This is a genomic window from Paenibacillus sp. F4 (assembly GCF_002894905.1).
Lineage (GTDB): Bacteria > Bacillota > Bacilli > Paenibacillales > Paenibacillaceae > Paenibacillus > Paenibacillus polymyxa_B.
Map to the genome: position 1 here is coordinate 403,701 of NZ_POVS01000009.1, position 230,686 is coordinate 634,386.

The 230,686-nt window shown below is 44.8% G+C and carries 229 protein-coding genes, 4 tRNA genes, 1 other RNA gene, 4 pseudogenes and 1 other annotated feature (2 of these 239 only partly in view); of the genes and pseudogenes, 58 read left to right on the forward strand and 180 right to left on the reverse strand.

All coding sequences use genetic code 11. The features are described 5' to 3' along the window. Together C1T21_RS08810 and C1T21_RS08815 are read right to left on the reverse strand one after the other, a co-directional pair. Window positions 1–107, reverse strand: partial view of a GNAT family N-acetyltransferase gene (locus tag C1T21_RS08810; protein ID WP_103047964.1) — the 5' end (the start) only. It extends 454 nt beyond the left edge of the window; 107 of the gene's 561 nt are visible here — the first part of the coding sequence; its start codon is at window positions 105–107; the stop codon falls past the left edge of the window. Between the two features lie 60 nt (window positions 108–167). Further along, window positions 168–530 carry a DUF2500 domain-containing protein gene (locus tag C1T21_RS08815; protein ID WP_103048255.1) on the reverse strand — a complete coding sequence of 121 codons (363 nt, stop codon included), beginning with the start codon at window positions 528–530 and terminating at the stop codon, window positions 168–170. A 405-nt stretch (window positions 531–935) separates the two neighbouring features. Here C1T21_RS08815 and nrdI point away from each other — a divergent pair, with 405 nt between their 5' ends. The 3 genes from nrdI (at window position 936) to nrdF (ending at window position 4,551) form a co-directional block, all read left to right on the forward strand. Next, window positions 936–1,295: a class Ib ribonucleoside-diphosphate reductase assembly flavoprotein NrdI gene (nrdI, locus tag C1T21_RS08820; RefSeq protein WP_016819181.1), complete on the forward strand. Its 360-nt coding sequence runs from the start codon at window positions 936–938 to the stop codon at window positions 1,293–1,295. Beyond that, entirely contained in the window at window positions 1,282–3,366 is a 2,085-nt protein-coding gene (nrdE, locus tag C1T21_RS08825; protein ID WP_061828561.1) for a class 1b ribonucleoside-diphosphate reductase subunit alpha, read from the forward strand. Before nrdI ends, nrdE begins: the two co-directional genes overlap by 14 nt. A gap of 219 nt (window positions 3,367–3,585) precedes the next feature. Then, window positions 3,586–4,551: a class 1b ribonucleoside-diphosphate reductase subunit beta gene (gene nrdF / locus C1T21_RS08830; protein ID WP_029516760.1), complete on the forward strand. Its 966-nt coding sequence runs from the start codon at window positions 3,586–3,588 to the stop codon at window positions 4,549–4,551. Between the two features lie 193 nt (window positions 4,552–4,744). Here nrdF and C1T21_RS08835 read toward each other — a convergent pair whose 3' ends face one another. The 13 genes from C1T21_RS08835 to C1T21_RS08895 all read right to left on the reverse strand — a co-directional run bounded on the left by C1T21_RS08835 (window position 4,745) and on the right by C1T21_RS08895 (window position 18,947). Then, the gene (locus C1T21_RS08835) at window positions 4,745–5,998 is read right to left on the reverse strand and encodes an MFS transporter (RefSeq protein WP_103047965.1); all 1,254 of its coding nucleotides are present in this window, start codon (window positions 5,996–5,998) and stop codon (window positions 4,745–4,747) included. 156 nt (window positions 5,999–6,154) lie between these two features. Continuing rightward, entirely contained in the window at window positions 6,155–6,628 is a 474-nt protein-coding gene (locus tag C1T21_RS08840) for a MarR family transcriptional regulator (protein WP_103047966.1), read from the reverse strand. Window positions 6,629–6,863: 235 nt separating this feature from the next. Then, on the reverse strand, window positions 6,864–7,289 hold the full coding sequence (locus C1T21_RS08845; protein ID WP_053325184.1) for a VOC family protein: 426 nt from the start codon (window positions 7,287–7,289) through the stop codon (window positions 6,864–6,866). A gap of 92 nt (window positions 7,290–7,381) precedes the next feature. Further along, the gene (locus C1T21_RS08850; protein ID WP_258012400.1) at window positions 7,382–8,035 is read right to left on the reverse strand and encodes a hypothetical protein; all 654 of its coding nucleotides are present in this window, start codon (window positions 8,033–8,035) and stop codon (window positions 7,382–7,384) included. 24 nt (window positions 8,036–8,059) lie between these two features. Next, window positions 8,060–8,599 carry a GrpB family protein gene (locus tag C1T21_RS08855; protein WP_103047968.1) on the reverse strand — a complete coding sequence of 180 codons (540 nt, stop codon included), beginning with the start codon at window positions 8,597–8,599 and terminating at the stop codon, window positions 8,060–8,062. 90 nt (window positions 8,600–8,689) lie between these two features. Then, complete coding sequence (locus C1T21_RS08860; RefSeq protein WP_103047969.1) at window positions 8,690–10,798, reverse strand: class I SAM-dependent methyltransferase; 2,109 nt, start codon at window positions 10,796–10,798, stop codon at window positions 8,690–8,692. Window positions 10,799–10,920: 122 nt separating this feature from the next. Beyond that, window positions 10,921–12,453, reverse strand: coding sequence for an NAD(P)H-binding protein (locus C1T21_RS08865; protein WP_308411637.1), 1,533 nt, complete (start codon window positions 12,451–12,453; stop codon window positions 10,921–10,923). A 237-nt stretch (window positions 12,454–12,690) separates the two neighbouring features. Further along, window positions 12,691–13,035, reverse strand: a complete 345-nt coding sequence (locus C1T21_RS08870; RefSeq protein ID WP_246772857.1) for a DUF3024 domain-containing protein — start codon at window positions 13,033–13,035, stop codon at window positions 12,691–12,693. A 236-nt stretch (window positions 13,036–13,271) separates the two neighbouring features. Then, window positions 13,272–14,243 (reverse strand): glycoside hydrolase family 43 protein, encoded by a 972-nt coding sequence (locus C1T21_RS08875; RefSeq protein WP_103047970.1) that lies wholly within the window; start codon window positions 14,241–14,243, stop codon window positions 13,272–13,274. Window positions 14,244–14,283: 40 nt separating this feature from the next. Beyond that, a complete protein-coding gene (locus tag C1T21_RS08880; protein WP_103047971.1) occupies window positions 14,284–15,669 on the reverse strand; it encodes an arabinan endo-1,5-alpha-L-arabinosidase in 1,386 nt (461 codons plus the stop codon). 80 nt (window positions 15,670–15,749) lie between these two features. After that, window positions 15,750–16,592 (reverse strand): carbohydrate ABC transporter permease, encoded by an 843-nt coding sequence (locus tag C1T21_RS08885; protein WP_025723511.1) that lies wholly within the window; start codon window positions 16,590–16,592, stop codon window positions 15,750–15,752. 27 nt (window positions 16,593–16,619) lie between these two features. Beyond that, window positions 16,620–17,510: a carbohydrate ABC transporter permease gene (locus C1T21_RS08890; RefSeq protein ID WP_013309768.1), complete on the reverse strand. Its 891-nt coding sequence runs from the start codon at window positions 17,508–17,510 to the stop codon at window positions 16,620–16,622. Window positions 17,511–17,603: 93 nt separating this feature from the next. Continuing rightward, on the reverse strand, window positions 17,604–18,947 hold the full coding sequence (locus C1T21_RS08895; RefSeq protein WP_029516750.1) for an ABC transporter substrate-binding protein: 1,344 nt from the start codon (window positions 18,945–18,947) through the stop codon (window positions 17,604–17,606). 509 nt (window positions 18,948–19,456) lie between these two features. Here C1T21_RS08895 and C1T21_RS08900 point away from each other — a divergent pair. Continuing rightward, window positions 19,457–20,386, forward strand: coding sequence for an ArsR/SmtB family transcription factor (locus C1T21_RS08900; RefSeq protein WP_103047972.1), 930 nt, complete (start codon window positions 19,457–19,459; stop codon window positions 20,384–20,386). Window positions 20,387–20,442: 56 nt separating this feature from the next. Here the strand turns inward: C1T21_RS08900 and C1T21_RS08905 are convergent, their stop codons facing one another. Further along, window positions 20,443–21,153 carry a DUF1361 domain-containing protein gene (locus tag C1T21_RS08905; protein WP_103047973.1) on the reverse strand — a complete coding sequence of 237 codons (711 nt, stop codon included), beginning with the start codon at window positions 21,151–21,153 and terminating at the stop codon, window positions 20,443–20,445. Between the two features lie 95 nt (window positions 21,154–21,248). Next, entirely contained in the window at window positions 21,249–21,857 is a 609-nt protein-coding gene (locus C1T21_RS08910) for a DUF1349 domain-containing protein (protein WP_103047974.1), read from the reverse strand. A 190-nt stretch (window positions 21,858–22,047) separates the two neighbouring features. Further along, window positions 22,048–22,286: a binding site (T-box leader), on the forward strand. Window positions 22,287–22,328: 42 nt separating this feature from the next. Here C1T21_RS08910 and C1T21_RS08915 point away from each other — a divergent pair. After that, window positions 22,329–23,513: an aminotransferase class I/II-fold pyridoxal phosphate-dependent enzyme gene (locus C1T21_RS08915; protein WP_103047975.1), complete on the forward strand. Its 1,185-nt coding sequence runs from the start codon at window positions 22,329–22,331 to the stop codon at window positions 23,511–23,513. A 176-nt stretch (window positions 23,514–23,689) separates the two neighbouring features. Here the strand turns inward: C1T21_RS08915 and C1T21_RS08920 are convergent, their stop codons facing one another. From C1T21_RS08920 to C1T21_RS08930, 3 genes are all read right to left on the reverse strand, one after another. After that, a complete protein-coding gene (locus C1T21_RS08920; RefSeq protein ID WP_103047976.1) occupies window positions 23,690–24,250 on the reverse strand; it encodes a GrpB family protein in 561 nt (186 codons plus the stop codon). Window positions 24,251–24,285: 35 nt separating this feature from the next. Next, entirely contained in the window at window positions 24,286–24,861 is a 576-nt protein-coding gene (locus tag C1T21_RS08925; protein ID WP_103047977.1) for an O-acetyl-ADP-ribose deacetylase, read from the reverse strand. Window positions 24,862–25,062: 201 nt separating this feature from the next. Continuing rightward, window positions 25,063–25,650 carry a TetR/AcrR family transcriptional regulator gene (locus C1T21_RS08930; RefSeq protein WP_103047978.1) on the reverse strand — a complete coding sequence of 196 codons (588 nt, stop codon included), beginning with the start codon at window positions 25,648–25,650 and terminating at the stop codon, window positions 25,063–25,065. A 195-nt stretch (window positions 25,651–25,845) separates the two neighbouring features. On the opposite strand from C1T21_RS08930, the gene C1T21_RS08935 reads away from it, so the two are divergent. Then, window positions 25,846–27,081, forward strand: coding sequence for an MFS transporter (locus tag C1T21_RS08935; RefSeq protein WP_103048258.1), 1,236 nt, complete (start codon window positions 25,846–25,848; stop codon window positions 27,079–27,081). An 86-nt stretch (window positions 27,082–27,167) separates the two neighbouring features. Here the strand turns inward: C1T21_RS08935 and C1T21_RS08940 are convergent, their stop codons facing one another. The 4 genes from C1T21_RS08940 to fabF all read right to left on the reverse strand — a co-directional run bounded on the left by C1T21_RS08940 (window position 27,168) and on the right by fabF (window position 30,868). Then, a complete protein-coding gene (locus tag C1T21_RS08940; RefSeq protein ID WP_103047979.1) occupies window positions 27,168–27,908 on the reverse strand; it encodes a zinc ribbon domain-containing protein in 741 nt (246 codons plus the stop codon). A 99-nt stretch (window positions 27,909–28,007) separates the two neighbouring features. Beyond that, complete coding sequence (locus tag C1T21_RS08945; RefSeq protein ID WP_103048259.1) at window positions 28,008–28,961, reverse strand: helix-turn-helix transcriptional regulator; 954 nt, start codon at window positions 28,959–28,961, stop codon at window positions 28,008–28,010. 20 nt (window positions 28,962–28,981) lie between these two features. After that, a complete protein-coding gene (locus C1T21_RS08950) occupies window positions 28,982–29,488 on the reverse strand; it encodes a GNAT family N-acetyltransferase (protein WP_103047980.1) in 507 nt (168 codons plus the stop codon). A 141-nt stretch (window positions 29,489–29,629) separates the two neighbouring features. Next, window positions 29,630–30,868 (reverse strand): beta-ketoacyl-ACP synthase II, encoded by a 1,239-nt coding sequence (gene fabF, locus C1T21_RS08955; RefSeq protein WP_103047981.1) that lies wholly within the window; start codon window positions 30,866–30,868, stop codon window positions 29,630–29,632. A gap of 163 nt (window positions 30,869–31,031) precedes the next feature. Here fabF and C1T21_RS08960 point away from each other — a divergent pair, with 163 nt between their 5' ends. The 4 genes from C1T21_RS08960 (at window position 31,032) to C1T21_RS08980 (ending at window position 36,093) form a co-directional block, all read left to right on the forward strand. Continuing rightward, window positions 31,032–31,871 carry a helix-turn-helix transcriptional regulator gene (locus tag C1T21_RS08960; RefSeq protein ID WP_103047982.1) on the forward strand — a complete coding sequence of 280 codons (840 nt, stop codon included), beginning with the start codon at window positions 31,032–31,034 and terminating at the stop codon, window positions 31,869–31,871. A gap of 135 nt (window positions 31,872–32,006) precedes the next feature. After that, a complete protein-coding gene (locus C1T21_RS08965) occupies window positions 32,007–33,821 on the forward strand; it encodes a DEAD/DEAH box helicase (protein WP_103047983.1) in 1,815 nt (604 codons plus the stop codon). Window position 33,822: 1 nt separating this feature from the next. Further along, the gene (locus C1T21_RS08970; protein ID WP_103047984.1) at window positions 33,823–34,773 is read left to right on the forward strand and encodes a YqhG family protein; all 951 of its coding nucleotides are present in this window, start codon (window positions 33,823–33,825) and stop codon (window positions 34,771–34,773) included. Between the two features lie 258 nt (window positions 34,774–35,031). Next, window positions 35,032–36,093 carry a hypothetical protein gene (locus tag C1T21_RS08980; RefSeq protein WP_103047986.1) on the forward strand — a complete coding sequence of 354 codons (1,062 nt, stop codon included), beginning with the start codon at window positions 35,032–35,034 and terminating at the stop codon, window positions 36,091–36,093. A gap of 97 nt (window positions 36,094–36,190) precedes the next feature. Here C1T21_RS08980 and C1T21_RS08985 read toward each other — a convergent pair whose 3' ends face one another. Further along, window positions 36,191–36,382 carry a YqzE family protein gene (locus C1T21_RS08985; protein WP_103047987.1) on the reverse strand — a complete coding sequence of 64 codons (192 nt, stop codon included), beginning with the start codon at window positions 36,380–36,382 and terminating at the stop codon, window positions 36,191–36,193. Window positions 36,383–36,672: 290 nt separating this feature from the next. Here C1T21_RS08985 and C1T21_RS08990 point away from each other — a divergent pair, with 290 nt between their 5' ends. Then, window positions 36,673–37,434 carry an N-acetylmuramoyl-L-alanine amidase gene (locus tag C1T21_RS08990; RefSeq protein ID WP_103047988.1) on the forward strand — a complete coding sequence of 254 codons (762 nt, stop codon included), beginning with the start codon at window positions 36,673–36,675 and terminating at the stop codon, window positions 37,432–37,434. On the opposite strand, the gene C1T21_RS08995 is transcribed toward C1T21_RS08990, so the two are convergent. The 3 genes from C1T21_RS08995 to C1T21_RS09005 all read right to left on the reverse strand — a co-directional run bounded on the left by C1T21_RS08995 (window position 37,409) and on the right by C1T21_RS09005 (window position 39,346). Next, window positions 37,409–38,344 (reverse strand): divergent polysaccharide deacetylase family protein, encoded by a 936-nt coding sequence (locus C1T21_RS08995; RefSeq protein ID WP_103047989.1) that lies wholly within the window; start codon window positions 38,342–38,344, stop codon window positions 37,409–37,411. The two genes, C1T21_RS08990 and C1T21_RS08995, sit on opposite strands and share 26 nt — an antisense overlap. A 125-nt stretch (window positions 38,345–38,469) precedes the next feature. Beyond that, on the reverse strand, window positions 38,470–38,982 hold the full coding sequence (gene msrA, locus C1T21_RS09000; protein ID WP_103047990.1) for a peptide-methionine (S)-S-oxide reductase MsrA: 513 nt from the start codon (window positions 38,980–38,982) through the stop codon (window positions 38,470–38,472). A 279-nt stretch (window positions 38,983–39,261) separates the two neighbouring features. Beyond that, a tRNA-Leu gene (locus C1T21_RS09005) sits at window positions 39,262–39,346 on the reverse strand. Between the two features lie 222 nt (window positions 39,347–39,568). Here C1T21_RS09005 and C1T21_RS09010 point away from each other — a divergent pair. After that, window positions 39,569–40,105 (forward strand): YhjD family protein, encoded by a 537-nt coding sequence (locus C1T21_RS09010; protein WP_103047991.1) that lies wholly within the window; start codon window positions 39,569–39,571, stop codon window positions 40,103–40,105. A 142-nt stretch (window positions 40,106–40,247) separates the two neighbouring features. On the opposite strand, the gene C1T21_RS09015 is transcribed toward C1T21_RS09010, so the two are convergent. From C1T21_RS09015 to C1T21_RS09035, 5 genes are all read right to left on the reverse strand, one after another. Then, window positions 40,248–40,577: a carboxymuconolactone decarboxylase family protein gene (locus C1T21_RS09015; protein WP_103047992.1), complete on the reverse strand. Its 330-nt coding sequence runs from the start codon at window positions 40,575–40,577 to the stop codon at window positions 40,248–40,250. Between the two features lie 117 nt (window positions 40,578–40,694). Next, complete coding sequence (locus tag C1T21_RS09020; RefSeq protein WP_103047993.1) at window positions 40,695–40,916, reverse strand: hypothetical protein; 222 nt, start codon at window positions 40,914–40,916, stop codon at window positions 40,695–40,697. A gap of 140 nt (window positions 40,917–41,056) precedes the next feature. Beyond that, entirely contained in the window at window positions 41,057–41,401 is a 345-nt protein-coding gene (locus tag C1T21_RS09025) for a hypothetical protein (protein WP_007429850.1), read from the reverse strand. 101 nt (window positions 41,402–41,502) lie between these two features. Next, window positions 41,503–42,075, reverse strand: a complete 573-nt coding sequence (locus tag C1T21_RS09030; RefSeq protein ID WP_013309742.1) for a xanthine phosphoribosyltransferase — start codon at window positions 42,073–42,075, stop codon at window positions 41,503–41,505. A gap of 84 nt (window positions 42,076–42,159) precedes the next feature. Next, window positions 42,160–42,765, reverse strand: coding sequence for a DedA family protein (locus C1T21_RS09035; protein ID WP_103047994.1), 606 nt, complete (start codon window positions 42,763–42,765; stop codon window positions 42,160–42,162). A 140-nt stretch (window positions 42,766–42,905) separates the two neighbouring features. Between C1T21_RS09035 and C1T21_RS09040 the strand changes: the two genes are divergently transcribed. Further along, window positions 42,906–44,012: a YkvI family membrane protein gene (locus C1T21_RS09040; protein WP_025720072.1), complete on the forward strand. Its 1,107-nt coding sequence runs from the start codon at window positions 42,906–42,908 to the stop codon at window positions 44,010–44,012. Here the strand turns inward: C1T21_RS09040 and C1T21_RS09045 are convergent. Beyond that, window positions 44,009–45,133, reverse strand: coding sequence for a glycosyltransferase family 4 protein (locus C1T21_RS09045; RefSeq protein ID WP_103047995.1), 1,125 nt, complete (start codon window positions 45,131–45,133; stop codon window positions 44,009–44,011). The genes C1T21_RS09040 and C1T21_RS09045 overlap by 4 nt on opposite strands. Before the next feature lie 206 nt (window positions 45,134–45,339). Here C1T21_RS09045 and C1T21_RS09050 point away from each other — a divergent pair, with 206 nt between their 5' ends. Continuing rightward, the gene (locus C1T21_RS09050; RefSeq protein WP_103047996.1) at window positions 45,340–46,521 is read left to right on the forward strand and encodes a GGDEF domain-containing protein; all 1,182 of its coding nucleotides are present in this window, start codon (window positions 45,340–45,342) and stop codon (window positions 46,519–46,521) included. Between the two features lie 125 nt (window positions 46,522–46,646). Here the strand turns inward: C1T21_RS09050 and C1T21_RS09055 are convergent, their stop codons facing one another. Together C1T21_RS09055 and C1T21_RS09060 are read right to left on the reverse strand one after the other, a co-directional pair. Further along, on the reverse strand, window positions 46,647–47,429 hold the full coding sequence (locus C1T21_RS09055) for a pseudouridine synthase (protein ID WP_103047997.1): 783 nt from the start codon (window positions 47,427–47,429) through the stop codon (window positions 46,647–46,649). Further along, on the reverse strand, window positions 47,426–49,090 hold the full coding sequence (locus tag C1T21_RS09060) for an RsmB/NOP family class I SAM-dependent RNA methyltransferase (protein WP_103047998.1): 1,665 nt from the start codon (window positions 49,088–49,090) through the stop codon (window positions 47,426–47,428). The genes C1T21_RS09055 and C1T21_RS09060 overlap by 4 nt, the downstream gene beginning before the upstream one ends. Window positions 49,091–49,253: 163 nt before the next feature. Between C1T21_RS09060 and C1T21_RS09065 the strand changes: the two genes are divergently transcribed. After that, entirely contained in the window at window positions 49,254–49,781 is a 528-nt protein-coding gene (locus C1T21_RS09065) for a thioredoxin family protein (protein ID WP_013309735.1), read from the forward strand. Between the two features lie 84 nt (window positions 49,782–49,865). Here C1T21_RS09065 and C1T21_RS09070 read toward each other — a convergent pair whose 3' ends face one another. The 3 genes from C1T21_RS09070 to C1T21_RS09080 are packed head-to-tail and all read right to left on the reverse strand — an operon-like array spanning window position 49,866 to window position 52,377. Continuing rightward, complete coding sequence (locus C1T21_RS09070) at window positions 49,866–50,435, reverse strand: DUF309 domain-containing protein (RefSeq protein WP_103047999.1); 570 nt, start codon at window positions 50,433–50,435, stop codon at window positions 49,866–49,868. Then, window positions 50,436–51,248 (reverse strand): GTP diphosphokinase, encoded by an 813-nt coding sequence (gene yjbM, locus C1T21_RS09075; protein ID WP_023988035.1) that lies wholly within the window; start codon window positions 51,246–51,248, stop codon window positions 50,436–50,438. A 34-nt stretch (window positions 51,249–51,282) separates the two neighbouring features. Then, window positions 51,283–52,377, reverse strand: a complete 1,095-nt coding sequence (locus tag C1T21_RS09080) for a quinone-dependent dihydroorotate dehydrogenase (protein WP_103048000.1) — start codon at window positions 52,375–52,377, stop codon at window positions 51,283–51,285. 218 nt (window positions 52,378–52,595) lie between these two features. Between C1T21_RS09080 and C1T21_RS27290 the strand changes: the two genes are divergently transcribed. Beyond that, on the forward strand, window positions 52,596–52,742 hold the full coding sequence (locus tag C1T21_RS27290; RefSeq protein WP_023988033.1) for a hypothetical protein: 147 nt from the start codon (window positions 52,596–52,598) through the stop codon (window positions 52,740–52,742). A 27-nt stretch (window positions 52,743–52,769) separates the two neighbouring features. On the opposite strand, the gene C1T21_RS09085 is transcribed toward C1T21_RS27290, so the two are convergent. The 3 genes from C1T21_RS09085 to C1T21_RS09095 form a co-directional block, all read right to left on the reverse strand. Next, a complete protein-coding gene (locus C1T21_RS09085) occupies window positions 52,770–54,194 on the reverse strand; it encodes a L,D-transpeptidase (RefSeq protein WP_103048001.1) in 1,425 nt (474 codons plus the stop codon). Between the two features lie 268 nt (window positions 54,195–54,462). After that, complete coding sequence (locus C1T21_RS09090) at window positions 54,463–54,705, reverse strand: ferredoxin (protein ID WP_013309730.1); 243 nt, start codon at window positions 54,703–54,705, stop codon at window positions 54,463–54,465. A gap of 161 nt (window positions 54,706–54,866) precedes the next feature. Continuing rightward, a complete protein-coding gene (locus tag C1T21_RS09095) occupies window positions 54,867–56,147 on the reverse strand; it encodes a DNA polymerase IV (protein WP_103048002.1) in 1,281 nt (426 codons plus the stop codon). 293 nt (window positions 56,148–56,440) lie between these two features. Between C1T21_RS09095 and cimA the strand changes: the two genes are divergently transcribed. Continuing rightward, entirely contained in the window at window positions 56,441–58,057 is a 1,617-nt protein-coding gene (gene cimA / locus C1T21_RS09100; protein ID WP_103048003.1) for a citramalate synthase, read from the forward strand. 39 nt (window positions 58,058–58,096) lie between these two features. On the opposite strand, the gene C1T21_RS09105 is transcribed toward cimA, so the two are convergent. From C1T21_RS09105 to C1T21_RS09120, 4 genes are all read right to left on the reverse strand, one after another. Next, a complete protein-coding gene (locus C1T21_RS09105; RefSeq protein WP_103048004.1) occupies window positions 58,097–58,741 on the reverse strand; it encodes a TlpA family protein disulfide reductase in 645 nt (214 codons plus the stop codon). Window positions 58,742–58,911: 170 nt separating this feature from the next. Further along, window positions 58,912–59,649 carry an exonuclease domain-containing protein gene (locus C1T21_RS09110; protein WP_061828597.1) on the reverse strand — a complete coding sequence of 246 codons (738 nt, stop codon included), beginning with the start codon at window positions 59,647–59,649 and terminating at the stop codon, window positions 58,912–58,914. Beyond that, a complete protein-coding gene (locus C1T21_RS09115; RefSeq protein ID WP_103048005.1) occupies window positions 59,646–60,728 on the reverse strand; it encodes a DUF294 nucleotidyltransferase-like domain-containing protein in 1,083 nt (360 codons plus the stop codon). The genes C1T21_RS09110 and C1T21_RS09115 overlap by 4 nt, the downstream gene beginning before the upstream one ends. Window positions 60,729–60,776: 48 nt before the next feature. Continuing rightward, a complete protein-coding gene (locus tag C1T21_RS09120) occupies window positions 60,777–62,180 on the reverse strand; it encodes an ammonium transporter (RefSeq protein WP_029516714.1) in 1,404 nt (467 codons plus the stop codon). Window positions 62,181–62,474: 294 nt separating this feature from the next. Here C1T21_RS09120 and C1T21_RS09130 point away from each other — a divergent pair, with 294 nt between their 5' ends. After that, complete coding sequence (locus C1T21_RS09130) at window positions 62,475–62,906, forward strand: MerR family transcriptional regulator (RefSeq protein ID WP_023988024.1); 432 nt, start codon at window positions 62,475–62,477, stop codon at window positions 62,904–62,906. Window positions 62,907–62,945: 39 nt separating this feature from the next. Then, complete coding sequence (locus C1T21_RS09135; RefSeq protein WP_023988023.1) at window positions 62,946–63,617, forward strand: zinc metallopeptidase; 672 nt, start codon at window positions 62,946–62,948, stop codon at window positions 63,615–63,617. 89 nt (window positions 63,618–63,706) lie between these two features. Here the strand turns inward: C1T21_RS09135 and gltC are convergent, their stop codons facing one another. Both gltC and C1T21_RS09145 read right to left on the reverse strand, forming a co-directional pair. Continuing rightward, window positions 63,707–64,645, reverse strand: coding sequence for a glutamate biosynthesis transcriptional regulator GltC (gltC, locus tag C1T21_RS09140; protein WP_039270004.1), 939 nt, complete (start codon window positions 64,643–64,645; stop codon window positions 63,707–63,709). 98 nt (window positions 64,646–64,743) lie between these two features. Then, complete coding sequence (locus tag C1T21_RS09145) at window positions 64,744–65,367, reverse strand: rhomboid family intramembrane serine protease (RefSeq protein ID WP_061828599.1); 624 nt, start codon at window positions 65,365–65,367, stop codon at window positions 64,744–64,746. Between the two features lie 119 nt (window positions 65,368–65,486). On the opposite strand from C1T21_RS09145, the gene tpx reads away from it, so the two are divergent. Continuing rightward, window positions 65,487–66,005, forward strand: coding sequence for a thiol peroxidase (tpx, locus tag C1T21_RS09150; RefSeq protein WP_103048006.1), 519 nt, complete (start codon window positions 65,487–65,489; stop codon window positions 66,003–66,005). 90 nt (window positions 66,006–66,095) lie between these two features. On the opposite strand, the gene C1T21_RS09155 is transcribed toward tpx, so the two are convergent. The 4 genes from C1T21_RS09155 to cshA all read right to left on the reverse strand — a co-directional run bounded on the left by C1T21_RS09155 (window position 66,096) and on the right by cshA (window position 69,524). Continuing rightward, the gene (locus C1T21_RS09155; RefSeq protein ID WP_103048007.1) at window positions 66,096–66,488 is read right to left on the reverse strand and encodes a DUF1499 domain-containing protein; all 393 of its coding nucleotides are present in this window, start codon (window positions 66,486–66,488) and stop codon (window positions 66,096–66,098) included. A gap of 209 nt (window positions 66,489–66,697) precedes the next feature. Further along, window positions 66,698–66,892, reverse strand: a non-coding RNA gene (ssrS, locus tag C1T21_RS09160) — 6S RNA. A 58-nt stretch (window positions 66,893–66,950) separates the two neighbouring features. Beyond that, window positions 66,951–67,712, reverse strand: coding sequence for a YesL family protein (locus C1T21_RS09165; RefSeq protein WP_103048008.1), 762 nt, complete (start codon window positions 67,710–67,712; stop codon window positions 66,951–66,953). Window positions 67,713–67,934: 222 nt separating this feature from the next. Further along, complete coding sequence (cshA, locus tag C1T21_RS09170) at window positions 67,935–69,524, reverse strand: degradosome RNA helicase CshA (protein WP_029516709.1); 1,590 nt, start codon at window positions 69,522–69,524, stop codon at window positions 67,935–67,937. A gap of 325 nt (window positions 69,525–69,849) precedes the next feature. Between cshA and C1T21_RS09175 the strand changes: the two genes are divergently transcribed. The 4 genes from C1T21_RS09175 to C1T21_RS09190 all read left to right on the forward strand — a co-directional run bounded on the left by C1T21_RS09175 (window position 69,850) and on the right by C1T21_RS09190 (window position 73,994). Continuing rightward, window positions 69,850–70,671: a YitT family protein gene (locus tag C1T21_RS09175; protein ID WP_025722295.1), complete on the forward strand. Its 822-nt coding sequence runs from the start codon at window positions 69,850–69,852 to the stop codon at window positions 70,669–70,671. A 172-nt stretch (window positions 70,672–70,843) separates the two neighbouring features. Beyond that, window positions 70,844–71,032 (forward strand): hypothetical protein, encoded by a 189-nt coding sequence (locus C1T21_RS09180; RefSeq protein ID WP_080683009.1) that lies wholly within the window; start codon window positions 70,844–70,846, stop codon window positions 71,030–71,032. A 216-nt stretch (window positions 71,033–71,248) separates the two neighbouring features. Next, entirely contained in the window at window positions 71,249–72,427 is a 1,179-nt protein-coding gene (locus C1T21_RS09185; protein ID WP_103048009.1) for a putative glycoside hydrolase, read from the forward strand. Window positions 72,428–72,623: 196 nt separating this feature from the next. After that, window positions 72,624–73,994 carry an MATE family efflux transporter gene (locus C1T21_RS09190; protein ID WP_103048010.1) on the forward strand — a complete coding sequence of 457 codons (1,371 nt, stop codon included), beginning with the start codon at window positions 72,624–72,626 and terminating at the stop codon, window positions 73,992–73,994. Here the strand turns inward: C1T21_RS09190 and C1T21_RS09195 are convergent. The 5 genes from C1T21_RS09195 to C1T21_RS09215 form a co-directional block, all read right to left on the reverse strand. Then, complete coding sequence (locus C1T21_RS09195; protein ID WP_103048011.1) at window positions 73,991–74,200, reverse strand: DUF3906 family protein; 210 nt, start codon at window positions 74,198–74,200, stop codon at window positions 73,991–73,993. The two genes, C1T21_RS09190 and C1T21_RS09195, sit on opposite strands and share 4 nt — an antisense overlap. 117 nt (window positions 74,201–74,317) lie before the next feature. Next, window positions 74,318–75,289, reverse strand: a complete 972-nt coding sequence (gene pfkA, locus C1T21_RS09200; protein WP_103048012.1) for a 6-phosphofructokinase — start codon at window positions 75,287–75,289, stop codon at window positions 74,318–74,320. 23 nt (window positions 75,290–75,312) lie between these two features. Further along, window positions 75,313–76,392: a tetraprenyl-beta-curcumene synthase family protein gene (locus C1T21_RS09205; protein ID WP_103048013.1), complete on the reverse strand. Its 1,080-nt coding sequence runs from the start codon at window positions 76,390–76,392 to the stop codon at window positions 75,313–75,315. A gap of 236 nt (window positions 76,393–76,628) precedes the next feature. Next, on the reverse strand, window positions 76,629–78,044 hold the full coding sequence (locus C1T21_RS09210; protein WP_103048014.1) for an MATE family efflux transporter: 1,416 nt from the start codon (window positions 78,042–78,044) through the stop codon (window positions 76,629–76,631). A 208-nt stretch (window positions 78,045–78,252) separates the two neighbouring features. Next, the gene (locus C1T21_RS09215) at window positions 78,253–78,450 is read right to left on the reverse strand and encodes a cold shock domain-containing protein (protein ID WP_013309706.1); all 198 of its coding nucleotides are present in this window, start codon (window positions 78,448–78,450) and stop codon (window positions 78,253–78,255) included. A 173-nt stretch (window positions 78,451–78,623) separates the two neighbouring features. Between C1T21_RS09215 and C1T21_RS09220 the strand changes: the two genes are divergently transcribed. The 6 genes from C1T21_RS09220 to C1T21_RS09245 all read left to right on the forward strand — a co-directional run bounded on the left by C1T21_RS09220 (window position 78,624) and on the right by C1T21_RS09245 (window position 83,550). Then, on the forward strand, window positions 78,624–78,857 hold the full coding sequence (locus C1T21_RS09220; protein WP_013309704.1) for a hypothetical protein: 234 nt from the start codon (window positions 78,624–78,626) through the stop codon (window positions 78,855–78,857). Between the two features lie 7 nt (window positions 78,858–78,864). Further along, a complete protein-coding gene (locus C1T21_RS27845; protein ID WP_025715827.1) occupies window positions 78,865–79,053 on the forward strand; it encodes a hypothetical protein in 189 nt (62 codons plus the stop codon). A gap of 198 nt (window positions 79,054–79,251) precedes the next feature. After that, a complete protein-coding gene (pepF, locus tag C1T21_RS09230; RefSeq protein ID WP_103048015.1) occupies window positions 79,252–81,048 on the forward strand; it encodes an oligoendopeptidase F in 1,797 nt (598 codons plus the stop codon). Between the two features lie 55 nt (window positions 81,049–81,103). After that, on the forward strand, window positions 81,104–81,526 hold the full coding sequence (locus C1T21_RS09235) for a LapA family protein (RefSeq protein ID WP_103048016.1): 423 nt from the start codon (window positions 81,104–81,106) through the stop codon (window positions 81,524–81,526). 13 nt (window positions 81,527–81,539) lie between these two features. Continuing rightward, on the forward strand, window positions 81,540–82,577 hold the full coding sequence (locus tag C1T21_RS09240; RefSeq protein WP_103048017.1) for a M42 family metallopeptidase: 1,038 nt from the start codon (window positions 81,540–81,542) through the stop codon (window positions 82,575–82,577). Between the two features lie 73 nt (window positions 82,578–82,650). Beyond that, the gene (locus C1T21_RS09245) at window positions 82,651–83,550 is read left to right on the forward strand and encodes a LysR substrate-binding domain-containing protein (protein ID WP_103048018.1); all 900 of its coding nucleotides are present in this window, start codon (window positions 82,651–82,653) and stop codon (window positions 83,548–83,550) included. A gap of 19 nt (window positions 83,551–83,569) precedes the next feature. On the opposite strand, the gene C1T21_RS09250 is transcribed toward C1T21_RS09245, so the two are convergent. The 10 genes from C1T21_RS09250 to hemE all read right to left on the reverse strand — a co-directional run bounded on the left by C1T21_RS09250 (window position 83,570) and on the right by hemE (window position 95,061). After that, the gene (locus C1T21_RS09250) at window positions 83,570–84,559 is read right to left on the reverse strand and encodes an aldo/keto reductase family protein (protein ID WP_103048019.1); all 990 of its coding nucleotides are present in this window, start codon (window positions 84,557–84,559) and stop codon (window positions 83,570–83,572) included. Between the two features lie 152 nt (window positions 84,560–84,711). Beyond that, on the reverse strand, window positions 84,712–86,661 hold the full coding sequence (locus C1T21_RS09255) for an ABC-F family ATP-binding cassette domain-containing protein (RefSeq protein WP_103048020.1): 1,950 nt from the start codon (window positions 86,659–86,661) through the stop codon (window positions 84,712–84,714). A gap of 121 nt (window positions 86,662–86,782) precedes the next feature. Further along, a complete protein-coding gene (locus C1T21_RS09260) occupies window positions 86,783–87,361 on the reverse strand; it encodes a TetR/AcrR family transcriptional regulator (protein ID WP_103048021.1) in 579 nt (192 codons plus the stop codon). An 82-nt stretch (window positions 87,362–87,443) separates the two neighbouring features. Then, a complete protein-coding gene (locus C1T21_RS09265) occupies window positions 87,444–88,250 on the reverse strand; it encodes a DUF92 domain-containing protein (protein WP_023988003.1) in 807 nt (268 codons plus the stop codon). A gap of 209 nt (window positions 88,251–88,459) precedes the next feature. Next, the gene (locus tag C1T21_RS09270; RefSeq protein ID WP_069291625.1) at window positions 88,460–89,083 is read right to left on the reverse strand and encodes a fumarylacetoacetate hydrolase family protein; all 624 of its coding nucleotides are present in this window, start codon (window positions 89,081–89,083) and stop codon (window positions 88,460–88,462) included. Between the two features lie 39 nt (window positions 89,084–89,122). After that, a complete protein-coding gene (locus C1T21_RS09275) occupies window positions 89,123–89,893 on the reverse strand; it encodes a glycerophosphodiester phosphodiesterase (protein WP_103048022.1) in 771 nt (256 codons plus the stop codon). Window positions 89,894–89,973: 80 nt separating this feature from the next. Beyond that, window positions 89,974–91,452: a CapA family protein gene (locus tag C1T21_RS09280; protein WP_103048023.1), complete on the reverse strand. Its 1,479-nt coding sequence runs from the start codon at window positions 91,450–91,452 to the stop codon at window positions 89,974–89,976. A gap of 136 nt (window positions 91,453–91,588) precedes the next feature. Then, window positions 91,589–93,034: a protoporphyrinogen oxidase gene (hemG, locus tag C1T21_RS09285; protein WP_103048024.1), complete on the reverse strand. Its 1,446-nt coding sequence runs from the start codon at window positions 93,032–93,034 to the stop codon at window positions 91,589–91,591. A gap of 7 nt (window positions 93,035–93,041) precedes the next feature. Further along, window positions 93,042–93,983: a ferrochelatase gene (hemH, locus tag C1T21_RS09290; protein WP_103048025.1), complete on the reverse strand. Its 942-nt coding sequence runs from the start codon at window positions 93,981–93,983 to the stop codon at window positions 93,042–93,044. Window positions 93,984–94,014: 31 nt separating this feature from the next. Further along, window positions 94,015–95,061: a uroporphyrinogen decarboxylase gene (hemE, locus tag C1T21_RS09295; protein ID WP_103048026.1), complete on the reverse strand. Its 1,047-nt coding sequence runs from the start codon at window positions 95,059–95,061 to the stop codon at window positions 94,015–94,017. A 233-nt stretch (window positions 95,062–95,294) separates the two neighbouring features. On the opposite strand from hemE, the gene C1T21_RS09300 reads away from it, so the two are divergent. Beyond that, the gene (locus C1T21_RS09300) at window positions 95,295–96,515 is read left to right on the forward strand and encodes an MFS transporter (protein ID WP_103048027.1); all 1,221 of its coding nucleotides are present in this window, start codon (window positions 95,295–95,297) and stop codon (window positions 96,513–96,515) included. A gap of 110 nt (window positions 96,516–96,625) precedes the next feature. Here the strand turns inward: C1T21_RS09300 and C1T21_RS09305 are convergent, their stop codons facing one another. Next, on the reverse strand, window positions 96,626–97,270 hold the full coding sequence (locus C1T21_RS09305) for an O-methyltransferase (RefSeq protein WP_023987995.1): 645 nt from the start codon (window positions 97,268–97,270) through the stop codon (window positions 96,626–96,628). A 157-nt stretch (window positions 97,271–97,427) separates the two neighbouring features. On the opposite strand from C1T21_RS09305, the gene C1T21_RS09310 reads away from it, so the two are divergent. After that, complete coding sequence (locus tag C1T21_RS09310; protein WP_103048028.1) at window positions 97,428–98,588, forward strand: THUMP domain-containing class I SAM-dependent RNA methyltransferase; 1,161 nt, start codon at window positions 97,428–97,430, stop codon at window positions 98,586–98,588. 188 nt (window positions 98,589–98,776) lie between these two features. Continuing rightward, a complete protein-coding gene (locus C1T21_RS09315; protein ID WP_103048029.1) occupies window positions 98,777–100,759 on the forward strand; it encodes an LTA synthase family protein in 1,983 nt (660 codons plus the stop codon). A gap of 194 nt (window positions 100,760–100,953) precedes the next feature. Here the strand turns inward: C1T21_RS09315 and C1T21_RS09320 are convergent, their stop codons facing one another. The 28 genes from C1T21_RS09320 to C1T21_RS09455 all read right to left on the reverse strand — a co-directional run bounded on the left by C1T21_RS09320 (window position 100,954) and on the right by C1T21_RS09455 (window position 122,362). Next, window positions 100,954–101,223: a hypothetical protein gene (locus tag C1T21_RS09320; RefSeq protein ID WP_103048030.1), complete on the reverse strand. Its 270-nt coding sequence runs from the start codon at window positions 101,221–101,223 to the stop codon at window positions 100,954–100,956. A 94-nt stretch (window positions 101,224–101,317) separates the two neighbouring features. Continuing rightward, window positions 101,318–101,539 (reverse strand): YuzB family protein, encoded by a 222-nt coding sequence (locus C1T21_RS09325; RefSeq protein WP_007429791.1) that lies wholly within the window; start codon window positions 101,537–101,539, stop codon window positions 101,318–101,320. 23 nt (window positions 101,540–101,562) lie between these two features. Beyond that, the gene (locus C1T21_RS09330) at window positions 101,563–101,865 is read right to left on the reverse strand and encodes an iron-sulfur cluster assembly accessory protein (protein WP_013309686.1); all 303 of its coding nucleotides are present in this window, start codon (window positions 101,863–101,865) and stop codon (window positions 101,563–101,565) included. Between the two features lie 140 nt (window positions 101,866–102,005). Further along, window positions 102,006–102,272 (reverse strand): hypothetical protein, encoded by a 267-nt coding sequence (locus tag C1T21_RS09335; RefSeq protein WP_023987991.1) that lies wholly within the window; start codon window positions 102,270–102,272, stop codon window positions 102,006–102,008. A gap of 136 nt (window positions 102,273–102,408) precedes the next feature. Next, window positions 102,409–103,629: a M14 family metallopeptidase gene (locus C1T21_RS09340; protein ID WP_103048031.1), complete on the reverse strand. Its 1,221-nt coding sequence runs from the start codon at window positions 103,627–103,629 to the stop codon at window positions 102,409–102,411. Window positions 103,630–103,749: 120 nt separating this feature from the next. Continuing rightward, entirely contained in the window at window positions 103,750–104,559 is an 810-nt protein-coding gene (gene racE, locus C1T21_RS09345) for a glutamate racemase (RefSeq protein WP_103048032.1), read from the reverse strand. Window positions 104,560–104,767: 208 nt separating this feature from the next. After that, entirely contained in the window at window positions 104,768–105,091 is a 324-nt protein-coding gene (locus tag C1T21_RS09350; protein WP_103048033.1) for a YtxH domain-containing protein, read from the reverse strand. A gap of 96 nt (window positions 105,092–105,187) precedes the next feature. Then, entirely contained in the window at window positions 105,188–105,835 is a 648-nt protein-coding gene (locus tag C1T21_RS09355; protein ID WP_103048034.1) for a helix-turn-helix transcriptional regulator, read from the reverse strand. Window positions 105,836–105,843: 8 nt separating this feature from the next. After that, complete coding sequence (locus C1T21_RS09360) at window positions 105,844–106,284, reverse strand: DUF86 domain-containing protein (protein ID WP_023987986.1); 441 nt, start codon at window positions 106,282–106,284, stop codon at window positions 105,844–105,846. A 24-nt stretch (window positions 106,285–106,308) separates the two neighbouring features. Further along, entirely contained in the window at window positions 106,309–106,596 is a 288-nt protein-coding gene (locus C1T21_RS09365; protein WP_013309679.1) for a Dabb family protein, read from the reverse strand. A gap of 80 nt (window positions 106,597–106,676) precedes the next feature. Then, window positions 106,677–107,102 (reverse strand): phage holin family protein, encoded by a 426-nt coding sequence (locus C1T21_RS09370; protein WP_013309678.1) that lies wholly within the window; start codon window positions 107,100–107,102, stop codon window positions 106,677–106,679. A 207-nt stretch (window positions 107,103–107,309) separates the two neighbouring features. Continuing rightward, on the reverse strand, window positions 107,310–108,446 hold the full coding sequence (locus C1T21_RS09375; protein ID WP_103048035.1) for a polysaccharide deacetylase family protein: 1,137 nt from the start codon (window positions 108,444–108,446) through the stop codon (window positions 107,310–107,312). Between the two features lie 1,020 nt (window positions 108,447–109,466). Then, the gene (locus tag C1T21_RS28445; RefSeq protein WP_180984567.1) at window positions 109,467–109,658 is read right to left on the reverse strand and encodes an IS3 family transposase; all 192 of its coding nucleotides are present in this window, start codon (window positions 109,656–109,658) and stop codon (window positions 109,467–109,469) included. Further along, entirely contained in the window at window positions 109,594–109,905 is a 312-nt protein-coding gene (locus tag C1T21_RS28450; RefSeq protein WP_103048037.1) for a DDE-type integrase/transposase/recombinase, read from the reverse strand. Before C1T21_RS28450 ends, C1T21_RS28445 begins: the two co-directional genes overlap by 65 nt. Then, window positions 109,860–110,177: a helix-turn-helix domain-containing protein gene (locus C1T21_RS09395; protein ID WP_258012402.1), complete on the reverse strand. Its 318-nt coding sequence runs from the start codon at window positions 110,175–110,177 to the stop codon at window positions 109,860–109,862. Before C1T21_RS09395 ends, C1T21_RS28450 begins: the two co-directional genes overlap by 46 nt. Before the next feature lie 58 nt (window positions 110,178–110,235). Then, on the reverse strand, window positions 110,236–110,439 hold the full coding sequence (locus C1T21_RS28455) for a sigma factor-like helix-turn-helix DNA-binding protein (protein ID WP_103048038.1): 204 nt from the start codon (window positions 110,437–110,439) through the stop codon (window positions 110,236–110,238). 196 nt (window positions 110,440–110,635) lie between these two features. Further along, window positions 110,636–111,334 (reverse strand): SDR family oxidoreductase, encoded by a 699-nt coding sequence (locus tag C1T21_RS09405; RefSeq protein WP_103048039.1) that lies wholly within the window; start codon window positions 111,332–111,334, stop codon window positions 110,636–110,638. Between the two features lie 262 nt (window positions 111,335–111,596). After that, on the reverse strand, window positions 111,597–112,169 hold the full coding sequence (locus C1T21_RS09410; protein ID WP_103048040.1) for a TetR/AcrR family transcriptional regulator: 573 nt from the start codon (window positions 112,167–112,169) through the stop codon (window positions 111,597–111,599). A 130-nt stretch (window positions 112,170–112,299) separates the two neighbouring features. Next, a complete protein-coding gene (locus tag C1T21_RS27850) occupies window positions 112,300–112,749 on the reverse strand; it encodes a zinc-binding dehydrogenase (protein WP_308411638.1) in 450 nt (149 codons plus the stop codon). Beyond that, complete coding sequence (locus C1T21_RS27855) at window positions 112,713–113,363, reverse strand: NADP-dependent oxidoreductase (RefSeq protein ID WP_258012404.1); 651 nt, start codon at window positions 113,361–113,363, stop codon at window positions 112,713–112,715. Before C1T21_RS27855 ends, C1T21_RS27850 begins: the two co-directional genes overlap by 37 nt. A 10-nt stretch (window positions 113,364–113,373) precedes the next feature. After that, window positions 113,374–114,387, reverse strand: a complete 1,014-nt coding sequence (locus C1T21_RS09420) for an NADP-dependent oxidoreductase (protein WP_103048041.1) — start codon at window positions 114,385–114,387, stop codon at window positions 113,374–113,376. A gap of 379 nt (window positions 114,388–114,766) precedes the next feature. Further along, window positions 114,767–115,849 (reverse strand): alkene reductase, encoded by a 1,083-nt coding sequence (locus C1T21_RS09425; protein WP_103048042.1) that lies wholly within the window; start codon window positions 115,847–115,849, stop codon window positions 114,767–114,769. A 57-nt stretch (window positions 115,850–115,906) separates the two neighbouring features. After that, the gene (locus C1T21_RS09430) at window positions 115,907–116,659 is read right to left on the reverse strand and encodes an SDR family NAD(P)-dependent oxidoreductase (protein ID WP_103048043.1); all 753 of its coding nucleotides are present in this window, start codon (window positions 116,657–116,659) and stop codon (window positions 115,907–115,909) included. A 279-nt stretch (window positions 116,660–116,938) separates the two neighbouring features. Next, window positions 116,939–117,724 carry an SDR family NAD(P)-dependent oxidoreductase gene (locus C1T21_RS09435; protein ID WP_103048044.1) on the reverse strand — a complete coding sequence of 262 codons (786 nt, stop codon included), beginning with the start codon at window positions 117,722–117,724 and terminating at the stop codon, window positions 116,939–116,941. 190 nt (window positions 117,725–117,914) lie between these two features. After that, complete coding sequence (locus C1T21_RS09440) at window positions 117,915–118,493, reverse strand: TetR/AcrR family transcriptional regulator (protein WP_103048045.1); 579 nt, start codon at window positions 118,491–118,493, stop codon at window positions 117,915–117,917. A 153-nt stretch (window positions 118,494–118,646) separates the two neighbouring features. Continuing rightward, window positions 118,647–119,342, reverse strand: a complete 696-nt coding sequence (locus C1T21_RS09445; RefSeq protein ID WP_180984569.1) for a hypothetical protein — start codon at window positions 119,340–119,342, stop codon at window positions 118,647–118,649. 119 nt (window positions 119,343–119,461) lie between these two features. Next, window positions 119,462–121,792 (reverse strand): hypothetical protein, encoded by a 2,331-nt coding sequence (locus C1T21_RS09450; protein ID WP_103048046.1) that lies wholly within the window; start codon window positions 121,790–121,792, stop codon window positions 119,462–119,464. Window positions 121,793–121,798: 6 nt separating this feature from the next. Then, the gene (locus tag C1T21_RS09455; RefSeq protein WP_103048047.1) at window positions 121,799–122,362 is read right to left on the reverse strand and encodes a hypothetical protein; all 564 of its coding nucleotides are present in this window, start codon (window positions 122,360–122,362) and stop codon (window positions 121,799–121,801) included. A gap of 297 nt (window positions 122,363–122,659) precedes the next feature. On the opposite strand from C1T21_RS09455, the gene C1T21_RS09460 reads away from it, so the two are divergent. Further along, window positions 122,660–123,244, forward strand: coding sequence for a helix-turn-helix domain-containing protein (locus tag C1T21_RS09460; RefSeq protein ID WP_013370447.1), 585 nt, complete (start codon window positions 122,660–122,662; stop codon window positions 123,242–123,244). Window positions 123,245–123,449: 205 nt separating this feature from the next. Here the strand turns inward: C1T21_RS09460 and C1T21_RS09465 are convergent. The 4 genes and pseudogenes from C1T21_RS09465 to C1T21_RS09480 form a co-directional block, all read right to left on the reverse strand. Further along, window positions 123,450–125,146: pseudogene (locus tag C1T21_RS09465) on the reverse strand (ribulokinase). A gap of 174 nt (window positions 125,147–125,320) precedes the next feature. After that, window positions 125,321–125,383 (reverse strand): annotated as a pseudogene (locus C1T21_RS28460) (hypothetical protein); the annotation flags it as partial. Window positions 125,384–125,791: 408 nt separating this feature from the next. Continuing rightward, a complete protein-coding gene (locus C1T21_RS09475; protein ID WP_103048048.1) occupies window positions 125,792–126,898 on the reverse strand; it encodes a GntR family transcriptional regulator in 1,107 nt (368 codons plus the stop codon). Between the two features lie 196 nt (window positions 126,899–127,094). Then, entirely contained in the window at window positions 127,095–128,246 is a 1,152-nt protein-coding gene (locus C1T21_RS09480) for a sn-glycerol-1-phosphate dehydrogenase (RefSeq protein WP_103048049.1), read from the reverse strand. A 168-nt stretch (window positions 128,247–128,414) separates the two neighbouring features. Here C1T21_RS09480 and C1T21_RS09485 point away from each other — a divergent pair, with 168 nt between their 5' ends. After that, the gene (locus tag C1T21_RS09485) at window positions 128,415–128,618 is read left to right on the forward strand and encodes a hypothetical protein (protein ID WP_103048050.1); all 204 of its coding nucleotides are present in this window, start codon (window positions 128,415–128,417) and stop codon (window positions 128,616–128,618) included. 132 nt (window positions 128,619–128,750) lie between these two features. Here C1T21_RS09485 and fabV read toward each other — a convergent pair whose 3' ends face one another. Both fabV and C1T21_RS09495 read right to left on the reverse strand, forming a co-directional pair. Beyond that, window positions 128,751–129,914, reverse strand: coding sequence for an enoyl-ACP reductase FabV (gene fabV, locus C1T21_RS09490; RefSeq protein WP_103048051.1), 1,164 nt, complete (start codon window positions 129,912–129,914; stop codon window positions 128,751–128,753). Between the two features lie 216 nt (window positions 129,915–130,130). After that, window positions 130,131–130,487 (reverse strand): winged helix-turn-helix transcriptional regulator, encoded by a 357-nt coding sequence (locus C1T21_RS09495; RefSeq protein ID WP_103048052.1) that lies wholly within the window; start codon window positions 130,485–130,487, stop codon window positions 130,131–130,133. 199 nt (window positions 130,488–130,686) lie between these two features. Between C1T21_RS09495 and C1T21_RS09500 the strand changes: the two genes are divergently transcribed. Continuing rightward, on the forward strand, window positions 130,687–131,217 hold the full coding sequence (locus tag C1T21_RS09500) for an NAD(P)H-dependent oxidoreductase (protein WP_103048053.1): 531 nt from the start codon (window positions 130,687–130,689) through the stop codon (window positions 131,215–131,217). Between the two features lie 140 nt (window positions 131,218–131,357). Here C1T21_RS09500 and C1T21_RS09505 read toward each other — a convergent pair. Then, window positions 131,358–131,442: transfer RNA gene (locus C1T21_RS09505), tRNA-Leu, on the reverse strand. A 393-nt stretch (window positions 131,443–131,835) separates the two neighbouring features. Between C1T21_RS09505 and C1T21_RS09510 the strand changes: the two genes are divergently transcribed. Then, complete coding sequence (locus C1T21_RS09510) at window positions 131,836–132,270, forward strand: N-acetyltransferase (RefSeq protein ID WP_103048054.1); 435 nt, start codon at window positions 131,836–131,838, stop codon at window positions 132,268–132,270. Window positions 132,271–132,379: 109 nt separating this feature from the next. Here C1T21_RS09510 and C1T21_RS09515 read toward each other — a convergent pair whose 3' ends face one another. Both C1T21_RS09515 and C1T21_RS09520 read right to left on the reverse strand, forming a co-directional pair. Then, window positions 132,380–132,886 (reverse strand): GNAT family N-acetyltransferase, encoded by a 507-nt coding sequence (locus tag C1T21_RS09515; RefSeq protein WP_103048055.1) that lies wholly within the window; start codon window positions 132,884–132,886, stop codon window positions 132,380–132,382. A 70-nt stretch (window positions 132,887–132,956) separates the two neighbouring features. Then, window positions 132,957–133,472, reverse strand: a complete 516-nt coding sequence (locus tag C1T21_RS09520) for a hypothetical protein (protein ID WP_103048056.1) — start codon at window positions 133,470–133,472, stop codon at window positions 132,957–132,959. Between the two features lie 299 nt (window positions 133,473–133,771). Here C1T21_RS09520 and C1T21_RS09525 point away from each other — a divergent pair, with 299 nt between their 5' ends. Then, entirely contained in the window at window positions 133,772–134,272 is a 501-nt protein-coding gene (locus C1T21_RS09525; protein WP_103048057.1) for a hypothetical protein, read from the forward strand. Window positions 134,273–134,473: 201 nt separating this feature from the next. On the opposite strand, the gene nspC is transcribed toward C1T21_RS09525, so the two are convergent. The 7 genes and pseudogenes from nspC to C1T21_RS09560 all read right to left on the reverse strand — a co-directional run bounded on the left by nspC (window position 134,474) and on the right by C1T21_RS09560 (window position 141,939). Next, window positions 134,474–135,613: a carboxynorspermidine decarboxylase gene (gene nspC, locus C1T21_RS09530; protein WP_023987969.1), complete on the reverse strand. Its 1,140-nt coding sequence runs from the start codon at window positions 135,611–135,613 to the stop codon at window positions 134,474–134,476. A gap of 8 nt (window positions 135,614–135,621) precedes the next feature. Then, window positions 135,622–136,821 carry a saccharopine dehydrogenase family protein gene (locus C1T21_RS09535; RefSeq protein WP_013309649.1) on the reverse strand — a complete coding sequence of 400 codons (1,200 nt, stop codon included), beginning with the start codon at window positions 136,819–136,821 and terminating at the stop codon, window positions 135,622–135,624. Window positions 136,822–137,135: 314 nt separating this feature from the next. Then, window positions 137,136–137,399 carry a bacteriocin immunity protein gene (locus C1T21_RS09540; RefSeq protein WP_103048058.1) on the reverse strand — a complete coding sequence of 88 codons (264 nt, stop codon included), beginning with the start codon at window positions 137,397–137,399 and terminating at the stop codon, window positions 137,136–137,138. A gap of 159 nt (window positions 137,400–137,558) precedes the next feature. Next, the gene (htpG, locus tag C1T21_RS09545; protein ID WP_103048059.1) at window positions 137,559–139,439 is read right to left on the reverse strand and encodes a molecular chaperone HtpG; all 1,881 of its coding nucleotides are present in this window, start codon (window positions 139,437–139,439) and stop codon (window positions 137,559–137,561) included. A gap of 192 nt (window positions 139,440–139,631) precedes the next feature. Continuing rightward, entirely contained in the window at window positions 139,632–140,243 is a 612-nt protein-coding gene (locus C1T21_RS09550; protein ID WP_103048060.1) for an SMI1/KNR4 family protein, read from the reverse strand. Between the two features lie 154 nt (window positions 140,244–140,397). Then, window positions 140,398–141,413 (reverse strand): annotated as a pseudogene (locus C1T21_RS09555) (hypothetical protein). Between the two features lie 40 nt (window positions 141,414–141,453). After that, a complete protein-coding gene (locus C1T21_RS09560; RefSeq protein WP_103048061.1) occupies window positions 141,454–141,939 on the reverse strand; it encodes a hypothetical protein in 486 nt (161 codons plus the stop codon). Window positions 141,940–142,074: 135 nt separating this feature from the next. On the opposite strand from C1T21_RS09560, the gene C1T21_RS09565 reads away from it, so the two are divergent. Beyond that, entirely contained in the window at window positions 142,075–143,205 is a 1,131-nt protein-coding gene (locus C1T21_RS09565) for a phosphodiester glycosidase family protein (protein WP_103048062.1), read from the forward strand. Window positions 143,206–143,339: 134 nt separating this feature from the next. Here C1T21_RS09565 and C1T21_RS09570 read toward each other — a convergent pair whose 3' ends face one another. The 3 genes from C1T21_RS09570 to C1T21_RS27860 form a co-directional block, all read right to left on the reverse strand. Next, entirely contained in the window at window positions 143,340–143,789 is a 450-nt protein-coding gene (locus C1T21_RS09570) for a DUF6386 family protein (protein WP_103048063.1), read from the reverse strand. 221 nt (window positions 143,790–144,010) lie between these two features. Beyond that, window positions 144,011–144,109, reverse strand: a complete 99-nt coding sequence (locus C1T21_RS27555; protein WP_014599622.1) for a hypothetical protein — start codon at window positions 144,107–144,109, stop codon at window positions 144,011–144,013. A 100-nt stretch (window positions 144,110–144,209) separates the two neighbouring features. Continuing rightward, the gene (locus C1T21_RS27860; protein WP_258012405.1) at window positions 144,210–144,437 is read right to left on the reverse strand and encodes a hypothetical protein; all 228 of its coding nucleotides are present in this window, start codon (window positions 144,435–144,437) and stop codon (window positions 144,210–144,212) included. Window positions 144,438–144,833: 396 nt separating this feature from the next. Here C1T21_RS27860 and C1T21_RS09580 point away from each other — a divergent pair, with 396 nt between their 5' ends. Continuing rightward, entirely contained in the window at window positions 144,834–145,172 is a 339-nt protein-coding gene (locus C1T21_RS09580) for a helix-turn-helix domain-containing protein (protein ID WP_103048065.1), read from the forward strand. A gap of 162 nt (window positions 145,173–145,334) precedes the next feature. Then, the gene (pdxR, locus tag C1T21_RS09585; RefSeq protein WP_103048066.1) at window positions 145,335–146,726 is read left to right on the forward strand and encodes a MocR-like pyridoxine biosynthesis transcription factor PdxR; all 1,392 of its coding nucleotides are present in this window, start codon (window positions 145,335–145,337) and stop codon (window positions 146,724–146,726) included. On the opposite strand, the gene C1T21_RS09590 is transcribed toward pdxR, so the two are convergent. From C1T21_RS09590 to C1T21_RS09640, 11 genes are all read right to left on the reverse strand, one after another. Further along, window positions 146,721–147,572 carry a DJ-1/PfpI family protein gene (locus tag C1T21_RS09590; RefSeq protein ID WP_180984570.1) on the reverse strand — a complete coding sequence of 284 codons (852 nt, stop codon included), beginning with the start codon at window positions 147,570–147,572 and terminating at the stop codon, window positions 146,721–146,723. The genes pdxR and C1T21_RS09590 overlap by 6 nt on opposite strands. A gap of 349 nt (window positions 147,573–147,921) precedes the next feature. Beyond that, complete coding sequence (locus tag C1T21_RS09595) at window positions 147,922–148,176, reverse strand: YciI family protein (protein WP_103048068.1); 255 nt, start codon at window positions 148,174–148,176, stop codon at window positions 147,922–147,924. A gap of 144 nt (window positions 148,177–148,320) precedes the next feature. Next, window positions 148,321–148,905, reverse strand: a complete 585-nt coding sequence (locus C1T21_RS09600) for a GNAT family N-acetyltransferase (RefSeq protein ID WP_103048069.1) — start codon at window positions 148,903–148,905, stop codon at window positions 148,321–148,323. Then, entirely contained in the window at window positions 148,869–149,168 is a 300-nt protein-coding gene (locus tag C1T21_RS09605) for a hypothetical protein (RefSeq protein ID WP_103048070.1), read from the reverse strand. The genes C1T21_RS09600 and C1T21_RS09605 overlap by 37 nt, the downstream gene beginning before the upstream one ends. A 279-nt stretch (window positions 149,169–149,447) precedes the next feature. Continuing rightward, the gene (locus C1T21_RS09610; protein ID WP_103048071.1) at window positions 149,448–150,587 is read right to left on the reverse strand and encodes a 5-methyltetrahydropteroyltriglutamate--homocysteine S-methyltransferase; all 1,140 of its coding nucleotides are present in this window, start codon (window positions 150,585–150,587) and stop codon (window positions 149,448–149,450) included. A gap of 123 nt (window positions 150,588–150,710) precedes the next feature. Continuing rightward, window positions 150,711–151,613: a LysR family transcriptional regulator gene (locus tag C1T21_RS09615; protein ID WP_103048072.1), complete on the reverse strand. Its 903-nt coding sequence runs from the start codon at window positions 151,611–151,613 to the stop codon at window positions 150,711–150,713. A 178-nt stretch (window positions 151,614–151,791) separates the two neighbouring features. Next, window positions 151,792–153,201: a glycoside hydrolase family 1 protein gene (locus C1T21_RS09620; RefSeq protein ID WP_103048073.1), complete on the reverse strand. Its 1,410-nt coding sequence runs from the start codon at window positions 153,199–153,201 to the stop codon at window positions 151,792–151,794. Between the two features lie 75 nt (window positions 153,202–153,276). Further along, window positions 153,277–155,157: a beta-glucoside-specific PTS transporter subunit IIABC gene (locus tag C1T21_RS09625; RefSeq protein WP_103048074.1), complete on the reverse strand. Its 1,881-nt coding sequence runs from the start codon at window positions 155,155–155,157 to the stop codon at window positions 153,277–153,279. 183 nt (window positions 155,158–155,340) lie between these two features. Next, window positions 155,341–156,198: a BglG family transcription antiterminator LicT gene (gene licT, locus C1T21_RS09630; RefSeq protein ID WP_103048075.1), complete on the reverse strand. Its 858-nt coding sequence runs from the start codon at window positions 156,196–156,198 to the stop codon at window positions 155,341–155,343. A 244-nt stretch (window positions 156,199–156,442) separates the two neighbouring features. Continuing rightward, window positions 156,443–156,778 (reverse strand): carboxymuconolactone decarboxylase family protein, encoded by a 336-nt coding sequence (locus C1T21_RS09635; RefSeq protein ID WP_103048076.1) that lies wholly within the window; start codon window positions 156,776–156,778, stop codon window positions 156,443–156,445. Further along, window positions 156,775–157,161, reverse strand: a complete 387-nt coding sequence (locus C1T21_RS09640; RefSeq protein ID WP_103048077.1) for a tautomerase family protein — start codon at window positions 157,159–157,161, stop codon at window positions 156,775–156,777. Before C1T21_RS09640 ends, C1T21_RS09635 begins: the two co-directional genes overlap by 4 nt. Window positions 157,162–157,272: 111 nt before the next feature. Here C1T21_RS09640 and C1T21_RS09645 point away from each other — a divergent pair, with 111 nt between their 5' ends. Further along, window positions 157,273–158,148 carry a LysR family transcriptional regulator gene (locus C1T21_RS09645; RefSeq protein ID WP_103048078.1) on the forward strand — a complete coding sequence of 292 codons (876 nt, stop codon included), beginning with the start codon at window positions 157,273–157,275 and terminating at the stop codon, window positions 158,146–158,148. Window positions 158,149–158,311: 163 nt separating this feature from the next. Here the strand turns inward: C1T21_RS09645 and C1T21_RS09650 are convergent, their stop codons facing one another. The 4 genes from C1T21_RS09650 to C1T21_RS09665 all read right to left on the reverse strand — a co-directional run bounded on the left by C1T21_RS09650 (window position 158,312) and on the right by C1T21_RS09665 (window position 162,997). Then, a complete protein-coding gene (locus tag C1T21_RS09650; RefSeq protein WP_103048079.1) occupies window positions 158,312–160,246 on the reverse strand; it encodes a PTS fructose transporter subunit IIABC in 1,935 nt (644 codons plus the stop codon). 67 nt (window positions 160,247–160,313) lie between these two features. Next, window positions 160,314–161,225: a 1-phosphofructokinase gene (pfkB, locus tag C1T21_RS09655; protein WP_025719683.1), complete on the reverse strand. Its 912-nt coding sequence runs from the start codon at window positions 161,223–161,225 to the stop codon at window positions 160,314–160,316. A gap of 2 nt (window positions 161,226–161,227) precedes the next feature. Next, window positions 161,228–161,974, reverse strand: coding sequence for a DeoR/GlpR family DNA-binding transcription regulator (locus C1T21_RS09660; RefSeq protein ID WP_043882141.1), 747 nt, complete (start codon window positions 161,972–161,974; stop codon window positions 161,228–161,230). Between the two features lie 351 nt (window positions 161,975–162,325). Further along, on the reverse strand, window positions 162,326–162,997 hold the full coding sequence (locus C1T21_RS09665) for an O-methyltransferase (RefSeq protein ID WP_103048080.1): 672 nt from the start codon (window positions 162,995–162,997) through the stop codon (window positions 162,326–162,328). A gap of 126 nt (window positions 162,998–163,123) precedes the next feature. Between C1T21_RS09665 and C1T21_RS09670 the strand changes: the two genes are divergently transcribed. Then, window positions 163,124–164,011, forward strand: a complete 888-nt coding sequence (locus tag C1T21_RS09670; RefSeq protein ID WP_103048081.1) for a LysR family transcriptional regulator — start codon at window positions 163,124–163,126, stop codon at window positions 164,009–164,011. Between the two features lie 89 nt (window positions 164,012–164,100). On the opposite strand, the pseudogene C1T21_RS09675 reads toward C1T21_RS09670, so the two are convergent. Further along, window positions 164,101–165,182, reverse strand: a pseudogene (locus C1T21_RS09675) (ankyrin repeat domain-containing protein). Between the two features lie 512 nt (window positions 165,183–165,694). On the opposite strand from C1T21_RS09675, the gene C1T21_RS09685 reads away from it, so the two are divergent. Next, a complete protein-coding gene (locus tag C1T21_RS09685; protein ID WP_258012406.1) occupies window positions 165,695–165,970 on the forward strand; it encodes a DUF4183 domain-containing protein in 276 nt (91 codons plus the stop codon). 171 nt (window positions 165,971–166,141) lie between these two features. Here C1T21_RS09685 and C1T21_RS09690 read toward each other — a convergent pair whose 3' ends face one another. The 4 genes from C1T21_RS09690 to C1T21_RS09700 all read right to left on the reverse strand — a co-directional run bounded on the left by C1T21_RS09690 (window position 166,142) and on the right by C1T21_RS09700 (window position 170,816). Further along, window positions 166,142–167,836, reverse strand: coding sequence for a methyl-accepting chemotaxis protein (locus tag C1T21_RS09690; RefSeq protein WP_103048082.1), 1,695 nt, complete (start codon window positions 167,834–167,836; stop codon window positions 166,142–166,144). 530 nt (window positions 167,837–168,366) lie between these two features. Continuing rightward, the gene (locus tag C1T21_RS27865; protein WP_258012407.1) at window positions 168,367–169,158 is read right to left on the reverse strand and encodes a helix-turn-helix domain-containing protein; all 792 of its coding nucleotides are present in this window, start codon (window positions 169,156–169,158) and stop codon (window positions 168,367–168,369) included. Between the two features lie 53 nt (window positions 169,159–169,211). Continuing rightward, window positions 169,212–169,568, reverse strand: coding sequence for a hypothetical protein (locus tag C1T21_RS27870; protein ID WP_258012408.1), 357 nt, complete (start codon window positions 169,566–169,568; stop codon window positions 169,212–169,214). Between the two features lie 369 nt (window positions 169,569–169,937). Next, a complete protein-coding gene (locus C1T21_RS09700) occupies window positions 169,938–170,816 on the reverse strand; it encodes a radical SAM/SPASM domain-containing protein (protein WP_025719701.1) in 879 nt (292 codons plus the stop codon). Between the two features lie 229 nt (window positions 170,817–171,045). Between C1T21_RS09700 and C1T21_RS09705 the strand changes: the two genes are divergently transcribed. The 3 genes from C1T21_RS09705 to C1T21_RS09715 are packed head-to-tail and all read left to right on the forward strand — an operon-like array spanning window position 171,046 to window position 173,377. Continuing rightward, window positions 171,046–171,801 (forward strand): helix-turn-helix domain-containing protein, encoded by a 756-nt coding sequence (locus C1T21_RS09705; RefSeq protein ID WP_103048083.1) that lies wholly within the window; start codon window positions 171,046–171,048, stop codon window positions 171,799–171,801. Window positions 171,802–171,818: 17 nt separating this feature from the next. Next, window positions 171,819–172,376, forward strand: a complete 558-nt coding sequence (locus C1T21_RS09710; protein ID WP_103048084.1) for a GNAT family N-acetyltransferase — start codon at window positions 171,819–171,821, stop codon at window positions 172,374–172,376. Next, entirely contained in the window at window positions 172,373–173,377 is a 1,005-nt protein-coding gene (locus C1T21_RS09715) for an alpha/beta hydrolase family protein (protein WP_103048085.1), read from the forward strand. Before C1T21_RS09710 ends, C1T21_RS09715 begins: the two co-directional genes overlap by 4 nt. On the opposite strand, the gene C1T21_RS09720 is transcribed toward C1T21_RS09715, so the two are convergent. From C1T21_RS09720 to nrdR, 12 genes are all read right to left on the reverse strand, one after another. Further along, window positions 173,364–174,299 carry a GNAT family N-acetyltransferase gene (locus C1T21_RS09720; RefSeq protein ID WP_103048086.1) on the reverse strand — a complete coding sequence of 312 codons (936 nt, stop codon included), beginning with the start codon at window positions 174,297–174,299 and terminating at the stop codon, window positions 173,364–173,366. The genes C1T21_RS09715 and C1T21_RS09720 overlap by 14 nt on opposite strands. A 146-nt stretch (window positions 174,300–174,445) precedes the next feature. After that, the gene (locus C1T21_RS09725; protein ID WP_071640172.1) at window positions 174,446–174,712 is read right to left on the reverse strand and encodes a CD3324 family protein; all 267 of its coding nucleotides are present in this window, start codon (window positions 174,710–174,712) and stop codon (window positions 174,446–174,448) included. Between the two features lie 326 nt (window positions 174,713–175,038). Further along, window positions 175,039–175,890, reverse strand: a complete 852-nt coding sequence (locus C1T21_RS09730) for a sugar phosphate isomerase/epimerase family protein (RefSeq protein WP_103048087.1) — start codon at window positions 175,888–175,890, stop codon at window positions 175,039–175,041. A 96-nt stretch (window positions 175,891–175,986) separates the two neighbouring features. Then, complete coding sequence (locus C1T21_RS09735; protein ID WP_103048088.1) at window positions 175,987–177,528, reverse strand: MFS transporter; 1,542 nt, start codon at window positions 177,526–177,528, stop codon at window positions 175,987–175,989. Window positions 177,529–177,555: 27 nt separating this feature from the next. Then, window positions 177,556–178,656, reverse strand: coding sequence for a beta-galactosidase BglB (gene bglB, locus C1T21_RS09740; protein WP_103048089.1), 1,101 nt, complete (start codon window positions 178,654–178,656; stop codon window positions 177,556–177,558). Between the two features lie 256 nt (window positions 178,657–178,912). After that, the gene (locus C1T21_RS09745) at window positions 178,913–180,202 is read right to left on the reverse strand and encodes an ABC transporter substrate-binding protein (protein ID WP_103048090.1); all 1,290 of its coding nucleotides are present in this window, start codon (window positions 180,200–180,202) and stop codon (window positions 178,913–178,915) included. Window positions 180,203–180,276: 74 nt separating this feature from the next. Further along, window positions 180,277–181,830, reverse strand: a complete 1,554-nt coding sequence (locus C1T21_RS28295) for a response regulator transcription factor (RefSeq protein ID WP_103048091.1) — start codon at window positions 181,828–181,830, stop codon at window positions 180,277–180,279. Window positions 181,831–181,834: 4 nt separating this feature from the next. Next, window positions 181,835–183,592, reverse strand: coding sequence for a cache domain-containing sensor histidine kinase (locus C1T21_RS09755; RefSeq protein WP_103048260.1), 1,758 nt, complete (start codon window positions 183,590–183,592; stop codon window positions 181,835–181,837). A gap of 69 nt (window positions 183,593–183,661) precedes the next feature. Then, window positions 183,662–183,829, reverse strand: coding sequence for an L-rhamnose mutarotase (locus C1T21_RS09760; protein WP_374703721.1), 168 nt, complete (start codon window positions 183,827–183,829; stop codon window positions 183,662–183,664). 200 nt (window positions 183,830–184,029) lie between these two features. Next, window positions 184,030–184,102: transfer RNA gene (locus C1T21_RS09765), tRNA-Lys, on the reverse strand. A gap of 12 nt (window positions 184,103–184,114) precedes the next feature. After that, window positions 184,115–184,190 (reverse strand) — tRNA-Ala (locus tag C1T21_RS09770). Window positions 184,191–184,310: 120 nt separating this feature from the next. Continuing rightward, complete coding sequence (gene nrdR, locus C1T21_RS09775) at window positions 184,311–184,778, reverse strand: transcriptional regulator NrdR (RefSeq protein ID WP_013309614.1); 468 nt, start codon at window positions 184,776–184,778, stop codon at window positions 184,311–184,313. 104 nt (window positions 184,779–184,882) lie between these two features. On the opposite strand from nrdR, the gene C1T21_RS09780 reads away from it, so the two are divergent. After that, window positions 184,883–185,107 carry an alpha/beta-type small acid-soluble spore protein gene (locus C1T21_RS09780; RefSeq protein ID WP_013309613.1) on the forward strand — a complete coding sequence of 75 codons (225 nt, stop codon included), beginning with the start codon at window positions 184,883–184,885 and terminating at the stop codon, window positions 185,105–185,107. Window positions 185,108–185,225: 118 nt separating this feature from the next. Here C1T21_RS09780 and C1T21_RS09785 read toward each other — a convergent pair whose 3' ends face one another. From C1T21_RS09785 to citZ, 15 genes are all read right to left on the reverse strand, one after another. Next, a complete protein-coding gene (locus tag C1T21_RS09785; protein WP_023987928.1) occupies window positions 185,226–185,789 on the reverse strand; it encodes a lytic transglycosylase domain-containing protein in 564 nt (187 codons plus the stop codon). Further along, window positions 185,786–186,382 carry a dephospho-CoA kinase gene (coaE, locus tag C1T21_RS09790; protein ID WP_103048092.1) on the reverse strand — a complete coding sequence of 199 codons (597 nt, stop codon included), beginning with the start codon at window positions 186,380–186,382 and terminating at the stop codon, window positions 185,786–185,788. Before coaE ends, C1T21_RS09785 begins: the two co-directional genes overlap by 4 nt. An 11-nt stretch (window positions 186,383–186,393) precedes the next feature. Beyond that, a complete protein-coding gene (locus C1T21_RS09795; protein ID WP_069291607.1) occupies window positions 186,394–187,185 on the reverse strand; it encodes an MntP/YtaF family protein in 792 nt (263 codons plus the stop codon). Between the two features lie 111 nt (window positions 187,186–187,296). Further along, on the reverse strand, window positions 187,297–188,127 hold the full coding sequence (gene mutM, locus C1T21_RS09800; protein ID WP_071640169.1) for a DNA-formamidopyrimidine glycosylase: 831 nt from the start codon (window positions 188,125–188,127) through the stop codon (window positions 187,297–187,299). Window positions 188,128–188,198: 71 nt separating this feature from the next. Next, entirely contained in the window at window positions 188,199–190,853 is a 2,655-nt protein-coding gene (gene polA, locus C1T21_RS09805) for a DNA polymerase I (protein ID WP_103048093.1), read from the reverse strand. 177 nt (window positions 190,854–191,030) lie between these two features. Then, on the reverse strand, window positions 191,031–191,690 hold the full coding sequence (gene phoU / locus C1T21_RS09810; protein WP_025721993.1) for a phosphate signaling complex protein PhoU: 660 nt from the start codon (window positions 191,688–191,690) through the stop codon (window positions 191,031–191,033). A 39-nt stretch (window positions 191,691–191,729) separates the two neighbouring features. After that, window positions 191,730–192,488 carry a phosphate ABC transporter ATP-binding protein PstB gene (pstB, locus tag C1T21_RS09815; protein ID WP_013309606.1) on the reverse strand — a complete coding sequence of 253 codons (759 nt, stop codon included), beginning with the start codon at window positions 192,486–192,488 and terminating at the stop codon, window positions 191,730–191,732. 127 nt (window positions 192,489–192,615) lie between these two features. Next, entirely contained in the window at window positions 192,616–193,740 is a 1,125-nt protein-coding gene (locus C1T21_RS09820) for a methyl-accepting chemotaxis protein (RefSeq protein WP_103048094.1), read from the reverse strand. A gap of 159 nt (window positions 193,741–193,899) precedes the next feature. Further along, complete coding sequence (locus C1T21_RS09825; protein WP_013309604.1) at window positions 193,900–194,631, reverse strand: response regulator transcription factor; 732 nt, start codon at window positions 194,629–194,631, stop codon at window positions 193,900–193,902. A 128-nt stretch (window positions 194,632–194,759) separates the two neighbouring features. After that, complete coding sequence (pnpS, locus tag C1T21_RS09830) at window positions 194,760–196,562, reverse strand: two-component system histidine kinase PnpS (protein WP_103048095.1); 1,803 nt, start codon at window positions 196,560–196,562, stop codon at window positions 194,760–194,762. A 119-nt stretch (window positions 196,563–196,681) separates the two neighbouring features. Then, window positions 196,682–197,551, reverse strand: a complete 870-nt coding sequence (locus C1T21_RS09835) for an SDR family oxidoreductase (protein ID WP_013309602.1) — start codon at window positions 197,549–197,551, stop codon at window positions 196,682–196,684. 215 nt (window positions 197,552–197,766) lie between these two features. Further along, entirely contained in the window at window positions 197,767–198,183 is a 417-nt protein-coding gene (locus C1T21_RS09840) for a hypothetical protein (protein ID WP_103048097.1), read from the reverse strand. A 316-nt stretch (window positions 198,184–198,499) separates the two neighbouring features. Next, window positions 198,500–199,441: a malate dehydrogenase gene (gene mdh / locus C1T21_RS09845; protein WP_061828678.1), complete on the reverse strand. Its 942-nt coding sequence runs from the start codon at window positions 199,439–199,441 to the stop codon at window positions 198,500–198,502. Between the two features lie 16 nt (window positions 199,442–199,457). Then, on the reverse strand, window positions 199,458–200,753 hold the full coding sequence (gene icd, locus C1T21_RS09850) for an NADP-dependent isocitrate dehydrogenase (RefSeq protein WP_069291602.1): 1,296 nt from the start codon (window positions 200,751–200,753) through the stop codon (window positions 199,458–199,460). Between the two features lie 151 nt (window positions 200,754–200,904). Then, window positions 200,905–202,017, reverse strand: coding sequence for a citrate synthase (gene citZ / locus C1T21_RS09855; protein WP_028542893.1), 1,113 nt, complete (start codon window positions 202,015–202,017; stop codon window positions 200,905–200,907). A gap of 345 nt (window positions 202,018–202,362) precedes the next feature. Here citZ and ytvI point away from each other — a divergent pair, with 345 nt between their 5' ends. After that, window positions 202,363–203,481 (forward strand): sporulation integral membrane protein YtvI, encoded by a 1,119-nt coding sequence (gene ytvI / locus C1T21_RS09860; protein WP_103048098.1) that lies wholly within the window; start codon window positions 202,363–202,365, stop codon window positions 203,479–203,481. 29 nt (window positions 203,482–203,510) lie between these two features. On the opposite strand, the gene C1T21_RS09865 is transcribed toward ytvI, so the two are convergent. The 7 genes from C1T21_RS09865 to C1T21_RS09895 all read right to left on the reverse strand — a co-directional run bounded on the left by C1T21_RS09865 (window position 203,511) and on the right by C1T21_RS09895 (window position 209,856). Further along, window positions 203,511–203,909, reverse strand: coding sequence for an FxsA family protein (locus C1T21_RS09865; protein WP_013309596.1), 399 nt, complete (start codon window positions 203,907–203,909; stop codon window positions 203,511–203,513). Continuing rightward, the gene (locus C1T21_RS09870) at window positions 203,906–204,424 is read right to left on the reverse strand and encodes an acyl-CoA thioesterase (RefSeq protein ID WP_103048099.1); all 519 of its coding nucleotides are present in this window, start codon (window positions 204,422–204,424) and stop codon (window positions 203,906–203,908) included. The genes C1T21_RS09865 and C1T21_RS09870 overlap by 4 nt, the downstream gene beginning before the upstream one ends. A 134-nt stretch (window positions 204,425–204,558) precedes the next feature. Then, a complete protein-coding gene (gene pelA, locus C1T21_RS09875; RefSeq protein WP_103048100.1) occupies window positions 204,559–205,848 on the reverse strand; it encodes a pectate lyase in 1,290 nt (429 codons plus the stop codon). Window positions 205,849–206,137: 289 nt separating this feature from the next. Further along, on the reverse strand, window positions 206,138–206,980 hold the full coding sequence (pstB, locus tag C1T21_RS09880) for a phosphate ABC transporter ATP-binding protein PstB (protein ID WP_103048101.1): 843 nt from the start codon (window positions 206,978–206,980) through the stop codon (window positions 206,138–206,140). Window positions 206,981–206,997: 17 nt separating this feature from the next. Next, on the reverse strand, window positions 206,998–207,894 hold the full coding sequence (gene pstA, locus C1T21_RS09885) for a phosphate ABC transporter permease PstA (RefSeq protein ID WP_023987910.1): 897 nt from the start codon (window positions 207,892–207,894) through the stop codon (window positions 206,998–207,000). After that, window positions 207,894–208,826 carry a phosphate ABC transporter permease subunit PstC gene (gene pstC, locus C1T21_RS09890; RefSeq protein WP_013370343.1) on the reverse strand — a complete coding sequence of 311 codons (933 nt, stop codon included), beginning with the start codon at window positions 208,824–208,826 and terminating at the stop codon, window positions 207,894–207,896. Before pstC ends, pstA begins: the two co-directional genes overlap by 1 nt. A 106-nt stretch (window positions 208,827–208,932) precedes the next feature. Beyond that, on the reverse strand, window positions 208,933–209,856 hold the full coding sequence (locus C1T21_RS09895; RefSeq protein WP_103048102.1) for a phosphate ABC transporter substrate-binding protein PstS family protein: 924 nt from the start codon (window positions 209,854–209,856) through the stop codon (window positions 208,933–208,935). Between the two features lie 207 nt (window positions 209,857–210,063). Between C1T21_RS09895 and C1T21_RS09900 the strand changes: the two genes are divergently transcribed. After that, window positions 210,064–210,960 (forward strand): LysR family transcriptional regulator, encoded by an 897-nt coding sequence (locus tag C1T21_RS09900; protein ID WP_103048103.1) that lies wholly within the window; start codon window positions 210,064–210,066, stop codon window positions 210,958–210,960. Window positions 210,961–211,059: 99 nt separating this feature from the next. Here the strand turns inward: C1T21_RS09900 and pyk are convergent, their stop codons facing one another. The 6 genes from pyk to C1T21_RS09930 form a co-directional block, all read right to left on the reverse strand. After that, a complete protein-coding gene (gene pyk / locus C1T21_RS09905; protein WP_103048104.1) occupies window positions 211,060–212,490 on the reverse strand; it encodes a pyruvate kinase in 1,431 nt (476 codons plus the stop codon). Between the two features lie 125 nt (window positions 212,491–212,615). Next, the gene (locus tag C1T21_RS09910; RefSeq protein WP_103048105.1) at window positions 212,616–213,599 is read right to left on the reverse strand and encodes an acetyl-CoA carboxylase carboxyltransferase subunit alpha; all 984 of its coding nucleotides are present in this window, start codon (window positions 213,597–213,599) and stop codon (window positions 212,616–212,618) included. Continuing rightward, a complete protein-coding gene (gene accD, locus C1T21_RS09915; protein WP_103048106.1) occupies window positions 213,600–214,493 on the reverse strand; it encodes an acetyl-CoA carboxylase, carboxyltransferase subunit beta in 894 nt (297 codons plus the stop codon). It abuts the gene before it with no gap. A 180-nt stretch (window positions 214,494–214,673) separates the two neighbouring features. Next, window positions 214,674–214,862 (reverse strand): hypothetical protein, encoded by a 189-nt coding sequence (locus tag C1T21_RS09920; protein WP_013309585.1) that lies wholly within the window; start codon window positions 214,860–214,862, stop codon window positions 214,674–214,676. A gap of 153 nt (window positions 214,863–215,015) precedes the next feature. Then, window positions 215,016–215,513, reverse strand: a complete 498-nt coding sequence (locus C1T21_RS09925; protein WP_023987905.1) for a phosphatidylglycerophosphatase A family protein — start codon at window positions 215,511–215,513, stop codon at window positions 215,016–215,018. 167 nt (window positions 215,514–215,680) lie between these two features. Further along, complete coding sequence (locus C1T21_RS09930) at window positions 215,681–219,346, reverse strand: DNA polymerase III subunit alpha (RefSeq protein ID WP_103048107.1); 3,666 nt, start codon at window positions 219,344–219,346, stop codon at window positions 215,681–215,683. 137 nt (window positions 219,347–219,483) lie between these two features. Here C1T21_RS09930 and C1T21_RS09935 point away from each other — a divergent pair, with 137 nt between their 5' ends. Together C1T21_RS09935 and C1T21_RS09940 are read left to right on the forward strand one after the other, a co-directional pair. Next, window positions 219,484–219,813, forward strand: coding sequence for a YtrH family sporulation protein (locus tag C1T21_RS09935; RefSeq protein ID WP_013309582.1), 330 nt, complete (start codon window positions 219,484–219,486; stop codon window positions 219,811–219,813). A gap of 12 nt (window positions 219,814–219,825) precedes the next feature. Beyond that, window positions 219,826–220,323 (forward strand): sporulation membrane protein YtrI, encoded by a 498-nt coding sequence (locus C1T21_RS09940; RefSeq protein ID WP_061831708.1) that lies wholly within the window; start codon window positions 219,826–219,828, stop codon window positions 220,321–220,323. Between the two features lie 44 nt (window positions 220,324–220,367). Here C1T21_RS09940 and C1T21_RS09945 read toward each other — a convergent pair whose 3' ends face one another. The 3 genes from C1T21_RS09945 to C1T21_RS09955 form a co-directional block, all read right to left on the reverse strand. Further along, window positions 220,368–221,702 (reverse strand): DRTGG domain-containing protein, encoded by a 1,335-nt coding sequence (locus C1T21_RS09945; protein ID WP_103048108.1) that lies wholly within the window; start codon window positions 221,700–221,702, stop codon window positions 220,368–220,370. Window positions 221,703–221,904: 202 nt separating this feature from the next. Then, window positions 221,905–222,186, reverse strand: a complete 282-nt coding sequence (locus C1T21_RS09950) for a hypothetical protein (RefSeq protein ID WP_069291592.1) — start codon at window positions 222,184–222,186, stop codon at window positions 221,905–221,907. 72 nt (window positions 222,187–222,258) lie between these two features. Continuing rightward, window positions 222,259–222,603: a YlbF/YmcA family competence regulator gene (locus C1T21_RS09955; RefSeq protein WP_025685398.1), complete on the reverse strand. Its 345-nt coding sequence runs from the start codon at window positions 222,601–222,603 to the stop codon at window positions 222,259–222,261. A 162-nt stretch (window positions 222,604–222,765) separates the two neighbouring features. Here C1T21_RS09955 and C1T21_RS09960 point away from each other — a divergent pair, with 162 nt between their 5' ends. From C1T21_RS09960 to C1T21_RS09985, 6 genes are read left to right on the forward strand one after another with little or no spacing between them, the layout of a single operon-like run. After that, a complete protein-coding gene (locus tag C1T21_RS09960; RefSeq protein ID WP_103048109.1) occupies window positions 222,766–224,136 on the forward strand; it encodes a YheC/YheD family endospore coat-associated protein in 1,371 nt (456 codons plus the stop codon). Between the two features lie 41 nt (window positions 224,137–224,177). Then, window positions 224,178–225,332: a YheC/YheD family endospore coat-associated protein gene (locus C1T21_RS09965; RefSeq protein WP_103048110.1), complete on the forward strand. Its 1,155-nt coding sequence runs from the start codon at window positions 224,178–224,180 to the stop codon at window positions 225,330–225,332. A gap of 12 nt (window positions 225,333–225,344) precedes the next feature. Further along, complete coding sequence (locus C1T21_RS09970) at window positions 225,345–226,715, forward strand: YheC/YheD family endospore coat-associated protein (protein WP_103048111.1); 1,371 nt, start codon at window positions 225,345–225,347, stop codon at window positions 226,713–226,715. Then, window positions 226,712–227,821, forward strand: a complete 1,110-nt coding sequence (locus C1T21_RS09975; protein ID WP_103048112.1) for a YheC/YheD family endospore coat-associated protein — start codon at window positions 226,712–226,714, stop codon at window positions 227,819–227,821. Before C1T21_RS09970 ends, C1T21_RS09975 begins: the two co-directional genes overlap by 4 nt. 16 nt (window positions 227,822–227,837) lie before the next feature. Continuing rightward, entirely contained in the window at window positions 227,838–228,353 is a 516-nt protein-coding gene (locus C1T21_RS09980) for a GNAT family protein (RefSeq protein ID WP_103048113.1), read from the forward strand. Continuing rightward, window positions 228,335–229,525 (forward strand): YheC/YheD family endospore coat-associated protein, encoded by a 1,191-nt coding sequence (locus C1T21_RS09985; RefSeq protein ID WP_103048114.1) that lies wholly within the window; start codon window positions 228,335–228,337, stop codon window positions 229,523–229,525. Before C1T21_RS09980 ends, C1T21_RS09985 begins: the two co-directional genes overlap by 19 nt. A 102-nt stretch (window positions 229,526–229,627) precedes the next feature. Here C1T21_RS09985 and C1T21_RS09990 read toward each other — a convergent pair whose 3' ends face one another. Together C1T21_RS09990 and C1T21_RS09995 are read right to left on the reverse strand one after the other, a co-directional pair. Beyond that, window positions 229,628–230,329 (reverse strand): HAD family hydrolase, encoded by a 702-nt coding sequence (locus C1T21_RS09990; protein WP_103048115.1) that lies wholly within the window; start codon window positions 230,327–230,329, stop codon window positions 229,628–229,630. A gap of 84 nt (window positions 230,330–230,413) precedes the next feature. Next, window positions 230,414–230,686, reverse strand: the 3' portion of a protein-coding gene (locus tag C1T21_RS09995) for a class I SAM-dependent methyltransferase (RefSeq protein WP_103048116.1). The gene runs 390 nt beyond the window's last position; only the last 273 of its 663 coding nucleotides appear in the window; the start codon falls outside the window, past its right edge — the gene reads right to left on this strand; the stop codon is at window positions 230,414–230,416.

The window sequence follows — 230,686 nt, forward strand, 5'->3', positions numbered from 1 at the left end:
CTTAAACCACGTGTGATTCCCGGGTCATTGACCCATTTTCGGATAGCTGGTACATCTTCTTGACGGTATTCTCTCAATACAATTCGTTTTCCAATGATATGCGGCATCGTAATCTTCCCTCCAATTATGTATTTGTTTTTGGCAACACTAACTCCCCGCCAACACCTTTATGCTTCCATTACTCTTACAAACTCCAGAAAACGCGTACCTTTATAATGAAGCTCCCCACGATCCCCGATCACAATCATACCAAAGTACGTATCCTTCACCTCCAGCTCCATACGCTCACCCCCGTCAAACTCAAAGGTGATATAATAATATGTCGAAGCTGAAAAATCGCCTGATCCCCCACGCACTCTCGTCCGTTTATCCACAACCTTACATGAACGTTGTACCCGTTCGGCTGCTTGATTGGACAGGCCCGCTCCTATCGTTTTGACAATTCCCATAATCATTACAAAAGCAATGAGTCCAAATACGATAAAAAAGATCATATTAAACGATTGAAATTCCATAAAATCACTTCCCATTTGCTTCATCCTTTCTACAGTAAAATGTAAATTTTCCATTCTATTGCCCATTGACAAATCGTACATCTTCACCCTCAAAAACTCCAATACTTTTTTAACATACTTACGAAAAAAAAGTTCTTTCGCTCTTTTCCGCACCCCGCTTGGACTTATACCCGATCTGGGTCCTCTGATCTCCTCTAGACCGATTGACAAAACTATATATAGATATAAAATAGAGAATGTACTCTAAATATAGTGTAAAAAACGTATTTATGCCCGATATCTTGAAGATACAGGTATGAAAATACATGTAAATATAGAGTCAAAATCTTAAATGGCGCAGCCAGCAAGGGATTCCATCTATAATAGATCCCAGGCAATGCGTTTTCTTTTTTCGTTAATTGTTTAAGGAGGTTGCATACCATGCTGATTGCATATGATTCGAAGACCGGCAATGTAAAAAGATTTATAAACAAGCTCAAGCTTCCAGCGGTTCAGATCGAGGAGCAAATGACTATAGAAGAACCTTACGTACTTATTACATATACAACTGGGTTTGGGCAGATACCTGAGAGGGTATCTTCCTTTTTGAAAAAGAATGCTCAAAACCTTGTTGGTGTAGCTGCAAGCGGCAACCGTAACTGGGGTGAGAAATTTGCCAAAAGTGCGGATTTGATTGCCGATCATTATAATGTCCCCGTGATTAGTAAATTTGAATTATCTGGAACGTTCGGAGATGTAGAGCGTTTTAAACAGGAGGTGAGCCGAGTTGCGGCATATTGAATTGAACAACATGTTGATGAAACGCGATACAGACGGCTTTTTCCAATTGGAAAAAGACCAAGAGGCTGTAGCAGAATTTATGAAGGAAGTTCAGGAACGGAGTTTGAAGTTTGCTGACACAGCCGCTCAAGTGCTGTATATGATTGAGAATGATTATTACGAAAATTTTTATAACAGCTACACGGCTGACGAAATTAATGATATTTTCCATATCACTCATAGCTATAATTTTAAATTTCCTTCCTATATGGCAGCATCCAAGTTTTACACCGACTATGCAATGAAGAGTAACGACCGGAAAGTCTATCTGGAACATTACCCTGACCGGGTTGCTGCTGTCGCGCTGCATTTAGGACGCGGTAACGCCGATACAGCACGCCTGTTGTCCCGCTCGATGATGGAGCAACGCCTCCAGCCAGCAACACCAACCTTCCTGAATGCAGGCAAAAGCCGCCGTGGGGAATTGGTATCCTGCTTCCTGCTCGAAATGGACGACTCCCTGAACTCAATCAACTATGTGCTGAACACCTGCATGCAGTTGTCCAAAATCGGGGGCGGTGTTGCGGTCAACCTGTCGAAACTGCGGGCACGCGGCGAAGCGATTAAAGGCGTAGAAGGCGCAGCAAAAGGCATTATGCCTGTGCTGAAGCTGATGGAAGACGGTTTCTCCTATGCGGATCAAATGGGGCAACGTAAAGGCTCTGGGGCAGCCTATTACAACATTTTCGGATGGGACGTGCTTGAGTTCCTGGATAGCAAAAAGATCAATGCTGACGAAAGAGTACGTCTCAAGACACTTTCTATTGGATTGCTGGTGCCAAACCGCTTTTACAAGCTGGCTCAAGATAATGAACCGCTGCATGTATTTGCTCCTTACAGTGTGTTCAAAGCCTATGGAACGCATCTGGACGACATGGATTTGGATGAAATGTACGACACGCTGCTCGCTGACGATCGGGTGAAGAAAAAAATAGCGATGAGCGCACGTGATATGCTGACGAAAATTGCCATGATTCAGTTGGAGTCTGGTTATCCATATATCATGAACAAAAGTAACGCGAACCAGGCACATGCTCTTAAAAACGTGGGTCAAGTCAAGATGTCGAACCTATGCACGGAAATCTTCCAGTTGCAGGAAACTTCCGAAATTACAGATTACGGCCAACAGGATACCATCCGCCGGGACGTGAGCTGTAATCTAGCTTCTCTGAACATTGTAAATGTGATGGAACATGGCAAAATCCGCGAATCCGTTCACGAGGGTATGATTGCTCTCACCTCGGTCAGCGATATGACCCAAGTAGCTAATGCACCGGGTGTTGCGAAAGCAAACCGTGAAATGCACTCCGTCGGTCTGGGTGTCATGAATCTGCACGGCTATCTTGCCAAGAACAAAATTGCGTATGAAAGCAATGAAGCGAAGGACTTTGTCCGTACCTTCTTCATGACGATGAACTATCATTCCATCGAAAAAAGTATGGAAATCGCGAAAGCAGCTGGACAAAGCTTTTATGGATTTGAGGAATCGGATTATGCGACAGGCGTATATTTTGACCGATACCTGAACACAGATTATCGTCCGACAACTGCACGTGTACAAGAGTTGTTCAAAGACATCTATGTTCCGACTTCAGCGGACTGGGACAAATTAAAAGCAGATGTGATGAAAAATGGTCTGTACCACGCCTATCGGATGGCGATTGCGCCGACTGCTAGCATTTCGTACATTCAAAATGCAACATCCAGCGTCATGCCGATTGTTGAGCAGATTGAAACCCGTACCTATGCCAATTCGACGACCTACTATCCAATGCCTTATTTGCAAAAGGATAACGTGTTCTTCTATAAATCTGCTTATCAAATGGACCAGTTCAAAGTGCTTGATCTGATTGCAGAAATCCAGCCACACGTGGACCAAGGAATTTCGACCGTGCTTCATGTGAACAGTGACGTGACTACGCGTCAGTTAGCACGTTGCTATCTATACGCTGCACACAAAGGACTTAAATCGTTATACTACACACGCACCAAAAAGCTGTCTGTGGAAGAGTGCCTCACCTGCTCCATCTAAAGCATAAATGGTAACAAGCTGTAGTATAAAAATTAGATTTTGAATAGATATAGATGCTTTGCATTAGAAGCTGTATCCAGCGTGTGGTTCAGACCTTTACGGGACTGGACAAGACCCCTGCGGATACAGCTTCCGTATGTCAAGCATACGATGATTCGCCTACACTATTTCAATGTGTGTTTCCAGGGAATCTCGCAAGCTGAAGGGAGAATGCTAACAATGACAGGTATACAAGCTGTAAACTGGAATCGCTCGGACGATGATTTCACATTGATGTTCTGGAACCAGAACATTATGCAATTTTGGACGGATGATGAAATCCCGTTGTCTGACGATAAAATGTCCTGGGTAACCCTCAGTGATATCGAAAAAGAAGCCTACATGAAGGTGCTGGGCGGATTGACGCTACTGGATACCATTCAAGGCGGCGTGGGTATGCCGCAAATTATGGAGCATGTGGACGGACTGCAACGCAAAGCCGTACTAAGCTTTATGGCGATGATGGAACAAATTCATGCCAAGTCGTACAGTAGCATCTTTACAACGCTAGCTTCCACGGAAGAAATTGACGGTGTATTCCGCTGGGTGGAAGAAAATCCACATCTCCAAACCAAGGCAGAAACCATTCGTCAGTATTATATGAATATCCACACACCGAAAGACCTGTATCTCGCGATGGCAGCGTCGGTGCTGTTAGAAAGCTATTTATTTTATAGCGGCTTCTTCTACCCTCTTTATCTGGCGGGCCAGGGCAAGTTGACATGCAGTGGAGAAATTATCGATTTGATCCTACGGGACGAAAGTATTCACGGTGTGTACGTAGGTGTACTGGCACAGGAGATTTATGCAGAATTGGATGAGGAAGAGCAACGTGATCTTTATCAGACACTGGTAGGCTTGTTGCGCTACTTGCACAATAACGAGGAACAATACACCGAGCAAATTTACACTCCTATTGGACTCGTAGACGATGTGAAAGTCTTTTTGCGCTACAACGCCAACAAGGCCATGATGAACTTGGGCTTTGATCCACTGTTTGAAGAAGAAGAAGTTAATCCTATTGTATTCAACGGCATCAGCACCCACACTAAGCAACATGATTTCTTTTCTAAAAAAGGAAACGGCTATGTGCGGGCGATGAATGTAGAGCCGCTGACAGATGATGATTTTAATTTTGGCGTATAAGTACAAATACGTGAAATTAATTTAGCAAGGTGATACTATGAAGAGCCGTCCGCATACGGATGGCTCAGACTGTAAACAAAGTAGATAGTTTACATATTTTAGGATTTTGCAAAATTCGATTCCAGTCGCTCCGAAGTGCAAGATATAGACGAGCTAAACCATTTCGATCTATATCTTGTTCATTGGAAGTCGCTTATGGGATTTTTGCAAAATCCTTATTTACTTGCGTTCGCTTATATAAAACTGGTATTGCCGCTGCTATAAGGATTATACCCATAAAAGCGGGTGCGGCATGACCAAGTGATACATAGATTTGACCTCCAATGATAGGCCCCATCATTCTTGCTAAAGCCTGAATAGATTGACTACCTCCTTGAATCCTTCCTTGTTCACTAGAATCAACAGACTTGGAGAGCATCCCATTGAATGAAGGCCCAAAGACCGAATCACCAAAACCAAATATAAACATTCCAGCGATAAAAAGAGGATAGAATGAGAACAATGCCGAGGCTGCAATAAGACTATAGCCTATAATCTCCGAAACCATTCCAAGAATGGCTATCTGTTTATCACTAAGTTTTCTCAAAAGCTTTGGCATGATGAAACCTTGTGAGATAATGTCTTGGACACCCATAATTGAGAACATAAGTCCGATTAGTGTAGGCTTCCAACTAAAAGTATCCATTGTAAATTGTGAAAAAACGGCCTGTAAAGATCCGTTGGGTATCCAAAGTAAGAACGCTGAGATAAGTAGCCTGTTTAAGTTTTTCATGGAAAGCAGGTTTGCAAGCTGTATGAATGGATTAAGTCTTACAAAAGTAATTTCTTTCAGTCTATGTTTCTTGTCAAGGCTCTCCGGCATAAAAAAGAACCCATATATAACATTCACTAAAGTTATGATTGCTCCAAAATACATGGGTACAGAATAACCAAACTTGGCAAGTAATCCGCCTAGAGTTGGGCCAATGACAGTGCCTACACCTACAACCGCACTCACCCATCCAAAGTATTTGGTTCTCTGTTCTGGAGGAATGATGTCTGCAAAATAGGCGAAGATCGTGCTTATGCTCCCACCTGTTATACCCTCTATTATGCGTCCCGCAAATAGTACCCATAGAGCTCCTCCCATGCCAAAAACCAAGTACCCGATTGCGGAACCCAAAAGGCATATTAAGAGCAATGGACGACGGCCATATTTGTCACTCAGAGCTCCAAGCACGGGGGCCGCAAAAAACACGCAGAAGGCATAAACAGAGGTCAGCAGCGTGACAACGATAGCTTGTTCTCCCGGATTGCTTATATAAGGCTGTACTAAGAATGGGACGACAGGTGCTATGATACTGAAGCCTATTCCGCAAAGAAACACAGAGATAAGACCGAATATTAAAGCGTGTTTATCTACGGTTTGTTCTGTGTTCTGTTCATTGTGTGATCTAAATTTGAACATTAAATTCTCCCCTCAAAAGCTATGTTTTTATTTCCTTGGAAGCAAAAATATCGTATCACAATTTTGCTTCCTCGGCAACAAAATAATAACAAAAAAAAATGCAGCCCGTTCTCAATAGAGCCCGGCTGCCTGTGGTTTGATTTTCATTATTCAAATTTATTCCGACTTAATATCTATACCCTGTTTCTTTATTTCTGCATCCAAATGCCTATTATACTTTTCCACGAAGTTAAGCATACTATCAAATTGTTCCTCGGTTACCTGCTCAAATACGGCTTTATCTCGCTCTTGAAACTCTTTATGCAGGTCCTCATGGATTTTATAGATTACTTTCCCTTGCTCCGTAAGCCGAAAATAGATCTCTTTCTTGTTATCCGGCTTCTGGTAGCTTTCTATAATGCCTTTTTTTATGAGCTTCTTAGTTATTTTACTTATGGCACCGCTAGTCATATAAATGGACTCCGCAAGTTTTGTCACGTTAGAATCTACATTTCTTTCAATGTATTCAATGCAATGGACTTCTGAAGACTTATAACCCTTAAGACTGTCTTCCATCTTATCCTTATTTAGCCAAACCATCTTGTTATATAAGTCCCTGAAACCCATCATGACCTGTTCTTCTTTGTTCATGGCCTGTCCTCCCACCCGTTGGTGCATTAACAACATAATATAATATATTTTTGTTTCTATTTCAACAAGCGTCTAAGATTCAGTAAATAAACCTAATCTACTAAACGGCAAGCAGGGTAAAAAAAGATATCACTCCCCATGCTGTATGTATGTATATTTATTTTTCAAACGAGGACATACACGCAAAAAAACGGCCAGATCGCTAAAGTAGCGGAATCGAGCCGTTTTCCATTTCTTAAGACCGAGCCTCTGTGAACATTTGAAAGGTGACACCAAACTTGTCCGTTACATTTCCATAAGCTGGACTAAAATGGGTTTCCTGCAAAGGCATTCCCACCTGTCCTCCTTGCTGTAGAGCATCAAACATTTTTTGAGCTTGCTCCACACTATCGGTTGTAATACAGATGCTCACCTGATTCCCACTGCTAAACGGTGATCCGGGAAAGGTATCAGAAAACATGAGCTCTGTCTCACCCACTTTAAGGGTAGCATGTCCCACACGTTCCTTGACCTCTGCGGGAATGGGAAAATCGGGGTTTTCCGGCATTTCCCCAAAGGTTTGAATAAAAAGCAGTTGAGCATCCAATGCCTCTTCATAAAATTCGATTGCTTCTTTTGCATTTCCATCCATCGTGATGTAAGGAATCAAACGTTTGGACATCTTCAACACAGCTCCTTTAATTCGAGGTGATTAACCTAGCCATTTCTCCTGTATTATATACAAAACTTGTTAAGAAAAACAAATCTGTATGCTTAGCTTTCATGCACTTGAACGCCAAGCTGCTTTAGCTCCTTTATCGCTTCCGTAACGTTACGCTGTGGATGAAGCGCAGAGATCATCTGTGCAGTGATCGGAACGCCGTTGAAAATCTGGCTTACCACTCCTAGAGAAATCGGCAACTCATAGTAACTTTCAGCCCAATCCCGATATTCCTCCGGTGTAACTATAATTTTCCCCAGCAAAAAGGATGAGCCATCGTCATATCCCTCAGGAAAGTTCGTGTTGCCCATACGCCACTCCTTATCTCCCGCCTCCCTCCACATACAAAAGGTAACGTCCTCTTTCTCCAGCGCTTCGTCTTCCAAAAGCTTCATCATATCATCAGGCACACCGTCGTACATGCCCGGCCAGACCTCATATTCGTCTCTCTCATGAGGACTTACAGGGGATTCGTGGTCAAAACCCTTCAACAGCACACCTCCACGCGTCCATAGCATAAGAATCGTATCTCCAGCGCCGTTGTTCACTTCACCTAGGCACACATCACCAGACCATTCAGACTGCATACGATACGTGCGTAACCAATCTTCTGGAGACAATATAATGTCCAGCGCTGACAGCAGCAGCATTCTGTCTTTTAAGCCATTCGGCGTTACCTGTGCATCAAGCATCATATTCTTCATCATTCCTCCACTTTGTGTCCATGCGTACTAAGAATTCATCTGTCCCTGTCTATATCTTTCAAGCTTCGCCCGCTCAACCACCTGCCGAATGAATGGTCCTTTGGCTTCGGTATACGCTGCACGGTCATATTTGAATTGGTACGCCAAATCTTTTTTTAAAGTATCATACGCTCGCAGGCTATCAGGATGCGCTTTTAAGTAATCTCTGAACAATAGATGGTTTTCCCAATGCTCATCTTTATACTTGTAAATATGCAAGTGATGAGTCCCAGCTCCCCATTCTCCACGGCGAAAGAAAGCTCTCTCTGGAAAATCAGGCTTATGTACATATTCATATTGAATACCCTGTAGACGCTCTCGATGTTCGGATTGAAGACTTGCCAACTCTTCCACTCCAACCATAATATCAATAATAGGCTTGGCTCCCAGATTGGGAACGGACGTACTACCGATATGCTCTATGCCAACACATACATCTCTGAGAGCCTCTACAATTTTCCTTTGCTCTCGCATATACTCTTCAGCCCACTGCGGGTCATACCCGGATATTTCCACCTGCGAGGACATACATGAACACACCTCCACTAGCTTTCTAAAAAATGCCTTCTAATCGTGCTTGGCACAAATCAGAAGGCATTCTCTTGTTCAAATTAGAAATCATTTAACAATTCCAGCCCTATCATTCGGCCTCTCAATCACGATCAGACAGGTGCTGTCTGGCAAAGGAACTGGCTGGCCCTGCTCATTCATGAACTCGACACGGCTGGACAGCGCCTCGGCATAGCCCTCCTGTAAATAGTGGCGGCTCACCCGGATAATCGCTTGTGGTCCAAGTGTGTTACGAATACGCTCTTCATACTGTGACGGGGTAAAATAACCAAACTGCTCCTGCACTTCATGCACATAGGCTTCCGCCCCCCATGTATAGGTATATAGAAATTCCATTGCATCGTTTACTGGCAAAACAGCCTCATGCTCCCCCACACGCTCAATTTCAATGTGACGGCCCGCAAAATCTTGCGCATACCGCATCAGCCATTCCATTCCATCCGGCTCCAAGAATCGAATTCGTCTGCGCTGCTCTACTGGTTCGGTCATAATACCGTCACGAATGATGATACGCCCGCCGGGTGCAAGCACACGATAGGCACTCTGCAAAGCAGCCTCCACCGTTTGTGGATTGAACCGAATTCCATCTCGTTCGATGTAGGAATAGAGCTCGTGAAGAATCGAAGAGAATATAACCGTGTCCATGCTCCCCGTTTCCACATATTCCTCCAACCGAAGCGCATCTCCTTTGATGACATCCCAACGATGGCGCTCCAATTGCTTTTTACGTTTAAGTGCCTCAATGACATTCACAGAAATATCAAGACCTAATGGCTTCGCATCTGGTCTTTCCTGTTCGATCAGATCCAGCAGCACGCCCCCGCCGGGTCCAATATCCAGTATGCGGGTTCCAGTCACATAATCCAAAATGACCCTTTTGTAATCTACGGTCTGGTTCATATCTGTAAGATACGTTTCCTCATTGTGAAAGCGATCATAAGCATCACGCCGTAATCCGAACAGATCGAACAGCAGCAGGACTGCTTTGTCATACAGAGGCGTTTTTTCTGCCTCAATACAAAAATCGATTAGTTTCTCAGCCGCAGATGAAAATACAAAATTAAAAAATACAGTACTCGGCAGCTCCTCTTTATGCTCCACGATCGCACTCAAGTGAGGATTATGCTTCCGTTTTCCTTTTGAAATGTCCTGCCAAGACAGTGCACTTAAATATTTTTCTATCATTCGTTTTTTATATACATTAATTTTCTTGACACCACGATAGTCATAATACATCGTATTCATGAGCGATTCGAAACTGATATGGCGAACGGTTGCAGGCTGTTCCTGCCCCGTGCCATCCCTCAATGTGAGTAAGAATACCTTTACCAGTTCTTGAAGTGAAAAATCCTGCAAAGCTGATTCTACATACCAAAGTGTCCGATTCTCCAACGGAGCCAGCGCCTTCTCTACATTCAACTCCCGCTCTAGTTCTGTGTAAGCCTGCTCGAACGGCTCCCCTTCATGAATCGAAACCGACCGTAATCTCTCCAGTCGCTCCTTTACACTCCAGACTACAGGTGCGTTATCCCATGCAATCCAGCCGATCAGCTGCTCCACTTCACTGCGTACTTGGTCCCATAATGCAGGTTCTACCCCGGCGATAATACACTCATTCAGAGCCCGTAAAACAAGCTCCAGTTCCTCAGGGCTCAGCCAGCCCTTACGAGTAATTTCAAGCAGCAGTCGATTTTCCGCAAAAGGAATTTCTCCCCGTATATATTGCCCGATCAATCCATGCGTCTCAATCAGAATTCGGGTCATGCTATTGCGCGGGTAAGCAGGGGACTCCGCTTGGGCCTGTCTGACATACAGTTGGGAGGAGCCGATATTATGTACAAATAAATTTATACCCTCATGCTGCCAGCGTAGCCGCTCGCGGACTGTGCCTCCTTTAGCTGTCTCAGACCATACCAAAACATCCTCCAGTAGCTCTTTAACCCAGAATGACAATGGAAGTCCGTCCAAAATAAGCAACGTACGCTCCACGTAATCCAGTACAGGATTGGCATCCTTTAACTCACCTATGGATCGAATGCGTTCCAGATTAACAATACGCTCCTCAGCCGAAACAAGCAGCTTTAGCCAAGTCGGTGTATCCCAGGCCAGATCATTTTCTTTCCTGTAATTAGCAATGGCTTTTAACGATTGCAGCATTTTTCTCACCTCGTGTGATTCGGATTCGGTATGCACAGGAGACTTTCGATAGGATATTTGGATAAAACCTTGTATATATTACACTTTACCATACATTTGTAGCTTCCATCTCGTGGAAAATATTAAACATTTGTATCAATCAACCGCTTGACATACTTTCCAAACGCATACATAACCCCCAAATGTACTTTGGCCTGTGTATATTTATAAATAAACCAAGGCAGCGATGGCACATAATCATGAATGGCTACGACGCAAATATTTGTACCGGGAATTTGCAGGAACTCAAGCCTGCCGTGATGGTCTTCCCTTACAGTAGCAAAAGTACCTCCTGTGATTCGATAGAGTGCAAACTCAGAGGTGCTCTGCACACGGTCATAAGTCATTTCTAACAACGGCTTTCGACTACCCAAAAGATACAACTGATAGGTATCCGCGCCCCCTGTCTCGACACGCACCCAAGGTTTTGCAAAGACCGGAAGCCAGGTCAAATAGCGCTCCCCGGCCCATGTTGCATCCTTCCCAGGCGGGAGTTTGATCCGTTGCACCGAGCGTACATCAGATTTTAATGATCGAATTGCTGACTTTAACGGCTTTTTGGACTTACTATGGGAATTCTTCTTATGCCGATATTCTTCTTCCTGCTCGAGTGAGGTTCGAGCTGCCTTGTCAAAGGAAATCTTCCCATCGCTGATGCCTTGAACCTTATGTTTCCGTTGCGCCACCATCGGATGAGCTAAGCTTTCGATCAGCGGATAAGCCATCTCTTTGGGGGCTCCAGTCACTAGCGTAACCCAAAGGCGGGACAGTTTGATCGTCAGCAACGGCACATTAAAAAAGCGACGCTTTTTATCCATTATTTCTGCTGTTCTTTGCATCATTTCTCTATATGTCATAACCTCCGGCCCGCCTACATCTACAATTTGTTCATCAAGAGTACGGTTGCCAATGCTCCGATCCAGCGCATTCAAAATATCCTCCAATGCAATCGGGTGGGTCTTGGTTCGGGTCCAACGAGGCAGAATCATGACTGGTAATCTGCGAACGAGCTTGACCAAAATTGGAAACGATGAATCCTGTGGGCCGACGATCAAGCCTGCACGAATTGTGGTTACAGGTACTCCAAAAGACTTCAATACACGCTCAACCTCCAGACGGCTGCGTAAATGTCGGGACAGTTCATCCTCACTTGTATGCCCAGGAAGGATACCGCTCAAGTATACAATCTGCTTCACACCGTTATTACGCGCTGCCCGGGCAAAATGCTCTGCCAAAATCACATCCATATCCTCAAACGTTCCTTGTGTCAGCTTCGCCGAGGGCAGCATGGAATGAATGAGATATACGGCATAATCCGCTCCTTGTAATCCTTGATTTGCATCCTCCATGGAAAAAAAATCACACGAGCGCCATTCCACGTGCTCTGTATTTTTACGCTGATCTCCATTGCGGGATAAGGCAATGACATCTGCATGCTCAGTCAGCCTCTGTAGCAGATTATGCCCGATATAACCACTGGCGCCTGTCAGTGCAATTCGGGACCTGCCTTTTGGATACAATGCTCCAAGCTCCCGCTCTACTTGTCTTATCTCAGGTTCCGGTCGATACTGCTCATCTACACGCCTTTGTCTGTCATTACGTTGCTGCTCATTCACTACACACCGCTCCCCACTCGTTATCACGCTCTGTGTTTCACATACCCTGATTTATAGTACCCGTAACAAGCCTCATGACAAGACATGGAAACGTAAACTAGACAGTGCCACCCCAGACAAAACAAATGACCGTAACTTCCATATAAGGAATTACGGTCAGCCTGTTTACTTCCATATACAGTTTAACGGGACGACTCCCATTACCTCCATCTTCCGAACTTATCATTCTGCACTTCGTTAACCTGTCCAAAAAATACCTGCTGGATCTATTTCTACCTGTTCGAGCTGTTCTTCAAAGCACGGATTAGGTGCAATCTCTTTTACACGCTGCCAGCTTTCAGCCTCTTGCCGGGCATATACATGCCAATGATTTTCTTCCCAGCGAAATTGGACAATGTCCGTGCGTTCCCACGACTCAGTTTCATTAGAAGGCCTTTCCTCCGTCAAGATCAAACAATTATCCTCTATTTGATAAATGAGCCGCACGTCAGAACGCACGTAGCCTGGCACCTTTAGCGCAATATAGCCATCCAGCAGGTATTCAACCTTTTTAACGGTAAACGGATCAATCCGCTCGTTCACGAGATTTCCACCCCTTGATCAATTCGTAAATATTACGATTTAAATATAGCAGAAATCGAAGTTTTTGAAAAGAGTCCTCCTTGCCGTCCCAAAAGCAAAAAGATATCCTCCAGCCCTGAAGGCTCAGAAGATATCTTATTACTCTTGTTATACGCAGTCGAATCATAATTCCCTATGATTTCTAGAAAGTTATAGTGCCGCTGTGCAACACGTCAACCATCTATAATAGATTTCGCTTATTTATCAACAGAAACGCCATCTGGTACTGGAATACCAAAATCAGGTGTTCCATCTTCCTTCCAGTTGAACGGCTGAACACGTGTATGACGATTCGGATCATACAGCGGGTCGCCTGTAATTTCCTTGTAGTTCCGGGCGTGATATACGATTACATCTCTACCGTCAGCAGCAACCGTAAAACTGTTATGGCCTGGCCCGAATTGTCCTGTTTCCTCATTGGTGCAGAATACTGGCTCAGGTGATTTCGTCCATGATTTCGGATCAAGTAAATCCGCATTCTCATCTGCTGTCAACAGGCCCATGCAATAATTGTGGTCAGTGGCACTAGCTGAATAACTGATAAAGATCCGCCCATTCCGTTTTAGAACTGCTGCTCCCTCATTCACCTTAAAACCGATGATTTCCCAATCATATTCAGGAGTGGAGATCATGACCTGCTCACCGCGCAGTGTCCATGGATTGCTCATTTCAGAAATATACAGATTGGAATTACCGACGATGTCAGGGTCCTTCTGAGCCCACACATAATACAGAACTCCATTATGCTGGAAGGTTGTCGCATCGAGGGCGAACGTCTCCCAACGGGTTTTGATCTGTCCTTTTTCCACCCATTCTCCTTCTAGAGGATTAGCTGAATCATTTTCCAGCACGAACATCCGGTGGTCGAACAGGCCTTCCTTCGTTTCCGTTGTACGAGCTGCTGCAAAATAAATGTACCATTTGTCGTTAATATAATGAATTTCCGGTGCCCAAATGTTCGCACTTAACGGGCCCGTTTCATATTTGTGCCACACTGCGACAGGCTCTGCTGTACTCAAGCCTTGAATAGTACTTGCTCGTCGAACCTCAATGCGGTCATACTCTGGCACAGATCCGGTGAAATAATAGTATCCGTCACTATGCTTGTAAATCCAAGGGTCTGCCCGTTGCTCAATGACCGGATTATTAAAGGGTACAGATTGATTCATGGTTATTCTCTCCTCTATGTGTAGTATGTAGTTCATACAATTAATCGCTGATACGTTTTCCCCAGATGGAAATTCCCTTTTCATTCATACCCGTGAAAATTAGAGTATGGCGGCCGAGCTCCCAGTCCCATGAAGGAAGCAATAACAGTTCTTCCTTTGTTCCTTCGGATGTATCACTCCAATCCATTGTTAGAGTACGCTTGCCATCAAAGCTCCAGTGACCTTCAAGAGAACCACTGGTTGCCCGACCTCCATCTTCCAGACGGAGCGGTTCAGCTTCCACCTGACCATCTACTTCCTGCCTTATAACGATGCGCTCCCAGTTGCCGGATAATAGCCTTTTGGGTATATCCTGCTCCTTTTCGCCCGCATAGCGCTCCGGAGAGACGACCGGCCAGCCCTCTGCCGTCCATAATATTTTGCGTACATGCAAGTACGGCCAGCTCTTGTCCGTTTCTCCCCGCGCATGATGTACAATATAATAATCCGCACCGTCCTTTAGGACAGAATTGTGACCTGGCGCAACCCAGCCTTCTCCTTCGCTGAACCGATAACCGCCCAATACCTTGTTTCCAATCTCGTATTGAGGCAAATAGCTGGTATCTGCCATATCATGTCCATTCATGTCCACATAAGGGCCTGTGATTGAATCTGAACGGGCAACGCGAACATTGTAGTCCTCAAACAAAGAATCATACGAGACAAACAAGTAGTATTTACGGAACATTGGATTGTACACAATGTAAGGCCCTTCTACAGCACCGTCCTCAGTTGCCCGATCTCTGGCAGCGATATTTTTACCATAGCCAGATTCTTTGAGCTTTCCAGTCTGGAGATCAAGCGGTGTAATATAGATACCGCCGAAAAAAGAACCGTATACCATCCATGGATTTCCCTCTGCATCCAGCACCGGATTGGCATCAATCGCATTCAGCTTGTCATGCTCTCCCGTTTTAACGACCAGCCCCTCATCCTTCCAAGGGCCTTCCGGGGAGCTGGATGTCTGCAATCCAATCGCAGACCGTGTGCTGCCAAAGGTAGAAGCGGAGTAATACATCCGATAGGTATCACCCATCTTGATGATGTCTGGTGCCCACAGATTGGTTGCTGATGACCACGCCTCTGCTTCCTTTGGAATGCCGGGGAGTGCATACTGAACCCAGTTCCAGTGAATCAGATCAGTCGATTTGCGTACCATGACACCAGGTCTCAATTCTCCACCTGTCTTTACATCCGTTGAGTAGACATAATAGCCTTGATCTGTTTTGATAATCGCCGGGTCATGTGCATTGTTAATGGTCCAGCGCTGTTCATCATTAATCGTACTTTGATCATACAAGTGATCGGGAGGTGGAGCCTGCGGATACACAGGGTCCGGAGTGTTATCCCCACAGCCGGATAGACCCAGCATGAGCAGCATAACCATAACTGTTATTCTCCTCCTTCCTTTATCCATTACATATTGTGACTGCCTTACATCATTCATCCATACCCTCCAAGTGTCAATTAACCTTTGACACCCGAAATGGCAACCGATTCAATAATTTGTTTCTGGAAGATCAAGAATATAATCAGTACAGGTAACAAGGCTATAATCGATGCTGCCATAATAAGCGGATAGTCCGTCTGAATGGCGTAAGTCGCATTAAAATTCGCGATAACCAGCTGCAGTGTCTGCGTTTCTGGTGAGTTCAAGTAAATAATCGGTGCCAAATAATCGTTCCAAATCCCCATGAACCATAAAATAAGCTGTGCCGCAACTGCCGGCTTAATGAGCGGGAACGTAATCGACGAATAGAGTCGGAAATAAGAACTTCCGTCAATTTTCGCAGCTTCGATAATGGCATCTGGTACGCTAAGCAAGTACTGCCGCAGGAAAAAGATCATAACTACATTTCCGAACAAACCTGGAACGATCAGAGGCAAAAGTGTATCGACCCAGCCAAGTTTGGAAAACATCATAAACTGTGGAATCATAACCGTTGGGTATGGAATCATCATAGATGCGATGAGTGCCAAAAACAGTTTGTTTTTATGAGGGAATCTCAGCTTTGCAAATGCAAAAGCGGCCACACTGGATGTGAAGGTACCTACAACGGTAACACTTACAGCCACAATCACGCTGTTCTTGATCCCGCTTAACAAAGGTCCTGCTTCCCAAATTTCCTTATACTTGCCAAACTGGAACACCTCTGGTATCCATACTGGTGGAAGAGCAAAGACATCCTGCTTTTCTTTCACCGAAGTGGACAGCATCCAAAGCAGCGGCGCGATCATCACAATCGCTCCAATCGCAAGTACAATAAAGATAATGATATTGGTAACTTTCGTTTTTTGACTATGGGACATAATCAGACTCACTCCTTTCCGCGAAAATCAATCCCCATCAAAGGACGATTTTTCATTCATTTTGAATTGAATCAAAGTTACGATAAAAATGAAGATGCCGAGAATCATAGCCATCGCGGAGGCATATCCCATTTGCAGGTTTTTAAATGCCTTATCCCAAATATAAAAGACGATTGAGGCGGATGAGTATTCCGGACCCCCTGTAGGTGTCATAATGTTCATTTCAGTAAAGATTTGCGAACCACCAATGATATTAGTTACGACCAGGAAGAAAGTTACTGGTTTCACCATTGGCCATGTAATATTGCGGAACATTTGGAATCCGCTAGCTCCATCTAGCTCTGCCGCTTCATAATAAGAGCGAGATACGCTTTGCAGGGCTGCCAAATATAGCAGCATCGTATATCCGAGACCCTTCCAGACGGTCATGAGAATCAAGGCCGGTTTGACCGTATCCTTATCCATTAGCCAGTTAGGACCCTTAATACCGAATATTTCGAGGAATTGGTTCACCAAACCATAGTCCCCGTTGTATGCCCAGTTCCACATAATAGAAACGGCAGCCAACGAAGAAATAACCGGGATATAGTAAATCACACGAAATGTTGTCGTACCTGGAATCTTGCGATTCAAACCTAGTGCCAGCAGTAAAGCTAGTACAAGACCGATTGGAATACCTAGCATTAAGAAAAGAGTATTGTACATCGATTTATAAAAGAGCTCATCGCTAAATAAATCTTTAAAATTGTCGAGACCAATAAAGTTCATTTGTCCCAATCCGTCCCAGTCTGTAAAAGAGCCGTATAATGAATAGACAAACGGGAATAACGTAAAGATTAGCAGACCGAGAATAGGTGGAAGAATAAATAAGTATCCATATACCTTCTCTTTGCGGTAGAGATTAGATTTGGTTATCACAGGGCTCACCTCTGTTTCTAATTTGGAATGAAGATGATGTTAGCAGCATGATATTCAGCCACTAACATCATCCTTTTTTCCTCTATTTACGCATTATTTCTGTGATTTTTTCTCTTGCTCCACCGCTTTATCCAGCAGTTTCTGCATCTTCGGTTGTTCTTGTTTCACATAATCTGCCGCCGTAATTTTACCATCCAGCACAGGTTGAATATCTGTGAAGAAAATATCGTACCATTCTGCATTATACGTATAGTTGCCTGGTAATGAGCGTCCATAGTCATTTACGATATCAATAAATTCTTGTTTATTGTTAGGCTTGGTTTTCGTATCTTTGGACCATTCATCAGCCATGTCCAGCAGATTCGGAATTTGTACCTTGGCATCTACGAGCTGCTTCATTCCTTCTTTAGAAGTCGTCAGATAGTTAACCAGTTCAACAGCTTCATCCGGGTATTTTGTTTTAGAGGAAACGCCGATACCCAGAGAACCGATCCATGTTGCTGATTTGCCAGTCGATCCGGCTGGGAACGGCAGTAAATCATATTCGAATGGCAGTTTTTCAAATGTACTCATATCCCAAGGACCTACCGGGAAGAATGCCATTTCACCCTTCATCCAACGTTGGTATGTGTCCAATGTTTGTGATTGTTCAATACCAGGTGTGATTTTATATTTGTTTTGCATGTCAGCAAAGTACTGAAGCGCTTCCGCAAATTTCGGATCATCAATCGTTACTTTAGTTTTGCTCTCATCCAGCCAATCAGCCCCATTACTCCATACAAAGGCTTGCAATGCCCACTGAACGTTAAAACCTGTACCGTATTGATCTGGCTTGCCGTCACCATTGGTATCTTTGGTCAACTCTTGGCTAACCTTGATAAATTCATCCCATGTATACGGTTTGTCTTTGTCAGGCAATGGAACGCCCGCTTTTTCGAACATCGTTTTGTTGTAGCCGAGTGCGAATGGACCTAAGTCCTTCGGCATACCGTAAATATCTCCTTGACCGGCCATTTTACCGTCATAGCGATACAAATCTATACCGTATTTCCAGATGTTATCCAGTTTAATATCCTTGTTCTTCTCAATGTAAGGAGTGAGATTCTTCAATACCCCACTGTTTACATAAGCTTTCACATCTCCAGGGGCAAAGTAAAAGATATCTGGAAGATTATTTCCTGTGATCGCAGCTCTTAGCTTTGTAGCATATTGATCCGCTGCCGTCACGACCATTTTAACCTTTACGCCAGGATGTTCCTCTTCAAATTTCTTGATTACTTCCTTATAAGCCTTTTGTTCATCTGTGCCACCACGGAACATGAATGTCAGTTCCTTACTTCCATCACTACTGGAACTTCCCCCACTACAACCAGCCAGTGCAGCCACCATTAACAACAGAACAACCATTGTTATTGCAAAACCTTTTTTCTTTATCAACGCGACCCCTCCTAAATTTAAATGAAACCGCATACATTTAGTGTTAAAATAACTTCATACCACTCGGCCTAATCTTTAACTGTGCGGTACACAACCCGTTGTTGATTGCCGCTGTGATTATCATCCCTCTCATGTACCATATAATTAACATTTTACTTTATCAATAATGAATTCGTTTACAAACAAAATATAGCATGCCTTTCCTCGGTTCGTCAATGTATTTTTCAATCTTTTTAAATAATTATAAAACATAGAATAGAGTAACATGAAAAGTAAAATCAAATCGTATTTAAGTTAATTTTCATCTAAAAAACTAGTAATAAAACTTAAATACGATTTATTTATGAAATAATCTCTAATTTGGAGTCTAATTCACTCCCCTCTTTATTTAGTAAAAAAAATTTACAAAAAAGCAGTTTACTTCTTTTTGATTTTATTTTAACATAAATCAAAGTAAAAAATATAAGCGCTTACATCACAATTTTTATAGATAAGGATGGTCTATAGATATGATTTATATTAAGGACTTAATGTCAGGGTTAGATATTTTTAAAGCGCTGGGTTCCGAAATCCGCATTCAAATTCTCGAGCTACTTGCTTATCAGGGACAAAGTATGAATGACATTGCCAACAAACTTAATTTGAGCAACGGTACCATTACAATGCATATTCGAAAATTGGAAGAATGCGGCCTTGTGGAGATCAATACCGTGAGCGGCAAGCACGGTACCCGAAAAATGTGTTATTTGAACAAGGATAAGCTGATGGTCGATTTGCGCAGCAGAGAACAAAAAAATGTGTATGAGGTTGAGATTCGCGTAGGTCATTATAGTAACTATCAAGCGTCCCCCACTTGTGGATTGGTGACCCGAGACAGCATTATTGGCGATTTTGATGATCCACGCTATTTTGCAGATCCCGGGCGGCTGGAGTCGGAAATGATCTGGATGGCTGAAGGCTTTTTGGAATACCGCATCCCCAACTATCTGAAAGCGAATCAATCCTTTAAAGAAATTCAATTCTCCGCAGAACTGGGCTCAGAAGCACCCTGCTATTGTGAGGAATATCCCTCCGACATTTGTTTTCATATTAACGGTATCCCTATTGGGCACTGGACCAGCGCCGGAGATTTTGGAGAAGTGCCGGGAGTTCTGAATCCAGATTGGTGGCCACCGCATTTGAATCAATATGGTATGCTCAAATTAATTCGCATCAATCAGCATGGCAGCTTCATTGACGGGTGCCGCATATCCGAAGTCACAATAGACGATATTAACCTTAACTATAAAAGCGACATTACACTCCGTTTATCTGTAACCGATCAATCGGAAAACAAAGGAGGGCTCACTATTTTTGGAAAAAGATTCGGGAATTTCAGTCAGGATCTGCTTGTGCGCGTGCTTTACGATGTGCACGGGGAGGACAACGCCAACTCCTGACACTCCACATGAAAAAATAGGCCGAAGCCTGTATTCATTGAATACATGTCCTCGGCCTAAACATCCTGATCCTCACTTATAGAGATATAGATCAATAAATAAAAAATGACTGCTATCCCAAACACCAGCCAGCAAAAGGACAGCAAATGAAGCCTTGGTCCTGCATGTACTCCCCATCTCCAAATATCCGTAAGGAGCACCAGTGGTTGCAATAATACATCCCAGCTATTCCAGCGAGCAAATCTGCCAATATATACGCCTATGCTGGCCAGCCACAACAACACAAAAACTACAGCCCATGCGAGCCTACCTGAACAAATCCTCCTCAGCATATGGTGGATCACCAATATACAAAGGGATGTAAGAAAAAGGCCCAGCCCTGCTGCTGAAAAAGACGTAAATAAGATTAACCAAAATTGTGTGTTCAACCAAAAACGTGTATCAGGATTCACATCGTAAAAACGAAATGCATGAAGTAACTCAGTCACCAAATAAAGAGCATTCGGCAAAAAAAACAACCATACAATTGAAGAGAAAAATAAAAGAATACTTCTCACTTTTGTACTTCGCAGTCTGGATAAAACCATCATTCCCAGAGTGATAAAGACCGGAACCCAGGCCAGGAATATATCCCAGTACAGAAATTGATACATCCTCGTTCCGCTTGTGGACTGTAAATACATAATGAGTCCGAAACAGCCCAACGTAGCTACAAGCAGCACTCCCAACAAACTGGGCAGCTTGTAGCCTTTCCTTCTTAACAGCAAGCTTCCATCTACCTCCTGCCTGAGTATGCGTATATACGTCTTTTCAAGTCCTGTTTTATAGCGCTTTCATACTTAGAGAGAAAGCCTTTGTCTATTTACTCCACGTTTCGTATGTCCTCAGATACATGGTTTGTTATCGTCAAGGCATCAAAGGTAACAGCACAGCCCTCCCCCACCGGAGATTGAGCAACAACTCCGACTTTGAGCTGGTTAGGAACATTCATACCAAAATATCTCGCCAGCTTCCAATGCTGACCGTCTGATGAATAATGAAATGCAAAGCAATTTCCAGCTCGTGCCACTCGTAAATACGGATTGGACACGTCCATCGCCCCAGAGATACAATCATCGGATGTATCCCGAGTGACCACACTAAGAATAGATGGAGTGCTTTCAAAGTATTCAAAGCACAGCTTAGCCCAATGGGTATCATCCGCCATCATCATCAAGCATCCTGAATCATAAGGCTGCTTCATATCAACACGGACCCTCGTCCATATTGTAAAATCACCTTGAAGCGTTGTATGCAAAAAGGGTGCGGACGATTTTACCGCTGCGCCTGACGGATCCCTAAAGAAATCTGCCTGTGAAGGTGCAGAAATTTGCAAAGACTTGGAATCATCGAATCTCCATACAGTCGGCTCATTGATCCAGCTCCAATCCGCCGGCAAAACTTTACCGCTAAAGCGTTCAAATACGTTCATATGGATACCATTCCTCTCTGGCAATATAGTCATATAACACATTGAAATCTGGGGCACAATCCCCTTGATACCACTATATACGTTATTTTCCAGTCGTCAATAATGATGATCTGTCTTTAATGTTTATAAAAAAAAAGACTTGCCATCCTGAAATGTTGTGCTTATAATTACACCTAACTTGATACGGTAACAAATTTCAATGACGAGAACGAGTAAGCTATACAGCGGATTTGCAGAGAGTTGGGGCAGGTGAAAGCCAACATTCCGAGGGTAGCTGAACGCCATCTCTGAGAAGCGGGCTGAACCTGAAGTAAGCTCTGCCGCCTTTCCAGCGTTAACCGGAACACGTATTGATGGATACGTGAACAGAGTGTCATTTCGTATGGAATGAAACTAGGGTGGTAACACGGGTATAAACTCGTCCCTTTACAGGGGCGGGTTTTTTTGTTTTTCAAAAAGGAGGAAATCATCATGACAAATGTATCGACAGCAGTATCTATAACCGATTTTTTGACTCCAGCTGTACGGGAAATGCCACCTTCAGGCATCCGTAAGTTTTTCGAATATAGTACAGGCAGAAAAGATATTGTATCGCTTGGTGTCGGTGAACCTGACTTTGTAACCCCTCAACATGTCAGAAAGGCCTGTATCACAGCACTGGAAAATGGTAAAACATCATACACACCGAATGCTGGACTTCCCGAGCTTCGTGAGGAGATTGCCGGGTATCTGGAGAGTAGCTTCAGCACATCCTACAACCCGGCAGATGAAATCATGGTTACCATTGGAAGCAGTGAAGCACTGGATTTGGCACTACGCGCTCTGATCACCGCACACGATGAAATACTCATTCCGGCTCCATGTTATATTTCGTATTCGCCCATCACGTTTCTGAACGGAGGACATACCGTAACGGTTGAAACCTCTGCGGATCAGCAGTTCAAGCTAACAGCTGAGGCACTCCAAGCCAAGCTGACTCCACGTTCCAAAGTGCTTATTCTCTGTTATCCGAATAATCCGACGGGTGGGGTGATGACCTATGAGGATTGGCTACCGATTGCCCGCCTGGTTGAGGAGCATAATCTTGTCGTCATATCAGACGAAATTTATGCTGAACTGACCTATGAACAGAAGCATGTAAGCTTCGCAGCTCTGCCAGGAATGAAAGAGCGCACCCTGCTCATCAGCGGCTTTTCCAAAGCATTTGCGATGACAGGCTGGAGGGTCGGCTACGTGTGCGGCCCAAGAGAGTTGATTTCAGCTATGCTGAAGATTCATCAATATACCGCCATGTGCGCTCCTATTATCGGGCAAATTGCCGCTATTGAATCCCTGCGTAACGGGCTGGAGGAAAAAGATCGTATGATGGAATCCTACAATCTGCGTAGAAAATGGTTCGTTGAAGGCCTATGTCAGACAGGACTGCCATGTCACGAACCAAACGGTGCCTTCTATGCTTTTCCCTCCATTATGCACACAGGGTTAAGCTCAGAACAGTTTGCCAAGCGGTTGCTGGAAGAAGAAGGAGTCATTACTGTACCCGGTTCCGCATTTGGCCCAGGCGGCGAGGGCTTTATCCGCTGCTCATATGCGTCATCGCGAGAACAGTTAGAAATGGCGTTGGAACGCATCAGCGCATTCTTGAAACGTCTATAAATACGATTTTTCCTATCTTGAAATGAACATGAGTACTGGATGAAAGTTACTTTAGCAGCTTCTGAATAAGCTTTTTCTGGTGTGCTGGCAAGCCTTCCGGCCATTCCCCTACACGGCAATAACAAATGTCGGAGATTTCGGCGCTTGGTCGGAAAGTACCCGGGAGTCCGGACATCCTAATCTTTAGGATGTCCGGTATTCAGAACGTTTTGAACAAAATCAGTCTTGGCCTCCGTGTACGCTTCACGATCATGCTGATTTTCCATCGCCAGCCGCCTTTTTAATACATCATATTGCTGAATCAGCTCAGGCTGTTCACGAAGTCGGTTCCGAAACAATAGCTGCCGATCCCAATGCTCATCAGATTTCAGTATGAGATGCAGATGTCCCTTTCTTTGATCCTGTTCCACTTTAACCAAAAATCTTCTCCATTCCCGACCGTCCAATTCAGGCGGAACATAGTTCCAGCCTGCTGGTTGTAAAGCAGACACGATCTGTTCCAGTTGATCCCAAGATTCTAATTTTGCCATTATGTCAATAATGGGCTTAGCGGAAAGATTGGGAATTGCCGTGCTTCCTATATGTTCGATTTCCGTCACCTTAAACGGCAGTAATAACTCCCGCAACTGGTGAATGATCTTTAAGCCCTGCTCTGACCAGGCAGGATCAGGATTCGCTATTTTTACAGGCTCCGTAGCCCACACCGGCCAATGTTCCTGGTTTTGCTCCTCATGCATTCATGATCCTCCCTAATTTCTACGCATGTATTCTTTCATTCAACTGTATCTTTTTTAATATCCTTAACACCATCTTGTAACTTACGGCTGTATAACTGAGCATTTTCCGCATCAAAACAAACAAAAATAATCTCATTCAAAGCCGCATGTTCACGTACAAAACGTGTCACTTCCTGTATAGCAATATCCGCCGCCTTTTCTTTCGGGAAACGGTAGATGCCTGTGCTGATATTCGGAAAGGCAATGCTTCGTGCATTCAGTTCTAAAGCTAATTGGAGTGCATTATGGTAGCATTTCGCCAATAGCTCCTCTTCCCGATGGTCGCCACCATTCCACACAGGGCCGACGGTATGAATAACATATTGGGCATCCAGCTTACCAGCTGTTGTATAGACCGCGCCTCCTACAGGACATCCACCCTGCTTGTTTCTGATACGTACACAATCTTCTAAGATAGCCGGACCGCCAGCCCTATGAATCGCGCCATCTACGCCACCGCCACCCAGCAAGCTTGTATTGGCTGCATTGACAATAATATCCGCCTTACAACGGGTAATATCCCCTTGCATCACACGTATTGTCACGTTTAATAGTTCAATTTGGGTATTCATTAATCCTCCTCCTCTCGTAAAAAACAACTTCGTTATATAACCATTTTATAGTCAGCACAAGCGATTTCTAATATATCGTCATAGGTTTTCAGCATAAAGTGCTTTAGATTTTTCCCCCTAGACTGCATCACGTCCATACAATGCTCCAAATGAAGTTTGAACGGCCTTTATCTGCGGCATCCCTGCTTCCTCCCTTCATTTCTATTTCCCATCGAGTAATATAAGTAAAGTTGTAACCGCCTGATCGACAAAAGAGCGCGCTGGACGTGATTTCATCATCACGGTAATCCCAATTAACAAAGAGACCATCGTATGGGCCAGAGCTCGTGCGTCCATGCTAGCCTCCAGCTCTCCTGATCTTATACCACGCTCGAGGGTTTCCTGAAAGACGGCAGAAAGATACATCTGATGTTCTCTGGTTAAAATTTCAAATTTCTCATCATGAGGGGCTAATTCTACCATCGTATTAATACAAAAGCATCCCCTATTAGGCCCATCCTCGTACTCTTCTGCCACGACTCCTCCAAAAAAATTGTAAAACGCTTCTTTTACAGAAGAATTGCTTTGTAGTCTAGAGCGTACATAAGCAGCGTGGGATTGCGTATATTTGCGCAACGCGGCTTCGAATAATTGCTTCTTGTCTCCAAAGGCAGCGTATATGCTAGGGCGCTGAATTCCCATTTTGGAGGTTAAATCGCTTAAAGATGTAGCCTCGAATCCCTTTTCCCAAAAAATTCGCATCGCTGCATCCAACGCTTGATCTTCATCAAATTCCCGTGGTCGAACCATAAGTAGCTCCTTCTTTTCATATCGTTCAGTATATTAAGATTGTATGATCACGATAAGAAACTGTCAAATATGTACATGATGAACTCTTGACATTTCATATGTACACGAGTTATATTGACCTAAATTCATTACATACCAATCGGTATATTATACTCAACGGTATGTAAATTACAGAAAGCGACGTGGTATGTGAAAATGAAGACGTCAGAAGAAAAAGTGGTACTCCTCCCTCATCAAACGGTAGCAAATGCTGCCGAAACAGCCCCCATTCCCTCCTTGTCCCGATCTGTGGCACTCTTGTTTGCCATAGCCTGCGGGCTGGCTGTCGCTAACATTTACTATGCACAGCCATTGCTGGATGCGCTGGCAAACGAATTTGGCATTACGCACTCATCGGTAGGCATGGTCATTACTATCACGCAAATTTGTTATGCGTTGGGATTATTGCTGCTCGTCCCGCTTGGCGATCTTTTGAATCGACGGCGACTGATTACAGGGCAAATGCTGCTATCCGTGCTGGCACTAATCGTGGTTAGCTTTGCTCCTACCCGTACAATACTGCTTATGGGAATGGCAATGGTTGGTCTGCTGGCTGTAGTCACTCAAACACTCGTGGCTTTCGCCTCTACCTTGGCTAATCCGACTGAACGGGGGCGTATCGTAGGTCTGGTGACCAGTGGAGTCGTTATCGGCATTCTGCTGGCACGAACCGTGGCCGGTGTATTAACTGATCTGGCAGGCTGGCGTTCAGTTTACCTTGTTTCTGCTATACTTACGCTGTTTATGGCTGGAGCTCTGTTGCGGGTGTTGCCAAAGAGCGAACCCACAAGTGCGACACTTTCCTATCCGCAGCTGCTCCGATCGGTTATCGTACTGTTTTTGCAAGAGCGAATTCTGCGCATTCGTGCTGTCCTTGCATTGCTCATTTTTACGGCGTTCAGCATATTGTGGACTTCGCTTGTGTTACCTCTCAGTGCACCCCCATTGTCTCTTTCACATACTGCTATCGGGGCCTTTGGTCTGGCTGGAGTGGCCGGAGCTTTAGCAGCAGCACGAGCAGGGCGTCTTGCCGATCAGGGCTTGGGACAACGGACAACGGGTATTGCCCTAGTTTTATTGCTGCTGTCCTGGTTACCTATCCGCTACACCGAGCATTCTCTATTCGCTTTAGTTCTTGGCGTCATTCTTTTGGACTTGGCTGTACAGGCTGTACATGTCACCAACCAAAGCTTGATTTTCAATGTTCGCCCTGAGGCACGCAGCCGACTTACTGCAGGCTACATGATATTTTATTCCATCGGTAGCGCCACCGGGGCCATTGCCTCCACTCATATGTACATCTATGCCGGATGGAACGGGGTGTGTCTATTAGGAGCTGGTGTCAGTGCTCTGGCTCTCATCTTTTGGGCTGTAACTCGACGTTCAACTTGATGGGGAGACTGCTATTGATTGAATCAGAAAAAAACCGCCGGGTCCACGACAATGACCGGCGGTTCTCTTCTGTCACAACAAAATCATCACTTGATTGCAATATAAATCAAAACAGGTTCATCAGGACTGCCATACACTTCAAAATCACCTGTGTATGTCCGCTCCCCTTGTCCCGTGGCAGCCCACTCCCAGATCGTCTGCCATACACGGAAGACAGAAGAGGGTTCCTGAGTTGCCTGAAAAATAGCATAGCGTGCAGCCGGAATGACAAGTTCTTCAAGATCGTCAGGAGTCTGGAAATCTACAGCCGCTTCCTTCCCGATAAAAAATGTATACTCGCCCAAAGTTCCATTTTCATAGTCAGAATAGCAACCATAGACAGAAGCATGTCCTGCTTTTTCCTTTATCCGACCAGGCACGTCCTCACCCCAAAAACGTTCCCACATGTTTGGAATGATCCCGTGAGATGTTTGTTCATTCTGATTACTTGTACGTGCTTTCAACCCAATCAAACGGATCTCACCTCGATATTCTTCCCGAATGGGTCCATCCAGTGTAAGCCCCATATCCTCTGAGGACCGCCATCGTTTCAAAAACGGCAGGTAATTGCGCAGCATCGAAGTCGCTTCTTCTTCCTGCATCCCCTCCTCTACCAGGATAGGCACACACTGCTGAATCATTCCCTCCATAGTCAAGTCAGGCTGTACAAATTCGCCTTCCTTGTAACAATACTTGCAATACTCATCCGTTTTATGATGTTGTGCATCCGTTCCATATTGATCCTCATGCTCCAGCGGCATCCCGCAACTTTGACAAGCTTTATCCATCCTCGTAAATCCCCTTTCGCTAACGGTATGCCACCAGTATAACGAAACAAACCTGACAACTATGAGTCAGGTTTGTTTTACTTTAATCTAAGATTTCCTTTATGATTCCTGAACTTCTTCATAATTAGACGCAATACGCAGCGCCATCTTATGAATCTTGTCCCGCAAATGGGCTGGTTCCTTGACAACCACATCCGGTCCCAGGCTTAAAATAAATCCGTACGCCCATGCATCCTCGGGAAAAGGGACCGAAACCGTGTAGATCCCTTCCTCCTGCTCAGTCAATGCTTCTACGCCAAACCAGTCCTCCGCCAGATGCCTTGAGTTACGGTTAAATTGCAGCGTAAATGGTTGTACAGCTCTGGATACCTCCATCCGCTCCTCATTCCAGGGCAGCACTTCATAAGAAAGATCCCTGCGAGCGAAAACTGTCTCTGTAACCACTGGGTTACTCATGCGGGAAAGTTTGAATAGACGAAACTGCTCCCTATCGGGACAATACGCATATACAAACCATTGTTGTCCTTTCAGAACGAGCGTATGCGGTTCAACATTCCGTTCTGTTATGGCTCCCCCCGCATTTCGATAGGTAAAGGCGACAGTGCGCGCTTGGCTCATTGCTTCTTTTACCTTTATCAATTTGCCTTCCTGCGTAGCCCGATTTCCCCATCCCGAATGATCGACGATAAACTGTGTGGTATGGACACTGAATTGCTCTTTCCCAGACTCTGGTATAATACTCTCAAATTTATGAAGTAACCGCGACACATTCGGGCCGCCCAACGACGAGGACAAACTCTGCAAACCCATCACGATATCCTTTATATCATGATCCGTCAGCATACTGCGATCCAGGCGGTATCCTTCCATCAGACCGATTCCCCCATTGGCTCCCTGATAAGTCACCACCGGAATACCTGCCATACTAATCGCTTCAATATCTCTATAGATCGTCCGGATCGAAACCTCATATAAATCAGCCAGTTCCTTCGCTTGTACTCTATTTTTCTTTAGCAGCAAAATGACGATAGAAAGCAATCGGTCAATTTTCATTTTTTCAAAACCTTTCACCCTTAGTAAAAATAAGCCATGAACTCCTCATCATATCCCTGACCGTGATATTCCAAAGCATTCTTTTCTATACCATAGGTTTCAAATCCCAAATTCCTATACAGCTCAACAGCAGCTTGATTGGTAGTCATCACACTCAGGTTGATTTGCTTCAAACCTTCCACTTTTCTACCTTGGCTGATAACTTCCAATAAAAGTTTTTTAGCAATCCCCTGACCTCGGTAGGTCGATGGTACATAAACTCCCCAAATTGCTCCCTTATGCTGCGTCTTTATTTTCTGCTCTCTTCTAAACCCGGTCATGCCAACCAGCTGCTGATCCTTTGTAAATGCACCAAGTATGTAATGATCTCGTTTATTTTGTATCTGCTTCACCACATCAGATAGCGGAACTAGTGCAGCTTCCTCATAGGAGGTTCCAAAAGCTTCGGGGTTCATTTGTAGGGCTTCCAGTCTCAAATTCCAATAAGCCTCAGCGTCTACTGGTTGTATGTTCCTGATTAAAACCATGGCTTCCCGTCCCTCCAAATGTTTTCCTTCATCTTACTCTATCTCTTATCTAAAATGAATCTGTTATTCTTCGATTAAAATAACCTCAGGTACTCTATCCAGCCGGATAGAATGCCTGAGGTTTCAATAACTCCTTACAAATTATGACTCGTAGCGCTTCAGAACAATAACCGCATTATGACCACCGAAGCCGAAAGAATTAGATAGCCCAATATTTAGTGGAACCTTGCGCGCTTCGTGAGGCACATAATCCAGATCGCAAGCCGGGTCCGGATTGTCCAGATGCATCGTTGGTGGAATGATGCCCTCCCGTAGGCTTTGCACAAGCGCAATCGCTTCGACCCCGCCCGCAGCTCCCAGCATATGACCCAGCATGGACTTATTCGCAGTAACCGGAATCTGATAGGCATAATCACCAAAAAGCTTGTGGATTGCAAGGGTCTCAGCGACATCCCCGACAGACGTACTCGTCGCGTGGGCGCTAATCACGTCCACTTCTTCAGGGGAGATGTGAGCCGAACGAAGGGCCGCTTTCATCGCCAAGTAAGCTCCGGTTCCTTCGGGATGCGGTGCAACCATGTGATAAGCATCCGAACTGGCTCCATAACCGATGACCTCACCATAGATTTCCGCACCACGGCGGATAGCGTGTTCCAGTGACTCCAGTACCAGAATACCTGCACCTTCGCTCATGACAAAGCCGTCCCGATTCTGATCAAAAGGTCGACTTGCTATAGAAGGCTCCTCGTTACGTGTGGATAAGGCAGTCGCATTAGCGAAACTCGCCAAGGCCAATCTAGTCACCGCCGCTTCAGCTCCACCAGCAAAAATGACATCCGCATCTCCTGTGCGAATCGTCCGAAACGCCTCTCCAATTGCTGTATTCCCAATAGAGCAAGCCGTCACGGGTGAAAGCGTAGGTCCCATCGCTCCAAACGCGATACTAATTTGAGCAGCAGCCATATTCGAGATCATCATGGGTACCAGCGTCGGGCTAACTCTACCCGGTCCACGTTGTAGCAGAACATCTACATTGTCCACCAACGTATCCAAACCGCCGACTCCCGATCCCACATAAACACCTACACGCTCCAAATCGGTGTGATCCAGTTCCAGACCGGAATCCTTAAGCGCTTGTTCTGCCGCATATAATGCAAACTGAGTAAACCGATCCATTCGTCTAGCATCTTTACGTCCCCATTGCTTTTCTGCATCAAAATCCTGTACCAGTCCAGCAATTTGTGCTTTCAAATCGGACACATCGAATGTATCAATTTTACGTATACCTGAATTGCCTTCCAGCAAATTCTTCCACAACGTGTCCACTTCATTACCCAGTGGGGAAACGACACCCATACCTGTTATCACTACTCTTTGCATAAGCTATTCATTCCTCCTGCTCGGTGACTTACTTATAATCCTCATTTTACCCTTGTCTTATCCTATTACAAGTGTTTGTTTATCCTGGTATAATGAACACTACTATAGTAAACGCCTTATTTGCTCACTTCGGATATAGCCATTGAATGGAGAGAAAATACCTATGAAAACGGAAGCACGTCTGGAAGCACTATCTGTTTTTCTAAAAACAAAAAGGGCCCGCCTACACCCACATATGGTCGGTCTCCCCCAAGGATCACGTCGCAGAACACCAGGCTTGCGCAGAGAAGAAGTCGCTCAGCTGGCAGGTGTCAGTACGACCTGGTATACCTGGCTGGAGCAAGGACGAGATATTAAGGTGTCCGCCTCTGTGTTAGATGCTATTGCTGCCGCATTGCAGTTGAACACAGACGAGCGCAAATATTTGTATGATTTGGCGATCGAGGCCGGGTCTCACAGCCTTCCTGTTCCTGCAGAGCAGGCCGTCATTTCCCCCTCTCTGCAAAAGATCGTACAAGAGCTACACTACTGCCCTGCTATTATTTCAGATCGGCGTTGTCATATTGTCGGCTGGAACGCCGCTGCTGCTCATGTTTTTATGGATTTTGCCGAGCTACCACATGAGCAACGCAATATGATTGAACTGCTATTCACCAAAAAGGAGTTTAAAAGTCTAGCCGTGAATTGGGAACACTTTGTAAAGGGGTTCCTTGCTATTTTCCGCGCTTATTACGGGCAATACGTAACAGATCCCTGGTATGCACAATTTATACAAAATATGAGTCAGACCTACCCAGAGTTTAACGAGCTTTGGAATCAGAGTGAAGTAAGCTCCGCGCCGGAGGTGCTCATTGAATTTCGTCATGCCAAGGCTGGCAAAATGCTATTTGACCTGACTTCTCTTCAGGTACAAGGCAGTGTTGATCTCCGTTGCAGCATCTACACCCCTAATGCGCAGACCTCTACGGAAAGTAAACTCCAAAAGTTAATGGAAGGCAGCTAAAGGATTTCATCCCTCCTGTTATGAAGATATCTTTTTCCGTCCATACTACATCTACGATCTGTGCTAAATAGATGCCACATTTGTGACAGAACCAAGAGCTTCAACTGTGCTACTACCAGGAGGGAGGGAATCATCATGAAAGCCAAATCGACAAGTTCCCCGCACATACCCAATCAAGCGCCACTGCCTGTTCCGGTGCAATTTGATCGAAGCTGGCAGGATGAGCTGGACCAGCGGCTGCGCAAAGGTGGCCCTTGGGGAGATTGGAATCTGTATCAGCTGGCCATTGAGGCTGAAAAAGTCAAACTGGTGCCGAGCTTTGATGAGCTTCAATGTCTACAGCATTTGCAAGACCTCACTCCACTACCCCATCAGCTGGATACCGCTCGAAAGGTACTGTTTCAAATGTCCGGACGTGCCATTCTTGCCGATGAAGTCGGCCTAGGCAAGACAATCGAAGCTGGAATGATCCTAAAGGAATATCTGGTTCGCGGGCTGGCTTCCAAAGTTCTTATTCTTGTCCCCGCATCCCTGGTCCTACAATGGGTGCGTGAGCTGAACAGCAAATTCGGTATTCCCGCTGTCGCCCAGAAAAAAGCGTATTCTTGGTCTTCCGAGGTCGTCGTGGCCTCTATGGATACCGCCAAGCGGGAGCCCCATAGTAACATCCTACTAGATACCGATTATGACCTGCTCATTATAGACGAGGCTCATAAGCTGAAAAATAAAAAGACATCCAACTACCAGTTCATTATGAAGCTGCGTAAAAAATATTGTTTGCTCCTGACAGCAACACCTGTACAAAACGATCTGTCTGAGCTGTTTAACCTGATTACACTGCTCAAGCCTGGTCAATTGGGAAGACATGGCGATTTTTCAGCCAACTTTGTTGTAGATAAACGTCTACCCAAAAATGAAGATCAGCTCAAGGATGAGCTGTCTAAAGTCATGATCCGCAATCGTCGCGGAGAAGGCCCTGTTCAATTCACCAAACGAAATGTTTCCAACATTCACTTGGAACTTTCGCCGGAAGAGCAAGCGCTGTACGATGGGGTGACCTCTTTTGTCAAAGAGCAATACCAGGCAAATGGCGGAAATCTAAGTAGCATGCTGTCTCTCGTTACCCTTCAACGGGAAGTGTGCAGCAGCCGGGACGCTGTGTTCGTGACGCTGGTCAACTTGTCTAAAAAGATGGCCCCAGACTCTCCCCTACGCGATCGTGTCTGGGATTTGGTTGCACATATTAAAGCGATCAAGGCCAATTCCAAAGCAGAAAAAGCGCTCGAGCTTATCCGTCAGATGAACGAAAAAGTGATCATTTTTACAGAATACCGGGCCACACAGGAGTATTTGCTGAACTATTTCCGTGACCGTGGCCTATCTGCTGTTCCTTACCGAGGTGGTATGAACCGCGGACGCAAGGATTGGATGATGGATCTGTTCCGTGGGCGCATTCAGGTCATGATTGCCACCGAAGCGGGTGGTGAAGGCATTAACCTGCAATTTTGTCACCATATGATTAACTTCGATTTACCGTGGAATCCCATGCGCGTGGAGCAGCGGATCGGACGGGTACATCGACTTGGACAGACGCATGATGTTAATATTTTCAACTTGTCCACAACCGGAACGATTGAGGAGCATATCCTGCATCTGCTGCATGAAAAGATAAATATGTTTGAGATGGTCATTGGCGGATTGGACGTTATTCTTGAGAAGTTTGAGAAAAAAGAATCCATTGAAAAAAGTCTGTATAAAATCATGCTTGAATCCAGTAGCGATGATGAAATTCGCAAAAAAATGCAAAAGCTGGGCCACTCGCTGGATTCCATCAAACAGGAAATGGAACAACTGCGCACAGACCAGCCAAACGCCGAGGATTTATTAGGCCTAGCAGGCAATACGGTTCCTCCGGGCAAAGCTCGACGCAGTGTGAAGGGAGGTAGCTAGTTTGACTATGAATGCACAGCAAGTCCAGCGTTTTGTCCACACCTATCTGGAAGCTACCGGGTGCAGTGTCATTGAGAGGTCGCCCCACCATGTAACCGTCAAGCTTTCTCCAGAAGCAGATAAAGCCTTAACTAACCGCCCCTACTATTGGGGATACGTAGAGCGTACTGGCGTTCCAGCGCAGACGATGTCCTTCACTTTCATCTTTGATGGGGAAGCCTATCGCGCAGAACAGGAACGTTTAGCGGATCATACGCCACCAACTCCAGCATCAGGCAACGCAGCACAAGATCAGGTCATGGGGCGTTACTTCGGTCATGTACCGACATTACCACAATTGGGACCTGGACGTATTTTGCAGGAGGAGCTTCGATATGGAAGCCGTCGGCTGCATCAAATTTTTGAAGCCGCACGGGATGGAGGAAAATATGTTTATTTGTTTGAGCAGCCTGATGCCCGTCAGCTGTCTGCCCGCTCTCCCGTAGTCTATGAAGCTTGGCTCAGCATCTGCTATAAGATTGAATTCGCCTGCGATTTGAAGCGTGAGGAACTTCAGTGGCTAGGTATTTCGCTTAAAAGCGGTACCATTGTAACCGATTTTGGCGCCATGCTCGAAACTCGGCAGCTCAGCCCGCTGCTGGCGGGCAATATGCATGTGCAGCCTGCCGAGCTATCTGTCCCTGAAGCTTCTAGCTCGCTTGAAAGCTACCTCACCGAACAGCTCCGTCAGCAAGATTATGTTTGGGCTGAGCAGGCGAAGGAACGATTGCGCGAGGAATTGGAGGTTATTGACCACTACTACGATGATCTAATCAAGGAGCAGAAAGAGGAAGAGGATAAAAAAGAAGCCATATCAGAGCAGCATCAAGCCCGCCGTAAAGAAATGGTATGGCAATATGAGCCCAAGGTACTCGTATCCGCCATTAACTGCGGGATATTTCATCTGCGGTAACCGATATCTCTTGCTCCTTCGCAGGAGAGTTGCAGAGGTATCGTCAGCTTGTAACATCTTGCTTCAGCCTACATCAGTTTCCGCTGCTGTAACCACAAGTTTGGTTAAACATGTCTCCTATGTATCGACAGCAAAAAACGAACCTGGATACGACATTTGCGCCGACAAGGTGCAGCAGTCTTTTTATCGGACAGGCTGTATGCTGTATAAAAAGAATGCCTCCGTCGGGCAATCAAGCCGACAGAAAGGTGGATTTCATTGAAGAAGAATCATTCCGGGCACTATAGCATAGGTATGATCGCAGCTGTTCTGATCGGCCTGTCCGCAGTCTGTCCGTTCGCTTCCATTCATGCGGCTCCCTCAGTCGCACAAGGCAACAATTTAAACTCGGTGTCTCTCTACAACGAAAGCTCGTGGGTTCCTCCATTGAACTCCACGAGTCCTGCTACTCCTTCCCCTTCCCAGGATGACGTTTCAGCAAGTTTTCCAACTGGGGAGCAAGGCGTGCCCGCAGACGTAAAACAGGCTGCAGACAACATGGTACAATCCCTATCGTCGCAGCCCCCTTTTGTATCGTGGAAAGATGCTGAGCTTAGTTATCATGCGCTCGGACCTGGAACCCATAGTTGGCTTGTTCAAGTAAACCGTGCAGGAGAATACATCGGCTACCTGATTATCGGATCAGACTCAAACGGCGCATATCAACTCAACGAATATGGGAATGGTCCAGGTGGACCTTATAGTATGGATGTACTTCGCCAATCTCTGGTGTCGCTCACAGAAACCGATCTTTCATCTATCGACAAACTGCAAGTCACACCTATGTATGAGGAACCGCTACTAGCCTACTGGCTGGTGCGTTCCTCTACAGGCGGCGAAATATGTATTGATGCTGTAACTGGCGATCCGTTACCTGTAGAAGTGGCAGATGGGAGTTGGAAACATAAGCTCCAAAACAACGCATTCTCTTCATCTATACCCTTTTTGAAAACACAGGCGCAAGCGGTTACGGTCTCGTCTGCTCCTTTCGATCCCTATGACGATCTGGGTTGGCTTCAACCCAAGCAAAAACTTTCTGTCCGTAACACAGGCCAATTTATGGATACACTGAGTATTTCACCGCGTATTATATTTTCTGCCACAGGTATCAATTTTGCCTTTGGAGGTCCCTTATCCATTAGTGGGTATCAGTCCTGGATATCCCCAGATCATCCGTCCCAACCCATTTTATATGCGTTAACCCACCACAATGGACTTTCCCGATTTGTGCCATTAAAACAGTTATTGTCAGCTGGCGAATTTTATCATTTGGACTCCTAGTTATTAAGAAACACGAAAAAGATCGGAATGATCCCTACAACATAAAAAGAGACCTCAAATGGCATACCCTATGCCTCTTGTGGTCTCTTTGGCGAGTTTAATGTCGCTCTCTCCGTTCTCTGCGTGTGGATTTCATCCACATTTTCAGAGCGAGAGGCAACATGCCAAACCATTTACTCCCCCACGGCTCTCTGGCTTGTTTTTGACTGCGCCGAACATCACGCGGCGTTTCCATATAGCGAACAATCCGCTGCGTAATATACGTCACCAGTTCGTCACTCTTCGCCATCCTTCATGACCTCCTCCAATCTGCGCCTATTATTTCCATTTACGTTGCTTGGAAATATCGGATTCACACGTTAGGTGCAGATAAAACTAGCTTGCTCATTTTCCAAAAGGTCTAACCCCTGTGGGAATAACTATGCATGGTTTCCCTTAAATGGAACATACTATCTTCAACATAACAGTTATCCCAAGGCTAATTGTCATATTTGAAGGCAGCTACGCTGCTTTAGGTTTGATGCTTGTTATGCATGGTTTTTCAGTAAATAATCAATTCGTCCATTGGAGGAATAGAATGTGAGCAAAAAAAAGTTAAACAAAATATGGCTGACAGGGCTGGGGTTAAGTCTATGCATCCTTTGCAGTGCTGTATTTGCCCCGTTTACCTATATAGCTGCTCAGCCCGACGAGAAAAGTAACGAACCGAACAAGTATACAGAGGGTCCACCCAACGTACATTCGTCCTATCACGCTTTTGCCAAGCCCGTTGTCCTGATTGATGTAGGCCATGGCGGTGTGGATGGTGGAACAAGTCATAAAGGAATTTTGGAAAAAGATATTAATCTCGCCATTGCTCAAAAGCTGTACTTGATTTTACGCTCCCAGGGATATCCTGCTGTCCTGAATCGGGACAAGGACTACGCACTGAGTGACGACAACCGTTGGCTGCAGTCCAAATCCCGGCACCTTAAAGACCTCGCCCAACGGAAAAGCCTAACAGAACAACTGCCCACCGCTTTGGTTGTAAGCCTGCATGTCAATTGGAACAAACGTGCCGAAAAACGGGGACCCATTGTACTGTATCAGGATGAAGGCAGCAGCTATCTGTTAGCTGAACGGATTCAGCATTCATTAAACCGCTTATTTTGCATGAATAGAAAAACAGTGTACGGAAAGCCCTTTTATCTTTTGAATAAAATTCAGCATCCTGCTGTAATTGTAGAAACTGGATTTATCAGTAACGAACAGGACAGAGCTATGCTTTCCGAGGATCGTGGTCAAAAAAGCGTTGCCGAAGCTATTGCCGAAGGCATTATTGCGCATCTGACGGCATGGTAGTGTTGGTGGCTGGGTCTCCCGTCCATCCCCATACAGCTCGTACCAAATCGCTAATACCCACAAATTTGGCGTGCTCCTTTAGCTTGGGAACCGACGAATGAAGAGCGGAGGATGTGTACATACCAGACACGCCGACGTGCCCAATCGTTACGCAGGTGTTGTGCTCATCCAGCCATTCAACCACTTTTGTAAGTTGGCGATTCACATGGGCGAGGTTATGGACATCATCCAGAAAAACATCATTTCGTACTGGTGGCATTCCCTTTTTAGCGGCAAGCTCAGGGACCACTGACCAATAATTAGTACGGCTATCGACAAAAAATAGTCCATGCTCCTTACAAACATCAAGAACAATGGACATAATGCGCTTATCCGAAGTGACCTTGGAACCCATGTGGTTGTTCATCCCTATCGCATAAGGAACATCCTTAATGGCTGCTGTCACCTTCGCACGTACTTCTTCATCCGTCATATTAGCCTTAATTGCTCCAGGCCCAAGCCATTCGGGCTTCCCCTGCTTTGGCTCCATTGGAAGATGGACGATGACATCATGACCGCGCTTATGCGCTTCCATAGCGTCCTGCTTGGTTGTAGGCAGGAAGGGCATCACAGCAACGGTAATCTTAACGGGTAAATTTAAAATTTGCTCAGTTCCTTTCATATTGTTTCCCAGATCGTCAATAATGACAGCAACCATCCTTTGCGGCTCGTCCTGTTTGTCTATTGCTTCTGCAACACCAGTACTACAGACCATGAATAACATGCATACCGAAATACAGAGTACTATGGTTCTTCGCATTTTGGAGCTTGAATGGAATACAGGTACATAAGCTGGCTCTTTCCGAGCGCGAGATTCCTTTAAAGCCTTTTTTATTATATTTCTCATGTGCAGCTTCCGTCGTGTACTCATTGCGGGTCAGCCTCCTTCTCTGTCCCTTCATTGTGTGAGTAACGTCGTCTAAATATGTATAAGGCAGATCCATGGAATAATCCCTGATCTGCCTTATCGTGCGTAGAAACGTATGTTAAAGCTGCTTACCAGTTCTTATTAATAAATTCATCACGACCTGATTGGGCCCGATCTTCCTTATAGTGCTTCACGTTTTTCTTGTGGTAATCCTGATGATAATCCTCTGCAGGATAAAAAATTGAAGCAGGAAGAATCTCCGTTACAATTGGCTTATCAAAACGTCCACTTTGTGCCAACTGCTCCTTGGACTGTTGTGCAAGCTCACGTTGCTGCTCTGTATGATAAAAAATTGCGGGTTTATACTGTGTACCCCGGTCCTGAAATTGACCTTCCCCGTCGGTAGGATCTGTTTGCGGCCAATATAATTCGAGCAGCTTTTCATAAGGAAACAGCTCAGGCTCAAAAGTAATCTGCACCACCTCGTAGTGACCTGTGTTTCCTGTTTTAACCTGCTCGTAGGTCGGATTGGGAATCGTTCCTCCAGTGTATCCTGACACAATGCCATGAATGCCCGGCTGCTCCTCAAACGGAGTCACCATACACCAGAAGCATCCACCTGCAAACGTTGCTTTCTCCATCGTACATCCAACCTTTCAATAACTTCATCATAAAGTGCGTTATTTTCTATCATATCTTAAAAGATAGCCTTATAAAAAAATTGTTTATGAACTTGAGGATTTTGCAAAAATCCCACCTAAAAGAAATCAAGTAATTTGTCAGAATCCGTTATGGAAATCCATAGTTTGTGTGAAGACAAGAAACGTGTTCAGCTTAAACTATGAGCAAATCCCCGGAAATATAAGAAAAAGGTCTCTAAAACTGCTACAAGAGCAATTCTATAGACCTTTTCTAATGGATGCGGTCGAGAGGACTCGAACCTCCACGGGGGGTTAGCCCACACGGACCTGAACCGTGCGCGTCTGCCAATTCCGCCACGACCGCATATAAGTTGTCGTTTATCCTCAAAAGATCAATCTTTCTTGGCGACAAGATAGATCATACCATGCTCATATCAAGATGTCAAACCTTTTATGTTTGTTAATTTTCTCTTGATAAAAAAGGAATAATAAACTAAAATGGGAACATAGGTTCTAGATAACAAAGGTTCCTTTTCTTCAATCGGTTATGAATTATCTTCACATTTTCCTAAGGCGGTGAATGGTAATGATCTCTTTAGAAACTACTCAGCATGAATGGTCTCTTGTGAAAAGTTATCTGCTCCTTACCTTTATTCAAAAAGTATTTGAGCGGGACAGCCTAATTCTTGAAGAAAGCGGTATGCTGAAAACCCCTGATCTTTATGTCGAATTGGTTAACGCAGGTGTAGATCGTACCGGGATCCTGCTGTCTGAAATAAAACATGAATTTAATAAATATCACATTCATGTTCTGGACATACAACAAAACCACTCCGGCGTTCACGCCACCTATATAAGTAAAGGCAATAAAGAGCAGTTCAGTATGGCAATGCCAGCATTCCGTAAAGAAATGTATGAGCGGATGCGAGCATATTTGGGGCTCTCAACCTCTATGCCCCATACAGCTGCCCTTCCTTTACTTGAGAAACATCGCCCCGAATTATCAAACAATTCAACTTCCAAACCCCTACGCATCGTTGAACGAAGTTTGGTTACATCCTCTTTGGCCTATAAGCGTAAAACGTCTCGCCCTGCTGCTTTTGCCGCAAGCAGAAGAGCATAATCCCCGCACAACAAACATGCAAAAGAAAGGAGCGTCCGCAGACACCAACTGTGCTCGGAAGCTCCTTTCCATAACCATCAGATACCCAAATCGATCTATATTCGCTATGACGAAATATAAGCATATCCATTAATGATTCGCTTTATTGCAACGCCCTCTGTACACGCGTAACCCCTTGACTTAGAGCATGTCCTCCACCTACCGCTGCGGCTACAGCAATGGTCTCCATAATTTCCTGATCACTGGCTCCTTTGGACCGCGCCTCGTCCACGTGATAAAACGTGCATACTTCATTGTTGGCAAATAAGCCAATGCCTAGCGCAATCAGTTGCTTGGTTTTCTCATCTAAGCTGCCGGCTTGAAAGCACTCTCCGGTAAAGCGATGATATGCATGAACTACCTCGGGCAACTGATCTTCCAAATGGCTGATTTGATCCTTGTATGCATGTACTTTTTCGTCCATAACCGTCATTGACACAGCACGTCCTCTCTGTTGGATTTTCCTTCATTACTGTGTCCGATTTAGAGTTTCTGTATGCCTAATGAATCACCCAGTTATTTTTATCCAACACCCATTTGGAGCCCATTCCTAATCCAGATCTATCGGATTATGACGCGGCTCGCTAAACGACTGGTATGTATAGCTGCGATCCAACTTGACCACACGTCGATTCTGGCGGCGAATAAGCACCTGTTCATCATCCCATGCGAGTACAATGCCCACAACATCGTTGGACTCCAATCCATCGCGTACGACACGCACCTTTTCACCGGAGATTCGATAAGCATCCAATTCTTCGTCCATAATCATCCTTGTCCCCTCCTTATCCACTTTTTTAACATAACGATCATGGTTCTATATACATGAAAAAAGTTTAAAAAGAGACCTAAACGAATCATTTAGGTCTCTTTCCTCTTACTACTTATATGGATTGCCAACAGAGCGACAAATTATCCCGACTGATTTACACTGTGATCATGTTCTTTTGTATCGTTCTTCTCGTACCAGAAGTCCAGCACTTGTGCAGACAACACTCGCTGATCTACATACTCCACTTGGTGAGCAGTAAATTCTTCTTTCCAAGAGAAGGACAATTCTTCGCATAGGTTAACCAACGTCAACAACTCAGACCAGGCCACATAGCGTTTATACCAAAAAAACTGAGGATGTTCAATCATATAGGGATACAAATCGTCGAATTCCGTATGCTTACAATCCAAGGCACGCTCAAAGTGTACTTTAGCCGCTGCCAGTTTTTCCAGAAAAAACTGTTCGGTCAATTGTTCTTTCCCCATGTTGCTGCCTCCTCTCCAAAACCTTATCTATATTATAAGCGAAATTGAAGCTCATGCAAAGGTTATTATTAGAAATAAGGATCAGGAGTTTTGAATTGTTACTATTCAGCAAACTCAATCTTGCCGTCAGCTAACGACGAAATTTTGACCAATGACTCTACACGAATACCCTGCTCACGGATGGTTCTCGCTCCGGCCTGAAAGCTTTTTTCCACCGCGACACCAAATCCAACCAACTCCGCTCCAGAGCGTTGAATGATTTTAACCATACCTCGCGCCGCATCACCATTAGCAATAATATCATCAATGAACAGAACACGGTCATCTTCGTGAATAAATTGACGAGACAGCATAATATCCGTAACAATACCTTTTGTAAACGAAGGTACGCGTTCACACAGCGCGTCTGGATCAGCTAATAGGGTCTTTTTACGACGAGCAAATACCAACGGTACACCCAATTCCAATGCTGTCGCAAACCCGATGGCAATGCCTGAGGACTCCACGGTCACTACTCTGGTAATCTTCTCTTCTCGGAAACGTGCTGCAAACTCTCGTCCCATTGCCATTGTCAGTTCTGGATCAACCTGGTGATTAAGCAAACCATCCAGCTTCAGCACCTGATCTGATGCAATCACGCCTTCATTTAAAATTCGTTTCTTTAATACTTCCATTACATGACCTCCCACGGCAATCCTATGCGGTAAAAGTACCATACTTCACCCGCCGCTTTCAAGCTATAGCTGCTTTCCATGCAGTCATGTGACATTTTTTTTACGCTTGTTCCAGAACCATGCGGTGATTCCTCCCACAACGATTATAAGAATAACGACTAGCCCTACCTGATGCGTTACCTTCTCCATTAGCTTCGCCACCTGCTCCCAATGCATGCCCACCGCATGTCCAATCCCCAAAAATGTACCGCACCACAGCAAAGCTCCTGCTGATGCATAACTGATATAGCGAAAAACGCCTAGACGGGTTGTACCTGCTAGATATGAGGATACATGTCTCAAGCCGGGGACAAAATATCCGAACAGGATTCCCCAGGTACCATAGCGCCCAAACCAATTTTCAGAAGAGGCAATCCTAGAAGGCGTAAGCCTCACCCATTTTCCGTATCGATGCAAAAGTGGTTTGCCCAACAGACGCCCCAGTGTGTAGCTAAGCATCATACCCGTCATACTACCGAAAAATGTGACTGCCAGTGCAGCAATGAAGTTGTAGTGCCCTTGAGACACGAGCCCGCCGAAGGCGATCATTAGCACTTCGTCGGGTATCGGCATACCCGCTACTCCAAGTGCAAGCAAGCCGAACATTGCCAAATATCCGTATTCCAGTATCCATGCAAGGATTTGACCCATAAATTACGCTCCCGTCAAGCTATTCATTAATTCACTTTAATTATTTTCAGTCTCATCCAGTCATGTCCTATTTCAGTTGAACATAGTTTGTATTATATGCTCGCTGCAGCGTTATTCAAGCAGGCAAGGAGGGACTGGGGATGAAACGTAATATTCATGTTTTTCAGATTGCTTTTACATACATCGGTACAATTGTCGGTGCCGGATTTGCTACCGGACAAGAAATTCTGCAATTTTTTACGCAGTATGGCCGTTGGGCTACACTCACTATTATGCTATCCACAATCATATTTGTATGGTTGGGTACGAAAATGATGCTGATCGCCCATGATATTTCAGCCAAATCCTACGAGGACCTGAACAAACATCTTTTTGGCGCCAATGCCGGGAAATGGATTAGCTGGTTCACACTCATCGTGCTGGTTGGCGTAAACAGTGTCATGCTGGCAGGAGCCGGCTCTGTTTTTGTAGAGCACCTTCACCTGCATTACCAAACCGGACTGCTTATTACACTGATTGGAACTTATTTGCTGCTAAGTAAAGGCATTAAAGCCATCTTGCACATGAACACCGTGGTTGTCCCTTTGATGATCATCATGTCTCTTCTGCTCGTTCACAGCACGCTCTCCATGCCCAATCCTCAGAGTTTTATTACGAATACGACAGATCACAGTACATTTCGAACCTTGCTCTCTCCACTGCTGTACACGTCCTTCAACCTAACTATGGCCCAAGCCGTGCTTGTACCCCTTGGCAGCCAAACCTTTTCCCGAAGAACCATCCGCTGGGGCGGAGTTTTGGGCGGAATTGGTGTCGGGTTTATGCTGATGGCTGCACACTTTGCCATGTCAGCACATATGCCGGGTATTCAGCAATTTGAAATCCCTATGGGAAGCATTGCTTACCGTCTGGGTGCCTTTGTCGAAATCATATACATTCTACTCATTTTCATGGAAATCTTCAGTACCTTTGTAGCCGACATTTATGGAGTCAGTCTGCAAATTCGTCAGCATGTCCAAATTTCGCCCAAGCTCATCACACTATTCATTATGCTCACCTGTTTTTTAATCAGTCAGTTCGGCTTCAGTTCACTGTTATCTGTCCTTTATCCTATTTTCGGAATGCTCAGTCTGATGTGGGTTAGTAAACTGATCATAGCAGGACGCGGGAGACCTTTCCGTTCCTCACGTCCTCGCTCCAGCTTTCGGCATTCCGATTCCAAACCAGGTGATACTCGTCATGGTTAATGTGGAAATTTCAAATACATTTTCTTCAACTCGTTAACCGCCCGACTTAAAGAATAGCTTGATTTAGCCTTATCGCAGGCAGATCTAGCCAACTCGTAACGATAGGCAGGGTCAGCAATGACCTTCTCTAATGCGTCTGCCAGTGCCCTCGGATTGTCGGGTGGCACGAGCAGGCCATTTACCCCATCCTCAATCTGCTCCGGTATTCCTCCCACTTCTGTACCTACCAATGCCAGACAACTCAACGCTGCTTCCGCAAATACCGAACCAAAGGCCTCCGCCCGAGAAGGCAAAACAAATACATCAAAGAAAGGCATAAACTCTTCTGGATGAAGGGTATATCCATAAAAAATCGTCTCATGGTATATATCGAGCTGTCGCGCCATCTCTTCCAGCTCAGGGCGAACCGGACCGTCTCCAATAATATGGAGCACAAATTCCAGATTTCTTTTTTTAAGTTCAGCACAGGCCCGCAATAAAATATCCAGTCCTTTCGCCGGAACAAGGCGGCAAACGGTTATGAGCTGCGTCACTTCATTTTCGTGTGGAATGGGCTTGAAGCGCTTCTCATCATATCCATTCGGAATGACTACTATGTCTTGCGGATTCTGAACGTAAGGAGTTAAGTAATGCTGAAAAGAATGAGATACCGCTATCAGGCGATCCGCCTTCTGCTCCATTTCTCCATACAGTGACACCAAGAATTGGTGTTCAGGCCCGTTCTCCTCTATTTTCCCGTTTAGAATTAACTCCTTCTCATAGGAAGAGTGAATCGTCTGTACGAGCGGAATGTCAGGAAAAACAGTTTTCATGGCGATTCCCGCAATCGGATGATGAGCATGAATGAGGTCATAGGGCTTCTGAATACGAAGCCGGGTCCACCACAAATAGTCACGGTACGTCTGAATATATTTTTGTACGATTGGATATTGTTCATATCTCGTCCAGTCAAAGGTGTCAAAAGTTACTTCGTCCCTACCCTTGTTACGAATCCGTTTAGGGATTGAAAATAGCTCCATTTCCCAACGGGGGGATGTAAATCGCTCTTGCAGATATGGAATCATGGATGAAACGCCTCCCGGTTGCTCGGGTGGGAAAAAGAGAGCCTGTAGCAATTTCATGACGTGCTTCCCCTTTCAAGCATTAAACTGCCCGGATCACAGATTGTATGTATAGGTTTCCGGATTTTCTGAAAGATGATATATTGAGAATAAATGTTAGTCACAAAAGAAAATTATAACATTTTAAATAGGATAAATCCTGTCTATTGTATCGGAACGATATCAACCGTTCAATAGATTGACTATTTTTGCAAATGGAGTCGGTGATGTTGACGTTGTTGTCCTTATCGGGAACCTTGGGTTTCCCATCTCTGGCCGGGGCCGTAAGTGCAGCCTGCGGTTTGTATATTATACTCATGATGGCACTGATGTGCGTGATCATATATAGCAGACAACGAAAAAAAGCCTATATCCTTTTTTCGGTTGCCGCTATTATTATTATGACATATGAAGCCATGAATCTCTATTCAGCAGGTGGAGGCAAGATGCAACTCCAAGGAATCGTGTGGAAAAATGTGCTGGAGGCGTCTGCCTTCGTGCTCATCAATGCCGCCGTATTTCAACTCTACCGGAAGCTGAAACGTGTGCAGACATGGACCTTGCTGCTGCTGGGTGCGTTATTGATATTGCCGGTTATTGCCTGGACTGCAGGTTTGTTGCCCGCTTGGATCAGCGCAGCGAAACTAGTTGGGTTCACTCTGTTTTATCGAGTACTGGTACTTATGCTGAGCCTTGTGTTCATCACCCCACGAATCGGACAGCCAAAGAAGTATGTAGCGGGCTTATCCATGTATTTGCTCTGGCTCGGCTATTTGTGGCTGCGAAATGACATCCCTGAAGAAGCTGGAAGATCAAACACAGTCCTATATATGTCATTTTTACCATTGCTGTACTACACTACGTTATTCCTCATCCTGTTTGAACGGATTGTGGAGCTGCTCCAAAGGATTTACCGTTCTTCCATCACCGATGGCCTGACAGGGCTATATAACCGTAAATATTTTTCGGGACGACTACGGCGATATATGGATCAAGGAATCCGCGTGTCGGTCATTTTTTGCGATATTGACAATTTCAAAAAGCTGAATGATACGCAGGGCCATGCTCGTGCGGATGAAGTACTCAAACAGGTGGCACAGATTATGGAGGATGAACTGGATGAAATCGGACTGACCGGACGATACGGTGGCGAGGAACTGGTCGCAATGGTTGTGGATCGACGGGCCAAGGTTGGACATGTCGCAGAACGTATCCGCGGGCGGGTCGCGGAAGAAAGCATTGTCACAATCAGTGTCGGACACAGTACAGTGAAGAAGGAAATGAACCCGGATGAACTGGTCAAGCAGGCCGATCAAGCGATGTACATATCCAAAACGACAGGTAAAAACAAGGTTACAGCTTATACAGCAGCCGAAGTGAAAAAAAGTCGGGCAGCACGCGCACAATAATTCGTAAACTGCGATTCAGTGTTGAAGTTGAGTTTGAATAATTCTCTGTCTGGTTATCTATTATCATAAAATGACGCACAGGAATCTCATAAGAGCCTGTGCGTCTTTATATTATAATCTGCCTATCAAACTTCTGACGTTGCAGATGCTATATCCCGGCCGATCCATGCCAGTTCTTCACTAGTCAGCTCTCGATAGCTGCCCAGTGGAAGCTGTTCATCCAGCTTCAATGGGCCCATGGCCGTTCTTTTCAAATAGGTCACCTTTTTACCAACCGCCTCGAACATACGCTTCACTTGATGAAACTTACCCTCATGGATTACAAGCGAAATATAGGAAATGACTTCTCCATCTGCCTGATACGGATGTTCGTGGCGAAGAATGGTCAACTGCGCGGGAAGGGTAACATACCCATCATCCAGTTCCACTCCTGCCGTAAATTGATAAATATCCTCCTCCGTGACATGACCCGACACGGTAGCCTCATACGTTTTAGGGACATGCCGCCGTGGAGAAAGTAGTTCGTGCGCTAGCTTACCGTCGTTGGTCAATAACAATAGTCCTTCTGTATCTTTATCTAAGCGTCCTACTGGAAAAGGCTCAAAATGTCGTTCCTCCGCACTCAGCAAATCCAGTACCGTCCGCTCCCTTGTATCTTCGGTTGCAGATATAACGCCCGGTGGCTTGTGCAGCATAATGTAAATATACTCCCGAAAAACAACACGTTCCCCGTTCACTTCAATCTGATCCTGGTATGGATGAACCTGTAAGCCGCTATCTTTGGTGGTCCTCCCGTTTACCGTGATTATCCCTTGCTTCACCTGTCGCTTAATATCACTACGGGAGCCATATCCCATATGGGTTAAAACTTTATCCAAACGTTGCGTTTGTCTACCTTTTCCACTCATACCGATGTCCACCTCCAACCTGTAGGGTATTCATTTTTGAGCATGCCGTCCTGCCATTTGCCCCACCCAGCCGAATAACCATCAATGCACACGAGAGTATAGCCTTTGGGCTGGACTTCGTTCCGCAGTGCCATTCTCTCAACGGGGATGGACAAGGTCTCCCCTTTTAAATACCGGATGGCCTCAGCATCTGAACTTGAGAGATTGATGCTTCTAGCTGCCTCTGAAGGGCGTAATGCCACCGCCAGCGGGTGTGAAGGCACAAAGCGACCATTCTTGTCGGTACCCATAAACCAGCCTGGTCGCACCACCTTAAGGCCGTTCAAACGATGGGATGCCAATGGCGACTGATAAATACGATCTCCGTAGACCACCGTATAGCCTGTAAAGGACACCTCCAGCTGCTCCTTCACAAATTGGTGATAGGACTCCAGCACATCCTGTGGGGAACGTGCAGCGGATTTTACATTTTCTTTGCCGGAACGAAACTTATTGCCACCCAAGCCGCGCGCGGACTTTCCTTTACCGAAATTCCCGTCCATTCCTTTTCCACTTCGTTTAGGCTCACCAGTCGCATGTCTTCCTTGACCGCTTGGTGTCAGTGCTTCCTTGACGGACAAAAACTGCTTCTTCCGTGGATACGCTGCATCTATGTTCAATGCCCTGTCATTCTTGCCCTCAAATGGAGGCAAATCCCCGGATTCAGTGTGATCTTCTGTCCCAGTGATAAGACCACCCTGGTGTTGCAACACAGCGATAAAATGGCCTTCTCCCTCTACGAGATGCGGCCAAAGGCGTGCTGTTCCCCACAGTTCGGGGTGTGATGCCGCGACCTCTTCACTCATCCATTCCGGATGGCCTGGTGCAAAACCTGCTTCCGATGGAACAGGGACTACGTCAAAATCGGGATGAGCCTCCAGAAATTCTGCGATCATTCCTTCATTTTCTTCTGGCGCAAAGGTGCAGGTCGAATAGACAATTCTCCCTCCTGTGCTCAGCATCGAGGCCGCTACACGCAAAATGTCCCGTTGCATGACTACACATTTATCCACCGAATGCGTTTCCCATTGTTTTGCCATATCCTCATCTTTGCGGAACATACCTTCTCCCGAGCAAGGTGCGTCAATTAGTATCTTGTCAAAAAAATGAGGAAAGGCATCGGCGATTCGATCCGGGCTTTCATTCAATACTACAGCATTACGTACACCGTACAATTCCACATTTTTAGCCAACGCTTTGGTTCGGTCAGCGCTAATATCATTTGTCACCAATACGCCGCTTCCTTGTAGTTTGGCAGCTATTTGGGTCGATTTCCCGCCCGGTGCAGCGCACAAGTCCAATACGGCTTCATCTTGAACTACATTGAGCAGTTCAACTGGAGACATTGCACTCGGTTCCTGTATATAGTACAGTCCCGCATGGTAGTAAGGATGTAGCCCCGGCTTCGTACCGTGCGGAATGTAAAAACCCGTGGCACACCATGGAATCGGCCGCAGTTCGAACGGAGAACGTTCCTTAAAGTCCTCCACCGGAATTTTTAACGTATTGACGCGAATCCCGGCATGGGGCGTGTGGTCATAGGCGGTCATAAATGCTTCAAATTCGTCGCCGAGCAGTTGCTCCATGCGCTTTACAAATGCTGTGGGGAGCTGTACACCCATAATCGTAATCATCCTGTCCTTTTAAAATAAATTTTATTGTACCATATTCAACCTGTTATCCTGCAATATCGGTGTGATTTACAAACTTTCACTACAAGCTGTAATGTTGTATAATAATGAGATTCATAGCTACATATTTTGAATTTTGATAGGAGAGATTGCATTGAACGCACAAAAATCCAACAAAAAAAAGCTTATACCTGTCATCGGCTTTTTTGTTGTGCTGGTCATTTTGCTTGGAGTGCTGCTCGCTTTAAATTCAGGCACTAAAAACAAGCTGTACGGCGTTTCCACAGCCTCGTTAAATCCTGCTACTCAAGAGCTACTAAATGACCCGAACTATCAGCAAATTATTAAGCCGGAAGATCTACAGAGCAAAATTGACAAAAAGGAAAACTTTTTCGTCTATCATTTCGCGTCCGACTGTGTGCATTGCCGCGCCACTACTCCTAAGCTCTTGCCTTTGAGCAAGCAGGAGAACATCACGATGCACGAATTTAACCTGCGTGAGTATGAGGATGGCTGGGACAAGTATAAGATTGAGTATACCCCTACGCTCATTTATTACGAAAAAGGCGTGGAAAAGGAACGTATGGTAGGCGGGTTGAAGGAAAGTCCTTCGGACAATGGGTACACACTCGACGATTTCAAAGCCTTCTTTGAGAAATATAAAAAGAACGTAACCTCCTAGTCAAACGTTCACACACCTGAAACGATAAAGCAGCCCGATCCTCATGAAACGGATCGGGCTGCTTGCTTATCATACGCTTCAAAATCAAGGCGCATCCTTCGTTTCCGCCGAGACAGAGCCTGGGCCGTCAGCGGCCTGTCTTCGCCTAATTGAAGCTTCCAGCGCCTGCTGACGCTGCTCATGCTTTTCCCCACGCCGAGGACCTCTCTGCTGCGGGATGTTAACTGGAATGGACGACGATGCCTTCTCCACGGCCCGGTGCAGCCCAGGCTCGACGATTTCAATCGTCAAATCCCGATAAACCGGAGATTGGTGCTGAAACTCTTCCGTGCCGGTCATAACAGCTTCAGCAAGCTGCCGGGCGCAAACGCGCGCCTCGTCCACCAGCTTCGCCATATTAATGCCCAGCGCCTGCGAAGGAGCATGCTCCAGCCGGTGGACCGCACTATCCAGCATCATATGTCCACCACGATAGTTACCATTCCGAAAATGATACAGTCCTACAGCAACTTGCAGCAAACCTTTATATACAGGGTCACGGTCCAGCTTAAGCCACAGCTCTTCCAGTACCTCATGACATTCAAAGTAATCCCGATCCCGATTGAAGTATACCAAATAAGTCACATATAGCGGTTCGTAGGAAAGGTTTGCCATTTAATACTCATCCCTGTCTTCTTCCTTGGTAGAGGCTTCTAGCATCTCTTTGACCTCATCGTGAAGCAGCTTGATTCCTTCCATGTCGTGCCGCTCCCACAGTTCATTAAACCTGCGCTGCGCATCAATCGTTTCACTAATCTTATGGTAGAAATACAAGCGGTGCATACCTGTTAGCACTTTGGATACGATATTGGCTTCGTCCTCGAACTTTTTCTGCGCTTCCAATATTTCAAGACGCATGGAAGACATCTCATTATCCAATACAAAGGCTGCCTCAGCTGCCTTTTTCAATCGTGTGCGCATATTATCAGGCAAGCTTTCACGATACTTATAGCTAAGAGAATGCTCTATGGTTGCCCAAAAATTCATAGCCAAAGTACGGATTTGAATTTCTGCCAGCACAATTTTCAGCCCTACTGCTGTCTGAACCGGATACTCCACAATCATATGAAAGCTACGATAGCCGCTGTCTTTATAATTGGTGATATAGTCCTTTTCATACAGTACGGTCAAATCCTTACGTCTTCTGATATATTCGGCCACCCGCCGAATATCCTCTACAAATTGACACATAATGCGAATGCCTGCAATATCCTCGATTCCCGTCTCCAGCTGATCAGAAGGAACCTGTAATCTCTTCGCCTTATCGAGGATGCTTGATATTTTTTTAACCCGTCCGGTTACGAATTCGATAGGAGCGTATTCCTCGCGCTTTTTCAGCTCCGCACGCATTGTTTTGAACTTGACCTTAAGCTCTTCCACCGCCTGATCGTATGGCAGTAAAAATGTTCCCCAGTCTCTTCCGTCCATCCCCGTACCTCCTGTCTCTTCCGACAACACTTTTTTATCTGTGATCTGCACCAACAGCCTCGGTAATGTGCCTAAAGCCGTCCTTTCGAAGCAGCTCGCGCAGTCCAGCATGTATAGCCCTATTTACTTCCGGCCCTTCGTAGATCAATGCTGTATAAATTTCAATCAGGCTTGCGCCTGCTTTAATTTTGTCATAGGCATCACGACTCGTGAAGATGCCGCCTGATCCGATAATAGGCAGCTTCCCTTCCGTCTGGCGGTACACCCGTCCGATGACCTCTGTGGAACGGTCACGCAGCGGCTTACCACTCAGCCCTCCTGTTTCACTCGCATTCCGGTGCGTCAGACCAGCTCTGGATATTGTTGTATTGGTCGCAATAATGCCGTCTACTCCACTGGCAGCAATCGCATCTGTCATATATTCCAATTCCTCATCCGATACATCAGGCGCAATTTTAACCAGTACAGACTTGGCTTTGCCATACTTTTTCGCCTGAACCCCCATCTCAGCCCGAACCGCTTCCAATAGCGACTTCAGTTCATTACCATGCTGGAGCTTTCGTAAATCCGGCGTATTCGGCGAACTAATATTCACTACAAAGAAGTCCGCGTAAGGATACAGTGCGGAAATACACTTTTCATAGTCCTTATGAGCATCCTCATTGGGCGTAATTTTATTTTTGCCGATATTGACAGCGACCGGGACAGGTCGATGTTTGAGTGCGGCCAGACGTTTGACCATGCTCTCAGCACCCAGATTGTTAAAGCCCATCCGATTGACTAATGCCTCATCGGGAGGCAGTCGGAACAAACGTGGCCGATCGTTACCGGGCTGTCCCACAGGTGTCACCGTTCCCACTTCCATAAATCCAAACCCGATGGAAGAAAAACCAGTAACCGCTTCTGCATTTTTATCCAGTCCTGCAGCCAGTCCAATCGGGTTGGGAAAATGAATGCCAAACAGATCAACGGCAAGATCCTCCGTTTCCTTGACTCCGTACATCCCTCGCAGTGTCGCTGCTCCACCAGGGAGTGAGCCCGCATGTTTTAAGCCGTCAATGACTACATGATGGGCCGTCTCTGGACTCATTTTAAAAAAAACAGGTTTCGCAATCCTTCGATACAACACGATTCATCCACTCCGTTCTATGCCCTTGCACAATCCTAAAAAAACATCTCTACAAAATAGTTTAGCTTTTTCCATACCAAAAAGAAAGTAATTTGCAAGGTGTAGCTTCAGAACAATTCAGTTGCCATGGAGATGTCATTGAAAATGTATAATCAAACCATTTACAATGGACATAGTAAGACAAGACCTTAGCCCGTTAGAAAAGAGGGATTGCTGATATGAAGACCAAGCGCAAGCCGCCCAGTCTGCAAAAGAAAAAGGATGAGGTGAACAAGAAAGCGATTGTATGGACCGCCGTCAGCTTTGTTCTCCTCATCATTGTGATTATTCTGGTCATTGTTTTAGCACAAGCAGGAAATCGTTAAACACCAAGTAGCAATAGCATCAAAACTTTAATTTAGCCAGTGATAGGTTTTGCGGGGATTCGTCTGGTCATGCTGCGGCTCACTTGTAAATCGAGAATCAGGCACAAGCACTTGATCAGGCAATCCCCCGTTACCAATGACTACCTTCGTACCCGAAGGTACGAGTGCAAACAATTCCTCCACATCCTCTTTACCCATTCGGACGCAACCCAACGACTCATTTTTGCCAATGCTATCCGGCTCGTTCGTGCCATGAATGGCATAATTCGTTGCAGACAGTTGCATTCCACGGCTACCAAACTCACCGTTGGATTTGCCGTTCGGATTTACTACTTTATCGGTAATCACAAACTTCCCTTCTGGTGTTCTTTCTCCACCCAAACCGATAGGATAATTTCGAATAAGTACATTGCCACTTACCAGGGCGAGCCTGTGCTTAGATTTGTCCACCACAATTCGCAACGGTTGCCCCAGAAAAGGTCGTCCGTGCAATGACGACGCCAGTAATGGACTGCTTTCGGCCGACGAGTCAGCGTCTAAATCTACTGCCTTCCCTGTTCCCTGTCCAGGTGAAGCAAGTAAATTACGCATAGGTGTAAAAGCCTTCTTCATCCCGTCTGTCGTACCGTACATCGTGTTAGCTGGAAAGTCTCGAGTCAGTTCATCAAGACTCTGGGGAAGACGTTGATGCTGTGAGCGAAAAGCACGCATGGAGCTATTCAACACAGCTAATTCCTCCTGTCCAGCAGCCCATTTTAGACCTGCTTTGCGAAGATTTTCACTGTCTGGCGGCTTGCAAGCACACGCAGCGGCGTCGTAAGACTGAACAGCTAATCCACCGTTTCCTTTGTTCTGTACACTAAGTAATGGCTTCATACCCTCTCTCCAGAGCAGCCACGAGCCCCCTTGCTCCATGCCCAATAATGTAGTCTTGGACGGCAGTCGGCTAGTCTTAGCCAACAAATCAGTAAGCCCCGTTCCAACTCCACTCCCTTTTCGAGCTTGAGCCGTAAACACACCACCAACCACACCGATCTGGGTCATCTCCTTCGGATCAGCAGTGGCCACTTTCGTAACTTCAATATTATCAATTGTTGCCTGCTCAGTCCCGGATGGAAAAGATGCATTTTCATTTGAAGGTCTCGGTGAATTGGCTGAAGGAACCCATATGAGCAGTAGTACCATTAACGCAGTTAACAGGTGGCGTGTTCGAGCCGTCCTTCGCTCCTTCTCCTTGGACATCTGAACCAGTTTATCCTGATATTCCATCCATACGTCTGCCGGAATCTGTTTATGCTCGAAGGCTTCGAACACTTCTCCTGCGCGATTAAAGCAATAATTTGCTTTGCCCTCCTGACCGCTGCTCTCATACTCTTTGCCGAGTAAATACCAGGCCATTTTATTATCAGGGTGTTTTTTTACATACGATTTAAGATGAGGCGAATGGTTCATCGGATCCTCCTGATCGTGTAATCTTGCATACTTCCTATTATGTATATCGGTAAAAATAGACTCGATGGACAGCACATAAGAAAAACGTCTATCGACGTACTTTCACGGAAGCTAGACCGCGCTTGGCAGAAGTTTTTCTTGCGATTATAGAATAGTTCACCTCCGCTGAACCATTCTATAATCTAAAAAAAACAGCACCGACAGCTTACTCTCACCGTTATACGGCGAAGGGAGCTGTCGGTGCTGTGCCTATCAAAGAAGCCTACGCTTAACCTTCTTTATTGAACGGCTCGTCTGCTACTTTGATGGAATCTGTAGGGCAACCATCGCAAGCATCCTGCATATCATCAAACAAATCTTCTGAGATTGCCTTGATGCCTTGGTTTGCATCCCCTTCAAAGATCACTTCTGCCAAACCTTCATCATCATAATCATAAATGTCTGGTGCTGTAGCGCCACAGGCTCCGCAAGCAATGCATGTATCTTTTTCTACCCAAGTGTATTTAGCCATAACTTTTCTCTTCCTCCTATACAATCAAACAAACCAGCTTTTACATTCTATTCACATATTAATACAAACCCAATATTATTACAAATTATTTTCCTTTATCCTTCGTGTAAAAAATGCTTATAACGTAAGCTTGTGATGCTTGCAATAATCTACCCAAAAGTTCACTCCGGAGTTGGTAGATTGTCTTTTTGCAGCGAAGTTCCGCGCAACTTGGAGTTGCGAAGAAGTACCGAAGGATCATCTCCCAGCATTCCAGCGGTCAAAATTGCATTTTCACCAAACTTATCGCGCAGTGCATCCATCGTCTTCAATAAGCTTTCTTTCTTAGGCTGATCCTGGTATTCAAATAGATCCATTTGAACGGCGGCTTCCTCCTTTGGAATGAGCTGCTGTAGCGTAATCCCCAGCAAGCGCACAGGCTTATCTTCTCCCCAATGGCGACGATACAACGCACAAGCTTCCTTATATATGTCCTCTGCACTTTCCGTAGGAGTGCTCCTGACTTGAGAACGCGTAAAGGTCTTCATATCCGGCGTCCGAATCGTCAATTGTATACCTCCTGCCAACATACCGTGCCGTCGAAGCCGCCGGGCTACCTGATCACTAATGTTAAGAAGCACCCGTTGGGCTTCTTCCAGCTTTACCACATCCACAGGCAGGGTAGTCGTGTGACCGATGGACTTGTTTGGCTCCCGTTCAGTGCTGACTGGAGAATGGTTAATCCCATTAGCGGCCAATTTTAACCACGAACCCGTCACACCAAATACGCCAACCAGCATATGCTCATCAGCTTTAGCTAGTTGCCCAATGGTGCGAATGTTCATTTGTAGAAGCTTATCTGCCGTTTTGCGACCCACACCAAACAATTGACCACAAGGAAGGTTCCACAAAATGTTGGGTACATCACGCAAACGTAGAACAGAGATCCCGCGTGGTTTTTTCAGATCAGAGGCCATTTTGGCCAGCAACTTGTTGGGAGCAACTCCAATTGAACAGGGCAGGCCCAGCTCGTCTTCTACTCTGCGCTGGATTTCCTCAGCAATTTCCATAGGTGTTCCAAACTGTTTGGAGCCAGAAATATCCAGATAGCACTCATCAATTGAGGTTGCTTCCAGCATAGGCGTATACGAATAGGCAATACTCATAAATGCTTTGGAATAACGACGATACAAGTGAAAATCAGGCTGTATTACGATGAGCTGCGGACAGATCCGACGAGCCTGCTGAACGACCATCCCTGTTGAAATGCCCAATCGTCGAGCTTCATAAGAGCAGGTTACAATTACACCTTTGCGCAGCTCACTACTGCCTGCCACCGCGGTAGGCAGTCCCTTATATTTCTCCGGCTCCTCCGCTGCATGAACGGAACAATAAAATGCATTCATATCCACATGCAGAATAACTCGTCCACCAGCCGGATAATAAGCACTGACATCTTTCATGCTCAACCCTTCTTTTTAACTGTAAATTCACCCGTCATCGCGGGAATATGTGTTTTGATTTTATACTTGAGATACCCTTAAATGCTATTTCTATTTTACATAAAAAATAAAGGTTTTGCGGCTAAAAATGATAATTATATATTACAATTGAAGTCATAAGTTGATATAATCGACTAACATACGAACACGACAAACTAACGCTTTCCTGTTTTTAAGCGTTAAACAACTAAATTAATGTGCTTAAAAAAGCAGAGCATCACCAATCTGAGCAATCCGCAAAGGAGGAGTCCCTCATGTCCACCGCTATTTCTATCTTTGACACAACGCTGCGAGACGGCACTCAAGGAGAAGGAATTAGCTTGTCTGCTGATGACAAATTGAAAATCGCCAAAAAACTCGATGATCTCGGTGTTCATTATATTGAAGGCGGGATTCCCGGAAGCAACAGCAAGGATATCGAATTTTTCAAACGGGTACAAGAACTGGGTCTTCAGGCAAAGATTGTGGCCTTCGGCAGCACGCGCCGCAAAGATAGCATCGCAGCACAGGATGTTAATCTTCAACGAATTCTGGAATCCGGCGCTCAGGCTGCTACACTTGTGGGTAAATCATGGGATTTTCATGTACACACCGCCTTACAGACGACACTGGAGGAAAATCTGTCTATGATTTACGACTCCATCGCCTTTTTAAAGCAAGGGGGCATGGAGGTTATTTTTGATGCCGAACATTTTTTCGACGGATATAAAAACAATCCCGAGTATGCAATGGCCGTTATGAAAAAAGCTGAAGAAGCAGGCGCGGATTGGCTCGTGATGTGCGATACAAACGGCGGTACCCTACCACATGAGATTCAGGAAATTGTCACTATGCTGCAAAGCCAGATAACGAGGTCACAGTTGGGTATTCATACACACAATGACTGCGAATTGGCAGTAGCGAACTCTCTAAGTGCTGTACAAGCAGGCGCAAGGCAGGTTCAGGGTACCATCAACGGCTACGGTGAACGGTGTGGTAACGCTAACCTTTGCTCCGTCATTCCTAATTTGCAGCTCAAGCTGGGCTACGAATGTCTAGATACCGAGAAGTTAAATCAACTCCACAATACAGCCCGCTTTGTAAGCGAAGTCGCCAACGTCAATATGCCTGTGAACCAGCCTTATGTTGGCAATGCAGCTTTTGCCCATAAGGGGGGCATCCACGTGTCAGCCATTCTGCGCGACTCGCGAACTTATGAGCACATTGCTCCTGAACTCGTGGGGAACAAGCAGCGGGTCTTGGTCTCCGAACTGGCCGGACAAAGCAACGTGGTATCCAAAGCGCAAGAGCTGGGCATCACCCTTGACCCATCCAGTGATGAGGCACGTGGCGTAATTAGCCGCATCAAGGAACTGGAGCATCAGGGGTACCAGTTTGAAGGCGCGGATGCTTCGCTGGAACTGCTCATTCGTGAAGCAGGTGGTGAAGTGAAGGAAATGTTCTCTTTTGAGTCCTTCAAAGTGCTGGTAGAGAAAACAGCCGGCCGGCCGGTCGTATCCGAGGCATTTTTGAAACTGAATGTTGCAGGGACGAGTGTCTATACCGCAGCTGAAGGCAACGGCCCTGTTAACGCGCTCGATAACGCACTCCGCAAGGCTCTTTCTCAATATTTCCCTGCCTTGCGTGACATGCATTTGGCTGACTACAAGGTACGTGTGCTTGACGAAAAGGATGCCACTGCCGCCAAGGTACGTGTCCTCATTGAGTCTAAAAATTACGAGGACGTCTGGAGTAACGTAGGTGTATCCGAAAATGTAATTGAAGCCAGCTGGGAAGCTCTCTTGGACAGTTTCCGTTACGCACTGTTGGAAGCACCGACTCCAAAAAACGATCAGGCAGAGCTTACTCATCACGGATTAGTTAATCACTAATCAGGTGCTCGCATGAGCTTATAAGGTGCCTTTGGCGGTCTACTCGGCTCCCAAAGACACCTTCTTTTTTTGAAGATTTTCTATTTTGCGTTCCAACTCCTGCTCACTGAGCATGCCGATTATGATTTCGCGGACCTGTCCATGATGATCAATCATTACATGGGTTGGAAAAGCTACCCCTCCAAATTGTTCAAACAATGCTCCTTGCTCATCAAGTAAAATGGGAAATTGGAGATCCAAAGAGCGGGAAAACTTCTGTACATCCTCCAATCGATCATAGCGAGTTTCATTGATACCATACACATCCACATCATCTTTGTACTTACTATACAACTCATTCAGCATAGGCGCTTCTAATCGGCACGGATCGCACCACGAAGCCCAAAAGCTAATAACCAGAGCTTTATTGCGCGTGGCCCCTACATCGTAGGTCTTGCCGTTTAACCCCTTTAAAATCATAGAAGGAAGCCGTTGACCAGGCTTTATCTTTTTCATTACCTCTACCGCATGTGTTTCAGCCTCTACCTCTTTCTCAGCTTCAAGTCCTTCTCTACCATATCCCTCTTTTAATGGTGCATTTTTCATGGACAGGCTTGCTGCATAAGTTGTGTTTGCAATAACTCCCCATGAAGCCCCAACCACAACCAGCATAACCATCGCTCTGATGAAAAAAAATCTTTTCACAGTCTTATCACCTGTCTTTCATCTAAATGACCCTTACCTTCTCCATAGGATGCCCATACTGTTCCCACCTCTAACCTTCTAAATCTCAACAGGACGCAAAAAAACAGCAAACCCACGAAATCGCGAACTTGCTGTTTTATGTGTATATGAATGCTATGCCTTGTACTGAATCAAGCATGACTTAAATGCGCGTAGACATCTGCCAAATTGGTCACATTACGCTTCAGCATTTCCTGAACATACGCAACCCACAGCTTAGCCGTCATTTTCGCATCCTCTAACGCATGGTGCCGCCCTTCAATCGGAATGGATTGGTAGGTCAACAATTCATCCAAACTGTAGGTTTGATGTTGCTGTGGCTCGAGCCATTTGGCAAGCATCATCGTATCCAGAACACGGTGAGTCAATTGAACTTTAGATGTTTTCCATAACGCAGCATTCAAAAAGGCCTTGTCATGAGCGCTAGCATGTGCCACGAGTACTCGCCCACCTACAAAGGACATAAAGTCGTGCAGTCCATTCATAAGCGGTGGAGCTTCATCCGTCATTTCCCGGGTAATCCCAGTTAGCTCGGTAATGTGCTCAGGAATCACAGTCCGTGGATTGACAAGCGTATAAAACTGTTCTTTTTCCATAATCATGTCCCCGACAACCCGAATCGCCCCGAACGATAAAATCTCATCTCCATGCTGTGCTGAAAATCCCGTTGTCTCCAGATCAAAAACTACCGTCTCCAAACGATCCAGCGGGGTCCGCAATACTTCAGAGCGCCGTTGCTCCCGGGTTAAAGAGCGAATAAAAGCCATCTGCTGAGCCGTAGGAGCCCCCATTACAGATGCAATCGCAGACGGCACTCCTCCTCTGCGGAGAGCGCTCCAGAAGCCACTTCCCTGCGCTGGTTCCTTCATGACCTTCTCCCTTCCATAAATCGCAACTGCCTTTGCAACGCACGATGCAGCCGTCGTACCGTCGAAAGCGCCTCGCGCAACTCATGCCAGCCTTTACTTTGTTTGAGCGGCTTTACAGCCAGGTAGCCATTGCTGACCAGCAATCCATCATTCTCCTTCACTGGCGTAGCCATTCGTAGCTGAAGCGCAATCCGAAAGGCACGCTCGCAAGCGTCGAGTAAAGGCAACGGTGCCGCTTCCAGTGATGCGAGACGACTGAGCCTTTTGAAAGTGGAGGTTTCCTCTACACCATGTTGCAACGCCAAAAAACGGACTGCGTTCACCAGCGGAATGTACAATCCGTATTTTACATCAAAATCGCCCGCATGCTCACCGAAGCGCTCGGTAACGATCTGACCTAAAATATTAAGTGTCGCTTTATGCCTCACCGTGTTCCGAAGTACCGCCGAGGGTAAATCAGGATGTTTTCGGAACAACTCATAAAAACTTCGTTTCCAGTTTGCAGATAATTGCTCATCTCCAGCGATATGCCTCATATCAGACGAGATAATCAGATAACGGATCGGCTCCCAAGCAAAATCATCCGACCATTTTGTTAGCTGTTTTTTCCACTCAGACAATGTTTGGCGCCACAACGGCTCCGAGCACATTACTTTTCCCTCACATTTGGGATATCCCAAATACTCTAACATCGCAGACACTCTGCGACCAAACTCTCTAAAATACAATTCTTTGTCAGCAGATATTATGTCACTGATAATCATACCGTTATCCTGGTCACTCCACAGCGTCGATTCCGAGCGCCCCATGCTTCCGAAGGCTATAAATGCGTAAGGGACGGGAGGAGGGCCGAAGCCATCCTCAACCATCCCTTTTTCGCACATTTGTACAGCTCTGGCCGCGATGCGGTCATGCATTTCATTCGCCGTTTGTAACCAGTCTGATAACGGAGCGGAGGCTTGGGAAGCCAGCAGCCATTTTTGAGAGTCAACCCTGGCCTGCCTTAGCGATTCGGGCGTATCTGCTTGATCAATCGCTTCAGCGGAACTCACCCAAGAGGCCATATTTTGCAGTTCCATACTTCCATCTCCTCCGCTCATCCATACTGGTTCTTTATATTTTACATGTTAGTTCACAATTCCAGAACGCTTTTCAGCCTCGGCAACCAACTTCATTTGCTCAGGATAGCCGTACGTACCGTGTTCACTGATATCCAGTCCCATCGTTTCTTCCTCTTCCGTAACGCGGATACCCATAATCGCTTTCATCGCACCCAGAATAATGAAGGAAATGACGAACACGAAAGCCAAGGTGCCAATCAGTCCAAGCAGCTGTACTCCTAATTGGGTAAATCCACCACCATAGAACAGACCCGCTTGACCTACACCTGTTATTTTTACAAGCTCAGGAGTAGCGAAGAACCCTGTGGACACTGCGCCCCACATCCCTGCAACACCATGCACGGAGAAAGCATATACCGGGTCATCTACTCTTGCACGCTCGAACCATTGCGCTGTAAAGAAAGTGACGATCCCTGCAACTGCACCAATGACCAGTGCCGCCCAAGGGGCTACAAAGGCACAAGAACCAGTAATAGCAACCAAAGCCGCCAGCACACCGTTTAGCATAGCAGGAATATCTGCCTTTCCGTATACCATCCAGGATACGAGCAAAGCGAAAACTCCACCTGCCGCAGCAGCAATATTGGTAGTCAAGGCGACATATCCAAAGAATCCGTCGTTCATAGCCGATACAGCACTACCTGGGTTAAACCCAAACCAACCAAACCACAGAATAATAACACCCAAGATAGAGTACACCTGATTATGACCAGGGATAATGTTCGGCTTGCCATCTTTATTGAACTTGCCCAGACGCGGTTTGAGCAGCAGTGTAGCGACGAGTGCCGCCGTAGCGCCTGTCAAATGGACTACCGTCGAACCGGCATAATCCTGCATTCCCAACTTACCAAGCCATCCGCCGCCCCACACCCAGTGAGCTACAACCGGATAGATCACGATAGAGAACAAAATACCGAAGATAATGTATACACTTAATTTTGCACGCTCTGCCATCCCCCCACATGCGATAGAAAGTGATACCGCAGCGAAAGCAAAGTGGAACAAAAACATAATTGTAATCGGAACATCCAGACCTGAAAGAGCATCAAACGATGCAGCAGCATCCGTACCACTCATGAAGAAACCCGTCAGTCCCATAAATCCGTTGCCGCCATCATTACCAAAGCCGAATCCAAATCCAAGTGCCCAGAAGGACAAAGCTGCAACACCCGTGGTGAGAATCGTTTTACCAGCGACATGGCCCGCATTCTTCATTCGTGTCGAGCCTGCCTCCAGCAATGCAAATCCCGCTTGCATAAAAAATACAAGTATAAATGCCAAGAACGTAAAGGCCGTGTTTAGCCCGGCTTGAAGTTGAATATTTGTCGGACCGTCAGCAGCAAACGCACCTACCGGAAAAGCTAATACTGTCAGCATGGCCAATAATACAACTAACCACTTTTTTCTCATGAAGCCCACTCCCTCGAATGTTAAGTTTCTTTACATTTCGTGAAATTCTTATTGTCATTATAATCAGAATACATGAAAGTTGACAAGATTTTTTTTATTATGTTAAAAAAATATGGTCCCAAACACTCCATGTCACATTTACTAACTATAAAAGTAGCTTGTTTCTGTCCAAAAAAAAGCATGACGTTTGACTGTATGGTTGCGAATCATGTAAAATATTCTTTATAAACACTCGTTTGCAAATGCTAATATTGAAGGTTGAACGAAGAGCGCGAGGTGAAGACAGATGGGGATATGAAGCTGTATCGAATTGGTGAGCTAGCCAAGGCGGCTGGTGTCAGCGAACGAACTATTGATTATTACACAAAGCTTGGTTTGATCACACCTGAAGAACGATCATTGAAAAATTATCGACTTTATAATGATGAAACCTTAAACAGGCTTGAACGTATTAACCAAATGAAACAAGAGAAGTATAGCCTTGAGGAAATCAGACAGACACTGATTAAATGGAACTCGGTCGCGGGGGAAGAGCACGTCACTGACAAACTAACGAGTCTAGAGATGCACATGCAGCGTCTAGAACGTGAAGTCAATGAACTACAGCCTCTTTTGGGGCAGCTCAAGCCCGTTCAAGCGCGCAAGTTGCTTACTGGTCTACTACCACAAAGCGCCGCTTGTATCGAAGCTCTGAAGTATCTGCTGGAGCATAGTTCTATGATGTAGATGCCCGGGCTATGATGAACAATAATGGAGGGTTGCTTTATGATGGGTATGTATATATTGATTATTCTTGCGTTCGGATTATCCTTATGGGCGCAATTCCGTGTAAAAGGTACTTTTAATAAATGGTCTGATGTCCCAAATGAAAATGGGTTGACCGGTTATGATGCAGCTCGGCATATGCTGGATCGCAATGGTTTGCATGATGTACCTATTGAACCAGTACCTGGTGCGTTATCTGACCATTATGATCCGATGCAAAGAGTCGTACGGCTGTCCGAGCCCGTTTATTATGAAAAATCCATTTCCGCAGTTGCCGTAGCTTGTCACGAGGTCGGTCATGCCATTCAGCATAAAGAGCATTATCCCATGCTAGCACTCCGTCATCGGATCTTTCCGATCGTAAACTTCGCTTCCGGGATTGCACCGTTTCTGCTGATTGCCGGTTTCTTATTCAGCTACACGAACCTGATTGGCTTGGGTATTATCTTTTTCTCGGCTACTGTTGCCTTTCAATTAATTACATTACCGGTTGAATTTAATGCTTCCAACCGCGCCCGGGAAATTATGGTTTCCGAAGGGTTTATCCGTAGTGATGAAGAACGGGGTATAGCCAAAGTATTAAATGCTGCTGCATTAACTTATGTGGCTGCAGCTCTCGTTTCCTTGCTGGAACTAATCCGCTTAATCGGTATCTTTAACAGCCGGGATTAATTGCTTGTGTTGCAAAAAAGGTTGTTCCTCCACCAAGTTAACGGTAGAGGAACAACCTTTTTTCTTTATCTAAAACCAATCAGCTATACTCACTGCCCTAAATCTGCTTTTGCACTTCCATTCGGAGTAGCAACACTACCTTTAAGACCAAAATATTGCAACAAAAAAGTTCGGAATGACTTTGCAACTAATGGTAGTTTGTCATCTTTGCGATGAATCAAGCCTATAGTTCGCGTGACCTCTGGATCAACAATTGACACTCTTGCAGGTTGAAGCGGGTTGGTCTGAAACAACGCCATTTCAGGCAAAAGACTGACTCCCATACCAGCCGCAACTAATCCGCGAATCGTATCTGTCTCTTCACCTTCAAAAGCAATATCCGGCGTAAATCCTGCCTCCAGACAAGCCTGCCAGACAATCGGGCGTAAGGAATATCCATCTCTGAACAGGATGAATTTTTCTCCTTTAAGCTGACTCAGCGTAATGTGTTTGGCCGTGGCTAAAGGATGATTAGGCGGGAGGACAGCAAACAACTCCTCGGTCAGCACCACATCTCCCTCTACATGATCATGACGATCCGGAAAAGGAGATACAAAAGCCAAATCCACCTCACCTGCTAACACATCACGAATTAAACTCGGGTACATCCCTTGTTTAAATCTAAATTTAACATTGGGATACCGCTTTCGGAATTCAGCCACCACCGTAGGAATAAGATGAATCCCCAAACTGTGCGGAAAACCGATGCGGATTTCGCCCCCCTCAGGATCCAAAAACTCATGAACTTCCAAAACAGCTCGCTCTAGATCTTTTATAATCGTCTCAACCCGTTTGCAAAATAGCTGTCCCACTGGCGTAAGCTGCAAATTGCGACCCTTTTGCATAAAAAGATTAACTCCCAGCTCCTCTTCAAGCTGATGAATTTGCCGACTTACCGCAGATTGCGCCACATGTAGCTCCTCGGCTGCCTGAGTGACATGTTCTTTTTGCGCTACCTTCATGAAGTATTGCAACTGTCGTAATTCCACTCCGATATTCGCTCCAATCTGTTTTTCAACATCGGGAAGAAGACGTCAATCGAACATCATCCTCTTTCTCCCCCTGCTAACTTACGGTAAAACTGTCTTTAGTGACGTTTGCGTTGGCCAGTCAATCTGATCATTAATCCATAAAGGAAAAACCCACTGAGCAATCCCCCGAAGTGAGCAGTCCAGTTAATGTTCGCTACAGCGAAAGAAAACAGGATACCAAACCCAAGCAGCGTGTACAGCGTTTTGCGCGAGGCGTCATCCATCAGTGACCGCTGGAACAGGGCAACGTATAGGAATGCTCCATAGATGCCATAAATCGCTCCTGAGGCTCCTACAGAGACTGTCGTTTCCGCCATCATGTTGTAATGCGCGATGGACAATATGTTCCCTACAATGCCGGTGACCAGATACAATAACACATAGCGGAAGGACCCCAGCAAACGCTCCAGCGGAGGAGCGAATACGAGTATGGCGAAGGAATTGAACAGAAGATGATCAAATCCTGCATGTAAAAACATGGCTGATACATATCGCCACAGCTGATCAGTGAATGGCGCTTCATTAATCAATGCTCCATATCGGATCAGCGTCAAACTATTTTCCGATCCCCCCTGTACGGTGAGTACAATAAACATCACAATATTAATGAGCAAAATCAGACAGGTCACTGGGTAAAACCGCAAATAACTTTTCCAGTTCTCATAGCGTAAAAAAATCAAGGCAATCCTTCCTTCATGGGTGTCTCCACCTTATTCAAATTGGACAATGTCTTTTATAAAAGATTATAATAGATTTCGGCAACGATAACCAATGCTAAAAACCAAGGAGGCTATTACATATGGCACAAGAACGTACAGGAGCTGCTACTTTTAAAGGCAATCCTTTGACTCTCTTAGGTCCTGAACTGAAAATTGGAGATCAGGCGCCTGATTTCAAATTACAGAAAGACCTGTTGGAAACAGCCACACTTCAAGACTTTGCAGGTAAAGTCAAGCTGATCAGCGTTGTTCCTTCTTTGGATACAGGCGTGTGTGACGCACAGACTCGACGTTTTAACCAGGAAGCTGATTCTCTTGGGGATCAAGTCGTGGTGCTGACTGTCAGCGTCGATCTGCCTTTCGCTCAAGCTCGTTGGTGCGGTGCTGCCGGTATCGACCGCGTATTGACACTGTCCGACTATAAGGATCATTCCTTCGGCGAAGCTTATGGTGTGTTCATCAAGGAATTCCATTTGGATCATAGAGCTATTTTTGTAATTGATCAAAATGATAAAATTGCTTACGTAGAATACTTGAGCGAAATGTCCGAACATCCTGACTATGACCAAGCGATTGCAGCAGTGAAAAAACTCGTCTAAATCAGACTGATATTAAAAAAGCGAGTGAAGGGTTACCTTCCTCGCTTTTTTTGACGTTTGTCTGCCACATCACTGCTCACACATCTACAATTACTGAACGACCTTATGAGCGGACAGCTTCTTGTCAATAACAGCGAACAGTTGCAAAATGATGCGGTAATTCGCGCCCAAGTCCCCTAGCGATCCGCGTGAAGCAGAATAAATATCCACTGCACTCCGAACTGGCGAGACGGACAATATAGAAACGGTAATGTCGATGGTTCTACCGAACGCCGTTCGCTTCTCTAACGTAATCTCACCTACGGATGCTACCTCATGAAGTACCTTGTAGCCAGGAATTTTTTTCAAAATAGATGATACTTCTTCCCAAGCCTTGTCTCTCGATAAGTTATAATAGCGTGTCTTCATTTGGGGGTCCTTGACCCGGTCGCTTGTACCTTCTTGGCTGCGCACAATCCCTACCAGAGTCCTCTTCAACGACAAGACATTTCCTCCTTCACGATAATCGTTGCCATAATGCAGCACATCGGTTTTTTCTGCAAGCGCTTTATAAAAACGTTAAACAACAGAAAGTTAACCGACTATACCTGTGGTATACGACCTTAGTACCTCATGTCTTAGTTTAACATTGTTACATACAAAAAACACCCTGTTTCTGCACGAAGCATGAACAGAGTGTATTCATTATCTTTGGAGTACCCGCCGATGCCGTCCGACCATAGCGTCTTCTGAACCTGCTTTAGCAGGTGGGTGACCGCAGAATAAACTTTTGAAGTCCCCTTGTCAGGAATTGACAGGGCTTTTCAGCTATTCATCCGTATAGATCTCCCTAGACATTGTCATTGGTTCAAAACAACAAATGATCGTAACGTGCATCGCAGGATGTGACCTTATTATAGCGCTTCTCACTCAGAAAGTAAATGCTAGGAGAAATATGTTTTATTTTTAGAGGTTATCACTTTTCTTGTCTTCAACGCTTGCCGTATCTTCATCTTTCTGTTTCATCTTTTCCATTTGATCCTGCATTTTGAGGAATGTTCCGTAAAAATTAAAGAAAGCGAACCAGGCAACCACGCTGCCGATGAAGAATAGGAAAAGCACAGGATATTTGACTCCGATAAATATAACAACAGCGCTGCCGAGCATGGTGGAAAATACACGGAATGGTCGAATCAGCGTCAGTAAAACCGCATTTTTAATAATTTGTCCGGTAGACATATGATAATGAGCCACCATCGAAAAGAAGTTAAACATAGACACAAGCAAAATAATGATAAGAATGAGCATAATTACGCCCACGATTTGCAAGTTGCTGAGTTGTGTCATATATACGGTATAATCCACATACATGATGACAAACAGTAACGTGTAAAAGATGCCCCCGATCAGACTCTGCTTATAGTTCTCTTTGTACCCTTTAAAAAAGGTACGAAACACGCCTGTATCGGTATCCCCCATTACCCATTTGCGAACCACTGTGAACATAGCCGATGTGGCTGGAAATAAAGTAAGCGGTGCCAAAACAGCCATCGCCCAATTCATTTGTAAAGATTCATTAGCCAAATTCTGATTCATTACAAGTAGTTTCAGTATGAGGCAGAAAACAAAAGGCGACGAACATAATACCCATAACAAATTTGTAGCCGCCAGTCGGGTAATCCACTCGGTTAGGCGGTAAATACCACCCATAGCTCCTTTAAACTCCAATGTCAGTCTCTCCCTCCGCAAGCCTTGGCAGTTCCAAGACTCATGTTGCTATGCCTATAAATTCCGGCTCTTGACTATATCATACCGTATTTCAGCCCTAATACGCCAGAGAAATCAATACGTGACCCATTAAAGCAGATCGCTAAAAGGTTCATTCATACTGATCAATCATAACAAAAAAGCCGAAGCTTCATCTGCTTCGACTTTTCATTATTTCATTTCTTATTCGGAAGAGGAATCTTCACGTCTTGCAGGACGACGAGTTTCTCCATTGCTGCTCGGGCGTGGTTTGCGATCTCCACTGTAGCGGCTTCCGGAATCACGGTTGTAGCCACCGCCTTCTTTGCCACGGTTATAACCGCCATATCCACCTTTACTCCCACTACCGCCGCTACCGCCAGAACGGTTGGAATTGTAACCACCGTTGCTGCGACCGCTATAGTTAGAAGGCTTGCGACCGCCAGAACGCACGTCTGGTTTACGACGTTTTGCACGGATCGGATCTTCTGGAGTCAGTTCAATCGATGCTTCTCTCTTCTCACCAGTCATCAGCTTCAGAGCTGCGGAAAGAAGTTGTACAGAATCATATTGCTCCAGCATTTGAATAGCCAAACCTTTATACTCGTTCAACTCACCGCTTTCTACAGCCTCTAAGAGACGTTCAGCAATGATACGTTGTTTGCCTTCCAGAGCTTCAGCCAACGTTGGAAGCGGCTTGCGTGGAATGCGGTGACGAGTTACACGTTCGATAAAGTGCAAATGGTCAATTTCACGAGGCGTTACGAAAGACCAAGCTTCCCCTTCTTTACCTGCACGTCCAGTACGTCCAATACGGTGAACATAGCTTTCTGGATCTTGCGGAAGGTCAAAGTTCACAACGTGAGTTACGCCGGAAACGTCCAAACCACGAGCAGCTACGTCAGTCGCTACGAGCACGTCGATGCTTCCGTCACGGAATTTACGCATTACAGCATCACGTTGGTTTTGAGACAAGTCACCATGCAAACCGTCTGCAGAATATCCGCGTTTTTGCAGAGCTTCAGCCAGCTCGTCTACCCGACGCTTGGTACGACCAAATACGATAGCAAGTTCTGGGGATTCCATGTCGATCAAACGGCTCAATGCTTCGAATTTTTGACGCTCAGGAACTTCGATATAGGCCTGATCAATCAGTGGAGCACTAACTTGTTTAGGAATAACTGAAACATGCTCAGGATTTTTGAGGAATTGCTCAGCCAATCTTTTAATATTAGGAGGCATTGTAGCCGAGAAAAGCATCGTTTGACGCTCGTCTGGAACTTGCTTCAGAATGGATTGAATATCTTCCATGAAGCCCATATCCAACATTTCATCTGCTTCATCCAAAACAACTGTGTTTACATCTTCCAGCTTGATGGTTTTGCGATTAATATGGTCAAGCAAGCGTCCTGGCGTACCAATAATAATTTGAGGTTTCTTTTTCAAAGCACGAATCTGGCGTACGATATCTTGTCCACCATAGATTGGCAAAGTACGAAGACCTTTGAAACGGGAGAGTTTTTCGATTTCTTCAGCTACCTGGATAGCAAGCTCACGTGTTGGTGCCATGATCAGGGCTCTGATTTTTTCGTCGCTTCTAGAAATTTTGTTGATCAGCGGAATACCAAACGCAGCGGTTTTACCAGTACCTGTTTGGGCTTGGCCAATCATGTCTCTGCCTTGCAGTGCAATCGGGATGGATTGGGATTGAATTGGTGTTGCTTCTTCAAAGCCCAGTTCTGTAATCGCCTGAATTACTTTCGGTTCAAGATCAAATTCTGCAAATGTCGTCAAATTTATTCAAACTCCTTCATAATGGTGGATGTGGTGGACAATCCACAATGTTGTCTGTATTCTTAAGTAGCGATATTATTGTATAAGTTTGCCCCAATACAGTGACAGTTTATTTAGACCTATAACTGTATCTTTCTGTAATGAATTTGGGGAACCTATCCGATACATCTTAAACGAATTTATCCTTTTTAAAACAGTTTAAATTTTAAGTGTTTCTCTGGACATAGGTCCCTACTCAAGAATATCCACATCGCATTATAGCACAGAACAATTCATGAATACCAGCAAGTTGCTTCCCGTATAATTTAAATGAGGTGAAAATAAGTTGTTAAAAATAGTGTTAAACTGCTTAACTGTCATTCTTGGAGCCGCTGCCATTGCATGCGGTTTTAATCTGTTTCTCGTGCCACACCACTTGCTGAGCGGGGGAGTAGCCGGTCTTTCCATGTTAATTGGCTACTTCACAAAATTTGATATCAGCGCGATGTATTTTATTATCAATATCCCGATGCTTATTGCAGGCTGGTTTATTTTAGGCAAGCGTTTTATTAGCCTGAGCATTTTATCCGTTGTCGTTACAACGTGGATTTTGGCGTGGGTACCGGTGCAATCTGTCGTGTCGGACCCCCTACTAGCCTCCGTTTTTGGTGGGGTGATGATCGGCGTAGGAGCAGGAATTTCCTTTCGGGTAGGGGGGTCTACGGGCGGTTTTGACATTATCGGTTCCATCGTCACTCGTTATCGTGACTTCCCCGTAGGAACTGTACTTGTTGGCATGAATGGACTGGTCATTCTTGCAGCAGGATATTTGAACGATGATTGGAATATTGCACTTGCGTCGATGCTATCTATTTTTGTGACTGGCAAGGTATTGGATCAAATCTATGTCAGTCACACGAAGATTACCGTCTACATTATTACAGAACACACCGACAAGCTACTGGAGCGGATGTTGACCACACCTCGCGGTGTTAGCAAAATAAAAATTGAAGGCGCATTTTCACATACCGAAAAGGATATGCTGATGACTGTCACGACACGCTACGAGCTAGTTGAATTAAAACGGATCATTAAAGAAGTGGACCCTTCAGCTTTTGTCAATATTGTGGAAACAGTTGGGGTGATGGGTTCATTTCGCCGAAGATAAGCACAAACCCAAGTGTCAAAATACAGTTTCTGTGGTACACTATATGTGCGCTGTTCCCATAGTATATAAAGACCAGCTTTACCTGCTATTTCACAGGCACTTTGCTTTTCCGAATCGTATTGAATGATTCTTTTGGAATGATTCCGAGCAGGAAAGGGTGATTTTTGTGGAAATGGAAACGGTAAAACTGTCCGACATTGTCTTAAGATGGTACCCGGAAATGCTTCCTTCTCTCAAAAAGGATGAGCTGAACTCGATGATTGTGCTTCGGGACGGGATGGCCATACTCAAGCCAACGGATGCGCTAGAAATTATTCAGTACAGTATTTGCGAGCATCAAGACAATAATTATCTTCAATAAATTTCTTTACCAAGTGCCGCTTCTTCCGGTTGCATCTACAACCGCGAAGAGAGCGGCATTATTTATGTATTTTTATGGATTCAATGAACACGTGATGGGTTAATCATGTAAGACTGTGCCTGATGATTCCAGTATTGGTTACAAGCGTGTTGTTTTTCGATACATAACTTTACGTATAATCAGGTAAGCGACATACATAAGGGAGAGAGTTAGGAAATGAATATGATTTGGGCAATTATGCTATTGGCGATGGGGATAGGCGGAAACGGGGATCAGTCAGCCAACGCTCCAAATGTAAAAGATACGGTGGCAACAACAATTAGCAGCGCCATGATTCAGGCTCAGCACAATAATACGAAGGTGGATGCCTCCAATCCTCCAGTTAAAATTGACCCACAACCGACGACTCCTGCTATCAAGGGCATCTATGTCACAGCTTATAGCGCAGGCGGAACGCGTATGACCCAGTTGCTTGAACTGCTTGACAAGACAGAGCTCAATTCTATGGTTATTGATATTAAGGACGATGCAGGTTACATTACTTATCCAACGACCAATCCCGAGCTGCTCAAACTGGGTAAGCCGCAAAAATTCATTCGAGATATTTCCGGTTTGATGGACCGATTAAAAAAGCATAATGTTTACCCGATTGCTCGTATTGTCGTATTTAAAGATACGGTACTGGCCAACAAAAATCCCGAGATGTCTTTCCGTAATCCTGACGGCTCTGTCTGGAAAAACGGCAAAGGAGACGGGTTCGTCAATCCCTATAATAAAGAAGTATGGGATTATAATATCGCCATCGCTAAGGAAGCAGCCAAACTTGGTTTTAAGGAAATTCAATTTGACTATGTTCGTTTCCCCGAAGGCTTTGAGAAAAGAGCAGACAAGCTGAAATATACTAAATCAGATCATTCCCGCTCGGATGCAGTCGCTGAATTCGTACAATATGCCCGCAAAGAGCTTGCTCCATTAGGTGTACGAGTATCGGTAGATATTTTCGGATATGCTGCATCCGTTCCTGCTGCGGAGGGAATCGGACAGGATTTCACTAAAATCTCCGAAAATGTGGATGTCATTTCGCCCATGGTTTATCCAAGTCACTACACCACAGGCTGGTTCGGTGTAAAAGACCCCGATAAGAATCCTTACCAGACGATTAAAGGCTCTATGGCCGATACACACAAAAAGCTCGATCCGACGGGCAAGCTAAAGCCAATTATTCGTCCTTGGATCCAGGATTTTACCGCAAGTTGGTTGGGGAGCGGACATTATGCCAAGTATGGGAAAACTCAAGTAGAGGACCAGATACGAGCGCTTAAGGATATGAAAGTGGATGAATATTTACTCTGGAATGCCACAAACCGCTATACAAGCGGAGTAACTTACAAATAATTTATCTCTCCGGACTTTTTATTATTTTATATAAAATTTAGAAATTATATCATTATTTCAAAGGCTGTCCCGTTGTTTGGCGAACGGGTGCAGTCTTTTTTATTACTGTTCAAATATAGCGGTATCCCTTACAATAAATACTTACATGTTATGATATATACGAATAATGAATCCCTAGTAAATGAGGAAAACAAAAATGCAATTGACTCTAACAACGGGGCAGAAATGGAAGCAGCTTTTCTACATTTTGCTCCCTATCCTGATTACCCAGCTTGCACTATCTGCCATGACTTTTTTCGATACGAATATGTCAGGGCACTTTTCCCCTGCTGATCTGGCTGGAGTAGCCATTGGAGTAAGTCTGTGGATTCCTGTACAAACAGGCCTTAACGGAATACTTATGGCTATCACACCTATTGTATCTCAATTAGTGGGAGCACAGCGCAAAGATAAAGTCTCCTACTATGTCATTCAAGCACTTTGGCTCTCTCTCGCCCTGTCTATGATCGTTTTGATTGCTGGCATCATTTTGGTCAAACCTATTTTGAACGGTATGAACTTGGAACTTAGAGTTCATAATGTGGCCCTATACTACCTTTGTGCCATGGCCTTCGGGATTGTTCCTCTATTTGCCTACACTGTACTCCGAAGCTTTATGGATGCATTGGGACAAACCCGCTTTACGATGTTCATCACGCTCATGTCGTTACCCATCAATGTATTGTTGAACTATCTTCTTATTTATGGAAACTGGGGTTTTCCGCGTCTGGGAGGTGTAGGCTCCGGAGTGGCAACGGCAACCACCTACTGGATCATCATGCTGGTCGCCGGTATCACTGCGCATCGTGGAAGAATATTTGCCGAATACCGAATCTTCAGCAAAATATACGGGATTGCTGCTGGTGCTTTGAAAGAGCTCATCAAGATTGGCGTACCGATTGGATTTGCTATATTTTTTGAGACTGCCGTCTTTTCAGCCGTCACTCTCTTCATGAGCAGCTATAATACAGCTACCATAGCCGCACATCAGGCCGCCATGAACTTTGCATCTACGCTGTATATGATTCCTCTCAGCATTTGCATGGCACTTACGATTCTAGTTGGCTATGAAACCGGAGCTACTCGTCCGCGGGATGCCAAAGTTTATAGTGTAATGGGGATTAGCAGCGCAGTAGGTCTATCACTGATTACAGCTATTGTACTGCTTATCTGGGGTGAACAGGTCGCTCGACTTTACTCCACCGATCCGCAGGTCATTCAATTGGCACAGCATTTTCTAATCTATGCGATCTTCTTTCAGATATCCGATGCTGTCGCTACACCTACACAAGGGGCGCTACGCGGGTATAAAGACGTCAATCCAGCCTTTTTGCTCACATTCCTCTCCTATTGGGTCATTGGGCTTCCTGTAGGATATATAATGGCACGCTGGACTTCACTAGGGCCCTACGGCTACTGGATCGGTTTGATAACAGGGTTGGCAGTAGGCGCTATTTTACTTCTCTGGCGTCTGGTAAAAGTACAACGTCGTTTCTCCGAAAAAAAACAACACGCAGAGGCTATTTAGCCTTTGCGTGTCTCGATTACATATGCTGCGCCTAAAGTTATTCGTTTTTTCTCCACAATAGCCACTTCGTTCAGCTTGGGAGGATATAGAAAGTGTCTCTCCACATGTTGTTCAATCTCTTCAAATGCCTGTACTTCATTTTCAGCAGCGACAATGACGGTCAGCGCTCCTTCCGAACTGTCCACTTCGATTTTGAATAGGTACATATATGACTACCTCCCGATAGGACTCAAAGCTAAAAAAATAGCGGATGACTCGGGTCATCCGCATAATTTTGATCATTTCCAATATCAGAGCCGATCTATTTTACATAAAGGCTCTTATTATTGGGACAAACGCAAGGCCAGCTCATAAAGCTCCATATTGAAATCTTTTTTGGTATTTACAACCTTGTCAATATCTGTAGCTACCAACTTACCGTTGATCATTCCGCAAGCCTTGTCAGATATGCCCTCGATCAATTGGCGAACAGCAAAGTCACCCAAACGGCTCGCCAAGTTGCGGTCAAACGCTGTTGGTGTGCCTCCACGTTGGATGTGTCCAAGCACTGTAACACGAGGCTCATAATCCGGACAGTTTTCTTGGATAACTTGTGCTACTGTTTCGCCTTTGCCTACACCCTCAGCAACGATAATGATACTGTGGCGTTTGCCATGCTTAAAGTTTTGTTTCATCCGATCGGAAACTTCATTCAGGTCAAATTCTACCTCAGGCACCAAAATCGTTTCTGCGCCAGAAGCCAGACCCGCATGCAGAGCAATATCACCACAATGACGTCCCATAACTTCCACGATGGAAGAACGTTCATGGGATGACATCGTATCACGCAGCTTGTTGATTGCGTCCACTACGATACTAACCGCTGTATCAAAACCAATAGTGTAGTCCGTGAAGGAAATGTCATTGTCAATCGTACCCGGAAGACACATCGTTTTAATGCCTTGCTTGGTCAGTTTGTTAGCTCCTTGGTAGGAACCGTCGCCACCAATCACGACTACGCCGTCAATTCCACGGTTACGCAAAATTTGAGCGCCTTTTTTCTGCCCTTCTTCAGTCGTAAATTCCAGGCATCTTGCAGATTGAAGTACAGTTCCCCCACGTTGGATAATATCTCCGACGCTTCTCAGATCCATTGGAAAAATATCGTCGTTCAAAAGGCCTTGATAACCACGTTGAATCCCGAATACTTCCAGTCCAAAATACAATCCGCTACGTACGACGGCGCGAACTGCCGCGTTCATCCCTTGTGAATCTCCACCACTTGTTAATACTGCAATTTTCTTAACTGCTGTCATGATTTATGACCTCCTCAAAATAATCATATAAGCCTTCTTATCCATCGACTGTTTAATATGAAAAACAAACGCATGAGCGGACTATTTTTCATTAAACGTCTCGAAACAGCGCGAACGTCCTGCTGCTCGCTAACTTTAGGGTCGGATAAATATAAAGCCAGCAATCCCTCGATAATCATCCGGTGAAAGGAGCTGGCAGGGACATCTGCAATATCAGCCCGCGCCCGATTCACAACGTAGGCGATCCGGTCTAGCATCATGTCGGTATCTTCATAATAATTGCAAAAGTTAAGATCTCCGCCCTTCCGGTCTTCGTCTTGATCGATTAGATAATCCAGCAAAATATGAAGACTGCACACATGTGGAAAATACGATGCATGTATTGAGGCAGCCCCTGCATCTGTCAGATGCTGGTCGCTGGCAGCAAGAAACAGCATAAAGACCCCCAGAGTTGAACCGGTAGCCGCAGCAAACTCATTCCAGCGCAACTCTGGTGTACGATCTTTATGAAGCGACCACCAGTCCAAAAGCGCTTGTTCCCGCAGCTCGGGTTTTATATGCTTGTATACTTGCAAATCCGTGTATAATCGCGCCAAATCCTGAACGTAAGGCATTGCCGCCTCATAGCCCGGAAGCCTGCTTACACAAGACTGACAGGTTGTCACCAGCCCGGTCAAATAACCGCCATCCTCCTGCTCACGACGCAACTCATAATAATTCACTGGCCTAGCCGTCGGATTAACCGCATCCAGCATAGCCTGATGCAACAGCCTGAAATCATCCGGGTCCATGGACGTACTGCGATCACACAGGTTGTCCAGATAATCACTAATGGTCTGATACGCTACGATCAGCGGAATTAGCGTCTGCCGGGCAGACATATTGGCTGCGGCATAAACCGCCCCACCCACGCAGTGAAACGTCTTATCCGCTATGCTCGCAAGCGCCTGGCTTCGCAGCTCAGGGTCCGGAATTTGTTCGGCCTTGCTCTTCCAGTTACTCAATTCTAGTTTCGTTTCAGGGAGAATGTGCTTGTACATTCGGCTCATTAGACCTATGGGGTCTCTCGGTACTTGATAACGTCCTTGCTCAACATAACTCAAATGACGGTGCCTCCACATTGTTGTCTACGTAATTATACCTATCCAAACCATATCCATTATAATATGATCGTCCTTTTAGCACAAATGAACAACCTCACTTTTTTCTTTAAAATTCAAGAAAATGAGCTATTCTTACAAAAAGACTTTATACCTGTAATGTTTTATTAGTCAAAAATAGGAGTTACACAAAATCTATCCTTATAAGACTTTAATCGCAAATAGTATAAATGGCCTACCTATCCCTTGTCCTCTGCTGGTTTCACCCCTTGGATTCCCTCTCCCATGCTTGCCTGCTTCCATTTCCCGAAAGCATAATAGAAAATGACTGCTACGGCAGAGATAGCAAAACCAACAGGAAAACTCCACCATACAGCATCTAGACCATACTCATCAACAAATACATAGGCCAAAGGTATACGAATGCCCCATAATGAAATAATGGTAATTAAAAGCGGTATCATTACAGAACCCGTTGATCGAACAACACCTGTAATGACATTGGTAACACCGAATATAACAAAAGACCACAAAGTGATCAGATTAATCCGCATACCCAATTCCAATGCCCCCCCTGTAGAAGGAAGGAACATGAGCAAGGCCTGACGGTTAAACACGTAAATTAATACCACAGCTCCACCAGTCAACACAAAATTATACACAATCCCAATCCGGGTTGTCATGCGCACTCGATCCCAACGTCCGGCTCCGATATTTTGAGCGGCAAAAGAAGATACAGCTGCACCTAACGCCATTGCTGGCATCTGCACATAGCTAGACAAATTATTGGCTGCTGTATAAGCTGCTGTTGCCACTGTTCCGTAGCCATTAATCAGATTCATCAAAGCAATCGCGCTGGTGGAGACAGCAATCATTTGCAACCCCATCGGCACTCCCTTACGGATTAGGGTCCAAATAATCTTCCAATCAAATCTGAGTAAATGAAGCTCTGAAGAAGTAATGCGCAAAAAATATTTTACTCGATATAGGTAAATGAGGATCAACACAAAGCTGATCCCTTGAGCGATCAGGGTAGCAGTAGCGGAACCTCCAATGCCCATAGCAGGAATCGGTCCCCATCCGAATATTAACAGCGGGTTGAGTAGTACATCCAGTACGACGGAAACAATTAGAAAATAAAATGGTGTTTTGGAATCTCCAGCCCCTCTCATTACAGTCATGATGTAGTTATAGCCGTACAAAAAGGGCATGCCTGCGAAAATAATACGTGTATACGTGATCGCCATATCCACCGATTCGGTAGGTGTATTGAGTACATGAAGAATCCAAGGCGCACTCAAAAATCCTATAATACCTATAGCAAAAGCGAGCACCAGAAAAAAGACTGCACTTGTACCTACTACACGCTTGGTTTCAGCTACGTCTCCTGCTCCGATATTTTGTCCGATCATAATAGTAGCAGCCATGGTGACGCCAAAAATCGAACTGATAAGAAAAAACATTATAATATTTCCGTTGGAAGCGGCAGTCAATGCGGCCTCTCCCAGAAACTTCCCAACCCAGATCGAATTGATCGTTCCATTCAGGGATTGCAGAATGTTTCCGAACAGCATCGGCAAAGAGAACATAAACAGCGTTTTGGCAATAGGACCTTCAATCAGGGAAGGCTTACGACTAGCCTCTGCTGCACTCATTTTCTCAACTCCTTCAATTTGAAATGTCTTCTGCCTAGTTTTATTACGTATAATACCCTATTCCTGCTCAATCTTCTCATATCATAAACGTATTTACGCAAAAAAGCGCAGTCCCTTAAATTAAAGGAACTGCGCTCTCAATTCATAGTTTAACCGTAATATATAAGACATCCGTAGAAACGGAACCATTCTTACAATTCAGTTACACTTACAGTTTGATTACGTTAGCTGCTTGGGGTCCACGGTTACCTTCAGTAATTTCGAATTCAACCGCTTGACCTTCTTCCAAAGTTTTAAAGCCGTCGCCTTGGATTGCGGAGAAATGTACGAATACGTCCTCGCCACCATCCATTTGAATGAAGCCATAACCTTTTTCTGCGTTAAACCATTTAACTGTACCTTTCAAGTGAACAACCTCCTAAAAATACCGCCATCTATGGCGAATATCCATATTATACTTCATGCTTTTTCACAATGCAATTGATGTTTTTCCTGGTTTTTCGGGCTGGAATGATTTGCTTTTGCGGCGGAAACTGCGGTATCATGAACCAAAACATCTATAAAATCGGAGACATGCATATGATGAAAAAACACGAAATATACAAAAAAGACAATTGGAACATGATGACTGTCGAGGTGCAGGGCCGTTACATCGTTCTACGGGAAATATCCGATGATTGGGGCGAGGAAGCCCACACGTTTTTAAGCCGTCCGGCGCTGATGCATTGGGCTCAAAATCGGTTTCCCAAGCAGTCCTTTCAAGATAATGAGGAAGAGTGGCAGCGGATCATGAACGCTTTCAAACAGGTCTAGCCTATTCATGGTGTCCAACAGCTATCTCATCTTCATTATTCTGGCCTTCACGCTGGGCGGAGTGCTGATCATGAAGCGTGATACGATACCGACTCCTCTCAAAAAGTGGATGGCCCTCACTGCTGTAATCATGGTTTGCCTTGCCTTTTATCTCATTGTATACAGCTTATTAAATATAGGTTCCAACCCACAGTAGGGAAAATTATACTTTCGGGCGTAAGAGGTCATACTATGGCATACAAGCCATGGTATAAGGAGGATCTGCCGTTATATGCATCCTGTAAAACCTCTTGCCCTGCTGCTTATGGTAAGCGTGGCGGTTTCTTCGTTTTGGCATCCGTCCCTTACTGCCGCAGCCCTACCCCACATTACGTTCGATCAGAGGAGGCTCTCCATGAGTGAAATTGTAAAACGCGCTGATGCGCCAGTGGAAAATACATGGAAACTGGAAGATTTGTTTCCTAACCGCAAAGCATGGGATCAAGAATACGAAGAAGTCAAAAAACTAGCCAAAAAGGCTGAACAATTCCAAGGCAAGCTCAATTCAGCAGAGTCGATTGGAAACTGTTTTAAATTGGAAGATGAATTGTCGCTCAAAACCGAGCGTGTATATGTGTACGCACATCTGCATCATGATGAGGATACAGCTGAACCTACATACCAGGGTCTTTCGCAAAAAGCCAAAAAATTAGGCGTTGAGGTTAGCGAGTCTCTTTCTTTCGTGACGCCTGAAATTTTGGCACTGCCGGATCATCAGCTCGATGCCTTCATTGAAGATCCGAAGCTTGCAGATTACCGGTTTACACTTCAAGAAATGAAGCGGGAAAAAGCACATATTCTGGGCAAGACAGAAGAAGCGTTGCTCGCTCAGGTTGGCAATCTGGCTCAAGCCCCGCAAACGATTTTCGGCATGCTCAACAACGCTGATCTGAAGTTTCCAAAAATCAAGGATGAGAACGGCAAAGAGGTTGAGCTGACTCATGGCAGCTACATTCAATTTCTCGAAAGTCCGCACCGCGAAGTACGCGAACGTGCTTTTAAAGCGGTATATGACACATATGCCAAAAATAAAAATACAATTGCTTCTACACTAAGTGCTAATGTGAACAAAAATATTTTTTATTCTCGTGTTCGCAAATACCCATCTGTACTGGAAATGTCACTATATGGTGACAATATTCCGAAGGAAGTATATACGAATCTCATTGACACCATTCATGAAAGTTTGCCCCTGCTCCATCGTTACATGAAGCTGCGTAAAAAGTTGTTAGGTGTGGATGAGCTCCATATGTATGATTTGTTCGCTCCGCTTGTAGACGAATACAAGATGGACATTACATATGAAGACGCCAAAAAGCAAACAAAGGAAGGCCTTAAGCCACTGGGCGCGGACTATCTGGCTTCGTTGCAAAAAGGCTATGATGAGCGCTGGATTGATGTATACGAAAATGAAAACAAACGTACTGGTGCATACAGTTGGGGAGCTTATGGTACCCACCCATATGTACTGCTGAACCATAAAGATAACCTGAACAGCATGTTCACGCTTGCTCATGAAATGGGGCATGCGTTGCATTCGTACTATTCAGATAACGCATTGAAGTATAGAGATGCACAGTACACCATTTTCCTGGCTGAAGTGGCATCCACAACCAATGAAGCGTTGCTAATGGACTACCTGCTGAACAAATCAACCGATCCGAAAGAGAAAATGTACCTTCTCACCTACTATGCAGATCAATTCCGCACAACGGTATTCCGTCAAACCATGTTTGCGGAATTTGAGAAAATTGTACATGAACGCGCTGAACAGGGGGAATCCCTTACACCGCAGCTTTTATCAGAGATTTACTATGATCTGAATGTGAAATATCACGGGCCTGGTATGAAGGTAGACAAAGACATTGAAATGGAATGGGCACGAATCCCTCATTTTTATAACAGTTTTTACGTCTACAAGTATGCTACTGGCTTCTCGGCAGCAACCAGTTTTTCGAAGCAGATTCTGGAAGAAGGCCAGCCAGCCGTTGACCGTTACTTGGGCTTCTTGAAGAGCGGTGGCAGTGATTATTCAATCAATATTTTGAAAAAAGCTGGCGTTGACATGTCCTCTCCGCAGCCGATCCGCGAAGCAATGAGCGTATTCGAAGAAGTTATTACAGAAATGGAAAAGCTAACTAAAGGAAAGTAAACCGTGCGCACTTAAAATCCAGCATTGAAATGATGCACGGATAAATCCCTTGTCCATGGCGGGCAAGGGATTTTATAATGTAACGGGAGGAGGTGGCATTTTGAAAACACAATGGTCTTTAATCGCAGCTCTTGTTATTGCTTTGTTAACAGCTGTATTTGCTGTTATTAATGTGAATTCGGTTCAAGTGAACCTTCTATTCAGTAGGGTTAGCATTCCTTTGATTCTGCTTATTCTTGGTTGCACTCTTCTAGGTGGACTTATTGTCGGTTCTTTCGGTATTTTCCGCCAATATAGGCTTCAGAGAGAGATTAAACGTCTGACTACTCAGCTTCATACATTACAAGAAGAGCACACATCCACGGTGGAAGCAAGCGCGGATGTGACCTATGACACAACTGGTTCTTCCAGCACAGGGTCTACATTCGACCAAGATATAGAGCAACCGTCCTCTAAATCTGATCGGTTGTCGAAATGAGGAGGAGCAACAAATGACGATTCAATTAAATGAGAATTATATGATGAGCTTTTTAAATCAGCTACTGAACACACCCAGTCCCAGTGGGTATACACACCATGTGATGGAGCTGATTCGTAAAGAAGCAGAAAGCCTCGGGGTACAAATCGAATGGAATGCAAAAGGCGGTGCCATCTTGACTCTGGAAGGTCAGGAAACGGACCATACGGTAGCGCTGAGCGCACATGTGGATACATTGGGCGCAATGGTGCGTTCCATTACAGCACAAGGCACCCTACGTCTGACATCCGTCGGCGGCTTCATGATGAACAGCATTGAGAACGAATACTGCCTTATTCATACCAGAAGCGGACAAACGTATACAGGCACTATTCTGTCCAGCCATCCATCCGTGCACGTCTATGATGATGCACGGAGCTTTGAGCGCAAGGAGAGCCATATGGAGGTACGGATTGACGAGCTTGTCGAGTCAAAAGAAGACGTGCTTCAGCTCGGTATTGCAGTGGGCGATTTTATTTCGTTCGATGCGCGTCCAGTCGTAACACCCAGTGGATTTATCAAGTCACGCCATCTGGATGATAAAGCTAGTGTAGCTGCACTGTTTGGTTTACTGGAATCTGCTGTACATGGAAACTGGAAGCCTCGACATACCGTTAAATTGCTCATTTCTAACTACGAGGAAGTGGGGCACGGAGCGGCTTACATACCTGAAGGAATCAGTGAGATGATAGCTGTCGATATGGGCTGTATGGGTGAAGATCTGAGCTGCAAGGAAACGGATGTTTCTATCTGTGCCAAAGATTCCTCCGGGCCTTACGACTATAATATGACGACCCGTCTGATTGAGCTGGCCAAAGAGCTGAATATTCCGTATGCAGTAGATATTTATCCCCACTACGGTTCGGACGCTTCGGCTGCACTAAGAGCAGGTAATAACATCCGTGCTGCGTTGATCGGCCCTGGCGTACACGCCTCTCATGCCATGGAGCGCACGCACAAGAAGGCCGTGGTGAACACTGCACGTCTGCTTGCAGCTTATGTGATGGTTTAATTCGAACGATAAAAACCGACCTGTTCCCCTGGAGAATAGGTCGGTGAAGGCTTAGCGAAAGGAAATCACAGCTATGGATCTGAAAAAACTACGTTACTTTATCGCAGTAGCGGAAGAACTGCATTTTAACCGTGCTGCAAAAAAACTGAATATCACCCAACCTCCCTTGAGCCAACAAATTCAAAGCCTTGAAGAAGAGCTTGGCGTGAAGCTTTTGGAACGAACCAAGAGACAAGTTCGACTTACGTCAGCAGGAGCGATATTTTTAGAAGAATCCAGAAACATGGTTGCACAATTGGAAAGATCTATTAAGATCACACAGCTTGCAAGTCAGGGGAAATTCGGACAATTATCCATCGCTTTTGTAGATTCAGCCTCTGGCAGTCTGATGGTTAATGCCTTGAAGAAATTCCGAGAGCGTTTTCCAGATGTGAAGCTTACGTTATTTGAAATGACATCTGTCCAACAACTGAAAGCCATACACGATGGCAAAGTTCATGTGGGCTTCCTGCGCTGTGCAGATCCATCTATACATATCACTTCTCGTCTTTACACCAACGAATCACTCATGGCCGTTCTTCCTCAAACACATCCGTTAGCCCACCATTTAACCTTGTCTTTACGTTCTTTAGCGGACGAATCTTTTATCCTGTCTCCGCCTCATATGGGAGCTTCTTTTCATAATCTCATACTCGACTTTTGCGGACAACACGGATTTCAGCCTCAAATCGTACAGGAAGCCGTTCAAATGTATACGATCGTTAACTTGGTAGCGGCTGGTATAGGTATCTCCATTGTCCCCTCTTCCGTTTCTGTCTTTCAACGCAGTGATGTCGTATTTCGTTCCTTTCAAGAAGAGTCTCCGTCCATCCCACTTTATGCTGCATGGAAAACAGGTACACACGAAACTGTTCTGACTCATTTTCTGGAAGTGGTTGAAGAAACAGCTTGTAACGAAGAGTTAGACATGTAAATCTCCTCGATCGTATATCTTAACCTGTTTTTCTCGGATCACGTTCAACAATACCATTTAAAATGCTATCCAATTGTCTCATGACCTGCCCATCTAGACGGACACCCGCAGCTTTTACGTTCTCTTTAACCTGCTCGGGCTTGGAAGCACCGATAATAGCTGAGGACACTTGCGGGTTTTGTAAAACCCATGCCACTGCAAGCTGGGGCAGCGTCAGTCCGCATCCTTCTGCAATCGGCTGAATTTTCTTTACTGCCAAAAGGACTTCTTTACGTAACCATTGTCCAGCCAATCGTTCGAAAAATGGTGACCCTGCTGTCGTAGAAGCTCGTGAACCCTCGGGTAACGGCTTGTCTGCTGCATATTTACCAGAAAGAATACCTTGTGCCAGAGGTGACCAAACCACCTGCCCAATCCCTTCCTGCTCACAAGCGGGAATCACTTCAGCTTCAATGACACGCCACAGCATGGAATATTGGGGCTGACTTGCCACGAAAGGGACCTTTAATTCCCTAGCCAGAGCGGCTCCTTGCTTTATCTGCTCTGCTGTCCACTCGCTTACTCCTACATACAAAACCTTCCCTTGCCGCACCAAGTCGGATAAGGCCAAAAAAGTTTCTTCAAGCGATACGGTTGGATCAAAACGGTGTGCATAATATACATCAATATAATCCGTTTGCAGGCGTCGAAGAGAAGCATGGCAGGCCTCCATGATATGTTTGCGAGACAGCCCTTTATCATTCTGTCCGGTACCTGTGGGATGAAAAACCTTAGTACATAATTCAATACTTTCACGGCGTATTCCCTTTAAAGAATGACCCAAAACCGTTTCCGCCATGGTATCCGAATACACATCAGCAGTATCAAACGTGGTAATCCCTGAGTCTAATGCAGCGTTTACACAGGCTTGCGCTATGGTATCATCCACTTGAGCACCGTGGGTGATCCAGTTTCCCAATGCGATCTCACTTACCATCAAACCACTTTTTCCAAGTTTACGATATTCCATTTTCAATTCCTCCCCTCCATATGCAATCCATTATACCCACTGTAATTTAATATTAGAAATATATAATTCACGCACTTTTAATATGAAAAACGTATTAATAATTCGATAAAAAAGCAAGCCTCCACTCTGAATGGTGACTTGCTTCTGTATTTTTAAGATTTACTTTGTTCAATCTGCTCAGCTAGCTCATTCAGGTAGGTCCAGCGTTCCATTTGGTGCTCCAGATGCTGTTCGGCCTTCGCTTGCTCAGCCATGAGCTCCTGTAGTCGTGCTGAATCACTGAAAGACTCTTCCATCTGTCGCTGAATGTCGGCCAACTTCTGTTCGGCTTGTTCAATCAGCTCATCAATTTGCTCATATTCCCGCTGTTCCTTGAAGGTGAATTTAAGCTTGGTTTTACTTGTCTCCTTGACTGAATCAGAAGGACCCGCAGACTTAGGCGCGGAAGAGCGATTCGAGGAAGCCGTACTCGTCGAGACAGACGTATTCACAGAAGATTGAGCATTTTTACTGATCCATTCTGCATACTCGCTATAATCGCCTACATGTACACGTACCTGTCCATCCCCTTCAAATGCCAGTATTTTGTCCACTGTTCGATCCAGAAAATAGCGATCATGAGAAACAATAAACACCACGCCCGGGAATTCATCCAGATAGTCTTCCAAAACGGAAAGGGTCTGAATATCCAGATCATTTGTTGGTTCATCCAGCAATAACACATTCGGTGCCGACATCAGAACACGAAGCAGGTACAAGCGCCGTTTTTCACCCCCGGACAGCCTGGAAATAACCGTCCATTGCGCGCTTGGTACAAACAGGAAACGCTCCAGCATTTGTGCAGCTGTAATCGTCGAACCGTCTGCTGTACGAATCACTTCAGCTTCTTCCTTAATATATTCAATGACACGTAATGATTCGTTCATTTCCTGATGTTCCTGAGTAAAATAGCCAAGCTTCACCGTCGGTCCCAGCACAACGTTGCCGCAATCCGGTTCTATATGCTGCGCAATCATTTGGAGCAGAGTGGATTTCCCACTACCGTTAGGACCTAGGATACCAACACGATCACCAGGAACCGCAATGTAGCTCAAATCCTGTATCAGCTTACGGGAATCTACCGATTTGGACAGATGCTCGATCTCCAATATCTTTTTACCCAGACGTGTGGAGGCGACAGACATATCTACAGATCCAGAACGAGCTTCCGGTTGCTGATCCCTAAGCTGCTCATATCGGTCAATACGCGCTTTCTGCTTGGTGGAACGAGCCTTTGCTCCTCGGCGAATCCATGCCAGTTCATTACGTAGCAGGTTCTTCCTTTTTTGTTCCGTAGACGCTTCCCGCTCCTCACGTTCTGCCTTCAGCTCCAGAAAACGGGTATAGTTAGCCTCATAACGGAAAAGGCGGCCATGATCCAGCTCCAACATGACATTTGCAACTCTATCCAGAAAATAGCGATCATGCGTGATCATTAACAACGCACCACGTCTTTTTTGCAAATATTGCTCCAACCATTCAACCGACTCATTATCAATATGGTTTGTAGGCTCGTCCAGAATGAGCAACTCGCAGGGTTGGATCAAAGCCGCCGCCAAAGCCACCCGCTTACGCTGCCCGCCGGATAGAACGCCCATACGAGACTCAAACTGGGTGATCCCCAGTCGGGTAAGTATATTTTTGGCCTCACTTTCCAGCTGCCATGCCTGGAATGTATCCATTTGCTGACTTGCTCGCAATAGACGGCTTTGAAGCTCCTCGCTACCCGGATTTAACTCCAACAACTCCATGGTTTCCGTATATTCTCGGACCGCTTTCATCTCAGGCTGGTTGCCATGAAAAATATGCTGGAGTACCTTCATTTCGGGATCAAACTCCGGATTTTGTGCTAGATACTGAATTCGCACATCGTTGTTCACTGCAATATTGCCATCATCTGGCGGCTCTAATCCGGAAATTACCCGTAAAAACGTTGATTTACCGGTACCATTTACACCAACGACCCCTATTTTGTCACGTTCATCCATACCAAAGGAAGCATCCTCAAACAACATTTTCTCGCCATAGCTTTTCGTTATATGTTCAACGGTCATAATATTCATACGGATTCCCTACTCTTCCCCAATTTTGTGATGCATCCTGTTTATTTTAACACAGACACAGCCAATGATTAAAAAAACCGTTACCTGAACGAATTCAGTACGGTTTCTTAGCAATAAGATGTCAAAATTTTTGTATTCCGGCTTTACAGCCATGCATAAATAAGTTCGCTGCTAGTTCAGCCGTCTGATCCACGTCACATTCGCGGAAATCTTTATTCAATAAAATATCCATTTTTAGGCGTTCCATCATACCGATGAATGCCTTCGCATGAAACTCAGGCTGCTGCACGCCCTCTGACGCCAGTTTATTTTTGACCAAATCAGTATAGTCCTGAATAAATTCCCGCATAAACTCCATTAGATCGGGGTCACTGTTGGGGGTCATAAAAAATAATTTAGTATGCTGCTTGCGCTTGAAATAGTAGTGCAGATGCAAATTTGCCATCCGCAGCAGTCCTTCTCCCAAAGTACGATTAATTAATGCACTTTGCATTTCGGCTAGGTATTGTTCGCTATCTCTACGTGTGACTGCTGTAAAAAGCTGCTCTTTGCTTTTAAAGTACAAGTATACTGTGCCTTTGGCAACTCCCGCTTGTTCTGCAATCTCGGAAATTTTGCTTTCATAAAAGCCTTTGGTGCCAAAGATGATGTAAGCGGCGTCCAAAATAGCTTCATATTTATCTCCTTGTATATCGCCCATCTTAGCACCTCCTTATACAAGGATTGAAACACGGTCAATTCTTATAACAGTTAATTCCTTGTAACGATCTCCAGCCCCGTGGTCAGAGTATAAAAAAAATACCTGCCAGAGCGACCAATCCCCCGAAAATAGAACTAATGCTATTCACTCGATCATTACTCATCCAACGCCAGCCTCGTACATAGACCGTCGTTTGTCCACAATGTGAGTCTACTTCTACTTCCCGTCCGCAAACCGTGCAGGAACGCATCATTTGCACCGTAGCACCAAGATAGGAATCAGCAAAGGCCCCGGCGCTGCCGGATATACCTCCAACCAGTGCCCACAGCCATAACGGCAAGCTCGGGGTTCCTATGGCGTGTCCAAAGCCCCATGCACCTATGCCGATCAGTACACCCCCAGCCAAGGCCGCAGCCGTTCCCAACACAGATACTCCTCCTGAGGTTCCGGGTGCCAGCACCTTCCCGTTCAGCACCGAACGGGGTGGCCTACGACTCAGGCTGCCAAATTCCGTTGCCCACGTATCGGAAGTGACCGTAGCCATGACACCGACAAAAGCCAGCTGCCACGTAACATGGGGCCATATCGCATAACCCAGGCATAACAACATACCTAATCCACCATTGGCCCATACTTGGCCTGCATCCCGGTTGCCAGTTTTGGCATACGATTTTTCCAGTTCAGCCTTGCGCTCCTTTTTGAACCTCGACAGGAGGGTTGACGTGATAAAGAACAAGAGCAATGTGCCGAACCAGAACAGGTTACCCGCCCCATAATACACGGTCCCCATCAGTACAGCCGCGGCAAAGCCAGATAAGGTTAAGGATTTTTTATAAAATGCAGCTCCCGCCACCACAGCAGCACAAAGCAATCCGATGATCCAGTCCATGATATACCCCCGCTTTTGAAATGAATCTCCGTTTTTCTTATTTCGTTCTGTACATTATTGTACAACGCTCTGCGCTTATATAAAAGCCGTGTCCCATGCTTTGGCACAGGACACGGCCTTCACAATGCTTATCTACGGGAATCTCTCTTTACTCCCCAACCACCAAGACTTCCCTTTTTTAATCCTCTTCATGGATGCCATTCACAAATTTATGCGATGGTGAAGCTTCCCTGACGATCACTTCCCCAGAAAAGCTCAAAGCGATCCCCACTTGCTGTAGGCCCTACTCCTGCTGGAGTACCTGTGAAAATAATATCTCCCTCGCCCAGTCCATAATGAGTCGCTATATATTCAACGATATGCTGGATAGAAAAAATCATATCCTTAACATGTCCACGCTGCACTTCCTGTCCATTTTTGAGCAAGGAAAAATCCTGCTGCTCCAGCATGTCCAATTTTTCTAAAGGCAGGAATGGTGTCACGGGTGCAGACGATTTAAAGCCTTTGGCGGCGGTCCATGGATGGCCTTTTTTCTTGAGCACACTTTGTACATCACGTAGTGTAAAATCAATGCCAAATGCAAATGCGTTCAGACATGTATCTGCCGACATGCCTGGTTCGTATTTACGTCCTACAGCCACAACCAGCTCAGTCTCAAAATGAATATCTCCCTGCCCCTGAGGAAGCTCCAACGTGGCGCCATCCAGCGGCACGACTGCATGAGACGGCTTCAAGAAAATCATCGGTTCTGCGGGAACCTCATTACCCAGCTCCTCCGCATGCAGCTTATAATTGCGTCCGACACAGTAAACATTACGAATATCCACGTTCATCACGATCCGTCACCCTTCTCGCGTATGTAGTTCAATTAATTAACGAATAAGTTTACGTATATAGTGCCACATCCGGTGCTTGGAAAGCAAAAAAACCTGCTCCCAGCGATCCGGCCAATTAGTGCAAATCATCAATTCAGGATGCAATGAGGACAATCTTCGCATTATACGGCGGTCATCCACCGTCCACGCCATGACAGTAATACCGCGTCCGGTGAGATCTTTCATCAGGTTTCGATCCAAACGCGGATAGCCCATGGATAAAAAAGTGCATTGTAGCTGCTCCAGTTGCTTTGCCAAGTCATCTGGACGCGCGTCGATAATCAATCCGGTACGGATTTCAGGAGACAGCTCCTTAGCCCGGCGTAATGCGGCACGCTCAAAAGAGGTTAATACCACCTCTCCCTGCATCCCTCTCACCACAATTTCACGGAGTACAGCTTTCTCCAGTCCTGGATACATATCTCCCACTGTTTTAAGCTCAATATTGAGCGATACGCGGCCACGACATAAATACAGTACCTGTGCGAGGGAGGGGATCATTTCTCCACGGTATTCTGCACTTTTCCAGCTACCAGCATCAAGTTGTTGCAATGCTTTCCAGTCCGAATCCTTTACTCGCCCTGTACCATTCGTCGTTCGCTCCAGCGTAAAATCATGAATTACCACCGGAACACCGTCCTTTGACAGCTGTACATCCAGCTCAATCCAGTGTACAAATGGTTGCTCCAACGCAAGCTGAAAGGCTGCCATCGTGTTCTCGGGAGCAATCCCCGAAAAACCGCGGTGAGCCACGCACAAATGATTCATCTTGTTATGACCTCCATCCACAAAGGAGTCCCTCATACGATCGTTCCGTCAATTCCCATATAAAAAATTTCTTTTCGAACCTATTGAGCGCTTACTGTACCATCCGTCCCTATCAAGACATTTCCCGGTGACAGTGCTGCCACTCTCTGCAAAATTTTGCTGGCCTCCGTATCCTTCAATGGGATTGGTTGACCTAGCTCCGCCCGGTAAGGGGTCAGCTTCATTTCGCAAGCCCCTTTTCGGGTACAGGTTGCCTGAAATATCGCTGTATCCCAAGTGGCTGGCACCGTTGATTTAGAAAAAATAAAATTGCCTGTGCTGTATGCGATCCATTTACCTTTATATTGCTCCATCCCTTGAAGCACATGTGGATGACCGCCAATGACAAGATCAGCTCCAGCATCAATAAAAGCATGCGATAACTCGGTTTGATGGGGCTCAAGTGCAGTAGCGCGCTCCTTCCCCCAATGGGCAATGACAATCACCAGATCAGCCTGCATTCGTGCCTCACGGATGGACTTTACGATAGCGGTCGAATCATAGGCTCCTGCTACACCAGGCAGTTTGGCGCCCGCATTCCAGTTGGCTTCAGGCATGACACGTGTAGCCCCCAACAACGCAATTTTGATCCCTTTACGTTCAAAATAATGTGGCGCATACGCTTCTTTTGCATTACGTCCGGCTCCAGCATGGGCAATACCTTTTTCATCCAGATATTTCAGTGTATCCAGTAATCCGCCTGTGCCCTGATCTAAAATGTGATTGTTGGCCAAATTGACAGCATCTATCCCTGCCGCAGCCAACGCAGTTAACGCCTTGGGCGAAGATTTATACACATACGTTTTATTTAACGCACCCACACCATTCGTTGTCACGGGCGTTTCCAGATTGGCCATCGTCAGATCGTCTTTATGAAACAAGTTTCCGAGATATTGATACGGAAACTCAAACCCATTCTGTTCCAATCGCTGCTCAACTTTACCGGAAAATTGCACATCCCCTACAAAGTGAAGCGTGACTGTTGGAGAATCTGCACCGTCTGTTTTGGATTTTTTCACTTCCTCCGTTCCTCTCTTATCGGCGGATGGATTACCGTCGTATACATCCTTGGACGTATCGTTCCCTGCCTGCCCGTCTTTCCCCGAGGATAATTTTGCTCCTGAAGAGCTGCCTTCGGGAGCATTTGTGTCAGACGTTGTCGCGGGACGATGGCTTGTGTCTGAAGCAGCAGATTGCTTCGTTTCATCGTCAGCAAATTGTTTATCTGCATAGGGGCCTTCGTCCAGCTGTTTATTTGACAAGTCTGTAACATTTTCACTGACCGAGGGAGTAGGTCGCTCTTCACTAGCAGGTTCCGTTTGGATTTTCTTCTCCGTTTGCGAATACCCGCCATTTTCCGCAAGAGAGCCACTGTTGTCGTGTTCAAATATGTAATAATAACCGAAAAGACCTACGATCATAAGCAGTAGGACCAGATTCGTAATGATCCAAGCCTTGCCTATTTTTGGTTTTCTTGCTTTCTTGCGACCTTCATTTCGCTGTGATCTGGGAGGGTACATTCTTCACTCCTTCTATGCTATTGCATTTGCATAACTTCTTTATTAGCTGGCGAATTTACACCTTCTCCATTATATATCAAATTTCAATATAAATAGAACCCCTCGCATGGATCGCGAAGGGTTCATCATCGAACATTTACACCTGTACCTTAACCGCTTCCTGCTGTGTCGTTTGGACGGCATTAGAGGCCCATTCCTTAGCCTGACGGATGCAATCCGGTAAACCAATCGCATCATAGCCAGCGCCCAAAACATACACTCCCGGCATGGCAGTGCGTAACTCTTCCCGCAAATCAGCTATAGCCTGCGGGTGCCCTACCGGATATTGCGGCATGGAATTGCGAAGACGTGTAATTTCCGTGAACAGCGGAGTTGCTGTAACTCCCATCATCTCTTTCAAATCCTTACGTACCAGTGCAATCAGCTCATCATCCGGTAACTCTACAGTGTCTTCAGCCCCTGCTCGCCCTACATAACAGCGCAACAACACCTTATCATCCGGGCTAGTATGTAGCCACTTGGCAGACGTCCATGTACAAGCGGTCACGCTGCGTCCTTCTTTGCGAGGTACCAGAAAACCAGAACCGTCAAAGACATTCTCAATATCTGTTTTATCGAAGGCCATGACCACGTTTGCTACGGAGACGTAATTAACGGCTTCCAGTGCAGCCACATTGACATGATCTCGCAATAGCGGCGCAGCAGCAAAGTTGGGAGTCGTTACAAAAATATCATCTGCCTCCAGCGTCTCTCCATTGTCCAGCATAACTCGATATGGGCTGTCTTCACTTTCCGTTGTCTTTGTGAATTCTGTAACAGCAATTCCGGTGCGTAAATCACAGTCATACAAATCATTCAGCAACGCATGCACCAAACTTTGCAAGCCTTGACGGAAGGTCAGAAAGGCGCTTTTTTTCGTACCCGTATGTGTTTCAGCTGGTTTTCGACCTGTCATCATCCCGTGAATGAGGCTTCCGTATTGCTGCTCTACCTCAGCAAATTGTGGGAAGGTCGCCTGCAAACTTAGCGTCTTCATGTTGGCAGCATAAATCCCCGCCAACAGTGGCTCGGTTACATTCTCTAGCACTTCTTTGCCCAGTCGGCGTACAATAAAATCACCCAACGCCTCATCTCCCAGTACACGGCGAGGTGGAATGACAAAATCCATCATAGCCCGCATTTTCCCGCCTAACGAGATCAAGCCGCTGCGCAAAAAAGGTTTCAGCTCTGTTGGAATCCCCAGCACCAACCCAGGAGGCATCGGATGAAGCTGTCCTTCATGCAAAATGTATGTCTTTTTAGCCTCAGGATTTGTGCTCACCAGCTCATGATCCAACTCCAGCTCTTTTGCCAGGTCTATCATGGCCGTTTTACGGGCCAGAAATGAATCTGGCCCCTTTTCAATTACAAAACCATCTTTATGCAGCGTTTCAATTTTCCCGCCCAGCACGGAAGCTTTCTCCACCAACGTAATTCGAGGTGTATAGCCAGCTTCTTTGTACATTTTTCGTGTATAAAAGGCAGTGCTAAGCCCGGTCAAGCCTCCGCCTACAATCACAATATTACGCAACTTTTGCTCCATTATGTCCTCATCCCTTTTTCCATTGGTCTATGATGACATCACTAAGCGTCTCCATATACAGTGGATCACTGTTGAGTGAATCAATACGCTGAAAACGCATATCCAATTCCTTCGCCAACGCCTGTGCTTCAATATCCAGATCGTATAACACCTCTAAGTGATCAGAAACAAAGCCAACTGGCGCAGCCAGCACATACTCCACTTGCTCCTCTTTAAGACTGTGCATGGTATCCAAAATGTCTGGCCCCAGCCATGGCTCTGCTGTACGACCGGCGCTTTGCCACGTAAACTGCCAGTTGGTAATTCCCGCCTTGTCCGCAACAGCCTGCGAAGTCGCCATTAATTGCTCCACATAAGGATCACCCATAGCCAAAATCCGTTCAGGCAAGCTGTGCGCACTAAACAGAACACGAACCTCATCCCGCTTGGCTCCAGCTTCTTCAAAAAGCGCCAGTTTGACGTTCACACGCTCAGTCAGCGTCTTAATCAGCTTAGGATGAAGATAATAGCTCTCCACAAATGATATGGCCAGATCCAGTTCCTGTGCCTTAGCCTGTGCGCGCTTAATATAAGTGCCTACACTCATAACGGAATAATGCGGAGCCAGCACGACACCTACCGCTGCACGAATGCCATCTTGCACCATGGCTTCCACACCGTCCTCAATAAACGGTTTGGCATGTTTGAGTCCCTGATAACAGACAAATTCAATGTCCGGGTTGCGATTTTCCCGATTTAAGGTTTCCTGCAGGTTTTTAACCTGCCGATCCGTATTCTGCCGCAGCGGAAACACACCGCCCACAATAGCTTCATAACGATCCTTTAATTCCTTTAATTGCTCCGGCGAGGGAGCATTACCGCGACGAATATGTGTATAATAGGCTTCCACCTGATCCAGACTCTCCGGCGTCCCGTAGGACATGACCAGTACACCCACTTTGGTTTTCATTAGCAGATCACCTCTTAACATTTCTAATGTATTAATTTTTTGACAAAACCGAGCGGGAATACTCATGTACATAATTAGTAAGCTCTCTTAGCTTATCTAGCGAGGCCTCAGGAAATAAACCGTGACCGAGATTGAAAATGTAACCAGGCTCCAAGATGCCTTCATCTACAATGGTTTTCGCATACTGCTTGATCACATCGATTGGCGCAGTAAGCACATAAGGATCCAGATTTCCCTGTACACCAAAACCGTTCCCCAAGCGACGACGTCCTTCAGGTATACTTACCCGCCAGTCCAGTCCAATCACATCGGCTTTTAACCCATTCAAGTGTGGAAGCAATTCACCAGAGCTTACGCCCGGGAAATAAATTTTAGGTACATCCAGATCAGATAATTCATGGAAAATACGTGTGATAGTCGGCAGCACAAAAGTTTGAAAATCATAAGGCGAGAGCGCACCTACCCAGCTATCAAACAATTGAAAAGCCTTACCGCCATTAGCGATATGGGCTCGCACGTATGTAATAACCATGTTCCCTAGCTTATCCATCAGGCGATGCCACAACTCAGGCTCTCCATACATCATCGCTTTGGTGCGAATATATCCTTTGGAGGGCCTTCCTTCTATTAAATAGCTTGCAATGGTAAAAGGCGCTCCAGCGAACGTAATCAATGGCACGTTCAGTTCACGGTCCAAAATACGAATCGTTTCCAAAATATGACCCAAATCGCGTTCCACATCAATCGGACGCAACTTGTCTACGTCTGAAGCTGACCGGATCGGATTATCAATAACCGGACCAATATTTTTGACAATATCAAAATCAACCCCTAGCGAGGCTACCGGATTCATAATATCAGAATATAAAATTGCAGCGTCTACCCCAAGCTTGCGCACGGGCATTAAAGTCACTTCTGCGGCCAGCTCGGGCTGGCGACATATTTCAAGCAACGTGTATTTTTCTTTAATTTTGCGATACTCAGGGTCATACCTTCCGGCCTGCCGCATGTACCATACGGGAATATGATCCACCGCTTGCTTGCGGCAAGCGCGGATAAAAGTATCATTGTAGGTCATGACTTCAGCCTCCAGTTCGAATCATAAATACTATATTTTATTATGCCCTTTTTCAAGAGTCGTAACAACCGCAGCTCTCGAACAAACCATGACAAACCCATGACATTTGGATAAAGTTTCAATGAAGTGTGCTATACTAGAGAAATGGCTTTTTTAAAGCTCGGGAGAAGTTCTGCTTTGATAAGTAGGACTTACAACAGGATGAGAATGGGCAGAAAGGAAGTGAAAGCACATTGAAAACGTGGGAGACATGGAAAATCAATCTCATTGTGCTTTGGTTCGGTCAGTTTCTGGTCAATGCGGGTATTACGATGATTACTCCATTCCTCGCCTTGTATCTGGCTCAGGACCTTCATGTGAAGGGCGAGCACGATATTGGTCTATGGGCCGGAGTTATTTTTGCCGCTAACTTTTTGACCTCATTTATGTTCCAGCCTTTGTGGGGCAAGCTAGCTGACCGATATGGACGTAAAGTCATGCTGCTTCGCTCAGGCTTTGGTATGGCTTTGGTCATCGGATGTATGGGTTTCGTCACCCACCCGTGGCAACTGTTGGCGCTTCGCCTGCTGAACGGTACGATTTCGGGTTTCAATCCGGCATCGATTTCCCTAGTGTCGGGTACCACTCCCAAAGAGCGAACCGGATTCGCTATGGGGATTATGCAATCCGGTCAGATGGCTGGCACGATTCTCGGGCCTCTGCTAGGCGGATTTTTGGCTGACTGGGTCGGATTCAGACCGATCTTTTATATTACAGGCGCTCTAATTTTTATAGCCTCGCTTATCGCAATGTTTCTGGTTAAAGAAAATTTCAGCAAAACGGAAGCTGCACGCATACCGCAAATTTCGGTTCTTGCCGGATTAAAGGAGCTAAGCCATACGCCCCAGCTTCCGGCTTTGTTCACCGTAACGTTTCTGCTCCAGTTTGCCATGATCAGTACGGTATCTCTGCTGCCGTTATATGTGCAAAAGCTGTATGGATCGGCAGAAGGAATTGCGCTGATTGCCGGGTTCGTTACGGCTATTACAGGTGTATCCAATATGGTTGCTGCACCGCTCCTTGGAAGATTGAGTGACAAGATAGGAGCGCACAAGATCTTGACCATTGCACTGCTCGGAACGGCGGTTATGCTCATTCCACAGGCTTTTGTCAATGAAGTATGGCAACTTGTCATTATCCGTTTTTTCATGGGTGTATTTATGGGCGGTCTGCTACCAAGCGTAAATGCGCTGATTCGCACGTATACACCGGAAGGAATGGAAAGTCGCTCTTTCGGCTTCAATACCAGTTCGCTGGCGCTCGGGAATATGCTGGGTGCTGTCATTGGCGGGGTGCTATCCGGGTTTATCGGCATCGAAGGACTGTTTATCATGTCAGGTGTTCTGTTAATCGTCAACATATTCTGGGTACGCATGAAGCTCTTTGATCGTAAGGCTACGCCTGATTTCAGGTAAGATAACCTTGGGGTAAGACAAGCCTGCCTTAAAGAAAGAACCTCCTTGTCCACGCTACCGTGGACAAGGAGGTTCTTTCTTTATATGTGGCTATACATGGGGAATGAACGCTATTTAACTCGAGCTAGCGCCAATCCATCGTAAGCTGGCAATAGCGTGCTGACCAGCCGCGGATCTGTTGCTATCGTTTCGTTAAACCGTCTCACGGCTTGGACGGCAGGGCCGTTCTTATCCGTATTCAGCGTCCGTCCGCGAAGGAAACAGTTGTCTCCCGCAATAATGGCACCCGGATTCGCCAGAGCAATCGCATATTCCAGATACACCGGGTAATTTTCCTTATCTGCATCTATGAAGAAAAAATCGAAAGTTCTTCCCTCTTCCTGAAGTTCCTTCAAGCTGTCCGCTGCGGGTCCGATACGGTATTCGACACGGTCACCGTAGCCGTTGTTTTCCATATGTCGATGTGCCAGCGCTGCGTATGCTTCTTTCAGCTCCAGTGACACAATGCGGCCCTTTTCTCCCAGCCCACGGGCCAGACATAATCCGCTGTAGCCGCCTAATGCGCCGATTTCCAGTACATGTTGTGCGCCAGATACTTCAATTAGAAAGGTCAACAGTTTTCCGTAAGGATGGGCAACTGATACTTCCGGCATACCTTCTTTAACGATAGCTTCCCTGATACTGCGCAGTGCTTCATCCTCTTGTACCAGCTGGTCTACATATTGTTCAGGCGTCATATTTGGTGTAATTTCCACGGTTCATCTCTCCTTCTTGCTTAATCATAACGCAGGTTGGACGTGGTGTCCTTCGTAAATTTTTTACCTTAATGATTTGTCTCTTCGAGTACAATGACCTATACTATAGGGATTGAACCAAGCTTACATGATTATGGGGACGGAGTGAATACGTTTAATGACTCAACTGCAACTAATTGCAACTGCGCCAATGGGACTTGAAGCCGTCGTGGCCCGGGAACTCAGAGAACTCGGGTACGAAGATCTGACCGTTGAAAATGGCCGCGTCGTTTTTACCGGAGATTATATGGATATATGCCGGTGTAACCTGTGGCTTCGCACATCAGACCGCGTGCTTATAAAAATGGGTGAATTTGCTGCAACTACCTTCGACGAGCTGTTCGAGGGTACCAAAGCATTGCCTTGGCAGGATTGGATTCCTGTAGATGGTGAATTTCCCGTAGAGGGACGTTCGCACAAATCACAGCTTAGTAGCGTACCAGCCAGTCAGGGAATCGTCAAGAAGGCGATTGTAGAGAAGCTCAAGGAAACCTACCACACAGATTGGTTTGCTGAAGATGGCCCTCGTTACGTCATTGAGGTCATTCTATTGAATGATCGTGCGTTGCTGACACTTGATACGACCGGTCCAGGACTGCACAAACGCGGCTACCGTAAGCTCGTTACAGAGGCGCCTCTCAAAGAAACGATGGCTTCTGCTCTTATTCAGCTTAGTCGCTGGAGCCCCGATCGACCGTTCTATGATCCGTGCTGCGGTTCCGGTACTTTGTTGGTCGAAGCTGCCCTGCAAGCCTGGAACATTGCGCCAGGCCTGAGACGTACCTTTAACTCGGAAGACTGGCCTGTCATTGGCAGAGAATTATGGGATCAGGCTCGCGACGAGGCGATGGATTTGACCCGCGATGACATTCCTTTTGAGATTGCAGGTAGCGATATCGACCCAAATGCCATACAAGTTGCTGAGGCAGCTGTAAAAGCAGCAGGCTTTGCTAAAGACATCCCTCTTAAGGTTATGCCTGTAACTAAAGTCAGACTCGAAGGACAATATGGTGTGATGATTACAAACCCACCTTATGGCGAGAGACTGAGCGAGCAATCCGAGGTGGAGAAGCTGATCCGCTCACTCGCACGCACGGCAGCCGAGATGAAGACTTGGTCCTTCTTTGCCATCAGCTCCACCAAGCAATTTGAGCATTATTGGGGCCGTAAAGCAGACAAGCGCCGGAAGTTGTTTAACGGCCGGATCGAATGCCAATACTATCAGTATCTAGGCCCTCTGCCTCCACGCCGCAAAGATACTTCGCCGTTGCAGCCTTAAATATGATGAAGCTTAGGCCAGGAAACGAACTCTCTGTTCGTTCTTCTGGCCTGATTTGTGCTGTATTTTCTTTACTTAATCATTGAAATGCGCGAGATGAGCGCTATAATAATTAAAGGCATTTCGGTTTTAACATTACGTTAATATGTAGTTTATACTAGCCGAACATTTCTGCCAGAGGGGGTAAAGTGTTGGTTATTCGCACGTCCAGTGCAAGTCGCACTGGTAACACGTTCAGCAGAATACTGCTGTCTCGATATTTTGGATTAGGTCTGTTTTTTGTACTTATGATCGGCAAGCTCGTACTGATTCACTATAACCTGCATGCCCAAAATATTGACATGAATCCGCTGGATTATGTCATCGCTATTGGTTCGCTTTTACTTGTGAGCTTTTGGACCTTGTGGCTGTCACGTCGCGGACGTTTGATTGCTCTTGTGGTGCTCGACATTTTGCTCACCGCGCTCATTTATTCCGACATGGTTTATTATCGGTATTTTCAGGATTTCATTACGATTCCTGTCTTACTTCAAGCTGGACAAGTTGATTCTCTGGGCGGAAGTATCGCATCCCTTATGTACTGGAGGGACGTTTTCTTTTTTGCAGACTGGATTCTATTCATTCCGTATGTCATATTTGTGGCTTCCTTACGGCGTCGGTTTACAACGAATGATACTTACTTAGAAGCATCCCGAAGCTCGTTCACTAAGAGGTTTCTGCTTCGCTTCTCCAAAGGGGCATTGGCCTTCCTGATTGGCTATGTATTGACATTTGGGCCGATCAAATATTATACCTCCACATGGGCAACCGGCATATTTGTCGGCAACTGGTGGTCGATGGCCTTGTACAATGTAACCGGATTAATCGGATTTCATGGATATGACATCTACCGCTATGGTCAAGATCATCTTGGACCCCAGCCTACATTGGCTCAAGCGCAATCCGATAAGGATAAGGAATGGTTTAATCAGCACCAGAAGTTACTTCAGGTAAAAAATGACCTCTCCGGCAAGTATAAGGGCAAAAATGTGATGGTCATTCAAGCTGAAGCGTTCATGAACTTTTTTATCGGCAAACAGATCAACGGTCAAGCGATTACGCCTAACTTTGACAAACTGACGAAGGAAAGCATGTATTTCAACAATTATTTTCACCAGACTGCCCAGGGCCGTACTTCGGACGCGGACTTCTCTACACATGCTTCGCTGCATCCGCTCCCTACAGGTTCGGTATTTATCCGTTATGCGGACCATAAATTCGATACGTTGCCTTCTATTTTGAAGGATACTGGGTATAGTCCCAATGCGTTTCACGTGTACGACAGCAGCTTCTGGAACCGTTACACCATGTATAAGGCGATGAACTATGACAAGTTCTATAGTAAAAAAGATTTTAAAATAGATGAGCCCCTGGGCTGGTCACTGGGAGACAAATCCTTCTTCCGTCAAACGCTCAATGATCTCACCACCGAAGTTAAGCAGCCGTTCTACGCCTATATGGTCGGTATCTCGAGCCATCATCCGTACAACCTGTCACCTGACGCGGTAGATTTAGATGTTGGCGAGTTTGAAGGTACCATGTTCGGAGACTATCTGAAATCTGTCCATTATGTAGATGAAGCACTGGGTGAATTGGTAGATCAGATGAAGAAAGACGGATTGTGGGATAATACGATCCTGATGTTTTATGGGGATCATGACAATTCAATTAAAGACAAAGCACTGTATGAAAAGTTTTTAGGCAAGCCACTCACAGATCTAGACATGCAGAAAATCATGAATCAGGTGCCATTACTTGTGCATCTTCCTGACGGAAGTCATGCGGGAACGTATACAGAACCGGCAGGCCAGTTGGATTTGACGCCTTCCGTAATGCACCTGCTTGGGATTTCTACAAAACCATATCATTTTATGGGAAACGATCTGTTTAGCGGGAAGCCTCGTATGGTCGTGCTGCGTAGTGGTGCTTTCACAGATGGCCGAGTATACTACATTCCATCTGAGGACGGCACATTCTCCAAAGGGACCTGTTACAACCTGAATACAGGCCAGCCTACAGATGTGAATGCCTGCGGGCCGGGCTATACCGAAGCTCTCAATCGGTTGAACATATCCGATCAGGTTATCACATACGATCTTATTCGCGAATGGGAACCACAAACAAAGAAGTAACTCCTTCTGTATCTAATAGACTTTCTGTGGGAGGTTGCTGACATAGCATCCTCCCCGAACTCTTTTAAGGATGCCGATCGCATAACCGCCCTGTATATAACAAAAAAGCACGATCCATCAGCTTGTAGGTGCTGTGGATCGTGCTTTTTTATATGGATTGTCACTCGACTGCGCTCGTTACTATTCACAAATGCTTAGGAACGCAACGTTTTTTTAGCCTGCTCAAGCCGTTGTACCTCTTCACCAAGCATGTCCTCCGCAACTTCTACTGCATCGTCACCAAGGCTATCCTTCGCCTGCTGTATGGCATGTTCAGCATGAGTGCGAGATTGCTCCGCCTGCTCAATCAGTTGCTCAGCCGGATGTGACAATGCCTGAGAAACGGCATGGTGGAGCCTGTCCACCGAGTTTTGTGTTTGAGCCTCAACACTGTGATTGTCGAGATTGGAATCATATTGGGCCATGAGTCACACCTCCTTCTGGGCAGTGTTCTACATCCATTAGCATGGATCAGAAGAAGGGGAACTATTCAAAAATTGCAAATGCTGCGTACTGGAACTATTTGATAAAGCGCGCAGCCTTCTCCAATACTTCATCCTCTGTGGCCGCACTCACATAACGTCCGTTCACATACACAAACGCCCGTTTCCCACAAGGACCGCAATACGATTTGCAGCCGATTTTGATCTCGGCATCTGGTGCCATCTTTTGCAACTTGGGCAAGATCGTTTTCAAGCGGATATGATTGCATTCATCACATACGCGAATATCATTGGCCATCTGTCATCCCTCCGAGCTCCGGCTTAGTGGTCGCCGTGATTACCTTGGGAAGGGTTAGTAATGACAAATCCTTCTTCGGGGAAGTACAAGTAATCAATTTTTACACCATCCAGCAGCGGCTGGCCGTTTTCCAAAATTACGTCAATGCCTTTATCTGTAGATACGACAGTATCTGTTTCTTTAGGCGTGTCCAAATCCAGCCCGTAATGAGCATGATCTCCATGAGCATGAGTAATAACAACGCGCAGGCTCTTCCCTTGGTTCTCTTCCTTATCCAGTTCAAGTTTCAATACTTTAGCTGCGTTACGAGTAATTTTGCAGTTCATCAAACTTCATCTCCTTCATATTCATTAAATGAAATGTGGTTTATTGGATAAATCACAATTATGTTCAGCATAGCAAAAGGCAATATTCCTATTGTAAAGAAAATCGTGAAAAATCGCAATCACGAAATTCATAAGCTTATCTACCGAACACGTACATGCTGTTTTTCAAGCACATCTGGATATTTTCGTTCGGCACGGGTGACAAACCAATTCATAAGCAATAGCGTCACACCAATATCGTCGATGGGCATAAATGGCATGACATCAGGTAATACCCAATAGAGCAACACAGGCACCGCAAAGAGTAATTTTTCCCCCAGCGGAATCCTTGATGAAGTAATAAATCGGGGCATACGACGAAATACATGTGACCATTGACGGAGAGATAGTAATCTTTTCCACTTCATAGGTTGTTCACTCCATTTCCAATGCTCCTAAGTATATATACCCCATTGAAGGGACATGTAAAGAGGAACACTTATAAAAAACGTGTTCCTCCTAATACGCGCAAATGGTTCGATACGTTTCAGTAGGCCGAATTTTTTACCATGACAGCACTGTTGCCATTAACATGCCCACTTCTGCTGCAATATCATCGTAATCACGCATGGGCAGCGGATTTACACCTAGACCGACTTCAACGGTAAACCCTGGTTTACCAAACCGCTGTATAAACCAATCCTTGTACCCTGCATCGCTACCACCCAGTTTTACCGCCCGGTACCCTGTTGCGGCAGCTAGCCGTAAGGCCCAATCTCGGCTCTCCTTAGGCTCTAGATCCCGGTAATTCCAATAGATCTCCTGTCCCTGACTGTGTATGGATAACACCATGTCGAACTGTTCGCGCTCCGTCAGATCGGCAAGCGCTTTGGACTCTGGTTCAGACAAAGGTGCAGGTCCTGCATAGTCTCGTCGAGACGGACCTGTTTTACCGCGTCTGCGTACCTCTTCTTCCCAATATGCCGGAAATTGATCGTTGAGGTCAACACCACGAATATTGGCCTTCCAACCGCGATAATCAGCACGTCCTTCATTCCACTTTTCGAGGTCATGATACAACGGATGAGTTGGGAGTACACCTTGTTGCACCAGCTCTACCCCATCCGGGTTGACCATCGGGACCACCCATAAGGATGTATGCTCCAGCAGATCCCGCGGAGAACCTCCATACACCCATTGAGAGGTCCCTGCATGTTCTCCAGTCCCATCGATCCCTTGTGCATATTGCTCTATAAAACGCAGCAAACAAGGCGTCGTCAGCCATTCATTAGCATGAACAGAAGCATTGGCATGAATTTTACGCGTTCCCTGCCCAATACGTACATAAGGAATATCCTTCCCCATGACACTGGTGCCAATGCTGCCAACTTCAATAAATGGATATCTGTGGGCCAAGGCCGCTAGGTCTTCCTTTAAATCTTCATATCTATACTCTCCACGTAATCGTACAATCTGATCCTGATGGTCTTCAGGAATAACAATTGTTTTCCCTTCCGTAAAATCATGCTCCGCAAGTCCTGGATTGGCTATCCGTAACTCATCAAGCTCCACACCAAACTGCTTGGCAATCTGGCATGCATACTCACCAGGCTGAATAACGTATTTACGATCCGTAGACGGACGAATATATAACACTTGACCACTAATCAGATAGGGTTGCGTGGCGGCCCACGGATTATCTACGATCAAAGTATCCGCCGATAGTTTAAAAGCCGAGGCGACCCGGTGCAATGTATCTCCTTTTTGAACGATATATTCCCTCATCTTACTACGCCCCTTCCATCTGCCTTATTGCATGTTATGCAGACGCGGCGTGTCTTGATGTAGCGAAAAGCAAAACAACCGACTTCATTTGTCCAATGACAAAAAAAGTCGGTTGTCTCGTTAATCCAAATTGGTGACTTGCCAGACGACAGGCGTTTGGCGAATTTGCTCCCCGAGCCACTGTGCGGCAATGCGCTGGAACAATTCAGGATCGCCGGAACAAAAAAGCTGATGTACCGGCGTTTCGTCCCTAGCTTCCAACTTGCCTTTGTTATACAAAATGGTGCTCGTCTCACGCGCCGTTTCATCTGCCGAGCTAATGAGCTTTACTGCAGGTCCCATGACTTCTTGAATCGTTTCCTTCAAAAAAGGATAATGCGTACAACCAAGAATCAGACAATCAATCGGATACGTTTGAATGGGTCTCAACGTCTCCTCCACAACCTGCGATGTCGTCTTGGAGCGGAATAACCCTTGTTCCACTAATGGAACAAGCGCAGGACAAGCATGGCTCACTACGTCTACATAAGGAGACAATTGCTTGAGAGCAGCTGTATACGCTCCGCTTCGAATCGTACCGACAGTCCCAATCACCCCGACATGCCCGGTAGCAGTCGCGCTGATCGCAGCACGAGCCCCGGGGTGAATGACTCCGATCACCGGAATGGATACCTTTTGGCTTATATAGTCCAATGCCGCGGCAGTAGCCGTGTTACAAGCAATAATAATGACTTTCGGATCAAATTGGATCAGAAAATCAACCATTTGCTCTGTAAATTTTTTAACCTCTTCCGATGGTCGGGGGCCATACGGAGTGCGCGCAGTGTCTCCAAAATAAATGATTTTTTCCCGCGGAAGCTGACGCATGACTTCTTTTACAACCGTCAAACCTCCTACACCGGAATCCAATATTGCAATCGCTTGCTGCACGTACACACCGCTTCCTTTTTTGTTCAAATATGAGTTGTTTCATCTCGGAAAGCTATCCGTTGCTACATACCTTATGTCGTATTCGTGTAAAAGGTACCCCAAAAGATTACCCTAAAACGAGGAAGTGATCAATAAAAAGGCTCCATCCCAACGGGAGAAGCCACGAATTCAAACTGTATTCAGTGTTTCACCTACGTTTTACAAACCGTTACAGAGCATCTTTTTCCGTATCTTCTTGACCAGTCGCTGATGAAATACTAACCTCAGGAATAATTTCACCCTTTTTACGCCATTGCCCGATTTCATGAATGACGGCTGAGGCTGTCTCCTTAATTTTGTCAGTATACTCAATTGAGGTGTCTGAAATTTTCCCCGCTAGCTCCTGTCCCTTATCACTTACGTTGCGCGCCTGATCTGTAATATTCTGACGCAGCTCACGACCTGACTTAGGGGCAAATAACAAAGCAGCAACCGAACCAACAATGCTGCCTGCCAACGCGCCTCGGATAAAACTTTTGCAGTTCTCCTTCATCATCATCTCTCCCTTGTGCCCGGGCGAATGCCCATCTGTTAGTGCATTATAAGCATGGAGAGCTTGTCATGATACAGGAAACAAGCCTGAAAAGTTTTACTTTTTTTTAGAGCGGATACGATACAGGCAACAACGGCCCCCATCCGCCAAACAATCCTCACGAACAACCTCGGCATCAAGCAGCTCCTCAAACATTTGCTGCTCGCATTCACAAGCCTTGCGGTAACGGCCTGCAATTTGAGAGATAGGACAATTGTATTCCACAATAGAGTAGCTACCATCCTCTTCCTCGCGCCACTCTGCCATATATCCGGAAGCATTTTGGATGCCCGAAAGCTTTTCTACACGTGAAGCCAGTGTAGTCTCCCCCTTCATGTGAGGGGCGTAGCGCTTCATCATTTTACGTTTTCTACCATCAAACAGCGAGTAAACAGCTTCCATTCCCTGCTCTTCATCGAGTTCCTCTAACAGTTCCAGTAACAAATGATCATAATTACGTGGAAACTGCTCGCTTCCCTGCTCGCTCAGGCTGTATAAAAACGTCGGGCGTCCCATCGCCTGTCTCACGATCGTAGCCACGATCAGACCATCCTGCTCCATCAATTTGAGATGCCTGCGCACTCCCATTTCGGTAATGCCCAATTGAGCTGCCAAGCTTCCGACGCCCACAGGTCCCTGGGTTTTCAATAGTGTCATGATCATGCGCCTAGTGGGCATTTCGGGTACGATATACTTATCCGTCACTTTAGCCTTTACACTCCCTCGGGCTGGGGACCCAATTCCTTATTTAAATAATCATGCACGTTAGATGCAAAAAGCTCCAGCAACCCAGGCAGCTTAGGTGTAAGCGGGTGAAGGCTTGTCCGGTCCCAATGAAAGTACTCCTGTACTAGGGGTTTACGTAAGCCTACCAGCTCTACTAACGAATGAAATACGGTATCATCCAGTACACCTTCCTCATGAATGATACCGATAATATCCTCATAGCTACTAGCGTCACGCATAATAAATCCGTCGATGATATAGCTTCCTACGTCCGTTACCGTCTCAATGGCCAGATGAAGGCAGCGCTCCTGCACTAGCCCCTGCAACAGATCGCCGTTCCAGGCAGCAGAAGTCTGGCGAAGTCCGGCGACAATGTCGGGAACAGCCCCTAGTCGAAGCTCAATTTGTTCCCGGTTAACATAATACAAGGTCCTGCACCTCCAGTAATCGCTTTAGATTTCATAATCAACTGCGATAGATACATCCTTCACTTCATTCATGTGTACAATAATTTCCTGGTGCACAGGATGTACCTGGTACGTTTGCAAATCCTCCAGTGTTTCGACAACAGCGGTAAGGGAAATATCATAAGAACGTTCCGAACGAATCACATCCGTACCTACTTCGAGTGACAGCAGCTCTTTGATTTTGCCGTTCATACTGCGCAAAATGGATGCTGTGTGCTCAATGCTTTCGGGGGAGCGGTCTTTCAATTTGAACAAAACAATATGTTTAATCATGCGTATAGGCTCCTTATCTTAAAATGTTCTCTTGAAAATTTTATCATAACGCCCCACATACGGAAAGAAACTTTGTAATTCTAGCGATCTTTTCCGCCATTTTTACCATCAGACTCCTTGTCCTTTAATAGGGCAAAAAAATTCTTGAGCTTTGGTGGGAGCGGCAGACCCATTCGTGAACAGTTTTCCGTAATAGAGATCAATTCATTGGATAAATAAAAATACGTCGCCGCCCCTTTCATGATTTCGGTACCCATCAGGAGATCCACGTGATGCGCCAAAGAAATCACCATTAGCATTAAAGCCTTTCTCGCCAGCCCCCAAAAGCCGGCTTTACTGCTCAAACCTTGCCCAGTCTTAATTGCTGCGGCGACTCCAGTCACATAATCAACAGCCATTGCAACCGTGAATAGCACCATTAGCTGATTCCAGCCGCCAAAGGCAAACGTAATAAGGGCTCCTGCGGTAGCGCAAATCATACTAAACATACTCGGATTAATATTCATACCTCTCCTCCTCTCGGGGCGGTTACTGTAATATATGCAGCGACGTGGTAACCCGTAAAGTCATATGACCTGTGCATAGACATGAATTCATAGATTCATATAAAGCATGCTGCAAACTTCACAATTCTGAGCAAATACAACAAAAAGACACCTTTTCAACCACTATATAAATGGTTGAAAAGGTGTCTTTTCTTTCATGCTATTCAATTAACGATGATCATTCCAAAAATTAAGCGGAGTCATGTTATCATTCAACGGCTCGAACGAATAGCCTTCTTTCTGCAAAGCAGCCATGATTTGTGGAAGCACCTTGATCGTAGATGGCTTATCATGCATAAGAACGACTGGTGTTCTGCCTTGCTTTTTCAATCTTTTAATATCACTTAGGACAGTCTGTACAAAATGCTCTGGATTTTTGGTATAACGCCAATCATTGGAATCGATGTTCCAGTCCCAAATATGATAGCCTGCGCCCGTCAGTTGATCGCGGTATGCTTTCTTCAAATATGGTTTGCTGCCATAAGGTGTACGAATCAAAGAAGTGCGTTTTCCTGTAGCCTTAAATAAAATTTCGTTATCCTGATTCATCTCTGCCAGTGCTGCTGCCGGGGATGCATAGATTTTCTTCACCTGATGCGTCATCCCATGCAAGCCCAAACCATGACCTGCCTCTACCATTCTTTTCATCACTGCGCTATGTTGACGAATTTCAGGCCCTAGCATGAAGAACGTAGCCTTCGCATTATATTTATCTAAAATATCCAGCAGCTGCGACGTATGCGCCGTAGGACCATCATCGAAGCTCAAATAAATCGTACGGCTGGATGATGAGGCAGTTCCCTTGTTGCCTGTATTGCTGGCTTTGTCAGGTTTGACAGCTGCATACTGTTTAATTTCTGTTGCGAATGTATTCAAAAACTGAGCATCAGACAAACTAGCATTTGAGTTCTGAATTCGATACAGATTACTTGTTGGAAGCGTAATAGTGAAGCCAAACGCATCGGTCAAAGTGCGAATTGGCACCATTGTACGATCTCCACGCTCGAACACATCCCCCTTGTTCAAATCCAGCGTAAAGCTGCGATTATGTCCAGTCAGTACCAATGTATTTCCGTTGGCCGAAGTAGAAATCCCCATCTTTTGCCCTAATGTAACGATAGGAACATACAACTTATCATTTTTCATTACGGGCTGAATGGTATTCGAATCTAGCAACACATCATTGACCCCCAGCAAAGGAGCCTTCGCTTGTGCACTCGCCGTATTCGTATGTATACCTAGCAAACCCAAACAACAGATTGCCATCAAGCATACAGCCATCCATTTTGCATTTAAAAACTTCATTCATTACACCATCCTGTGCTGTATTTTATAATGTGCGGGAGCTATCTCTAGCTTGTCTATGAAGTTATACAGACATGACGATATAGACATGGCAATATAGACATTCACTCAACATATAGAACATATACGCATATGAACCGACTGAACCTGACGTCTTTTCGTTCCCCCTATATATATTAATAGATTACCAGACTATAGTAGGTAAATATAGTAAAACAATTTGAAAACAATCTCGCAACCCCCCTGCCAGAGAAGGTTACAAAGTTGTGAATAAATTTTGATAGAACTAGAGACTACCTGAAGAAAATGAAGGTAAGGATCGCCTCATTAATAAACCTGCACTTTGCGGAATCATAACCATCTGGCTCGCAAGTATTGAAGTTCTGTGGTGCTGTTCCATAGCTCCCGAGTAACGGAAATGGATTTTATGCCTTCTCCTGTAAAGAACTATATCCCCCAATGTCATAGTTATGTTACTAGATTTATAGAATTATACGGGGACGCAAAAAAAATCACCATAAGGAATTTCAAGTGCTTTATAATTTTGTTTTAAGTTACTCGTGTAGTCGTCCTTTGCAGCTTTGATAATGACATAATATACACGCGTTGAAAACTGATTATTGCTAAACAAGCGAGAATTAGTCTCGTTTGTGGTCTAATAAAGCCCCTTCTCGAAAAAAGGAATTTTTCATCTTCCTTATTATTTGGCTTCAGGAAAATTATCCTTGATTGGTGGGGTAGAGTCCCAGCTTATCAGTTTAATATGATACTTATCAAGTAATTCATTTGAATTGGAAAATTGAGTGTTAATAGTCCTTCCATCTTTTTTAATGATAATGCCTTCTTGTTCAATAAATATAGAGTCAGCAACGGTTTGCTGATACTCGTCGGTGCTATCCAAACATTTTTGAAAACTAATTGTCCATTATAACCATAGCTAACATTTTGAATAAAAATGCCCCTTGTATTCGTAGCTGTTCCTTTGGTCAAGACCCCATTTTATAGACACTGAAAAAGACCCTAGGCTATAAGCTGCTTCCGATACTCTTTCGGAGGCAGCTTATTTAACTTTCGTTGTGGTCGACTTTGATTGTAAAATCGAATATATTCTTCTATTCTCCTTTGTTCCTCGTCCATATTTCGGATATCATATGGATAGGAGCCCTTCCGTTTTAAGATGCGAGAAGAAGCTCTCCATCGAGGCATTATCATAACAATTGCCTCGGCGAGACATGCTGATCCGGGCGCCAACCTTTGGCAACATGTCATGGTACGCATGGGACGTGTACTGGAATCCCTGGTCGCTGTGAACGATGAGGCCAGTCACGTCTTTTTGCTGTTTCCAGGCTTGTCGAAACGTCAAAAGCGTACATAGTTTGCTAATGGGATAGTCTTTCGCAGCTTTCTCAATGGTTACATATTTGTGCGCTTCATCTCCTGTATCCAGATTTCCAAACACTTTTTTAGCATGTCATTTTCCCGTTTCAACTTCTGTACATACCTATCCTGATCAATGTACTCCTTACGTCGCCCTCGCTGGTCCATTAGCCCGAATTCACCAAGTTCCTTGTATTTGCGCATCCATTCTTTTAATCGATGTCGATCTGCGATCCCAAACTTCTCCATCAGTCTACGATACGTCCAACCTTCTTCGATATGGAGTCGTATAGCCTCTACCTTGGTTTCAAACGTATACTCACTCCTTAAACTTTGTTCTTTTTTTCCTGGCATAAAAAATGCACCCCCTAGATTTCATCGGATAAACCAGGGGTTTATTCCAATGTCTATTCTAAGGGGTGCACTTCAGTTTCTCCAGGTGGCTTTTTAATTTTAGTAATACTTTCTTTCTTAACTTGGTAGCCGCTTGTCTAGTACTCCCCAGAGATTCTGCAATTTCCTTATCTGTCTGGTCCTGCATAAATTTAAGATAAAGTACCTTTCTTTCGGATGGTCTCAATGTTTTAATAGCTTCTGAGAGAATTCTATCGGTAATTGGCTATCTGCAGAGAAGTTATGTTTAGTATTGGGCTCACCTTTCACTTTCTCAAGCGGTCTTACATGGAAAGCAACCCGATGTAACTTCTTGAAATAGTCTCTACTAACATGCTGCAAACATAGCTTAATGTAAACACTGAAACCTTTTTCAACTGCTTTGTTAGTCAAAAGTTTAGAACCCATTACAGCGTGTTTTAGGTGAGCTGTGGGTATATTGCAGCAACACCGCCTGCAAGACCACTTTGTACAGTGCGGCTTACATCGTCGGCAATAATTTCAAAGCTATCTGACTCTAAACCATCAATAGCAATTTTGGCAATATCCGCAGGATTGGATTTAGGAGCTTCAACGCCTGCCGTCATATCTGTGTCCATAAATCCCACATGAAGACTAGCGACTCTCACTTTTTGGGGATACAGATTTAAGCGCAATACGTTTGTCAGTCCCCACTCTGCCGCTTTTGCAGCCGTATAAGCGCCTTCCCTTCCCATACTAACCCAAGATAACACTGAAAGAATATTCAGAATTGAACCTCCACCATTTTTTGCTATAATAGGTGCGAAAGCACGGACCATAGATAATGTACCAAAGACATGTGTATTAAACTCCAAGTGTATTTTATCTAGTTCTCCGTCAAGTAAAGAAGTGTCGGTAGACGTGCCTGCATTATTGATCAGAAGCGTAACATCCTTTGCTGCTAGAATAGCTGCTGATACCTCCTGAGGGTTCGTAATATCAAGTTTTACAGGTATTACTCCGGGAATGTCAACTGAATCAGGATTTCTAGCCCCCGCATAAACCTTAGCCCCTCTGGAGAGAAGTTCAAGTACAAGTTGGCGACCAAGACCTCTATTCGCACCAGTAACAAAAGCGACTTGTTCAGAAATATTCATTTTTTTACTCCTTTAGTTTTTTTTGAGCAGAACATCTTACTTTTTCGAACTATTCATAATGCCATACATGCAGCTAACGAAGTTATCTAATATAGAATGTTCATTCTATTATTTCCATATAATTACTTGAGATTATCTTTAATAAAGTCGAGCTTCCTTCATTCATCACATAATTTGAATTTTATTCACTTCTCGCGCAGAGATCGTTCTTAAAGTACCACTGACCTACCCAATTCAGATCAGGGGCTTTAAGATTCGTTTTTTAATCTAAAATACTTAGTGTTGTATTAATAATACCCGATAACTTCTCTTGATTGGTTGCTGTTTTGACCATTGTACGTAATCCTAGCCAAGCATTCATAAAGTAATGGGAAAGGACCTCAGGGTCAAGTTTAGCTGCGATCTCACCTGTTTGCTGACCAATAAGAATAAGTTCGTATAATAATTTTTCAGTTTTTGTATAGCTATCTTCAACAAAAGAAGATACCTCTTGATCTAACATGCCTAGTTCCACACCAGAATTCACGAGGAAACACCCTTGAGGATCTCCTTCTTTCTCTAAAGTGGTCTGCAAAAAATATTGTAATAATTGTTTAACCGGCTCTTGCTTCTCAACCAATAGCCTCATTTTGTTATTTTGAATAGCTTCATATCTTTTAAGTGCACTCATAAATAAAGCATGCTTATCACCAAAAGTATCATAGATGCTTCTTCTATGAATCCCCATATATTCAACCAATTCTTGCATCGAAGTTTTTTCATAACCTTGCACCCAAAAAAGATGTATTGCTTTATCCAATACTTCATTTACCTCAAATTCTTTATGTCTTGCCATAATCATCACCTCGTGCATTCATTATACATTGAAGTGAGCATTCAGAAAACTTATAGGTATAACGTGAAATACCGACTCTTGGGATATCTGAGTCATGGATAACATTTGACAATAAAATTAATAAGCTTTGTCAAATATTTGTTGTTTCTACCTCCTTGGTAGTTAGAATAATTTTCCCTTTGGCAGTTCCTTGTGCGATTTTTGCAATAGCTTCATTCACTTGTGAAAATGGAAATGTCGAATCAATTATTGGTTTCACACCTGTTTCATCGATCCATTGAGTAATATTTTTTAATTGAATGCCATTGGGCTGAACATATAAGAAATCATATGTTTTATGCTGAAGATACGCCGCTATGTCAAATGGCATTCCAATCGCACTAAAAATAATTTTCTGTATCGTTGAAAATCCACCTTGTCGAGCTGCAAAACGTGCATTGGGCCCAGCAATCAATGATAACAATTTCCCACCAGATTTTAATATACTTAATTCTTTCCTGAACTCGCTTGCACCTCGGGTGTCAATCACGTAATCGAAATCTTTCAGTAGCTTAACATAATCTTGCCTTTGATAATCAATAAAATGGGTAGCTTAACATAATCTTGCCTTTGATAATCAATAAAATGGTCTGCACCAATAGATGATGCTACATGGCGAGACGATTCATCACCACTGACAGCTACGAAAAGTTTTTTTGATTTTGCATACGGAATGGCAATTTGTCCGAAGCCCCCCGTTCCACCGGGAATGAACAGCTTCGAGCCAGCCTTCACCTTCAGTACATTCAATGCCTGCACAACTGTCAAAGCTGATAATGGAACTGCTGCGGCTTCTTCAAAAGAAAGATTTCCGGGCATTTTCGCAACAATACTTGCATCAGCAACAACGTATTCTGCAAAAGCTCCCATTGTATTCAGGGGCAGTAGCGCATATACTCTGTCACCCGTTATTAAATTTCTAACCTCTTGACCCACCGCTTCAATTACACCTGAAACATCAATGCCTAGCGTTAATGGAAACTTATATTGGTCAAATACACGCACCTTTCCATTAATCGCTAGTTTGAGATGTGGATCAACACCTGCAGCATACATTTTTATTAGTACTTGATGTTTGTCTATTCTGGAGATGGGTATATCATTGATGTGAGCCTCCAGCTTTTTCGAGTAACCGTTTATTTGGACTGCTTTCATCGTGTTCTCCTTAGAAATTTATAATCACCTTCCCCTTCAGACGTCCATTTGCGACTAATTCTAACGCTTCATTTATTTCGCTAATAGTAAACTGTTTTGGATGCAGCGGTGGAACAATATTATTTTTTTCAATAATTTTGGTGATTTCTTTTAACTGTGCGCCGTCAGAACGAACGAAGATAAAACGATATTCCACATTTTTCTTTTTGGCCTTGTTATCATATTTTGCTCCAACAGCAGAAAATAGCTTTTGTTTCCACCATGGAAAATGATGATCTTCTGCAAAACGTCTATTTGGTCCCGTTTTCAGAGAGAGCAGTCTTCCCCCTGGTTTAATAATTTTCAATTCATTGTCGAATTCCTTGACTCCCAAGGTATCTATCACATAATCAATATTTGACAACAAATCAACATAGTTTTCCTTAGTGTAATCTAAATATTGGTCTGCACCAATTTCTAAAGTACGTTCGCGTGCTTGTGAGTTACCACTAACAATAACCTTTAGCCCCATATCCTTTGCAATCGGGACAGCCATTTGACCAAAACTACCTGATCCACCTGGGATAAATACAGACTTTCCAGACTGTGCCTCAAGTTCTTCATGCAAGCCTTGATACGCCGTAAGCCCAGTCAATGCTGCTGCAGCGGCTTCTGCATAGGACAAATTTTTAGGCATAGGCGCAATTGCATCAGCATCAATCGCAGCATATTCCGCAAAAGCACCAATTTTATTTAGTGGTAGTCGTGTGTACACTTCATCACCTATATAAAATCCTTTTACATTTCTACCTACTTTTTCAACAATCCCTGCCAATTCATTACCAAGTGTCAGCGGGAATTTATAATCTTGAATCAGTTTCACGCTACCTGTAATAACTAACATTTCGAGCGGGTTAACGGCGGCAGATTTGACCTTTACCAAAACTTCGTTGTCAGCAATTTCTGGAATAGGAATATCATTGACTTGAGCATGGAGTTTTTTTGAATATTTAGTAATTCGAGCTGCTTTCATAAGTGTTTTCATTGTTAATTGACATCCTTCCTTTTGTTTCCTTATAGAGGTGCAGATGGATCAAAGCACAAAAAGCAATGCTTGATAAAAGATATTTCCATAATTAATCAGTTAATATTGGTATGTGCACAACTAATTTTAATGAAGCAAATATCAGGTTCTAGAATGACCTGGAGTAGTTCCTTAAAGCAGCAAATACTTATTGGCATAGAACAATTTACTTGTCAAGCACTGATCTTTATGCTGATCCAAGAGGCTGTATCCAAATAGGATTTCTCTAAAAAATTGTTCTTTAAGTCGTTTTTTTCATAGATAAATTTATGGCGTACAATTTTTCAGTTGTACGCCATTTTGAGCATTTCAATAATTGTCAATTTTATTTTGAATCCAGTTACTTACTTTCCTTGTGCTCTAATTCTTTCAAGGTAGGATAATCCGTGTACCCCTTGCTTCCGCCGCCATAAAATGTTGCAGAATCTGCTTCATTTAATGGAGCGCCTGTTTTAAGTCGCTCTACGAAATCCGGATTAGCTAATGACCATACTCCAACAGGTGCTAAATCAGCAAGGCCGCTGTCAATATCAACACTGATATTGTCTATTGTCCGCCCAGCCCGATTGACTAATAGCGGATTAGTCCATAAAGAACGAATGTCTTGGAGCAATTCATCATTTCCAAGGTGCATGACGTGAAGATATGCTAAATTCAATTTAGCTAATTCTTTCGTCAAGTAACGGTAAAGCTCTGGCCCTTGTTCACCATCTTGAATTCCGCCAAGAGGCGTCCCTGGAGAAATGCGGAAGCCAGTTCTCTCTGGGCCAATCTCATCAACGACAGCTTTGGCTACTTCAATCGCAAAGCGAGCGCGATTTTCTATAGAACCACCATACTCATCAGTCCGCGTGTTTGAATTTTCTCCAATAAATTGGTTAATTAAATATCCGTTTGCTCCATGAATTTCAACACCGTCTGCACCTGCTGCAATAGCTGCAGCCGCGGCTTTTCGATAATCTTGAATGGTTGTTTGAATTTCTTCTTTACTTAGTTCACGTGGTACCGGGATCTCCTGCATACCTGTAGCTGTAAACGTTTCTATCCCCGGAGCAATTGCAGATGGCGCGACAGGTTGTCGATGGTGCGGTGTATTGTCAGGGTGTGACACACGACCAGCATGCATTAACTGGATATAGATGTATCCGCCTGCTTCATGTACGGCACTGGTCACCTTTTTCCATCCTTCAATATGCTTTTCTGTATAGATCCCAGGTGTCATTAAGTATCCTTGACCATCGTCTGATGGTTGTGCGCCTTCCGTAATTAGAAGTCCCAAGGAGGCACGTTGAGCATAATAAAGTGCAGCCAACTCTCCAGGTGTACCATCTTCTTGTGCTCTACTGCGTGTCATTGGCGCCATCGCTAGTCGATGAGGCAATTCCATGTTTCCAATTTTTGTTTTACTCCATAATTTTTCCATTTTTATTTCTCCTATTTAAGTGAGATTAATTGAGTTTGCACAGATTTACAACTAGATTTAAAATTCTGAAATTACTGGATAAATTTGTCCTCTTAAATTGAAAGTATAATTTTGATCTACAATTCCTACCACTTCGTTGCTATCATACAGCTCCACCATGAAACCAGCCATTTGCTTAGAAGTATGATATTTAGGCATGTTTGCTTTAAAATCAAAAGCTTCAGCATCTATTGATTTTTGTGCAAATTCTGACTCCGTAATAGCTGGTGCTAGAATTTTCGCCTTTAATTTTGCACCTTTTAGTTCCAATTCTTTAGCAAGCCCTTCAGTAAAGGCACTAACATAATATTTGGATGCAGAGTATGTGACACTGCCTACAGCGATAGCATATCCAAGTGCTGAAGATACGTTAATCAACTGAGCGCCTTCTACATCAGCATAGTCTCTAACATAGAGCGTAGAAAGAATAGTCAAGGATTCAATGTTCACTCTCAGCATATTCTCTACTTTTTCCAATTTTTGATCAGCAACAAAGGCTCCTTCTCCAAGCCCTGCGTTATTAATCCATGTTTCAATTTGATATCTCTTCAAATCCTTATATAAATTGTATGCCTGATCAGTAACCGAGAGATCACTTGTAACAACAACAACATCAAGATCTGAATTTATCTCCTTAACCTTTGATTTAAGTTCTTCTAACTTATCTAATCTTCTGGCAACAATGATCAAGTTTTTTCCCCGAGCAGCAAACGCCAACGCAGTCTCATAACCAATTCCTGAACTTGCTCCTGTAATTACTGTATACTTCATGCAATTCTCTCCTTTTAATTTGAACGACCGTTAAAGAATGATCGTTCTATTTTGATCATAATGAAGGTTTTTTTAACCTAGAGAAATCTTATCATTTTTAGAACGATCAGTAAAGTATTTTTATCAAGGGAATTTGACTTGTATCTTTAACTTTTAAGCGGTTGAAATTCTTAAGAAAACTTACATCTTCCCCACGACAGAGCACAATTATTCTTCATACTTGATAAAAAGCTTTTGATAATTATTGCAGAATGCGAATTTAGCTTGTAGAAAGTGAAATCAGTGCCCCGTTCTGTTTTGTGTGGATCTAACCATACGGGTAACCAATTTGCGTGGCAGTAACCGCGGAATAAAGGCCATTAGTCGGTTGCGAGTCCCAGGTATGATGATAGTATCGCCACGCAAGAAGCCCCTATACCCTTCCTCAGCCACCTGACCAGCCTCCATGATTGCACCATTCTTTATCAATTTTGAATCGCCCATGCCCGAACGGTCTACAAAGCCGGTTGACGTAACTCCTGGGCATAATGCCGTCACAGTCACTCCCGTACCACTCAGTTCGTTTTCAAGAGCTTCGGTGAATGATAAAACATATGCTTTCGTTGCGTAGTAAATGGACATCATAGGTCCCGGAAAGAAAGCCACCAAGGAAGCTACATTCATCACGCCGCCCTGACCTCTTTTGACCATGTCCGGCAAGAACAGTTTTGTCATAATTGTCAAAGCCTTAATATTAACATCAATCATATTCGTTTCTTCTTCCAGGTTCGTCTCCAAAAATGTTCCATATAAGCCGAAGCCGGCATTATTAACAAGGTAGTCAACTACGATCCCTTTCTCCTTAAGTTCTGTAAAAATCTCCTCAGGTACGCCAGGTGACGCAACATCCTTGGCAATGACTACCACATGGGTTCCATGCTTCTTCTGATATTCCTTTGCAAGCTCAAGAAGTTTCCCCTTACTACGAGCCACTAACACCAAATTAAATCCATCCTTAGCGAAACGATCCGCTAACTCTTTCCCAATTCCACCTGATACTCCTGTAATAAGTACAGTTTTTTTCATTCTACAATTTCACCTCTATTTTTTGTGTGAACAATTATCGATTCATGGTATTTTCTAAGTCACAGCGAATATTAGCAATAATAATGGTATCAAATTGAGTGCACAATTTTGTTTGTGGGTTTTAGTTTGTGCTCAAAATAACACAAAATACAAGAACATTCATTCTAAAAAATGAAAAATAAAGGGTTGTTCATGTTTCCAAAATCCTCATTGACATATTGGCTATGCGCTGAAGCTTCTCTATAGGAATTGAAGTTCTTAGCATACTTCTTAACCCAACTCCTACATTATGCAGATATTCCGCTAATTCCTCAGCATCGTACTCAGAGGTGAACTCACCTTCTTTCTGCCCCCAAAGAATGATTTCCTTGAGGAGTTGCTCTGCTTTTAAGAACGCACAAATAGATTTTTCATTAACAGCAGCATCACGCACAGCCAACTCCACTGCCGAATTTACCATTAGACATCCTGTTGGCGAATTTTCTTCTCCGCAGATCATAATGTTAATAACAGATTGAAGTGCTTCCTTAGCATTTTGGGATCGATTAACTCCTCTTGAAAGAGAATCACTGATTTTATTGTCATAACGATCCAGCGCCATCAGAAAAAGTGTATGTTTGTCTCCAAATGTGTCATATAAACTTCTGCGATGGATTCCCATATGCTTAACCAAGTCTGTCATTGAGGTCTTCTCGTAGCCTTGTTCCCAAAAAAGCTGCATCGCTTTATCCAATACCTCGGTCTCATCAAACTCCTTACTTCTCGACATTTCATTTCCCTCCTTCAATTAATTTAACATATTGAGAACGATCAGTAAATAAAAAGTGTGCTAAATACACTTTTCTCCATTTACCAGTATTCCCATATTCTATATAACAATATCTCCTTATTACTCCTTTATGAGAAAGTGATGTTTTATCGTTCATTCATCGAGAGTATAGAACTGCAGTTTTGCCTTTGCCTTAGCACTGGCACTCAAATTAATTCTTTCATTAGTCGAATAAACAACTCCATAGAAGAACTTATGATCAAAAGGAGCATACACATCTGTTGTAGCAGATACCTGCAACAAACTTTGTTGAAGTAAACTCTGCCCGATCAGACCGTTTTCTCCTGGAGTCGGCACATATACGGAATCACTTACACCGGGTATGGATGGTATATCCATCTCAGTCGTGTCTGGAGCCGGTGCTTTACCCTCTTCCTTATCTAGCGGTTGTTGAGTTGCTTCTTCATACTGGGCGGCCTGAGTGGACTTTTCACCTTCCTTCAGCTCAGCCGACTCATCAGACGGTTCCGCCTTTGCATTTGTGCTCAATGTCAGTCCATTCTGCTGTACCCACAAGCTTGGACTTTGTTCCGGTAATGAGTTTTCTCCACCATCTTTTTGCCAAGCTTTATAAATATCATATAAAGTATAGCCTTTGGATAACTGTGCATTGACCCAAGCCTGATCCTTACCTGTTTGCTGTGCAAGCCATACTCTGGTAATAATCTGTGGAGTAGAAGACTGAGAAGCTGCCGCCTCTCCGTGCCCTTCTTCTCCATATGCCCATTTGCTCCATTGACCCAGCAACATTGCCATACATAGTAGACTACAAATATAACGTTTAAACACTCGCTCACCCCTATTTAATTTGTAAAAGGAAATACCTTCTTCGTCCGTCTAATGACGTTTCCGTTTAAATCATAATCTAGTTGAATTTGATCACCGGTGAACAAAATAACTTTATTCAGTCAGTTCCCTTTTCCATATTCATATGAAGTATCCTTACCGAGCGCCATATGTGCTGCCTTAATTACGGTTTGTAATGCGCCGCTACTGGTTTCTGTCAGCTTCACATAAACCGTTTTGCCTGCCTTTATCTCATACTCTAAGACCGTGTAATCCCAACCATATATTTGTGCTTGCTCTGTTGAAGAGACAAGCTGGTTACTAAAATCAGGGTCCGTAAACAAGCTTACAATGGGTTGCTGCGCAGCAAAGTTGGATTTCTCCTTCACAGCAAAACGGTAAATCCCGTCTTCTTTGGGTGTAAACCGATATTTCCCTTGTTGGCCTGCCGTAAAGTCAGCTTCTTTATCTATGAGCTCAATTAGTTCGTTCAGCCTACTGTCATCGTTATTTTTTACAGCAAACACACGATAAGGCGCTCCAAAGTTTTTAACAGCAGGAGCAACTGCAGCTACGGCAAGATGAATATTTGCATTAGCTGGCACTTGCTGTTGATTATCTGTCGCCTCTTTATGTTCACGAATCACTTTTCCAGCCTGATCCGTAACGGTATACTGATACGTTCCACCAGCCGCCTTCGCATTCGTCACGATAGGGGCCTCCTGACTTCCGCGACGGCTTTCGTTTGAAGCATCTGTCGTTAATGAGGAAGCCTGTGAACCAGTATTATGGAATACATAGCTTTCTCCCTGCTTGACAGTGACTTGATTGCCTGTCGGCACCTGAGCATCCTCAACGTCGAATATTCCTAACACAGCTCCATAAGTCACTGGCACATCCGAAACCGTCGTTACAATGGCATATCCACCAGCCTGTACCAACGGCAATTGAGTCGTATCACTGGCCTGACTGTACACCGTCCCGTCTGCCTTGTAATTCATGTAATTCCACTTCATACCGCTGACTGAAATGACATCCAAGGCCTTGTCCAAAGTGCTTACATTTATAAATTTCCGACTTTCACCGCGTTTCAATGTAATTCGATGGAAGGCTGCCTGCCCACTAAGCAAAGCCTCCACCTTATTGCTATAGGTAAAGGTAATTGGCCGATCGGATACATTGGTGACAATTGCTTTACCGCCAGCGACAATCTCTGGGTCCACTGTATTGTTGAAATGATCTGATGTCAGTAATCGAAGTACTTTATAACTTGCAGCATCAAAGTGTGCATTGCCACTGCTTTTGTCATGCCGCAATGAATTTGATTGACTATCATGATTACGGAACTCATACGAATCCCCCGGCTCCAGCGTCGTTTGCCCGATACCATTATCATCTTCGCTGGCCTTAAAGCTCCGATAGATACCACCAAACGTGATTGGCGTGTCACTGGTTACCGTCACACTGGCCTTTTTACCTGCACCAACCAAAAAGGTTGAGTTCCCGGTATTGCGCCTGGATTGCTCTGTATCATCTGCTTTATACAGGACCACATCAAATTTTCCTTTAACGGTTTTGGCTATGCTGTGCAGATTCCTCAAATGATCACTAATATTGGTAAAAGCATAACTTTCACCTTTCGAAAGTGTTACCCGCAAGAAAGCAGGATGGCTACTCGTTTCCCAGGAAAAATCATCTGTATAGTCAAAGATAATAGGACTCGGACCGATCACAGTCACAATGGCATATCCCGAAGGCGGGACCATGGGACCAGACTGGCTGTTAAAACCAGAGGAATTTACTGTTCCAGCTGGCTTGTAAATAGCATAGTCGAACAAGCTTCCTACCTTTTTGGAGTTATTGTAGATCGGATTCATTAGCGTACCATTATTGTGGAAAATATAGCTCTTGCCTACCTCAAGCTCCATACGGCTGATTGCATCACCACCCACAGGACGAGCAATAAAATTGCGATATGGAGCCCCGTATGTCACCGGGTTTGCAGTGACCTGGGTAATTACCGCGTATCTATCCACAGTAATCTGCGGCTTCGCCGTAGTGCCACTGCCGCGTGAAGCCTCTGTTCCGTTTGCCAGATAAACAACATAGTCAAGTTTATCTTTAGATGTACCGTCACTTTCCACCGTATCCAATCGGGTTCCCACATTGATAAATTGGTAGCTTTCCCCCTGATTTAGGGTAACCCGCGCATAAGCCGGCTCGCCGGTGCTTTCTATACTGTATTTGCCGTATGGAAATCCGAAGGTCACCGCATTGGCAGTGGAACCTGTAATAATCAGTTCCTCGCCATCACCCAAAGAGGGATGAGCAATGCTATTAAGATCAGATGCGGATAAAGTTCTGTCCGCCTTGTATTTTGCGTAATCAAAACGGCGATTGTCTGCATTTGACCCATCATGCTGAATCGAACGGGCAGTCCATCCTTCATTCACAATCCGTTAGCTTTCATTTTTAGAGACCGTAACTCGCTCTAGTGCCGGGTCCTCCAATGTACTGTAGGTGAAGACGTCCGTTACTTTTACGGTTAATGCTGCTGTTCCTGTATTCGTAATAAACGCTGTGCCTCCCCCAGGAACACCAATGGGGCTTATCCCATAGTCCATATGGACAGTGCTGATGTCTCCGTCCTCTTTGTAACTTACACTATCGTACAAAATGCCTTTTGATTGAGAAGGGTTGCTATATATGGACTTACTGATCGTATCTGTATTCTCGAATTCATAGGTTTCCCCGGGTTCGATAACGATTGACGTATACTCCACCGTTGCCGCCAAGCTCATCATGAGTGCATTATAAACGCTGTTTGTTACAGAAGTGGGCGGATCAAAAGAAACTGTTTCATTAGTGATCTCCTGTTCCTTCTGTACCAAATCTGCTTGGTCCAGTTGCATTCCGTCCTTTACATCTTGTTTTTCCGCTCCTGCCACACTAGGCAAGCACAGCAAAGTGTTCGTTGCCAAAAGTGCCGTCAGAAACCATACCATTACCTTTTTACAAATCATCTAGCTGTATAACCTCCCTTTCTCTCGTCAAAAAAATTGCATGTCGGGCTGCAAAAACCCACTTTTCTCTCTGTACATCCTTACAATCATAAGAGAAGAACATATTACCTCCATTTCCATAAAAAATGTCACAATTTAATATATCGGCACCTTAAACTTCCATTTTTATAGGCCAAATGGACCTTATTTTCCATAAACCGGTTAAGCCCATGGGATTAAAAGAAAATCAGGAGAGGAGTCACTTGCAAAGCCCCCTTCGGGTATAGTAGTATGTGGTTAAAAAAAATCGGAGGGTATATGCCTAAACAACAAGATAAACATTCCATTCAGGCGTGGTCTCTGATCAATCGCAAATATTTGGGAAAAGGCGTGCGTGTCAAGCGTTTTCGTAAACCAACACGCTGTCAAGTGCGCAATCGCGTTTTGCTTGCCGTTTTGATGGCTAATGACATTAAACTGTCCCAACTTGCCGAGGAGCTTTCCATTTCCTCCCGTAGTGTCAGTGCGTGGGTATATGAAGGTCGCATTCCCGGCAACACTAATCTGGAAAAGACGTGTAATACACTTGGTTATCCGCACCATATTCTATTTAATGAAGAGGTTGTCCGGCGTTCACCACTCATCTGTCAACCATCGCCGTCCCGTTTTATGAAACGGACTGTGACTCGTTCTCCGGTTAAAAATCGGATCTTGGCGGGTCTATGCATGGTACATGATATTTCGGTGACCGATGTGAGTCATTGGATTGGCGTTCACCCCGGTACATTTCGGAAATGGTTGCATCAGGGTACCGTTCCTTCGCAAACCTTCCAGGATCAGGCGGAACAGTTTTTCCGTATTCCAAAATCCATTTTGTTTGCTGATGCCATGCTGAAAAAGTAAAAATGTCCGTAAAAGAGAAATGCTTGAAATTTTCATGAAAGTCTTTGAAAGGAACGCATTACCATCTTTCATCCGCTGAGACTTTCACATCATGTAATTCACAGAATATAAAATGCAAAAAAGCACAGTCTGCCGATTCCTCGGCGCACTGTGCTTTTTAGATAACAGAGTTTTACATACTTCTTGCTTATATTTTGTCAGTTTCTTAAGAATGAATGCTTGTCGCTTCAGTTGAACGACCGGCTTCTTCCTTGATGGACTTCAGCTTTTTCATCACCAGGTTGCCTCCACGTCCAAAGTAGTCGTGAAGACGGCTGTATTCCTCGTACAGCTTATCATACACGGCCGCGTTCTTAGGGATCGGCTTGAAGCTCTCGTCCCGTACACGAGCCATATGACGCGCTGCTTCGACGATATCGTCGTACCCTCCAGCTTCAGCTCCCGCAGCCACTGCTGCGAACATGGCCGCACCCAATGCAGGAGTTTGAGTAGAAGCCGCCACCTTAATCTCACGTCCGGTTACATCTGCATAAATTTGCATCAAAAGGCGATTTTTCTGCGGCAATCCACCGCACGCATACAATACGTCTACTAGCACGCCGTTATGATGGAACGCATCGACAATTTTACGTGTTCCGAAAGCAGTTGCTTCCAGCAATGTACGGTACACTTCTTCTGGCTTCGTCAGCAACGTATATCCGACAATCAGCCCCGTCAGGTTGGTGTTAACCAACAGAGAACGGTTACCGTTCCACCAATCCAGCGCCAGCAACCCGGTTTCCCCCGGCTTATATTCAGCCGCTTTACGCTCCAGCCATACATGGACGTTCACACCTTCCGCAGCTGCCTGCTCCTTCACTTCGCCGGGAACAGCATGATCCACAAACCATGCGAAAATGTCTCCTACAGCCGATTGTCCAGCCTCATACCCGTAATAGCCCGGAATAATTCCGTTCTCTACAACGCCACACATACCCTCTACTTCTTTTTCTTCCTCACCGAGGAGCATGTGGCAAATGGAAGTTCCCATCGCCATCACCAGCTTGCCTGGTGTGACGACGCCTACTGCCGGAACAGCCGCATGTGCATCCACATTGCCTACCGCTACTGCCGTTCCCGGATTCAGTCCGAGTTTTGCAGCCATATTCTCTGTTAATCCACCCGCACGGGCACCCAATTCATAAATCTCACCGCGCAGCTTCGTATCCGTCAAATTTTCTAGACGCGGATCGAGCGCTTTGAAAAATTCACGATCCGGATAACCATCGCGATGATGATAAATAGACTTGTAGCCAGCTGTACACTGATTACGTTTCAGTTCCCCGCTGAGCTGGGAAATTACCCAGTCGGTCGCTTCTACAAAGCGGTCTGTTTGATTATAAATGTCCGGTGCCTCGTTCAGAATTTGCCAAATTTTTGCGATCATCCATTCGGAAGAAATTTTCCCTCCATAGCGGGGCAGAAACGCCTCTCCGCGCTGCGAGGCAATATCATTTAAACGGTCCGCTTCATCTTGTGCTGCATGATGCTTCCACAGTTTCACCCAACTATGCGGGTTATCTTTCAGGTTCTCGTCAAAGCACAACGGTTGTCCCTGCGCGTCGATCGGCAGCATCGTACATGCTGTAAAATCAATTCCGATCCGATGATATCGTCTGGAGAAATCCCTGTCTCCTTCATAACAGCAGGTACGGAGGTAGTCAGCACTTCAATATAATCAGCCGGATGTTCCAGCGCCCAATCTATATCCAATTTGCGTCCACTACCAGGCAACACTTCATCCATAACTCCATGACGGTAAGGTATTACATGTGTAGCAATTTCAGCTCCGTCAGACAGGTCAACAATAACCGCACGGCCGGACTGCGTTCCATAATCGACACCAATTGTATACTTGCTCATTTGTGTGCCTCCTCCTTTATCGTTGACCATCATAAGCGTTCGCCCATGCTTGCGCAGAAAATGCTTACCCAGCAGCACCAGATCCACTAAGGTGAATTCTGGATTCCGAACGAAAGAACGGTACAGTGCCAGATGATGTGTAGGCGTATCTGACGAAGGCCGAAGGTCAACCTCGACAATATCGCCTTGTAGAATCAGTACAACCAGTTGCTCCGCTTTCAGTTCTTCATAGGCCACGCCTTGGAAGAGCCAAATTGGCCTCCCATACTTCCTTTTTCAATTGTTCTAATATGTATTAGGTACTCCTTTTACTTCATTTCTGAAATCTGCATTGGAGGAGGTGACTGAAACCAACCTGAAATGGAAAATTACAGGAAGGTTGTAACGACCCTTTATCCTTGGTTCCGCTTTCATTATATGGTTGTACGTACAACTTAGCTAGTCTTTTTTATGTATTTTTTCGATAGATTTATGTACTCATACTCATTTTCAGAAAAAATATAACAAAAACAGCCTATTTCTGCAATCCAGAAAACAGACTGTTCGGTATGACGAAAAACATGCCATCAAATATTAAGCGTTAAAGCTGTATACTTACTAACCTGTCCTTACATGTTAAGTAATAAAAGCTACTCATCTCCCAGCCTAGTGTTCTCCAGGCATGACCTGGACAGGCCCCGTAGATTCACGAACGATGAGCTCAGGCGGTAGAATTAACTGTCGATCTTCTTCATGGTAGCCCTTCTCTTCAATCATTGACAGCATGGTATCGGCAGCACGTAACCCCAATTCTTCCTTTGGATGCCGAATTGTCGTTAGCTTGATTTCCGTTGCTGTCGCCAAAAATGAATCATCAAACCCAACCAGCGATAGATCATTGGGAATGTTCAGGCCCGCCGAACGTACAATATCTAGGAGTCGAATAGCCAACTCATCATTATAGGTCACCCATCCGGTCGGGCGCTCTCCCGCCTCCATCGCCAGCAGCTCCGACGCACGTTGTAATGGAATCTCATTTTTTTCTTCTGTCCGGTAGGTAGTTACTGCGTTCGGGTGTAATGTCACTCCATATTTGCGGTGAGCGGCTACAAATCCCTTCATACGCAGAATTCCCTGCATATCATCAGTTTTGAAAAATCCAGCCAAGCGTCGGTGTCCCAGCTTGATCAAATGCTCTGCCGCCAAAAAGCCACCCTTTTCATCATCCACACGCAGACAAGGTGCATCCATTTCCTCATAACGCGCATTGATCATCAAGTAAGGAATTTGACGATTTTCCACGGTTAAATAATAGTTCAGATTGGGATTGCGCTCCCCACTTTTGGTCGGTTCAATAATAATTCCGCTCAGCGGTTGACTCAGCAGCATTTCCAGACACTGACGTTCTTGCTCGGGGTCATTGCCTGTGCTTGACAGCAGCAACTTGTAGCCCTGGCGGCTTAATTTGGATTCAATTCCCTGTACAATAGATGGGAAAATATAATCCGATATATAGGTTGTAACGACTCCAATCGTCCTTGGATCTTCGGGCTGCTTACTGTCCCGTGTCGCGACAAAGGTTCCCTTGCCCTGCATACGAAACAGCCAACCTTCCTGCACCAGCTCGCCCAGCGCCTGACGCACCGTTTGCCGACTAACCGCAAATTGTTCAGACATTTCATGCTCAGATGGAAGCTGGCTTTGCGGCTCCAGTTTGGATGAATGAATCCATGACAAAATTTCCTGTTTAACTTGTATATATTTGGGCGCCATAATTTCCTCCGTACCTGCAATATCGTGTACCTGTTCATATTCTACGATTATAGCATATCGTTCATTTGTACATACAAATGTTACAGGAGCAAGATATCGACGTATAGCTGCCGGAGGCGTAAACCCATTCGCTAATCCCTTCCTTGCTACACATAATTGACTGAATATTTAAAGACTGCTTGTGTAGATGTACATACTACGAACGAAGCAATTGATGTTCATTCATATACTTGAGTCCTGTATAGCGATCACGTAAGGTATGAGCCGTGCGCAAAGCACGAGCAAGCTGTTCCTCTGTAACACCCAGCTCGGCAATGGTAGACGGGCCTCCGACCTGAGCCAGCCATGCACGCATCTGCTCCGACGTAGGCAAAGCCCGATACACCTTAAAGGCCTCTACATCCTGGCTGGCAGCTAAATCCCTGTACATGTCAGACAGCAAAGCGGATGCTACGCCTACTTTGGCACCATGCAAAACTTGCTTGCGTCCCTCTGCAATAAAATCCATTTCAATTCGGTGGGAAATATGGTGCTCTCCCCCTGACGCTGGACGGGAATGATCTATCATCAGCATCGAAATACCGGATGCAATCAGCGCATTCATCAACACCTCAACACCTGCCTTGCTGCCTGCCGCAATCTCATCGACATGCTCTACACAGGCACGTAAAGCCTCCTCGGTAATGCGGTTAGCCACAGGTGAATACGGCTCGTTTCCCAAATCTCTGGATACATGCCAGTCGGCTAATGAGGTAAACTTACCGAGCATATCGCCAAAACCTGCGGCAGTCATCGCTTGTGGCGCATTCGCCAGCACGGACAAATCAGCAAAGATCGCCTCTGGCGGAACCGCTTGGAACGTCTGCTTGCTGCCGTCCACAATCAGCGGCGCGCCTGCGGAGGTAAAACCATCCACGGAAGCAGCCGTCGGTACTGACAAGAACGGACGATTCATTTTATAGCACACGAAGCGAACCAGATCATGAATCGTGCCGGAGCCTACAGCAAGTACAGCCTGACTCTTATCCGCCACACCCAGCAGCACCTTCATAATGTAAGTTTCATCAGCAATGACATCCCCTACAGCATTCGGAGGCAACTTAACTACATCAACTGTCAAACCTGCCTCACGGATCAGCTCAGCCACTTTTTTTCCTGCTGCCGCTGAAGTATGTTCATCTTCTACCAGAGTTACATGACGATAATCCTGTTGGTTCAGATAAGGAACAACGGATTCCAGTGCTCCATCCCGTACCTCGATAAACAATTCAACCTTTCGGTGAGGATGATCAGCGTTACTAGCCTGCGCCTCTTCGTTCCACAGCTTGATCTGCTCATTCATATTCATTTCATCAGCCTCCTGAAAAAGGAATAATTTACACGAAAATGATCCATAATGATAAATAGATTCAGTTTGAAAACGATTACTATTTAATTGTACGCACAAGTATGTGTCCAAGTCCAGCGAAAAAGTACAAGTTGCTTTTTAATTTATACATTCGAAAGGAACATGTTTATGAAATTTGGAACGGATATTGCCTGCGCACTTGGGTTACTGGCAGGTACAACGTTTGGCAGTGGTATTGCATTTTTGTTCGGCTGGCAAGCCTATCGAGCTCTGACTTCTGTTGCAGTCTTTGGCGTTGTGGGGATTATCATTACCATTGCCGTTTTTCGCTTGCTGCACCGTAAGTCGCTTTCCACGTCTAATTCTCGATAAATGCTGTTAGTGAAAACGAGTGCAACTTGTTTTTTTGCCAATATACATAAAAAACGGGTCTCTTAAGCAATTGCATCGCTTGAGAGTACCCGTTTTTGTTTTACAAATATTTACTTACGAAATTGTATCAACCTATGGATTAACGTCTAATTCATAATCAATTTCATCAAACCCGAATCCAAATAATTGGAGGAAATCCAGACGGTATTGTTCGAGATCGCCCAATTCAGATACATTTTCTGTAGTGATTTCGGACCAAGCCGCTTTGACAGCCTGCTGCACATCGTCTCTCATTTCCCAGTTATCCAGACGGATGCGTCCTTCTTCATCCGTTTCCACAGTGGACCCACTGTATAGCGTCTCGAACAGACGTTGTGCCTGCTCAATACATCCCTCGTGCAGTCCCTTTTCCTTCATGACCTTAAACAGCAAAGAAATATACAATGGTACGACTGGAATAGCCGAACTGGATTGTGTAACCAAAGCTTTATTCACAGAAACGTAGGCTTTTCCATGATAACGTTCCAGTTGCTTTGTTAGAGTATGTGCTGTAGCTTCCAAATCATTTTTAGCTTGGCCAATGGTTCCTTTACGATAGATAGCCTCCGTAATTTCGGGACCAATATAAGAGTAAGCCAGTGTGGTTACCCCTTCAGCCAGCAGATCAGCTTCTTCCAACGCTTTGAGCCACAAGGACCAATCTTCGCCACCCATTACCGTGATGGTGTTCTCAATTTCCTCCTGCGTAGCCGGTTCTAGCGTAATTTCTGATACGACACCTGTATTGGTATTCACTGTTTTATTAGAAAAAGATTGACCGATAGGCTTGAGAACGGAATTAAAGGTCTCACCCGTATCGGGATGTGTCCGTCGTGGTGAAGCGACACTATACACAATCAGGTCTACCTTGCCCAACTTTTCCTTTACCAGCTTCAACGTCTCCTGCTTAATTTCATGAGAAAAAGCATCTCCATTAATGCTTTCTGCTATGTAGCCAGCTGCTCTGGCCGCTCTTTCAAAGGCTACCGTATTGTACCAGCCTGCTGAAGCCGTGCGCCCCTCTGATGCGGGACGTTCATAGGATACCCCTATGGTATCCGCTCCCAGACCGAAGCTCGCAGCAATACGAGAAGCCAGCCCATATCCAGTAGATGCTCCGATCACAAGTACCTTTTTAGCTCCTTGTATTGACGTGCTGTCTTTGATGTAGTTGATCTGACGATTGACATGAGCCGCGCATCCTCCGGGATGCGCAGTCGTACATATGAAACCACGGATTTTCGGTTTAATAATCATTGCAAGGGTCCCCCTACTTAGACATTGATTTAATATAGATGGAATAGTCCAGTCATAACTATATAGTAAACTAGCTTGCGGCTCAACACAAAGCATAGTACTTGAAGGTACCTGAGGAGTATGCTGCTACAACAGATATCCCCAAACTGGCAACTCTACGAAAAAAAGAAAACCGCCATAAACATCACAGTCTACAACGCTCTTTTACTCCACTATTCATTTTGAATCATTTTCTAACAACATCACATCTTCTCCTTGCTGTTGTCTTATTTTGATATTAGCTCTACCCCAAGAACACATTAAGTCAATAATTTCATTTGCTGTAATTCCATATTCCGTTATATAATACTCCACTTTTGGAGGCATTTGATTATACACATGCCTGCCTATGATACCATCCTTTTCAAGTTCGCGAAGTTGCTGTATAAGAACCTTTTGAGAAATGCCTGGAATACTACGCTGTAATTCACTTGTCCTTTTTCTACCAGACATTAATAAACATATGATTAATGATTTCCATTTACCTCCGATGATCTCAAGTGTTGCTTCTATGCCTAAATTATATTGTTTCATAGTACCACCTCTTCAACGCTAAAATAACAAAGTTTATCTAATTATTTCTATAATGGCATATCTTCACTCTAAGTCCAATGCACACTTTCAAGTAACTATCTTACTTTATTGTGTGTATTTACTTTTTTTGAAGCGTACAGAATAATAATATGAGTATCTACAAAAAGCAAAATATGTTACGCAAGAAAGGTGATTTATGATGAAAACTCTTGTGATTTTAGCTCATCCGAATATTGAAGATTCTAGAGTAAATAAAAGATGGAAACAAGAATTACTTCAATATACCCATGAAATTACAATTCATGAGATTTATAAAGAGTATCCAAACTGGAGCATTGATGTTTTGAAAGAGCAAAAGTTACTTGAAGCACATAACAATGTAATATTTCAATTCCCTTTATATTGGTATAGTTACCCACCTTTATTAAAAAAGTGGTTGGATGATGTTTTTACTCATGGATGGGCTTATGGTTCAAAAGGTAATAAGCTAAAAGGAAAGAAGCTAGGGATAGCAGTGTCCATTGGCGATAAAAAAGAAAATTATTTACCTACTGGTTCCGTTTCTTTTACTGTAGATGAAGTTATAACACCTTTTAAAGCCAGCACAGTACATGTTGGTGCAATATCATTACCCTATTTTGCTGTCTTCGGAGCCTCATTTCAAGCGAGCGATGAAGAAATTAATCAGAGTGCAAAAGACTATATTAAATATATATTCCAGTATAAATAGAATGATTATTTATTTCTGATAACATGACCATAAATGCCGTTCACCAGGAGATGAGCAACACACGGAGCTTCTTGACCATATGAAAACAGGCTCTTGGTGGCATCCAGCCAATCCAAGAACCTGTAATTGTTAGGGTAAGATGCGGTCGAGAGGACTCGAACCTCCACGGGGGGTTAGCCCACACGGACCTGAACCGTGCGCGTCTGCCAATTCCGCCACGACCGCATATTATGTATTCATACCGATGTTTTTCAATCATCGTAATTAAGATTATATCTCCCATGAACCATAAAATCAAGTTATTTTTATATAATATTCTCTATAAATTTTTCCTGAAAACATTCGAAAATAACTGGATATCACACACCAGATATGGTAATATGGAAGCATCAGGAAAGGAGGTGCGTCAACATCAATAATCACATGTTGAGCGTATCCCTTACCCGGTCCGTTATTCTCTAATTTACAGAGTTGACGGAGGCGCGGGATACGGATCAAAGCTTTAGTTAGGCGCCACGGGTAGAAAGACCGTCTACGGACGGTCTTTTTTATTTCAACATCATACTTCTCATCATTAACTATCGGAATAGATTACATACTATGAAAAGAGGCGATACGATGTCTATTAGACCAGTGAATGTTGAAGAATTTAAGGATTTGGCAGCCATTTGGCTGGATGCTTCCATAGAAGCCCATCATTTTATTGATCCGCAATATTGGAGATCACAAGTGACCGAGATGGAGAGCAATTACCTCCCTCTAGCTCAAAACTATGCTATCATACAGGATGATCATACTATTGGCGGCTTCGTTTCCATGGTGGATGGGTATTTGGCGGCTCTGTTTATACGCATAGACCTTCAAAGAAAAGGCTATGGCAAGTTACTACTAGATTGGGTCAAGAAGCAATATGATCAGATCCAATTGAAGGTATACCAGTCGAACACGAAAGCATTTAACTTTTATACTAAAAATGGATTTACCATTCAAGAGGAATCTATAGATTCCGAGACTGGCGAGAAAGAGTTTGTCATGATATGGACAAGACACTAACATAATGAAGCACCTTCAGCCCTAAAAAGAAAAAGGCTCTGCTCCCGTAAAAATACGGCATAAGCAGAGCCTTTTATTTTATATAATACAACTGACTTTATATAGTCTCTCATTTAAGCCCATAAACCTCGGTATATAAAATCTGTCTAAACGGAGCAAACGCTTGTTCAGCCAGCGCACCAGGATAGCTCATAATTTGAAGCTTCAGATTATCCTGCCCTTCTCTTAATGGGGGCTGTACATACTCAAAATGGTTCATATGAAACCCCAAACGCTCATAAAAACCGATTCTTCTCCGAGTCCATTCATCCACTGGCGGCTCCACCTCCAGTACTACTGGTTTACCGGACTGTGAAATAAACTTGCTCATAAGCTCTTTGCCTAACCCGCTGCCTCGTATAGCCGAATCTACGGCAATGTGCTCTACAAACCGAAAATCTGTAAACTCCCACCCTGCCAAAAAAGCAATTGTTTGCCCTTGTTCGTCCTTTTTGGTAAGTAAGCGATAACACGGATGATGAAGCAGAGCCCTCTGCGACTCGAATGTTCTACATTCCGTTTCAGGAAAAGCAGCCTCCATAATCGCATATACTCTAGAGAATTCAAGTTCATTCATTTATATTTTCAACCCCTCTAACCTTAACTTGTTGGTCTACTAATGTTATTTCCATTAGGACCCTAACCGTTTAGACCTTGTTTAATTCTATAAGCGTCAGCAAAATATGCTCCAACAGCTCTGGAATATCCTCCATCTGATCTTCGTTAATTTGCCTGGAAAACCGAAGTTCGATCTTGTTTTGGTATGTAGAAACCTTCTCTTCATAATTAAAACTCAGCGTTTGGACAGGCCGAAGATCAGGTTTCCAAATTTCGGTCAGTATATTTTCAATCTGTCTGCATTGTGACTCAATCTCACGAATCTCCATGTAAAAACTCAGCAACAAGACACATCCCGGAATTTGATCTTTGATTTCCAAAATTTCCGCAGCCAAGTTGTTTAAATCCGCCTTTAGTTGAATTTCTGCCGTCACACCTGGCTGTTCCCTCAATCTGAATTGGACAGCAAATTCACGCGACATCACGGACATTTCCAATCTATCGATTCGTTGCGTAATATCAATACGTGAATCCAGATTATCCAGATCGTAAACCGTATTTTCTATAGCCACTTTTAAATTATCAAAAACGGTCGGGTCGAACATGTGCAATTCACCTCTGCCTATCGTTACAATTTATTTCCCAAGTCATGTCCAAGTTTTAAAGAGTATACCATATATTTTCCTCCAAGAAACGTATCCTCTAAACGGAACTCCTAGGACAAACTTGTGAACATGAAAAATTCAATTCTGTAACAAAATGTTCTATTATATTTATTTTATTGATAAATATTCCTTTTTATTATTCCAATTTCCTGGCGATTGATATACAATTAACTCAGAAACAGTTACTAATATATTCATATAAATGAATATAAATCCCAAAAAAGAGAGGTAGATTATTCATGAAAAAAACGTTGTTAGCTTCATTAGGCCTTACACTTCTGCTAAGTACTTCTGCCAGTGTTGCTTTAGCCGAAGAAGCAAATTCCGTACCAGTTGCAAAGGAAACAACTATTGCCCCTTTACTTGAATATGATGAACAGGAGCCAAATGATACTTTTGAACAAGCTAACTATTATTTTATAGGTGATGGGGTCATTGGAACCCTCGGTGAAGAGAAGCATGGGATGTGGGAAAACTACGATGTATATAAAATAATGGCAGAAAATAACTCAAGAGAAGTTCACTTCACAATTGAGGGACACAGATATCCCGATTCTTGGTTGGAGCTAACCCTCTTCGATAGTAATGGTCAAAGCATTAAAAGTTCAAAAAATGGTCAATATTTTTTAAATGCAACTCTTGAGCAAGGTAAAGATTACTACCTAGCCGTCAATGCGTTCGGGCTTCAATACGGAGGAAAAATGTTTGACTATAAACTCTCTTCTGAAGCTGTAAGGTAGACTAACTAAATTTATATAACTTTTCAAGTAGTGAATCATTATTTAATGCCCGTTGTCGTATTGGATACATGCAACAGGCACATATAAAGACTAAAAAATCCTAACTACACCAAAAAGCCTCACCCTTTTTTAAAAGGGCGAGGCTTTTGTAGTTCAGTCATTCTATTCGAGGCACTCAGTTCTGTTGCTCCTGTGTAGGTCTTACGACAAACGCGAGCTAAAGTCCTCGTAGGAGAACTGACGGATTACCTTGATGCCTTCTTCGTCGTTGTAGCTGGCGATGGCTGGCAGGTTAACTCCGTTAAACATGTGGTTTTTGACCATCGTGTAATGGGCCATGTCGCAGAACACAAGCTTGTCTCCCGGCTTCAATGGCTCTTTAAAGGAATAGTCTCCAATCACATCTCCAGCCAAGCACGTAAGTCCACCAAGTCTGTAGGTGTAAGCATACTCACCAGGCTGGCCTGCATCAATGATATTCGGGCGATATGGCATTGCCAGTACATCAGGCATATGACATTCAGCCGAAGTATCCAGAATGGCAATATCCATTCCGTTTTTCATCGTATCCAATACGGTCGCAACCAGATATCCAGTATTCAAAGCAATAGCTTCGCCTGGCTCCAGATAAACCTGCACACCATATTTATCCTGAAAATATTGAATACAGCGTACCAGCGTGTCCAGATCATAGTCTTCTCTGGTAATATGGTGACCGCCGCCGAAATTGAGCCATTTCATGTTCTTAATGTATGGCCCGAATTTCTCATCCACCACTTTAATGGTGCGCTCTAGCGTATCTGAATTCTGTTCACACATCGTATGAAAATGAATACCGTCCACGCCATCTAGATCCTCAGGTCTAAAGTTAGCCAGAGTCACACCCATTCTGGAGTTGTTGTAGCAAGGATCATACAACGGCGTTTCGATTTCCGAATATTCCGGATTAACCCGAATGCCGATGTCGATTTTTTTGGAAGTTACGCCTTGCACTCTGCTTTTATAGCGTTTCAATTGATCAAAGGAGTTGAAAACAATATGGTCAACATACTCCAATAGCTCATCAAATTCACTGTCAACATAAGCAGGTGCGTATACGTGAACCTCTTTGTCCATTTTTTCGCGACCAAGTCTTGCCTCGAACAACGAACTGGAGGTTACCCCTTTTAAGTATTTGCCAACCAGAGGAAAGGTCGAAAACATCGAAAACCCCTTAAGAGCGAGCAAAATACTGCAGCCTGTCCGCTCTTGGACGGAATTTAAAACCTCAAGGTTTTTGACAAGAAGTCTTTCGTCAACAAGATAACAAGGTGATGGAAGTCCGGTAATATCAATATTCATCGCAGGCCTCAATCAAGCAACGTTGGCGTAAAGTTCTCTTGCCATGGCAATCCGTGTTTATTTAGTGCTTCCATGAATGGATCTGGATCAAATTCCTCAACGTTGTAAACGCCCGGTTTTTTCCAGATGCCTTTAATAATAAGCATAGCGCCGATCATGGCAGGAACACCTGTTGTATAGGAAATGGCTTGAGAGCCAACCTCTGCATAACATTCCTCATGATCACAAACATTGTAAACATAATATGTTTTTGGCTTTCCATCTTTCACACCTTGGATGATGCAACCAATGTTCGTTTTGCCTTTTGTTCTTGGTCCCAGAGAAGCAGGGTCCGGCAAAATAGCTTTCAGGAATTGCAGTGGAATGATTTGTTGTCCTTCGTAATCAATAGGCTCGATCGAAGTCATGCCTACGTTTTGAAGTACGTTCAAATGATTCAGATAATTGTCCGAGAACGTCATCCAGAAGCGGATTTTTTTCACGCCTTTAATGTTCACAGCAAGAGATTCCAGTTCTTCATGGTACAAAAGATATATATTTTTCGGTCCAATTTCAGGAAGGTCGTATACCTTTTTCTCAGAAAGCGGCTCAGTTTCAATCCACTCTCCGTTTTCAAAGTAACGGCCCTTCGCCGTAATTTCGCGAATATTGATTTCCGGATTAAAATTAGTTGCAAAAGGATATCCGTGGTCCCCTGCATTCGCATCCACAATATCAATCGTATGAATTTCATCAAAGTAGTGCTTTTGAGCATAAGCCGTAAATACTCCAGTCACGCCTGGATCAAAACCGCTGCCCAGCAGAGCTGTAATTCCTGCTTTTTCGAATCTTTCTTTGTAGGCCCATTGCCAGCTGTATTCAAACTTCGGCGTATCCGGCGGTTCATAGTTCGCCGTATCAACGTAATGAACACCTGTCTCAAGGCAAGCATCCATTATCGTCAAATCCTGATAAGGGAGAGCCACATTGATAACCACATCCGGTTGAAAGCTTCGAATCAAGTCAATGACCATGTCGGTGTTGTCAGCATCCAGCTGAGCCGTTTGTATCTTCGTACGACCTCCACCCAGCTTCTCTTTAAGCGCATCGCATTTCTCAACAGTTCTGCTTGCGATACAAATTTCTTCAAATACATCTGGGTTTTGGCAACATTTATGCACCACAACGCTGGCCACGCCACCGGCGCCAATAATCAATGCTTTTCCCAAAATAAATAACCTCCTTATTCCATACGCTAATCGCTAATCATTCTTGCAAACAAAATGATTATAAAGACATCCCACCAAATAATCAAGAAAAACGACAATTTGCTGTGTCAAAATTCACAGGAACATGTCACAAAAACTTTACAATTCCCAAAATTAGGAAGAAAAACTCCGTAAAGTGAGCAGAAACAAACATTATCCCATACACTCCAGGGAAGTCAGCACATATTTAACGGAAGTTTTTTTGAATATAATGCTCATAGCCCCAAAGAGCTAATATTATCTTATTTCTAAACAAAAGACCACCCCTCCGCATTCTATGAAGAAGAAGATTCATGGGGTGGTAAAATAATGGGCTGATAGCGTAGTGCCTCATCTACGATCTCTGCCGCACTCAAGTCACGGTCATCCCAGTAGATCAAATCACTGATCCCCGGATGGGGTGTGTTTTGCATCACTATGGTCAGCATGCTGTCAATTTCCTCTTCCGTTCCCTCACCCCGGATGATTTTATCCACCAACTGTATAAGCTCATTTCGGTTTAAATTTTGGAGTTCCCAGTTGTCTCGATCCAGACTCATGTAATCGCCCTCCTTTGTATTGAGTATAGCCAGCATAGTGTGGGGCCTGTCCCCTTCTTCTGTATTCGCTATATGACCTATTATGGAGATTTAAGAAGTGTTTATGATAAATAAAGCCGCCCCCGGTACGGGAACGGCTCTATACAGTAATAAAGCTTGTTAAACCATGATTTTGCAAATATCGTTCGTGAATTCAACCGGATCTTGCAGCGGCAAGCCTTCGATCAGTAAAGCCTGATTATACAATAATGCCGTATAGAGGTTTACCTTCTCCTTATCTTCGGCAAAAGCTTCTTTCAAAGAGTTGAACACCGCATGGTTTACGTTGATTTCCAGCACTTTATTTGCTTTGACATCGGCGTTATTAGGCATAGCGTTCAAGATTTTCTCCATCTCAATCGTCACTTCGCCGTCTGCGGACAGACATACCGGATGTGTCTTCAAGCGCTTGGAGGCTTTAACACTGGATACCTTGCCTTCCAGCAAGCCCTTCATGTACTCGAACAACTCTTTGTTGTCGTTTTGTTCCGCTTCTGTTTCTTTCTCATTTTCGTCAGACTCAATGCCCAGATCGCCGCTCGATACAGATTTGAATTCTTTCTCTTTGTAGCTTAAGAGCATTTTAATAGCGAACTCATCAATATCATCGGTGAAGTACAGAATTTCGTAGCCTTTGTCAGCCACCATTTCGGTTTGCGGCAGTTTTTCAATACGCTCATTGGACTCCCCGGAAGCATAATAAATATACTTCTGATCCTCTGGCATACGCGATACGTATTCGTCCAAAGTAACCTGCTTTTTCTCTGTAGAAGAGTAGAACATGAGCAGATCCTGCAGAGTTTCTTTATGTCTGCCGTAATCGTTGTAGACACCAAATTTTAATTGTCTGCCAAATGATTTGTAGAATTGATCATATTTCTCCCGGTCATTTTTGAGCAAGGTCAGCAATTGGCCTTTGATTTTGCTTTCGATATTTTTGGCAATCAGCTTCAGCTGGCGGTCATGCTGCAGCATTTCTCTGGAAATGTTGAGCGACAGACTTTCGGAGTCGACCATACCTTTGACAAAGCTAAAATAATCCGGCAGCAGGTCAGGAGATTTTTCCATAATCAGCACACCGTTGGCATACAACTCCAACCCTTTTTCATACTCCTTCGAGTAGAAATCAAACGGGATATTTTCAGGAATAAACAGAATAGCTTGGTACACTACCGCGCCATCCGCGCTGACGTGGATATGCTGGAGCGGCTTGTCGTAGCCATAGCGTTTTTCCGCATAGAAATTTTGATAATCCTCGTCGGTCAGCTCGCTTTTGTTTTTTCTCCAGATAGGAACCATGCTGTTGATACGCTGTTCTTCTTCGTAATCCTCGAACTCGTTGTCGCTTCCCTCTTTCAGACGCTTGCCTGTAATATCCATTTTAATCGGATAGCGGATAAAATCGGAGTATTTTTTAATCAGTGCTTTTAAACGGTACTCGTCCAAATATTCGTCGTAGGACTCATCTTCGGTGTTTGCCTTGATTTTCAGAACGATCTCGGTTCCGACCTCGTCCTTCTCAGCCGCCTCAATGGTATACCCGTCTGCACCTGTGGATTCCCATTTATATGCAGTATCGCTTCCCAAAGCCTTGGTAGTCACTGTAACCACATCGGCTACCATAAAAGCTGAATAGAAACCGACGCCGAATTGACCGATGATGTCATGACCATCCTTGGATTCATTTTCATTTTTGAATGCCAGTGAGCCGCTTTTAGCAATAACACCCAGGTTATTTTCTAGTTCTTCCTTGGTCATACCAATTCCGGTATCACGCAGGGTTAGCGTTCTGTTATCCTTATCGGCAGTTACTTTGATATAGTAATTTTCTTTATCAAAGACCAATTGATCATCTGTTAGTGCTTTGTAATAAATTTTGTCAATCGCATCACTTGCATTGGAGATCAGCTCTCTTAGGAAAATTTCCTTTTGCGTGTAAATCGAGTTAATCATCATTTCGAGCAGACGCTTGGACTCAGCCTGAAACTGTTTTTTCTCCATTCGGATATCTCCTTTCAGATATGAACCTATGTAAGGCCAGCGGATATGAGCTATGCAAACGATTCAACTTTGTTAGCACTCCCATCATTCGAGTGCTAGCCTACCTTTTTTATATCATTCCTCATTTTTTATGTCAATATCTCGGTTGCCTGAGCAGTAAAATTCCATTTCAGGAAATCGCTAGTGTCCGATCTACTTAAACATAACGTTAAACAATTCGACAGAAGATGGAAACAGCCCCTGCACATGGGGAAGCAGATTACTCCTGATCCGCAGCTCATCCTCGTCCAAATGCTGTAGATCCTCATGAAAAAACCACACAATAGGATAATCGCCGTCCTTATGTCTGCTGCCTGCATTTAAACAAACGGGACCCTGGTCGTCCTCTGCTATCGCAAAAGGAATGTAGCCTGCTGACAGCAGAGGTGACCATTGATCGATCAACTCATAAAATGCCTTTAAGCCTTGACCTACAGGTAGACGTGGAAACTCAACAAACGTACAATCGCTCCAGTATACCCCCGGAATGGATTCATTATCGAATTGTAAAGACACATAATGGTAAGACATGATAAAACTTCTCAGCAGGGGCGGCAGCTCAAAATGGTAGGTTTCCTCCATCTCCCGAACTTCCTGTTCTGTAATCTGTGAAGGAAGAGGTTTCCACTTGATCCATCCCTCCTCGTCGACGTCCCCATCACGCATTTCGAAGGGTACATTTTCTTCCACATCCATAAAAAAGGCTTCATCCATCTGTGCAAATAATTCCTTCATGGATGTGCGAATATCCGCTTTCTTGTCCATGTTCTCACACCTCGTTCCTCTCTATTAGTATTTTAAATCAGGGGTTTATGCCAAATGCCCCTCTATATGAAAATAGCATTGTAATCATGTGCTACTACATTTTAAGTTCAGCTTATCAGAACTTGCTATTATCACCATTTGCGGAATATTAGTATTACCAGCGCAATGGCTCATAGTTACGCCAGATCATCCAACGCTCTGTCTCGTGAATTGGAGCGGTACCAATGCTATATTCATCCTTTGTGCCGCTCTGCAAATCAATCAAATGAAGCATACCGCCATACGTTCCAACCGCCAACTTGCCTTCATCGGGTGTAACTGCCCGCCCGGATATCGTACTGCCGACAAAATAGCGCCAAAGTTCACGACCCTCCCTGTCAATCAGACGGAGATAACCGTAGGCATACCCAAAATAGATCCTTGTGTCAGCGCTGTTGCGGCGTATACTCGCATTTCTTCATTCATCATCGGCCATTCTTCCTTATTCTGAGCAAGACCCTGTTCACCTCAGCAATCGACACTTGAATGGTGGCACCGTTGTAGAAATGACAGGCATTATACCAGACGTCCAGATCATCTTTGGAAAATAGAGCATAATGCGGATAACTGGAACTTGGCTCAAATATATGCACCGTCTTATTGGACAGATCCATAAGCATATGCTCACTCATCTGGCTGCCGTAAGCAATCCAGCGTCCATCCTTCGACACAGCTCCATGCGCCATATCCACAATCGTATCTTTCAGCTCTTGTTTTCTCCGTTCAGACGCCTTGGGATGGATCAAGTCCACCCGATCACCACCCAGCAAATAAACGCCATAACCGCAGACCAACAGAAGTCGCTGTCCATCCCCAAACGGAATCACTTCATCTAGTACATCCAGCCATCGGCCTAACGGCTTGCAAAGCCTCCTCGAACGCTGGTGTAAGCGGCCAAGATGCCGCCGGAATCTCCCGACGTAACTGCTCCGTTTCCCCAACCTGATTCGCTTCCTGAATCATACGAAAAATATCTCTGGCCAGCTTGGAGCGCTCGTCCTGCTTCGGTTCTGACTGCTCCTGCTGCCATTCACTTTCCATGCCGACTCTGACAAATTCATTTACATCTGCAGCATACCTTTTCCCTTCCTGTCGCCACTTAGCTGCCATTTCATGATTCAACCAACTCATTCTGCTTCCCCCATTCAACCGTATGTATGTTCCGTTTGTTCTACAGGCTTCGTTCATTCCGTAGGTGGTTTCCCACCTTCGTCAGCACAGACCACAAGTCTGTCACTACCTTCACCTCTTCATAGTCCAGATAAGCATCGCGCTTGTCATAATATTTTACCGCCACAATCACCATCTGAAGCGTCACAGGCTGTCCGGCAGCCTTAAGGACTTCTACAATACTCTCAAAGGTCGCCAGCTCGAACCAGGTTTGAACCTGACGATCTGATATCCACACGGGAATATACTCGTCCTGTTCGTTGGTTACGGCTGTACCATCCTCTGCACATTCCTCCAGCCAATGCTCATCCAAATAATAAATCGGTGTGTGAACAGGAGCCTGATCCCATTGATCCACGTTCACATATAACCAGTTATTATGCAGTTGCCCCACGCTACGCACCAATTCCTGCAATCCTTCAAATACACGATAAGACGGGCGCTCTCTGCGACGATAATCCTCAAGTCTCGTCTCATACCTGCTCATCTCCAGCCCACCCCGTTTCTTTATATCAGCTGAACACTCAAAATTCGCATAACATACATTTACAACTCATAAAACCCGATATAAGTACAAGCACCTCGTAAAGTGTCAAGACTACATAAGGAGATTGATCTATTCATGAAAAGAATCACCGTACTTATTATCCTGTCCATGCTATTACTTGTATCCCCGATCTACGCTGCTGCACCAGCACCTATGCTGGTCTATGTGGACCAGAGTAACCATTCCTTCATCCCGCTTCGCCTCCTGAACAGCTATGAAGGGATCACACTCAACATGACGGCAGCGGACAAAAAAATAGAAATTGCGCAAGGCAATACCCGGCTCACATTATTTATGGGACAATCTACTGCCAAAGTGAATGATCAGACGATCCGTTTGCAAAATGCTCCTTTTACCGATAATGGTTCGACCTATGTACCCTTGCAGTTCATCAGTCAATATCTAAACCTGCAGGTCTCATGGCAAAAGGAAACCTCAGCTGTACGCATTAAGCAGGGTACAACGTCCGTCACGCTTCCGGTACTTACCGGTAAGCTACCCGGAAATACTACACCCATTACGACGGCTCATAAAAGCTTCAAGGTCGGATCTCGTACCTTTTCCGCTAAGGTGGTCACCATCTCTATGCTCCATCCCAAGGTGAACCTGGACGTGGCGCTTGCAGGCGATACTATCGGCAAAGTGGAGGATTTAAGCAGTCTCGCCAAACGCAATCAAGCGGTTGTAGCCATAAATGGTACATTCTTTGACGCCTATACCAAAAGCTCCTACAAAACACCTTACGGCTACCTGGTCAGCCACAAAAAGATGTTGAAAAAAAGCTCCGGCGACCAGCGAACGGTCTTCACCTATGATGCTAACCATTTAGCCGAGCTGGTTTCGGGTTCCGCCTTTGAACAACGGTTAAGCCAAGGCAGCGTCGAAGGTGCCCTTCAAGCCGGACCTCGTCTGGTCACGAACGGACAGATCTCCCTGAATGTCAAAGCCGAAGGCTTCAAGGACCCTAAAATATTAACAGGCGGCGGCGCCCGCAGCGCGATCGGAATGAGTCGGGATCATAAGCTGATCCTCCTGACCACGAGTGGAGCGACTATACCGCAACTCGCCCAAATGATGAAGCAGGCCGGCGCTTATCAGGCCATGAATCTGGACGGCGGTGCTTCCAGCGGGTTGTATTACAACGGCTCCTACCTCACCACACCCGGCCGCCAAATCAGCAATGCCATTATTGTAAAATATCAATAGACGGATAAAGGGCTGTCTTCACGGATGTGTAAGCCGTGGGGATAGCCTTTTTTCCATTTCCCCCCGGTTTCGGTTGTTCCTGCTCTCACCTGTTCAGGCGGCTTGTATGAGCCGTTACGGGTTGATCCTGCAACCTACAATCGAATCAGACTAGTAAAGCTATTGCTGCCTTCGCTTCCTTTTTTTAAAGAAAGATAAATACGGTTGTTTTCTCTACTCGCCGAGCATTCATAAAGTCCGGGTTGCACAGACAGGAACGATCCTCCCCATACACATTCAGGCTCCAGTCCGCCACTTGTGGCTTCCTCCCCTGCTCCAACAAATAGGTTGCCTGAGGGAACCTTCAAAAACAGCCGCACAGCAGGCTTGTCAATATGATCTGTCATCAAAACCTCATAGGTCCCGTCGGCTCCCAGATTCAAAAAAGCTACATTTCCTTTGTTCAACTCGCCCAGCTCGTCCTCTTCGATAGACCACCAATCCGGATCATCGTCCAAACGATGCTTAAGTGCTTGCGTATCAAATAGGCAAAGAGTCGCCGTGTCTGTCGTAAATTGTAATGGACTGCTCGCCATATTCATCATGCGATCCTCCTGATTTTGGTCAGCGAATTTCCGTTTCCCCACGTCTTCCGCTATCCGTATTGCTATATACTTGAGGGGAAATCTCCCTGTATGTAAAGTATAACAATGCTTGCAGGGCCAGACAACATGCTGGGCCAACACCCATTCTGCATAAAAAAGCCCTCTCTCACGATGTCGTGAAAGAAGGCCGATTTGTGGATTTAAGCGATGCTAACCTACTGTTAGATCAGAAAAGACTTAGTAATAATTACCAACAAGATGAACAATACCAAAATCGCTCCTGTGGATGTCCATGCTCCACCGTAACCTACTTCACCCATGTCTGAATCCCTCCTTGCGTTAAAGCTTACTCTTATCGTATGAAGAAAAGCGGATAACGACAGGGCGAATCGGCAAGTTTATTTGCCATGGAAGGGCTACTCAGAAAATGGACTGATACGTTTGAGATAGATCGCTAATGACTCTGGATGACAACTGGCAGAGAATGTCGTCCGTTCTTCGCAGTAACCTGCTCACATCCTTGTATTTCATCTTTTGAAGAAGTGAAGTTTCTAACTGGGATGAAAGAAATTGAGTGGTGCCTATAAATACGACAAGATCCAATCCGGGGTTGGTTTCGGTATGTAATAAGTGCAGCAGGTCAGTCATAGACAGGAATCCCGGAGGGAAAAGGCTGTTGTTTTCTTTCATATATAGAGCTTTTAACATGGAGGTTAACGCCCAGTCACATAGGATAATGCAGCATTGGACTTGATTGTGCTTGTACAGGATTTGGGCTAGTTTCATGTGGTATTGGGATAGAGTGTGAAAATCAGTTATTGAATTATGTAGGTGTTGTGAGGGTCTGGATGGTTGGGTAGGACTTGGAATATAGGTAGAAGGAGCTTCTTTCATATCTATTCCTCCAGAGAATTTCAATATTAGTCTTATTATACTCTAAAATAATACTTATAGGTATACTTAATGCTAAATATACGATTCTTAATCTCATGTTTACCCAAGAAAATCTTGTCTACACTTTTTAGTATGAAGGGGTGTAGATAAATGCAGGACAAAGAAGTGTTAAAGCTAATTGGGGCTAGAATAAGGGTGTTGCGCAAAGAAAAGGGCCTCTCACAAGAAGCTCTTGGGGAAAAAGGTGGATTTCATTTTACATACATTGGACAGATCGAACGAGGAGAAAAGAATGTTTCTTTGATAAATGTAGCTAAGATCGCAAAAGCCCTAGACGTCAACTTAGTTCAGTTGTTTTCATATGTAAGCGAAGACCCCAAAATTGTAGAGTTTGATGAAGATATTATTGAGATTATTACAATGCTCCAAAAATCGAGTCCAGAGAAAGTGCGCTTGGCGAGGAATGTGATAAGGGAAATTATCAACTAAGAAGATTTCCCAAAAAATTATGGGAGTAAAATAAACCCAATGTAAAATTGGGCAACCCCATGTATTTTTCTATAAGAAAGGATGTGTTTCTCAACGCCTTTGTGTTTACACACAGGCTTTTACCCTTGCCGTCACGCGGCATTTTCTATAAGGAGGCCCATAATGTACTTACTGGATGCAAAAAGTAAAAAACCGCTCTACCAACAACTCTACCAACAAATGCGCACCAAAATTCTAAGCGGTGAACTCAGCGCGCAGACCAAACTGCCTTCCAGCCGCCGCCTCGCGACCGAGCTTCATATCAGTAGAAATACGGTGGACACCACCTATCAGCAACTCTTATCCGAAGGCTATATTGTTGGCAAAAGCCGTAGCGGCTATTACGTAGAAACACTCCCTAACACTAAATTCTCCGCATATGCAGATAATGTTCCGGACACGCCTCCCAGTCAATCGCAGCCGGACGGAATTTTATACGATTTCCGGTACGGCAATTTGAGCCCGCAGACCTTTCCGTTTCCGCAATGGCAGCGGTTAACTAACCTCTGTCTGCGACAGGACAAAGAACAATTCTTGAACTACAGTAACTTCATGGGTGAACCCGGACTACGCAATGAACTGGTGAAGTATTTGCATGAATACCGGGATGTCCGGTGTACAGCCGACCAAATATTGATTACTTCTGGAACTATCCATTGTCTTATGATTATCTGTCAGCTCCTCCGAACTGTGGCGAACACCATTGCCATGGAAGATCCGGGTTTCACCGCCGCCCACTCGACTTTTACCAATTACGGCTTTCAGGTACCACTCATTCCGGTTAACAGCCACGGTCTCAATGTCAAAGCATTACGGACCACTACCGCCCAGGCTGTCTATGTGACACCCTCGCATCAATTCCCTACAGGCCGCATTATGTCCATAACTAGGCGTCTACAGCTTATTGACTGGGCCTATGAACAGGAGGCTCTGATTATTGAAGATGACTATGACTGCCACCTGCTCTATGACGTAAAACCAGCACCGGCTCTGCAGGGATTGGCGCCAGATAAAGTAATCTACATCGGCAGTTTTTCTAAAATCCTTTCGCCTTCCCTTAGGGTTGCGTATGCGGTATTGCCGAAAAACTTGGTGCGGCACCTGCAGCAGACAACCAAAAACTATGCCTGCTCAGTGCCCCTGCTCATCCAAAAACCTCTGGAACGGTTCTTACAGGAAAATCTTTTTGAAAGTCACTTGCGGAAAATGCTCCGTCAGTTTAAGAAAAAGCGAGAGATATTGCTACGTGCGCTACAGGAGCACTTCGGCGACACCGTTACCATATCCGGAGTAAATGCCGGTCTTCATATCCTGTTGCATCTAAATCAGCCGGTGTCCTCACGGAACCTAGTAGCCAAGGCGGCCCAGGCCGGTGTATATATCCACGGTGACAATCTCTGGGTGGAATCCTCACCCGGGACAACAGCCCGTGTTCTTTTGGGCTTCGGTGCCATTGCAAACGAGGATATCGACCCGGCTGTCCGCCTGTTGCGCCAGGCCTGGCTTGAATTATAGTTGAAATGATGACTCAATAGCCCCTACCGGACACAACCCGGCACACGGTCCTATACCGACACACCGTTCCACTTGAATATGAAACTGTGTTTCGCCTTCCACAACCGCACTGAATGGGCAATTTTTCGCGCACTTGCCGCATTTGATGCATCTATTGGTAATTGTACGATGTACAGGCAGACCGGCCAGTTTTCTTTGTATACTTTTCCAAGCGTTCCCATATTCCAGTGCCTCGCCTGCTTTTAAAAGGGCATTGCCTCCGGCTGTTTTATAGACGATATGCATTGCTGCATCGTATCCGGCTGTAACCCCGGCTGCCGTGATAATATGGCCGTTGTCAACAAACCGCTCATCTTTCTTCAGCATTATTGTAGGTTCAATAGCCAATAACTTATCAAAAGCCAGATGATGTGTTGTCGCCGACAGCCCGCTAAGGAGCCCTGTCTTGGCCAGTAATACAGCCCCAGTACACACGGATAAGGTAATAGCCGCGTTTTTACTCTGATCCTCCAGCCAGCTAATTACATTGACATTGGCTAAAAGTTCCTCTGTTATTGCGCCGCCGGGAATAACTAAAATGTCGATCTCGGGGCAATCATTAAAATCGTATTCTGCCCTAACAACTAATCCCCCAATTAGTCCCCCCGCCATAGCGCGCAGATCTTTTTTAGTTTCACTGACAGTAAACACGTTATACAGGGTACGCGCTGTCTGATACATAGTCGGCTTTTTGGCCGAGACATAATCCACAGCGGAAAATACCTCATAAGGGCCAATATAATCGGTTGTATCAGCACCATCAAACAAAAATATGCCTACTCTCAAGGGTAATTCATTATTACTCATTGCCAGAACCTCCAACATATATTTATCCGTGCACGTGATACTTATATCAAATCATGTAAACTGTCTTTTACAAAAGAGCCAGATTTCAAGAAATGAAAGAGGCCAGTATTCAAATTCGAACCAAAGACCAAGGGGAGGCAGCCATCATTATTTCTCCTGCCGCTATTCCTTGTCAGCAGATCTGTGGGCAATCTCTTGGGAAATAAAAAAAGGGCCATGCTTTTCATTTTCAGAAAATCATAGTCCTCATTTTTTATTCAATACCAGAAAGACACTCCGGCGTGCCTTCTTTTCAGCCCGCATCCCTTTTCATATTCGATCACTTATGATCACTCTTCGCAGATGAAATTTAACGCAACAGCAATTCCTTTATTGTCAATGTGGAAGAGCCGTTTTGAATGAGCGGATCTAAATTCCCAATCTTTGTCGCCTCATCAAGTGACGCTGCTTTTATTAAATAGGCTCCTCCCGTTGCATCGCTAAATGGACCATACATTTCAAGAAGCTCCTCTTTTTTTAACTTTTCCAGATGGTCATAGTGTCCTTTGATATCATTAGCATCGAACTTGTTTGTTCGTGTAGTAATTAATAAAAAGTAGCTCACTGATTTCCCCTCCATATTTCCCTTGTAATAAAAATCCAGCATCATTGATCAACAAAATGAATATCAATTCATTTATCAAACCTATATTTAACATTTATCTCAATAGCAAATCATGCTATATGAAACCATTACCGCAAATTAATATTATTTTGGCAAACGGTAATATGGTATTCTTGTCGCTTCCTCAAATCCCAATTTATGGGCAATCTTTCTAGATCCTATATTTCCGGAATTACATGACCAAACCGGTTTATAACCATTAGCAATACAATAATCAATTAATTCTGCACATACGATGGAACCGAAACCTGAACCTTGATTTCTTTCATTGGTTTCAATTCCTATTTCAAGCCTATCACCTATTGTAAAGGCTGCAAATGCAGTAGAAGCAGGAAAATCGTTCTCCAAAATTAAAGTGAAACCTATTCCGTTTTTCATGAAGTCACTGTAATTGTTCCAGAAGTACTTTGGCACTACACTCCCATCCAATTGATTAAAAATAGTTTCGGAGGTTGTTACAATTTTGTGGTTCTCATTTGTTAGCTTCTTTTTAAACGCTAAAAACTTTTCCTTATTAAAACTAAAATTTATTCTTTGATATTCTAGAACCTTGGTATCTTCTTCCGCTGAAAATGATTTTTTATATGGTTCATCAGGGTTCTTTTTGATTAGATTGCTTCCTAAAATAGCATCTATTTTTGAATATAGTGAAGCAGGACTTGCAGCCATTCAAATTCGTTCCTGACATTTTGGACATTAAGCATATGAGATACCAGCTGCACATAAAAATCCTCCCTGTTAGTTTCTCCATAAAGCAAGGCCATTCTATAAGGATGCTGAATAAAAAATGAAGCAGGAGAAGCCTCTTCATCAATAAATACCTTCCCTTCCACCTTTCCTTCCAAAACAGATAAAGCAAACATGGTATTTATATCTGCAGATTGAATGATGGGTATTACTTTTTTATAATTCCGGATATCTAACAATTTCATCTTATTTAATCTTCCTTTCTGAATTATTTCACCAGTCAAGAGAACCAGACAATAAATAGTTAGCTTAATTTTACATTTTAGTATACAATAACGAAAAAAACAGCCCAAAATAACATTCGGATTGGCTCTTCTTCACAATTTTATATTGCTGATGATGTAGAGCAAAATCTTAGACTTAGGAGACTTGGTCAGTTTTAGCAGGTTCTCAAACAAAAAACACGCCCATAAATGGCGTGTTTTTCATCATACATGAATCTCTCCAATCCAACTCCCCTAACCTTACTTCCAAATCTCGTCCGCAATCTCTTTAATGAAAGCAAGCTTTTTCCACTGCTGCTCTTCTGTCAGAATATTGCCCTCTTCTGTCGAAGCGAAGCCGCATTGTGGGCTGAGGCAGATGTGGTTGATGTCGACGAATTGAGTCGCTTCCTTAATGCGGTTAATGACCGTCTGCTTGTCTTCCAGTTCACCTATTTTGGAGGAAACGAGGCCCAGTACGACCTGCTTTTGATCTTTCAGATGCTTAAGCGGTGTGAAATCACCTGCACGGTCGGTATCGAATTCGAGGTAGTAGCCGTCGATGTTGTCGATGCCGAACAGAGTTTCGGCTACAGGCTCATAGCCGCCAGAAGATGCCCAGGTGGAATGGTAGTTACCACGGCATACGTGAGTCGTAACGACCAAATCGGCTGGAAGATCCTTCACCGTTTCCTGATTCACACGGGCAAACAGCTTTTTGGTATCTTCCACATTCTCACCCGCATGCTGTCTAGCTTCCCAATAGTTTTTATCACAGAGCATACCCCATGTGCAATCATCCAGTTGTAAGCTGCGGCAGCCCTCATTGTACAACGCTTGAATCACGGATTTGTAAGCTTTGGCGATATCCGTCACCAGCTCATCCAGATTGCTGTAATACGTATCGGTTGTTTCTTTATTCTCTCCGCGCAACAGCTCGGCCAGGAATTGCGCAGGTGCCGGAATCGTTTGGCGCGCGATGGCATCCTCACCTGCTACTTGCTTCAGGAATTTGAAATCTTCAATGAAAGGATGACGGGAATGTCCAATTTTACCGGACAAGCGTGCGGTTTCCGCTCTTGTTTCCACACCTTGGAATTGGTAGCCGTTCGAAAGCTGTACCTTTTCCACACCGTCCAGACCCCACATAAAATCAAGATGCCACCAGGAGCGTCTGAATTCACCGTCCGTCACGGCTTGAAGTCCTACGGATTTTTGCTTTTCCACTAGCTTGATAATTTCGTTATCTTCAATCTTTCTCAGCTCGTCCGCAGAAATTTCATTATTTTGAAATTGAATTCTGGCGTCTTTAATCGCTTGCGGGCGCAAAAAGCTGCCGACCATATCATGTCTAAAAGGGGTCACTTTACGTTGGGATGCATTATCAAGGATGCTGCTCATTAGGGTTATCTCCTTTTTCGCTTCTGTAGTGAAGTTCTTGTAAGAAAGATAACATACATTTTCAGTTATAAGGTAACTCTAATAAACTATAGCTAGTTATAGCCTAAGGCTATATCCAACCTTTTATTCCCCTATCGCCTCATGCAGCGCTTCTACATAGACGGTGGCCAGCTTGGAGAGCGCAGCGTTTTTATGACAAATCCACCCCACATTAATAGACTCATCACATTCCAGAGGGACGGAAATAATTTCGTTACCGTTCAGATCCGCACTGATCACCCCGGTAGAAATCGTATAGCCGTTCAAGCCAATGAGCAGATTAAAAAGGGTCGCCCGGTCATGGACGCGAATGCTTTTGGGATGTGACAACGTACTGAGAATCTCCTCGGAAAAGTGAAAGGAATTGTACTCCCCTTGTTCAAAGGACAAATACGGATACGGATGAAGCTGATCAATGGTCACGATAGACTGTCGGGATAGCGGATTATTGGCACTGATAAAAATATGCGGCTTGGCCGTAAACAGGCTATTGAATTGCAGATTCGCATCTTTTAGCAGCTTGTTAATGACCTTGGCGTTAAATTCGTTCAGATACAGGATTCCAATCTCACTGCGCAGGCTTTTGACATCCTGTATGATTTCATGGGTTTTGGTCTCTCGTAAAGCCAATTCATACTCTTCTTGACCATATTGATTCACCAGATTCACAAATGCATTTACAGCAAAAGCGTAATGCTGCGTGGACACAGCAAAATGCTGTGGTGAAGGCTTGGCATCCAGATAGCGACTTTCCAGTAACTCCGCCTGCTCAACGACCTGGCGTGCATAACCGAGGAATTCCACGCCTTCCTTGGACAAAGTAATCCCCTTATTGGTACGCTCAAAAATGGTGATATGAATTTCTTCCTCCAAATCACGAATCGCGTTCGACAGACTGGGCTGGGAAATGAACAACCGCTTCGCCGCCTCATTCATGGAGCCACGATTGGCAACCTCAATGACATATTTTAATTGTTGTAAGGTCAATGCATGATGTCCTTTCCGTTTGTGTTTCTTCTATTATATAATACACGATCACACTTCTGGGAAAGGAGTAATTGGATGCTTGAATGAAATCAGATTCTCCCCCAAGGCTACAAATACAAACACCCCCTCAAAATGGTAACATCCATTTCAAGGAGGTGCTTTTTCACGGCAGCTTTAATTAACGAATTTCACCGTTTGTGGAAATCAGCTTTTGATACCAATAGAAGCTTTGTTTACGAATACGACGCAGATCCTTGAGATCAAACTCCTCACGATCCACATAGATAAACCCGTAACGCTTGCTGGAGCCCTGATGGGTACTAACAAGATCAATTGCAGACCACGGACAGAAGCCGAATACTTTTACACCGTCTGTAATAGCCAGTTGAATCTGCTCGATATGTTTCTTGAAAAAGTCAATACGATAAGGATCATTCACTACATCCCCTTCTTCAAGCTTGTCAAAAGCGCCCAAGCCGTTCTCTGTCACGATTAAAGGCAAGTGGTAGCGAGAATAAATTTGGCGTAACGTAGTTCTAAAGCCGACCGGATCAATCTCCCAACCAAACTCCGTCGTTTGCAGGTTGGGGTTGACGGAACCTCGGTACGCTCCGGGTTCACCCACAATTTCATGCTGATCTCCTGTATGTGAAAAATCATTTCCGTCATCTAAACTTTCTCCTACGGTTTGAGAGGTATAATAATTAAATGCGATAAAGTCCGGGTTCCCCTTCGCTAAAATGTCCATATCCCCTTCTTCAATGACAGGCTCATAGCCTTTCTCGACCAAATAGCTCCACGCAATGTGATTGTAACGGCCAAATACAGCCATATCCAGATAGAGCCAGTTGCGAATGGCTGCATAGTTATCAGCCGCCAGTGTATCTTCCGGCTTGGAACTGGCTGGATAGATAACCCCGATATTCGGCGCTGGTCCAATTTTCGCGTCAGGTAGCATTTCATGGCACAATACCATCGCTTTCGCCTGCGCGACTAACATATGATGATTTTGTTGGTACAGTACCTTTTGCGGATTTTCCAAACTTGTATCTAATGTGCCAATAGAACCGGGATGGAGAATCAGCATGTTCTGCTCATTAATGGTTAACCAATATTTCACCCTGTCTCCAAAGTTCTCAAACAATGTTTTAGCATATTGTTCGAAGGCATCAATCGTCTCCCTCTTCGACCAGCCGCCTTGTTTTTCAAGAGCATAAGGCAGATCAAAATGATACATAGTAACAATCGGTTCAATCCCGTATTTGATTAGTTCGTCAATTAATGAGCTGTAAAACGCGATTCCCTTCTGATTAACTTCACCTGCGCCCTGGGGATAAATACGTGTCCAAGCAATAGAGAAACGATATGCTTTAAAGCCCATTTCAGCCATCAGAGCTACGTCTTCTTTGAACATATGGTAATGATCACTGGTTACCTTAAAATCAGTGACCCCTTCGACGTGATTAGCCATGTCAATGACAGATGGTCCTTTTCCATCTTCGTCCCATGCACCCTCTACTTGATAAGCAGAAGTGGAACCTCCCCAGAAAAAATTTTCAGGAAATGCCTTCAATTGATTATGTTTCATGATATAGTCCCTCCAGTATAGTTATATCCTTCTGATGTTCGCAATTCATGTGTGTAATGATGATGCTTGCCAGTATCACACAACCAAAGTTAACAATACTTCATTTTTTTGAATCTGCTCCTGATTTGTCTCAAATACGTCCACTTTATGTTTCGTCAGTGTGACGATGACAGGCGTTACGATTTCGTATCCTGCTTCTATGATCTGTTCCCTGTCAAATTGGATTAACAAATCCCCCTGTTTCACGCTGTCGCCCTCTTTAACCACTGGATTAAAATGCTTCCCTTTCAGCGCAACGGTGTTAATTCCGATATGAATTAATATCTCTGTACCTGCACTGGAAGTCAATCCTATAGCATGTCCTGTGGGGAACAGCGAGGTTACGACTCCATCTATTGGGGCTACAACCTCACCCACAGACGGTTCAATGGCTAACCCTTTTCCCATAGCACCTGTAGAAAATGCGGAATCATTCACTTGACTCAGTGGTGTGGTCCTGCCTGTGATCGGGCTGTATATTGTTTCTTTCTTAATATCAACGGCCTTGGTTGCTGTAACAACAGGCTCTGGTTCTGCTGTTTTCACGGATTCAACTGTTTCTGGGGTCTCCTCCTTTACCTTGCTTTCATACCCAAAAATAAGGGTTAGTACGGTTGCTGCCGCGAATGAGCAGGCAATGGCAATCACGTAAACCAAGGTTGGCGTATACACTGGAATCGCAAAAATGTTGTGAAACACATAAGCCGTCATTTTCACCCCAAAATGTCCATTGATGGCACCGCCTATAGCCCCTGCGATAATAACGATTGGAATGACACGTTTAAAGCGAAGTACAAGTCCATACACAATCGGCTCTGTCACACCAGCCAGCAATCCTGTAATACTTGTGGAACCAGCAAGAGTTCTAAGTGTTTTATCTTTTCTCACCTTCAGGAAGATACCAAATGCGACACCAATTTGAGCAAATACAGCTGCTGCTGCCATCGCCTCAATCGGATCACCGCCAACACCGATATTTTGAATCGTAATGGGCGTAAAACCCCAGTGAAGTCCGAAGACGACCATAAAAGTCATAAAACCGCCAAGAACAATCCCTGACAAAATGCCACTTACACCGATTAACCATGTCACACCTGAAGAAATCCAATCTCCTACCCCTGTACCGAAAGGTCCGAAAGCCATCGCAGATAGCGGAACCATAATCATTAAAGCCAACATCGGAACTAAAAAAAGCTGTAAATCCTTAAGAATGATCTTTTTCAAAAACTTATCCACTAACGCATAGATGCTAATGGATATGAAAATCGGGAAAACGCTGGCGGAGTAGTTCATCATGACCACCGGTATTCCTAAAAACGATACATCAGCTCCTTTGTCCATCAGCCCCGTAAAGTTGGGTTCCATGAGAGCCGCACCGATCACACCAGCTACATAAGGATTCGCCTTCAGCTTTATACCAAGCGTAATCCCCAGCAAAATAGGCAAGAAGTAAAACACAGCATTACCCGCAGCAGACAGAATCATATAGGTATCACTTGTTGCAGACATCCATCCCAGCAAGGTCAAAACCGTTAGGAGTGCTTTTATCATTCCCGAGCCCGCCATCGCCGGAATCAACGGGGAGAAACTGCCGGAAATGACTTCAAAGATTGTGGATATGACCGATGTTTTTTTACCACTGGATTCACTGGCTGCAGGGGAATTCGATCCAAAATCCCTGTTTTTCATAATCTCCGCATATACATAGGCAACATGGCTGCCAATAACAACTTGAAATTGTCCTCCGCTTTCAACAACTGTAATGATCCCCTCGTGCTTCTCAAGCGCTTCTCTTTCGGCTTTTCGTGAATCCTTCAGGTCAAATCGGAGTCGTGTAGCACAATGGACAAGCCCATTGATATTTTCTTCTCCTCCAACGAGACGTACGATGTCCTCGCCCATTTTCTTATGGTCCATGTTCATTCTCCTCTTGGGCAGATTGCCTGAAAACAAAAAAATACCTAAACGAAAGGCCTATATGATCAAAGAAAATGATCACTGCCATTCATTTAGGTATCGCCTGCTTAACCAGTAACAATCCTTATATTTAAGTTGTGAGCCTACTATAAATCACTTAGAAATCGTTTGCAAGCTTTTTTTCTAAGAAGTAGCCATATCGTTTCTGGAGGTTACACGCTGTATATGGATCGTCAAATACACTTTTTCGTCAATCGACATAGCACTTTCATGCTTTAATTCCAAATATTGATTGATCAATTGGGTGCATTGAAAAGCCCTCTCGTATTTATCTTTGACTTGGTCATACAAGAAATTATCCCCTGAAGCTAGTTGTTCTTGTTCATTGCTCAGCAGTCGTTGGGCAAAGTACTGCAAATGAGTAATAAACCGGGAATAATTGAACGAAGTTTCATCCAGTGTAATCTGATAGTAATCGGTTACAATGTTGAAAATGTCATCAATCACCTCGGTAATCTCAACCGTTTGTTTCATACCCTGACCGTCTTGTCTTGCATTTACAAAATGCATAGCAATAAAGCTGGCCTCATGCTCATCCATTTGGATGCCAAATTGAGCATGGATGATGTCCAATGCATTCATTCCGATCATAAATTCTTTTTTGTAAAATTTTTTAATTTGCCATAACAGTGAATTTTTAAGTCCCACAGATTTTCTGTATCGAGAGATAGCAAATTGAATATGATCAATCAGAGAAATATAGATATTATCACTAAAAATATCTCCCATTTCCCTTTTCGCGCTGCCTACAATTTCATCCGCCACCTTTAAATACTCTACAGATGTTTCCCCTATAAGATCTATTAATTTTTGTGGAATTTTATCGGACTTTAATACAAAGGTTTTTTCTATTTTTTCCTCATCGACCCGCTGGCCATTTTTCTTTTTAAAGCCTAGACCATTCCCGATGACAACAAATTCATGACCCACCTGATTTTCGACTCGGATAACATTGTTGTTAAAAATTTGCCGGATGATCATTTATCTGCTCACCTCATTGATGTAATGACAAAGTTTGTAATAACAAAAAAAACCAAATAACGACTAAATCAATTAGTCATTATTTGGGTATCGCCTGCTTACCAGTAACAATCCCGAAGGGCACTTCACCCCTCATTCAATTACCTTTACTATACCGCTTTCAATACAGAATAACAATACAATCATGCCAAAAAACCGCCAAACACTCGGAATCCTTTGTGCTTAGCAGCTTTTGGGTTCATGCTTAACTCTCTTTCTCTTTGCAAAACACCTCTTTGGCAACCTGAATAGCTGAGGCTGCCCGGGGCCATCCTACATAAAAGGCAAGCTGTGTAATGACCTCAACCAGTTCTTCCTCCGAAATCCCGTTCTCCTTGGCCAGTTTCAGATGATACGGAAGTTGATTTACATGCTCACCCGCTACCAATGCGGAGACGGTGATGAGACTCCGTTCTCTGAGAGATAGCTCACTTCTTCTCCATACATCTCCAAAAAGAACATCCTCCGTATAACCTACAAAAGCGGGAGCAAAATCACCGATGGTTTCCCGAATACTCGATCTGATCAATTTATGCTTCATACAATCATCTGGGCAAGTCCGTTGCCAAAGGACCAATCCTCTAATTCAGTCTCTACCAGTGTCACAAATACATCCTCCGGTCTAACCTTACATTCAATAGATAAGAGTTCCGCTAACTTTTGGTAGAAACTCTTTTTTTGTTCCGTAGTTCTACCCGATCCCATTGTAATTTGGATGTACAGCAGCTTGTCTGTTCTGGATACATTCAAATAATCGGGACTATAATAAAACTCGCTTTGCTTATGAGCATGAAAAACCTGAAAGTAATCTTTTTCCGGAACCTGAAAATGTTCGATCAAAGCATTCATGATACAGCGACTAATCCAAGGCAACTCTTGCTCTGTGTATTGCTGCTCCATGTAGCCAATTCGTACAAATGGCATGTTCATCTCTCCTATTCGCTGGGATAAGATGATTGTACTCCTCTTATTTTCATCTGTATAATTGAAAACAATCATAAATATATTCAATTTTACCGATGGAGATGAACATGCGTGGATCTGAAAGAATTAACTACATTTCGTACCATAATCGAAGAAGGAACGTTTTCAAAAGCTGCTGCCAAATTAAACTACGCTCAGTCTACAGTCACGAGCCAAATCCAGAGGCTAGAGAAGGAGCTGGGGTTTCAACTTTTTAAAAGGGGATGGGATGCGGAGTTAACGTCTCCAGGCAAACTATATGCCGAGGAGATAGACGGGCTTATTCAGCATTGGAATTTTGTGATGGATCAGGCGAAGTCTTTGAAAAAGGAGGAGATTGGCACGCTCCATATCGGTGTGATTGAAACGGTGGCGGCTACCGTACTGCCCTTGGTTCTACAGCAGTTTCGAGAGCATAAACCGAATATTACGTGCCATTTTACAGTTGGAAACACGGATGCACTCGCAAATGCTTTGGTGGACGGTAAGCTGGATTTTGCAATCTCCGGGGAACCTCACTCGATTCCTTCCTTACACTTTGAACCCTTGTATCACGAACACATCGCCTTTATTGTGTCCCGTAATCACCCTTTTGCAGTAAAAAGTGAGCTTCATCTCGAAGATCTGTATGAGTATCCGCTTATCGTCGGAGGTAAGAACTGCTTGTACCATATACGGCTGGAGAAAGAGCTTTCCCGCTTCCCGTCGATGCCGTTTTTTTATACTGTCAGTCAAATCTCGTCGATCCCCACATTCGTAAAAACGATTCCATCAGTTGGAGTGGTTCTATCGTCAATGCCTATGCAGGAGGAAATGGTCACCGTCCCCATCCAGTTAACAGACCCGAATATTCCCATTGGACTCCTACAAAACAATCATCACCAGCAGTATATGTCTTCGGCCCGAAAGCTGTTTATGCAGCTGGTTAAGGAGCTTTGTAGGCTATAGCTCCAATGCAATAACTACTAATAAGCTATATAGGCAAAGCCGACACCTTTACATAAAGAAAAAGCCGCTAAACACTCAGAAACCTGGTGTTTAGCGGCTTTACTATTTTGAAGGCCTAAGAAAATGTGGCCCTCTCTTTATTTTTATACTCCTATTATAACCGTTATTTCGCTTCGAGCGGTTTTTTCCACAGTCCCAGAATGAGCGCAGAAATCACGGAGCCAATTGCCACTGCAAGCAAGAACAGCAATGCATGATTGGCAAGAGCTGCTACAAAAATCCCGCCATGTGGTGCTGGAAGATTGATTTGCCAGAACTGCGTCAGACCACCAGCAATCGCTGAACCTACAATACAAGAGGTTAGGACACGCAGAGGATCAGCAGCTGCGAATGGAATCGCTCCTTCCGTAATGAAGGACAACCCGAGTACATAGTTCGTCAAACCAGACTTGCGTTCTTGCTCAGTAAATTTATTTTTGAAGAACGTCGAAGCTAATGCAATCGCCAGCGGAGGTACCATACCGCCCGCCATAACAGCCGCCATCATAGCACCGTTCGTGTTACCGCTGGAAGTAAAGACACCGATTGAAAATGCGTAAGCTGCTTTGTTAAAAGGTCCACCCATGTCGATCGACATCATTCCGCCCAGAATCAGACCCAAAATAACGGCATTACCTGTTCCCAAATTGTTCAGAACATTGACAAGCCACGTATTAATACCACCGAAAATTGGATCGAACAGGTAGAACATAATCGCGCCTGAAATTAGAAGTCCAAATACAGGGTATAACAAGATTGGTTTTAAACCATCCAGTGTTTTCGGCAGACCTGCAAAAGCTTTACGCAGGAAGATCACTACATAACCAGCCATGAAACCAGCTGCCAGACCGCCAAGGAAGCCTGCATTAGAGTTTACAGCCATCAGACCCCCAACCATACCTGGCATCAGTGCCGGGCGGTCTCCAATGCTCATCGCGATAAACCCGGCCAGTATCGGAATCAGGAAGTGGAACGCACCTGTTCCACCGCCAATTGTCTGCAACAGTTGGAACAATGCATTGTCTTCTCCTGCCACTTGTTCAATCAAGAAGGAAATTGCTAACAAAATCCCCCCGCCTACAACGAATGGCAGCATATGAGAAATACCGTTCATTAAATCCTTGTAGATTTTGCTGCCCACGCTGCTCTTCTCCGCTTTCGACTCATCAGCGCTGCCTTTGCCTTCACTATGATAAATTGGGGCATCACCGTTCAGCGCTTTGCGGATCAGTTCCTCAGATTTACGGATACCGTCGCTTACCGGTCTTTGCAATACAGGTTTACCATCAAATCTGGCCATTTCAACCTTTTTGTCAGCAGCAACGATTACACCTTTGGCACGGCGAATTTCATCCGCTGTCAGTACGTTTTGCGCACCTTCCGAGCCATTCGTTTCTACTCGGATATTCACGCCCATCTCTGTCGCTTTCTTAATGAGAGCGTCTTCAGCCATAAACGTGTGTGCAATGCCTGTAGGACAAGCGGTCACCGCCACCACAAACTCGTCAGAATTAGGGTTGCCAACGATAACGTCTGGCGTTTGCTGTGCTTTGGCAGCTTCTGCTTCTTTCTTAGCCTCTTTTGCTTTCTTGGCAGCTTCTTCTTCCGCCTGCTTGGTATCAAACAGCTCGGATACTTCATCTGGTGTTTGCGTATTCATAAGCTTATCGATGAAATCGGTATCAATCAACAGTCGGGAAAGGGCAGCCAGTGTGCGAAGATGCGTATTTGCTGCTCCCTCTGGAGCCGCAATCATAAAGAATACTTTTGCCGGCTCACCGTCCAACGATTCAAATTCTACGCCTTTACTGCTTTTGGCGAAAACGACGGTCGCTTCATTCACGGCTTTGGTCTTGGCATGCGGCATCGCAATGCCGCCGCCAATTCCGGTGCTGGATTCTGCTTCGCGTTTGTATATCATTTCTTTAAACAAGGCCCGGTCATTAATACGTCCACTTGCTTCGAGACTAGCGATGAGCTCCTCAATCGCCTCGTCCTTTGTCGTCGCCTGCAGGTCCATGATCATCGTTTCTTTAATCATCAGGTCTGTTATTTTCATTTTTCACACTCTCCTAAGTTCGGTCAGCGTGTCGATACACGCATAATAAGCTCATGATGCAGCCGGATTACCGTTTTGAAATCGTGACTTGCGGCCGTAATTGTTCAATCTTCTCTCTAGTAGCCAGATCATCGGAAAACGCAGTTGCGCTTCCGGATGCCACTCCTGCACGGAATGCTTCGATCGGATCGCCATGAAGAGCTAGCGTACCCACGAATCCAGCAATCATTGAATCACCTGCGCCTACAGAATTTTTCACCGTACCTGCTGGTACATTTGCGTGATACACTTCATCTGCCGTAATGAACAAAGCCCCTTCTCCTGCCATGGAAATCAGTACATTTTTTGCGCCTGCTTCCAGCAGCTTACGACCGTAAGTGACGATCTCCTCCTTTGAATGAATCGTTACGCCAAACAACTCAGCCAACTCGTGGTGATTCGGCTTGATGAGAAGCGGTTTATGAACCAGTGCCTTCATCAACGCCTCACCTGTGGTGTCGATGACGAATTCAGCGCCAGTTTGCTGACATACGCTAATCAGCCGATCGTAGAAATCTCCTCCAAGTGACGGCGGAATACTTCCCGACAAGACGACAATGTCATTTTTCTGGAGTCCCGCCAGCTTTTGCACCAACGCATCGGCCTCTTGCTCACGAATCGCAGGTCCCAAACCATTAATTTCCGTTTCATCGCCATGCTTGAGCTTAATGTTAATTCGTGTGTCATCTTCGATCATTACAAAATCAGTTTTAATGGATTCTTCCCGCAATGTATCGTCGATAAACCTGCCTGTGAATCCTCCGAGAAAACCAATCGCCGTGCTATCTGCTCCCAACTGGTTCAGTACACGTGATACATTAATTCCCTTACCACCTGGCAGTTTTAAATCACGTTTCATCCGGTTCAAATCACCAAGCTTCAAATCATCAACTTCCACGATATAATCAATGGAAGGGTTCAGCGTTACTGTATATATCATTGTTATCCCTCGATTATCTTAGTTTTCTGAGCGATGGATCGGCGTGACCGTTCTGGCATCGATTCAGTAATAAGGATAGCTTCCTTGAGCTCGAACAGCTTGGCGAAGGTTACTTCTCCAATTTTGCTGGAATCGGCTAACACATATGTTTTGCCAGACAGCTGGTGGGCACGCCGCTTGATAAGCGCCTCTTCAGGATCAGGAGTTGTATACCCCATTTCCATATCCACCCCGTTCGTTCCCAGAAAGCACTTGTCGAATCGAAAATTGTCCAAATTTTGTAGGGCAATACTTCCGATTACGGCTTTGGTATGAATTTTCATCATCCCTCCCAGTAGATAGCTTCTGATTCTTTTGCTTACCAGTGCTTCTACGTGGGATAGACCATTCGTCACGACCGTCACGTCTTTAGCTTCAATGTAAGGAATCATCGCCATCGTTGTTGTTCCCGCATCCAGATAAATACATTCGCCATCCAAAATTTCTTTGGCTGCTATACGGGCCACCGCATTTTTTTGTTGAACGTTTTTGAATGTTTTTTCTTCCATGCCAGGTTCCTGACTTTTCTGATTCAGCAAGGTTGCCCCGCCATGAATCCGCTTGAGCAACTGACGGCCCTCAAGATCTATCAAATCACGCCGAATCGTTGACTCAGATGCTCCCAACAGATCAGCCAATTCCTGCAACTTTACAACACCACATTCTTGTAAGCGCTGTATTATTAACTTGTATCTTTCTTCCGTCAGCATCATCATTCCCCCAACTGTTCATATCGTACCACAAACCCGACAAAAAACAATCATTTTTCTTCAAAAAGATTCAAAAAAATTCATGTCCGCTTCATTTTTTTACAAAATGGTGAATTCCCCGCTCCAATCATCATGATTGCGTTTACATTTTAAAGAAAATCCATCTACTTTTATGTAAATTCATTCTTCTTACATAGGAATTCAGCAATAAACGTTCAAAAACGTTCTAAAGCTTCCATCAGTACTATTTTACCATTATGCGCACAATTCGTCCCAACCTTCTCTACTCAGAAAAAAGCTAAACACGAGGACTGCTCTCCTCTGTGTTTAGCCAATCGAGGCGCTTAGCGTTCAGCCCTTAACGATTCCAATGACGAAACCGTCATAACCCTTGCTCCCCACGGTTTGGATAGCTGTAGCTGTAATTCTTGATTCCTCAGCTAGCATATCATAAAACTTTCTTACTCCCTGCACACGAGGGTCTGTGCTATAAGCTTGAACCACTTCTCCTTCACGGATAACATTATCACCGATAATAACGGTGCCAGGATGCGAGAAGCGAAGTGCCCAATCCAGATAAAAAGGATTATTGGGTTTATCCGCATCGATAAAAATAAGATCAAAGGGGTCAACTCTTTCCTCTTTCATCTGTGCTAACTGCTCTAAAGCGTCTCCCTCCCGAAGTTCCACTATTCCATCCAACTGAGCCAACGATATATTCGACCGGGCTATTTTAGCATGGACCGAATTGGCTTCCAGCGTAACTATTTCTCCATCCGCCGGCAACGCCCTTCCCAACCAGATTGTACTGTAGCCTCCCAAAGTACCGATCTCCAGCACACGTCGTGCGCCTTGCATTTGAGCAAAGATATTTAATAGCTTTCCCTGATTGGGGGATACATCATGCGGAGGTAGTCCCGCCTTTTGGTTAGCAGCCAATACTTGTTCCAAGACAGCATCATGCGGAATGAGACACTCCGAGATATACTGGTCTACTTGATCCCACGTATTCGTTTGATTCATTCGCTCCACTCTCCTTTGGATTAACTTACAATTTGATTGTAAATGAATTATTATTATAAAAATAATATATGTTTTTGCTCTATTCATAATCTACATATATGAATCTGTCGGAAAGGGAGAATGGTCTTGAACCTGCATGCATTACGCTTATTTCACGTGGTCGCCTCTACAGGGAGTGTGACACGTGCCTCTGAACTTTTAAATATTAGCCAACCTGCGATTACCGCCCAGATTAAAAAATTTGAAAAAGAAATATCTCTCACACTGCTCATGCCGCTAGGAAGAGGGATTGCCTTAACGGATGCTGGTGAAAAGCTTGCTGTACTCGCCAGACGGCTCTTTGCTGTCGAACAGCAAATCGAACAATTTTCACAAGATTATCGTGATGGAGCCCATGGTCATATCCGGCTAGCGGCTACTTATTTACCGGCTCATTTTCTCATTCCGGCCTGGATTGCAAAATTCAAACAGCAATATGAACATGTTGAAATGACGATTAACACCACGAATTCCAATGATGCTTTGCAGCAGCTATTAAATATAGAAGTGGATTTGGCTATCTACGGAGGACTGCCTGAGCAGTATCCCGATACGATTCAGACTGAAGAATTATTTCGTGATGAATTGTGGTTCGTGGTAGCTCCAGATCATCGGTATGCAAATCAGCAGGTTTCTTTATTGGAAATGATGCATGAACCCTTTGTTATGCGTGAAAAGGGGAGCTCGACACGGGAGAGATTATTTTCCTTATGTCGAACCTACAATGCCCCCGCCCCTAAAGTCACCCTAAACTTCACAGGGCTGCACGAGGCGATTACCGCAGTTATTGCCGGATATGGCGCCAACTTTGTGTCCTCACTGGTCGTGCGTGAATATGTAGAACGTGGCGAGCTGTGCCGGGTATACGTAGAAGACATCCAGCTTCTCAATTCAATCGCCATCTGTACCCGTAAGAACGAACCCCTATCTACCGCTACTCTAAATCTCATTCAGCTCATACGTAACCATTCCTGATGAGCATTAGGCACCTGTGTACAACTAGCGCTGATTTTAAAATAACAAGAGCCATGACTGCGTGCATACCGCATTCATGGCTCACCTTGTTATGATAAATATTCACCCTCAATAATCTTCTCCAGATAATCTTCCGGCTGTGCAAGAAACTCGGCAAAGCTGCACACATCCGCATATTCCTGATGCTCCTCGTCATAATAACCCAGGCACTTCTGCTTCGGATTCCACACCAATATAATATCCGAGTAATTATCTACTTTTAGAGACAGACGCAACAGCTTTTGCCGACCCACCTTCATCTCAACCGTATCTATGAATGAGAAGAACTCAACAAATTGAATATCAAGATCATTTTCTGGCAGGTTCACACGGAGCTGATCCCCCATTAGAAAGGCAATAATATCCTTTGGAAGCTTGTAGCTTTTCAAAGCATGTCGTTTATTTTCCAGATTATGAAATGCCGGAGGCTCGACAGACTGTAAATACTCAGCCATTTCTACGTTTTTATTACTTAGTGCAATTGTATATGCCCGTTCTCCATCTTTTTCTGCCAGCGTCACATCAGCGCCTTGCTGAACCAAATACTTCACCATCGCAAAATCGTTGTTGCGTACCGCCACTGTCAAAGGCGTGGCTTTATAAGGATATACCATATTAGGGGCATTGAAATTAATATCTACGCCATGTTCCAATAGTAATGCTACTGTTTTTAGGTCATGCTTACTAACTGCGCTGCGGAGTGTTGCTCCAGCATGCTGCTTTATATCGAGGCCAAGCTCATGGATAAGCAGGATATTGCTTTTGTTACCGTAGTAGGCTTGCTCATAGGCACCGGATTTGACATGATTTTTCCCGTCCAGCTTGGCGCCATGGGCAACTACATAACGGACAATCTCTTCTTTACCATAGCGAGCAGCCGTCAGGAATGCGGGATTATCTTTCACATTAAGTTGAACCCCCTCATCGACCAGTAGCTTCAAGACTTCCATTTGCTCAGTGATGAGTGTAATATCCAATGGACTTAAGTCGTATATTGGCTGAGTACGATTCCTTGTTCTATATCCCAGCCTTCGGTCAGCGCTTGGCGTAAAGCAGATATATTGCCTTGAACGATATGCATCGCTATCTCAGGAAGAACCTCGAAATTGCCTACATCTTTTAATTTAATCATCGTTATTCCCTCACTCTTTATGTATCTACTATCAATCATGTATATCTATTTTATACCAACCTCTCCTTTACATATATCCAACAGATTCCCCAAAATTCATTATTCACTCTAGCGCAAACAAGTGAGTAATAGAGGTCAAAATACCTTATAGAAGCTATAATTGTATTATGATTCTGTATATCCTGTGCCACGAAAAGGGGCTCGCAATGCATGGTTGATGACTTCGGATACCAAAGAAACAAAGCGAATAGTAACCCGGGCCCAAAGAAGCTTGAACAAAGAGAAATAATTGGAAGACTCCTCCCCATCCAATCCATATCTAGAATATTCACATAAACTATGATATTTATCTGGAGTATTAGGAATGGAGGAATTCCTATGTCTGTTATTCGAATCTATCTGGAAGCAGACAGTATCGTATCTGGAAACATCGCATCACTACAAGTATCAATGTCACTCCAGTGGTTAATCGTTACACAGCTATTGTCGTGCTTGGTAATATATTAGGTGGAGTGACCACTATCCCAGCACAAAATTTCACGAATGATAGTGGTACTTCAGTCGCGGCAAATAGTCTTGTTGTTCCGACCAGTAGCGGATACTACAATGTATTTGTAAATGGGACGTTGCAGCGAGGCGGCTTAACAACGCTTTCTGCTACAAACCTAATTATAAATACAGGCCTGGTTGTTGGTGCAACAGTAGTCGTTGAGGTTATTAATTTCAACTCTAGTGCCTCCTCAACCTCTGTCAACAATGTTACAGTAACGACTACCATAAGCGACTGAGAGAATGCCTTCGTAAAATCACTATAAAAAAACCGCCAAACACAGGGTTTACCCTCGTCTTTAGCGGTTTATTTCTCTTTGAACCCCGTAATTCATCGATAATGTAATTTATATGCCCTTCTCCTCTATAGATCTAGACAATTCTTCCGTTACATAACTAAAAATAAATATTTAAATCTTGAAGTTCTCCACAAGCACCTGAAGCTTCTCGGCAAGTGATGAGAGAAGCGCTGCGGAGGATTCCACTTCTTGCATGGCAGCAAGCTGTTGCTCCGAAGAGGCGGACAGGGATTTCGCCCCTTCAGCCGTATGGTTAGAGACCATTACGGTATTCTGAATGGCTTCAACGAGCCCTTCAGAGATCAGCGCCAGATCCCGAACTGTGGCTGATATTTGCTCGCTTTGGGAGGACATATCGGAGATGGAGACTTCGATCTCGGAGAAGGAGCGTCCGGCCGATATGATCAACTCTTTGCCCTGCATCATTTCGTCCGTGGAACGCTTCATAGTTTCTCCTGCCTTGTCCATTTGGGCGATAATCAGACTGATCAGCTCGCTGATTTGTGTGGCAGAATTGGCAGAACGTTCGGCCAACTTGCGGACAGAGCCAGCGACAACGGCGAAGCCCTGACCTTCTTCTCCGGCGCGCGCAGCTTCTATCGCTGCATTCAAAGACAGCAAGTTGGTCTCCTCGGCGATGCTGGCGATGGTGCCGACAATGTTCTCAATCTCCTTGGAGTGGCTGCCAAGCGTATGAATAATGCTTGAGAGATCGCCAATGCTTTCGCTGACAACTCCCATTTGGGAGGTGGTGGAATCCATCGATTCCCGGCCAAGACGTGCTTTCTGGACATTATCCGCGGCCTTGTTCATTGCGATGTCCGCATTGCCGGCAATATCGCTGATGAAGCGTGACATATCCTGAACAGCTTTATAGCTTCCTTCCAGATTCTCCAATTGGGTATGCGCCCCATCGGCCAACTCAATCGTAACATTCACGCTATGCTCTCCAGCACGGTTCGTTGCCTGTGCGCTGGCAGACAGCTCTTGAGAGGAAGAAGCGACCAGCATAGAGGTGTCATTGACCTGAGTAATCAGGTTGCGCAGGTTCATTGTCATATCGTTGAAGTCGCGGGCCAGCGTCCCGATTTCATCCTTGCTTTTGAAAAGAAGCGGTTCATGAGTAAGGTCGCCTTTGGTAATGGTATTCACAGAGGCTGACAGCTTGGTAAGCGGACTTACCATATGGCGAATCAACAGGTAAACAACAAGGATAGCCACGATGAAAATGGAGCCGCCAATAATAAAGGGCTGAACAATAATATCCAACGTCCGTTCCTGAATTAACGAACCGTCAAAATTGATGGCCATCAGTGCAACAATGGGCTTGGTGGGATCATGGTCCTGATAAATGGGGCCATATCCGGTTTTGAGCGAGGTTCCTTCATATGTATAAACCTTGGAATATGCTGAATGCTTCATGGTAGTTATCATTTTTTTGTCTTCGTCTGTGAAGTAGAAGGAATCGCCAGCTTGATAGCCTCTTTGCTTGAAGTTGGCATCGGCGGCCAGAATTTTTCCATCCAAGGAGATAATGAAAGCCTCTTTAAAAATAGGCTTATGTGCTACAATCCAGCCGATCCGGTCTTCAATGGCAGCAAGTTTGCTGTTATCTCCACTGACCAGAGCCGATATATCCGCAGGATCTATAAGGCCAGTCGTAATATTGGCGCAACCCACCAACTCGATCCCAGCAGCTTCATCCACTTGATGATAAGCGGTACGATATCCGAAGTATCCAATGGAGGAGCCTACGAGAAGCAGTATGATGAGCATCATCCAGGTTAATTTTGTTGCCAGCTTCATTATTTGAACCACCAATCCTGACTCTAATAAATTTTTGTGACCATCCGTTTTCACTGCTACGATTATAGCCTATCAACACTTACTATAATATGGCATTCCAGTGTCGGAATATGTCGTTTTTTGTGAGAATAGTCACTGTTTTTTGTAAACGGGGGCCTTGCAGCGAACGGCCGTCATTAATGGCGCGGTGAAGACTACAATAAGCGACTGAGGTGAGAGTGCCTCTGTTGAATTACGACAAAAAAACTGCTAAACACAGAGGTTTACCCTCGTTTTTAGCAGTTTATTTTTCTATATATCATGTGTTTCATCGGTAACGTACTTTCGATTTTTATAGCTGTATTCAGCTTTATTTTTTGTGGGCTAATAAGAGATTAACTATGGTATCCAATTGAAGCTCCAATGAATAAGGATCTTCCATCACAAACTCATCCCCTTTATCGCTAAATGAACCGTACATATAAACCTGTCCTTTTTTTACAGCTGGAAGGCCTTTCCATAGCTCACTATGCAGAGTCTGATTAGCCCCTTCATCTTCTGAGCCGTATACAAAGATTGATTCCGGCCAATTTCTCTTTGGGATATCCCGATCGATCAATCCAAGCCTCATTCAGCATATAGCTTCTGACCCCCACCGGAATAATCCCCAGCTTCAAAAGATGCCCCATATACTGATCCGATGCTACTCGTTTCGGGTTTGCAGGTACTTCCACATCGCCTTTTAATGTCTTAACCGTTCTTGTCTGTGCTTGCACTGCCGCTTGTCCATCGCTGTTGGATGATGTCGCTGTATGATTAGCCTTCGTTTGCAAGATTCCATTTGTATTCGTCGGAGCCGAGCAAGCTCCCAGCATCAATGATAAACACAGCATAATCATCATGGCCGTTATTTTGACTCTTCCGTGCATGAATAAATCCCCTTCCGCATGATACCGATATTGATAATCAATATCAGTATAATGTGTGAAAGATGTCCGCTGAAGGGCATATTTAAGCATCGTTTGGGGCATATCCTGATCTTGCTTCTGGGCAGGATGCTCCCGCTCCTTTTTGAATCGTACGGGAGATAGTCCCTTATATTTCTTGAAGCTGCGACTTAACGAATGGGCACCTGGATATCCCACACGCTCTGCGATCTCCTGCAAAGTGGCGTCCGTCTGCATTAGCAGTTCTGCCGCTCGATCTGCTCTTACTTGGCCCAAGTAATGAATCGGACTGGTATGCATTTTACTTTTGAACAACCATGATAAATGTCCAGTACTGCATTCCAGCTCCTCCGCAATGGACTCAGGTGTCATAGGCCGACTAAAATGCTCACGCATATAGGCTACAGCCTGCGATACAAGGTCGGGCTTAAGAGGTTCGACGCCCTGCCCTACAACTGCTGCAACAACTCATATACAAATTGATGAAATAAGGCTTTAACATGCAGTTTGCCAAGTCCAGAAGCTTCACGCCATTCTTGCTCCAACAGCTTCACTTTATCGTACAAGGGCAGCGGGTAATGAGGTGCGAAAGCATACTGATTCTGAAAAGGATTTTCCTTTTCCAGCAATTGTGCAATCTCTTTGCGACCAGGCAGGACCAACGTTGCCTTGTACAAAATGATGAAATATTCAAGCCCCTCTTCCGCCAGGATACTCAGGGACATTCCTTTTCCGCCGTGCAGTACATGGAAACGCTCTACCCTGTGAATACTGTTATCCAACCGTACCCGTGCGCTTCCACGCACAGCATACAAGAACCCACTAACAGGAAGTCGATAGTTTCATAGCTCCTCCCCTTTTTCGATCTTCTTATGACGAACATCCATCACCTGTATAAAAACATGATTCCACAGCAAAATGTGATCGTTCAACTTCATTACTTCCGCTCAGCCTCCATCCAAACCGTTCCTTCGCTTAATATTCCGCCCTATCAGAATTAAATTCATTATAATTGATAATCATTCTCACAAGCAATCGATTGTATCTAACTTCCTCTGAACAGTTCAAAACCATTGATTATGTATGTATATATCAAAATATATGTAAAAAAGCCCTGTAAAAGGGCTATCTTTCTTGCGATTCATTCTACTGTTGAATGGAGATTACCTGTATGATTATGTTCCAAATCGTTTGCGGTACCCGCATTTTCGGCATAACTCTTCTACCGCTTCTCTCTTGGAGAATCCGAAGTACAGACGGTTTGCACGCTCCCCTTCCACAATGTCGGAAAAAGATTGTTCGTGCACGTTACCTAAATTAATGACACCTTCTCCATCAAGACAGCAAGGGACCACTGTTCCATCCACCAATACCGCCGCCTGGCTACGGAGTGCATGGCAAAAGCCTTTTCCGTCATCTTCCGGGGCGCTGAGGCTCGGCCATTCAAATTCATGGTCTTGATTCAAATAAACGTTTGGTGCGATTTTGACCCCACTGCCTGGTATCACCTTTTCCTCAATCCGATAGTCCAGTCCAAACTCTTGCTCCAGTCGTTCAAGTGTTTCCCGGTTGCGCTGACGCTGCACATTAGTCAAATTATCTTCAGTCAAGTTCCAGAGACGGAACGAAATAATGACATTGTGTTTCACCGCTTCTCTTACAAACGTGAAAATATTACCCAAATATCCTTCTCGATCCACGGAGCCTTCATGCCCGTCAAAACTGTGGAGAGAGAAGTTCATCTGACGCAGCGCTGGTTGCCCAAGCAGCTTATGTCCGGTCTTCGGCAGCAAGGTACCATTGGTGGTTATATTGACCTTCAAGCCTTTCTCATGAGCACTTTCCAGCAAAAGATCAATTTTCGGATGGAGCAACGGTTCTCCTTTTACATGCAAATAGATGTAATCCGTATGTGGTTTGACCTGATCAAGCACATTTCGAAAGACTTCCGGATCAATAAATTTTTTGACACGCTGTGTTTGAGGACAAAAACTGCATGCGAGATTGCAAATGCTCGTTATCTCAATGTATACCTTTTTAAAAGTTTTCAACATGATTTCCCCATTCTAACCTTCATCCAGAGCATCTTGTTTATGCTCACTAATCTTATGATTATAACGGGTTATCACCGACAGGTAAACTCTCCAGTCTCCCCCTTGGTGTGGGCATCAAATGCTCGACACCAACGCCTATCCAAAATTTGATTTGTTATTTTCTATTGACCCTAGGTCTGACCTAAGGTTTATAGTGGAGTTATTCAACTACCAGTAAGGAGTCCTGTCATTGAAAGAACACATTACGATCAGCCAGCTTGCTCAGCTCATGAATGTATCTGTACATCAACTGCGATATTTTGAAGAAAAGGGAATCCTATATCCATCACATACTGAAGAAAATCAATATCGGATGTACGGGCTTCATGAGATTTATCAGCTTTCGCATATTTTATTACTACGTAAATTAAATGTCCCTGTCGGTCAGATTCAAGAATGTATGACTTCCTATGCTGCCGATGATTATAACCAGCTTTTAGAGCAATCGTTGCAGAAGGTACAAGCTGAAATAGCTAACTTGAAGATGCATGAACAGTTTATTCACAAAATGTTAGAAGAACATAATAATCGGACCCAACAGGGCGATGAGTATCAGGTCAAACGGTTAGGTCCCCGTCATTTAAAGCTATGGTTTGCATTGGAGAATGGTCAAGAGCTCACTGCCGGAAACCTATTTAAATATCGCCCTGCCCCACCTCGATTATTTGAAAATGACCTGCATTACTTGTCTGATGCCGGACAGGTGAAGCTATGTTATGAAACGGCGGATGTGGCTGACTATATTCTGGAAGAAGGCAACTATCTTTATAAGCATCTTTCCGTCATTGAAGAACCTGAGATTGATTATGAAATCAAACAAATGGAACGATATGTAGCTCATCATCGATATAACTGCCAAAGCAAGATTGTTCTAGTAGAAAAATCTTATCTTTCGATGTTCGACAACAACAAGCTGCAATATGAAATTCAAGTTAAAGTAGAATAAATCTTGGAGGGCGTTACATGAGTGCAAAATCCTTTGACATTGTTGCATACCAGAAACAAGACCATGAAGCTGTTTGCAGTCTTTTAGTTGAATCGTTTAAAGCAAAATTTCAAGAGAACGAAGATGTTGTCGGTGTTCTTTCCCTCAAATGGAAATGGAAGGCCCCCTCCTCTTCACTTCCTGAAACAAACCCCATTTCTTTAGCTCCGCTCCTAAAACAGTTTGGTTGCTTCAATGTATTTAAATTTTTGACAGGTATGCATGCGCTGGAGTATACCCCCGCTGCAAATGAGTGTTACATTGATCATTTGGCAATTCGTTCAAGTCATCGTAACCAGGGAATAGGACGCCGTCTTCTAGCTTTCGCACAGCAATTTACAGTTGAATCTGGTTTTCATGCATTGACGCTTCATGTAGCGTATAAGAACCAAGGGGCTATCCGTTTGTATCACAAACTAGCGTTTGAAGTAGAACAATCCAAATATAATGGGTTACGGCATTTTTGGTTCAAGGAGCCTGTATGGCATCTGATGAGTTGGAAAGAGAACCTGCATTCGAGGAGAGAACATCGTTGAAAAAAACATTCAAGCTTACTTTTGGTATTGCGGCAGCTCTGACTGTTGCCTTGATACTAATTGTTCTATATCAAAATTCCTACAAGATGACAGAGGAAAAAATACAAATTAAGACACCTAAAGGGCTGTTAACAGGTACATTAGCTTTGCCTAAGAACTACTCGGGAAAGGTTGGATTGGTTGTTTTTGTCCATGGGGATGGTCCTATTAATGACACATATGATGATGGATACAAACCACTGTGGGAAAAGTTCGCTTCCAAGGGTTATGCCTCCCTGTCACTGAATAAGCCCGGTATTAACAGCGCTCCTGGCAATTGGCTCGACCAAAGCATGGAGGACCGCGCACAGGAGATCCGATATGCAATAGACTGGGCAAGAAGCTTACCTGTAGTTGATAAGCAAAAAATCGGCCTATGGGGAGCCAGTCAAGCAGGATGGGTCATTCCGAAGATCGTTAAAGAGGAGCACAATATTGCTTTCAGCATCCTTGTATCGCCTGCCGTGAACTGGATTTCCCAAGGACAATTTAATACCAGAAAAGAAATGGAACAAGAAGGAGCTACTCCGCAAGAAATTCAAAAGACATTGAACTACGATCAAGAAATTCTACAGTTACTGAAAAAACATGCTTCTTATGAAGAATATCTAAGCATAGCCGATCCTGACGATATGATTCCCAAAGAAAGATGGAGCTTTATAGGAAAAAATTTTCTGTCTGATTCCACCGAAGAATTAAGTCACTTCCATTCTCCTATACTCTTGGTTCTGGCTGGTAAAGATATTAATGTTGATGTAAAGGATACCGAGCGAGTATATCGCCAAAAAATACCTTCTGAGCTGCTGTCCGTGATTCATTTACCTGAAGCCGACCATTCCATGATGGATGAAAAAATCGCGCGTTCAAAATCTCTAACTTTTTTAACAGCCGTATTCGCCCCAAGAAAATTGGTGAATGACGAGTACCTGAAAATCCTTGCCGATTATGTCAGTCAGCGTTAAACAATGATGTTCTTTTTTGCCATACTTCTTTTGAATATGCTAATGAAAACCCCATCGAAAGATAAAAGGGCTGACCGGAACCCACAAAAATTCTTTCTGCACCTTTGTCCTTGACTCTTTTTATGGCTTCATAAATAACGGCTTTTCCAAGCCCCATTTTTCTATACTTAGGTATCGTACCTACCGGCTCCAGTATTCCTATTTTATTTAGCTCGTCGTACCAGAGAGTAGTGAAAGAAGCAACTTCATTGTTTTGATCCAGGATGACTACATCCAATTCCGGTATATAATCAGGGGCATTTCTCAATGATATATAACATCGTTCCGCGACATTATGATCTGGATAATCGCCCTTGTAATACCCAAATGCTCTTCCATGAGCAAACCCTTTTTCAAAATCCCCCACTTCATTCGCATCCGAAATTCTAAACCCTTTTGGTAATTCTACCTTTACATCATGGGGTACATTCATATAGGACGTCGTTTCTTTCCCATCCTGCAAGATATAACTTCTTTTTTTCAAAAGCTCCTTAAGTTGTTCTCCCTCCTCGTTTACGATTAAATCTAAAGTGGTTACTCCCTCATTGTGTAAAGCTAATTTCATTTCAGCATAATCTATTAATTCATTTAGAAATTCATTTGAAAAATCTCGATCTGCAAGCTGGAAATAGGCTTCACCTATGTTACCATCTCCTTCCGGGTGAACAACAGCAACAATTTCTTTATGCTCATCCTCCCAAATCCCAACAGTCTCAGGCCACATTTCAAATGTATTGTGCATGATTTGTCCCCAATATCCACAAAAATTCCATCGGTCTATAAACCAATTTTTGAGGTTGGGGCTACTTTTGAGGGAGTGTTTCAAAAAATCTCTAATCCTTAAAAAGTCATGCGTTTCGAATTTTTTCTGAGTATACTTCATTATTTACCTCCTGCTCTTCTGCAATGACCTTATTGTAAAGATTCTGGAAGTTCAGATATATGCCAAGTTCTTTTATCAAATGTTTGTAACGTTATACTTATAAGAGGACAACAAAAACCCACAGATCATCTCTGCGGGCACATTTTTTATTTTTTTGAATAAACGATTTTCTTAATGCGGTCTACAGACAGTCCGTATTGTTCTGAGAGTTCGTCAATGGGCACCCTCTCGCTGAATCTTGCACGTATCTCTTCGTTCCGAATGAGATAATAAAGGGCTGCGCCTGAGCTTTCTCCCCATCTCCGACGCTCACTTGGACGACTTGGGATATAAATGAGTTCTCCTTGTATATACCGCTGAACTTCCTTAAGCAAATCATCAGGAAGTAGATCAGTTGCCTTCAAATAATTCATGTAGGGCTCGCTCCTTAAAATAAATTTTACATTTTAAGGGCAAAGCCTGCGTCTGCCAATAACTAATCCTTACAGGCGAAATATATTCGCTCCATACCAAGCTTCGCCTTGTTTATTCCGCAGGCTTTGCATGGAGCAGATTGAGTACGAAATCAATGATACGATACATCGTTCCCCCTCCTTTTTGACATCATATTGGTTTTCACTTAGTCCAGTTCAATGATTAGGAACTCAACTCATGTTATTGTAAAATGCGAACTGCGATGAAACAACGATCAAAGTTACACTCGCGAACAATGGGTTGCTAGTGCTACTTGCAGAGACGTTCAGTCAACATGGAAAGAAGCATATAACCCATTTATATAAGCAACGCTCTTGTCGATATCCTGTTCCTTTGTTTCTTCTAATAGAATATTTATATAAGGTTTCTTATCTTTTAATAATTTCAGTAGAAAATTATAGTTTAATATCCCTTTTCCAACAGGCACAAACTTTGTCGCATTATCCTCAATAATGAAATCCTTTGCATGTATAATCACGATTCTGTCTCCAAAAAGATCAAATGCTTCTTGGAAAACAGATTCCTGGTTTTGATAATTATTTAGGGAAATAAAGTTAGCCGGGTCAAAGATAACTTGAAGATTATTAGACGGAACACTATCCAGCAATCTTCTCATTCGCTCCGGTGTATGAATAGGATGATTAATTCCCCCCTCAATTCCTACGATTACACCGAACTTTTCTGCTTCCGCTACAAGTTCTCTGACATTTTCCACTACATCCAAAAAAGGCTTCTCAGTAAAATTCTCTTCGGTATAGACAATCTCCGGGTTTACATTTCCCGTCTCGGTTCCAACAATGCTGCAGCCAAAATCACGTGCAAACCGGATATGCTCCTTGAATCGATCCAATTCTTTTCTTCTTTGACTTGGGTCAGGGTGGATCATATTGATGTAGCAACCTAAAACCGCTATTTGCACATCTTTTTCCCGAAAAATACTACTTATATAGTGAGCAATGCCAGGACTAAAACTTCCTAATTTTGTATTCACTTCATGTAGTGATTTACTTACGGCTAACTGAACGGATGTTAGACTTTTACTTGATATGATATTCACTGCTTCTTGTAAAGAAACGTTTTCAATATCGTGTACCCGAATTCCTAAATTTGCATTCATAGCCGTCCTCCATTTTAGATTTCAAAAAGCCGTATCATATGAAATCCAATGACCTGCTTTATTGACTTGATCATTTCAATTAAACCAGCTTCACACTTATACCATTACTTCATGTTTGGTTTCATGATTATCTTTATATTTTCTAAGATTTTCATACCCCACAGGGTTATTTCCCCATGTTTTTTCATATTCCCAACCTGTTAATTGTTCAAAAACTTGTCGGGCTTCCGGTGTAACCTCTTTTTTAGAACCGCCATTTTTCAAACGTTTAATTTCATCCAACAAAACGACATGATTTTCTTTAGTTAATTTGTAACGATAGGAGATAATCAAACCTCCCACCAAAAAGAAGAGCGTACCAAACAGCAAGATAGAAATAATAGCTGTTACAGCTGAATCCGGTTGTGATGCTTGCCCGGATACAAAGCCTGCTTCTTGCAATGCAACACCTACTAAAAAAACTGCTAGCGCCTGAGTCCCTTTTCTGATCAAACTCATTACACCGGCGAACACACCTTCACGTCTTTGACCAGTTAAAGCTTCATCTACGTCTGGAATAAATGCGTAGTTGTTCCATGGGATGTAGTTCAAACCACCGCGTCCCAACCCGCAAATTCCAATCATAGCAAACAGTAAAACAGTGTTATTTAGCGTTCCAGTGACCTTTAATACAATAAATCCAATAACTCCTGCGATAAAGAGAGAAATTGCAGTTCTAAACGCCGGGGCAGGATTCAATTTAATCGTTAAGGTAAGAGCAATCCATACGCCAAAAAGCTGCATGACATACATAAAGGTTAATAAGTTGGATGCGGCAACGGCATTTTGCAGGAGAGCAAAAACAACAAAATAAGTAAATACGGCGTTGAATACATCCTGACTTAAATATCCACCCAAATACATACCCAGATGGTGACGAAATGTTTTTACTCGTAAAGTCGAGAATAAATCCGCATAGATCTTATGAACATTTTGTAAGAAAGTTCTATTACCAATCACGTCCTCTTCAGGTATTTCTTCAAGAGGACGTTCCCATGTGTTTCTGTAAAGCAGTGACAATACCACTACAAATATGACAGTGAAAATAATACCTGAGTACAGGAATGTAAGAGGATCATCCTTACCCAATGCTTCCACAAGACGGCCAGGAATAAATGCAGCGAATACAGCTGAAGCCTGGGCAACAAACATTCTTGCACCTGTAAACTTCGAACGCACTTTATAATCGTTACTCATTTCAGCGGCAAGTGTATCATAAGGAATTAAAATCATGGAGTATACAATTTCAAACAAAATATAGGTTAATAAGTAATACCAGTAAGAAAAACCGGAAACCCAAATGGCTGCATAGACAAGTACAAGTGGAATGGCGGCTAATATAAAAAATTTTCGTCTTCCAAAGCGACGGCCAAGTTTTGTTTTATGAAAATTATCTGTAATATATCCCATAGTTGGCGCTGCAATCGCATCAACAATCCGAGCAATAGCGAAAATAGAACCTGCTTGAATAGCAGTTAGGCCACAAAAAGTTGTTAAGAAGAAAAGCAACCATGCTGCTGTCAATGCAAACGCGCCTGCCCCTAAGAAATCACCTAACCCATAGGACAAATAATTAATAAATTTGGGTTGTCTAACCACTTTACTCTCCTCCATTTTGGGGTTGTATTAGATATAAGTATGAAGATATTCGGATAGGCAAAGCACAGCCAGCGATTGTCCATAAGGCATGGTAGTCTGTCTGATTTCCTTGTAAAATTCTAAAGTATCTCCCATACCTGTTCCTACAGATACCCTTTGCAATGCTCCTTCTTTATTAATTTCATTAATAATTCCGCAAATAGCCTTGTGGGCGACTTCTTTATAGTCCTGGTCGATATACCGCTTATGAATGGATTTTAAAATTCCATATGCAAATCCAGCTGAAGCTGAGGCTTCCAAATAAGAGGTCTGATCATTAATTAGTGTATGCCATAATCCGCTTGCATCCTGATAGTTGGCAAGAGCTTCAATTTGCTTGTTCAATGTATCAATTAGGAATTCACGAAGAAAATCCCCCTTTTCCAATTCCAATATCTCAATAATCTCGGGAATCGCAATGGTAATCCAGCAATTTCCTCTTGCCCAAAGCGCTTCGGCATAATTATGGTTTTCTTCGAATGTCCAGCCGTGGAACCATAAGCCTGTCTTTTTGTCCGTTAAATATTTGATATGGATTAGAAACTGCTTTTTGGCTTCTTGCAGGTATTCAGGTTTGTTTAGCAGCTTACCGATTTTCGCCAAAGGCAACACAGTCATCATTAAGGTATCGTCCCAAAGCTGATTTTTATTCTCCGGTCCATAGGTCATATGTTGTAACCCATCTTCTTTTGTACGAGGCATATCATGCATTACCCATTCAGCCCAATCTTCCAAATAGGGCAGGTATGTCTGGTTTCCGGTATCTTCATATAAAAATGCCAATGTTAATAGCGGCGCCATCGTATTGACGTTTTTCGGCGGTGCACCTTCTTGGATCCTTGCATTGAACCATTCATTGATAATATCCAAAGCTCTTGGGTCATCAGTTAATTTCCAATATTTATAGATTCCATATAACCCTACCCCCTGAGGCCAGTTCCAAATATTCCAGCTTTTATCATCCACAATTAACCCGTCAAAATTGAGTAAAAATTCACCGCTTTGGTCTTTGATTTGTGTGAGATTATTCATTAATAAATGAATACGATCAATGACCTCTTTCTTTTCGAAAGCTTTTACCTGCAACACAACAATCCCTCCAAATAATGATCTCTTTATCTTCATTTGTCATCGCTTACACTTATACTGTTATTGTATTGAAAGTGCTTTCTTGAAACTATAAAAAAAACAGTGGATTACGTTTAAAAAACATACTTGTTTCAATAGACTGATTGCTTTCATTGTTATGCCCACGGGGAAACTCACTCTGGTTGCAACGTAAAAACACCTCCAAGGTTATTTCCATATCTGACGATACGGACGAATTCTCTTGAAGGTGTTATGATTACTTATTTTTTCCTAAAATCCTTTCAGCTTGTTTTCTAAAGGACCTCGCTCCATCTTCCGAAGTAATTTTCTTAAATAAAATCTGTTCGGATATATTATCAAGCGCTTTCATTATTTCCGAATGGCCCAGTGGATCAATCGGATCCGTGGTGTGTGCATTTTGAGACACTTTTTCAACATAATCAAAAATTTTGGTTTCAACTTCGGATAATTCTGGCTTGATTCCTTTGATCACCTTTGAAGATACGGGGACACCTCGATCACCTTTGATCAACTTATTGGCTTCCATATTATTTACAAAGAAATTAATGAACTTAGCCGCTTGTTCTTTTTGTTTTGAACTCTTAGGGATTGAAAAGAACATACTCGGTCTTAAAAATAAAGCAGTTTCGTTCCCGTACTCAGGAGGCAGTTTGATTGATAAGGGGGCTTTAGCCGATTCGGCAAATCCTGAATATTGATTGGACCAGTTCCAACTCATTGCTGCATTTCCTGTTACGATAAATTCATCATGAATTCCTGCTACATGTGCTTGAACTTCTGGAGTAGGGAAGGCCTTTGCATCAACTAACCTAAGCTGCCTTTTAAAGTAATCAATGAATAATTGATCGTCCGTATAACCAAGGCCTGTACCCTTTTCATTATAAAGACGCGAACCTTGTGTTCTTAAATAGTAAGGGAAAAATACATCGGCAGGGTACATTCCATTTGTACCGTATACGTCTGTAGCATTTTTGACCTCGATTGCTACTTTTTCGAAGTCATCCCAAGACCAATTTTCATCTTCAATTTTAATACCAGCTTCTTTTAACAGATTATCATTTGTAATAACAGAAAGAACGTTCGATCCAAGTGTGAAGCCATATAATTTATCTGTAATCCTTCCACCGGAAATGACGTTTTCATCAATGGATCGAATATCAATCGTCCCATTTTTTATATACGGAGTTAAATCATCCAGTCGACCTTTTTCACCATATTGAAACAGGTAGGCTCTATCCATTTGAATCACATCTGGTAATTGGCTAGCGGCAGCCATTGGAGCAAGCCTCTTCCAATAATCCTCCCAGTTGGTATATTCCTCTACAATTTTTACATTTGGATTTTCTTTCTCATACATTTGAATAACTTTCAACGTATATTCATGTCTGGATTGGTCACCCCACCATGCCACGCGCAGGGTTACTTTTTCACTTTCTTCTTCATTATTTCCTATATTGTTTAAATTGCAAGCAGCGACTGAAAGGAACATTATAAAAGCAAATAATAACAAGCCAAACTTTTTCAAGCTTTAGCCTCCCTTTTGCGAGTGAGCCTATATTATTCGTTGTTAGCTCTTAGCTGGCAAAACAAGCGGTGGATTCATGTACCTTTTCGGTATTCAGAAGGTGTATAACCAGTATATTTTTTGAAAACCTGACTAAAGTATTGGGGGTTGTCACCAAAACCGATTATTTTGGCCAACGTGCCCACCTTCACATCGTCCATTTTTGAAATGTACTCCACTGCCTTTTCAATTCTTAATTTAGTAAGATAGGTTGAGAATCTCTGGCCCGTTTCCTGTTTGAACAGTTTTCCCAGATAATCTGGATTCATATATAGAATATCATTGGCTACCATTTTTAGTGATAAATCAGGATTACCTAGATTCTCGATTAAAATTTCTATTACTCTACTAATTACGGAAGACTGTTTTGACTTGAGACGATTATAGTACTCATTGGTCATTTTGCTGGCTATTGCTTCGATATAGTCTTTCATCTGCTGGACAGTTTCCATCTCTAACAGTGCAGATGTTCCCATGAGGTAACCTTGCATGCGATCTGTATCTACCGTCTGCACAATTGCAATATAGAGCTGTATATAAAAGGATTTTGTCGAATCAATCCCTAGCCGTAAATCCGTCATTTTTTCAAAATAGCTGGTTATTTCTTTACATACATCCTGGATATGCCCGGATTTGATTTTTAGAACAAGTTGCTGCTCATCGATAATAAAATCATTGGGGACGGTTGTATTTGCCGGTAAAATATCTTTTCTCGTTATAATGCTTCCTTCCCCCAAATAAAAACGATGCTCCAAACACTCCATTGCCTCAAGGTACAAGTTCCTAGCGTTTCGGAAATAGTTCCCTTCACTTATGGCAACAGTGGTATCTCTTTTGAAATATTGATAAATGGTCTTTCTTATTTGTTTAATTTGTTGATGTAATTTTTCCGAGTCATGATCATCCTTGATAAGGAACAGTGCATATTCACCAATATTGGTAGTTACCAAGACAGAGTCGAGGATCTCAGCTCCAATATTTTTGATGGCAAACAAATGTTCATAAGAAAAATAACCTTCCATCATAAAAAGAACGATTCTTAACTGCTGATTATTTATTTCAAAATCAAAAAGCTGCTCATAGAATGATAAATCATTATCTAAGTAGTTTTTACTCGTTAAGAATTCGGTTAGCAAATGTGCTTTGATATAAGGTTGAGCGTTTTGATATTTTTCCCACGTTTCATTAATAAAGGTTTCATGAACCTTTTTTTCATTTAGTTCATTAACGGTATCGTTAAGTGCAGCTGTAATTTTATCCTCATTACATGGCTTTAACAAATAATTTTTAACATCATAGTGCATGGCGGTTCTCGCGTATTCAAACTCACTGTATCCGGACAATAGGATGAATTTTATAGAAGGATATTTTTCATGCGCCTTTGAGATAAGACTAAGTCCGTCCATACCAGGCATTTTAATATCACTGATAACAATATCAGGTTTTAGTTCAACAATTTTCTCGTACGCATCAATCCCATTTCTCGCCGTTGCTACAAGCTCCGTATCCAGTGCTGCCCAATCGACCACACTGGAAATACCTTCGACAATAATTCTTTCGTCATCTACCAATAACACTTTATATGACATTCTATCACCCCGTTTGAACAGGTAAAACTACCGTAATTGCGGTCCCTTTTCCCGAAAGATTTTCAATTCTTAAACCATACTGTTCGCCAGCATAAAGCTTGATCCTATCATCGATATTATTCAATCCTATTCCAGTACCTATAGGATTTATTTTGCCTTCTTTTACTTTTTGAAGTATCAGAGGATCTATGCCCGGCCCGTTATCTTCTATCCGAATAAATAGCTTGTCCTCTTCCTGATAAACATGCAATTTAATAACTGACAAATAGATGGAAGGCTCAACTGCATGCTTGAACGAATTCTCCAGAAGCGGCTGCAATATTAACTTTGGAATCTTATATTTTGCAACATGGGAGGGAAAGTCCATCTGAAAATCAATCCGGTCGTCAAACCGGTATTTTTGGATTGTTAAATAGCTTTTTAAAATCTCAAGTTCTTCTTCGAAAGTGATAATATCCCGGTTAAAATTTATGGAGTATCTCATAAGATGACCAAGGGCTTCTACCATGCTTGAAATTTGCTTCTGTTTATTTGTTTTAGCCAACCAATTAACAGATTCCAGTGTATTGTATAAAAAGTGTGGGTTTATCTGAGCCTGAAGTGCTTTAAATTCAGTTTCCTTTATCAGCAACTGCTTAGAAAAGTTCTCCTGGATCAACTCATCAATTCTTTGGATCATTGTTATAAAATTCCGATAAAGAATCCCTATCTCTCCTTCATTAATCATAGAAGGATTTAATAAATTTACTGCGTGAAAGTTCCCCTTTTGGACTTCCTGCATGGTAGATGCTAATTCTTGAATGGGATTCGTAAACTTTCTTAAAAATTTAAAACCAAGGGAAATAAGAAAAACAAACATTAACATAAAAACCAGTACCAAGGTATATTTCGCAGCAGTAATCTTGGAAAACATCATGTTAAAGGGAATGATGCTCCAATATGTCCAGTCTTTAAAATCGGTTGTAATATGGCTGACAAAGGTTCTTTCCCCATTAATGTATTCAATACTATATCCTTGGTCATTTTTTGCATTGAAATGATATTCTTTAAAAGCATCTATTCCTTTTTCCGAATAAAAAACCTCATCTTCTTTTGTAATCACAATATTTCCTGCTATTTCTCCATGAGGTTTTGGTAAACCGCTTACAATCTTGTCTAAATCAACACGAATAAGCAGTTTGCCAATGGTTTCAAAGTTTAAGTTCTCATAAGACTGGATAAGGCGAACAGAAATTAAATCCCCATTATATCCTTCCAGCTCCATCCAATGGTTTTTACCCTCATCCTTATCCGCCTGACTAAGAGCAAGTTCCCTATCTTTATTCTTTATTGGATCGCTACTATCCCCAGCCACAAACTCCCTACCTGCTGAATCGTACAGATAAATGGAATGAACGTAATTTGCCGGATCCACATATTTCTCCAAATCATCTCCAATTTTCTGTTCAAGACGATAGAAATCATAACCTTTTACATTTCCTTGAAGATCTAATAAATTTTTTTGAATATACGGATCGACGGCTATGTTATAACTAACTTCTTCTACTCTTTCAAGCTTATCTTCTACATTGTTGGACGACATCATCAGCACTTGTGAGGATTTTGCATAGATTTGCTCATCATAGAGGGAAAATGCATATTGAAGGCCTCCTAATACAAATACTAGTGTTGTCAGCATAATCAATGTAATCGTTAAGAAAAGCTTTACGTTTAGCTTTGAATTTATATATAAATTCGCAAAGTAAAACCATATCTTCTTCATGAACATGAAACAGCTCCCTCAGTTCGGGAATGATACAAATTCGGATTTAGACATTTTCTTTAATATTTATTATTCCAAATAAAATACTTCCTTTAAATTTCTTGACACAGGACTGTCATCAGGATTGGTCTCCATTAAAGGCTTCATATAAGCCCACCATTTTTGGCAAATATCTGTAGCGCTCCAGACTTTAAAATCAATTTTGTCTTTTGCAGTTTTCAGGATGAATTTGTTTATCTTTCTTATTTATCTAAACTACACTAAAATACGATAGATGCCCTATGACGCAATTCACTAAAATATTGTTTTCATTGAACTACTCTTCATTCAAGAAATGCATGTAGCTAACAGATTTTGAGTCTGAACCTTCCATAAAATTCTATAAACCATACTAATCAACGACAAAAAAACGGCATTTCTGCCGTTTTTCTAAAGGATGGACTCTCAGGGACTCGAACCCTGGACCAATTGATTAAGAGTCAACTGCTCTACCAACTGAGCTAAGAGTCCACAATAAAATTATGGTGGAGCCTAGGGGGATCGAACCCCTGACCTCATCGCTGCCAGCGATGCGCTCTCCCAGCTGAGCTAAGGCCCCAAATATGTAAGTGTTTCAAGCGACTTCTATATCATATAAAATTTCTAACCCTGTGTCAATACTTTTATAAAAAAAATATAATTTTCTCCCTCCATGGCCCAGAAAAGATACAGTCAGCGATCAGTCGCTGGCTGTATCTTTAGATAACAGTGTTTTCAGTTCCTTCATAAACATATTGATGTCTTTAAACTGACGATAGACGGACGCAAAACGTACGTAGGCGACTTCATCCACTGGGTAAAGCTGTTCCATGACCAGCTCACCGATCTGCTGGCTATCCACTTCTGTGGCTGCTGTGTTGCGGATAGCGTTCTCTACCTGGGATACGATCATATCCAGTTGCTCGACGGATACTGGGCGCTTCTCGCAGGCCCGAATGAGACCGCGCAGCATTTTATCACGACTAAACTCTTCACGGCTGCCGTCTTTTTTGATGACCATGAGCGGGGTCTCCTCGACCATTTCAAAGGTGGTAAAACGCCTGGCACATTGCTCACATTCACGGCGGCGACGGATGGACTTGTTATCATTCGCAGGTCGCGAGTCCAACACTTTCGTGCCATTGTAGGCACAATACGGACATTTCATAATCTCATCACTCCTTTTTCCAATAAATTCCGAAATATTTTTAGTAATAATTTTGTTGAAACAGATCATAATATGTTTACCACGTCGCGAGGAGGTGAACAACAATGGCACAAGGAAACAATGGCAACTCCAACAATCTGGTAGTCAGCAGATCCTCCGGCGCTCTGGAGCAAATGAAATATGAAATCGCTCAAGAGCTGGGTATCAGCATTCCTCAAGATGGATACCAAGGTAACATGACTTCCTATGAGAACGGTTCGATCGGGGGCTACATCACAAAACGCCTCGTAACGATCGCCGAACAACAATTGGCAGGTCAATACCAATAATCGCGGTAATAATGCAGAAATAACAAGAAAAAGTGTATGGATGGGCTGCTAAAAACAGCCTGTCCTGCGCTTTTTTTATTTTAAAGCGAAAAGGCTCATCATGTCATTAACTTGTCATTTAAAAATCATTATAAATTTTCGTATATTGCCTATAGTAATAAATGACCCGCTGAACATAATGTCGTGTCTCACCAAAAGGGATTTGCTTGATGGACTCTTCTTTTCCATCCCATACTCCCTTGTCCAGCCACTCCTGAACTTTACCCGGCCCTGCATTGTAAGCAGCTACGATTGCTACAGGATTATCCTGAAACTTCATGGATAGGTTATGCAAATACCAGGTTCCCAGCTCAATATTGGTGCCAGGCTCGTGCTTGACACTGTCCAGCGGAACCTTTTGAATCTGGGCGCTGTCCATAATCCAATTTGCCGTATTCGGCATAATCTGCATCAGACCCAGTGCACCCTTATGCGACTGCTTGCTGGTTTTAAAATTGGTTTCTACACGGATAATAGACGCCACCAAAAATGGGTCCACTTCATACGTTTGTGAATACTGCCGAATCTCATCCTTATATTGAATTGGATAGAACCAGGACATCCAATTTGAATTAAGGAACAGAATCAGGACAAACCCGACAAACAAAGTGAGCAGGACTCTTTTCTTTCGCAAAATATTCATGCAAGTCCCTTCCGCTGCCAAAATTGATCAATTTGTCGTTTCGTCTCAGTCTGTGTTCCGCTATTATCGATAACGATATCGGCCAAGCTTTTCTTTTGTTCAATATCCATTTGTGCGGACAGCCTAAGTCCAGCTTGCTCCTCCGTCAGACCGTCTCTGAGCATCAGACGCTGGAGCTGAATAGCACGTGGTACGTACACAACCATAATTTCCTCGTATAAGCTCTCCAGCCCGGACTCGTACATTAACGGGATATCTGCCAAAACAAGCTTGTCAGGCTGTTCTCGTTCATATGCTTCCATGCGGATACGCATTTCCTCACGAATAGCAGGATGTGTAATATCGTTAAGTGCCTGCCGCTGGGCAGGGTCTCCGAATACAATCTCACCCAGTTTCTTGCGGTGCAGAGTTCCGTCATTGTTCACTATAGCTTGTCCAAAATGCTGTATGACCGCCGCCAGCACCGGATGCCCTGGAAGCATCACTTCCCGGGCAATGGCATCTGCGTCGATCAGCAGCGCACCTTTGGCGACCAAAAGAGCCGACACGGTGCTTTTTCCGGTAGCAATACCTCCGGTTAATCCGATATTCATGCTCTTTCACCTCATAACAGCTTCAATATGCCCATCATAATCAGTAATAATGCCGGCAATACACCCAGCGCCTTCATAAATCGAAATGCTGATAGAAAGAAGCCTGCCTTCATCCCTGCAATCAAAAATGTTCCACTGAATAACGTAATAGCCAGCGCAGTAGACAGTGGCTGAAAACCAAGCATAGCTGCCCCTAATCCCGCTCCGAACGCATCGACCGATAATGCAATGCCCAGCCAAACCGCTTCGGTAGCAGATATACTGCCGGAACGGTCCATATCCGCAGCAGACGGACTTCGAAGAATCCGAATAACAAGTCCCCATTTGCGGAACTCCAGAGAAAATAGCGTTCGCTCCTGCTGCTCCACAGAAGCTTCTGCCGACAGATCTTTTCTTGAGCTAAGGAAAGACTCTGTATCAGCATCCTCTATACTCTTCTTCTCTCCAAGAACAGATCTGCTCACTGGATCAGTCTGTTCTGTAAGAAGCAGCCGCCGAGAGGCTTCCGCTGAATCCTCTGGCGAATCCTCTTTGCGGTGCAGAGCTTGAATCAAAGAGTAACAGCCGATACAGATCAGGATGACAGCGCCGAAAACGGTCGTATATACAGGAGACAGAACATGAGATAGTAATGCGCCCAATTGCATGGATATGCCGATCACCAAACCTGAACATACGGAGATGATAGCAATCGACAATAGTGGAATTTTCATTTTGCGCAGACCATATGTAACTCCGACTCCGAAACTGTCCAAACTTAGCGCAAATGCCAGTAACAGCAGGGCTCCCCAATGATTAGCCACTCCAATTCCCTCCCATTGCGAAGGCAGGGCCTTATAACAACCGAAACCCTCCGCAGTATTGGTACTTGGAACAATATATGAGAGGGATGGGCTTGGGGTGACTGTGCCTGTTTAGCGCAGAGGTTGGCAGACCGGACAATGATGCGTGCCACGTCCGGCTACGACAGACTTTTCGATCAATGTACCACAGTTAATGCAAGGCTTCGCGTTACGTCCATAGATTTGCAATTGATGCTGGAAGTCGCCCGTTTTGCCCTGTCCATTGACGAACGATTTAATGGACGAGCCCCCAACCTGAATTGACGCGCCCAGCGTGGAGACAATAGCTTCATGCAAGACATGAAATTGGCTATCCGTTAGGCTTTTGGCTGGCTGTGCTGGATGAATCCCCGCCTTAAACAACGATTCATCTACATAAATATTCCCGATGCCCACCACATATGACTGATTTAACAGCGCTGCCTTGATCGAAGTCGAACGAGTTCCAACAGCGGCACGCAGCATTTCCGGTGTAAAGGCCTCGTCCATCGGTTCCAAACCAAGCTTGTTCAGCGGCTTTTCCAGCAAATCCTGTCCTGCCGGAAATAAGTGCATCGTGCCAAACTGGCGCACATCCTGATAACGCAGCTCCGTGCCATCTTTAAAATGAAAGATGACATGGGTATGCTTTTCCACAGGATCATGTTGTGAATACAATCCATATCGCCCTTCCATTCGAAGATGGGAGACCAACACCAGCCCGTCCAGCAAAATCCGCAGAAACTTTCCGCGTCTCTCCACCCCTGTAATCCGGTGACCAGCCAATTCCATCGCAAAAGCATGGATATCATCGGGCCGTTGAATGATCCGCGGTAAATTCACGGTGACATGATCTATATGTTTATCAACGATAAGCTCGTTTAGCGTTCGTTTAATTGTTTCTACTTCCGGTAATTCCGGCATGATGTCTTCACCTCACCCTATATTATAACGGAAGCAGCGTCAAATTGGGACTATCTACTCATTGAAATATCTTACTTGGCCTCATACCAATTGCTGCCATAGCTTACTTCGGCTTTGAGCGGCACAGCCAGCTTTAATGCAGCTTCCATGGTAGCCGGGACAAGCTCTTTCATCGTTTCCATTTCCTCAGGCGGAACCTCGAACACAAGCTCATCATGTACTTGGAGCAGCATTCTACTGCGAAGATTACGTTCACGTAGCGCCTTATCCATCTGTACCATCGCCAATTTGATAATATCGGCTGCGGTACCTTGAATCGGCGTATTCATCGCTGTACGCTCAGCGAATGAACGCAGGTTGAAATTGCTGGCGTTAATCTCCGGCAAATAGCGTCTGCGTTCCAACAGCGTTTTTACATAGCCGTCCCGCTTCGCATCCTTCACAATATCATCCATGTAACGGCGAACGCCTTGGAACACGTCAAAATACTGGTCGATAAAGCGAGCCGCTTCCTTACGCGTAATATTCAAATTTTGTGACAGACCATAATCACTGATCCCGTAGACAATCCCAAAGTTGACTGCCTTCGCAGAACGCCGCATATTGGAGTCCACATCTTCCGCTGCTACACCGAACACATCCGATGCGGTCTTGGTATGGATGTCCATATCGTGGACAAAGGCTTCCTTCAAACGTTCATCATCCGAAATATCAGCCAGCACCCGCAGCTCGATCTGTGAGTAGTCTGCCGCCAAAATAGACCAGCCCGGTTCGGACGGAACAAATACTTTGCGGATTTTGCGCCCCTCTTCGAGACGAATCGGAATGTTTTGCAAATTGGGAAATTGACTACTCAAGCGTCCAGTTGCTGCAACCGTCTGCCGGAAATACGTATGCACCTTACCCGTTTTCTCCGAAATTTCTTTAAGCAATCCTTCGACATACGTCGATTGGAGTTTGGCAATGGTACGGTACTGCAAAATGTTTTGTACAATATCATGATAGGGGGCCAGCTTTTCCAGAACCTCCGCATCAGTCGAGTAACCCGTTTTCGTCTTTTTAATGACAGGCAAACCTAGTTTATCAAACAAAATCTCACCCAGCTGTTTAGGTGAATTCAGATTGAACTCTACTCCGGCAATGCTGTAGATTTCACCCACCAACGTTGCAATCTGGGCTTCAAATTCTTTCCCCAAAGCGCGCAGTTCTTCTACGTTGACCAGAATGCCCTGCTTCTCCATATCCGCCAAAATGCGGGACAACGGCATCTCCAGCTCATGGAACAGCTTGTGCATTTCCGTTTTTTCCAGCTCCGCCTGCTGCACAGGTACCAACGCTTCAATCACCGCTGCCTTACGCGCCACATGATCGGACAGTACATCCACGTCAGGAACTTTGTATTTAGCTCCTTTGCCGAACACTTCTTCGTCTGGACGGATCGAAGACAAGCCATATTTGGCTGCCAATCCGCTCAATGTCTGGTTTGCATCGGTTGGGTCCAGCAAGTACCCTGCCAGTTGCACATCAAACTCGGCACCTGCAAACTCAATTCCATGCCAGTGTAAAGCCAAATCCGTACGATGCAGATCATGACCACGTTTTTTGCGTCCAGGGTCAGCAAGCCATTCGCGAATAGGTGTAGCTTCATCACTTTGTAATACATCCAGTGTCATAAAAAACTGCAGCCCCGTTGCGGCAAATATCAGACCTACGATGTCAGCATGATGCGGATTATCACCATGCGTCTCAACATGCAGCACATCCACATGATCCAACACTTCTACCAATTCGCTAATCCGCTGCTCATCCAGCACTGTTACGTCAGCCGCGGCTTCCTCTACGTCTACCCCAGTACTGCCAACCTCACCTGAAAAGGATAAACGCTCCAGCAAGGACTTGAACTCCAGCTTCGCCAGAGCTGGCCCGGCCGTTTCTGCTTGCAGCCCGCCAAAGGCCACATCTTCCAGCTGCTTGTCCAACGTTACATCCCGATAAATGGTCGCCAAATCTTTGCTCATTCGCGCATCGTCAGCATGTGTCTCTACGCGTTCTTTCATTTTGCCCTTCAGCTCATTCGTGTGCGCCAGCACTTCTTCGACTGAACCGTATTGATGCAGCAGCTTGAGCGCTGTTTTTTCACCCACGCCGGGAATACCAGGAATATTGTCCGACGTATCGCCCATCAGACCCTTAAGGTCAATAATTTGCAGCGGCTTCAGGCCATATCGTTCCTGAATTTGCTCAGGTCCATACGTCTCCACCTCAGTAACCCCTTTGCGGGTCAAGCCGACTGTGACATGGTCTGAAGCCAATTGAAGCATATCCTTGTCCCCGGTCACGACCAGCACATTGAATCCGGCTTCGTCCGCTGTCTTGGAGAGGGTGCCTATAATATCGTCCGCCTCATAGCCATCCAGTTCAAACTGAGCAATACCGAAAGCAGTCAATAGCTCTTTCAGCAACGGAAATTGCTGGGACAGCTCTGGCGGTGTTTTCTCCCGTCCACCTTTGTAATCCTCGTATCCTTTATGGCGAAACGTTATTTTACCGGCATCGAAGGCAACCAGAATATGTGTTGGTTTGTGCTCCTCCAAGAGCCGCAATAACATCGTCGTAAATCCATACACCGCGTTCGTCTGCTGCCCACTCGAATTCGTTAACGGTGGCATAGCAAAAAACGCCCGGTAAATGATACTGTTACCATCTATAAGCATGAGTTTATCCATTTAGCACCTCGCAAGTTCATCAATGCATTCGTAACGTTCTTACGTTTTACGCATTCCTCTTCCTATCTTAACATACAAGACTCCTTTTTCAGAAAAAAACGGCTGCTTCCTAACCAAATTTGCCTTTTGCTCAAAGACAAGTCTGGGTCAGAAACAACCGCTATATACCTGAAAGCCCTACTGGTTCAAATCTGGTCTCTCCCCTGTCACGAGATATACAGTGCTTTCACCGATATTCGTAGCATGGTCACCAATTCGTTCAATGTATCGTCCTACAAGCAGTTGCAGCATGGCTTGTGAAGCCTCTGCCGGCTTTTCTACCATAAAGGCGTACAGATCGCTGATCATGTGGCTATACATGGAATCCACACGATCATCCTCTTTGGCCATTTTATAGGCCAGATCTGTATTTTCATCCAAATAGGATTTGATCGCATCATCTATCATTTCTTTAACAATGGAAGCCATGTGCGGAATATCCACCAGCGGCTTAATGATCTGCTGCCCTTCCAAGCGAAGTGTCACCTTGGCAATATCAAGCGCCAAATCGCCCATTCGTTCCAGATCACTGGAAATTTTAAATGCAACAATGATCCGGCGCAAATCCTTCGCTACCGGCTGCTGGGTAATAATGAGCTTGGAACCCATATCGAGAATATTCTCTTCCAGCGTATTGAGGGATGCATCATTTTTGACCACCTGCTGAGCCAATTCTGTATTTTTGGTCTGTAAACATTCAATGGCCTGATCGAGCGCCTTCGAAACGTGTGCACCCATTTCGCGCAATACGGCTCTCAGTTCATCTAACCCTTCATCAAAACCTTTTCTACGTATCATTTCGAAGTCACCCCTTCTGGCAAATTCATCTGGTAGGCTTTAGCCAAATCGCCCTGAAATATAATCTTCCGTACGTGAATCTTGCGGCGTGGAAAACATCGTCTCTGTATCCGCCGCTTCCACCACAACACCATTCAAAAAGAACGCAGTTCGACCGGAAACACGGGCTGCCTGATGCATGTTATGCGTCACCATGACGATGGTATATGTGTCTCGCAATTCCTGAACCAGTTCTTCAATTTTCATCGTGGAGATTGGATCCAGCGCAGATGTCGCCTCGTCCATAAGCAAAATATCTGGCTGTACAGCAAGCGCCCGGGCAATGCACAACCGTTGCTGTTGTCCACCGGACAAGCTCAGAGCAGAACGCTTCAGAAAGTCCTTGACCTCTTCCCAGAGTGCCGCTTGCCGCAGGCTTTGCTCGACCAATTCGTCCAACTTGTCCTTTTGCCGAATTCCATGCAGACGCGGGCCGTAGGCCACGTTATCATAAATCGATTTGGGAAATGGGTTAGGCTGTTGAAAAACCATTCCCACCTGCTTACGCAGAGTTTCTACTTCCATAGTATCGCCGTATATATCCTGACCCGCGATACTCACAGTGCCTTCAATACGCGTTCCCGGTATCATGTCATTCATCCGGTTCAGCGTACGCAGCAGGGTTGATTTGCCGCAGCCGGACGGGCCGATGAAGGCAGTTACCGTTTTTTCAGGAATATCGAGGTTTATATGTTTCAGCGCGTGAAATTTCTCATAATATAAATTCAGCTTATCAATCCGGATTACGGAATCATTCATGGATTTATGATCTCCTTCGTGTTGCAGTTATGATCCTCAAGCATTGCACCTGATTTGCACAATATGAAGATTATATAAGCTGTGTGTAAATTTAGTGTGGTGGATTTGTTAACGGTATGTAAAATGATCAAGAACTTAGCATGAGCTCAAGCTCCTGCGCAATTTCGGCTGCATTCAAAGCCGCTTCCTCTGCGGAACGGGACATTTCGCTGTTTTTGGCTTCAATTTCATTGACAGCCTGCAGTAGTTTGGCAAAAGTTTGTGTTCCGGCAGAAATATATTGAGAGCCTGTATGAATCTGCTGCATACTCGTATCCGTCAGTTCAGCGGTGTCACGCAGCATTTGCTCGATATGGGTGAGTAAGCCTGTAATCTGTGTGGAAAAGGCTTTCGTCTGGAGTGACATATTCCGCACCTCCTGAGACACAATCTGGAAGCCTCGTCCGTGTTCGCCAGCATGTGCCGCTTCAATGGACGCATTGATCGCCAGCAGTCCGCTGTGATCTGCCAATGCACGAATGGATGAGGCCATGCCCGCAATGTCATTCAGCGATTGGGTCAACGCCGACATCTGCTCATGCTGACGCTTCATTTGCTCCGTGACTGCACGATAGGAGAGCAAAACATCCTCCAGTTCTACTTTGCCACGGCGGGATAATTCACTCATTGAGCGGGTTAGCTGCACACTGTCATCGGCTTCTTTAGCTGCATCCAGCACAGTCAGCTGTATACGCTGGACTCCGTCATAGCTATGCCGAATCACATTGCCCCGCTCTTCGTCCGCTTCTCTTTGCATTCGCTGCACGACGGACAGGATATCACGAATCGTAAGTACGCCGAGTAACTGTGTTCCTTCCTTAATCAACACACAATCGTAAAAACGCTGATCTTCGCGCAGCATCGCCAGTTCCACAATGTCCGATGCCCGGCTTTTCAGATCCACAATTAATGTATCGGTGTCGGCAAATATGGCCGCAGGCTTATCATAGAACAACGCCGCAGCAAATCTGCCCGTAAAATGGCGATTGTACGCATCTCTCATAATAATGCCCAATGGAAGATCATTTTTATCCACAACAATGACACAAGGTATATCTTCCTGTGTTTTCATAAGTGCTAACAGTTCTTTACAAGACATGTCCGTACCAATGATCGGAACCTCCCGGCATGGCACATAGGTAGTAATCGGCTTGTATGCTTCACGTTCAATCACGGCAGTGGAACTCGACTGGGTCTTTGGTTCCGTTATCATCGTTCTGAAGTCCCCTTTTTTTAACTACTTGGAGTGACGGGAACATCATATCGGTCATTTGTTGATTCTAGCGTCTATTTTTGTTAATGAAATGTAAAATCACGAAATGGACACAAAAGTCTTCCCACACCACCCTGGACAAAGAAAAACGCTCCTCATTTATAACAAATGAGAAGCGCTTCTTTTTTTATTTACAACCAGCTTGTACCCCACTCCACGGATCGAATCGATATGAACCGAGTCGGGATCCAGCTCCAGCTTTTTACGTAAGGAGCTGACGTGCACATCCACGGTCCGTTGACCGCCAATGTAGTCAAAACCCCAAACAGCATTCATCAGATCATCCCGGGTCAGGACCACACCCGGCTTGCGGGACAAATAAAGAAGTACCTCAAATTCCTTTGGTCTGAGGCTGATGGACTGACCTCCAAGAATGACTTCATATTTTTCAGGGTAAATCTCCAGCTCGCCCAATTGAATTTTGGAGCTATCTTTCTGATCAGACAGCACTCCTTCATCCCCGCCGGAAGTTCTTCGCAGCACAGCCGTTACACGGGCCAACAGTTCAGAAACGCCAAAAGGCTTCGTGATGTAATCATCTGCACCCGACTTCAGCCCTTGGACAACTTCGGCCTCGCCGTTTTTGGCCGTTAAAATAATGATAGGCGTTGTCAGCCCCTGATGGCGAAGTCTGCTCAGAATGTCCAGTCCGTTCATTCCCGGCAGCATCAAATCCAGCAGGATCAAATCGTAGGACTCTCTGGAGGCTTTTTCAAACCCGGCACTGCCATGATCCTCCGTGTCCACTTCAAAACCTTCTTGTATCAAATTGTAGGATAGCAATCTGGCAAGCGTTGGTTCATCCTCAATAACCAGCAAGCGTTGTCCCATAAATAACTTCATCTCCTGTTTACCTGTTAAAGGCGCATTGGTCAAAATCCTGAAACCTTTTCCATACTCATGCGACACCCGTTTATTTTATCACGGCATTGTTAACAGAATGTAAAAAAGGTTATAGTTCATTCTTCCTGTTGCAATAGCGGTAATTCAACTGTAAATGTGGTACCCAATCCAAGCTCACTTTCCACCGAAAGGGTGCCATGATGCAAATCGACCAAGTGTTTGACGATCGACAATCCCAGTCCCGTTCCGCCAGAGTTGCGCGAGCGTCCTTTGTCCACCCGGTAAAAGCGCTCAAAGATACGTGGCAGGTCCTTCTTTGGAATTCCAATACCTGTATCACTGACTGTAAATACGACCTTTTCCGTATCATTCTCCCGCTGTACCGTTAGAACCTTAATCTTTACCTTGCCACCATCAAGTGTATAGTTGATGCCATTAGACAAAAGGTTCAGGAAAATCTGCTGAAGCTTATCTTCATCCGCCTCCATAAACAGCTCATCCGGGATATCCATATGCAGCGTAATTCTTTTTTTGGCCGCTACATTGTTCAGTTTTTCCAGCAATGATTCTATGAACGACGAAACGTGCACTGGCGAGCAATCCAGCGGAGAACGCTTGGATTCAATTTTGGATAGCTCCAGAATGTCACCGATCAGCCGATTCAATCGTTCGCTTTCATCATATATAATTTGCAAAAATGAACGAGCCGTCTCCTCATCTTTAACCCCGCCACCGAGTAACGTCTCGGCAAAACCCTTGACTGCGGCAATTGGTGTTTTTAGCTCATGAGAAACGTTAGCCACAAATTCGCTCCGCATATTTTCCAACCGTCGAATAGCCGTAATATCCTGTAAAAGGAACAGCATCCCTCGGTATCCGCCTTCATCCTCATACATCGGAACACCATCCAGCAACACGAGTCTTTCTTCGGGATTGTACAAATGAACCTCACCATGCAGCCTTTCTCGGCTTTGTATGCTGCCCTCAATTAGCTTTGTGAGCTCATAGTGCTTCTTCAGCTCATGATACGGCTTGTCCGTCACCCGTTTGCCTACGACACCGAGCATTCGCTCGGACTCACGGTTTACAAGCGCAATACACTCACTTGCATCAATCATTAGAATCCCGCCTGTCATATTACTCATAACGCTCTGGAGGAGATCCTCATTGTCACGTATCGTTTTCATTTGGTTTTGGAGACTGTCAGCCATACGATTAATGGCTTCACCCAATTGCCCTACCTCATCCCGGCGCTGTACACCAACTCTTGCGTCATAATCCAGTCCTGATATGCGGTTGGCTACCCCTGTAATATGCTCAATAGGCGAGGTCAGACTGCGGGCAATACGATAGCTCACCAATCCAGCAGCAAGAAATAGCAACACGAGTCCAATCCCGATGGCCGTCCAGCCGCGGCGTACTCCCTCCTCCACCGCTTTCAGACTCATGGACAAACGGATATATCCGTCAAAGCCCTTGTCCGATACAACAGGCTCTGCAACGTATAGCATATTCCGCTGCAAGGTTTCGCTGTAACGAATCGTGCGTCCGATTCTCTCTGTGGAGGCTTGCTGAATTTCTTCACGAGATGCATGGTTTTCCATCTTACGCGGATCGCTTAACGAATCGCCAACCACCGTCCCGTCCTTGCGAATGAAGGTCACCCGCGATTCCGTCAGACGGGCAATTTCCTTCGCCTTTTGAGAATAATAGGAGACATAATCTGTACTGGACAGGGCATCTGCATTAACAAAAGGGAATGTAGCGCGAAGCAGATCGATCTCCCGTCCCATGTTCTCCTCTAGCACCTTCATATTCGAATTTTTAAAAATTTGTCCCATCGTGATTCCAGCAGCAAGGACAGATACGCCAATCAAAATCAGCATGATCAGGGTAAGCCTGAAACGAAACGATTTCATAAAATATGCCCATCCTTTATGTAAGTTAAGTCTCATTCTACAGGCTACCTTCATTATGTTCCACTGTGAAAAGAAAAAAGGCCAGGGCATAACACGGCCCCAGCCTTTCCTTTATCCTCTTATCCGTTTATAACTTCACCGCCATTGATATGAATAACCTGCCCGCTTACATATGAAGAATCATCAGAAGCAAGGTACACATAGGCTGGCGCCAATTCTTCCGGCTGACCCGGACGCTTCATTGGCTGTGCTCCTCCAAACTCGCTGACCGTCTTGGCATCAAATGTAGACGGGATTAACGGCGTCCAGATTGGCCCTGGTGCTACAGCGTTCACCCGAATACCTTGATCCGCCAAATTGAGTGAAAGGGAACGAGTAAAGGATGTGATTGCCCCTTTGGTCGAAGAATAGTCAATGAGTGTCTTGTTCCCAGCGTACGCGGTAATCGATGTTGTATTGACGATTGTGCTCCCTTTCTTCAAATGCGGCAATGCTGCTTGCGTCAGGAAGAACATACCGAAAATATTCGTACGGAACGTGCGCTCCAACTGTTCCTTGGTAATATCCTCCAGCTTTTGTTGTGGATGCTGCTCTGCCGCATTGTTCACGACAATGTCGAGCTTGCCCAACTCGTTAACCGTCTGTTGAACTGCTTTTTTGGCAAATTGGTCATCTCCGATATCGCCAGGAATCAATACGCATTTGCGTCCCTCCTGCTCTACCTGACGTTTTGTTTCTTCTGCATCCTTATGCTCATTCAAGTAGATGATAGCTACGTCCGCACCTTCTTTGGCATACGTGACAGCTACAGCCCGTCCAATTCCGCTGTCCCCACCAGTAATAAGTGCAACTTTTCCTGTTAGCTTGCCAGCGGCTTTGTAAGTTGGTTTTTCAAATTGGGGTGCAGGCGACATTTTGGACTCAATCCCCGGTTGCTGGTCCTGATGCTGTGGGGGCAAAGTTTGCTGAGGTTGATTACTTTTAGGCATTATACATTCTCCCTTCAAAATCAGATATTTTTTAGGATGCAACATTTGCATCCACTCTACTCCTGATTTACCACACAAAGTTATCCGTTAAACGAAAAAAGAAAAATGCAGTTATTTGAGCGCACAAAAAACGGCCTATGCTTATTCAGCACAGACCGTTTTTTTCAATTTAGCATTTGTTATCATTCGATTATAGGCTCTCACCAAATGCATAATTAAATAATATGGCTGTATACCATTAAAAACGTAATTAAAATCATGAAGACAGCCAGCAGCGTGCTGAACATCCGCATTTTACCAGCGTATTGCGTAATCGGCTGTTGGTTACGAACCGCTTCCAGTGACAAGCGTAATGGCTTACCCATAGCTCCCGCAATACCAGAAATGGCGAGAAACAACAGCAAAACGACAACGATCCATGCTACCGAATAAGAATTCCAGACAAAAATCATATAGATACCGCTAACAAGCACTAGGATCAGTGCAAATTGAGCCAAACGGTTCAATAGCTGAACAGCCGATATCGTTCCCTCCTGCACGCTAGGAGCCAATTTGTCGATTTTGCCCACAACGAAGGGGAGCAATAAATAAAAACCCATCGCCAGTGATCCAATAATGTGAATAAAAAACATTCTTTACAACCTCCATTTCTTTGTTTTCTCACAAACTCTTTTCCATAGAACGATCATATTCCAACGAATGACTACCATCTTTTCAGTGTTTTGGGACATGCTTTTCTATGTCAGGATTTTTGCAAAATCCTCATGTAACTATCAATGCATATGAACTCTATTATACCGGGGAAGTGGTCCAAAGCAAAGGAATAAGGAAGAAAACGAATAGATTCCTTATTTCCGTTTAAAAGTAAAAGAGGTGTCCGATGGCCATGACTATGGCTTGAGAACACCTCTTCAAGTAAAAGTATACCGTTTTAGTAGAAAATTGAATCTATACGGTAACTATTTTAATCACACTGCGGACCGATTCGGCGGATTGATCGAGCGCTGCTTTTTCTTCGGCTGTCAATTCCAACTCGAACACTTTTTCGATACCATTACCGCCAAGAAGTGTCGGTACGCCAAGGAACAAATCCTGATAGCCGTACTCTCCCTCCAGATAGGCAATGACCGGGATAATCCGTTTTTTATCTTTTACAATCGCTTCTGTCATCTGTGCAAGCGAAGCTGCCGGTGCATAATATGCGCTACCATTACCCAACAGGTTGACGATCTCACCGCCACCACCGCGTGTCCGTTGTACGATTGCTTCGATACGTTCCTGCGAAATCAGGGTTTCGATAGGTATACCTCCAACGCTGGAATAGCGTACCAGAGGCACCATATCATCACCGTGACCACCCATAACGAAGCCGCGTACGTCTTCGACGGAAACGTTCAGTTCTTGTGCAATAAAGGTACAATATCGTGCTGTATCCAGCACACCTGATTGGCCAATAACCCGATTTTTCGGGAACCCAAGCGTTTGGTAGGCAGTATAGGTCATAGCATCTACCGGATTACTCAGAATAATGACGATAGAATCCGGCGCATACTTCTTCACGTTCTCACAAACGGATTTTACAATTCCTGCGTTCGTATTTACCAAATCATCACGGCTCATACCCGGCTTGCGTGCAATCCCGGCTGTAATAATGACGATATCCGAGTTAGCTGCATCCTCGTAACTGGAAGTGCCCGTGATCTGGCTGTCAAATCCCTGTACCGGACCGGCCTCCAAAATATCAAGCGCCTTGCCTTTGGTCGGATTCTCTAGTTGCGGAATATCGATCAGTACGATATCACCTAGCTCCTTTTGAGCCAGCAGCAATGCGGTAGTGGCACCGGTAAAACCGGCGCCAACAATGGATATTTTTTTACGTTGAATGGACAAGTAGTATTCCCCTTCCTTACAGGTTACTAATAATGGTATCTGCGAACTCGGAGCATTTCACTTGTGTAGCACCATCCATCAGACGAGCAAAGTCATAAGTTACAATCTTCTTATTAATGGACGTCTCCAGCCCTTTGTAAATCAGGTCAGCCGCTTCTTTCCAACCCAAGTGTTCAAGCAACATTACGCCCGACAGAATTACGGAACCAGGGTTCACTACGTCTTTGTCGGCGTATTTTGGAGCTGTACCATGTGTAGCTTCAAAGATAGCATGCCCTGTTACATAGTTAATGTTTGCACCTGGCGCAATACCAATTCCACCAACTTGGGCAGCAAGAGCATCGGACAGATAGTCCCCGTTCAGGTTGAGCGTAGCAATTACATCAAATTCAGAAGGACGAGTCAGTACTTGCTGAAGTGCAATATCAGCAATCGCATCCTTGATAATGATTTTGCCTGCATCTTCAGCTGCTTTTTGAGCTGCATTTGCCGCATCCTCACCGTCTTTTTCCTTGATTACATCATATTGGGCCCAAGTAAATACTTTATCTGCAAATTCTTCCTCAGCCACTTCATAACCCCAGTTTTTGAAGGCACCCTCGGTAAATTTCATAATGTTACCTTTGTGTACGAGCGTGACACTCTTGCGTCCGTGGTCAACAGCATACTGAATGGCTGCCCGTACCAGACGCTTTGAACCCTCGGAAGAAACTGGCTTAATGCCAATACCAGAGGTTTCAGGGAAACGAATTTTGTTCACACCCAGCTCTTGTTGGAGGAACTGAATAACCTTTTTCACGTCTTCGGACCCTTCGGCATACTCGATCCCCGCGTAAATATCTTCTGTGTTCTCACGGAAAATAACCATGTCTACCAATTCAGGACGTTTCACTGGAGAAGGAACACCGTTAAAATAACGAACAGGACGCAGACATACGTATAAATCCAGTTCTTGCCGCAATGCCACATTCAACGAACGGATACCACCGCCAATAGGTGTTGTAAGTGGACCTTTGATGGCTACAATATACTCACGGATGGCTTCCAAAGTATCGTTAGGGAGCCATTCGCCGTATGTATTGAAAGCTTTCTCACCAGCGAATACTTCATACCAGGCAATCTTTTTGCTGCCGTTATATGCTTTTTCTACAGCTGCGTCCAGTACGCGCTTGGAAGCTTTCCAGATATCGCGACCCGTGCCGTCACCTTCGATAAACGGAATTACCGGATGGTTCGGAACCCGTAGTTGACCGTTATCAATCGTAATTTTTTCGCCTTCAGTTGGGAGCTCAAACTTTTCAAATTTCGCCATAAGTTCCTTTTCCTCCTCAGATATGAATGGGTACAGGACGAAAGACATGATCTTTATCACAGACAAAAACGTACATCTCTCGTCGTCCCCTCTATTGTACCTTATTTTTTAAATTCAGGGTATACAACCTCAATCTTCCTTCGACAAAGGGTTAACGCAACTCTGGTGATACATATTTTTGATCCATTGGACCTGTATATTCGGCGCGAGGACGAATCAGGCGGTTATTTTCATACTGCTCTAAAATGTGTGCGGTCCACCCGGATACACGACTCACAGCAAAAATAGGTGTAAACAGGTCTCTCTTGATACCTAACTGGGTATACACAGAGGCAGAATAAAAATCCACATTGGGCTTCAAACCTTTTTGCCCTGTTACAATTCCCTCAATTCGAACTGACATATCAAACAACGTTGTGTCGCCGTTCATTTCCCCCAGTTCGCGGGACATTTTGTGCAAGTGCTTGGCACGCGGATCACCGTTTTTATAGACTCGGTGTCCAAAGCCCATAATTTTTTCGCGGTTATCCAGTTTCGCCTGAATATAGGAGTCCACCTGATCCAAGCCACCAATCTCCTCCAGCGTTTTGGCCACAGCCTCATTGGCCCCACCATGCAGTGGTCCTTTTAAAGCTCCAATAGCAGACGTGATTCCGGAATAAATATCCGACAATGTGGCTACCGTTACACGCGCAGCAAAGGTAGACGCATTTAATTCATGATCGGCGTGCAGCACGAGAGCCTGATTGAACGCTTTAATAGCCGTCTCCTCTGGATCCTTGCCAGTCAGCTGATACAAAAAGTTTTCAGCGATGGAAATACCTTTTTTAGGCGCAATCGGCTCCAAGCCCTCGCGTATACGTGCTATAGCTGCCACAATGGTAGGCAATTGCGCCTGAAGCTTGACGGTTTTGGTCACATTAGACTCTCTCGACATATCATCCGCCTCTGGGTCATACAAAGCGAGAGACGATACGGCTGACCTCAAAGCAGCCATCGTGCTCAAATTTTTCGGATATAACTTTAATTGAGTAACAATTTCATCCGGAATAGCAGCGTATTCGCTTAACTGGTTGCGAAGCTCCTGCAATTGCTCTTTATCAGGTAATTTTCCAAACCACAACAAATAAGCTACCTCTTCAAAATCGGCGTTAACAGCCAAATCATCAATGTTATAACCCCGGTACGTGAGAACGCCATCTACGATAGAGCTTATGGAGGAAGTGGTCGCTACGATCCCTTCCAGACCTTTAGTCGCTGTCATCGTTACATCTCTCCTTTGTAAAAACATTGTGAACGGACTTGCAATGTAAACATTTTCAAAAGTAAGATATGTCTTTTAAATAGCTGAGTAATGTTAACGCCATATGTCAATATTTAAACCTTCTTTCACTATACTGGATTTTGTCGTTTATGTGAACATTGAGGGCTATTCCAACACATTCAAATGTTTTATCGCTTCCATAAATAAATTTTTGAAACCCCTTACAAAAAATATTGATTCATTTGCACTTTTTTACACAGGTCTTGTCTCCCCCCTTTCCCGCATATGTATAGTAGAGCATTTATTTTATGAAAAACTATCGTAAAAGAAAGGAGCCGTGAAAGCTTGAGCCGGTTAATCCTGAATCGCATATTTCGTGCTCTATGGGTGGCAATCGTGATTGTAGCTCTGTTACTGGGTATATATGTGCTTTTCCCTCTCGTCTATCCTTTCCTATTCGCCTGGCTTGTGGCTTATGCCATGAATCCACTGGTTGGTTTTCTGCGTAACAAAGCCCGTATGCCACGTTGGACGGCTGTCACGGTCTCATTATTTGTATATTTAGGTGGAATTGCAATTATCCTATCTGCAGCAATCACCCGCATGGTCCGAGAAGTTATAAAGTTGGCCATGACTTTTGACGGACATATTGAGCGTTTTAAAAGCCTGTTTATCGATTGGACACAGAGTGATTTGATTCAAAATGTAATTATTGAAATTAACCATTTCATCCGGGAGAATCCGGATTACCAACATACCATTAACAGTAATATTGATAAGACAACTCAAACCGTCAGTTCGGCTGTCACTACGCTAGTCGCTCAATTTTTTAATGGAGTTTTGAACTTGCTGACCTCTTTGCCTAATATGGGAGCAGTTCTAATGGTTATTGTATTAGCAGCCTTTTTTATTAGTAAGGATTGGGACCGACATAGTCGGATGCTCTCAAACACGATTCCTGATACGATTCGCAAGCCATTGTCGGATATATGGCACGATCTGCGTAAAGCACTGTACGGCTATTTGCGTGCACAGTTTATTATCAACTCCATTACGGCATTAACGGTCATTGTTGGGCTGTTCACATTGCGTGTGGAATCCGCCTTTACCATCGGTTTGATGATCGGGCTGGTGGACTTGCTACCTTATTTGGGGGTTGGCATTGTGATGATTCCGTGGATACTGTATGCGTATATGTCTGGTAATTTGGCACTAGGGGTAGGATTGTCGATCCTTTATATCATCCTGTTGATTGGACGACAGATCGTGGAGCCTAAGGTGCTGGCCAGCAGCGTGGGCTTGAACCCGCTTCCCACCCTCATCGGTATGTTCATCGGGCTCAAGTTGTTTGGCGTTTTAGGACTAATTATCGGACCTGTATCACTGATTGTCGTTGATGCACTGAATCGCGCGAATGTCATTCAGGACTTGCGCAACTATATTCTCGCCGGAAGAGTCCGCTAGATCATGGATAGAAAAAACGGCAGCTCACGTCAAAACCGCCGAAACGTAATACTGCCGTTCTTCATTTTTTTCTCCAGCCACTTCAATAAAAAGCGTCGGTACAACGCTCGTGTTAAAGGGAACACCAACGTAAAACCAATAATATCTGTTAAAAATCCAGGGATAAGCAGCAAACTCCCACCGAAAAAGACACATAATCCATCCAGCATTTTACGGCCGGGCATTTGTCCCCGGTTCATTTCGTTTTTCGCATCGGCAATCACCTTACGACCTTCAAATTGCATCATGGCAGCCCCGATTAGGGTCGTCAGAATGATGAGTAAAATCGTTTTGCCCGCTCCAATCCAATGACTTACCCATATAAACCCGTACAGCTCCGCCAAAGGAATGAGCAGCAACAACAGCCACAGACGTTTACGCATCATCATGACTTCTGTCCCTCCCCGCCTGTAAAAGCAAACCTTAATGCAGTGTACAGCTCAGGTAGCGCCTGATCCAGTCGAACAGGCTTCCATTCGGTGTTCAACCATACGTGACGTGTCATCCCTGTAACAAGCAGCTCTCCCGGCAGCGTGTCTGCCTGGGTCCATACCTTTCCCAGATACCTTTGATGCTCATCTTCCGTTACCCGTCGAACCTCATAGATATAGTTTAGACGTAGTCTGGAGAAGTCCGTAATTGCGGTATAAATGGTAATTAAATCATCATATCGAGCAGGACTCGCATATTTCGCATTGATTTCAATAACTGGAAGCAAGACTCCTCGTTCCTCCATACTCCGATAGTTAAAACCCGCCTGTCGGATCATTTCGGTGCGCCCGATCTCAAACCAGTTCAGATAATTTGCATGATATACGACCCCCATCTGGTCGCTTTCCTGATAACGGACGCGTAGCGGTGCGCCGTACCAGCGTAATTCCGTTTGTTTCTCCTCTTGAGTCATACAAGCTCTCCTATCTTTGTGCATCTTTATCTCTATTTTGCCCTCTCTCCATTAAACCATATTTGCAGCCCGGGAACAAAAAGAGGGCAGACCGAACGGTCCGCCCTCGCCAATCATATATAATAATGCCTTTATTATTGTGGCAACGGCTTGGACAGTTTATAATACCCGCTATCCGAAGCCAGCTTGAGCAAGCTCTTAGCCTGGCTTCCCGCCCAGGCGTAACCAAGTCGTCTTTCCTCACTAATTTTCATGATGTCGGTATACTTTTTGCCATCTCGATCTGAAAAGAAATACTTGTTGTCTTCCACATTATAGAACCGATACCACATTACGCTCGATGCGTCCTTTTGGAAAAACTCTGGACCTTGACGATTGTATTTGATACCGTCGATTCGGTTCGCGTCAAACCATTTCAAAGCACTCTGAGCCGCTTTTTTCACTTCAGCGGTTTGCGGCTGGGACATGAGAAAAGCAGTAATGCCTACTGATTCCGTAGTTGTTTTGGAAGGTAACTCAAATGCCCGGGCTTCAACAGATGCATAAGTAGCCGGATCGTGCTGTGCACCCCATATTGTTGGTGTACCATTATTTACAATTTGAGATTTAATTGTGTACTGGATACCTTTGTTTAGCGCTTGCTGAAGTCTGGAGCGGTAAGAGTCATCCAGAATATCGCTATCAAACGGCTGCTTCTTGTTCACAATATCGTCAGCCAAAACCATAACTCTGACCATTGCATCATCATTATAAGTTACAGCATCGGAATAATTACCACGTTTAGGGTATACCTGAGGCCAGCCACCTGAGGAATATTGAGAGGTTAGTACGAAGTCGACTGCTTTTTGTACACTGTTCTTAATATCTTTATTTTTGGTTTTTTTGTATACATCCGCTAAAAAACGAATCTCGGTTGTCGTGGCCTCGTTATCAAACGTTCCGAGTTCAACACCATCCTTGCTTTTCCATGTGGAGCGTGCAGCTTTTCCATCCCATTTGGATTTATAATTCTTTTCCATAGCTTTGAAGAATCCGCCATGCGGCAATTGCCAGGATACAATATTTAAGGCAAGCGTCGTATCCTTGGATATATCCCCCGTAGAAAACTTGCTAAAGTCGCGCATTTTGTTCAAGAGGCTGTCTGTATTCACAACAGCGGTTGGCTTCGCCACAGCCGATAGCCCAAATAATTGCTCACGATCCAAAACACCTGAATTTACATCACCACCATAAACGTCCCGTCCCACAGCTGAATCTGTGGTAAGTTCATAAGAAGCAGTCGCCGATTCACGTCCTGAATCATATGTAGTCGGCACCATCTCCTGTGCCGCAGCCCATGAGGGACTTAGGAGTCCTGACGTTACTGTAATCGCCAAACTTGAAAGCGCTATCATCTTTACGGTTGGACACATCTTCTTCTTCATTTGAACCTCTCCCTTATTTTGAGTTGGGTAATTGTGTTCAGTTTAACCCTATATATTCTTGCTGAAGATTCTTTTTGATAGCGAGGGGAACTAAACCACTATTTATGCATGATAAATAGTTAGTTGTATTATATGAAAATATACCCAAACGATCAATATATTTTAATTTACTAATAGATTAACAAAGTTACAAAACGTTGAAAACAATAAAAATCCTCTTACTAATGCTGGATTAGTAAGAGGATTTTACGTTGCAGCTAATATAAAGTAGGTCGATGAGCAACATCGCTTAACCAAATCGACCCATGATGTACTCCTGAGTCAGCTCATTTTCAGGATTCGTGAAAATATCGTTCGTTTTCCCATGTTCAACCAGACTTCCAATATAAAAATAAGCAGTATAATCGGAAATTCGTGCAGCCTGCTGCATATTGTGCGTCACAATAACGATGCGCAGTTCTTTTTTTAATTCGGTGATGAGCTCTTCTACCTTGCCTGTAGACACAGGGTCCAGCGCGGAGGCTGGCTCGTCAAGCAATAGAATTTTCGGCTGAACGGATAGTGCACGTGCAATGCAAAGCCGCTGCTGTTGCCCGCCAGACAGCGCCAGGGCGGAGTCGTGAAGGCGATCCTTGACCTCATCCCATAATGCTGCTCTACGCAGGCTGCTTTCAACGATTTCATCAAGCTGTTTCTTCTTGCGCACCCCACGGTATTTGGGACCGAAGGCGATATTATTGTAAATGGATTTGTAAAAAGGATTGGGACGTTGCCACACCATGCCAATTTGCTGACGCAGCTTGATCACGTCCGTTTCCGGTGCCGTCAAATCCTGTCCATCCATCCAGATGTGCCCCGTTGTAGAGGAAGACGCAATCTCATCATTCATCCGGTTAAGGGAGCGCAAAAAGGTCGATTTACCGCAGCCGGAAGGCCCGATCAGGGCAGTCACTGTCTGTTCGGGAAAGGCCAGATTCACTTTTTTCACAGCCTCAAAACTGCCATAATAAATACTCAAATCCTCAGTACTGAACGGATGCGGCGGTTGCCCCGCAAGCTGTTCCGAACGCGTAGACTGAACGGATGTTGCTGGTGCGGCGGTTTTTGCCGTTCGCGTAATCACATGTTCCATTGTTCTTCATCCCCTTTCTAATCCATACGTTTGGCAGCTGTCAGACGGCGGTATACAACTCTTCCGAACCATCTTGCACTCAAGTTGAATGCAAGCACAAGCAGCACCAGTACGGCAGAAGCGCCTGCAGCAATATCTTTGGAGTCAGGAGCAATCCCCTCACTGTTGACCTTCCAAATATGAACAGCCAATGTTTCAGCAGGTCGCATCGGGTTAATAGGCGATCTGGCATGCAATGGATTCCAATCGGTAAAATCAAGCGGCGGCGTACTCATCCCTGCTGTAAACAGCAATGCGGCGGCTTCCCCGAAAATACGGCCTGCGGCTAAAATGGTACCCGTAATTAAGCTTGGCAGTGCGGCTGGTAGCAATATGGAGGTGATGATTTTCCATTTGGACAATCCAAGTGCAAGTCCAGCTTCCTTTTGCTCCTTCGGCACAGCTCGGAAAGCCTGCTCAGTTGTGCGAACCATCAGCGGCAGGTTAAATACGGCCAAAGCCAAGGCTCCTGATAAGAGGGAAAAGCCAAAATCAAACGTATTTACGATAAGTAGTAGTCCAAACAATCCGATGACGATAGACGGGAAGGAGGACAATACTTCGACGACAAGTCTTATAAAGTCCGTAATTTTCCCCGGCTTTGCATATTGCGCCATGTAAATACCTGCGCCCCAGCCAATCGGAATGGTGATAATCAAAGTTAAGATTAACAAAAATACGGAATTAAATAGTTGTGGGCCAATACCACCGCCTGCACGTAATGTTTGGGGAGCACTGGTTAGAAAGTCAAAAGAAATATGACTGACTCCGCGGGCCAAAATGAAGCCCAGTAATCCAACCAAAAGAGCAACAATGAACAAGGCGAAGAAACAGATTACAAATGTAGCGATCTTGTCGGTCGTTTTAGCTTTCATCAAACCCGGTTTCTCCTTTCAAGCAGCCTTACCAGCAGCACGAAAATGAATGTCATGAGCAGAAGAACAAGCGCCATGCTCCAGAGAGCATTGTTATGAACGGAGCCCATCGCTGTATTCCCCATGCTAAGTGTAATCACGCTGGTCAAGGTCGAAGCGGATTCCAGCAAGGAATGCGGTATGTGCGGAGCATTCCCGATTACCATCTGTACAGCCAACGCTTCTCCGAAGGCACGAGCCATACCGAGAATAATTCCTGTTAAAAGAGCAGGCAACAGCGTCGGAATAATGACACGGGCGATTGTCTGCCAGCGGGTAGCACCCAAAGCATAAGAGGATTCACGCAGCCCCCCCGGCAAGGAAGACAACGCATCCGCCATAATACTCGTAATCGTCGGCAAAATCATGACGGACAGCACTAGGCAGCCTGCCAGAATGCCGATGCCTTGTCCTCCAAACACGTTCCGCAGCAGCGGGACGATCACGGTCAAGCCGACAAAGCCATATACAACAGACGGAATACCGGATAATAATTCAATCGCGGGTTGAAGGATACGTTTACCCGATTTCGGCACGATTTCCGTCATAAATAAAGCCGCACATAAGCTGAGCGGACTGGCAATTAAAGCCGCCAGTATTGTTACTGCAAAAGAACCCGTAATAAACGGAAGCGCGCCGAAAGACTTAGGCTCGCCATCCGGGCTCCATTTGGTTCCAAAGAAAAACTCTCGCAGACTGACTCCATTCACCGCAAATGTAGCTACACCTTTGGAGGCAACAAAATATACGATGGAGACAATGACTGCAACTAAAAAAACGACACAAACCGACGTATATATGCGGCCGGTCCATTCTTCCCAGTAATGTCTTTCTTTCATAACTCGGGATCGTTTATTCTGTTCCATGTATGCCTTCCCTTCAATTGGTTCCATACTGTAACTCCTTTAACCGAAGAATAGAGGCCGGACGCTAGTCCGCCTCTTCTTCGTGAATATACTCGCGTTAGCTGCGTTCATCGAACAGGAGGTATGACTCTCCTTATTTCGTGATATTACCGTCAGCATCACGTTTCACTTGCATACCTGCTACTGGAATGTATCCCAAGTCTACGACATCCGTTTTTTGGATTTCATCTGACAGAATGTAGTCCAGGAATGCTTTCACATGCTCTTTTGGCTCACCTTTAGTGTACATATGCTCGTAAGCCCACACTGGATATTTACCTTGTTCTACATTTTCAACGTTAGCTTCAACGCCATCGTATTTCAAAGTAGTAACTGTGTTGTCGATGTAGGACAGAGCCAGATAACCAATCGCACCCGGTGTTTCAGCAATCAGCTTTTTCACAGTACCGGAGGAATCTTCTTGAATGGAGCCCGGCAGATCTTCCGTTTTTTGTCCCAATGCGTATTTTTCAAATGTTGCACGAGTACCGGAGCTGCTTGGACGGTTTACAATAACGATTTTTTGATCTGCACCGCCAACATCTTTCCAGTTCGTGATTTTACCTGTAAAGATTTGTACCAATTGATCTTTTTTCAGGTCTGTAACACCTACTTTAGGATTCGCTACCGCTGACATGGCTACAACAGCTACTTGGTGATCGACCAGCTCATCTGCGCCGCTCTCCAGTTTTTCTTTTGCAAACACGTCGGAGTTACCGATGTCCGCTTGTCCGCCGGAAACCTGAGTCAAGCCAGTACCGCTACCGCCGCCCTGCACTTGAACTGCAATGCCTTTATATTTATCGACAGCCATAAATTTTTGTCCCGCTTGCTCTACCAATGGTTGAAGTGCAGTGGAGCCAACAGCCAGAATGTTTCCTGTCAGTTCAGCAGCTGCTTTATTGTCTGTTCCTGTAGCAGCTTCTCCTTGTGGTGCAGCATTGTTACCTGATCCGCAAGCTGCAAGTGCAAATACCATGGTGAGAGTCATCAGAATGAACGGCCATTTTTTCAACATTTTTTATTGTCCTCCCCTTAGTTAAGTGACGGTTTTTTATTTATGACCATCAACACTTTTACATTGTAGGCCTGGAATGTTAGACGAACGACGTGGTTTTGTAAAACAAATATAAAATATTGATAGATAAATTATTTTTCGGTATATAATTAATCTATAGTTTGAAATTCACATATGAAAGACATATAAGGAGAACTGTTGGATTCCATGAATATTCTAAAATTGCGTATTTTGATGCTGATCGACAAATTCCATAAGGCGACGGATGTGGCCGAAGCTTTGCAAGTCAAACAACCTACCGTCAGCTTTCATATGAAAAGCTTGGAAAAGGAAATGGGTATTTCCCTATTCTCTCTTCAACAAGGCAGAATTATGCTAACGGAAGCTGGAAAAAAATTATTACCTTACGCAAAGCAGATCATCTCTCTGGAGCAAGAAGCTAGACAAGCTGTAGATGAACTGACAGAAGAGTCACAGGCGCAATTACATCTGAGTGCAGAGTCGATATCAGGTACGTATCTCCTCCCCACTTTGATGGCTAAGTTTGCTCAACGATATCCAGATTGTCGTATTCAGTTGGAGATTCAATCCCCGGATGCAATTAAGCAGCTACTGAAACAGGGGGAAATTGATTTTGCTTTTCTCGACGATAGAGATTCTCTTCCAGAGTATACGGTGGCAGAGCCAGTGGCTTCAGATCAAGTAGGAGTTATCCGTTCTGCATCTGCACTTGCACCTGCATCCAAATTAGAGGAGGTCGATGGACCCGATATGCTGGACAAGCACACATGGGTAAAATATAGCGGTTCATCAGTTGTAGATCAGTATTCCTCGCTAGTTAAGCCTCATCTGGAAATCAACTCTTGGGAAGCGGTAAAGCAAGTCGTAAGCGGCGGAGAAGCGCTTGCCTTCTTTCCTGCAAGCGGAGTCGATAATAATGACAATGCTGCTCCCTCGGTGGAATGGCTTCCTTATTCCGAGGCTGATAACAAAAGGAGCCATTATCAAATAAACATCGTGTATCAACAAGATACACATATGAACTTGATACAACAGGCATTTCTTGATTTCATACGACGAGAAGGACTGGAAATGAAAAGCTAGAGAACATAAAAAAGAGCATCCAAGTCTTATTGACTTGAATGCTCTTTTGCTTGTTATAACGATACATACAGCCTCGGTATTATTTCATGGAGACTTTAATTACGCTTGTGCTGGAACGCAGCTAATTTTGATCAGGTTCGTAGAACCGGAATCACCAAGAGGTACGCCCGCAGTAATCACAACCAAATCGCCCTCTTTAACGAGGCCAGATTTGCGACCGCCTTCCAGTGCGTTGTCAAACAGACTATCTGTTGTGTCAACGATTGGTCTGCCTTGTACTGCATGTACGCCCCAGATCAGAGCCAAACGGCGAACTGTTCTTTCCTGTGTTGTCACAGCAACAATCGGAGCTTCAGGACGGTATTTAGAAATCATACGCGCCGTTGTTCCGCTTTGTGTGGACGTCAGGATCGCTTTGGCATGCAGGTCAAGTGCAGAAATAGAAACAGATTGGCTGATTGCTTCTGTAATACTAATTTCTTGAGCCGTTCTTTGTTTCTTGAACAAATCACGGTAGTTCAGAGAGGACTCAGCTTTTTCTGCAATACGTGACATCGTCAATACGGATTCTACCGGATATTTACCCGCAGCTGTTTCGCCGGACAGCATAATTGCGTCTGTTCCGTCAAAAATAGCATTCGCCACGTCACTTGCTTCCGCACGAGTCGGACGCGGGTTACGTTGCATGGAATCCAGCATTTGTGTTGCCGTAATAACAGGCTTGCCAGATACATTACATTTGTTAATCATCAATTTCTGCGCCAGAGGCACTTCTTCAGCAGGAATTTCCACACCAAGGTCACCACGGGCAACCATCAGGCCATCCGAAGCTTCCAAAATTTCGTCCAGGTTGTCCACACCTTGCTGATTTTCGATTTTGGAAATGATTTGAATATGACTGGCGTTGTGTTTCGCCAGCAATTCACGAATTTCCAGTACATCACTTGCTTTACGAACAAAAGAAGCCGCGATGAAATCAATGTCCTGCTCAATACCGAAAATGATATCATTAGCATCTTTTTCCGTAATACCAGGCAAAGAAATAGCAACGCCTGGAACGTTAACGCCCTTCTTGCTTTTGATCGTTCCGCCATTAACAATGCGGCATTTGATTTCAGTGCCTGATACTTCAATAACGGTGAGTCCGATCAGACCATCGTCGATCAGAATGGTGGAGCCGGGCTCCACGTCCGAGGGAAGATCCTTGTACGTAATGGAAATACGATCTTGCGTACCGAGAATTTCTTCCGTTGTCAGCGTAATGAACTCGTCCTGAACAAGCTCAATAGGTTCAACTTCGAGCTTTCCTGTCCGGATTTCCGGCCCCTTCGTATCGAGCAAAATAGCAACGTTTTTGTTAAGCTCCTTACAAGCTTGACGGATGTTTTTAATCCGGTTGCCATGCTCCTCGAAATCACCGTGAGAGAAATTCAGGCGGGCTACGTTCATACCAGCCAAAATCAGTTTCTTCACATTTTCCAATGACTCACTGGAAGGACCGATGGTACATACAATCTTAGTTTTGCGCATTTGGGTTTTTCCTCCGTTTTCAAAGGTGCTACTCTTTATATCTTTTTCCAACAATTAAATCTACTACACTTTTTCCTATTTGTATAGGAAGTTCGTCATATTTATTGTTACCCGTTTACAGCGTATTACAACATAGGCTCAGATTCCGAAGGCTTCAAGAAGGTGTATTGACCTATTTTTCGGAATTTTTGATACCGATCTTCCCTCAATTCATCGCAGCTCATATTCGTAAGGTCTGCCAAATGACGTTCCAATAGCTCCTTGATTGCGGCAGCAGTCACTTCATAGTTACGATGCGCGCCCCCTTTCGGCTCCGGCACAATATCCTCGATAATTTCCATGCGCAGGAGGTCATTAGCCGTAATCTTCATGGCTTCAGCTGCCTGATCGGCCTTGGAAGCATCTTTCCATAGAATCGAAGCTGCACCGTTTGGAGAAATGGCCGAATAAATGGCATGTTCCAGCATCAGCACACGGTTACCGACTGCAAACGCAAGCGCACCGCCGCTTCCACCCTCGCCGATGACCACACAAATAACAGGCACCGAAAGCTTTGCCATCTCCCGCAAGTTGCGGGCAATCGCTTCCGATTGTCCTCTCTCCTCTGCTGTATTACCCGGATAAGCGCCCTTCGTATCAATAAATGTAATAATAGGGCGTTTGAATTTATTAGCCTGCTGCATCAGACGCAAGCCTTTACGAAATCCTTCCGGATGAGCACTGCCAAAGAAACGTGCAATGTTATCTTTCGTATCCTTACCACGCTGTTGACCAATGACGGTCACCGGAATACCATTTAGCTTGGCAATTCCGCCCACAACCGCCAGATCGTCTCCAAACAAGCGGTCGCCGTGTAATTCAATAAAGTCCGTAAACACCTGCTCAATCAGATCAAGAGACGTTGGTCTTTGATGATGACGGGCCAAATGCATTTTTTGTGGTGCTGTAATGTTCGAATATATTTCTTCTTCCATCTCGAGATAACGTTCCTCGAGACGGTTGATTTCATCTGTAAAATCAATTTGCTTATCCTGTCCGAATTGCTTGAGTTCTTCAATCTTCTGTCGCATCTCGACCAGGGGCTTTTCATAAGGCAATTCACCAGCCATCTATTCCACCCCTTTCACACTGTGCAGATCAAGCAGTTGCCCGAGGGTATCACGCAGTTCCTTGCGGTGTACAACCATATCCAATTGTCCATGCTGCAAATTAAATTCGGATGTTTGAAAATCATCCGGCAACTTCTGTCTGATTGTCTGTTCAATTACAATACGCCCTGCAAAGCCGAATACAGCTCCTGGCTCCGCGATATTAATATCTCCAAGCGTAGCAAAGCTGGCGGAAACTCCGCCTGTAGTCGGGTCGGTGATAACAGAAATATAGAGCAATCCCTGCTCATCCAGACGAGCAAGAGCAGCACTTGTTTTTGCCATCTGCATCAAGCTTAAAATACTTTCCTGCATACGTGCCCCGCCGGAAGTTGAGAAAATAATTAGCGGCAGACGCTTGTCTATTGCTTGCTCAATGGCGCGGGTAATTTTCTCTCCTACGACCGAACCCATACTGCCAGTAAAAAAGTCAAAGCTCATCACAGCAACGACAACAGGATGTCCATAAATAAGGCCGTCGCCCGTAACGACAGCCTCTCGCAAGCCAGATTTCAGGGTCTGTTGCTCCAGCTTGCTCGCATATCCCGGAAAGTCCAGCGGGTCAACCGAAATCATATCGGCATCATATTCCTTAAACGTGTCTTCGTCGAGCACCATGCGAATGCGATCCATTGCATTCAAACGCATATGGTATCCGCACACCGGACACACTTTCAAATTTTTCTCTAGTTCTTTGCTGTATTGAATACTTCCACACTTGCCACATTTGGTCATAAGACCTTCGGGAATTTCCCGTTTGGGACGATCCGGCATGTCCGCTTGATCGCCGCTCAGCGCCCGTTCCGAAGGGATGGTCGCGTATTTACGCTTCTTTTGGAATAAATCTTTAAACACAACTACACCTCTCCAGCCGTTTATTTGTCAGCCGTAACCGATACAAGGTCCTCTGCCGTCTATGCGGCACCTCTAAGCATTATGTTCATACACACGTCAACGCCTGTTACTAAAACATTACCGCCGATCGTGCATCCTTTGTTCCATTCATGCTGCTGTATCACTTCCGCCGTTCCGGACTCAAGGGCGCAAAATCGAATTAAGCACTTCCTGTATTTCTTCGACTTCACCCGAAGGCACAAGTATCTCAAACTGTTGCTTGGACGCGCTGATGGCCCGGGCCTGCACCATAAAACCTTCTTCAGACAGTTTGAGCTTAATCATGTCAGCCAGTCTGGCCGTCGGTGCAATATAAATCACCGTCCACATGCCTTGTTTCTACCCCCTAAGCCTCAAGTTTTGAGCCCATATAATAGACTCATGATAACATACCTTACTTTTTTCCCGCAACAAAAGCCCTCCTGATCATTCAAGTTCCGTCGGAGGGCCTAGAAAATCGTCAACTCTGTCTACACAGGTCAATTAAGCGTCCAATGATGCAGGATAATGCTTGGCATGGAGGCTCCGATGTGCAATGCGCGAAGAAGCAGCGGCAGCTAGTCCGGCGACAAGATCATCTAAAAACACATGAATACCACTGCCTTTTTGGTTCAGCTGTTCAATAATCCCCGTCTTTTCCTTATCCAGATAACCAAAACTGGTTAAGCCGATCATGCCGTACACACTCGTAATTCCAAGAGCCAGTGTCTCGTCCACTCCGTACAGCGGTTCGTCAGCCTCCATAATGGCTTGCAATGGCTGGGGGAGAAGTTTTTTTTCGGCCAGCTCATCGAGTGCAATACCTGTGAGCAACGTATATTGAACCTCACGCTTTTGCAAAACCGCTTTGACACTGTCTATACATTCTTCCATCGTCAAATGAGGATAATATTTTAGCTGAAGCTGAAAAACAATGTCCGCAATGGACTCGATACGAATGCCTCTGCGATTTAACAAAGTTTCTGCATATTCATAGGACATAATTTCCCTCCCGCTTTCACCGTGCAGTTCTATTCTTTCACCGTACGGGACCTTATGGTGCAGGGGACGTGTTGAATCTCCTGTTCCGCCAGTTTTCCAAGTGTATGCGGGAAGGAAGGAAAATGTTCATTAAACCGTTACAATAAGGGCGGTTTGCTGTGTGCCTATCATTTGACTTTCACCGTGCCTTCACCCAACATCGACTCCATTTGATCAAAAAGCTGAGGAGAAGGCTTAATGCTGTAAGCATCGCTCAACGCCAGCAGACGCTGGTTGCTCTCATAAAAAAGTACGGTAGGCATAACACCGGGATGCTCCTGTAGCAGTGCCTTGAGACTGACCAGCAAGCTGGCGTCCTCCTCGGCCTGGCGGGTGATTTTGACAAACACCCGCTGACGAGTGGTCCGCTCCGAGTTTCGCGGGATCGGTACCTGCTCACCGCGAGCCGCTTCGGCTCTGCGCGGTGAAGCAGCCGTAACGGGACGGGCCGCCTTCGGCTGAGGCGAAGCAGATGCATTGGCTGCCGAAGGCGGGGGCGACACGCGCGGCGCTCTCCCGCCTGGGCCGCCAGCAGCTGGCACGGATGTTCCGGCTGCGGAGGACGAGCGCGTACTGGCACGTCGGCGCTGGAGGAGCCGTGCCAGCGAGTCTTCCGCCAGCGGGGCGGTCTCATCCGCAAGGAGCTTGAAGTGCTCGTCCTGCTGCTGCATCTTGGCTCGAAGCGTAAGCAAAGCACCCTTTTCAATCCACTGCTGGCTTCGCTTCCATACCTCAGGAAACAGCACAACCTCACAGCGCTCAATCTGATCCTCCAGCTCAATAAAGGCCATAGCCTTACCCTGCTTGGTCGTAATCGTTTTGAGTGACACTACCATGCCTGCAGTCACAACAACCGTTTCATCGGGGACATCGCCCAGCTCCATCAAACGATCCGCCTCGCTACTTTCCAACAGCGACTCAAAATCATCCAACGGATGCCCCGACAAATACAGTCCCAGCAGTTCACGTTCCAGCTCTAATTGCTGGCTGGCGCTGAATTGGGGTACATTGGGATATTCGATATCCCAATTGGGCATTTCCACAAAACCAAACATATCAATTTGCAAGTCATCCCGTTCCTTGCGCCATTTGACGGCTGCATCCACCGTTTCATCCAGCATGGCAAGCAACTGTGCCCGATGACCCGTCAACGAATCAAAGGCCCCTGCCTGAATAAGCGACTCAATTACTCTCTTATTACATACCCGCAAATCGACACGTCGACAAAAATCGAGCAGGCTGTCGAAAGGCCGTTCCTTGCGAACAGCGAGAATGCTCTCCATCGCCTGTGTGCCGACATTTTTAATCGCAGCCAGGCCGAAGCGGATGCCTCCCTGCTGCAACGGAGTAAACAGCACCCCGCTCTCATTCACATCAGGTGGCAACACTGCGATATCCATACGACGGCATTCGACGACATATTCAGCCACTTTCCGATGACTTCCCATCACCGCTGTCAGCATTGAAGCCATAAATTGTACCGGATAATGGGCCTTTAAATAAGCCGTCTGAAATGCTAGCACACCATAAGCAGCTGCATGGGCACGTGGGAAGCCGTAGTCAGCAAAACGGACAATCATATCGTAAACCCTTCCGGCCTCCTCCTCCGTGTATCCCTGCTTGATACTGCCTTCGACAAAATGTCCGCGCTCCAGATCCAGCACTTCGCGCTTTTTCTTGGACACAGCCCGGCGCAACAGATCGGCTTCTCCCAGGGAAAAGCCCGCCATGCGCGAAGCAATCTGCATGATTTGCTCCTGATACACAATAATACCGTACGTATCCTTTAAAATCGGTTCCAGGTCAGGATGCGGATAAGAAATCTCAATCTGACCATGCTTGGCCTGTATAAAGTTAGGAATAAAGCCCATCGGGCCCGGACGATACAAAGCCAGGACAGAAATGATATCCTCGAATACACTCGGCTTCAAATCCTTGAGTACCCGGCGTACACCGGCCGACTCCAGCTGGAATACGCCTCCTGTATCTCCTTTGCCCAGCAAGTCATAGGTATGCGGATCGTTATCGGGAATACGATTAAAATTAGGCGTTTCTCCATGCTCTTCCGCAATCCAGTGTATGCACCGTTCAATAATGGAGAGCGTACGCAGCCCAAGGAAATCCATTTTAAGCAAACCAATGCGCTCTAGATTTTCCATCGAGTACTGCGTCAAAGGTACCCCTTCGCTCCCCTCTTGAAGCGGAACCGCATCGGTCAATGGAGTCCGCGAAATGACAACACCTGCTGCATGTGTCGAAGCATGACGAGGCATTCCTTCAACCTTGATCGCCATATCCAGCAGTTCACGTGTCTTAGGCTTCGTTTCATATAGCGTTTTCAGCTCCGGGGTGATTTCCAGCGCATGACGGATATTAATGCCTAGCTGCGCCGGAATCAGCTTAGCTGCCTTGTCCACCTCGCCATACGGCACGTTCAATACACGGCCGACGTCACGGACTGCGGCTCTTGCCGCTAGCGTTCCAAAGGTAATAATTTGCGCTACATGCTCATTTCCGTACTTCTGTACTACATAGTCAATAACCTCATCACGCCGCTCATCACTAAAATCGATATCTATATCCGGCATACTAATTCGTTCGGGATTCAGAAACCGTTCAAAGAGCAGGTTGTATTTCATCGGATCGACATTCGTGATGTTAAGCACATAGGCAACCAAACTGCCTGCTGAGGAACCCCGCCCCGGTCCCGTTGCAATCTTATGCTTATGAGCGAAGGCAATAAAATCCCATACAATCAGGAAATAATCGCTGAAACCCATACTGTCAATGGTATTCAACTCATAGTTTAGCCGTTGGTTCAGCCTTTCCCGTTCCTCCGGTTGCTCCCATCCGGGATCGCTTCCATAGCGACGCTCCAGCCCTTGCACGCACAGATTGCGTAAATAGGACGAAGAGGTCATTTCTTCCGGTAGCGGGCGATATTCAGGCAAAATGGATTGACCGAATTCCAGCTCTAGTTCGCATTTTTCAGCAATACGCACCGTGTTGGCGATGGCTTCTGCCACATGCGGGAATAAACGAGCCATATCCTCCTGACTTTTCAGATACAACTGACGTGTTGGTATACGCAAGCGTTCCTCATCGTCAACTGTCTTCCCTGTCCCGATACAGATCAGAACGTCTTGCACGTCCGCATCTGGCTCAGTCAAGTAATGCACGTCATTCGTCGCCACCAGTGGAATATTCAGTTCCTTCGCCAGTGCGATCAAGAGAGGATTTACACGTTTTTGCTCGGAAAGACCATGGTCCTGGAGTTCCAGATAAAAATCATCGCCAAAAATGTTACGATACCGTTCCGCTGCTCGTCGTGCTTCGGCTTCCTGACCATGCAGTAAATGCTGCGGCACTTCACCACCCAAACAAGCGCTCAGGCATATGATGCCTTCATGATGGGCAGCCAAAGCCTCCATGTCGATGCGCGGCTTGTAGTGAAAGCCCTCCAAATGGCCGATGGAGCACAACTTCATCAGATTTTGATAGCCTGTTTTATTTTTGGCGAGCAAAATTAAATGATATATGGGCTGATCCTTCCGGCTGCCACGCTCCTTGCGCGATCCTGCCGTCATATAGGCCTCACACCCGATAATCGGCTTAATGCCGTTCTCTACACACGCTCTATAAAAAGGAATGGCACCGTACATGACCCCGTGGTCTGTAAGGGCCAGCGCCTTCATTCCGTAAGCTGACGCCTGTTTGACCAACTCCGCGGTACGAGCCGCGCCGTCCAGCAGACTGTACTCGCTATGAACATGCAAATGCACAAATGAACTCATGCGCTTCTCTTCCTTTCACCGCTTGATTTTCTTCAAACTATTTTATCATATCCGCGTTAGTAGCGCCCATAGAATAAAAGTACAGACCTCGGCGGACAAGCGCGGTCCTGATTCGTATACCTAAGGAGGAAAAGAGCATGAGCACTTTTATATCCAAAGCGATTCTCGACTTCTTCATTGCCTTCGGCATCGTGCTCGGGGGAGCCATGCTCGGCGGAATGGGAGCTGTGGTATCGCTTCAGCCGCCAACCCAGACGATGCTGGAGGTTGCCGGAAGAATTAAAATATGGGCGCTTGCCGCCGCTGTGGGGGGAACGATGGACCCGATCCGGGTCATTGAAAGCAATATGTTGGATGGTAATTTGTCACCTGCCATTAAGCAGATATTGTATTTGATTTTCGCCTTTTTAGGCGCTCATATGGGTGCAGAGCTGGTCAAGTGGGTATGCGGCAACGGACGACCGTGAGGTGAAACGACTATGAGAGTCCCCCCTTTTGAGCGCCTGCGCCCTTTTATGCAATTATCCTCCGTCTTTGTACTCGGTATGATTACGGGAGGAATGATCTACAATGCCATCTGGCATGCCAGCTTCAATCAGCTATGGACGAACAACCAGGACCTTCAATTCCAGCTCCAGCAAGCCGAGGAGGACAACAAAACATTGCGCAAATACAGCAAGCGCCAAACCGTTGTTAAAGAAATCAAGCTGATCGCGGAGGAAGCTTCGGCCGAAAAAATTGATTCTATCAACCTGAAGGAACTTCTTCGCCGTGTCAGTCGTGATCTGGAGGTGCTGCGCGGCAGAGATATGTTCGAGATTGACTCTGACAGCAAGCTGGTACGTATGTTGCTGCACCAAAAAAAATACACCGTTCGTGACAAGGAGTATACGATCCAGGTCAAAACGATGCTTGTAATGGAAGGTGTGCTACAAATTTGGCTGGAAGCAAAAGAAAGACTGCCTGAAAGCCACTAAGTCGATCTATTCGACTTCACACCCTGCTCCGATCCATAGGTAGACTAACCATGTTCAATGGATTGAAGCGTCATCACTGCTTTGCATACCAAATGGTTTTCCCGTGAAATTGCAATTTCTAGCTTGCAGGTGCGGCGACTCAGCTCGAGCAGCAACGGACGAAGAACGACAGCATCCTCTATCTGTACGGGTCTAATAAAATATGTCGTCAAATTGTCCAGCACATAATCCTTGCCGGTCATGTCTCTAGCTGCCCGGTAGCCCGCTTGTGTCATCACATTGACCAGTACGCCTTCCGAGATCGTACCTAAATTGGTCGCCATCTGCGGAATGATAAAACCGCGAAAAAATAACGAACCGTCCTCATTACGCTCTTCAGCAAATCCGTTCCAGATCAACTGGTCGAACGTCTCGCCAAGTTGTGGCTGCTTTTGGGCGTTACGCAGCGCCTCCAGCACCTCACGCCGTGTAACGGACCCAAGCAGCTTGCGGTTACGGTCCACGACCGGCAAATAATCCACACCTTCCCACGCCATCATTTGCGCGGCTGAAGCCAGCGAGGTCTGGTAGGTGACCGTTATCGGATTGCGGATCAGACATTTATCCATTGTATGCTCAGGTTGAAGTCCCTCCACATCTTTGCGGCTGACGATACCAATTAAACGATTCCATTCATCCACTATTGCAAAATGATGATGTCCGGTAGTCACCGAAAGTTCTTCAAACTCGGTAAGCGTGCTGTTGATTTTCAAGGTCAACGTTTTCGGTTTGCCTGCCGCAATGTCTTCAATCAGCATAATTTTCTTTTTGATCAAGCGGTCAAATATGGCTCTATTAATCATAGATGCCACTGTAAAAGTATCATGGCGTGAGGAAATAATCGGCAGACTGATCTGATCTGCGAGCTGCTTAACCTCTCGGCTCGTACCGAAGCCCCCTGTAATCAGCACACCTGCCCCCTGCTCCAATGCAAGTGAATGCGCATCCTCACGGTTACCTACGATCAGCAAACTACCTGCGTCAATATAACGAGCCATAGCTTCCTCGCGCATTGCTCCGATCACATACTTGTGCAAGGGCTTCTCCAGCCCCTCACTTCCGCCCAGCACATGTCCCTCTACAATATTCACGACATCTGCAAAGGTCAGCTGCTCGGACAAGCCGCGCGGTCGCTTCTCCACTCGTACTGTTCCAATCCGTTCCTTGGTAATGACGATTCCCAGGTTCTCGGCTTCCTTCACGGCCCGATAGGCCGTTCCTTCGCTGACACTCATTTCTTTAGCCAACCTGCGCACAGAAATTTTGGAGCCTATTTTCAACTGCTCGATATGTCGCAATAGCTGCTCATGCTTCGTAACTGTTTCATCTAGCCCGTCCAACTCTGTTACACCCCCAACGTTCAATCTGTATCATTCTGTATCTATTATAGCACAATATCCCTTTATTTTAGACCTTTGTTCATTTTGAGATTTCCGCTTCGCAAATAGCAAAAAAGCGATCCCCTCTTTTACAAGGGACCGCTTCTTACTATGATTGATTTGTAATCTGGGAGGCAAGCCCAGGACAAGCTGAAAAAACTCACTACATGCTGCCTTTGTCAGCTTTTTTATCCCATTTCATCTGCCACTGCTGCATTTTGGCCCGCCGCACACGCTCCAGCGTTTTGCGCTTTTCCTCATCCACACCCAGCAAAAAATGCATGTTCGCTCCGATGACTAGCAGCGCAAAAAGTACCCATACCATCCCAAAGCCGTTGACCCAGTTCAAACCGCCTGCAAGCGAGATGCGTGGTAACGCAACCAAGACCATCGCCAGCGCAATCAGTGTGTATAAACCGTGTTTCCATTTCTTAAAAGAACCCAATCGTATCCCTTCCTCTCCCTGTGACTCTATGTATCTAGTCTATGAGAGGACAGGAAGGAATATGAGACAAACTTACAGAGACGAACCGTACAAATGTTGAAGGCTGTCTGCAATAATTTTGTTAACGTCCTCAATAATCACGCTCAGGCGACGTTCAGCGTCGAACAGGCGACGGATGTTGAGGTTCAAGCTAAGTACCTCAAACAGCTTCTCCATCTTTTCCATCTCTTCCTGTGCTGGCATATCGCCGCTCATCATGCGTTGCTGTACTTCCATTTGGCGTTCACGGAAATCGTCGAGCATTTTTTTGGCTTCTGGATCGGTTTCGATCAGCTTCATCGCTGAAGTAATTTCCTCTACCTCTTTGCTTTCCTTCAATGCTTTCGCTAAATCATGGGCTTTGTCATAGATGTTCATGATTGTTTATTCCTCCAATACAAGTTTAGTGTCAACATTTCACATTGTCCGTCAATCACCAAGGGATATATGTCCTCATATGATGAATCAGTGCTATTACAGCCCATTCACGTTTCCCGTTACTTTCAAGACATCAAGTTGCTGCCCGGAAGGAGATCCACGATGTCCATCAAAAAAACAACGATTCAAATCATCGGATCGGGCATCTTGCAGGATGACGTACTCATGGTCGGCGAGTCCCTGCTTCGCAAATGGAAAATATCCGCTGGCCACCCCGTTCAGCTCGCCTTCGGTTCGTTCCGCCAAGAGGTTACCGTCATATCGGTGCCCCGCTACAGCGGCCTACGTGTGGGAAGCGTGCTAGCCCGAAAAATGGGGCTTCATGCCAATTGTGATCTGCGAGTAACCTACAGCCGAGGTCGCCGGACACTTCGAGTGGGCCCACTTATTAGCGTGCTGGTCAGTCGGGACTATCCCGAACAGCCCGACAAGCCTTTCGGGTCGATCACCCTGTTCTGCCGTGAACTAGTCGGGGAATGCCGCAGACAAGGAGCATATGTGTATTTTTTCACCCCGGAGCATATCGGAAGTCAGCCCGGGCGAGTTCAGGGATGGGTGTATGACGGAGGCTGGAAAAAGACGGTCATGCCCGCCGGCGATGTCGTCAATAATCGTCTTACCTCCCGTAAACTCGAGAACAGAACTAGCGTACAGCATTTCATGAAAGAAGTAAAATCGCAGTACGGCACGACCATTTTTAACGAAAAGTTTCTGGATAAGAATGAAGTATTTGATGCGCTTAAATCTAATTCTTCCCTGCGCAAGTATTTACCCGAGTCCCACTTGCTGCAAACCTTTGCTGTTTTCAAAAAAATGTGCAACCAGTATCCCGCTGTTTTTCTCAAGCCAGTGCGCGGAAGCCTAGGTAAAGGCATAATGCGCATTAACAAACAAACGGATGGCACCTTTTCGGTGCTATCCACAACAGCGGGCACACCCCGCAAGCAAATGTATGCCAACGTCGATAAGCTGTACAAAAGCTTAGCGGGAAAAATGAAAACAACACGCTTTCAACTCCAACAGGGACTTACCTTGATTGATCACGGTAAGCGTCCGGTCGACTTTCGTGCGCTTGTACAGAAAAATTCGTCCGGAACCTGGACCGTAACATCCATTGTCGCCCGGATCGCCGGAGGCAGCCACTTTGTGTCCAATCTGGCAAGAGGCGGCACGCTGAGTACAGTCAAGGAAGCACTTGCCAAAACCACGCTGCCCGCAACCGTTAAATCGAATGGGCATACCTCTCTCAAAACAGCAGCACTGGATATCGCAAGCGGAGTGGAAAAAGCGATTCCCGCCCATTTCGCGGAATTCGGTATAGATCTGGCAATAGACAGCACGGGGCGCATCTGGTTGCTGGAGGTCAATTCGAAGCCATCGAAGAATGACAACACGCCGTTAAATGATCAGAAAACTCGCCCGTCCGTAAAAAAAATGATTGAATACTGCTGTTATTCAGCCGGCTTCAAATGAATTCATCTCTCAGAGTCTGGCTGCCAAAGGAGCTGTTGTCAGTGTCTCTTGTTGTGCCAGGCACGCTGGGCGTGCTTGTTAGCCGGAATCAGGGCGCCACTCCCCCTATTACCGAAGCCGATTTTTGCCGCAGGCTAAGTCTGTTGGGCAGGCGCTCTGGTCTTAGCGTAATGGCGTTTACCGCCGAAGGAGTTTCACCTGAAGATCACTCCATACGAGGTTATGTTTACCGTAACGGAGTATGGACATCCGGCCGCTTTCCGTTGCCGGACATTGTGTATAACCGCTGTCTCCATGTTCACGAGAGCCAGAATGTCAGGCGCACACTGGAAGACATGGCGGAGCAAAAATCGCGAAAGCTCATCTACTGGTCGCGTAACTTACCTGGCAAATGGCAGGTGTATCGCGCTTTGCATGCGGTAGATAAAGTGCGTCCCTTTGTGCCGCCTACGGCGCCATACCGGGACACGATCCAGCTTGTGGAATGGCTACGACGCCATTCGGAGCTGTTTATGAAGCCACAGACCGGAACACATGGCAAGAGCACACTGTATCTCCGGCTGGCAGAAGGAGGCCAGGGACTACTTGTACAGGGTAGAGACTCCCGTAACCGCCCATTCCGGCGCTTGTTTTCCGAATTGGATGCAGGATTGTCATGGGTCCACGGAATTGCACACAAACGCGCTTATATCGTGCAGCCTTATTTGAAATTAACAAGCCAAAGCAATCATCCCTTTGATGTTCGCGCACTCATGCAAAAGGATGGCAACGGCTATTGGCGCCTGACGGGCTTTGCCGTAAGAGAAGGCAGACAAGGAACTCTGACTTCTAATCTTCACGGTGGGGGCGAAGCCCATCCAGCTGAGCCTTACCTTCGTGAACAATTTGGCGCGGACACTACGCGTCTCATCATCGGGCAGATGATGGCGCTGTCCTTGACCATTACCAGGGCGCTGGAGGAATGTTATGGCCGCCTTGGCGAGTTGGGAATTGATTACGGTATTGACCGGAGCGGGAACATCTGGCTATTGGAGGTTAATTCCCGACCTGGCCGGGCCTCCTTTTTTCAGACCCGTCAGCCAGAGTGCGCTTTCCAGTCGGTCAACCGCCCGCTCGAATATGCTCGATATTTAATGACCCATTCCAAAGCGACAGGGCCAAAGGGCGCGGGCGCCTCCCTTGAACATACGGTATAGGAGGATAAACAGATGAGTTTAACGCATTGCAATGTGCATTTCTCACAGCAGCCCGACAAGGTGGCGTATATATCCACTTCCTTGTTGAAAAGCCTTAAATTATCCGGAGCCAAGTCCGTACGTCTGCGGCTCGGTAAGGATCAGATTCCCGCTACAGTAAAACCAATTCAGAAGGCGGGACGCCATCTATACTTGACCTCGGGCTTACGTAATGCAATCCGTGTTCCCAAAAGCGGGGCCATCTATTTGCGAAATCTGGATGGGGATATACAGCTAGGGCCGTTGATTGGCGTGCTGTCTGACGGTACCAACTCCACCACTCGCCCTTTCGGATCACGCACAGGCTTTATTAAGCAACTGCTGAAGGAAGGCAGCAAAAAATCTTATATTTTTGCCTTCACCCCTCGGGATATTAACTGGCAAAATGATACGATTAACGGCTATTTTCTGTCTTCCAGCGGGGAATTCACACGTAAACTTGTACCTCTGCCGGACGTAATTTATAATCGTTTGCCGAGCCGACGCTCTGATTTTTCCCCGGCGATCAATCAACTACGCGAACGCTTTTCCCGCAAACGAATTCCCTTCTTTAACTGGAGCTTTTTCAATAAGTCCGATATCTATAATCTGCTGGAGAATAACCCAGATGTTAACCGCTATGTCCCTGAATCATACACGAATCCCAGCTCTGAACGTATCCGAGGTATGCTGGAGCGACATCAATTTGCTTATTACAAGCCAAGTGGAGGCAGTCTCGGTAAAGGAATCTACCGTCTGTCCCATGTTCCCAAGCAAGGCTATTTTGTGAGGTACCGTAAGAAAAATAGCAATGTATTGCTAAAATTCACCTCTTTTAACTCCATGCTCAGGATGCTTCACTCCAATCAGGGACAGATGTTAAAGGGTTACGTCATTCAACAGGGTATCCAGCTGATCGAGATTGACAATTGCCCAATTGATTTCCGGTTTCACATGCATAAAAATGGAAATAATCAGTGGGTCGTCGTCGGCATTGGAGCCAAAAAATCCGGACGTGGCAGTGTCACAACCCATATCAAAAATGGCGGCTCCCTTATGACACCTGAACAGGCGTTGAACCGGGTATTCGGAGACCGGGCGGGTGAAGTGCTTCAACGTGCCAAGAACGTAGCAGTTACGCTCGCAGAAGCCATTGAACACCATCACCAGCATCTACTGGGTGAAATCGGCTTTGACCTGGGCATTGATCAGGATGAAAAGGTATGGATGTTTGAAGCCAACTCCAAGCCAGGCCGATCCATTTTTCAGCATCCAGCGTTGCGTGCGGAGGGTAAAGCATCCGTGGAGCATATTTTGGACCACTGTCTTTACCTCAGTAAATTCCGCAGAAAAGAGGAACTATGAATACCCGGGCGGAGCATAAGCCAGTCGTTGCTGTATTGACAGTGCACGACGAAGGGCAATTTTTCAAGGGCAACCAGCGCAATTTCAGGGATATTCTTGAAACGGGAACACGGATGGGATATCAGGTGTACATTGTTACCGTCAGGGACCTGAAACTGGCAGATGAGACGGTTAAGGGCTATGTCTTCAACAAGAGCTTACAGACGTGGGAGGAACAGAATTTCCCACCTCCACAGGTCATTTATAATCGCATCCCCAACCGTAATTATGAACTTAAAACCTCTGTGCGCACAAAGTTGGATGAAATTTCACATGCCTCAGGCATTGAGCTGTACAATCCAGGCTTTTTTAACAAATGGGAACTGTTCAAGTGGTTGCGTACCTCGGAAGCCACTCGTCAGCTTGTTCCGGCAACCAAACGGTTAAGCAACCTGTCTTCCTTAGGAAAAATGCTGTCTGCGTATCCATACCTGTATCTCAAGCCGGAAAACGGTAAGGCCGGAAAGGGGATTATGATTCTTAAATTCCGTCCAGACCATCTAATGGCTTACAGACTGACCATTCAGCATGACAAAAAAAGTGTAACCTACAGATCCGTATCGCTGTCCCGGCTGTGGGGACGTATCCGCCAGGAAGCAGGCAACTCGCCTTATATCATTCAACAGGGTATCGATCTGGCAACCTATCAGAAAAAACCCTTCGACTTGCGTATCCTGGTACAAAAAAATATCCGTGGCTCCTGGAGTATTACCGGAGTCGGTGCCAGATTGGCGGGTAAGGGGAGTATTACCACACATGTCCCGCGTGGCGGGAGTGTAGAGGACCCGTTCAAGCTACTGTCCTCACTGTTTGGGCCTGAGGACAGCACGGATCTACTGAACAAAGTTAAAAGTACGGCTATACAGATTGCACGTCAAATTGAACGCGCATCCGGTCTTTCTCACGGCGAAATGTCCATGGATTTGGGCGTGGATACGCTCGGAACTCTCTGGTTTTTTGAGGCCAATGCCAAACCGATGAAATTTGACGAGCCGGAAATCCGCCAAAAGTCGCTTAGACGCATATTCCAGTACAGCTCCTTTTTGGCCGGACGAATGAAATCATGATCAAGGAAGTGGAATCATGCCGCAAATTAGCGATGTTCAACATTTGCCTGCCCGGAGCTGGCTGCTGAGACGACGACAGTTGCTGTTTCTGGCCCGCAGTTCAGGGGGCATGCGCATTACTCGTAATGCTCTGCGGCAGTTGGCAATTTTAACGCCCGAGCAATTAAACGCCCCTGGTTCCTCCCTCCTGTGCGCATATGTGCGCACGGAGAAGGGGCTGCGGATTGCGGGATTTTCCCTCGCTCTGAACTACGGGAAGGATGCTTGCATCGTAATTGTTCGTCCGCTTTACCGGGGCCGCAGACTGGGCGCTAGACTGCTGTCCGCCCAGCTCAAACAGCTGCGCCGTCTGACGTGCAGCGTAGCCGCCGACAATATGGCCAGTCTCAAAACCTGTTTCCGTGCTGGACTGGTTGCGCATGAAATGACGACTGGACCGACCGGGAAACCCACGCTGATATTTCACGGGGAGTTATCCCAAGATAAGCAGACGGCAGAGGAAGGTGGAATGCTGTGCCAAAACCTGTCCTAGGCATCATGACTTTGTATTTGAACAACAAGAAGCAATTGGAGGAACGCGACATATATGAGCGCATGATTGCAGAAGGGAAAAGACTGGGACTGGATATGTATGTATTCACTCCTGCAGATGTTCATAAGGATCGCAGGCTGCTCCTTGCCCAAATCTATGATCCACACAGCGGAAAATGGAGCCGAAAGTGGCGAGAGTTCCCAGATATGATTTTCGACCGTTGCCGGGTACAGCGCAGTGAGCGATATCGTCAGTTGAAGCAGTTTCGATTGCAATATACAGACCTTGTATATTTAAACCGACCGCTGAGTAACAAGTGGGTCATTCATCAGCAGCTTGCGAGAAGGTCTGCCTTTCGCCCCCATTTGCCTGCAACAGAGTTGTTCAATGGATTTCATAGTGTAAAACGGATGCTCAAACAGAATTCACTAGTGTACCTCAAGCCGATTAACGGTACGGGAGGACGCGGCATTTTACGTATTGAACCCGTTAACAAGCAAGGGGGCCTGTATCTGATTGAAGGCCGCAATCGCAAACGCCATATTATTCCCCAGCAGCGGGTACGTCTAGACCGTCTGGAGCCGCGTCTGAGCAGCTGGAACATGGATAACTACATTGTTCAGGAAGGCATTCCTGTGCAGTTGCCGAATGGCAGGGTCCATGATTACCGTATGCTGGTACAGAAAAATAGCCAAGGAGTATGGGAGCTAACCGGATGCGCCGGGCGAATTGGGGCACATCGGAGTGTCACTTCCAACCTGCATGGTGGAGGCAAGGCGGTACCGATGAACCAATTGCTGACGCAATGGATTCGTGATGAGGGCCATAGAGAGAAAATCATCAAGCAAGGGGAAAAACTCGGACTGGACATCGCTGCGTATCTGGAAGAAAGCTACGGGGCATTGTGCGAGCTTGCGCTCGATTTGGCAATTAATAAGGACGGTCATATATACGTGCTGGAAGTCAACCCGAAGCCAGCCCGCGAGGTATTTTCACGTATTGGAGAAAAAGATACCTATCGCCGTTCCATCGCCAAGCCCATGGAATATGCCTTGTGGGTCTACCACACACAAATTAATCCAAAGCCTCAGACGGACTACAAAGCAGAAGATAAAGCAGAAGATAAAGCAGAGAGTAAGACTGAGAATAAGACAAAGGAAGGCTCCGCGTAAAGTGGCTGCCTTCCTTTCTTTTTCGTCTACCCGACAGTGCTAGCATGTTTTATTTATATGGTACGTCAAGCCCATTTATAACCAATAACCTGTGTTTCACAGTTACTCGGCGTTTTTATAAAGTGTAAGCAGTTGCGTAAAGTCTGTAATAATTGCATCAGACCCCTTCAACTCATCGTTCACACCAAATCCAGCATAAGCACAACCGATCACCGTCTGTCCGTTCTTTTTGCCTGCTTCCACATCTGAGGAGCGATCTCCTACCATCCATACATTCGAAATATCGTGCCTGCTCAACAGAATTTCCAGCAAATTCACTTTGGAAAGCGTGCTGTACTCCCCAGCGCTGTACAGTCCTTCAAAAATGGGAACCATTTCATACGCAGCAGCGATCCCCTTTACATAATCCTCCAGCCCGTTACTGGCTACGAACAATCGGACACCTTGCTCATGAAGGGACTGGAGTGTTTCTTTTACATGTGGATACAGGGCATGACTTCCGCTCTTCAATCCCTCCAGCTCCAGTTGAAGCAGCAGCTCGTCCGCTCTTCTGTGGGCCGCTTCGCTGGCTTCCGGCATCACTCTTCTCCAGATTTCATCCAGCAGCATACCCAAACTATTCAAAATAAGCTCCTCGGGAGGAGTCTCTCCTTCATAAAGCCCTTCGGCGCGCAGCGTATCAAACAGCTTGTGGTACGCAGGGAGCAATAGCGTCTCCGTCTGAAAAAGTGTACCGTCCATATCAAATACCATAGCCTCAGGTTTCTTCAACACAGGTGCATTGTTCATGTAGTTATCAGTCATTCCTTTCCTATGTAGGTTTACAACTCTAACCCCTCTCATGATAAGCAATAAGAGAGGTCCGTGTAAACCTCATTGCGCATACCGCTAACTCTTATATTTTTTTAAAACAGTCCTAAAACAATGCAGACCGCCCCACATATCCGTGTGTAAAGCACCCCGTGGAAGCTTGAGATCCACACCATTCCAATACGAAAATCCCGCCTGCTCTATCCATTGCTCCATCGCTGATAAGTCCACTGTAGGATAATCAAACGTCAGCAGAAGCATTCCGTCATCCCGTAAAGTCCGGTGAAATTCACGTAAGGCTGCCAAAGATTCATCAGACGTTAAATGCTCCAGTACCGAAATACATACAAT

Coding starts and splice junctions, on each gene's coding strand:
- C1T21_RS09050 (WP_103047996.1), top strand. CDS start 45,340: ATGTTGACGTTGTTGTCCTTATCGGGAACCTTGGGTTTCCCATCTCTG.
- cimA (WP_103048003.1), top strand. CDS start 56,441: ATGTCCACCGCTATTTCTATCTTTGACACAACGCTGCGAGACGGCACT.
- C1T21_RS09755 (WP_103048260.1), bottom strand. CDS start 183,592: ATGAAGAAGATATGGTTTTACTTTGCGAATTTATATATAAATTCAAAG.
- pstB (WP_013309606.1), bottom strand. CDS start 192,488: ATGAATGATTCCGTAATCCGGATTGATAAGCTGAATTTATATTATGAG.
- C1T21_RS27865 (WP_258012407.1), bottom strand. CDS start 169,158: ATGCGTGAGCATTTTAGTCGGCCTATGACACCTGAGTCCATTGCGGAG.
- nrdR (WP_013309614.1), bottom strand. CDS start 184,778: ATGAAATGTCCGTATTGTGCCTACAATGGCACGAAAGTGTTGGACTCG.
- C1T21_RS09245 (WP_103048018.1), top strand. CDS start 82,651: ATGGATCTGAAAAAACTACGTTACTTTATCGCAGTAGCGGAAGAACTG.
- C1T21_RS09940 (WP_061831708.1), top strand. CDS start 219,826: ATGAGAGTCCCCCCTTTTGAGCGCCTGCGCCCTTTTATGCAATTATCC.
- C1T21_RS09320 (WP_103048030.1), bottom strand. CDS start 101,223: ATGGCCCAATATGATTCCAATCTCGACAATCACAGTGTTGAGGCTCAA.
- C1T21_RS09435 (WP_103048044.1), bottom strand. CDS start 117,724: ATGAAAAAAACTGTACTTATTACAGGAGTATCAGGTGGAATTGGGAAA.
- C1T21_RS09340 (WP_103048031.1), bottom strand. CDS start 103,629: ATGAGGGAATATATCGTTCAAAAAGGAGATACATTGCACCGGGTCGCC.
- C1T21_RS09455 (WP_103048047.1), bottom strand. CDS start 122,362: ATGATTTGTAAAAAGGTAATGGTATGGTTTCTGACGGCACTTTTGGCA.
- C1T21_RS09190 (WP_103048010.1), top strand. CDS start 72,624: ATGCAATTGACTCTAACAACGGGGCAGAAATGGAAGCAGCTTTTCTAC.
- C1T21_RS09055 (WP_103047997.1), bottom strand. CDS start 47,429: ATGAGTGGAAAAGGTAGACAAACGCAACGTTTGGATAAAGTTTTAACC.
- C1T21_RS09930 (WP_103048107.1), bottom strand. CDS start 219,346: ATGAGTTCATTTGTGCATTTGCATGTTCATAGCGAGTACAGTCTGCTG.
- fabV (WP_103048051.1), bottom strand. CDS start 129,914: ATGATTATTAAACCGAAAATCCGTGGTTTCATATGTACGACTGCGCAT.
- C1T21_RS09460 (WP_013370447.1), top strand. CDS start 122,660: ATGCCTAAACAACAAGATAAACATTCCATTCAGGCGTGGTCTCTGATC.
- C1T21_RS09115 (WP_103048005.1), bottom strand. CDS start 60,728: ATGGAACTGCAAAATATGGCCTCTTGGGTGAGTTCCGCTGAAGCGATT.
- C1T21_RS09185 (WP_103048009.1), top strand. CDS start 71,249: ATGAATATGATTTGGGCAATTATGCTATTGGCGATGGGGATAGGCGGA.
- C1T21_RS08910 (WP_103047974.1), bottom strand. CDS start 21,857: ATGAACGTATTTGAACGCTTTAGCGGTAAAGTTTTGCCGGCGGATTGG.
- C1T21_RS09110 (WP_061828597.1), bottom strand. CDS start 59,649: ATGAAGGAACCAGCGCAGGGAAGTGGCTTCTGGAGCGCTCTCCGCAGA.
- C1T21_RS09235 (WP_103048016.1), top strand. CDS start 81,104: ATGGCGGGCAAGGGATTTTATAATGTAACGGGAGGAGGTGGCATTTTG.
- C1T21_RS09325 (WP_007429791.1), bottom strand. CDS start 101,539: ATGGCCAATGATATTCGCGTATGTGATGAATGCAATCATATCCGCTTG.
- C1T21_RS09240 (WP_103048017.1), top strand. CDS start 81,540: ATGACGATTCAATTAAATGAGAATTATATGATGAGCTTTTTAAATCAG.
- hemG (WP_103048024.1), bottom strand. CDS start 93,034: ATGGAGCAAAAGTTGCGTAATATTGTGATTGTAGGCGGAGGCTTGACC.
- C1T21_RS27290 (WP_023988033.1), top strand. CDS start 52,596: ATGAAGACCAAGCGCAAGCCGCCCAGTCTGCAAAAGAAAAAGGATGAG.
- licT (WP_103048075.1), bottom strand. CDS start 156,198: ATGATCATCCGGCAAATTTTTAACAACAATGTTATCCGAGTCGAAAAT.
- C1T21_RS08960 (WP_103047982.1), top strand. CDS start 31,032: ATGAAAACGGAAGCACGTCTGGAAGCACTATCTGTTTTTCTAAAAACA.
- C1T21_RS09350 (WP_103048033.1), bottom strand. CDS start 105,091: ATGAAGGAGAACTGCAAAAGTTTTATCCGAGGCGCGTTGGCAGGCAGC.
- C1T21_RS09335 (WP_023987991.1), bottom strand. CDS start 102,272: ATGAAGTGGAAAAGATTACTATCTCTCCGTCAATGGTCACATGTATTT.
- nrdF (WP_029516760.1), top strand. CDS start 3,586: ATGACAGGTATACAAGCTGTAAACTGGAATCGCTCGGACGATGATTTC.
- C1T21_RS09975 (WP_103048112.1), top strand. CDS start 226,712: ATGAATACCCGGGCGGAGCATAAGCCAGTCGTTGCTGTATTGACAGTG.
- C1T21_RS09130 (WP_023988024.1), top strand. CDS start 62,475: ATGAAGCTGTATCGAATTGGTGAGCTAGCCAAGGCGGCTGGTGTCAGC.
- C1T21_RS09280 (WP_103048023.1), bottom strand. CDS start 91,452: ATGTACCCTCCCAGATCACAGCGAAATGAAGGTCGCAAGAAAGCAAGA.
- C1T21_RS09835 (WP_013309602.1), bottom strand. CDS start 197,551: ATGCCTAAAAGTAATCAACCTCAGCAAACTTTGCCCCCACAGCATCAG.
- C1T21_RS09540 (WP_103048058.1), bottom strand. CDS start 137,399: ATGAGTCTGGATCGAGACAACTGGGAACTCCAAAATTTAAACCGAAAT.
- C1T21_RS08985 (WP_103047987.1), bottom strand. CDS start 36,382: ATGGCGAAGAGTGACGAACTGGTGACGTATATTACGCAGCGGATTGTT.
- pelA (WP_103048100.1), bottom strand. CDS start 205,848: ATGAAGAAGAAGATGTGTCCAACCGTAAAGATGATAGCGCTTTCAAGT.
- C1T21_RS09840 (WP_103048097.1), bottom strand. CDS start 198,183: ATGTTTTTTATTCACATTATTGGATCACTGGCGATGGGTTTTTATTTA.
- C1T21_RS09365 (WP_013309679.1), bottom strand. CDS start 106,596: ATGATTAAACATATTGTTTTGTTCAAATTGAAAGACCGCTCCCCCGAA.
- C1T21_RS09275 (WP_103048022.1), bottom strand. CDS start 89,893: ATGAATCATTTGTGCGTGGCTCACCGCGGTTTTTCGGGGATTGCTCCC.
- C1T21_RS09310 (WP_103048028.1), top strand. CDS start 97,428: ATGACTCAACTGCAACTAATTGCAACTGCGCCAATGGGACTTGAAGCC.
- C1T21_RS09600 (WP_103048069.1), bottom strand. CDS start 148,905: ATGGCTGCAAGTCCTGCTTCACTATATTCAAAAATAGATGCTATTTTA.
- C1T21_RS09720 (WP_103048086.1), bottom strand. CDS start 174,299: ATGAAGTATACTCAGAAAAAATTCGAAACGCATGACTTTTTAAGGATT.
- C1T21_RS09085 (WP_103048001.1), bottom strand. CDS start 54,194: ATGAACCATTCGCCTCATCTTAAATCGTATGTAAAAAAACACCCTGAT.
- C1T21_RS09255 (WP_103048020.1), bottom strand. CDS start 86,661: ATGAATATTATGACCGTTGAACATATAACGAAAAGCTATGGCGAGAAA.
- coaE (WP_103048092.1), bottom strand. CDS start 186,382: ATGAATATCGGATTAACCGGAGGTATTGCTACCGGAAAAAGCACCGTG.
- C1T21_RS09895 (WP_103048102.1), bottom strand. CDS start 209,856: ATGTTGAAAAAATGGCCGTTCATTCTGATGACTCTCACCATGGTATTT.
- hemH (WP_103048025.1), bottom strand. CDS start 93,983: ATGAAAACCAAAGTGGGTGTACTGGTCATGTCCTACGGGACGCCGGAG.
- C1T21_RS09395 (WP_258012402.1), bottom strand. CDS start 110,177: ATGCCAGGAAAAAAAGAACAAAGTTTAAGGAGTGAGTATACGTTTGAA.
- C1T21_RS09375 (WP_103048035.1), bottom strand. CDS start 108,446: ATGAAGTTTTTAAATGCAAAATGGATGGCTGTATGCTTGATGGCAATC.
- C1T21_RS09990 (WP_103048115.1), bottom strand. CDS start 230,329: ATGACTGATAACTACATGAACAATGCACCTGTGTTGAAGAAACCTGAG.
- C1T21_RS09900 (WP_103048103.1), top strand. CDS start 210,064: ATGAATATTCTAAAATTGCGTATTTTGATGCTGATCGACAAATTCCAT.
- C1T21_RS09650 (WP_103048079.1), bottom strand. CDS start 160,246: ATGAAAATAACAGACCTGATGATTAAAGAAACGATGATCATGGACCTG.
- C1T21_RS09120 (WP_029516714.1), bottom strand. CDS start 62,180: ATGAGAAAAAAGTGGTTAGTTGTATTATTGGCCATGCTGACAGTATTA.
- C1T21_RS09935 (WP_013309582.1), top strand. CDS start 219,484: ATGAGCACTTTTATATCCAAAGCGATTCTCGACTTCTTCATTGCCTTC.
- C1T21_RS09565 (WP_103048062.1), top strand. CDS start 142,075: ATGAAAAGAATCACCGTACTTATTATCCTGTCCATGCTATTACTTGTA.
- C1T21_RS09045 (WP_103047995.1), bottom strand. CDS start 45,133: ATGAAATTGCTACAGGCTCTCTTTTTCCCACCCGAGCAACCGGGAGGC.
- C1T21_RS08840 (WP_103047966.1), bottom strand. CDS start 6,628: ATGAACAAAGAAGAACAGGTCATGATGGGTTTCAGGGACTTATATAAC.
- C1T21_RS09620 (WP_103048073.1), bottom strand. CDS start 153,201: ATGAAACATAATCAATTGAAGGCATTTCCTGAAAATTTTTTCTGGGGA.
- C1T21_RS09730 (WP_103048087.1), bottom strand. CDS start 175,890: ATGAATGCAAATTTAGGAATTCGGGTACACGATATTGAAAACGTTTCT.
- C1T21_RS08920 (WP_103047976.1), bottom strand. CDS start 24,250: ATGCATGAGGAGCAAAACCAGGAACATTGGCCGGTGTGGGCTACGGAG.
- C1T21_RS09780 (WP_013309613.1), top strand. CDS start 184,883: ATGGCACAAGGAAACAATGGCAACTCCAACAATCTGGTAGTCAGCAGA.
- C1T21_RS09920 (WP_013309585.1), bottom strand. CDS start 214,862: ATGTGGACGGTGATTTATATTGCACCGACGGCCAGACTGGCTGACATG.
- mutM (WP_071640169.1), bottom strand. CDS start 188,127: ATGCCGGAATTACCGGAAGTAGAAACAATTAAACGAACGCTAAACGAG.
- C1T21_RS09870 (WP_103048099.1), bottom strand. CDS start 204,424: ATGACTCAAGAGGAGAAACAAACGGAATTACGCTGGTACGGCGCACCG.
- C1T21_RS09015 (WP_103047992.1), bottom strand. CDS start 40,577: ATGACGGTTATGGACGAAAAAGTACATGCATACAAGGATCAAATCAGC.
- C1T21_RS09955 (WP_025685398.1), bottom strand. CDS start 222,603: ATGAACATCTATGACAAAGCCCATGATTTAGCGAAAGCATTGAAGGAA.
- pfkA (WP_103048012.1), bottom strand. CDS start 75,289: ATGACAGCAGTTAAGAAAATTGCAGTATTAACAAGTGGTGGAGATTCA.
- C1T21_RS08880 (WP_103047971.1), bottom strand. CDS start 15,669: ATGGTTATGCTGCTCATGCTGGGTCTATCCGGCTGTGGGGATAACACT.
- C1T21_RS08915 (WP_103047975.1), top strand. CDS start 22,329: ATGACAAATGTATCGACAGCAGTATCTATAACCGATTTTTTGACTCCA.
- C1T21_RS09865 (WP_013309596.1), bottom strand. CDS start 203,909: ATGATGATGCGTAAACGTCTGTGGCTGTTGTTGCTGCTCATTCCTTTG.
- C1T21_RS09135 (WP_023988023.1), top strand. CDS start 62,946: ATGATGGGTATGTATATATTGATTATTCTTGCGTTCGGATTATCCTTA.
- C1T21_RS09265 (WP_023988003.1), bottom strand. CDS start 88,250: ATGGACTGGATCATCGGATTGCTTTGTGCTGCTGTGGTGGCGGGAGCT.
- C1T21_RS09485 (WP_103048050.1), top strand. CDS start 128,415: ATGAAATTTGGAACGGATATTGCCTGCGCACTTGGGTTACTGGCAGGT.
- C1T21_RS09180 (WP_080683009.1), top strand. CDS start 70,844: ATGGAAACGGTAAAACTGTCCGACATTGTCTTAAGATGGTACCCGGAA.
- C1T21_RS09410 (WP_103048040.1), bottom strand. CDS start 112,169: ATGGCAAGACATAAAGAATTTGAGGTAAATGAAGTATTGGATAAAGCA.
- polA (WP_103048093.1), bottom strand. CDS start 190,853: ATGGATAAACTCATGCTTATAGATGGTAACAGTATCATTTACCGGGCG.
- C1T21_RS27555 (WP_014599622.1), bottom strand. CDS start 144,109: ATGGGTGAAGTAGGTTACGGTGGAGCATGGACATCCACAGGAGCGATT.
- C1T21_RS09430 (WP_103048043.1), bottom strand. CDS start 116,659: ATGAAGTATACAGTAATTACAGGAGCAAGTTCAGGAATTGGTTATGAG.
- hemE (WP_103048026.1), bottom strand. CDS start 95,061: ATGACCTACAATGATACTTTTATCCGCGCTTGCCGCAAGCAAGCGGTG.
- tpx (WP_103048006.1), top strand. CDS start 65,487: ATGGCACAAGAACGTACAGGAGCTGCTACTTTTAAAGGCAATCCTTTG.
- C1T21_RS09440 (WP_103048045.1), bottom strand. CDS start 118,493: ATGTCGAGAAGTAAGGAGTTTGATGAGACCGAGGTATTGGATAAAGCG.
- C1T21_RS09970 (WP_103048111.1), top strand. CDS start 225,345: ATGAGTTTAACGCATTGCAATGTGCATTTCTCACAGCAGCCCGACAAG.
- C1T21_RS09195 (WP_103048011.1), bottom strand. CDS start 74,200: ATGTACCTATTCAAAATCGAAGTGGACAGTTCGGAAGGAGCGCTGACC.
- C1T21_RS09425 (WP_103048042.1), bottom strand. CDS start 115,849: ATGGAAAAATTATGGAGTAAAACAAAAATTGGAAACATGGAATTGCCT.
- C1T21_RS09495 (WP_103048052.1), bottom strand. CDS start 130,487: ATGAAACAATATAATTTAGGCATAGAAGCAACACTTGAGATCATCGGA.
- C1T21_RS08995 (WP_103047989.1), bottom strand. CDS start 38,344: ATGAGTACACGACGGAAGCTGCACATGAGAAATATAATAAAAAAGGCT.
- C1T21_RS08945 (WP_103048259.1), bottom strand. CDS start 28,961: ATGAAAATTGACCGATTGCTTTCTATCGTCATTTTGCTGCTAAAGAAA.
- C1T21_RS08925 (WP_103047977.1), bottom strand. CDS start 24,861: ATGAATACCCAAATTGAACTATTAAACGTGACAATACGTGTGATGCAA.
- C1T21_RS27845 (WP_025715827.1), top strand. CDS start 78,865: ATGGTGTCCAACAGCTATCTCATCTTCATTATTCTGGCCTTCACGCTG.
- C1T21_RS09820 (WP_103048094.1), bottom strand. CDS start 193,740: ATGATAACGGAACCAAAGACCCAGTCGAGTTCCACTGCCGTGATTGAA.
- C1T21_RS08950 (WP_103047980.1), bottom strand. CDS start 29,488: ATGGTTTTAATCAGGAACATACAACCAGTAGACGCTGAGGCTTATTGG.
- pstC (WP_013370343.1), bottom strand. CDS start 208,826: ATGGAACCAATTGAAGGGAAGGCATACATGGAACAGAATAAACGATCC.
- phoU (WP_025721993.1), bottom strand. CDS start 191,690: ATGATACGTAGAAAAGGTTTTGATGAAGGGTTAGATGAACTGAGAGCC.
- C1T21_RS09220 (WP_013309704.1), top strand. CDS start 78,624: ATGATGAAAAAACACGAAATATACAAAAAAGACAATTGGAACATGATG.
- C1T21_RS09270 (WP_069291625.1), bottom strand. CDS start 89,083: ATGAACGTGGATATTCGTAATGTTTACTGTGTCGGACGCAATTATAAG.
- C1T21_RS09035 (WP_103047994.1), bottom strand. CDS start 42,765: ATGGGTCAAATCCTTGCATGGATACTGGAATACGGATATTTGGCAATG.
- C1T21_RS08940 (WP_103047979.1), bottom strand. CDS start 27,908: ATGGATAAAGCTTGTCAAAGTTGCGGGATGCCGCTGGAGCATGAGGAT.
- C1T21_RS09520 (WP_103048056.1), bottom strand. CDS start 133,472: ATGTTCGACCCGACCGTTTTTGATAATTTAAAAGTGGCTATAGAAAAT.
- msrA (WP_103047990.1), bottom strand. CDS start 38,982: ATGGAGAAAGCAACGTTTGCAGGTGGATGCTTCTGGTGTATGGTGACT.
- C1T21_RS09625 (WP_103048074.1), bottom strand. CDS start 155,157: ATGGACCATAAGAAAATGGGCGAGGACATCGTACGTCTCGTTGGAGGA.
- pstA (WP_023987910.1), bottom strand. CDS start 207,894: ATGAAAGCTAAAACGACCGACAAGATCGCTACATTTGTAATCTGTTTC.
- C1T21_RS09405 (WP_103048039.1), bottom strand. CDS start 111,334: ATGAATATTTCTGAACAAGTCGCTTTTGTTACTGGTGCGAATAGAGGT.
- C1T21_RS09785 (WP_023987928.1), bottom strand. CDS start 185,789: ATGAATATTTTGCGAAAGAAAAGAGTCCTGCTCACTTTGTTTGTCGGG.
- C1T21_RS09500 (WP_103048053.1), top strand. CDS start 130,687: ATGAAAACTCTTGTGATTTTAGCTCATCCGAATATTGAAGATTCTAGA.
- pepF (WP_103048015.1), top strand. CDS start 79,252: ATGAGTGAAATTGTAAAACGCGCTGATGCGCCAGTGGAAAATACATGG.
- C1T21_RS09710 (WP_103048084.1), top strand. CDS start 171,819: ATGAGTGCAAAATCCTTTGACATTGTTGCATACCAGAAACAAGACCAT.
- C1T21_RS28295 (WP_103048091.1), bottom strand. CDS start 181,830: ATGTCATATAAAGTGTTATTGGTAGATGACGAAAGAATTATTGTCGAA.
- pfkB (WP_025719683.1), bottom strand. CDS start 161,225: ATGATATATACAGTAACGCTGAACCCTTCCATTGATTATATCGTGGAA.
- C1T21_RS09040 (WP_025720072.1), top strand. CDS start 42,906: ATGAAACGTAATATTCATGTTTTTCAGATTGCTTTTACATACATCGGT.
- C1T21_RS09560 (WP_103048061.1), bottom strand. CDS start 141,939: ATGAGCAGGTATGAGACGAGACTTGAGGATTATCGTCGCAGAGAGCGC.
- pstB (WP_103048101.1), bottom strand. CDS start 206,980: ATGGAACATGTGATTACGCGAACGGCAAAAACCGCCGCACCAGCAACA.
- C1T21_RS09475 (WP_103048048.1), bottom strand. CDS start 126,898: ATGGCGCCCAAATATATACAAGTTAAACAGGAAATTTTGTCATGGATT.
- icd (WP_069291602.1), bottom strand. CDS start 200,753: ATGGCGAAATTTGAAAAGTTTGAGCTCCCAACTGAAGGCGAAAAAATT.
- C1T21_RS09370 (WP_013309678.1), bottom strand. CDS start 107,102: ATGAATATTAATCCGAGTATGTTTAGTATGATTTGCGCTACCGCAGGA.
- C1T21_RS09605 (WP_103048070.1), bottom strand. CDS start 149,168: ATGAAATTGTTAGATATCCGGAATTATAAAAAAGTAATACCCATCATT.
- C1T21_RS09660 (WP_043882141.1), bottom strand. CDS start 161,974: ATGCTGACGGAAGAAAGATACAAGTTAATAATACAGCGCTTACAAGAA.
- C1T21_RS09330 (WP_013309686.1), bottom strand. CDS start 101,865: ATGAACTGCAAAATTACTCGTAACGCAGCTAAAGTATTGAAACTTGAA.
- C1T21_RS08900 (WP_103047972.1), top strand. CDS start 19,457: ATGATTTATATTAAGGACTTAATGTCAGGGTTAGATATTTTTAAAGCG.
- C1T21_RS09640 (WP_103048077.1), bottom strand. CDS start 157,161: ATGCCATTTGTACGAATTGGCTACATGGAGCAGCAATACACAGAGCAA.
- citZ (WP_028542893.1), bottom strand. CDS start 202,017: ATGACAGCGACTAAAGGTCTGGAAGGGATCGTAGCGACCACTTCCTCC.
- C1T21_RS09260 (WP_103048021.1), bottom strand. CDS start 87,361: ATGGGCGATATACAAGGAGATAAATATGAAGCTATTTTGGACGCCGCT.
- C1T21_RS09480 (WP_103048049.1), bottom strand. CDS start 128,246: ATGAATATGAATGAGCAGATCAAGCTGTGGAACGAAGAGGCGCAGGCT.
- C1T21_RS27860 (WP_258012405.1), bottom strand. CDS start 144,437: ATGACTGACCTGCTGCACTTATTACATACCGAAACCAACCCCGGATTG.
- C1T21_RS08875 (WP_103047970.1), bottom strand. CDS start 14,243: ATGAATCAATCTGTACCCTTTAATAATCCGGTCATTGAGCAACGGGCA.
- C1T21_RS08845 (WP_053325184.1), bottom strand. CDS start 7,289: ATGTCCAAACGTTTGATTCCTTACATCACGATGGATGGAAATGCAAAA.
- C1T21_RS09515 (WP_103048055.1), bottom strand. CDS start 132,886: ATGAATGAACTTGAATTCTCTAGAGTATATGCGATTATGGAGGCTGCT.
- C1T21_RS09025 (WP_007429850.1), bottom strand. CDS start 41,401: ATGGGGAAAGAACAATTGACCGAACAGTTTTTTCTGGAAAAACTGGCA.
- C1T21_RS08930 (WP_103047978.1), bottom strand. CDS start 25,650: ATGGTTCGACCACGGGAATTTGATGAAGATCAAGCGTTGGATGCAGCG.
- C1T21_RS09090 (WP_013309730.1), bottom strand. CDS start 54,705: ATGGCTAAATACACTTGGGTAGAAAAAGATACATGCATTGCTTGCGGA.
- C1T21_RS09010 (WP_103047991.1), top strand. CDS start 39,569: ATGATCTCTTTAGAAACTACTCAGCATGAATGGTCTCTTGTGAAAAGT.
- C1T21_RS09825 (WP_013309604.1), bottom strand. CDS start 194,631: ATGGGACAACGCTTGCTGGTTATTGAGGATGAACCAACGCTTGCCAGA.
- pnpS (WP_103048095.1), bottom strand. CDS start 196,562: ATGAAATCGTTTCGTTTCAGGCTTACCCTGATCATGCTGATTTTGATT.
- C1T21_RS09060 (WP_103047998.1), bottom strand. CDS start 49,090: ATGGGTGTACAGCTCCCCACAGCATTTGTAAAGCGCATGGAGCAACTG.
- C1T21_RS09570 (WP_103048063.1), bottom strand. CDS start 143,789: ATGATGAATATGGCGAGCAGTCCATTACAATTTACGACAGACACGGCG.
- C1T21_RS09210 (WP_103048014.1), bottom strand. CDS start 78,044: ATGAGTGCAGCAGAGGCTAGTCGTAAGCCTTCCCTGATTGAAGGTCCT.
- C1T21_RS09095 (WP_103048002.1), bottom strand. CDS start 56,147: ATGAAAGATGTCAGTGCTTATTATCCGGCTGGTGGACGAGTTATTCTG.
- C1T21_RS09925 (WP_023987905.1), bottom strand. CDS start 215,513: ATGTCCTATGAATATGCAGAAACTTTGTTAAATCGCAGAGGCATTCGT.
- C1T21_RS09610 (WP_103048071.1), bottom strand. CDS start 150,587: ATGAGCAGCATCCTTGATAATGCATCCCAACGTAAAGTGACCCCTTTT.
- yjbM (WP_023988035.1), bottom strand. CDS start 51,248: ATGGACGGAAGAGACTGGGGAACATTTTTACTGCCATACGATCAGGCG.
- nrdI (WP_016819181.1), top strand. CDS start 936: ATGCTGATTGCATATGATTCGAAGACCGGCAATGTAAAAAGATTTATA.
- C1T21_RS09250 (WP_103048019.1), bottom strand. CDS start 84,559: ATGGAATATCGTAAACTTGGAAAAAGTGGTTTGATGGTAAGTGAGATC.
- C1T21_RS09525 (WP_103048057.1), top strand. CDS start 133,772: ATGAAAAAAACGTTGTTAGCTTCATTAGGCCTTACACTTCTGCTAAGT.
- fabF (WP_103047981.1), bottom strand. CDS start 30,868: ATGCAAAGAGTAGTGATAACAGGTATGGGTGTCGTTTCCCCACTGGGT.
- C1T21_RS09550 (WP_103048060.1), bottom strand. CDS start 140,243: ATGGACAAGAAAGCGGATATTCGCACATCCATGAAGGAATTATTTGCA.
- C1T21_RS09020 (WP_103047993.1), bottom strand. CDS start 40,916: ATGATTATGGACGAAGAATTGGATGCTTATCGAATCTCCGGTGAAAAG.
- C1T21_RS08815 (WP_103048255.1), bottom strand. CDS start 530: ATGGGAAGTGATTTTATGGAATTTCAATCGTTTAATATGATCTTTTTT.
- C1T21_RS08835 (WP_103047965.1), bottom strand. CDS start 5,998: ATGTTCAAATTTAGATCACACAATGAACAGAACACAGAACAAACCGTA.
- C1T21_RS09960 (WP_103048109.1), top strand. CDS start 222,766: ATGTCCATCAAAAAAACAACGATTCAAATCATCGGATCGGGCATCTTG.
- C1T21_RS09725 (WP_071640172.1), bottom strand. CDS start 174,712: ATGAATTATTTGAAGGCAACTGATCTACTTCCTGATGATTTGCTTAAG.
- C1T21_RS09030 (WP_013309742.1), bottom strand. CDS start 42,075: ATGGAAGTATTAAAGAAACGAATTTTAAATGAAGGCGTGATTGCATCA.
- C1T21_RS09665 (WP_103048080.1), bottom strand. CDS start 162,997: ATGAATCAAACGAATACGTGGGATCAAGTAGACCAGTATATCTCGGAG.
- C1T21_RS09910 (WP_103048105.1), bottom strand. CDS start 213,599: ATGGCTGGTGAATTGCCTTATGAAAAGCCCCTGGTCGAGATGCGACAG.
- C1T21_RS09980 (WP_103048113.1), top strand. CDS start 227,838: ATGCCGCAAATTAGCGATGTTCAACATTTGCCTGCCCGGAGCTGGCTG.
- C1T21_RS09690 (WP_103048082.1), bottom strand. CDS start 167,836: ATGAAGCTGGCAACAAAATTAACCTGGATGATGCTCATCATACTGCTT.
- pdxR (WP_103048066.1), top strand. CDS start 145,335: ATGTACTTACTGGATGCAAAAAGTAAAAAACCGCTCTACCAACAACTC.
- C1T21_RS27855 (WP_258012404.1), bottom strand. CDS start 113,363: ATGAAAGCAGTCCAAATAAACGGTTACTCGAAAAAGCTGGAGGCTCAC.
- C1T21_RS09580 (WP_103048065.1), top strand. CDS start 144,834: ATGCAGGACAAAGAAGTGTTAAAGCTAATTGGGGCTAGAATAAGGGTG.
- htpG (WP_103048059.1), bottom strand. CDS start 139,439: ATGGAGAAAAAACAGTTTCAGGCTGAGTCCAAGCGTCTGCTCGAAATG.
- nspC (WP_023987969.1), bottom strand. CDS start 135,613: ATGAATATTGATATTACCGGACTTCCATCACCTTGTTATCTTGTTGAC.
- C1T21_RS09635 (WP_103048076.1), bottom strand. CDS start 156,778: ATGAAGCATAAATTGATCAGATCGAGTATTCGGGAAACCATCGGTGAT.
- C1T21_RS09700 (WP_025719701.1), bottom strand. CDS start 170,816: ATGTTGAAAACTTTTAAAAAGGTATACATTGAGATAACGAGCATTTGC.
- C1T21_RS08850 (WP_258012400.1), bottom strand. CDS start 8,035: ATGATGAAGAATATGATGCTTGATGCACAGGTAACGCCGAATGGCTTA.
- C1T21_RS09070 (WP_103047999.1), bottom strand. CDS start 50,435: ATGGCAAACCTTTCCTACGAACCGCTATATGTGACTTATTTGGTATAC.
- C1T21_RS09510 (WP_103048054.1), top strand. CDS start 131,836: ATGTCTATTAGACCAGTGAATGTTGAAGAATTTAAGGATTTGGCAGCC.
- C1T21_RS28445 (WP_180984567.1), bottom strand. CDS start 109,658: ATGATAATGCCTCGATGGAGAGCTTCTTCTCGCATCTTAAAACGGAAG.
- C1T21_RS08965 (WP_103047983.1), top strand. CDS start 32,007: ATGAAAGCCAAATCGACAAGTTCCCCGCACATACCCAATCAAGCGCCA.
- C1T21_RS08855 (WP_103047968.1), bottom strand. CDS start 8,599: ATGTCCTCGCAGGTGGAAATATCCGGGTATGACCCGCAGTGGGCTGAA.
- C1T21_RS08885 (WP_025723511.1), bottom strand. CDS start 16,592: ATGTCCCATAGTCAAAAAACGAAAGTTACCAATATCATTATCTTTATT.
- C1T21_RS08860 (WP_103047969.1), bottom strand. CDS start 10,798: ATGCTGCAATCGTTAAAAGCCATTGCTAATTACAGGAAAGAAAATGAT.
- pyk (WP_103048104.1), bottom strand. CDS start 212,490: ATGCGCAAAACTAAGATTGTATGTACCATCGGTCCTTCCAGTGAGTCA.
- C1T21_RS08935 (WP_103048258.1), top strand. CDS start 25,846: ATGAAGACGTCAGAAGAAAAAGTGGTACTCCTCCCTCATCAAACGGTA.
- C1T21_RS09590 (WP_180984570.1), bottom strand. CDS start 147,572: ATGAGTAATAATGAATTACCCTTGAGAGTAGGCATATTTTTGTTTGAT.
- C1T21_RS09420 (WP_103048041.1), bottom strand. CDS start 114,387: ATGAAAACACTTATGAAAGCAGCTCGAATTACTAAATATTCAAAAAAA.